This window comes from Mesorhizobium sp. M8A.F.Ca.ET.218.01.1.1 (assembly GCF_004791165.1).
In the GTDB taxonomy this organism is placed as follows: domain Bacteria; phylum Pseudomonadota; class Alphaproteobacteria; order Rhizobiales; family Rhizobiaceae; genus Mesorhizobium.
In genome coordinates this window covers 170323-400496 of sequence record NZ_SRUZ01000006.1, presented here as the reverse complement: position 1 = coordinate 400496, position 230174 = coordinate 170323, and the positions used below count along the sequence as shown (strand labels likewise).

The 230174-nt window shown below is 63.3% G+C and carries 210 protein-coding genes, 2 tRNA genes and 5 pseudogenes (2 of these 217 only partly in view); 92 read left to right on the top strand and 125 right to left on the bottom strand.

Annotation, left to right across the window (positions count from 1 at the left end):
• Both EN861_RS23215 and EN861_RS23210 read right to left on the bottom strand, forming a co-directional pair.
• On the bottom strand, positions 1-424 hold the beginning of the coding sequence (locus EN861_RS23215) for a fatty acid desaturase (RefSeq protein ID WP_127870004.1). The gene continues 599 nt to the left of window position 1, outside the view; 424 of the gene's 1023 nt are visible here — the first part of the coding sequence; it begins with the start codon at positions 422-424; the stop codon falls past the left edge of the window.
• Between the two features lie 91 nt (positions 425-515).
• On the bottom strand, positions 516-713 hold the full coding sequence (locus tag EN861_RS23210) for a hypothetical protein (RefSeq protein ID WP_127280461.1): 198 nt from the start codon (positions 711-713) through the stop codon (positions 516-518).
• 227 nt (positions 714-940) lie between these two features.
• Here EN861_RS23210 and grpE point away from each other — a divergent pair, with 227 nt between their 5' ends.
• Together grpE and EN861_RS23200 are read left to right on the top strand one after the other, a co-directional pair.
• Positions 941-1573 (top strand): nucleotide exchange factor GrpE, encoded by a 633-nt coding sequence (gene grpE, locus EN861_RS23205; protein ID WP_127280462.1) that lies wholly within the window; start codon positions 941-943, stop codon positions 1571-1573.
• Between the two features lie 121 nt (positions 1574-1694).
• The gene (locus EN861_RS23200) at positions 1695-2327 is read left to right on the top strand and encodes a trimeric intracellular cation channel family protein (protein WP_135865756.1); all 633 of its coding nucleotides are present in this window, start codon (positions 1695-1697) and stop codon (positions 2325-2327) included.
• A gap of 100 nt (positions 2328-2427) precedes the next feature.
• Here the strand turns inward: EN861_RS23200 and EN861_RS23195 are convergent, their stop codons facing one another.
• The 7 genes from EN861_RS23195 to EN861_RS23165 all read right to left on the bottom strand — a co-directional run bounded on the left by EN861_RS23195 (position 2428) and on the right by EN861_RS23165 (position 10057).
• Positions 2428-3303 (bottom strand): GNAT family N-acetyltransferase, encoded by an 876-nt coding sequence (locus EN861_RS23195; protein WP_245512092.1) that lies wholly within the window; start codon positions 3301-3303, stop codon positions 2428-2430.
• Between the two features lie 242 nt (positions 3304-3545).
• The gene (locus EN861_RS23190; RefSeq protein WP_135865752.1) at positions 3546-5837 is read right to left on the bottom strand and encodes a PAS domain-containing hybrid sensor histidine kinase/response regulator; all 2292 of its coding nucleotides are present in this window, start codon (positions 5835-5837) and stop codon (positions 3546-3548) included.
• Positions 5838-5977: 140 nt separating this feature from the next.
• Complete coding sequence (locus EN861_RS23185) at positions 5978-6967, bottom strand: MDR family oxidoreductase (RefSeq protein WP_135865750.1); 990 nt, start codon at positions 6965-6967, stop codon at positions 5978-5980.
• A 55-nt stretch (positions 6968-7022) separates the two neighbouring features.
• Positions 7023-7520 (bottom strand): signal peptidase II, encoded by a 498-nt coding sequence (gene lspA, locus EN861_RS23180; protein WP_135865748.1) that lies wholly within the window; start codon positions 7518-7520, stop codon positions 7023-7025.
• 13 nt (positions 7521-7533) lie between these two features.
• Positions 7534-8391, bottom strand: a complete 858-nt coding sequence (locus EN861_RS23175; protein ID WP_127869998.1) for an RNA methyltransferase — start codon at positions 8389-8391, stop codon at positions 7534-7536.
• Between the two features lies 1 nt (position 8392).
• Positions 8393-9484, bottom strand: a complete 1092-nt coding sequence (locus EN861_RS23170; protein ID WP_127869997.1) for a class I SAM-dependent rRNA methyltransferase — start codon at positions 9482-9484, stop codon at positions 8393-8395.
• A gap of 90 nt (positions 9485-9574) precedes the next feature.
• Entirely contained in the window at positions 9575-10057 is a 483-nt protein-coding gene (locus tag EN861_RS23165; protein WP_135865745.1) for a DUF1772 domain-containing protein, read from the bottom strand.
• A 91-nt stretch (positions 10058-10148) separates the two neighbouring features.
• Here EN861_RS23165 and EN861_RS23160 point away from each other — a divergent pair, with 91 nt between their 5' ends.
• From EN861_RS23160 to EN861_RS23150, 3 genes are all read left to right on the top strand, one after another.
• On the top strand, positions 10149-10838 hold the full coding sequence (locus EN861_RS23160) for a YafY family protein (RefSeq protein WP_127869995.1): 690 nt from the start codon (positions 10149-10151) through the stop codon (positions 10836-10838).
• Between the two features lie 74 nt (positions 10839-10912).
• The gene (locus EN861_RS23155) at positions 10913-11293 is read left to right on the top strand and encodes a VOC family protein (RefSeq protein WP_127869994.1); all 381 of its coding nucleotides are present in this window, start codon (positions 10913-10915) and stop codon (positions 11291-11293) included.
• Positions 11290-11727, top strand: coding sequence for an EVE domain-containing protein (locus EN861_RS23150; protein WP_135865743.1), 438 nt, complete (start codon positions 11290-11292; stop codon positions 11725-11727). Before EN861_RS23155 ends, EN861_RS23150 begins: the two co-directional genes overlap by 4 nt.
• On the opposite strand, the gene EN861_RS23145 is transcribed toward EN861_RS23150, so the two are convergent.
• The 4 genes from EN861_RS23145 to sppA all read right to left on the bottom strand — a co-directional run bounded on the left by EN861_RS23145 (position 11717) and on the right by sppA (position 14460).
• Positions 11717-12682 carry an ornithine cyclodeaminase family protein gene (locus EN861_RS23145; RefSeq protein ID WP_135865741.1) on the bottom strand — a complete coding sequence of 322 codons (966 nt, stop codon included), beginning with the start codon at positions 12680-12682 and terminating at the stop codon, positions 11717-11719. The genes EN861_RS23150 and EN861_RS23145 overlap by 11 nt on opposite strands.
• A 37-nt stretch (positions 12683-12719) precedes the next feature.
• Positions 12720-13100: a LapA family protein gene (locus EN861_RS23140; RefSeq protein WP_127279749.1), complete on the bottom strand. Its 381-nt coding sequence runs from the start codon at positions 13098-13100 to the stop codon at positions 12720-12722.
• Positions 13101-13139: 39 nt separating this feature from the next.
• Positions 13140-13424 (bottom strand): integration host factor subunit beta, encoded by a 285-nt coding sequence (locus EN861_RS23135; protein WP_006200394.1) that lies wholly within the window; start codon positions 13422-13424, stop codon positions 13140-13142.
• A gap of 79 nt (positions 13425-13503) precedes the next feature.
• On the bottom strand, positions 13504-14460 hold the full coding sequence (gene sppA / locus EN861_RS23130) for a signal peptide peptidase SppA (protein WP_135865738.1): 957 nt from the start codon (positions 14458-14460) through the stop codon (positions 13504-13506).
• 357 nt (positions 14461-14817) lie between these two features.
• On the opposite strand from sppA, the gene lptC reads away from it, so the two are divergent.
• The 6 genes from lptC (at position 14818) to ptsN (ending at position 20251) form a co-directional block, all read left to right on the top strand.
• Positions 14818-15531, top strand: coding sequence for an LPS export ABC transporter periplasmic protein LptC (gene lptC, locus EN861_RS23125; protein WP_127279797.1), 714 nt, complete (start codon positions 14818-14820; stop codon positions 15529-15531).
• Entirely contained in the window at positions 15518-16123 is a 606-nt protein-coding gene (locus tag EN861_RS23120) for an LptA/OstA family protein (RefSeq protein WP_127279798.1), read from the top strand. The genes lptC and EN861_RS23120 overlap by 14 nt, the downstream gene beginning before the upstream one ends.
• A complete protein-coding gene (gene lptB / locus EN861_RS23115; RefSeq protein ID WP_127279799.1) occupies positions 16123-16941 on the top strand; it encodes an LPS export ABC transporter ATP-binding protein in 819 nt (272 codons plus the stop codon). The genes EN861_RS23120 and lptB overlap by 1 nt, the downstream gene beginning before the upstream one ends.
• A 293-nt stretch (positions 16942-17234) precedes the next feature.
• The gene (gene rpoN / locus EN861_RS23110; RefSeq protein WP_135865736.1) at positions 17235-18761 is read left to right on the top strand and encodes an RNA polymerase factor sigma-54; all 1527 of its coding nucleotides are present in this window, start codon (positions 17235-17237) and stop codon (positions 18759-18761) included.
• 383 nt (positions 18762-19144) lie between these two features.
• Positions 19145-19729 carry a ribosome-associated translation inhibitor RaiA gene (gene raiA / locus EN861_RS23105; RefSeq protein ID WP_127279801.1) on the top strand — a complete coding sequence of 195 codons (585 nt, stop codon included), beginning with the start codon at positions 19145-19147 and terminating at the stop codon, positions 19727-19729.
• 57 nt (positions 19730-19786) lie between these two features.
• Positions 19787-20251, top strand: coding sequence for a PTS IIA-like nitrogen regulatory protein PtsN (ptsN, locus tag EN861_RS23100; protein ID WP_010911486.1), 465 nt, complete (start codon positions 19787-19789; stop codon positions 20249-20251).
• A 65-nt stretch (positions 20252-20316) separates the two neighbouring features.
• Here ptsN and EN861_RS23095 read toward each other — a convergent pair whose 3' ends face one another.
• Both EN861_RS23095 and EN861_RS23090 read right to left on the bottom strand, forming a co-directional pair.
• On the bottom strand, positions 20317-20574 hold the full coding sequence (locus EN861_RS23095; RefSeq protein ID WP_127869990.1) for a DUF1150 family protein: 258 nt from the start codon (positions 20572-20574) through the stop codon (positions 20317-20319).
• A 64-nt stretch (positions 20575-20638) separates the two neighbouring features.
• The gene (locus EN861_RS23090; RefSeq protein ID WP_013893014.1) at positions 20639-21064 is read right to left on the bottom strand and encodes an Hsp20 family protein; all 426 of its coding nucleotides are present in this window, start codon (positions 21062-21064) and stop codon (positions 20639-20641) included.
• A 302-nt stretch (positions 21065-21366) separates the two neighbouring features.
• Here EN861_RS23090 and EN861_RS23085 point away from each other — a divergent pair, with 302 nt between their 5' ends.
• The gene (locus EN861_RS23085) at positions 21367-22308 is read left to right on the top strand and encodes a nucleoside hydrolase (RefSeq protein WP_127280991.1); all 942 of its coding nucleotides are present in this window, start codon (positions 21367-21369) and stop codon (positions 22306-22308) included.
• A 72-nt stretch (positions 22309-22380) separates the two neighbouring features.
• Here EN861_RS23085 and EN861_RS23080 read toward each other — a convergent pair whose 3' ends face one another.
• The 9 genes from EN861_RS23080 to EN861_RS23040 form a co-directional block, all read right to left on the bottom strand.
• A complete protein-coding gene (locus tag EN861_RS23080) occupies positions 22381-22704 on the bottom strand; it encodes a hypothetical protein (protein ID WP_127869988.1) in 324 nt (107 codons plus the stop codon).
• 93 nt (positions 22705-22797) lie between these two features.
• Positions 22798-23412, bottom strand: coding sequence for a LysE family translocator (locus EN861_RS23075; RefSeq protein ID WP_127869987.1), 615 nt, complete (start codon positions 23410-23412; stop codon positions 22798-22800).
• Positions 23413-23506: 94 nt separating this feature from the next.
• Entirely contained in the window at positions 23507-24952 is a 1446-nt protein-coding gene (locus tag EN861_RS23070) for an amidase (RefSeq protein WP_135865734.1), read from the bottom strand.
• 1 nt (position 24953) lies between these two features.
• Entirely contained in the window at positions 24954-25859 is a 906-nt protein-coding gene (locus tag EN861_RS23065) for a ribokinase (protein ID WP_135865732.1), read from the bottom strand.
• An 89-nt stretch (positions 25860-25948) separates the two neighbouring features.
• Positions 25949-26431 carry a hypothetical protein gene (locus EN861_RS23060; RefSeq protein ID WP_127277096.1) on the bottom strand — a complete coding sequence of 161 codons (483 nt, stop codon included), beginning with the start codon at positions 26429-26431 and terminating at the stop codon, positions 25949-25951.
• Positions 26406-26930: a hypothetical protein gene (locus EN861_RS23055; RefSeq protein WP_127277098.1), complete on the bottom strand. Its 525-nt coding sequence runs from the start codon at positions 26928-26930 to the stop codon at positions 26406-26408. Before EN861_RS23055 ends, EN861_RS23060 begins: the two co-directional genes overlap by 26 nt.
• On the bottom strand, positions 26897-27289 hold the full coding sequence (locus tag EN861_RS23050; RefSeq protein ID WP_127277100.1) for a hypothetical protein: 393 nt from the start codon (positions 27287-27289) through the stop codon (positions 26897-26899). Before EN861_RS23050 ends, EN861_RS23055 begins: the two co-directional genes overlap by 34 nt.
• Before the next feature lie 21 nt (positions 27290-27310).
• The gene (locus EN861_RS23045) at positions 27311-27781 is read right to left on the bottom strand and encodes a hypothetical protein (RefSeq protein ID WP_127277102.1); all 471 of its coding nucleotides are present in this window, start codon (positions 27779-27781) and stop codon (positions 27311-27313) included.
• Positions 27782-28002: 221 nt separating this feature from the next.
• The gene (locus EN861_RS23040) at positions 28003-28881 is read right to left on the bottom strand and encodes a bifunctional helix-turn-helix domain-containing protein/methylated-DNA--[protein]-cysteine S-methyltransferase (protein ID WP_135865730.1); all 879 of its coding nucleotides are present in this window, start codon (positions 28879-28881) and stop codon (positions 28003-28005) included.
• Between the two features lie 115 nt (positions 28882-28996).
• On the opposite strand from EN861_RS23040, the pseudogene EN861_RS23035 reads away from it, so the two are divergent.
• A pseudogene (locus tag EN861_RS23035) lies at positions 28997-29811 on the top strand (class I SAM-dependent methyltransferase).
• Between the two features lie 59 nt (positions 29812-29870).
• Here the strand turns inward: EN861_RS23035 and EN861_RS23030 are convergent.
• Positions 29871-30365: a DUF2244 domain-containing protein gene (locus EN861_RS23030; protein ID WP_135865728.1), complete on the bottom strand. Its 495-nt coding sequence runs from the start codon at positions 30363-30365 to the stop codon at positions 29871-29873.
• 22 nt (positions 30366-30387) lie between these two features.
• Here EN861_RS23030 and nth point away from each other — a divergent pair, with 22 nt between their 5' ends.
• Complete coding sequence (nth, locus tag EN861_RS23025) at positions 30388-31194, top strand: endonuclease III (protein WP_135865725.1); 807 nt, start codon at positions 30388-30390, stop codon at positions 31192-31194.
• Here nth and EN861_RS23020 read toward each other — a convergent pair.
• A complete protein-coding gene (locus tag EN861_RS23020; RefSeq protein ID WP_135865723.1) occupies positions 31188-31643 on the bottom strand; it encodes a DUF2214 family protein in 456 nt (151 codons plus the stop codon). The genes nth and EN861_RS23020 overlap by 7 nt on opposite strands.
• Positions 31644-31870: 227 nt before the next feature.
• Between EN861_RS23020 and EN861_RS23015 the strand changes: the two genes are divergently transcribed.
• From EN861_RS23015 to EN861_RS36365, 3 genes are all read left to right on the top strand, one after another.
• Positions 31871-32410 (top strand): GNAT family N-acetyltransferase, encoded by a 540-nt coding sequence (locus EN861_RS23015; protein ID WP_135865721.1) that lies wholly within the window; start codon positions 31871-31873, stop codon positions 32408-32410.
• Between the two features lie 88 nt (positions 32411-32498).
• Positions 32499-33101 (top strand): DUF4892 domain-containing protein, encoded by a 603-nt coding sequence (locus EN861_RS36370; RefSeq protein ID WP_245512087.1) that lies wholly within the window; start codon positions 32499-32501, stop codon positions 33099-33101.
• Positions 33098-33574, top strand: coding sequence for an OmpA family protein (locus tag EN861_RS36365; protein ID WP_245512086.1), 477 nt, complete (start codon positions 33098-33100; stop codon positions 33572-33574). The genes EN861_RS36370 and EN861_RS36365 overlap by 4 nt, the downstream gene beginning before the upstream one ends.
• Positions 33575-33578: 4 nt before the next feature.
• Here the strand turns inward: EN861_RS36365 and EN861_RS23005 are convergent, their stop codons facing one another.
• On the bottom strand, positions 33579-36077 hold the full coding sequence (locus EN861_RS23005) for an EAL domain-containing protein (RefSeq protein WP_135865718.1): 2499 nt from the start codon (positions 36075-36077) through the stop codon (positions 33579-33581).
• Positions 36078-36320: 243 nt separating this feature from the next.
• Complete coding sequence (locus EN861_RS23000; RefSeq protein ID WP_135865716.1) at positions 36321-37091, bottom strand: IclR family transcriptional regulator; 771 nt, start codon at positions 37089-37091, stop codon at positions 36321-36323.
• Positions 37092-37274: 183 nt separating this feature from the next.
• On the opposite strand from EN861_RS23000, the gene EN861_RS22995 reads away from it, so the two are divergent.
• The 5 genes from EN861_RS22995 (at position 37275) to EN861_RS22975 (ending at position 42507) form a co-directional block, all read left to right on the top strand.
• Entirely contained in the window at positions 37275-38252 is a 978-nt protein-coding gene (locus tag EN861_RS22995) for a tripartite tricarboxylate transporter substrate-binding protein (RefSeq protein WP_127277127.1), read from the top strand.
• Between the two features lie 142 nt (positions 38253-38394).
• The gene (locus tag EN861_RS22990; protein ID WP_135865714.1) at positions 38395-38931 is read left to right on the top strand and encodes a tripartite tricarboxylate transporter TctB family protein; all 537 of its coding nucleotides are present in this window, start codon (positions 38395-38397) and stop codon (positions 38929-38931) included.
• A gap of 4 nt (positions 38932-38935) precedes the next feature.
• On the top strand, positions 38936-40459 hold the full coding sequence (locus EN861_RS22985) for a tripartite tricarboxylate transporter permease (protein ID WP_127277132.1): 1524 nt from the start codon (positions 38936-38938) through the stop codon (positions 40457-40459).
• Between the two features lie 15 nt (positions 40460-40474).
• The gene (locus EN861_RS22980) at positions 40475-41659 is read left to right on the top strand and encodes a CoA transferase (protein ID WP_135865712.1); all 1185 of its coding nucleotides are present in this window, start codon (positions 40475-40477) and stop codon (positions 41657-41659) included.
• Entirely contained in the window at positions 41656-42507 is an 852-nt protein-coding gene (locus tag EN861_RS22975) for a citryl-CoA lyase (protein ID WP_127281283.1), read from the top strand. Before EN861_RS22980 ends, EN861_RS22975 begins: the two co-directional genes overlap by 4 nt.
• 3 nt (positions 42508-42510) lie before the next feature.
• Here the strand turns inward: EN861_RS22975 and EN861_RS22970 are convergent, their stop codons facing one another.
• Both EN861_RS22970 and EN861_RS22965 read right to left on the bottom strand, forming a co-directional pair.
• Complete coding sequence (locus EN861_RS22970; RefSeq protein ID WP_127869974.1) at positions 42511-42987, bottom strand: NUDIX hydrolase; 477 nt, start codon at positions 42985-42987, stop codon at positions 42511-42513.
• 126 nt (positions 42988-43113) lie between these two features.
• The gene (locus EN861_RS22965; protein WP_127281103.1) at positions 43114-43422 is read right to left on the bottom strand and encodes a hypothetical protein; all 309 of its coding nucleotides are present in this window, start codon (positions 43420-43422) and stop codon (positions 43114-43116) included.
• Between the two features lie 549 nt (positions 43423-43971).
• Between EN861_RS22965 and EN861_RS36660 the strand changes: the two genes are divergently transcribed.
• On the top strand, positions 43972-52062 hold the full coding sequence (locus EN861_RS36660) for an autotransporter outer membrane beta-barrel domain-containing protein (protein WP_281041222.1): 8091 nt from the start codon (positions 43972-43974) through the stop codon (positions 52060-52062).
• Positions 52063-52098: 36 nt separating this feature from the next.
• Positions 52099-52680: an invasion associated locus B family protein gene (locus tag EN861_RS22950; RefSeq protein ID WP_127869972.1), complete on the top strand. Its 582-nt coding sequence runs from the start codon at positions 52099-52101 to the stop codon at positions 52678-52680.
• 61 nt (positions 52681-52741) lie between these two features.
• Here EN861_RS22950 and coaBC read toward each other — a convergent pair whose 3' ends face one another.
• From coaBC to ubiE, 3 genes are all read right to left on the bottom strand, one after another.
• Positions 52742-54208, bottom strand: coding sequence for a bifunctional phosphopantothenoylcysteine decarboxylase/phosphopantothenate--cysteine ligase CoaBC (gene coaBC / locus EN861_RS22945; protein WP_210235193.1), 1467 nt, complete (start codon positions 54206-54208; stop codon positions 52742-52744).
• An 83-nt stretch (positions 54209-54291) separates the two neighbouring features.
• Positions 54292-55866: a 2-polyprenylphenol 6-hydroxylase gene (ubiB, locus tag EN861_RS22940; protein ID WP_135865708.1), complete on the bottom strand. Its 1575-nt coding sequence runs from the start codon at positions 55864-55866 to the stop codon at positions 54292-54294.
• Between the two features lie 70 nt (positions 55867-55936).
• A complete protein-coding gene (gene ubiE / locus EN861_RS22935) occupies positions 55937-56713 on the bottom strand; it encodes a bifunctional demethylmenaquinone methyltransferase/2-methoxy-6-polyprenyl-1,4-benzoquinol methylase UbiE (protein WP_127280961.1) in 777 nt (258 codons plus the stop codon).
• 134 nt (positions 56714-56847) lie between these two features.
• On the opposite strand from ubiE, the gene EN861_RS22930 reads away from it, so the two are divergent.
• From EN861_RS22930 to EN861_RS22920, 3 genes are all read left to right on the top strand, one after another.
• Positions 56848-57822 carry an adenosine deaminase gene (locus EN861_RS22930; protein ID WP_135865706.1) on the top strand — a complete coding sequence of 325 codons (975 nt, stop codon included), beginning with the start codon at positions 56848-56850 and terminating at the stop codon, positions 57820-57822.
• Positions 57823-57971: 149 nt separating this feature from the next.
• Positions 57972-58601, top strand: a complete 630-nt coding sequence (upp, locus tag EN861_RS22925; RefSeq protein ID WP_095199484.1) for a uracil phosphoribosyltransferase — start codon at positions 57972-57974, stop codon at positions 58599-58601.
• A 225-nt stretch (positions 58602-58826) separates the two neighbouring features.
• Positions 58827-59390 (top strand): TIGR02281 family clan AA aspartic protease, encoded by a 564-nt coding sequence (locus tag EN861_RS22920; RefSeq protein WP_135865702.1) that lies wholly within the window; start codon positions 58827-58829, stop codon positions 59388-59390.
• Between the two features lie 7 nt (positions 59391-59397).
• Here the strand turns inward: EN861_RS22920 and deoA are convergent, their stop codons facing one another.
• From deoA to EN861_RS22890, 6 genes are read right to left on the bottom strand one after another with little or no spacing between them, the layout of a single operon-like run.
• Positions 59398-60717, bottom strand: a complete 1320-nt coding sequence (gene deoA / locus EN861_RS22915) for a thymidine phosphorylase (protein WP_127280031.1) — start codon at positions 60715-60717, stop codon at positions 59398-59400.
• The gene (locus tag EN861_RS22910) at positions 60717-61526 is read right to left on the bottom strand and encodes a purine-nucleoside phosphorylase (RefSeq protein ID WP_127869966.1); all 810 of its coding nucleotides are present in this window, start codon (positions 61524-61526) and stop codon (positions 60717-60719) included. The genes deoA and EN861_RS22910 overlap by 1 nt, the downstream gene beginning before the upstream one ends.
• Positions 61527-61573: 47 nt before the next feature.
• Positions 61574-61966, bottom strand: a complete 393-nt coding sequence (cdd, locus tag EN861_RS22905; protein ID WP_127280033.1) for a cytidine deaminase — start codon at positions 61964-61966, stop codon at positions 61574-61576.
• A gap of 53 nt (positions 61967-62019) precedes the next feature.
• Positions 62020-62991, bottom strand: a complete 972-nt coding sequence (locus tag EN861_RS22900; RefSeq protein ID WP_127280034.1) for an ABC transporter permease — start codon at positions 62989-62991, stop codon at positions 62020-62022.
• Position 62992: 1 nt separating this feature from the next.
• A complete protein-coding gene (locus EN861_RS22895; RefSeq protein WP_127280035.1) occupies positions 62993-64132 on the bottom strand; it encodes an ABC transporter permease in 1140 nt (379 codons plus the stop codon).
• Positions 64129-65661 (bottom strand): ABC transporter ATP-binding protein, encoded by a 1533-nt coding sequence (locus tag EN861_RS22890; protein ID WP_127869965.1) that lies wholly within the window; start codon positions 65659-65661, stop codon positions 64129-64131. Before EN861_RS22890 ends, EN861_RS22895 begins: the two co-directional genes overlap by 4 nt.
• A 216-nt stretch (positions 65662-65877) precedes the next feature.
• On the opposite strand from EN861_RS22890, the gene EN861_RS22885 reads away from it, so the two are divergent.
• Together EN861_RS22885 and EN861_RS22880 are read left to right on the top strand one after the other, a co-directional pair.
• Positions 65878-66084, top strand: coding sequence for a SlyX family protein (locus tag EN861_RS22885; protein WP_123151274.1), 207 nt, complete (start codon positions 65878-65880; stop codon positions 66082-66084).
• A gap of 22 nt (positions 66085-66106) precedes the next feature.
• Positions 66107-66505: a hypothetical protein gene (locus tag EN861_RS22880; RefSeq protein WP_135865700.1), complete on the top strand. Its 399-nt coding sequence runs from the start codon at positions 66107-66109 to the stop codon at positions 66503-66505.
• A gap of 62 nt (positions 66506-66567) precedes the next feature.
• Here the strand turns inward: EN861_RS22880 and EN861_RS22875 are convergent, their stop codons facing one another.
• The 3 genes from EN861_RS22875 to EN861_RS22865 form a co-directional block, all read right to left on the bottom strand.
• On the bottom strand, positions 66568-67557 hold the full coding sequence (locus EN861_RS22875; RefSeq protein WP_127280664.1) for a BMP family ABC transporter substrate-binding protein: 990 nt from the start codon (positions 67555-67557) through the stop codon (positions 66568-66570).
• Between the two features lie 251 nt (positions 67558-67808).
• Positions 67809-68132 (bottom strand): hypothetical protein, encoded by a 324-nt coding sequence (locus tag EN861_RS22870; RefSeq protein ID WP_135865698.1) that lies wholly within the window; start codon positions 68130-68132, stop codon positions 67809-67811.
• 130 nt (positions 68133-68262) lie between these two features.
• Entirely contained in the window at positions 68263-68982 is a 720-nt protein-coding gene (locus tag EN861_RS22865; RefSeq protein WP_245512085.1) for a DUF2569 domain-containing protein, read from the bottom strand.
• A 372-nt stretch (positions 68983-69354) separates the two neighbouring features.
• Here EN861_RS22865 and EN861_RS22860 point away from each other — a divergent pair.
• Positions 69355-69444, top strand: a tRNA-Ser gene (locus EN861_RS22860).
• Between the two features lie 159 nt (positions 69445-69603).
• On the opposite strand, the pseudogene EN861_RS22855 reads toward EN861_RS22860, so the two are convergent.
• The 6 genes and pseudogenes from EN861_RS22855 to EN861_RS22830 form a co-directional block, all read right to left on the bottom strand.
• A pseudogene (locus tag EN861_RS22855) lies at positions 69604-69727 on the bottom strand (IS3 family transposase); the annotation flags it as partial.
• A gap of 145 nt (positions 69728-69872) precedes the next feature.
• Positions 69873-70892, bottom strand: coding sequence for a DUF4105 domain-containing protein (locus EN861_RS22850; protein WP_135865694.1), 1020 nt, complete (start codon positions 70890-70892; stop codon positions 69873-69875).
• Between the two features lie 104 nt (positions 70893-70996).
• Positions 70997-72250 (bottom strand): alpha/beta hydrolase, encoded by a 1254-nt coding sequence (locus EN861_RS22845; protein ID WP_245512091.1) that lies wholly within the window; start codon positions 72248-72250, stop codon positions 70997-70999.
• Between the two features lie 297 nt (positions 72251-72547).
• A pseudogene (locus EN861_RS22840) lies at positions 72548-72935 on the bottom strand (leucine zipper domain-containing protein); the annotation flags it as partial.
• Positions 72936-73253: 318 nt separating this feature from the next.
• Positions 73254-74003, bottom strand: coding sequence for a hypothetical protein (locus EN861_RS22835; RefSeq protein ID WP_127278206.1), 750 nt, complete (start codon positions 74001-74003; stop codon positions 73254-73256).
• A gap of 289 nt (positions 74004-74292) precedes the next feature.
• Positions 74293-74908, bottom strand: a pseudogene (locus EN861_RS22830) (DUF3300 domain-containing protein); the annotation flags it as partial.
• Positions 74909-75354: 446 nt separating this feature from the next.
• Between EN861_RS22830 and EN861_RS22825 the strand changes: the two are divergent.
• Together EN861_RS22825 and EN861_RS22820 are read left to right on the top strand one after the other, a co-directional pair.
• Positions 75355-76797 (top strand): DUF1254 domain-containing protein, encoded by a 1443-nt coding sequence (locus EN861_RS22825; protein WP_135865690.1) that lies wholly within the window; start codon positions 75355-75357, stop codon positions 76795-76797.
• A 353-nt stretch (positions 76798-77150) separates the two neighbouring features.
• The gene (locus EN861_RS22820; protein ID WP_127870030.1) at positions 77151-77960 is read left to right on the top strand and encodes a transporter; all 810 of its coding nucleotides are present in this window, start codon (positions 77151-77153) and stop codon (positions 77958-77960) included.
• Positions 77961-78521: 561 nt separating this feature from the next.
• On the opposite strand, the gene EN861_RS22815 is transcribed toward EN861_RS22820, so the two are convergent.
• The 6 genes from EN861_RS22815 to EN861_RS22790 all read right to left on the bottom strand — a co-directional run bounded on the left by EN861_RS22815 (position 78522) and on the right by EN861_RS22790 (position 85646).
• Positions 78522-79517: a HupE/UreJ family protein gene (locus EN861_RS22815; RefSeq protein ID WP_135865685.1), complete on the bottom strand. Its 996-nt coding sequence runs from the start codon at positions 79515-79517 to the stop codon at positions 78522-78524.
• Complete coding sequence (locus EN861_RS22810) at positions 79514-80368, bottom strand: peptidylprolyl isomerase (RefSeq protein WP_245511687.1); 855 nt, start codon at positions 80366-80368, stop codon at positions 79514-79516. Before EN861_RS22810 ends, EN861_RS22815 begins: the two co-directional genes overlap by 4 nt.
• A gap of 88 nt (positions 80369-80456) precedes the next feature.
• A complete protein-coding gene (locus EN861_RS22805; RefSeq protein ID WP_135865683.1) occupies positions 80457-82391 on the bottom strand; it encodes a DUF3604 domain-containing protein in 1935 nt (644 codons plus the stop codon).
• Between the two features lie 271 nt (positions 82392-82662).
• Complete coding sequence (locus EN861_RS22800; RefSeq protein WP_127275477.1) at positions 82663-82869, bottom strand: hypothetical protein; 207 nt, start codon at positions 82867-82869, stop codon at positions 82663-82665.
• 2 nt (positions 82870-82871) lie between these two features.
• Positions 82872-83669, bottom strand: coding sequence for a DUF2092 domain-containing protein (locus EN861_RS22795; protein WP_127275476.1), 798 nt, complete (start codon positions 83667-83669; stop codon positions 82872-82874).
• A 144-nt stretch (positions 83670-83813) separates the two neighbouring features.
• Positions 83814-85646, bottom strand: coding sequence for an adenylate cyclase (locus tag EN861_RS22790; protein ID WP_127275475.1), 1833 nt, complete (start codon positions 85644-85646; stop codon positions 83814-83816).
• Between the two features lie 212 nt (positions 85647-85858).
• Between EN861_RS22790 and EN861_RS22785 the strand changes: the two genes are divergently transcribed.
• Entirely contained in the window at positions 85859-86152 is a 294-nt protein-coding gene (locus EN861_RS22785; protein WP_348630908.1) for a hypothetical protein, read from the top strand.
• An 814-nt stretch (positions 86153-86966) separates the two neighbouring features.
• Positions 86967-87494 (top strand): hypothetical protein, encoded by a 528-nt coding sequence (locus tag EN861_RS22780; RefSeq protein WP_127275473.1) that lies wholly within the window; start codon positions 86967-86969, stop codon positions 87492-87494.
• Positions 87495-88180: 686 nt separating this feature from the next.
• Here EN861_RS22780 and EN861_RS22770 read toward each other — a convergent pair.
• The 3 genes from EN861_RS22770 to EN861_RS22765 all read right to left on the bottom strand — a co-directional run bounded on the left by EN861_RS22770 (position 88181) and on the right by EN861_RS22765 (position 91924).
• The gene (locus EN861_RS22770) at positions 88181-90280 is read right to left on the bottom strand and encodes a mechanosensitive ion channel family protein (RefSeq protein WP_135865681.1); all 2100 of its coding nucleotides are present in this window, start codon (positions 90278-90280) and stop codon (positions 88181-88183) included.
• Positions 90281-90596: 316 nt separating this feature from the next.
• Positions 90597-90773, bottom strand: coding sequence for a hypothetical protein (locus tag EN861_RS35535; protein ID WP_167531294.1), 177 nt, complete (start codon positions 90771-90773; stop codon positions 90597-90599).
• Between the two features lie 119 nt (positions 90774-90892).
• Positions 90893-91924: an ABC transporter ATP-binding protein gene (locus tag EN861_RS22765; protein WP_167531295.1), complete on the bottom strand. Its 1032-nt coding sequence runs from the start codon at positions 91922-91924 to the stop codon at positions 90893-90895.
• 763 nt (positions 91925-92687) lie between these two features.
• On the opposite strand from EN861_RS22765, the gene kdpF reads away from it, so the two are divergent.
• Genes kdpF through EN861_RS22730 form a run of 7 tightly spaced genes read left to right on the top strand, consistent with a single transcriptional unit; the run spans position 92688 to position 100873 of the window.
• Positions 92688-92777 (top strand): K(+)-transporting ATPase subunit F, encoded by a 90-nt coding sequence (gene kdpF, locus EN861_RS22760; RefSeq protein ID WP_015315765.1) that lies wholly within the window; start codon positions 92688-92690, stop codon positions 92775-92777.
• A gap of 25 nt (positions 92778-92802) precedes the next feature.
• Positions 92803-94506: a potassium-transporting ATPase subunit KdpA gene (gene kdpA, locus EN861_RS22755; protein WP_135865678.1), complete on the top strand. Its 1704-nt coding sequence runs from the start codon at positions 92803-92805 to the stop codon at positions 94504-94506.
• Positions 94490-94729 (top strand): hypothetical protein, encoded by a 240-nt coding sequence (locus tag EN861_RS22750; RefSeq protein WP_245512084.1) that lies wholly within the window; start codon positions 94490-94492, stop codon positions 94727-94729. The genes kdpA and EN861_RS22750 overlap by 17 nt, the downstream gene beginning before the upstream one ends.
• Entirely contained in the window at positions 94726-96819 is a 2094-nt protein-coding gene (gene kdpB / locus EN861_RS22745) for a potassium-transporting ATPase subunit KdpB (RefSeq protein ID WP_135865677.1), read from the top strand. Before EN861_RS22750 ends, kdpB begins: the two co-directional genes overlap by 4 nt.
• An 11-nt stretch (positions 96820-96830) precedes the next feature.
• Positions 96831-97394: a potassium-transporting ATPase subunit KdpC gene (gene kdpC, locus EN861_RS22740; protein WP_127275467.1), complete on the top strand. Its 564-nt coding sequence runs from the start codon at positions 96831-96833 to the stop codon at positions 97392-97394.
• 57 nt (positions 97395-97451) lie between these two features.
• Positions 97452-100187: a sensor histidine kinase KdpD gene (locus EN861_RS22735; RefSeq protein WP_135865676.1), complete on the top strand. Its 2736-nt coding sequence runs from the start codon at positions 97452-97454 to the stop codon at positions 100185-100187.
• Positions 100184-100873 (top strand): response regulator transcription factor, encoded by a 690-nt coding sequence (locus EN861_RS22730; RefSeq protein WP_127869947.1) that lies wholly within the window; start codon positions 100184-100186, stop codon positions 100871-100873. Before EN861_RS22735 ends, EN861_RS22730 begins: the two co-directional genes overlap by 4 nt.
• A gap of 24 nt (positions 100874-100897) precedes the next feature.
• Here the strand turns inward: EN861_RS22730 and EN861_RS22725 are convergent, their stop codons facing one another.
• From EN861_RS22725 to EN861_RS22690, 8 genes are all read right to left on the bottom strand, one after another.
• Positions 100898-102334, bottom strand: coding sequence for an MFS transporter (locus tag EN861_RS22725; RefSeq protein WP_135865675.1), 1437 nt, complete (start codon positions 102332-102334; stop codon positions 100898-100900).
• 198 nt (positions 102335-102532) lie between these two features.
• On the bottom strand, positions 102533-103015 hold the full coding sequence (locus tag EN861_RS22720; protein ID WP_127275463.1) for a DUF992 domain-containing protein: 483 nt from the start codon (positions 103013-103015) through the stop codon (positions 102533-102535).
• Positions 103016-103103: 88 nt separating this feature from the next.
• A complete protein-coding gene (locus EN861_RS22715) occupies positions 103104-103580 on the bottom strand; it encodes a DUF992 domain-containing protein (protein WP_127275462.1) in 477 nt (158 codons plus the stop codon).
• A 210-nt stretch (positions 103581-103790) separates the two neighbouring features.
• Positions 103791-104633 carry a tetratricopeptide repeat protein gene (locus EN861_RS22710; protein WP_127275461.1) on the bottom strand — a complete coding sequence of 281 codons (843 nt, stop codon included), beginning with the start codon at positions 104631-104633 and terminating at the stop codon, positions 103791-103793.
• 140 nt (positions 104634-104773) lie between these two features.
• Positions 104774-105040 (bottom strand): 30S ribosomal protein S21, encoded by a 267-nt coding sequence (gene rpsU / locus EN861_RS22705; RefSeq protein WP_010911429.1) that lies wholly within the window; start codon positions 105038-105040, stop codon positions 104774-104776.
• Between the two features lie 175 nt (positions 105041-105215).
• A complete protein-coding gene (locus tag EN861_RS22700; protein ID WP_127275460.1) occupies positions 105216-105602 on the bottom strand; it encodes an SET domain-containing protein-lysine N-methyltransferase in 387 nt (128 codons plus the stop codon).
• 128 nt (positions 105603-105730) lie between these two features.
• Positions 105731-106489: an SDR family oxidoreductase gene (locus tag EN861_RS22695; protein WP_135865673.1), complete on the bottom strand. Its 759-nt coding sequence runs from the start codon at positions 106487-106489 to the stop codon at positions 105731-105733.
• 104 nt (positions 106490-106593) lie between these two features.
• Entirely contained in the window at positions 106594-106968 is a 375-nt protein-coding gene (locus EN861_RS22690) for a YrdB family protein (protein WP_245511690.1), read from the bottom strand.
• 198 nt (positions 106969-107166) lie between these two features.
• On the opposite strand from EN861_RS22690, the gene EN861_RS22685 reads away from it, so the two are divergent.
• The 8 genes from EN861_RS22685 to EN861_RS22650 all read left to right on the top strand — a co-directional run bounded on the left by EN861_RS22685 (position 107167) and on the right by EN861_RS22650 (position 114910).
• On the top strand, positions 107167-108420 hold the full coding sequence (locus tag EN861_RS22685) for a sarcosine oxidase subunit beta (RefSeq protein WP_127869944.1): 1254 nt from the start codon (positions 107167-107169) through the stop codon (positions 108418-108420).
• Positions 108420-108842 carry a hypothetical protein gene (locus EN861_RS22680; protein ID WP_127279075.1) on the top strand — a complete coding sequence of 141 codons (423 nt, stop codon included), beginning with the start codon at positions 108420-108422 and terminating at the stop codon, positions 108840-108842. The genes EN861_RS22685 and EN861_RS22680 overlap by 1 nt, the downstream gene beginning before the upstream one ends.
• An 11-nt stretch (positions 108843-108853) precedes the next feature.
• Complete coding sequence (locus EN861_RS22675) at positions 108854-109150, top strand: sarcosine oxidase subunit delta (RefSeq protein ID WP_015315781.1); 297 nt, start codon at positions 108854-108856, stop codon at positions 109148-109150.
• Complete coding sequence (locus EN861_RS22670; RefSeq protein ID WP_135865671.1) at positions 109147-112140, top strand: sarcosine oxidase subunit alpha; 2994 nt, start codon at positions 109147-109149, stop codon at positions 112138-112140. The genes EN861_RS22675 and EN861_RS22670 overlap by 4 nt, the downstream gene beginning before the upstream one ends.
• Complete coding sequence (locus EN861_RS22665; protein WP_127279072.1) at positions 112133-112714, top strand: sarcosine oxidase subunit gamma; 582 nt, start codon at positions 112133-112135, stop codon at positions 112712-112714. The genes EN861_RS22670 and EN861_RS22665 overlap by 8 nt, the downstream gene beginning before the upstream one ends.
• Before the next feature lie 59 nt (positions 112715-112773).
• Positions 112774-112998: a hypothetical protein gene (locus EN861_RS22660; protein WP_127279071.1), complete on the top strand. Its 225-nt coding sequence runs from the start codon at positions 112774-112776 to the stop codon at positions 112996-112998.
• Positions 112999-113075: 77 nt separating this feature from the next.
• On the top strand, positions 113076-113861 hold the full coding sequence (locus EN861_RS22655) for a ThuA domain-containing protein (protein WP_135865669.1): 786 nt from the start codon (positions 113076-113078) through the stop codon (positions 113859-113861).
• On the top strand, positions 113861-114910 hold the full coding sequence (locus EN861_RS22650; RefSeq protein WP_135865667.1) for a Gfo/Idh/MocA family oxidoreductase: 1050 nt from the start codon (positions 113861-113863) through the stop codon (positions 114908-114910). The genes EN861_RS22655 and EN861_RS22650 overlap by 1 nt, the downstream gene beginning before the upstream one ends.
• Positions 114911-114972: 62 nt before the next feature.
• Here EN861_RS22650 and EN861_RS22645 read toward each other — a convergent pair whose 3' ends face one another.
• The 5 genes from EN861_RS22645 to EN861_RS22625 form a co-directional block, all read right to left on the bottom strand.
• Positions 114973-115221, bottom strand: coding sequence for a DUF680 domain-containing protein (locus tag EN861_RS22645; protein ID WP_127869940.1), 249 nt, complete (start codon positions 115219-115221; stop codon positions 114973-114975).
• A gap of 189 nt (positions 115222-115410) precedes the next feature.
• Positions 115411-116055, bottom strand: coding sequence for a TetR/AcrR family transcriptional regulator (locus EN861_RS22640; RefSeq protein ID WP_127869939.1), 645 nt, complete (start codon positions 116053-116055; stop codon positions 115411-115413).
• Between the two features lie 178 nt (positions 116056-116233).
• The gene (locus tag EN861_RS22635; protein WP_135865664.1) at positions 116234-117268 is read right to left on the bottom strand and encodes a phosphotransferase; all 1035 of its coding nucleotides are present in this window, start codon (positions 117266-117268) and stop codon (positions 116234-116236) included.
• Positions 117265-117750, bottom strand: a complete 486-nt coding sequence (locus EN861_RS22630) for a MaoC family dehydratase (RefSeq protein ID WP_019861112.1) — start codon at positions 117748-117750, stop codon at positions 117265-117267. Before EN861_RS22630 ends, EN861_RS22635 begins: the two co-directional genes overlap by 4 nt.
• Positions 117751-117789: 39 nt before the next feature.
• Complete coding sequence (locus EN861_RS22625) at positions 117790-118605, bottom strand: SDR family oxidoreductase (RefSeq protein ID WP_135865662.1); 816 nt, start codon at positions 118603-118605, stop codon at positions 117790-117792.
• Positions 118606-118727: 122 nt separating this feature from the next.
• On the opposite strand from EN861_RS22625, the gene EN861_RS22620 reads away from it, so the two are divergent.
• The 6 genes from EN861_RS22620 to EN861_RS22595 all read left to right on the top strand — a co-directional run bounded on the left by EN861_RS22620 (position 118728) and on the right by EN861_RS22595 (position 124615).
• Positions 118728-119969, top strand: coding sequence for an acyl-CoA dehydrogenase family protein (locus EN861_RS22620; protein ID WP_135865659.1), 1242 nt, complete (start codon positions 118728-118730; stop codon positions 119967-119969).
• Between the two features lie 57 nt (positions 119970-120026).
• A complete protein-coding gene (locus tag EN861_RS22615) occupies positions 120027-121064 on the top strand; it encodes a zinc-binding dehydrogenase (protein ID WP_135865657.1) in 1038 nt (345 codons plus the stop codon).
• 186 nt (positions 121065-121250) lie between these two features.
• The gene (locus tag EN861_RS22610) at positions 121251-122417 is read left to right on the top strand and encodes a glycosyltransferase 87 family protein (RefSeq protein ID WP_127279543.1); all 1167 of its coding nucleotides are present in this window, start codon (positions 121251-121253) and stop codon (positions 122415-122417) included.
• Positions 122410-123393 carry a glycosyltransferase family 2 protein gene (locus EN861_RS22605; protein ID WP_135865655.1) on the top strand — a complete coding sequence of 328 codons (984 nt, stop codon included), beginning with the start codon at positions 122410-122412 and terminating at the stop codon, positions 123391-123393. Before EN861_RS22610 ends, EN861_RS22605 begins: the two co-directional genes overlap by 8 nt.
• Complete coding sequence (locus tag EN861_RS22600) at positions 123390-124208, top strand: ChbG/HpnK family deacetylase (protein WP_127869934.1); 819 nt, start codon at positions 123390-123392, stop codon at positions 124206-124208. Before EN861_RS22605 ends, EN861_RS22600 begins: the two co-directional genes overlap by 4 nt.
• On the top strand, positions 124205-124615 hold the full coding sequence (locus EN861_RS22595; RefSeq protein WP_127869933.1) for a GtrA family protein: 411 nt from the start codon (positions 124205-124207) through the stop codon (positions 124613-124615). The genes EN861_RS22600 and EN861_RS22595 overlap by 4 nt, the downstream gene beginning before the upstream one ends.
• Before the next feature lie 6 nt (positions 124616-124621).
• Here EN861_RS22595 and EN861_RS22590 read toward each other — a convergent pair whose 3' ends face one another.
• The 3 genes from EN861_RS22590 to EN861_RS22580 all read right to left on the bottom strand — a co-directional run bounded on the left by EN861_RS22590 (position 124622) and on the right by EN861_RS22580 (position 129936).
• On the bottom strand, positions 124622-127753 hold the full coding sequence (locus EN861_RS22590) for an efflux RND transporter permease subunit (protein WP_135865653.1): 3132 nt from the start codon (positions 127751-127753) through the stop codon (positions 124622-124624).
• Positions 127750-128910 carry an efflux RND transporter periplasmic adaptor subunit gene (locus EN861_RS22585; RefSeq protein ID WP_135865651.1) on the bottom strand — a complete coding sequence of 387 codons (1161 nt, stop codon included), beginning with the start codon at positions 128908-128910 and terminating at the stop codon, positions 127750-127752. Before EN861_RS22585 ends, EN861_RS22590 begins: the two co-directional genes overlap by 4 nt.
• Before the next feature lie 201 nt (positions 128911-129111).
• On the bottom strand, positions 129112-129936 hold the full coding sequence (locus EN861_RS22580) for a MurR/RpiR family transcriptional regulator (RefSeq protein WP_135865649.1): 825 nt from the start codon (positions 129934-129936) through the stop codon (positions 129112-129114).
• A 146-nt stretch (positions 129937-130082) separates the two neighbouring features.
• On the opposite strand from EN861_RS22580, the gene EN861_RS22575 reads away from it, so the two are divergent.
• The 12 genes and pseudogenes from EN861_RS22575 to EN861_RS22520 all read left to right on the top strand — a co-directional run bounded on the left by EN861_RS22575 (position 130083) and on the right by EN861_RS22520 (position 143114).
• Positions 130083-130901 carry an N-formylglutamate amidohydrolase gene (locus EN861_RS22575; protein ID WP_135865647.1) on the top strand — a complete coding sequence of 273 codons (819 nt, stop codon included), beginning with the start codon at positions 130083-130085 and terminating at the stop codon, positions 130899-130901.
• 22 nt (positions 130902-130923) lie between these two features.
• On the top strand, positions 130924-132465 hold the full coding sequence (locus EN861_RS22570; protein ID WP_127279066.1) for an amino acid permease: 1542 nt from the start codon (positions 130924-130926) through the stop codon (positions 132463-132465).
• A gap of 94 nt (positions 132466-132559) precedes the next feature.
• On the top strand, positions 132560-133930 hold the full coding sequence (locus EN861_RS22565) for a glutamine synthetase family protein (RefSeq protein ID WP_127869928.1): 1371 nt from the start codon (positions 132560-132562) through the stop codon (positions 133928-133930).
• Between the two features lie 192 nt (positions 133931-134122).
• Positions 134123-135511 (top strand): aldehyde dehydrogenase family protein, encoded by a 1389-nt coding sequence (locus EN861_RS22560; protein ID WP_135865645.1) that lies wholly within the window; start codon positions 134123-134125, stop codon positions 135509-135511.
• A 16-nt stretch (positions 135512-135527) separates the two neighbouring features.
• Complete coding sequence (locus EN861_RS22555; protein WP_127279063.1) at positions 135528-136700, top strand: iron-containing alcohol dehydrogenase; 1173 nt, start codon at positions 135528-135530, stop codon at positions 136698-136700.
• A gap of 242 nt (positions 136701-136942) precedes the next feature.
• Positions 136943-138049, top strand: a complete 1107-nt coding sequence (locus EN861_RS22550; protein ID WP_127869925.1) for an ABC transporter substrate-binding protein — start codon at positions 136943-136945, stop codon at positions 138047-138049.
• Positions 138050-138115: 66 nt separating this feature from the next.
• Positions 138116-139030, top strand: coding sequence for an ABC transporter permease subunit (locus EN861_RS22545; RefSeq protein ID WP_127869924.1), 915 nt, complete (start codon positions 138116-138118; stop codon positions 139028-139030).
• Complete coding sequence (locus EN861_RS22540) at positions 139027-139818, top strand: ABC transporter permease (protein ID WP_135865643.1); 792 nt, start codon at positions 139027-139029, stop codon at positions 139816-139818. Before EN861_RS22545 ends, EN861_RS22540 begins: the two co-directional genes overlap by 4 nt.
• A gap of 16 nt (positions 139819-139834) precedes the next feature.
• Entirely contained in the window at positions 139835-140899 is a 1065-nt protein-coding gene (locus tag EN861_RS22535) for an ABC transporter ATP-binding protein (protein ID WP_135865640.1), read from the top strand.
• A gap of 82 nt (positions 140900-140981) precedes the next feature.
• A pseudogene (locus EN861_RS22530) lies at positions 140982-141160 on the top strand (transposase); the annotation flags it as partial.
• Between the two features lie 272 nt (positions 141161-141432).
• Complete coding sequence (locus EN861_RS22525; RefSeq protein ID WP_135865638.1) at positions 141433-142266, top strand: SGNH/GDSL hydrolase family protein; 834 nt, start codon at positions 141433-141435, stop codon at positions 142264-142266.
• Entirely contained in the window at positions 142263-143114 is an 852-nt protein-coding gene (locus EN861_RS22520; RefSeq protein ID WP_135865635.1) for an SDR family oxidoreductase, read from the top strand. Before EN861_RS22525 ends, EN861_RS22520 begins: the two co-directional genes overlap by 4 nt.
• On the opposite strand, the gene EN861_RS22515 is transcribed toward EN861_RS22520, so the two are convergent.
• Positions 143108-143782, bottom strand: a complete 675-nt coding sequence (locus EN861_RS22515) for a TetR/AcrR family transcriptional regulator (protein WP_210235192.1) — start codon at positions 143780-143782, stop codon at positions 143108-143110. The two genes, EN861_RS22520 and EN861_RS22515, sit on opposite strands and share 7 nt — an antisense overlap.
• Positions 143783-144188: 406 nt before the next feature.
• Here EN861_RS22515 and EN861_RS22510 point away from each other — a divergent pair, with 406 nt between their 5' ends.
• The 3 genes from EN861_RS22510 (at position 144189) to EN861_RS22500 (ending at position 147617) form a co-directional block, all read left to right on the top strand.
• The gene (locus EN861_RS22510) at positions 144189-145742 is read left to right on the top strand and encodes a sodium:proton antiporter (RefSeq protein ID WP_127280171.1); all 1554 of its coding nucleotides are present in this window, start codon (positions 144189-144191) and stop codon (positions 145740-145742) included.
• Between the two features lie 113 nt (positions 145743-145855).
• On the top strand, positions 145856-146764 hold the full coding sequence (locus EN861_RS22505; protein WP_135865632.1) for an endonuclease/exonuclease/phosphatase family protein: 909 nt from the start codon (positions 145856-145858) through the stop codon (positions 146762-146764).
• A 7-nt stretch (positions 146765-146771) separates the two neighbouring features.
• Positions 146772-147617, top strand: a complete 846-nt coding sequence (locus EN861_RS22500; protein ID WP_127869919.1) for an EamA family transporter — start codon at positions 146772-146774, stop codon at positions 147615-147617.
• A gap of 6 nt (positions 147618-147623) precedes the next feature.
• On the opposite strand, the gene EN861_RS22495 is transcribed toward EN861_RS22500, so the two are convergent.
• The 14 genes from EN861_RS22495 to EN861_RS22425 form a co-directional block, all read right to left on the bottom strand.
• The gene (locus EN861_RS22495) at positions 147624-148841 is read right to left on the bottom strand and encodes an MFS transporter (protein WP_189343705.1); all 1218 of its coding nucleotides are present in this window, start codon (positions 148839-148841) and stop codon (positions 147624-147626) included.
• A 90-nt stretch (positions 148842-148931) separates the two neighbouring features.
• On the bottom strand, positions 148932-149249 hold the full coding sequence (locus EN861_RS22490) for a Dabb family protein (RefSeq protein ID WP_127281047.1): 318 nt from the start codon (positions 149247-149249) through the stop codon (positions 148932-148934).
• Positions 149250-149260: 11 nt separating this feature from the next.
• Positions 149261-150889 (bottom strand): GMC family oxidoreductase N-terminal domain-containing protein, encoded by a 1629-nt coding sequence (locus tag EN861_RS22485; protein ID WP_127869917.1) that lies wholly within the window; start codon positions 150887-150889, stop codon positions 149261-149263.
• A gap of 12 nt (positions 150890-150901) precedes the next feature.
• Positions 150902-151663 (bottom strand): 3-ketoacyl-ACP reductase, encoded by a 762-nt coding sequence (locus EN861_RS22480; RefSeq protein WP_127279214.1) that lies wholly within the window; start codon positions 151661-151663, stop codon positions 150902-150904.
• A gap of 211 nt (positions 151664-151874) precedes the next feature.
• A complete protein-coding gene (locus tag EN861_RS22470) occupies positions 151875-153389 on the bottom strand; it encodes a GMC family oxidoreductase (RefSeq protein ID WP_127279213.1) in 1515 nt (504 codons plus the stop codon).
• Between the two features lie 106 nt (positions 153390-153495).
• A complete protein-coding gene (locus tag EN861_RS22465; RefSeq protein ID WP_127279212.1) occupies positions 153496-154611 on the bottom strand; it encodes an ABC transporter ATP-binding protein in 1116 nt (371 codons plus the stop codon).
• Positions 154612-154615: 4 nt separating this feature from the next.
• The gene (locus EN861_RS22460; protein WP_127869915.1) at positions 154616-155560 is read right to left on the bottom strand and encodes a carbohydrate ABC transporter permease; all 945 of its coding nucleotides are present in this window, start codon (positions 155558-155560) and stop codon (positions 154616-154618) included.
• The gene (locus EN861_RS22455) at positions 155557-156513 is read right to left on the bottom strand and encodes a sugar ABC transporter permease (protein WP_127869914.1); all 957 of its coding nucleotides are present in this window, start codon (positions 156511-156513) and stop codon (positions 155557-155559) included. Before EN861_RS22455 ends, EN861_RS22460 begins: the two co-directional genes overlap by 4 nt.
• A 90-nt stretch (positions 156514-156603) precedes the next feature.
• Entirely contained in the window at positions 156604-157857 is a 1254-nt protein-coding gene (locus EN861_RS22450) for an ABC transporter substrate-binding protein (protein ID WP_127869913.1), read from the bottom strand.
• A 58-nt stretch (positions 157858-157915) separates the two neighbouring features.
• The gene (locus EN861_RS22445) at positions 157916-159427 is read right to left on the bottom strand and encodes an aldehyde dehydrogenase family protein (RefSeq protein ID WP_135865629.1); all 1512 of its coding nucleotides are present in this window, start codon (positions 159425-159427) and stop codon (positions 157916-157918) included.
• 17 nt (positions 159428-159444) lie between these two features.
• Positions 159445-160221: an enoyl-CoA hydratase/isomerase family protein gene (locus EN861_RS22440; protein WP_127279785.1), complete on the bottom strand. Its 777-nt coding sequence runs from the start codon at positions 160219-160221 to the stop codon at positions 159445-159447.
• Positions 160214-161815, bottom strand: a complete 1602-nt coding sequence (locus EN861_RS22435) for an acyl CoA:acetate/3-ketoacid CoA transferase (protein WP_135865626.1) — start codon at positions 161813-161815, stop codon at positions 160214-160216. The genes EN861_RS22440 and EN861_RS22435 overlap by 8 nt, the downstream gene beginning before the upstream one ends.
• Entirely contained in the window at positions 161812-162828 is a 1017-nt protein-coding gene (locus EN861_RS22430) for a Gfo/Idh/MocA family oxidoreductase (RefSeq protein ID WP_135865623.1), read from the bottom strand. The genes EN861_RS22435 and EN861_RS22430 overlap by 4 nt, the downstream gene beginning before the upstream one ends.
• A complete protein-coding gene (locus EN861_RS22425; protein ID WP_127869911.1) occupies positions 162825-163883 on the bottom strand; it encodes a LacI family DNA-binding transcriptional regulator in 1059 nt (352 codons plus the stop codon). Before EN861_RS22425 ends, EN861_RS22430 begins: the two co-directional genes overlap by 4 nt.
• 242 nt (positions 163884-164125) lie before the next feature.
• Here EN861_RS22425 and EN861_RS22420 point away from each other — a divergent pair, with 242 nt between their 5' ends.
• Positions 164126-165280 (top strand): dihydrodipicolinate synthase family protein, encoded by a 1155-nt coding sequence (locus tag EN861_RS22420; RefSeq protein ID WP_135865621.1) that lies wholly within the window; start codon positions 164126-164128, stop codon positions 165278-165280.
• A 199-nt stretch (positions 165281-165479) separates the two neighbouring features.
• Here the strand turns inward: EN861_RS22420 and EN861_RS22415 are convergent.
• Positions 165480-165554, bottom strand: a tRNA-Val gene (locus EN861_RS22415).
• A 115-nt stretch (positions 165555-165669) separates the two neighbouring features.
• Entirely contained in the window at positions 165670-166032 is a 363-nt protein-coding gene (locus EN861_RS22410; RefSeq protein ID WP_010911372.1) for a response regulator, read from the bottom strand.
• A gap of 161 nt (positions 166033-166193) precedes the next feature.
• Between EN861_RS22410 and EN861_RS22405 the strand changes: the two genes are divergently transcribed.
• Positions 166194-167135, top strand: coding sequence for an N-formylglutamate amidohydrolase (locus EN861_RS22405; RefSeq protein WP_127869910.1), 942 nt, complete (start codon positions 166194-166196; stop codon positions 167133-167135).
• Positions 167136-167507: 372 nt separating this feature from the next.
• The gene (gene hisN / locus EN861_RS22400; protein WP_127869909.1) at positions 167508-168281 is read left to right on the top strand and encodes a histidinol-phosphatase; all 774 of its coding nucleotides are present in this window, start codon (positions 167508-167510) and stop codon (positions 168279-168281) included.
• 12 nt (positions 168282-168293) lie between these two features.
• Here the strand turns inward: hisN and EN861_RS22395 are convergent, their stop codons facing one another.
• From EN861_RS22395 to EN861_RS22385, 4 genes are all read right to left on the bottom strand, one after another.
• Positions 168294-169124 (bottom strand): AraC family transcriptional regulator, encoded by an 831-nt coding sequence (locus EN861_RS22395; protein ID WP_135865619.1) that lies wholly within the window; start codon positions 169122-169124, stop codon positions 168294-168296.
• A gap of 103 nt (positions 169125-169227) precedes the next feature.
• A complete protein-coding gene (locus EN861_RS22390; protein ID WP_245512090.1) occupies positions 169228-169389 on the bottom strand; it encodes a DUF1127 domain-containing protein in 162 nt (53 codons plus the stop codon).
• Positions 169390-169461: 72 nt separating this feature from the next.
• Complete coding sequence (locus EN861_RS35530) at positions 169462-169617, bottom strand: hypothetical protein (protein WP_189343704.1); 156 nt, start codon at positions 169615-169617, stop codon at positions 169462-169464.
• A 167-nt stretch (positions 169618-169784) separates the two neighbouring features.
• A complete protein-coding gene (locus EN861_RS22385; protein ID WP_135865615.1) occupies positions 169785-170762 on the bottom strand; it encodes an alpha/beta hydrolase in 978 nt (325 codons plus the stop codon).
• A 476-nt stretch (positions 170763-171238) separates the two neighbouring features.
• Between EN861_RS22385 and EN861_RS22380 the strand changes: the two genes are divergently transcribed.
• Positions 171239-171706, top strand: a complete 468-nt coding sequence (locus EN861_RS22380) for an Hsp20 family protein (protein WP_027142918.1) — start codon at positions 171239-171241, stop codon at positions 171704-171706.
• A 71-nt stretch (positions 171707-171777) separates the two neighbouring features.
• Here the strand turns inward: EN861_RS22380 and EN861_RS22375 are convergent, their stop codons facing one another.
• A complete protein-coding gene (locus EN861_RS22375; protein WP_135865613.1) occupies positions 171778-172830 on the bottom strand; it encodes a low specificity L-threonine aldolase in 1053 nt (350 codons plus the stop codon).
• 486 nt (positions 172831-173316) lie between these two features.
• On the opposite strand from EN861_RS22375, the gene gltB reads away from it, so the two are divergent.
• Both gltB and EN861_RS22365 read left to right on the top strand, forming a co-directional pair.
• Positions 173317-178050 (top strand): glutamate synthase large subunit, encoded by a 4734-nt coding sequence (gltB, locus tag EN861_RS22370; RefSeq protein ID WP_135865611.1) that lies wholly within the window; start codon positions 173317-173319, stop codon positions 178048-178050.
• Positions 178051-178191: 141 nt separating this feature from the next.
• Positions 178192-179646, top strand: coding sequence for a glutamate synthase subunit beta (locus EN861_RS22365; protein WP_127869907.1), 1455 nt, complete (start codon positions 178192-178194; stop codon positions 179644-179646).
• Here EN861_RS22365 and EN861_RS22360 read toward each other — a convergent pair.
• Positions 179643-180875, bottom strand: a complete 1233-nt coding sequence (locus tag EN861_RS22360; protein ID WP_127869906.1) for a DUF459 domain-containing protein — start codon at positions 180873-180875, stop codon at positions 179643-179645. The genes EN861_RS22365 and EN861_RS22360 overlap by 4 nt on opposite strands.
• 31 nt (positions 180876-180906) lie before the next feature.
• Positions 180907-182130, bottom strand: coding sequence for a lytic murein transglycosylase (locus tag EN861_RS22355; protein ID WP_127869905.1), 1224 nt, complete (start codon positions 182128-182130; stop codon positions 180907-180909).
• 201 nt (positions 182131-182331) lie between these two features.
• Between EN861_RS22355 and galU the strand changes: the two genes are divergently transcribed.
• Entirely contained in the window at positions 182332-183246 is a 915-nt protein-coding gene (gene galU / locus EN861_RS22350; RefSeq protein WP_189343710.1) for a UTP--glucose-1-phosphate uridylyltransferase GalU, read from the top strand.
• A gap of 158 nt (positions 183247-183404) precedes the next feature.
• Here the strand turns inward: galU and EN861_RS22345 are convergent, their stop codons facing one another.
• Positions 183405-185189 (bottom strand): outer membrane beta-barrel protein, encoded by a 1785-nt coding sequence (locus EN861_RS22345; RefSeq protein WP_167531298.1) that lies wholly within the window; start codon positions 185187-185189, stop codon positions 183405-183407.
• Between the two features lie 248 nt (positions 185190-185437).
• Here EN861_RS22345 and EN861_RS22340 point away from each other — a divergent pair, with 248 nt between their 5' ends.
• Positions 185438-186439: a KpsF/GutQ family sugar-phosphate isomerase gene (locus EN861_RS22340; protein WP_127278885.1), complete on the top strand. Its 1002-nt coding sequence runs from the start codon at positions 185438-185440 to the stop codon at positions 186437-186439.
• Positions 186440-186642: 203 nt separating this feature from the next.
• On the opposite strand, the gene EN861_RS22335 is transcribed toward EN861_RS22340, so the two are convergent.
• The 12 genes from EN861_RS22335 to EN861_RS22280 all read right to left on the bottom strand — a co-directional run bounded on the left by EN861_RS22335 (position 186643) and on the right by EN861_RS22280 (position 200949).
• On the bottom strand, positions 186643-187107 hold the full coding sequence (locus tag EN861_RS22335) for an NfeD family protein (protein ID WP_127278884.1): 465 nt from the start codon (positions 187105-187107) through the stop codon (positions 186643-186645).
• 14 nt (positions 187108-187121) lie between these two features.
• Positions 187122-188072, bottom strand: coding sequence for an SPFH domain-containing protein (locus EN861_RS22330; protein WP_127278883.1), 951 nt, complete (start codon positions 188070-188072; stop codon positions 187122-187124).
• A 121-nt stretch (positions 188073-188193) separates the two neighbouring features.
• Positions 188194-189405, bottom strand: coding sequence for an FAD-dependent oxidoreductase (locus EN861_RS22325; protein WP_127278882.1), 1212 nt, complete (start codon positions 189403-189405; stop codon positions 188194-188196).
• A 53-nt stretch (positions 189406-189458) separates the two neighbouring features.
• Entirely contained in the window at positions 189459-190520 is a 1062-nt protein-coding gene (gene hemH / locus EN861_RS22320; protein WP_127278881.1) for a ferrochelatase, read from the bottom strand.
• Between the two features lie 147 nt (positions 190521-190667).
• Complete coding sequence (locus EN861_RS22315) at positions 190668-192758, bottom strand: bifunctional UDP-sugar hydrolase/5'-nucleotidase (RefSeq protein ID WP_135865609.1); 2091 nt, start codon at positions 192756-192758, stop codon at positions 190668-190670.
• A gap of 189 nt (positions 192759-192947) precedes the next feature.
• Positions 192948-193325 carry a hypothetical protein gene (locus EN861_RS22310; protein WP_127276968.1) on the bottom strand — a complete coding sequence of 126 codons (378 nt, stop codon included), beginning with the start codon at positions 193323-193325 and terminating at the stop codon, positions 192948-192950.
• A gap of 187 nt (positions 193326-193512) precedes the next feature.
• Positions 193513-194958, bottom strand: coding sequence for a homospermidine synthase (locus EN861_RS22305; protein ID WP_127276966.1), 1446 nt, complete (start codon positions 194956-194958; stop codon positions 193513-193515).
• Between the two features lie 151 nt (positions 194959-195109).
• On the bottom strand, positions 195110-196039 hold the full coding sequence (locus tag EN861_RS22300; RefSeq protein ID WP_127276964.1) for a DUF3445 domain-containing protein: 930 nt from the start codon (positions 196037-196039) through the stop codon (positions 195110-195112).
• Between the two features lie 3 nt (positions 196040-196042).
• Positions 196043-196705, bottom strand: a complete 663-nt coding sequence (locus EN861_RS22295) for an aminotransferase class IV family protein (RefSeq protein WP_127276962.1) — start codon at positions 196703-196705, stop codon at positions 196043-196045.
• Entirely contained in the window at positions 196654-197796 is a 1143-nt protein-coding gene (locus EN861_RS22290) for an aminodeoxychorismate synthase component I (RefSeq protein ID WP_127276960.1), read from the bottom strand. Before EN861_RS22290 ends, EN861_RS22295 begins: the two co-directional genes overlap by 52 nt.
• A 176-nt stretch (positions 197797-197972) precedes the next feature.
• Entirely contained in the window at positions 197973-198752 is a 780-nt protein-coding gene (locus EN861_RS22285) for a proton-conducting membrane transporter (RefSeq protein ID WP_127276958.1), read from the bottom strand.
• A gap of 358 nt (positions 198753-199110) precedes the next feature.
• Positions 199111-200949 (bottom strand): M3 family oligoendopeptidase, encoded by a 1839-nt coding sequence (locus tag EN861_RS22280; protein ID WP_189343703.1) that lies wholly within the window; start codon positions 200947-200949, stop codon positions 199111-199113.
• A gap of 226 nt (positions 200950-201175) precedes the next feature.
• Between EN861_RS22280 and EN861_RS22275 the strand changes: the two genes are divergently transcribed.
• The gene (locus tag EN861_RS22275; protein ID WP_135865607.1) at positions 201176-202711 is read left to right on the top strand and encodes a sigma-54 dependent transcriptional regulator; all 1536 of its coding nucleotides are present in this window, start codon (positions 201176-201178) and stop codon (positions 202709-202711) included.
• A 409-nt stretch (positions 202712-203120) separates the two neighbouring features.
• Positions 203121-204935, top strand: coding sequence for a DUF882 domain-containing protein (locus tag EN861_RS22270; protein ID WP_245464298.1), 1815 nt, complete (start codon positions 203121-203123; stop codon positions 204933-204935).
• Positions 204936-205491: 556 nt separating this feature from the next.
• Here the strand turns inward: EN861_RS22270 and EN861_RS22260 are convergent.
• Positions 205492-206130 (bottom strand): 2-dehydro-3-deoxy-phosphogluconate aldolase, encoded by a 639-nt coding sequence (locus EN861_RS22260; protein WP_135865605.1) that lies wholly within the window; start codon positions 206128-206130, stop codon positions 205492-205494.
• A 202-nt stretch (positions 206131-206332) separates the two neighbouring features.
• Here EN861_RS22260 and EN861_RS22255 point away from each other — a divergent pair, with 202 nt between their 5' ends.
• From EN861_RS22255 to EN861_RS22245, 3 genes are all read left to right on the top strand, one after another.
• Positions 206333-207265, top strand: coding sequence for a rhodanese-related sulfurtransferase (locus tag EN861_RS22255; RefSeq protein WP_135865603.1), 933 nt, complete (start codon positions 206333-206335; stop codon positions 207263-207265).
• A gap of 114 nt (positions 207266-207379) precedes the next feature.
• A complete protein-coding gene (locus tag EN861_RS22250; protein ID WP_135865601.1) occupies positions 207380-208120 on the top strand; it encodes a tellurite resistance TerB family protein in 741 nt (246 codons plus the stop codon).
• A gap of 303 nt (positions 208121-208423) precedes the next feature.
• Positions 208424-209179 (top strand): SDR family oxidoreductase, encoded by a 756-nt coding sequence (locus EN861_RS22245; RefSeq protein ID WP_127275848.1) that lies wholly within the window; start codon positions 208424-208426, stop codon positions 209177-209179.
• Between the two features lie 33 nt (positions 209180-209212).
• Here the strand turns inward: EN861_RS22245 and EN861_RS22240 are convergent, their stop codons facing one another.
• Both EN861_RS22240 and EN861_RS22235 read right to left on the bottom strand, forming a co-directional pair.
• Positions 209213-209587, bottom strand: a complete 375-nt coding sequence (locus EN861_RS22240; protein WP_135865599.1) for a YciI family protein — start codon at positions 209585-209587, stop codon at positions 209213-209215.
• Between the two features lie 151 nt (positions 209588-209738).
• Entirely contained in the window at positions 209739-210923 is a 1185-nt protein-coding gene (locus EN861_RS22235) for a pyridoxal phosphate-dependent aminotransferase (RefSeq protein ID WP_135865597.1), read from the bottom strand.
• Between the two features lie 82 nt (positions 210924-211005).
• Between EN861_RS22235 and EN861_RS22230 the strand changes: the two genes are divergently transcribed.
• The 4 genes from EN861_RS22230 to denD all read left to right on the top strand — a co-directional run bounded on the left by EN861_RS22230 (position 211006) and on the right by denD (position 213973).
• Positions 211006-211692, top strand: coding sequence for a GNAT family protein (locus tag EN861_RS22230; RefSeq protein WP_135865595.1), 687 nt, complete (start codon positions 211006-211008; stop codon positions 211690-211692).
• 14 nt (positions 211693-211706) lie between these two features.
• Complete coding sequence (locus EN861_RS22225; protein ID WP_127869898.1) at positions 211707-212681, top strand: cation diffusion facilitator family transporter; 975 nt, start codon at positions 211707-211709, stop codon at positions 212679-212681.
• 89 nt (positions 212682-212770) lie between these two features.
• Positions 212771-212983 carry a hypothetical protein gene (locus EN861_RS22220; RefSeq protein ID WP_127275866.1) on the top strand — a complete coding sequence of 71 codons (213 nt, stop codon included), beginning with the start codon at positions 212771-212773 and terminating at the stop codon, positions 212981-212983.
• Positions 212984-212995: 12 nt separating this feature from the next.
• The gene (denD, locus tag EN861_RS22215; RefSeq protein ID WP_135865593.1) at positions 212996-213973 is read left to right on the top strand and encodes a D-erythronate dehydrogenase; all 978 of its coding nucleotides are present in this window, start codon (positions 212996-212998) and stop codon (positions 213971-213973) included.
• A 35-nt stretch (positions 213974-214008) separates the two neighbouring features.
• Here denD and EN861_RS22210 read toward each other — a convergent pair whose 3' ends face one another.
• From EN861_RS22210 to EN861_RS22195, 4 genes are all read right to left on the bottom strand, one after another.
• Positions 214009-215190: a nickel/cobalt transporter gene (locus tag EN861_RS22210; protein WP_135865591.1), complete on the bottom strand. Its 1182-nt coding sequence runs from the start codon at positions 215188-215190 to the stop codon at positions 214009-214011.
• Positions 215187-215855 carry a DUF1007 family protein gene (locus tag EN861_RS22205; protein WP_127275855.1) on the bottom strand — a complete coding sequence of 223 codons (669 nt, stop codon included), beginning with the start codon at positions 215853-215855 and terminating at the stop codon, positions 215187-215189. Before EN861_RS22205 ends, EN861_RS22210 begins: the two co-directional genes overlap by 4 nt.
• A gap of 180 nt (positions 215856-216035) precedes the next feature.
• Positions 216036-216935, bottom strand: coding sequence for a LysR family transcriptional regulator (locus EN861_RS22200; RefSeq protein WP_127275856.1), 900 nt, complete (start codon positions 216933-216935; stop codon positions 216036-216038).
• A gap of 104 nt (positions 216936-217039) precedes the next feature.
• A complete protein-coding gene (locus tag EN861_RS22195) occupies positions 217040-218236 on the bottom strand; it encodes an amidase (protein ID WP_127275857.1) in 1197 nt (398 codons plus the stop codon).
• 542 nt (positions 218237-218778) lie between these two features.
• Between EN861_RS22195 and odc2 the strand changes: the two genes are divergently transcribed.
• Positions 218779-219912, top strand: a complete 1134-nt coding sequence (gene odc2, locus EN861_RS22190; RefSeq protein ID WP_127275858.1) for an ornithine/lysine decarboxylase — start codon at positions 218779-218781, stop codon at positions 219910-219912.
• Between the two features lie 98 nt (positions 219913-220010).
• Positions 220011-220586, top strand: a complete 576-nt coding sequence (locus EN861_RS22185; protein ID WP_127275859.1) for an N-acetyltransferase — start codon at positions 220011-220013, stop codon at positions 220584-220586.
• An 83-nt stretch (positions 220587-220669) separates the two neighbouring features.
• Here EN861_RS22185 and EN861_RS22180 read toward each other — a convergent pair whose 3' ends face one another.
• From EN861_RS22180 to EN861_RS22165, 4 genes are all read right to left on the bottom strand, one after another.
• Positions 220670-220954 carry an SCP2 sterol-binding domain-containing protein gene (locus tag EN861_RS22180; RefSeq protein ID WP_027144782.1) on the bottom strand — a complete coding sequence of 95 codons (285 nt, stop codon included), beginning with the start codon at positions 220952-220954 and terminating at the stop codon, positions 220670-220672.
• 191 nt (positions 220955-221145) lie between these two features.
• Positions 221146-221667 carry a hypothetical protein gene (locus tag EN861_RS22175; RefSeq protein WP_127275860.1) on the bottom strand — a complete coding sequence of 174 codons (522 nt, stop codon included), beginning with the start codon at positions 221665-221667 and terminating at the stop codon, positions 221146-221148.
• 29 nt (positions 221668-221696) lie between these two features.
• Complete coding sequence (locus EN861_RS22170) at positions 221697-222122, bottom strand: hypothetical protein (RefSeq protein ID WP_127275861.1); 426 nt, start codon at positions 222120-222122, stop codon at positions 221697-221699.
• A gap of 13 nt (positions 222123-222135) precedes the next feature.
• Positions 222136-222708: a rod-binding protein gene (locus EN861_RS22165; protein WP_189343702.1), complete on the bottom strand. Its 573-nt coding sequence runs from the start codon at positions 222706-222708 to the stop codon at positions 222136-222138.
• A 737-nt stretch (positions 222709-223445) separates the two neighbouring features.
• Between EN861_RS22165 and EN861_RS22160 the strand changes: the two genes are divergently transcribed.
• Together EN861_RS22160 and EN861_RS22155 are read left to right on the top strand one after the other, a co-directional pair.
• Entirely contained in the window at positions 223446-225035 is a 1590-nt protein-coding gene (locus EN861_RS22160; protein WP_127869891.1) for a hypothetical protein, read from the top strand.
• A 34-nt stretch (positions 225036-225069) separates the two neighbouring features.
• A complete protein-coding gene (locus EN861_RS22155) occupies positions 225070-226203 on the top strand; it encodes a PAN domain-containing protein (protein WP_210235191.1) in 1134 nt (377 codons plus the stop codon).
• A gap of 210 nt (positions 226204-226413) precedes the next feature.
• Here the strand turns inward: EN861_RS22155 and EN861_RS22150 are convergent, their stop codons facing one another.
• From EN861_RS22150 to flhA, 3 genes are read right to left on the bottom strand one after another with little or no spacing between them, the layout of a single operon-like run.
• The gene (locus EN861_RS22150; protein ID WP_127869890.1) at positions 226414-226797 is read right to left on the bottom strand and encodes a hypothetical protein; all 384 of its coding nucleotides are present in this window, start codon (positions 226795-226797) and stop codon (positions 226414-226416) included.
• A 1-nt stretch (position 226798) separates the two neighbouring features.
• Entirely contained in the window at positions 226799-227551 is a 753-nt protein-coding gene (gene fliR / locus EN861_RS22145) for a flagellar biosynthetic protein FliR (protein ID WP_127869889.1), read from the bottom strand.
• Positions 227548-229635 carry a flagellar biosynthesis protein FlhA gene (gene flhA, locus EN861_RS22140; protein ID WP_127869888.1) on the bottom strand — a complete coding sequence of 696 codons (2088 nt, stop codon included), beginning with the start codon at positions 229633-229635 and terminating at the stop codon, positions 227548-227550. The genes fliR and flhA overlap by 4 nt, the downstream gene beginning before the upstream one ends.
• A 116-nt stretch (positions 229636-229751) precedes the next feature.
• Here flhA and EN861_RS22135 point away from each other — a divergent pair, with 116 nt between their 5' ends.
• A complete protein-coding gene (locus EN861_RS22135) occupies positions 229752-230051 on the top strand; it encodes a putative quinol monooxygenase (RefSeq protein ID WP_135865583.1) in 300 nt (99 codons plus the stop codon).
• 34 nt (positions 230052-230085) lie between these two features.
• Here the strand turns inward: EN861_RS22135 and EN861_RS22130 are convergent, their stop codons facing one another.
• Positions 230086-230174: the end of a MarR family transcriptional regulator gene (locus EN861_RS22130; RefSeq protein ID WP_127281171.1), read on the bottom strand. The gene runs 391 nt beyond the window's last position; only the last 89 of its 480 coding nucleotides appear in the window; the start codon falls outside the window, past its right edge — the gene reads right to left on this strand; its stop codon occupies positions 230086-230088.

Sequence of the window (230174 nt, the reverse complement as noted above, 5' to 3'; positions counted from 1 at the left end):
GGTACTCGGCGACGGTCAACGTCCTGATGTCACCCATGCCGCGCTCATCGAGATTGCCGGCGCTGGCATGATGCACGGCGTGGGCACGCCGCCAGCAATCGTAGGGCGTCAGCGTCAGGACACCGAGCGCTCGGCCGATCCAGTCGTCGGCAATGCGATTGGCGAAGAACGAGCCATGGCCGCAATCGTGCTGGATCATGAAGATCCGCACCAGGAACCCGGCCGCGGGCAGGATGAGGATCAGCCCCCACCAATGGCCGTAGGCATAGGCGGCGGAAGACAGAGCCCACAGCGAGGCGAAAGGAATGAGGGTAATGGCGAGTTCGAGTGCGCTGCGCCGCCTGTCGGGCTTCTTGTAGCGTGCCAGAATCTTGAGCCAGGCGCGCTTGCTACTGGCCGCCATTTCGGGGGAAATCATGTTCATCAGGAAGCATAGGCAGGGTGCGCCGCCGCCGCAAGCCGGCCTTCACGTAAAGTTACTGTGCGTAATTGTCGCGTAAGGCCGGACGAGGCGCCTACTGCCGCCGCCAGGCGTCGCCATTCTCGACCCGGTCAAGGCGGTCGAGCAATTGCCTGAAACGATCGGGGATGTCGGTCTCCGTGTGGAAGGCTGGCAAGGTGCGCAGAAAGCGCGCCATCGTCTCGGCACCGAGCTGGCGCCGGACCTCCGCGGCGAGCCTCTCGCCCTTTTCAAGCTTTTTGCGGGTCATCATCTCAAAAATCCTGCGTCGGCTCCGAAACTCCTCCAGCAAGGGAATGGTTCCCCCATCACGCCCCTGAGGCAAGCAAAGCCGGCAAGTACGGTAAAATTTGAATTAAAATCGCAGCATCGTCCCGGCGTCTTCAAAGGGCCTTGCGGTTGCTTTCCCCTTGATTTTTGGCCTGCGAACCTCGATATCGGGCACAAAATCCACACCATTCAAGATGACGGGAAACGGCGATGAGCGACCAGGCAAAAGACGAACGCGCGCCCAGTGAAGCCGAGGCGGCCGAGGCCAATGCCGAGCGCACGGAAGGCAGCATCGATGGCGACTATGAAGCGCTTGTACGACTGCTGAAGGAAAACGAAGAACTGAAGGACCGCGCGCTGCGCGTCGCGGCCGAGATGGAGAACCTGCGCCGCCGCACCGCGCGCGACGTGCATGACGCGCGAACCTATGCGGTGGCGAATTTCGCCCGCGACATGCTGTCGGTGTCGGACAATCTGCGCCGCGCGCTGGATGCCATTCCCGCCGAGGCCAAGGCGTCGGGGGACGCCGGCTTCAAGGCACTGATCGAAGGCGTCGACCTGACCGAGCGCGCCATGCTGTCGGCGCTGGAACGGCACGGGGTCAAGAAACTCGCGCCGGAAGGCGAAAAGTTCGATCCCAATTTCCACCAGGCAATGTTCGAAGTGCCCAATCCCGATGTGCCGGCCAACACCGTGGTCCAGGTCGTGCAGCCGGGCTATTCGATCGGCGAGCGGGTGCTGCGCCCGGCCATGGTCGGCGTCGCCAAGGGCGGCCCGAAAATTGCCGCCGACGCGCCGGTCGAGCCAGGGCCGGTCAATGAGCAGGCCGAAAAGGATGCGTGATTAGGGAATAGGGGAGTAGGGCAGGAAAACAGGAAGCCGTATGAATCATGCGGCTTCGTGCTAAACATGCTCCCCTACTCCCCTACTCCCCTGCTCCCCTGCTCCCTTAACCGCATAATTCATGAACCCCATCGCCCTCCTCGACTATGCCGGCGTTGCCGTCTTCGCGGCGACGGGGGCGTTGGCGGCGTCGCGCAAGCAGCTCGACATTATCGGCTTTCTGTTCCTGGCCAGCGTCACCGGTATCGGCGGCGGCACGCTTCGCGACGTTATCCTCAATCTGCCGGTTTTCTGGGTCGCCAACTCCAGCTATGTGCTGATCTGCGCGGCGGTTGCGGTGCTGGTGTTCTTTGGTGCGCACCGTGTCGAATCCCGCTGGAAATGGCTGCTCTGGCTCGACGCCATCGGGTTGGCCGCTTTTTCGGTGATGGGGGCGGCCAAGGGGCTGGCCATTACCGGTTCGCCGGTCGTCTCCGTCATCACCGGCGTGCTCACCGCCACGTCAGGCGGCATCCTGCGTGATCTGCTGGCCGGCGAGCCCTCGGTGCTGCTGAGGCCGGAAATCTACGTTACGGCCGCTCTCGCAGGTGCTGCAATCTTCACGGCTGGCGACGTCACAGGATTGCCGCCGATCGTTTCAGAACTGGCCGGCTTCGCCGCGGCGTTCGCGGTGCGCGGCGGTGCGCTCCGTTTCGGCTGGACGTTTCAAGCCTACAAAAGCCGGCCCGGCCGGCGGCCTGAAGACATTCCCTGAAGAGAGGGAGTAGGGAGTAGGGAAATTGTCAGTAGTCGCCGAAGCGTGAATCGTGGCGTCTTCACCACTGCCTACTGCCTACTGCCTACTGCCTACTCGCTCACGCCGCGAAGCGCTGCGCTTCGCCGCCATAATAGTTGACGTAGCGGGCCCCGATCTCCTTGACCGGCATCACCACGAAAATGTCGACGGTCGAGAATTCGCGGTCGATGACGCAACCATCGCCGATGCGGGCGCCGACCCGCAGATAGCCCTTGACCAGTGGTGGCATCGCCGCGATCGCCGCCTTGGTGTTGACCGCCTCGATCGGCATCAGGTCCATGGAGCAATAGCGTCCGGACACAGCGCGCACGTCCCAGGCCGAGTTGGTGCGGCAGTGATGGGCGAGATAGGTGAGCGCCTCGGCGTGCGCGGCCGGCACGGTGCCGTGGAAGGAGGCACAGCCGGTCATCACGCCGATCTCGTAGTGATTGATGTAAGCCCAGATGCCTTGCCACAGCGCCTCGATGGTGCGCTTCGAACGGTATTCCGGCAACACACAGGAGCGGCCGAGTTCCAGGAAACGCTGGCCGGGATGACGGGCGATGAGCTTGGTCAGCTCGAATTCGCCTTCGGAATAGAAGCCTCCGGCGGTTGCCGCGATTTCTTGCCGCAGCAAGCGATAGGTGCCGACGATGCGGCGGTGCTCAGGGCCGGAAAGCGAGGTATCGAGGACGAGGAGATGGTCGCAGAGCGGGTCGAAGCGATCGGCGTCGCGGCGGTCCTGCGCCTGGAACAGATCCTTCCTGGCGCCAAGCTCGTCATAAAATACACGGTAGCGCACTTCCTGCGCGGCCGCGATCTCGGCCTCGTTGCGGGCGAGCCGCACTTCGAGATTGCCGATACGGCCGAGCGCTGCGCCTTTTATGATGGAATCGACATTACGTCCGGCGAGCAAGGCGCTGCTGGCGTTCGGCCGAGTGTCACATTCCGGCATAACTGTATGCACGAGTGATTCTCCTTCGAGCCATCCCTCTTGGCACGGGGATACGGTGTAGGTGCAACAGGATTGTGACAGTACCGTGATACAGCGTCGCGGGCAATACTTCGTCGGCTGGCGAAAACGGTCAACCGGCTATGTTGCGGCACAAGAGCCTACGCGCGTTGGCTTCGCGGGCGCCCGAAACCGGGCTGCTTTTTTTGGCGGGCTTCGTCTGCCATGCACCGTGAAAAGGCGGCTCAAGCGGCTACCTGGCCCTCGACGGCGCTGACCAGCGCGTCGGGGTCGAGCGGCTTGGTGACGAAGCCGCTGGCGCCGTGGGCGAGCACCGCATGGCGGGTCTTTTCCTGGCTGTCGGCCGACAGCACCATGATCGGCACCGGCGGTACGGAGGCTTCCTCCTCGTGGCGGCGGATCGCGGCAATGGCGTCCAATCCGTCCATGACCGGCATATGCAGATCCATCAGCACCACGTCGAAGCGGTGCTTGTGCCCGGCGCCGGTGACCGCCTCGACGGCAGCCTTGCCGTTGCCGACCACCTTGACGCGATGCCCGGCCTTCAACAGCGTTGCGCGGGCCAGCATGGCATTGATGTCGTTGTCCTCGGCGATCAGCACGGACAGGCCCTGTTGGCGTTCGCCTGAGGCACGAAGCGCCGGTGCGCGGCGATTTTCCGGCCGCGGCGGGGCGAGGACCGGCGTCTGGCTGCTCAAAAGGACACGCAAAAGTGTTCCTCCGCGCACCGGCCGGGCAAGGAATGTCGCGTAGCCGCTGGCACGAAACTCGCCAAGCATGCCGCGGTCGGTGGGTGCGATCAGCGTGACGGCTTCGCAATCGGTGAACCCATGCTGGCGAAGCCGCTTGAGCAGCTTCCCGTCACTCTCTTCCAGGGCCGCGTCGACCAGAAGCACGTCACAGCCGTCGGCAAAGGATGCGGCCTGGGCCACGGTGGTGGCGATGCCGGCCGCGCCGCCATTGGCGCGGATGGTGCGGGCGATGGCGTCGGCCTCGACGGTGTTCTTGGACAGGATCACGGCGCGTCGGCCGGCAAGCGCGTTCAGCCGGCCCTGCGGCGGCTCGGTAGCCGATATGGCCGGAATCTCGAAGACGAATTCCGATCCCTGGCCGAGCCGGCTGGATACCGAAATCGTGCCGCCCATGGCGGTGACCAGACGCTTGGAGATGGCAAGCCCCAGTCCGGCACCGCCATGCGTGCGCGTCGAGGTGCCGTCGGCCTGCTCGAATTCCTCGAAGATGCGCTCCATGTCCTCGTCGCGCAGGCCGGGGCCGGTATCGGCGATGGTGAAGCAGATGCGGTCGCTGGTCTCGGTGCGGGCGCGCGCGACGCTGACCAGCACGCCGCCGCTGTCGGTGAACTTGATGGCGTTGCCGATGAGGTTGAGCAGCACCTGCCTGACCCGGCCCGGATCGGCGGTGATCAATTGCGGCACATCCGGTTCGACATGGCAGCCGAGGCCGATATTCTTGGCGAAGGCGCGCGCGGCCATCAATTCGATGATGTTGTCGGCGATCTCGCGCACGGACATGGGCTGCGGTTCGGGATCGAAGCGTCCGGCCTCGATCTTGGAATAGTCGAGCAGATCCTCGATCAGGGCAAGCAAGGCGCTGGCCGAGGTCGAGATGGCGCCGACATAGGTCTGCTGTTCCGGCGACAGGCTGGTGTCGGCGAGCAGCTTGGCCATGCCCATGATGCCGTTCATCGGCGTGCGGATCTCATGGCTGACAGTGGCGAGGAAACGCGACTTGGCCTGGCTTGCGAACTCGGCCCGTTCGCGCGCCGTGATCATGGACGATTCGGCGCGCTTGCGTGCGGTGATGTCGCGGGCGATGGCGCGATGCGAGACGGCATCGCTGTCCTTGTCGCGCACGGACAGCTCGATCCAGGAGAACCAGCGCGGCCCGGTGGGCGTGCGGATGGCGACGTCGGTGGAACTCAGGCATTCATGGTCGGAGAAAGCGGCATCGGGAACGATGCCGACCTCGATGCCGAGTTCGGCCAGCGTCTTGCCGGCAAGGTCGCGCTGATCGGTTTCGACAAGGTCGGCGAACACCTTGTTGGCATAGACGATGTAACCGTCGCGGTCGCGATGGATGACGAGATCGCCGAGCGCGTCGATGAGACCGCGAAAGCGCTCCTCGCTTTCCTGCATCTCCCACATGCGGTCGGCCAGCGTCTCGATCTCGGCGCGGTTGCGGGCGGTGGTTTCGTCGAGCAGGACCGTACTGCGGCGTACGCTGCGCCTGGCGTGCAGGTGCATGGCCAGGCCGGCAAGGCCTGTTGCCAGCAACGCAAGGCTGATGAAGACCGGCGCTCCGGTCAGGTAGGAGAGGCCGGCCAGCACCATGACAACGAAGGTCAGGATCGGCAGGCCTTCGCGCTTGGCCGGTTGCTGATCGGGCACCAGCGGCGGCGCGGCGATAAACCGCCGCGCCATTGCCGGCGCTTGCGCCGGTGCCGCAACGATGTCGTCGCCAGGGTCGGCCCGTTGGCTGTCGGATTCCGCGATCATGCGAAATCCTTGCCAGACAGACATTATGGAAAATTGCGGGGGATCGTTCGAATTTTAGCGGATCGGGGTTTTTGCCCCGGCGAAGACCGATTTGCCGCCCGATGTGGCAATTCCGTCCGGCCTGCGATCCCTCAGTCCGGTCACATGTCGACGACGACGCGACCGCGGATCTTGCCATCGACGATGTCGTGTGCCGCACCGATGATGCCGTCGAAGCCGATGGTCGTGGACAGGCTGGCGAGCTTGTCCACATCGAGATCGGAGCCGATGCGCCGCCAGGCTTCGAGGCGCACGGCCTTCGGCGCCATCACTGAATCGATGCCGAGCAGGGAGACGCCGCGCAGGATGAAGGGCGCCACGCTCGATGGCAGATCCATGCCACCGGCGAGGCCGCAGGCCGCGACCGCCCCGCCATAGGAGGTCATCGACAGAACGTTGGCCAATATGTGGCTGCCGACCGAATCGATACCACCGGCCCAGCGCTCCTTGGCCAGCGGCTTGGCGGGCTGGTTGAGCTCGTCGCGCGATATCACTTCGGCGGCGCCAAGATTGATCAGATAAGGGCTTTCGGCATTGCGGCCTGTCGAGGCGACGACATGGTAGCCGAGGCTGGACAGGATGGAGACCGCGACCGAACCGACGCCGCCGGCAGCGCCCGTCACTACGACAGGGCCGCGATCAGGCAGGATGCCGTGCCGCTCCAATGCCATGACGCAGAGCATGGCCGTGTAGCCGGCGGTGCCGACAGCCATGGCATCATGCGCGCTCATGCTCTCCGGCAACGGCACCAGCCAGTCGCCCTTCACGCGGGCGCGCCCGGCATAGGCGCCGAAATGGGTTTCGCCAACGCCCCAGCCGTTCAGGATGACCTTGTCACCCTTGCGCCAGTCGGGATTGGAAGAGGAGATGACAGTGCCGGCAAGGTCGATGCCCGGCACCAGCGGCCATCGGCGGATCACCGGCGCCTTGCCCGATATGGCCAGTCCATCCTTGTAGTTCACCGTCGTCGCCTCGACCGCGATGGTGACGTCGCCCTCCATCAGATCGGCGTCGGTGAGATCAGTCACGGCGACCGACTGTTTTTTCTCGGCGTCGCGCGAAACGAGGATGGCTTTGAACGTTTCGGTCATCTTTCTCTCCGCGAACTTGCTTGGCGTCTGACTGTGCGGCGATGGCCGCGCGGGGTCAATCTTTGGAAGGCTTGGCGTTCGAAGGTTTGGGTTCACGCCGCCAGCCGATGAGTTCGTCGAACACGACCAGTGCCGCACCCACGGAAATGAAGGCGTCCGCAAGGTTGAAGACGGCGAAGGACCAGACCGGCGTGTGGAACAGGATGTAATCGATGACGTGGCCGTAGACGGCACGGTCGATCAGATTGCCCAGCGCGCCACCGATGATCAGGGCAAAGCCGGTACGGGCGATGACATGGCCCGATGGCGTGCGCGTGGCGAGGTAAAGCACGAAAGCGACGACCAGCACGGCGATGACCACGAGGCCGGTGTCGCCGAAGGAGGAGAACATCGAGAAGGCGATGCCGGTGTTGTAGGTGCGAAACAGCGCCAGGAAGGGCAGCAGGTCGAGCTTTTCCTGGAAGGGCAGGCCGGCCTCGACCAGTGTCTTTATCCATTGGTCGAGCGCGATGGCCACGATGACGAGCAGCGCGTAGGCAGACCATGATTTCACGATTGGACAACCTTCATTGCTGGTCCGGGATTGGTTCGAGTTTCAGCGCGCCGCGCCTGATCTCGAACAGCATGATGCCGGTGGCGACCGCGAGATTGAGCGAATCGGCACGGCCTGCCTGCGGAATCCTGAGCAGCCTGTCGCAGCTCGCCGCCAGGCTTTCGGGCAGGCCCTGCTGCTCGTTGCCCATCATCAGCAACACCGGCCCGCGGGAAAAATCGACCGAGCGGTAGTCGACCGCGCCTTTCAGATGGGTGCCCGCGACGAGACCTGAAAAGCCGCCGCGCCAGGCAAGGAACGCCTCGGTCGTTGCCTTCGCCACTGGCACGGCGAAAATGGAACCCATGGTGGCGCGCACCGTTTCCACCGAAAACGGATCGGTTGTGTCGCCGACCAGAATGACGCCCTTGGCGCCGACGGCATCGACGGTGCGGATGACGGTGCCGAGATTGCCGGGATCGCGCACCCGGTCGAGCGCGACCCAGACATCGCCATTGTCGGCACTGATGTCCTTCAGGGCCAGGAACTTCTGCGAGAAGACGCCGACCACCATTTGCGGATTGTCGCGGCGGGTGATGGCGACAAGCACTTTTTCCGATACTTCGAGCACGGTGCCGCCGGCGGCAACCGTGCGCGCCGCGACCTTTTCCACGGCCGCGTTGCCGCGTCCGGCCTTGGCGAAAACAAGCGTCCTGATCTGCCAGCCCAGATCGAGCGCATCGATGACCAGCTTCAGCCCTTCGGCCATGAAGGCGTTCTGCTGGTCGCGGAATTTCTTCAAGGCGAGTGCCTTGATGTCCTTGACCAGCGGATTGGCAAGACTGGTGACTTCCTTCACCTGGCCGGGTGCGCCGGCGTGCCGTTCGTTCATGTCAGGCCACCCAGCGCGAAAACAGTGAAGTCGAAAGCGCCCGGCCGGCGGACTTTTCACGGATGATCAACTCGCCCGATTCAACCTTGCCGCCCATGCCGGCGAAGGTGTCGCGCATCAGGGCGTGGATGGCGAAGAAGGAGGCACGGATCGAATAGGCGGTCAGCACCACGGCGAGCGGTTTTGGGGTCAGGATCGAGCGACAGAGGTCCGTCAAATCAGGCAGGTCCTCGAACAATTGCCAGACCTCGCCCTTGGGGCCGCGGCCATAGGCCGGCGGATCGAACAGGATGATGTCGTAGCGGCTGCCGCGACGCTCCTCGCGCTCGGCGAACTTCACCGCGTCATCGACGATCCAGCGTATCGGCTTGCCGCCAAGGCCGGCCATCTCCTGGTTTTCGCGCGCCCAGCCGATCGCCTTCTTCGAGGCGTCGACATGGGTGACCTCGGCGCCCGCGCGCGCCGCCACCAGCGAGGCAAGGCCGGTATAACCGAACAGGTTGAGCACCTTGACGGGGCGCCTGGCCGCCGCGATCAGCCCTGCCATATGATCCCAGTGCGAAGCCTGCTCGGGAAAGACGCCGACATGGCGAAACGAGGTGAAACGGCCGAGATAGTCAATGCCGTCATGCTTCATCGGCCAGGTTTCGCCGAGCGGCGTCTTGGGGAAGCGCCAGCGGCCGATGCCTTCCTCGTCGGTGTCGCCGGTGAAGATGGCGTCGGCGCGCTCCCAATCCCTTGCCGGGAGAGCCTTCTGCCAGATCGCCTGGCCCTCAGGCCGGACGATGCGGTAGGGACCGTATTGTTCGAGTTTTTGTCCCGCGCCGCTGTCGAGCAACGCATAATCGGCGTTGGGAGCGACTTCCAGGATTACCGGGAGTTGCTCGGCGGGCAGGGCGCCGTCGCGTCGAGCGATGATGCGCGCCGCTGGCTTCGGCTCGGTCCGATCCTCGGCCCTGGCGGCCTGCTGCTCACGCGGCCGGGAATCAGGCCGCACGGCCGCGCGGTTCTCTGGCGTGCGCGATTGCGCGGCCCCACCCTTCGCCGGCTGGTGCGAGCGATCGTCGCGGCGTTTGTCGCGGAAGGATTTCAAGAAGCATCGTCTCCGGCGGTCTGGCCCGCTTCTGCCACAGCTACGCCCATTGGCGCAACAAACGCGCGCGACATTGCCTTGCCGGAAAGCTCAGCGCCTGATCGTAAGCAGGGCCAGGACCAGTGAGACGAAGCCTGCGGCCTTGAACGCCGTGACAACCATATGGCCGGTCTCCCAACGCAGGCGGATGGCTTCGAAATCATCGGGAATCGGGCCTGGCACCCAGGTGGCAAGGACATCGTTGGCCGGCTTGACGAGTACGATCCAGAATATCAGCGACAGTGCATAGAGCAGGGCGGCGGAAAATGCGAACCAGAATGCCCGGCGATCCTCATGGATCAGCCATGCCAATAATGCCGGACAGGCGATCGCCGCGATATCCAGCGGTGCGCCGATGACGGCAAAGAGCAGGAACTGACCGTTGAAAACCGTCGTCTCGCGCCAGAGGACCGGCGGCCAATGCGAAAGCCGCGGCAGCGATTCCAGGACATGGGCGAAGGACGGTCCGAGGCTGAGCGCGCCGACCAGAGCGGTCAAGGCGGACCAGAACAGCAGGAAACCATATATCTGCATGGTGACTGAACGCTTCCGGGCCACGGCTGTTCCCCAGCTTGTGGTCGCCTGCGCTCCGGCCCTATCGTTGGCCCTTTCCGGATTGCCGCCAATGTCCCGTTCCGAACGCCTGCTTGACCTCATTCAGTCGCTGCGCCGGCACCGCCGGCCGGTGAGCGGGCAAGCATTGGCCGATGAACTAGGGATTTCGATCCGCACGCTCTACCGCGACATCGTAACGTTGCAGGGGCAAGGCGCACCGATCGAGGGCGAGGCGGGACTTGGCTATGTGCTCAAGCCCGGCTTCATGCTGCCGCCGCTGATGTTCAGCGACGAGGAGATCGAAGCCATTGTGCTTGGTTCGCGCTGGGTCGCCAAGCAGCCGGACCGGCGTCTTTCGGCTGCTGCCGCCAACGCGCTGGCCAAGATCGCGGCCGTGCTGCCCGACGATTTGCGTGAGGATCTCGATGCCTCGACGCTGCTGGTCGGGCCGCCGGCGGAAGTCATCGAGGGTATTGATCTCGGCCTGGTGCGGCAGGCCATCCGCAACGAACGCAAGCTCGCTTTCCACTACCGCGATGCTGGCGGCGCCGCCTCGCAACGTGTCGTCTGGCCGTTTGCGCTTGGCTTCTTCGACAAGGTGCGGGTCGTGGTGGCGTGGTGCGAGACGCGGCAGGATTTCCGGCATTTTCGCACGGACCGCATCGCGGAGCTGAAGCCAATCGACACACGCTATCCACGTCGGCGCCAGGCGATGCTCAAGGAATGGCGGGCAACGTTCGACAGGCCTCGCGGCTCCTAACGGATACTGCCAGAATCTGACAGTAGCCTGTTCTAAGGTCTCCAAATCGAAACACCGCCCCTTGGAGAACAGACATGACCACCCCGAACTTTGTCATCCTCTATGTCGATCAGCCGCTCGAGAGCGGCGCCTTCTACAGCGCGCTGCTGGGACGCGAGCCGGTCGAAAGCGCACCGACCTTCGTGCTGTTCGTGCTCGATGCGGGCTTCAAGCTCGGGCTGTGGTCGCGTCATACGGTCGAGCCGGCCGCGACTGCCGTGGGCGGCGGCGCCGAGATCGTCTTTGCCCTGGAGACACCCGACGCGGTCGACGCCACTCATGCCGACTGGGCCGGGCGCGGCCTGAAGATATTGCAGCCGCCGACGAACATGGATTTCGGCCGCACTTTCGTTGCGCTCGATCCCGACAATCACCGTTTGCGTGTTTACTGGCTGAACGCGGGAGGACAGGCATGAACGCCTGCTGGATCGCGGTGGCGTCGGCGCAGCATGTCCGGCGCGGCCGGCAGGGCGGCTTCATGCAGGTTAACCACGGCAAGGCTGCACCTCTGCGCCGCGTCAGGCCCGGCGACGGCATCGTCTATTACTCGCCAACCACCGTTTTGGGGGAGAAAGACGGTCTGCAGGCGTTCACGGCGATCGGCACGGTGCGGGAAGGAGAACCTTATCAAGGCGAGATGGGCGGCGGCTTCACGCCGTTCCGCCGTGATGTCGGCTGGGCGCAGGCCGGGGAAACGCCGATCAAGCCATTGCTTGAGAGGCTGGAATTCACCGCAGGCAAATCGAACTGGGGTTACCAGCTGCGCTTTGGCCTGTTTCCGATCAGCGCGGCCGATTTTGCCCTAATCGCAGGGGCGATGGGCGCCAAACTGGCTTCGACTAGCCCCTGAGTGCCTTGTAGACGGCAATGCCGGCGGCAAGATCCTCGAGTGCCGCGCCGACCGACTTGAACAGCGTAATCTCGTCGGGGCTGCCGCGGCCTTGCTTCTGGCCGCGCGCCAGTTCGTGCAGGTCGGCGACGATGGCTTCCGCCTTCAGGACGCCGGAGGCCAGTGGCTGGACGATGTCACCGGCCTCCTTGGTGGCGCCGGCGCGGGTGTCGACATAGACGCGGGCGCGCATGATCGCGTCGTCATCGCTTTCGCGCATCGTCGGGGTGAAGCCGCCAACCAGATCGACATGGGTTCCCGGCCGCAGCAGCGTACCCTTGACCAGCGGCTTGGTGGTGATTGTCGCCGAGGAGACGATGTCGGCCTGGCCAAGCTCGGCATCGAGATCGGTCGCGGCGCTGGCCGCGAAGCCCTCGGCGCACAGATCGGCCGCGACTTTCTCGGCGTTGGCCGGGGTACGGTTCCAGATGCGGATTGTCTTGATTGGCCGCACGGCGCTGTGCGCCTTGGCGAGGAAGGGTGAGAGCGCGCCGGCGCCGACCACCAGCAGCCGCGAGGCATCGCCGCGGGCAAGATAGGACGCCGCGAGCGCCGAGGCGCAGGCCGTTCGCCACTGCGTCAGCCGCTGGCCGTCGATCAGGGCTTCCGGTTCGCCGGTGCCGCCATCGAGCAGGAGATAGAGCCCCATCACGGCTGGCTTGCCGATGGCGTTGTTGTCGGGCGAGACGGTGACGATCTTGACGCCGATATGGCCGCCGGCCGAACCGCCGGCGGCGTGAAAATCGGTCCAGGCCGGCATCAGAAGCAGGGTCGACGCCGCGCCATCAGGCCTCTCGACCGCGTGATGATGCCTGACCGGCTGCACCGCGCCCTCGCGAAAAGCAGTGCGCAGCGTCTCGACCAGTCCAGGAAAGGTCAGCGCACGATCGACCTCCGCAGCCGAAATGGTCAGCATGAAAAGCTCCGTGAAAAGAAATGCGCCGGCCTGCGATTCAAGTGGTCGGCTTCGGCAATGCCGGTCCTTGGGCCGGTCCTTGGGCCGACCCTTGGACCGACCCTTGGACTGGCCCCTGGGGCACTGAGGGCGCGCGGCTGACCGCCTGGCGCAGGTTTTCCGCCTCGGCGCCGCGCTGGCGCGCCAGCTTGCGGTAGCGGCCTTGCTTTACCCAGGTCGCCAGGCTGCCGACGATCATGCCGATGGCGAGCGCCAGGAACAGGAAGATGAACAGCGGCAAGGTCAGCGTCAGCTTGGGATTGCCGGGATTGAATGGATCCAGCGTGAAGGCGACGAGTTCGCGGTTTGCAACGGCCAAGGCGATCAAGATGATCGCCAGGGGCACGAAGACCACGATGAGCATGAAGCGATTGAGCATGATGTTTTCCGTTGCAAGCGGCCGGACAAGGCAGTCCGGCTACTTGCCGCCGTTCAGCCTTTCACGCAGTTCCTTGCCGGTCTTGAAGAACGGCACCCATTTCTCCTCGACCTCGACGGACTCGCCGGTGCGCGGGTTGCGGCCGGTGCGGGCGGGTCGATTCTTCACCGAAAAAGCGCCGAAGCCGCGCAATTCGACCCGGTTGCCCTCGGCAAGCGCGTCGGTGATTTCATCGAAGATCGCGCCGACGATGTTTTCGACGTCGCGCAGGAAAAGATGCGGATTGCGCGTGGCAATAATCTGCACAAGCTCGGACTTGATCATCAGACGGGTCCCCGTGAAAGCAGTTCGGCCAAAATTATCAGGATGATTTTATTTGCTTTTTCAGCTGTCCCAACGCGTCTCAAGGGTGCCAGACGGAAACGAGACCGTCAAGAAACAAGCGGTTGGCGCCAAGTTCATGGATGACGTCGCCGCCGGAATCCGGCAAGCCGAGCGCGCCGGCGATCGTGCGTGCCATCGCCTTCGAGAACAGGAAGCCGCCGCGCCGTTCCGTGTCCTTCCATTCGACCACCTGGAGCTTGGCATCGACACCCTTGGTCGCCAGCCAGTCGATGGCCACGGACTCGCCGCCGACGGCGTCGATCAACCCGTTGGCAACACCTTGGCGGCCGGTGAAGATCGAACCGTCGGCGAGCGCCAGTGCTTGTTCGTGCGTCATCTTGCGGCGTTCCGCGACGATGCCGACGAACCAGTCGTAGCTGTCGAGGATGAGCTTGCGGACCATGGCGCGTTCGTCGTCATTGGTCGGCTTGAAGGGCGAGGGCGAGGCTTTCAGAGGCGAGGATTTCACCTCCTCCAGCTTGACGCCGAGCTTGTCCATCAGGCCGCTGACGTCAGGATACTGGATCAGCACGCCGATGGAGCCGACGATCGAGGTCTTGCGGGCGACAATATGGTCGGCGGCGCTTGCGATCATGTAGCCCGCCGACGCGGCGAGCGTGCCGACCTCGGCCACGACCGGCTTGTCGGCGGCGAGCTTGCGCACCTCCTCGTAGATCGATTCCCCGCCGACGGTGGTGCCGCCGGGAGAATCGATCACCAGGATCACGCCTTTTACTTTCGCCGACTGGCGGATGGTCTCCAGCCGCTTGATCAGTTCGTCGTCCTCGGTGATGGTGCCTTCGATCCTGACCTTGGCGATGTGGTCGACGGTGGAGCCGCCGAAATCGTCGCCATAGAACCAGGCCGACAGCGCAATCACCCCGAGCGCCACGATGCCAAAGGCCGCGACACGCCAGAAAGTCAGCTTGCGCCGCAAGCGGCGGCGGTCGATCAGGTCGTCGGCTCTCAATGCCATCGTCAGCCTCACAGTCAGCGGGAAGAGACGCTTTTAGACCATGATGTCTCCATCGGGAAGCAGTTCCATCCCGCACATGGCGCGGCAATCCGCGCGCGACGGTCCTTATGCTGTCTGTTTTGTGACTGGTCTGTGCGGGGGACGCAAGGTAAGTGGGAAGAACTTCGGTGATGAAAAAAGACGCAAGGGCGACTATTTCTGCTATGAAGCACTGGCTATTGCGCTGACCCGGGTTTCGTTTGTGCAATGGCAGCTGTCACATTTTTGCGGTTTTCGTCGGCTTGTGCTTGCGTGAGGACGCTGGCGTCCCACCTATAGGCGGTGCTCCCCGGGGGCGGGTTTTAGAAGAAAGCAGTCATGTTAGCGCGACCGAATGAACCGGCCAGCCCGGAGACGGAGTTGGCTCCCCCGGAGGATGGCTGGACGCGGGACGAGGCTTTCGACCGCGCTCAGCGTCACTCGCGCCGCGTGCGCGTGCTCAAATTCGCCGTGCCCTTGGCCGCGGCGCTGATCGCCGTCGCCTTCCCGATCTATTCGTATCTCGCCGCCCCCGTTTCCGTCGCGGTGCAGGCTGAAGGCACCGCCTTCTCCAACGGCAAGCTGGTGATGGCCAATCCCAAACTCAATGGCTTCACCAAGCAGAAGCAGCCCTACTCGATGACGGCGCTGCGGGCGATACAGGATGTGAGCACGCAAGGCATCATCGAGCTCGAGGGCATCGACGCCAAGGTGCCGATCGCTCCCGACAATGTCGCGGCGGTAAAAGCCTCGCGTGGCACCTATGATCGCGACGGCAATACGATGAAACTGGACAGCGACGTCACCATCACCACGACCGACGGCATGCAGGCCAAGTTCAAATCGGTCTTCCTCGACATGGGCAAAGGCACTATGAAGACGGATGATCCCGTCGATGTCAGCCGTGGCGGGTCGCAGATCACAGCGAATTCCCTGTCGGTCCAGGACAATGGCAAGATCCTGGTGTTCGAGAATAGGGTGCGCGTCAACATTGATGCCGCCAGTCTGAAGGCGGCTGAGGCAAAGGGCGAAGAAGCGAATGTGGCTCAATAGTTCGACACGGCTTGCGGCCGCAACTTCGGCGCTGCTCCTGCTCAGCCTGGCGCCGTCGCTGGCGCAGTCGTCTGCCGCCAGTCAGGTGTCAGGCCTCAAACTGGCCGGTGACAAGCCGATCCAGATCGAAAGCGACAAGCTGGAAGTGCGTCAAGCCGAGAATGTCGCCATCTTCACGGGCAATGTCACCGTCGTCCAGGGGCCGACGCTGATGAAGGCCGGCAAGATGATGGTCTATTACATCAAGGATGCCAATGCCGCGGCCAAGGGCACGGAAGCCGCGGGCGCTGCGATGACCGGCTCGGCCAATATCGACCATCTCGAAATCTCCGACAAGGTGTACATCAAGTCGGATCAGCAGGTCGCTACCGGCGATCAGGGCAGTTTCGACATGAAGAGCCAGGTGCTGGTGCTTTCGGGCAAAAAGGTCGTCCTGTCGCAAAACGACAATGTCCTGGTCGGCTGCAAGCTCACCGTGCAGATGAAAAGCGGACTGGCCCAGGTCGATCCATGCGCTGGGCAGCGCGTGCAGATGTCGATCACGCCGCCGCCGAAATCGGATGCGTCGAAATCGGGAGCGACGAACCCCTGATGGCCAGCCTGTCGTCGCTGACGGCGCGTCTTCCGGGACGGGCCGCAGGCAAGCTTTCGGCTCCGGCCACGGTCACCGCCGACAAGGCGAAGTTCAAGGGAACCTTGATCGCCAAGGGACTGACCAAGAGCTACAAGGGCCGCAAGGTCGTCAGCGGCGTCACGCTGGGCGTACGCGCCGGCGAGGCCGTCGGGCTGCTCGGCCCTAACGGCGCCGGCAAGACGACCTGCTTCTACATGGTTACCGGCCTGGTGCCGGTGGATGAAGGCACGATCGAGATCGACGGCTTCGACGTCACCTCGATGCCGATGTATCGCCGCGCGCGCCTCGGCATCGGCTATCTGCCCCAGGAGGCCTCGATCTTCCGCGGCCTCAATGTCGAACAGAACATCCGCGCCGTGCTCGAAGTGGTGGAAAAAGACCGCAAGGTCCGCGAGCGCAACCTCGACGAACTGCTCGAGGAATTCCACATCAGCCATCTGCGCAAGGCGCCGTCCATGTCGCTCTCGGGCGGCGAAAGGCGGCGCCTGGAAATCGCGCGCGCGCTGGCGACGCGTCCGGCCTACATGTTGCTCGACGAACCCTTCGCCGGCATCGATCCGATCGCGGTCGCCGACATCCAGCAATTGGTGCGTCACCTGACGGCGCGCGGCATCGGTGTCCTCATCACCGACCACAATGTGCGTGAGACGCTCGGCCTGATCGACCGTGCCTATATCATCCACGCCGGCCAGGTGCTGACCCATGGCCGCGCCGACGAAGTGGTGGCAAATCCCGACGTGCGGCGGCTTTATCTCGGCGAGGGTTTTACCCTCTGAGCAATTCCTTGTCCTACACGCCGCTTCGCTGCGTCTGTTTTTTGCGAAGTTCCGGCCAGGAAGCTGTTTTTTCCCCGGCTCTTGGAATTGCTCTGAGCGTGAAATTTGTTTCCTGACACGATTTTTCTGGCGGTGCGGCCTGTTTTTTCGCGGTTTTGCCGCGAGATAACGCTCCGGTAAGCGGGTTTTGCTAGGCTTTGCCTTGACAAGCAAAAGCCGGGCCAGTTTCTATGCCCGCCGTGAAATTCATTCCGGAAGTCCGGACGCGTTCAGGAGGCGTTTGAAACCGAGCCATGGCGTTGGCGGCGAAACTACAGCTCCGACAGTCGCAGTCGCTGGTGATGACGCCGCAGCTGATGCAGTCGATTCGGCTGCTGCAGTTCACCCATGCCGAGCTCGAGCATTTCATCGACGAGGAGATCGAGCGCAATCCGCTCCTGGAGCGCGCCGAGCCGCAGGACGATGCCGCGAGCGATCAGGCGCAGAAGCTCGAGGCTGAGCCGCAAGCCGCCCCCGACGGCGACTGGTTCGAGAACGAGACGGCATGGAGCGCCGAGGCGATCTCGGAAAAGCTCGATACGTCCCTGGAAAACCTGTTTCCCGATGATCCCGGCACCAGCGAACGGCTCGGGCCCGACCTGACGGCGCAATGGAAATCGGCTTCGGGCAGCGGCGGCGGCTCCTCGTCCGAGGGGCTCGATGCCGGCGACATGGCGGCGAGCGCGATCACGCTGCGCGACCATGTCGGCGAGCAGATCGCACTTGCCTTCACCGATCCCGTTGCGCGGCTGATCGCCGGAGAACTTTCCGATGGGCTCGACGAGACCGGCTATGTCAGGGCCGATCTGGCGGAGATCGCCGCGCGGCTCGGCATCGACAGCCTGGCGGTGGGCAAGGTGCTGGCCGTATGCCAGACCTTCGAGCCGGCCGGCCTGTTCGCCCGCGATCTCGCGGAATGCCTTTCCCTGCAGCTTGCCGTGCGTGACCGGCTCGATCCGGCGATGAAGGCCCTGGTCGCCAATCTCGAACTGCTGGCACGGCGCGATTTCCAGACGCTGAAGCGGCTCTGCGGCGTCGACGAGGAGGATTTGCTCGACATGCTGGCCGAAATCCGGGCGCTCGACCCGCGGCCCGGCATGGCTTTTTCGGGCGGCGCCAGCGACGCCATCGTCGCCGATGTCGAGGTGCGGGCGGCCAATGACGGGAGCTGGACCGTCGAACTCAATGCCGAAACGCTGCCGCGCGTGCTGGTCGACCATATTTATTTCGCCCAGGTGTCGCCGCACGCGAAGAACCAGGCGGAGAAGGACTTCCTGGCCGAGTGCCTGCAGAACGCCAATTGGCTGACGCGCAGCCTCGACCAGCGGGCAAAGACGATCCTCAAAGTGGCCTCGGAAATCGTGCGCCAGCAGGACGCCTTCCTCGTCCATGGCGTACGCCATCTGAAGCCGCTCAACCTGCGCACGGTGGCCGACGCCATCGGCATGCACGAATCGACGGTCAGCCGCGTCACAGCGAACAAATACATGCTAACCCCGCGCGGCGTGTTCGAGCTGCGCTATTTCTTCACCGCCTCGATCGCGGCATCGGGCGGTGGCGAAGCGCATTCCTCCGAAGCGGTGCGTGATCGCATCAAGCAAATGATCGACGAGGAGAAGCCCGTCGATGTGCTGTCGGACGATGCTATCGTCGACATGCTCAGGGAAAGCGGCGTCGATATCGCCCGGCGCACGGTCGCCAAATACCGGGAAGGCATGAATATTCCCTCGTCGGTGCAGCGCCGGCGCGAGAAACGGGCGCTCGCCAGCGCCGGCCGCTAGAGCAAGTCCAGGAAAATTGTAAAGCGGTTTCCCGGGAAAAGCGCATAGCGCTTCCCTTGGCAATTGCGCCAAGGCAAAGAGATGGAGCGGCGTTTCCGTGAAATGATGGACAGCTCCATGCGCTCACGATTTCCACAGTTTTCGAGTTTCATTGACAAGCCACGGTGAAGTGGCTAGAAGCCCGCCCGCATGAGACGGGCCTGATGCCCGCTAGCGGATGGTCCGTCACGACATGACCCCGGGACGGTCAAGAAGGCGGCTTGTGATCAACCGGAAAGTTCGGATTTAAATCGGCGCGAGTGACGCCGCAAAGCTTGTGCGCACGGATCACGAGTATAAACTCGGGCCAGTTTGAAGCCTGAGCAAGGAAGGTCAGTTTTCAGATGAATCTGCGCATATCGGGAAAGCACATGGATATCGGCGATGCGTTCCGCACACGCATCAACGATCGGGTCGGTGAAGCGATCGGCAAATATTTCGATCGCGGCTTCGCGGGACACGTCACCGTCATCAAATCGGGCTCGCGCTATTCGGCGGATTGCATGATCCGGCTGGATTCAGGCGCCTCGCTGCAAGCCACCGGCGATGCCCAGGATCCGACGCTGGCCTTCGAGGCCGCAGCCGATCGGCTGGAGACCCGGCTTCGGCGCTACAAGCGCCGTCTGAAATCGCACAATTCGGGCAATGGCAACGGCGAATTGACCGACATTGCCTATACCGTGATGGCACCGCTTGCCGATGACGATGAGGAAATCCCGGAGGATTTCGCACCGGCCATCGTCGCCGAATCAACCATGACGCTGAAGACCATGTCGGTGGCCTCGGCCGTCATCGAGCTCGATACCAAGGACAGTCCGGTGGTTGTTTTCCGCAATGCCGGAACCGACCATCTCAACATCGTCTATCGCCGGCCCGACGGAAACATCGGCTGGATCGATCCGTCCACGACCAAAGTCGCACAGGGATAAAAGCCAGCCGCACGAGGGGTGGGGACTGGCGCGGCAGGCGAACAAGGATTTTCAAGTATGGATCTGAGCGATCTTATCAGCGTTCCGGCGATTTTGCCGGCGTTGAAGGCGAACTCCAAGAAGCAGCTTCTGCAATTGCTGTCCGAGCGGGCGGCGGCGATTTCGGGCATTCCGGAACGGGAGGTGTTCGACACCATCCTGCAGCGTGAGCGCCTGGGTTCGACCGGCGTCGGCAACGGCATCGCCATCCCGCACGGCAAGCTTGCCGGCGTGAAGCGCATCGCCGGCGTTTTCGCCCGGCTGGAAACGCCAGTCGATTTCGAATCGCTGGATGACCAACCGGTCGATCTGGTGTTTCTGCTGCTGGCGCCTGAAGGGGCGGGTGCCGATCACCTCAAGGCGCTGTCGCGCATCGCGCGCGTGCTGCGCGATGCCGACACGGTGGCCAAGATCAGGGGAACGCGTGACGCCACGGCGATCCATGCGCTTTTGTCGGACACGCAGGCCTCGCACGCGGCCTGAAGTCATCTTCTTTAAGATATCACCCCAAGGGCCGCCGTGAGCGGCCCTTTCGTTTCCGTCCCGCCTTAATGAATGGCGACGGTGGTCAAATCGTTTTCCATGGCGCCGGCCAGAGCACGGTCACGCGCATCGGAAAGCAGGATCGGCTGGCCGTTGGCGCCAAACAGGGCCCACAGCTCCATGCCGGGCGCGATTTCACCGATGTTGGGGAAGCGGCCGAGCAGTTCGTCGCTCGAGACCTTGCGCAGATAGGCGACCGAGCCTTCGCCGAGATGGGCGAACTCGCCGCTGGTCATAGTGATGATTTCGTCAGTTCTGGTCATTTCAAGCCTCCTTGGCGCGAGGACGCCGCTCAAGGCCATCCCGCATGAGAGCCCTCAGTGAAGATCAGTCTTTCACCGATATATTTATTTTCCGTACCAGCCGTTCGGACTCCGGCCGATCGAGGTCGATCGACAAAAGGCCGTTCTTCAGTTCCGCCGCGATCACCCGCATGCCGTCGGCCAGCACGAAACAGCGCTGGAACTGGCGCGCGGCAATGCCGCGATGAAGGAATTCGCGCTCGGTGTCGTCGGTTTGACGGCCGCGCACGACCAGCTGGTTTTCCTCCGTTGTCACATCGAGATCGCTTTCGGCGAAACCGGCGACGGCGAGTGTAATGCGCAGCCTTTCGGCCTTGCCGTCGGCACCGCTGAGGCGCTCGATATTGTAGGGAGGGTAGCTGTCGCCGGACTTCGCCAGGCGCTCCAGCGTCTTTTCCATGGCGTCGAAACCCAGGAGAAGCGGGCTGGAGAAAGGCGTCATTCGGCTCATGTTACACTGTCCTCTCAAGAGCGACATAAACTGGAAAAACCCGGATGGCATTTTTCCCGATGGTCTTGATATGGTCCGCCCCGCGGCCAAGTTCAAGCCACCAAAAGACCCGCCCAAAAAGACCAGGTCGTGGACTCACAGGAATAATCGCCATGGCGCTTGAAACGACGCGCGGATGCAACGAGAAGCGCGCAGGCCGGGACCGTTCCCCGTCAAGCGGCTCGGCAGCTTGCAGCCGGTTGGCGTCTTTCGGGCGCACGATCGGCCCGGTGAGCTGATGGCCAGCTAAACAAGGAATTCAAATGCCCCAACCACGCAAGATCATCATCGACACCGATCCCGGCCAGGATGATGCCGTCGCCATTCTGCTGGCGCTCGGCAGTAGCGAACTGGACATCGTCGGTGTCACCGCCGTTGCCGGCAACGTCCCGCTGAAACTGACCGAAAAGAACGCCCGCAAGATCTGCGAACTGGCCGGTCGGCCGGACGTCAAGGTCTATGCCGGCGCCATCCGTCCGTTGGCGCGCGAACTGGTCACCGCCGAGGAAGTGCATGGCAAGACCGGCCTCAACGGGCCGCAGCTGCCCGAACCGACGATGCAGCTGCAGGCGCAGTATGCCGTCGATTTCATCGTCGAGACGCTGATGCGGGAAGAGAGCGGTACCATCACGCTCTGCCCGCTCGGGCCGCTCACCAACATAGCGCTGGCATTGATCCGCGAACCGCGCATCGCACCGCGCATCAAGGAAATCGTGCTGATGGGCGGCGGCTTCTTCGAGGGCGGCAACGTTACGCCCGCGGCCGAATTCAACATCTATGTCGATCCGCAGGCCGCCGACCTGGTGTTCAAGTCCGGCATCCCGATCGTGATGATGCCGCTCGACGTCACCCACAAGGCGCTGACCACCACCAAGCGCATACAGGCTTTTCGCGCACTGGGCACCAAGGTCGGCACCGCGACCGCCGAGATGCTGGAGTTCTTCGAACGCTACGACGAGGGCAAATACGGCACTGACGGCGGGCCGCTGCACGACCCCTGCGTCATCGCCTATCTCTTGAAGCCGGAGCTGTTCAAGGGCCGCCACTGCAACGTCAGCGTCGAGACCGCCTCAGAACTGACCATGGGTATGACCGTGGTCGACTGGTGGGGTGTCACCAAGCGGGAAAAGAACGCCATGGTCATGCGCGACATCGACCATGATGGGTTTTTCGCGCTGCTGGTGGAGAGGTTGGGGCGGCTTTAGGGCCCCATTTCTCGGCGATTGAGCAGTCTGACCTGATAGTTCATGGCGTGTCGGCACACGACGAACAGCCCCTCAATCGGCAAACCGGTAGAAGACGGAGCCATTGTCGCGGGTAACGCGCTCAATTTTGACACGGGAGCCAATCAGGCGGGGTCGATCGTCGTCAACGAAAACCAGAGCGTTGTTCTCCAGGAACAATCCATATTGAGACGTGCTGGTCCAGTGCCAGTAAACGCCTTCGATCGTCGCGTTGATCGGGTCGATTGATCGAATCGGCGTTGCGTCATTCTCCCACTTACTCTGGGCTAATATGAACATTATCGCAAAAAAACCGGAGAAGAAGACCACGCTGGGCGCGTTCCTCTTCAAACCCTCATAAGTCGACGGTGAAAACATGAATCCCTCAATGTCGATTCATGTGGTAGCTGGAAAGTAGACTTTCAATCAGCCGCCGACGCAGCTTTAACGCGGCGCCGGCCTCGGCTGCCGTTACTTCGACCTTGAAAACGCCAGCCACAGGCCGCCGCCGACCATGAAGCTGCCGCTGATCCTCGACAGGAGCTTGATGCGGCTGGCCGAGAGCATGCGCCCGGCGCGGCCGGCGGCCAGCGCATAGGTCGAATCCGACATGGCGGCGAAGATCATGGCGGTGAGGCCCATGATGACGATCTGCAGCGGGTAGTTGCCGGCGGGAGAGATGAACTGCGGAAAGAAGGCGCCGAAGAAGACCAGCGTCTTTGGATTGCTGAGCGCCACAGCCAAGCCCTGCAGGAAGAAGCCACCGCGGGGTTTCCGAGCGGTTCCGTCGGCGTTCAGCGTGCCCTTTGAGCGGAACATCTGCACGCCCATCCAGATCAGATAGGCCGCACCGATCAGCCTGACCCATTCGAACCAGTGGCCCATGCCCGCGATCAGCGTGTTGAGCCCAATGCCGACGATGGCGATCATGACGGCAAGGCCAGCCTGCGTGCCGGCGACGTTGGCGAGGCCGGCACGGGTTCCGTGGCGGATGCTGTTGGCGATGATCAAGGTGACCGTCGGACCGGGCACCAGAATGATGACGATGCAGGCAAGAACATAGGCGGCGTAGAGTTCCAGCGACATGATTTTTCCTCGCAATGCCGCTGTCGCGGCCTGTCAGGCGACAATCAATGCATGACGGCGAGGGCGAAGCAAGCCAGCGCGCGTCGTACGTGGCTCAGGCGCCGGCCGGCCAGGGCAGGGTCGTCTCATAGGCGACCGCGGCCTTCAGCACGGCGAGGTCGCCGCGTGGCCGACCGATCAGCTGCATGCCCATGGGCCGGCCCCTGTCGTCGAAGCCGACCGGGACATTGACCGCCGGGCAACCGCCCAAGGTGGCGAAGGCTGAAACCTGCATCCAGCGATGGTAGCTGTCCATTGCCCGCCCGGCGACCTCGCGCGGCCAATGGGTGCCGACATCGAAGGGAAAGACCTGCGCGGTCGGCAGCGCGATGAGGTCGAAGCGTTCGAAGATCGATAGTAGCATCCGGTGCCAGGACGTGCGCATGACCGAGGCCGCGCGAATCTGCGGCGCCGTCAGCCGCATGGCGTTTTCCACCTCCCAGACGGCTTCCGGCTTCAGCAGCCTGCGCCTGGCGGGATCGTCATAGTGCACTTTCAGCGCGCAGCCGCTGCTGGCCTGGCGCAGCGTCACGAAGGCCTGCCAGAGTGCCTCGAAATCGAAATCCGGACGCAAGGGCTCGGTCCGGAAGGATGCATCCGTGAACCGTGCCAGCGCTGCCTCGCACAGGTCGAGGATGCCGGGCTCGACCGGCAGATGGCCGCCGAGATCGCCGAGCCAGGCGACGCGGCCGCCGGTCGCCGGTGGCGCGAGCCCTTCGAGGAAGGATCCCGGCTTTTCATAGGAGAGAGGCGCTTGCGGATGGTAACCGGCCTGCACGTCGAGCAACAGCGCCATGTCGGCGACGTTGCGGCCCATCGGCCCCTCGACGCCCATCTGCGCGTGAAAAACCTCGAAGTCGGGACCGCCGGGCACGAGCCCCTGCGATGGCCGAAAGCCGTAGACATTGTTCCAGGCAGCCGGGTTGCGCAGCGAACCGCCGAAATCGCTGCCATCGGCGACCGGCACCATGTCCAGCGCCAGCGCCACCGCCGCGCCGCCGCTCGAGCCGCCGGCGGTCAGCGCCGGATCGAAGGCGTTCAGCGTTGGCCCGAAGACGTTGTTGTAGGTGTTGGAGCCGAGCCCGAATTCGGGAACATTGGTCTTGCCGATGATGATGGCGCCAGCGTCGCGGATGCGTTCGACGAAGAAATCGTCTTCTTGCGGCACGAAATCGGCGAAGATCGGCGAGCCGAACGAGGTTCTGAGGCCCGTTGTGGAGGCAAGGTCCTTGATGGCGATGGGAAGGCCAAAGAGCGCGCCGGTTCCATCCGTCCGCCTGATATCGGCGGCGTCGGCCTCGCGCAGGATATCGGCGCGGTCTCGCAGCGAGACGATGGCGTTGACCTGCGGGTTGACCGCATCGATGCGGTCCAGGAAAGCCGTCACCACCTCGCGCACGGAGAGTTTCTTTCGGCGGATCGCGTCGACGAGTTCGACAGCCGACAGGCGACAGATGTCGCTGGCCGCGGGTACGGCATGCTTCGTGCGGGGGCGCATCATCTCAACGGGCCTCTTGCAAGGCCTGCTCGACGTCTTTCGCCAGCGGGATCGCCGGCTGGGCGCCGGGCTTGAGGCAAGCGAGCGAGCCGGCAGCGCCGGCACGCGCAAGTGCCTGTTCGAGCGTGAGGCCCGACGACAGGCCGGCGGCGAAATAGCCGCAGAACGTGTCGCCGGCCCCAACCGTGTCGACCGGCGTGATCTTCAGCGCGGGAACAGTCAGGAAATCGCTCGGTGTCGCCGCCATCACGCCATCGCCGCCGAGGGTGACGACGATGGTGCGTCCGGTTTTCCCGGCAAAATCGCGCATGCGTGCAGCACGATCGCGACCCTTCAAGGCCAGCGCTTCACCATAGAGGTCGAACTCGGTCTCATTGGCGACCGCGTAGTCGGCCTTGCCGAGGAAGGCGGCTGCCTCGCCATGAAAAGGAGCGGTGTTGAGGACAGTGACCGCGCCGGCCGTCCTTGCCTGGTCGAGTGCCGCATCGATCGTCGCGAGCGGAATCTCATGCTGCAGCAGCACGACGTCGCCCTTCTTCAGAAAAGCCTTGGAGAGGTCGCCGGGCACCACGGAAGCATTGGCGCCGGGCACCACGGCGATGATGTTCTCGCCGTCGTCGCCGACCATGATCAGCGCCGTGCCGGTCGAGGCAAAGGTCTCTCCCACGCCAGACAGGTCGACCTTGGCCTCACGCAGCAACGCCAGTGCTTCGGGTGCGAAATTGTCCTTGCCAACGGCGCCGACCATGCGCACCTGAGCGCCGGCACGCGCGGCGGCCAATGCCTGGTTGGCCCCTTTGCCGCCAGGCGCCGTCGAGAAACTGGAACCGCTTACCGTCTCACCGGGGCTCGGCAAGCGGTCGACGTTGGCGATAAGGTCGAGGTTGATCGAGCCGACAACGACTATCAAGAAAGTGCCTCCTGCTGAACGCACGGGAAGCTACCCTGCCAGGCCGTTCGATGCCAGACCACGCGAATGGTCCAGCGCGATTTGCTGCCTCACTCGCATCGCACGGTGACGATGCCCTGATAGTTGCCGGCGGGGAAGATACCGCTCGATTTGGTGGCGGTGAGGTCGATCTGCATGGCGTGGGTGCCGTTGACGACCCTTTGCGGCACGCCCCCATTGTTGTCGACCCCCGAGCCATCGAGGCGGTAGACCGAGGCGAAGGTCACGTTGGTGCCGCCGCCGCTCGGCGCCGACGAGAACGCGGCAGGCGCGGGCGCTGAAACAGAATAACAGTCAAGCAGGTTAAGTATCGAGCACAGCAGGGAGCTAGCCACCACGGTGGCATTGGCGCTCGATCCGCCTGCCTGCTTGGAGCCCAGTATGCCGATGGCCGGATTTGCGGTCATCGTGCCCGATGCCCCGACCATGATGGTGCAGGTGCCGATGATCGCCGCCTGCGCCGGAAGGCAGAAACCGGCGAGTGCGGCCATCGCAAGCAGCGCCCGGTTATTTCTTCTTCTTTTTCTTGCCATCGCTGTTTCCGGTCCTGATGCTCCAGCCTTCGTTGGCCCATCCAGGTGATGCGGCAGCGGTGGCGGGAGCGCTTGCGGCCACGCTCGCGGTCGTGCCGCCGTCGACATTGACGCCCATCTTCAACAGCTTTAGCTCCATCTGAAGGCGCTGCACCTCGAGTTCATAGAGCCGGCTGCAGTCGAGACGCTTCGGCGTCCGGCCGATCGGGATCACCACCCGGCCATAGGTGGCGACGCCATTGTTCGTCTGGCTGTTGCCTCTGATAACGCCGAGATCGACATAGGCACCGGAACCGGAAACGGCGGAACGGCAAGTGGTGCCATCCGCGGCGTGAACCTCGTCCTGGCCCTGGGGCAGAGTGACACCGGGCAAGTTGAAGCCGTTCTCGTTCTGGTTGAGATTGTAAATCTGTTCCTGGGCCTGGGTTGGAGCGGTGCTGGTCACAGCAACCGCGAGCGCCAGCGTCAGGACTTGCGGTGCCCAAAAAACTTTCCGCATATCTGTGCCCTTATCTGCGTCTGTTGATTGGGAAAGGGGATGCTCTCGGTACAGATACGCACTTTACGCTCGGCAGCGCCGCCGAAGGGCACGACCACAAGGACAGGGCGGGAAGCCTGCGAGCCCAATTGGAAGACACTTGGAGAGATCTTGGCGTCCACCGGCTGAAAATCCTGATCGTAGACGTGGATTTCGACCTTGATCTTCCGGTCGTAGGGATTGGCGGGGAACACGCGGACCGCGAAGGCGTCGGTGAAACTGTTGACCTCACCCCGCATCGGCGACATCGACTGGGCGCCCGCGGCAATGGGCATCAATCCGGCGGCCAATGCCGCCGCCAGGTTCAGAGCATGTTTCAAGGATCCCTCCTTCGCGACGGCCTATTCGCAGCGCAGTGTTACGGTTGCCTGATAGTTGCCGTTCGCGAAGCGGTTGCTGCCACCCTTGGTGCCGGCGAGATGGACCGAGACAAGGTCGGCGCCGGGGGCGGTCAGGGCGGTGGAGGAACCCGTTTCCGCGATCGTGTGGGCGCCGCTGGACAAATAGGTCGGTGTCCAGGTGGTGGCCGTGCTGTCGGCGGCCGGCACGGTGGTGAGGGTCACCGGATCGACGCTCAGCGAAACACCTCCGGTGGTGGTGAGCGTGACTGTTCCAGCCGAACCGCCGCTGTTGTGCGAGCTCAGCGACTGGAGGTCGGGGCTCACCGTCATCGTGCCGTTGGAGCCGACAACGAGCGTGCAGGTCGCGGTTACCGTGCCGTTGAAAATGACATTCTGCGTTGTGGCCATCGCGGCGTGGTCCAGGCACGCGAAAAGCAAGGCTGCACCGACAGTGGTGCGAAACAACGTCATAGAGACCCTCCTATTAAGTCGGACCGCCCGAATTAATATGGGTCATCATCGCTTTAGCATGGTTAATTTAGCGTAAACTCAAATAAAGTGGCGAAACAACAGTCATGAAGAAACCGATGGTTGTCACCGGTTGTATCCAGCGATTCCGAAAAGATTCGCACTAATACTTTAAAATCCGAATATTCATATATTCCTTGGAACCGGAATTAAAAATCGACATTTCAGGACGAAATCTGCCCCGCCTCCCAGCCCAGGATGGCGCGCTTGCGGGTCAGGCCCCAGTGATAGCCGGTAAGATCGCCTGATTTGCCGATGGCGCGGTGGCAAGGCACCACGAAAGAGAGCGGGTTGGCGCCGTTGGCGGCGCCGACCGCGCGGCTGGCGCTCGGCGCGCCGATGCTGGCGGCGATCGAGGAATAGGTGCGGGCCTTGCCCATCGGGATCCGCAGCAAGGCTTCCCAGACGCGGACCTGGAAGTCGGTGCCGATCATGACGACGTGCAGCGGCTGGTCGGCGCGCCACAACGTCGGCTCGAAGATGCGCGCGGCATAAGGGCCTGTCGCTTCCCGGTCCTCGACATAGAGGGCGTTGGGCCAGCGCCCCGACATGTCGGCGAAGGCGGTGCGCTCCTCGCCGGCGTCGCAGAACGCGAGGCCGGCAAGCCCGCGGTCCGTGGCCATGATCAAGGCGGTGCCGAATGGGGAGGGGTGATAGCCGTAGCGGATGGTGAGGCCGGCGCCGCGCGTCTTGTAGTCGCCAGGCGACATCGCCTCATGGGTGACGAACAGGTCGTGCAGCCGGCCGGGACCGGACATGCCCAGTTCAAAAGAGGTTTCGAGCAGCGGCATGCCGGAATCGAGCAGCTTGCGCGCATGGTCCAGCGTCACCGCCTGCAGGAAGGCCTTGGGCGACAGACCGGCCCAGCGGGTGAAGAGTTTTTGCAAGCCGGTCGGCGTCTCGCCGACCTCTTCGGCCAGTTCTTCCAGCGATGGCTGGTCGCGATAGTCGAGGCTGATCTTCTCGATGGCGCGGCGCACGATTTCGTAGTCGCTGCCCTCGGGCGTGATGTCCCTCTTGAGGACTGCCGTGTGTGTGCTCATGGACCTGTCTCCTTGGGCGGGAATATCGCCCCTTGGGGCGCCGATCGCCACCCGAAACTTGCCTTCTTGCAGCACCTGCCCAGATAGACTGGGGATTCGAGCCCGGGAGCCGCTCATGGTTGGCGAAAAAGTACATTTGACGGGAGCAAAAGAGACCTTGCTCATGACCCTGTACGGCAAGGCGCTGGAGAGCAGGATGCCCCAGTCGCTGCTCGGGGACCATTTCGCCGACGCGGCGCTGCGCAAGATCGACTATGATTTCGCCAGGCTCAAGGTCGACGAGAATCTCGGCATCGGCCTGGCGATCCGAGCCAAGACATTGGACGTCCGCGTCGAGGATTTTCTGGCCAGAAATCCTGGCGCCATCGTGCTGCATCTGGGTTGCGGGCTTGATACCCGCATCTTCCGGGTCGATCCTCCACCGTGGGTGGACTGGTTCGATATCGACTATCCCGAAGTGATCGAACTCAGGCGCAAGCTCTACCCGTCCCGCGACCATTACCACCTCATCGCTTCGTCGGTGACCGAGCCCGGCTGGTTGGCCGACGTGCCTCGCAACCGCCTGGCCATCGTGGTGGCGGAGGGGTGACGCCCTATCTCCCCGCCGACGAAGGGCTGCGCCTGCTTTCACGGCTTGTCTCGCATCTTGCCGGCGGCGAACTGATCTTCGACGCCTACAGCCGTTTCGGCCTGACGCTGCTTCGCCTCAATCCGACGATCAAGGCGACGGGCGCCGAGGTCCACTGGGCGATCGACGACCCGCACGAGCTGGAACTAGCGGTTCCGAAGCTGCGGTTCATCGAGGATATTTCGGCCTACAAGCCCGAGCACGCTGCCCGCATGGGCTGGTCCGCCAAGCTGTTCGTCCGCCTTTGGAAACACATTCCGGCGCTGCGCAAGGTCGGCAGGCTGCTGCGGTATCGCTTCTGAAGCACATTGTTTGCCGCAATTGCGGACGGAAAACCGCTTCACACTTTTCTGGGAATTGCTTAGCGCGCCTTGGCGGTCGCCAGAGCGCGCGCGAAGGCGGTGGCGAAGCTCTCGCGGGAATCGGGATCGAGGAAGCCGCCGATCGGCACGTTCTGGCCCTGTGCTTCCACGGTCATTCTGGTGATGCCGATCTCGGCGTGCCGGGCGATCAAAAACCGAGCCCAAAACGGATTGAAGCGGTGCGCTTCCGACTTTCCCGAGGGGGCCGTCTTGCGGATATCGAGGCTGGTTCGCGAGACCGACACTTCCTCGCGGGCGCGGGCGGCCCGATAGTTGACGCGGAAGGCGATGTAAACGGCGATCACGTCGAGGCCGAAGAAGCCGAACACCGGCCAGGCGCCGCGGGACAGGAAGAACGCGCCCGTCACCAGCCAGCCGAACGTCAGGGCGCCCATCAGGATCAGGAAGCCCGTCCTGCCCAGCGACCGGTGTGGGGTCAGCAATGCATGAAAGAAGGGCTCATCAGCCTGAAACGAGGCGTTTGTGTCGCTCATGACAGACTATTATAGGAGGGAAATGGCGCGCCCCAAGTCCAAAGATTCGTCCCTGCCCAAAAGTGAACTGTTGCCCGGACGGCGCGACGGCGCGAACGCCAAACCGCGCCCCAGGCCCGCGCGGTCCAGATCGATTTATAGCCCGACGGAAGTGCGCGAGATATTCAGGCGCTTTTCAGTGCAGCGGCCTGAGCCCAAGGGCGAGCTCGAACATGTCAATGCCTTCACGCTGCTGGTGGCCGTGGTGCTTTCGGCGCAAGCGACCGATGCGGGCGTCAACAAGGCGACGCGTGCCTTGTTCAAGGTTGCCGATACGCCACAAAAGATGCTGGCGCTCGGTGAAGCCAGGGTCGGCGACTTTATCAGGACCATCGGTCTCTGGCGCAACAAGGCCAAGAACGTCATCGCCCTGTCGGAGGCGCTGATCCGCGACCATGGCGGCGAGGTGCCTGACGACCGCGATGAGCTGGTCAAGCTGCCCGGTGTCGGGCGCAAGACCGCCAATGTCGTGCTCAACATGGCCTTCGGCCAACATACGATGGCGGTCGACACGCACATCCTGCGCATCGGCAACCGGCTTGGCCTGGCGCCCGGCAAGACCCCAGAACAGGTCGAGCAGGGATTGTTGAGGATCATCCCGGACGAATATATGCGCCACGCCCATCACTGGCTGATCCTGCATGGCCGCTATGTCTGCAAGGCGCGCAAGCCGGATTGTCCGGCCTGCGTCATCGCCGATATCTGCAAGGCGGAGGTGAAGACGACCAGCATTCCGGCACCCCTGGTGCCGATCGCTCCACTTGAAACGGTTTCCGCCGACGATCAGTAGCCGTAGCCACGCGCCATCGCCGCCGCGAAGACCGGGATCAGCAGGAAGACGAACGCCTCGGCGCGGATATAGGTCTTCACCGAGGCCAGTTCGCCGACAGGCACGGCGAAGGAAGGATTGGTACTCGCCTGCCGGCTCCAGGAAATGAAACGCACCGTCGGGACGATCGACAGCAGGCCGACGATGCCGAACGCCGCCATCTTGGCCCAGAACACCAAATTGTGGACGTAGAACTCCCAGCCCTTGAGCCCCCAGACGACACGGCCGATGCCGACGATGATGATGAGCGCGGCGATGATGCCGTAGTGGCGGTCGATGCCGGCGAGCCGCTTGAGCGTCGCGGCGGGCAGGTCGCCACGGATCAGCACGAATTCGGCGCCGATGATCCCCGCCAGCGAGAACACCAGCAGATGGTGGATGATGGCGAGCACGAGGTCGGTGGTGTCCATGCTCGTTTCCCTCGGATCGGCGGCACTGGGCGCCTCAAAATTTGGGCTGCTGAATCAGCCCGCGTCGAAAATAACACCGCCGCGCAAAAATCCCAAAGCGCTGCCCGGATGTCGTGAAGGCAGCCGGACGTCGCGCTTTCGTCCTGGATGACGGTCCCTGGGTTCCCTGGCTCTTGCACGGCGCCGTCGATTTGCTAACCCGCAGGCCGTAACGCGAGGCAAATCCAATGAATCCGACGCAAGCGACTGTCGCCCCCGTCATCGAGACGCCACGAACCATCCTGCGGCCACACCAGCTCGGCGACTTCGATGCCTATGCCACGATGTGGGCCGATCCGGTCGTCACCCGTTTCATCGGCGGCAAGCCGCGTACGCGTGAGGAAAGCTGGATGCGCTTCCTGCGTCACGCCGGCCTGTGGTCGCTGTTGGGCTATGGGTTCTGGGCCATCGAGGAGAAAGCGACTGGCCGCTTCGTCGGGGAGGCCGGGTTCCACGATCTGAAGCGCGACATGGAGCCGTCGATCGAAGGCATCCCCGAGGCGGGGTGGGCGCTCGCTCCGGCCGCGCATGGCGCTGGCCTTGCCACGGAGATCGTCAGCCGTGTGCATGGCTGGGGCGACGAGACGTTCGGACGTGCCAGAACCGTCTGCATCATCGATCCCGAAAATACGGCCTCGTTGAACGTCGCCAGGAAGTGCGGCTATACCGAGCTGACGCAGACCCTCTATCACGATGCGCCGACCATCCTGCTGGAGCGGCTGCCCTGAGTGGCGTCATCGACTGGACATACCCGCTCTGCTAGCATCGATCATCAAGCGAGGGGATCGATCGATGCATGCATTAAAGTCGACAATCATGAGGTTTTTCTGGGCGGGGCTTGTTCTCGCGCTGACAGTGCGGCTCGCGGCAGCCGACGCGACGGTGCCGACCGCCGATATCGGGGGCGCCGCCGACAATCAACTGGCCAAGCGCTACGAAGGCTCTTTCATCGTGTCCTACGCAAAGCTTGCCTTTACCGACTTCAGCGTACCGCTGTCGCCCCTGAAGCCAAGCGCAGATCCGGACGCGCGCGACGCCATGAACAATCGCGTTTTCGCGCCGGACAAGAAGGCCGAGGTGGAGGGTGCCCTGACCCGTATCGCCTATGTGCTGCCGGCCGAGCGCTCGCCGCTCGAGGTGCTGCGCAATTATCAGGATGTGATCAAGGCAGCAGGCGGCGAAGTCCTGTTCGAATGCAAGAAGGAGGAATGTGGCGGCGCTGCCGACCGCTCGTCGAGCGGCGGCGGCGGCGACATGAGCCTGACGATGTATTCCTTCCACGAAAGCGATCTCAAGGACGCGGCATTCTCCAATGGCGCTTGCGCGTTGGCTTCCGGCATCAACGACCAGCGCTATTTCTCGGCCAAGGTGCCACAGGACGGCGGCGGGCCTATATCACGGTACAGACCTATTCGTTGACCGACGATCTCTACTGCAAGGAACTCAACGGCCGCACCGTTGCCGTTGTGCAGGTGCTGGAACCCAAGGCGCGCGACAAGAAAATGGTGGTCGTCGAGGCGGCCAAGATGGCGGATTCGATTTCCGCCACCGGCAGCATTTCCCTCTACGGCATCTTCTTCGACACCGGCAAGGCGGTCATCAAGCCGGAATCGGAACCAACGCTTAAGGAGATTTCAACGCTGCTGGCAAACGAACCCGATATGGCGGTCATCGTCGTCGGTCACACCGACAATCAGGGCGCCTTCGACTATAATATCGATCTGTCGTCGCGGCGTGCGCAAGCGGTCAAGAAGGTGCTGGTGTCGAAATATGGCATCGACGGCAAGCGGCTGACCGCCGCCGGCGCCGGCATGATGGCGCCCGTCGCCAGCAATGATGACGAGGCGGGCCGTGCCAAGAACCGCCGGGTGGTTCTGGTGAAACTGAACTGATCGTTTAGCCGGCCTTGCGACCCAGTTTCCGAGCAAGGTCGGCCCATGGATCGGCGCTCGGCGCGACCGGCGTGACGCTCCGGCCCAGCAGCACCGTCGAGGCATCGAACGGCGTCGGTCTGGCGATCCCGTAGCCCTGGGCATAGTCGACGCCGATGGTCTTCAGAGCGGCGGCGATGTCGTCGCTTTCGACGAATTCGGCGATGGTGTGCTTGCCCATGACCTTGCCGATATGGTGGATCATCTCGACCATGGCGCGGTCGATGCGGTCATCCAGCATGTCCTTGACGAAGCTGCCGTCGATCTTGAGGTAGTCGACCGGCAGGTGCTTCAGATAGGCGAAGGACGACATGCCGGAGCCGAAATCGTCGAGCGCGAAACGGCAGCCCAACCCGCGCAGGTCGGCCATGAAGCGCATGGCACTGGTAAGATTGGCGATGGCGCTGGTTTCGGTGATCTCCAGGCAGATCATGGCCGGCGAAATGCCATGGACGAGGAACTGCTCGCGCAGGAAGCCGAGAAACGTCTCGTCGCCGAACGTCGCTCCGGAAAGATTGATGGCGCATGTGGCAATCGGCGGCATGCGCTGATCGGCTTGCCGCGCCGCCAGGATGCGGAATGTATTGCGCACCACCCAACGGTCGATCGACGGCATCAGGCCGTAGCGCTCGGCGGCGGGAATGAAGCTCTGCGGGGTAACGAAGCCGCCGTCTTCATCGGTCAGCCGCAAGAGAATCTCGATATGCGCTCCAGCCTCGGCGACGTCGTCGTTGAGCGGCCAGATTTCCTGGGCATGAAGCCTGAAGCGATCTTCTTCGAGCGCGGCGTGCAGGCGCTGCACCCAGGCCATCTCGCCGAAGCGCTCGCGCAAGGCGACGTCGCCGTCGCTATGGATCTGGACGCGGTTGCGGCCTTTCTCCTTGGCCATGTAACAGGCGACGTCGGCGGCACGCAGTGCCTCCTCGATCGTCACATGCGTATTGGCGATCTGCACCATGCCGACACTGACGCTGGTGTTGAAAGGCCGGCCATCCCAGGCGAAATGCAGCTCCTGCACGGCGGCGCGCAGCCGTTCGGCGATGTCGGCCGCATTGTCCGCCTCGCAATCGATCAGCAGCACGCCGAATTCATCCCCGCCCAACCGGGCCAGCACGTCGCCCGGCCCCAGCTCGTTGATCAGCAGCGAGGAGATCTGGCGCAGCAACTGGTCGCCAGCGGCATGGCCGCACGTATCGTTGACCAGCTTGAACTGGTCGAGATCGAGATACATCAGCGCATGCTGGCGGGCCCCGTCCTGCAATTCGACGATCGTCCGTTCCAGCCGGCTTTCGAAATCACGCCGGTTGGCGAGCCCGGTCAGCGCGTCATGCGAAGCCTGCCAGGAAAGCCGCTCGATATAATCCTCTTCCCGGGTCATGTCGTGGAAGGCCAGCACGGCGCCGACGATCCCACCGGAAACGAGCAGCGGCGCGCCGGTCAGCGCGACCGGAACAACGGAGCCGTCCGGCCGCTGCAGCAATTGCGGACGGGCGCTGGAGCGGCGTGGCTCGCCGGCCAGCAGGCGTTCGATCAATTGAGGCTCTTCGACGCTGGTGTCCTTGTCCACCAGCCGAAACAGCGACGCCAACGGCTTGCCTCTGGCGGAGCCGAACGGGCATGCCAGCAATTTCTCGGCAACCGCGTTCATGTAGTCCAGCCGCCCATCGGGGCCGGTGCTGATGACGGCCTGGCCGATCGAAGCCAGCGTGACCTGGGCGCGCTCGCGCTCGGCGTTGAGCGCCAGCTGGAAGGCCTGGCGCTGCGCCAGAAGTTTGCGGGTGCGCCAGACGGCGAGCAGTATCAGCAAGGCGGCGGTGACGAGATTGGCAAAGGTGAGCAGCATCTTGATGAAGCGCGATCCTTCGCCGAGGCTGTCCGAGAAGGCCTTGGAGAGCGGGCTGATCTCTCGATCGAGTTGATGGATTTGCGTCTTCCAGGCGCTGATCTGGGCCAGGGATGCCGGGGCCTTGCTCAGTTTGTCGTGCATCTCGTCGCCGAGCTGCCGGATGGCGAGGATCATGACATCGGCCGCCGTCCAGTGCCGCACGGCGGCGTCGAGATAGCTGAAGCTACGGAAATTCTGGAACAGCCAGATCATCCCCGCAACGTCGTCCGGGTGGTTCCTGCCGTGCAGAAAGCCCGCGCGTGCAGCCTGGGTGTCGGGCTCGGACTGCTCGAGGGCCAGACGGGCCGAGCGATCGGCCAGTGGAACGGCGATCGCGGCACGATACTCGCTGAAGAATTCCTCATTGCCGGTATCGGCGTAGAGGCTGAGGAAATAGATGGCGTGCTTTTGCCCCTTGGACCACTGGCTTTCGCCGCCGACATAGGCGCGAACCGCCGAAAGCGTATAGAGGCTCAGGCTGGCGACCAGCGCCTGAATGAGAACGACGGCGACGAACGGCCACACAAGCCCGAGAAGGCGGGGGCTTGCGTCGATCGATGACAGCTTCATCGAATTCATGGACGTGCCATGATCCTGTCAGCGCGTCCGTCCGGCTGTTTCATCCGCCGGTTGAGACGATGTTGCTCCCTCATGTCGCTCAGATGGCGACACCAATCCGGGTATCATGAGGGGCTTAACAGCAAATAAATAGTTTCCGGCTGCCGGGAATGACCGAATATTACGCTGCGTCAAGTAACAGCTTCAAGTTGAATCAGTTTGTATTCGAAACCTGGCGGCCCTCTTCCGGCCGTAGCCGCGCGGCTACGGCAGAGCGTCCGCCGCTAGGCTCGCCTGCTCCAGCATGGAGGCATCCTCACCGAAGGCACGGGTGGCACGAGCCGCCGCCTCGAGCAGCGGACGTTTCATGCGCTGCAGGAAGGCTGCGTCGACGCGCGTGCTTGGACCAGCCAGCGTCAACGCGCCAAGCAGCACATGTCCCGGCCCGAAAACCGGCGCCGACACGCCAGCAGTCTCGGGGTCGCGATCGCCCACGGCGAGACAGTTGTAGGTTTTGCGGATGGTTTCGTAGGGTTCGCCCTGCTGGCCGGAAAACGCTGCCAGCACGCGGCCGCCGGAGCCGGCCAGCAGAGGCAATACGTCGCCTTCGCGTATCGTGTAGCGGATCGGATGCTTGGATTCGACCCGATAGAGACAGGTGCGCACGTCTCCCGAGCGGACGTAGAAGGCAACGCTCTCCCAGCTTCGTTCTGAGAGCTCGCGCATGATCGGCAACAGTATGTCGACCGCCACGACCGAGCGCTGGTAAAGCGCGCCCAGCCGAAAGGCGGCGGGCCCGACACGGTAGCGCCCATCGTCGAGGCGCTCGAGCAGGTGGCCGCGCAACAGCGAATTGGCGAGCCGCAGGATCGTGCTTTTGTAGAGGCCGGTGCGCCCCGCGATTTCAGCCAGGCTAAGCGAGCGGTCGACCGTGGTGAAAGCATCGAGGATGGCGATCGCCCGATCGAGTGCGGCAACACCGTCGGCGGACGCTCGGCGGATTTCCACATCGGCTGAGTTGGCTGGTAAGTCCATTGCGGTTCCAAATCGGAGAAGCCCGAGCGGAACCACTCTGTCGCGCCGCTGGAGCGTTCTGTCCAGCAGAATATCGTTCCTGTTGACGGAACGAGGTAAAATCTGCTTGAACTCGATCACGGGTCTGTGAACAGGCGCGTTTTGGCAGGCACCGGAGGAGGTGTCGTGATCTGGAGGAATCCCATGCTGAACAGACGCAGATTTTTGATGAGTACGGCGGCGGCAGGCGCGGCCGGGCTGGTGGCATCGCATTTCTCACCCGCCTTCGCAGAAGGTGCACCGCAAATCCAGGTCTTCGTGCCGGCGGCACCCGGCGGCGGCTGGGACCAGACGGCGCGCACGATGGACCAGGTGCTGCGCAGCGAGAAGCTCATCTCGGGCTCGCAGATCACCAATGTCGGGGGCGCCGGCGGCACGGTCGGGCTGCCGCAGTTCATCAATCAGTGGGGCGGCAAGGGCAATTCGCTGATGGTCGCGGGCATGGTCATGGTGGGTGCCATCATCGCCAACAAGGCAGCCAACAACCTGACCCAAGTTACCCCCATCGCCCGTCTCACCGGTGAGTTCGAGGCGCTGGTGGTGCCGGCGGACTCGCCGTTCAAGACGGCCGCCGATTTCGTCGCGGCTCTCAAGGCCGATCCGACGAAGGTTCCAGTCGCGGGCGGTTCCGCCGGAGGCTCAGACCACATCCTGTTCGGCCTGATCGCCAAGACGGTCGGCGTTCCGGCCCCCAGCCTTTCCTACGTGCCGTTCGCGGGCGGCGGCGAGGCCTTGTCGGCGTTGCTCGGTAACCAGGTCGCGGCCGGCATTTCCGGCTTCGGCGAGTTCTCCGAGCAGGTCAAGGCCGGCGCGCTCAGGCTGCTCGCCATTTCGGCCGACAAGCGCCAGGACGGCATCGACGCGCCGACGCTGAAGGAAGCCGGCATTGATGTGGAACTGTTCAACTGGCGCGGCGTCTTCGCGCCACCCGGCGTTTCCGATGCCGACAAGGCGGCGATGATCACGCTGGTCGAGACCATGGCCAAGAGCGATGCATGGGCGAGCGAATGCAAGAACCGCAACTGGACGTCCATCCTGCTCACCGGCGACGATTATGCGAAATTCGTCGCCGAGGATTCGGCTCGCATCGAGGCCATCCTCAAGGATCTCGGTCTCGCCTGATTTTTCCCCAAGGGGCGGCTCGCTCCGCCCCTCATTTTTCAATCGCAGCCGACCGTAGGGAGGCGATCGGTCTAAAGGTGAAGGTACGGTGCAGGCTGGCTGCGGGCTGCCGCCGGTCTCGGCCATAACGGGGAGGACGTTCATGAGCACCATCAACCAGCCGGCGGCGCCCCCACGCCTTGCCGTACCGGAATTGTCGATCGGCATCGGCCTTCTGGCCTGCGCCGGGGCTGTCGCCTGGCAGACGCTGGCGATCCCGGTGTCGCCGCTCTATTCCAAGGTCGGTCCGACTGTCTTTCCCTATCTCACCATGGTCGGCCTCGTGGTGCTCTCCCTGCTGCTCATCCTCGCCGCACTTCGCGGCGGCTGGCAGCCGGAGGAGGAAAAGGAAACTTCGACCGACTGGAAGGCGATGGGCTTCGTCGTCATCGGTCTTCTGGCCAATCTGGTGCTCATCCAGCCGCTTGGCTTCACCGCCGCATCGGTCATCATGTTCGTTCTGGTCTGTTACGGCTTCGGCAGCAGGCACACGCTGCGCGATGTACTTACCGGGCTGGTGCTGGCGCTGGCGGCTTATTTCGGCTTCGCCAAGGCGCTCGGCGTCAACATCGGCGCCGGCTTCATCGAGAACCAGTTGAATACGGTGATCGACGCCTTCACCAGCACGCTGGGAGGCTGAGACCGTGGAAACGCTCGGCCATCTCGCACACGGTTTTGCGGTCGCATTCTCGCCGACCAATCTTTTGTGGTGCCTGCTCGGCACCACGCTCGGCACGGCCATCGGCGTGTTGCCTGGCCTCGGGCCGGCACTGACCATCGCGCTCCTCTTGCCGATCACCTACCAGGTGGCGCCGGAGGCGTCCTTCATCCTGTTCGCCGGCATCTATTACGGCGCCATGTATGGCGGCTCGACGACGTCGATCCTGCTCAACACGCCAGGCGAGAGCGCAACCATCGTCACCGCGCTGGAAGGCAACAAGATGGCCCGCTCCGGCCGCGGGGGCGCCGCGCTCGCCACCTCGGCGATCGGCTCCTTCGTCGCCGGCACGCTCGGCACGCTGGGCGTCGCCTTCCTGGCGCCTGTCGTGGTCAAGTTCGCGCTGGCCTTCGGCCCGGCCGAATATTTCTCGCTGATGGTGCTGGCCTTCATCACCGTTTCGGCGGTGCTTGGTTCATCGTCGGTGCGGGGTTTGACCAGCCTGTTTGCCGGCTTCGTAATCGGCATGATCGGCGTCGATCTGCAGACGGGCCAGCCGCGCTTCACCTTCGGCATGACCGAACTGCTCGACGGCGTCGACGTCATCATCGCCGCCGTCGGCCTGTTCGCGGTTGGCGAGACACTTTACATGGCCTCGCGCCGCTATGCCGGCAAGGACGAGATCGTGCCGCTGAAAGGCTCGCTCTACATGACGGCGGCCGAATGGGGGCGTTCGTGGAAAGCCTGGCTGCGCGGCGCCGCGATCGGCTTTCCGATCGGCGCCATGCCGGCTGGCGGCGCAGAGATCCCGACCTTCCTGTCCTATGCGATCGAAAAGAAACTGTCGAAGCACAAGGAGGAATTCGGAACGGTCGGCGCCATCGAAGGCGTTGCCGGGCCCGAGGCCGCCAACAACGCGTCCGCGGCAGGCGTGCTGGTGCCGATGCTGACGCTCGGTCTGCCGACCTCGGCGACGGCGGCGATCATGCTGTCGGCCTTCCAGAGCTACGGCATCAATCCCGGGCCGTTGCTCCTGACGACACAGGCCGACCTTGTCTGGGGCCTGATCGCCAGCCTGTTCATCGCCAACGTCATCCTGGTCATCCTCAATTTGCCGCTGATCGGGCTGTGGGTGCGGCTGCTGAAAATCCCGGCACCGCAGCTTTATGCGGGGATTCTGGTGTTCGCCACTGTCGGCACCTATGGCATCTCGCAGTCGCCGATCGATCTCGTCATCCTCTATCTCCTGGGGGCCGCGGGCTTCCTGATGCGGCGCTTCGATTTCCCGACCGCGCCCGTCATCATCGGCATGATCCTGGGGCCGCTCGCCGAAACCCAGTTCCGCCGCGCGATGACCATATCGAACGGCGACTGGTCGGTGTTCTACAAGCATCCGCTGTCGCTGACCTTGCTGACGCTCGCCTTCATCGGCCTTGTCGGGCCGCATGTCTGGGCCTTCATCGAGCACCGGCGCCGGCGCGGGCCCGAACATGTGCCGGGCGATGCCTGAGCGATTTGAAAAGATATGACAGACCTGCTTTCCGGTATCCGCGTCCTCGACCTCACCAATGTGCTCGCCGGGCCTTACTGCGCCTATCAGCTGGCCTTGCTGGGAGCCGACGTGATCAAGGTCGAAGGGCCGCAAGGCGGCGACCTGGCGCGCCAGCTCGGCGGTTCGCCAAAGCTCAACGGCGCCGGCATGGGCGCGTCGTTCCTGGCGCAGAACGCCGGCAAACGGTCCGTCATGCTCGACCTCAAGCAAGAGGCGGATCGCGAGCGCTTCCTCGACCTGGTCGCCAGCGCCGACGCGCTGGTCGAGAATTTTCGCCCCGGCGTGATGAAGCGCCTCGGCCTCGGCTACGATGTGTTGAAGGCTGTGCGGCCCGGCCTCGTCTATTGCGCGATATCGGGTTTCGGACAGAGCGGGCCGATGCGCGACAACCCCGCCTATGACCAGATCGTCCAGGGCCTTTCCGGGATCATGAGCATAACCGGCACGCCGGAAACCGCGCCGCTGCGCGTCGGTTATCCCGTTGCCGACACGCTGGGAGGGTTGGTCGGGGCGTTCTCCATCGCCGCCGCACTGGTCCGGCAGAAGACATCGGGCGAGGGCGCGTTCCTCGACGTGTCGATGCTCGAATGTACGCTTTCGGCACTTGGCTGGCCTGTCTCCAACTATCTGACGGCAGGGGTCGATCCCAAGCCGATGGGCAATGAGAATATGACCGCGGCTCCCTCCGGCGCCTTCCGCACCGGCGACGGGCTCATCAACATCGCCGCCAACAAGCAGGAGCAGTTCGTGACGCTGTGCCGGCTGATCGGACGGCCGGAACTGGCATCGGACCCACGCTTTGCCGAGCGCGAGACGCGCAAGAAGAACCGCGCGGCGCTCAAGGTCGAGATCGAGGACGCTCTGGCAAGCGCTCCGGCGGCGGTTTGGGAAGAGGCGCTCAATCGAGCCGGCGTGCCGGCGGGCAGGGTCCTGACGATCCCGCAAGTGCTAACCGAACCACAAGTGCTCGAGCGCCAGGTGACGGCTCGTTTCGAGGATGTGGCCGGCATGGACGGGCCACTCACCGTCCTGCGCGGCGGGTTCATGGTCGACGGCACGGCACCGTTGCCGACACGGCCGCCGCCGGTGCTGGGCGAGCACATGGACGAGGTGTTCGCCGGCCTGCCACCGCGCGCCAAGGCAAAGGCCAGGGCATGAGCGGCGTGGAGAAGAAAACAGGCCGCGAGCGCGGCGAGGAATGGTGGCGGACCGGCATCATCGAGATGAGCCCCGGCATGATCCGGCTGCGCGGCTACGAGATCCAGGACCTGATCGGCCGTGTCAGCTTCCCCGCGATGATCTGGCTGATGCTGCGTGGCGAACTGCCCAGCGAGGACCAGGCGGCACTGCTCGGCATCGCTTTGGGGGCGGCCGTCGACCACGGGCCGCAGGCGCCGTCGATCGCCATCGCCCGCATGGCGGCAACCTGCGGCGTCGGCATCAACAGCGCCATGGCCTCTGCCATCAATGTGCTTGGCGACGTGCATGGCGGAGCCGGCGAGCAGGCGCTTTCCATCTATGGCGATATTGCCGTGGCGCTCGAGGGCGGCATTGCCCTCAACAAGGCGGTCTCGGCACGCCTCGACCGGTTCTTCGCGGAGGAAGAGGGCTACGTGCCGGGGCTTGGCCATCGCTTCCATCCTGTCGATCCACGCGCGCCGCGCCTGCTGGAACTGGTCAGAGATTTTGCCGCGCATGGCGTCGTCAATGGACGGTACGCCGACATCGCCGAGGCGGTCGAGGCCGATGTCGCGCGGCGCAAGGGCAAAAAAATCCCGCTCAACATCGATGGCGCCACCGCCGTCATCTACGGCGAACTCGGCTTTCCGCCGCCGCTGACGCGTGGCCTCTTCGTGCTGTCGCGGTCTGTCGGCATCCTGGCGCATGCCTGGGAGCAATCGCAGCAGGCCGAGCGGAACAAGGGGCCGCTGCCGCGCGAATGGCTGTGGGCCTATAGTGGCCCGCCGGCGCGGCCGGTTCCTGGGGACGAGGGCATCGAGAATTGAGGCTTATGGCCGCACGAGCGTCGTGGGCTCGGGCAGCGTCAAGGTGCTCACCAGCGTCGAGAGATCGGGCTCGTCGATGAGCATCGCGGCGTCGGCCGGCGCCAGCCATGCCCGCTGCCGCCGTTTGGCTTCCTGCCAGTCGGCGAGCTCTTCCGTCACTTCCAGCAGAAACACGATGACGTCGACGCGGACAAAGCGGTTGGCCAGGCGTTTCCAGTAGGAATAGGTGCCCGCCGGCCGCTTCAGCGTCTTGCCACGCACGCCGGCTTCCTCCAGCGCCTCGATAGTGGCTGCCTTGCGCCCGCTCTTGCCTTTCATCGGCCACCCCTTGGGCACGATGAAGCGTCTCGTCGTTCTCGACGTGACCAGCATCACCTCGATGTCTCCGCGCGCGTTCAGCCGAAAGGGAATCGCCGCCACTTGGCGGATCCTTTCGCCTTTCTTGGCCTGGCGTACGGCCTTTTTCTTGGTGGCTGCCATCTTAACAATCCAGTCGCTGCAATGCCCCTTAGCGTGATGCGATGCCTTTGCAAAATCCAAACGACCGCGGGGGCACCCAAAGTGCCCTATCATGTAAGTCGGCTAAATAAAAGAAGGTGCCGTCTGTCAGCGGCAGGTGCTGACGGCGGTGTTGCCGATTATCTGCGTCTGGCAGCTCGGCCTGACCTGCGGAACGACAGGCGGCGGCTGCTGGACGATGACGCGATCCTGGGCACGATACTGCTGTTGCTGCTGCTGAAATTGCTGCCGCTGAACTTGGTTCTGCAAGGCCTGCAGATCATTCTGCTGGATGATCACATTGTTTCTGGCCGCGGGATTGAGCACCTGTGCCGAAGCGGGCGATGCAAAGCCGGCCGGCCCCGCTCCGGCCAGCATCGCCAATGCGAGAATCATCGATGAACGACGCATGTGCATCCGGCAATTCCTACAAAAAATCTCATCACGCCGGATATATAGGGTGTTTGTCCGGCGATGCCATGGCGAGAATGGTGATCGCCCTCACACCAACCGCACCCGAGTACTGACTGCCACCTAGTCCCGGGACGCAGATTGCCGTCATATGACGACTATGAAAAGCAGATGGCTTTGGTCAGTGTCCCTTACGTAAGTTTTCGGTTCCTTCTGGCGCAAGTTTATGTATTCTAATTGAGCCAGTACTTCACAAGCGGGACTGCGGACTGCTGGCCTCAATGCATTGAACCTTATTGCAAAGTGCCGGCATTTTATTGCGTGGACTGACCGTGGCGGGGGCGCCTAACTCAAGGAGGGATTGGGAGCGCCTGCTCTAAGGGGGCTAAGTGCATGGCGTTGTTCTCAAGGCGCTCTTTTGAGTGCGCGGATTTTGAGTGCGCGGATTTTGACGGCGAAGCGGTCGGACGCCGCTCCTGTATGCCGCTCCTGGCGGGGAGCCGACTTCCCCGGGTTGCAGAATCTCCGGTGGCCGGAAACCCTCGTCTGGCAGTCATGGCAGCGCGGCTGACCCTGTTGCTTGGTGCCACGGCTCTGAGCGGTTTTGCCCTTCTGCACACAAGCCCAGTCCATGCGCAGGTCGTGATCAATCACGACGGTGCGCCCGGAGACAACGGCGCAAATGTGATCGGCGATGCCGATGCGGATGACGGCCATCCTCCCACCGGACCGGTCAACTACACAAATAATGATCCGCAATCGAGCGTCGGCAGCGCCTTTGTCGGCAGCGCCGTTGGCGGCAGAGGCGGCAATGGCGGCTCGACCGTCGAGCCAACCATTGTCCCTCCCTTCTTCGAGGTCGATGGCGGCAATGGCGGTAATGGGGCCAAGGGTGGCGTCGTCGATATCACGAATACGGCCCAGTTGCAGACCAGTGGCGCCTCCGCGAGCGGCATCAGTGCAAATGCAAGTGGCGGCGATGGCGGCGATGGTGGATTTGCCTTCCATCTGCTGCTGATCAACGGTGGTACCGGTGGCAGAGGCGGCGACGGCGGCACCGCGACCGTGACGACCACATCGACCAGCAACATCACAACGACAGCGGACCTGGCGAACGGTATCACCGTCAACGCCAGTGGCGGCAATGGCGGCAATGGCGGCACCGCCGTCGGCGGCATCGGATCCGGCAAAGGTGGTGATGGCGGTTCCGGCGGCAATGGTGGCTCGGCGTCGGCGGACAATGCAGGCGACATTCACACGCAAGGTACCTTTTCAAAGGGCATCCTGGTTCGCTCGGCCGGTGGCTCCGGCGGCGACGGAGCGCAGGGAACCGGAATTATCAACGGTGGCGGTGGCAATGGCGGCGTGCCGACCGTCGGCGGCTTGGCGGATGGCAAGAATTCCGGAAACATCACCACGATGGGCGACTTCGCCAGCGGTATGGTCATCCAGTCCGTCGGCGGCGGTGGCGGAGATGGCGGCGGAGCCTTCGGCTTCTTCGGCGGCGGCGGCTCGGGCCAAGACGGAAACAATGGCGGCACAGCGACCGGCACCAACACGGGTTCCATCACCACCAACGGCGTCGGCGCCATCGGCATGCTGGTTGAATCGGTCGGCGGTGGTGGCGGCGACGGCGGCGGCGCGATCGGATCGATCGCACTCGGCGGATCCGGCGGCGGCGGCGGCAAGGGCGGCAGTGTCTTCGGCAATCTCGGGGGCTCGATCAAGACCGGCGCCGATGGCAGCGGCGACGGCGCGATCGGCATCGTCATCCAGTCGATCGGCGGTGGTGGCGGCAATGGCGGTTTCGCCATCGCCGGCGGCCCCGTGGTCGCGGTCGGCGTCGGCGGTTCCGGCGGTGCGGCCAGCAATGGCGGCGACGTCAACGTCCAGCAGGCCGCCGGCGGTCCAACGGTCGAGACGAGCGGAATCTCTGCCATCGGCATACTGACGCAATCGGTGGGCGGCGGCGGCGGCAATGGCGGCGGCAGCTATACGGTCAGCGGAGCGGTTTCGGCCTCGATTGGCGGCAAGGGTGGCGCGGGCGGCGCCGGCGGTAACGTCATCTACAATGTCGGCACCTCGCATGTGACGACGCATGGCACCGACTCGACCGGCATCCTGACCCAGTCGGTGGGTGGCGGCGGCGGCAATGGCGGGTTTGCGTTGTCGATCTCCGCGCTTATCTCGGTCGGCGTCGGAGGCGAAGGCGGCCCGGGCGGCAAGGGCGGCACGGTCAACATGACGACCGGCGGCAGCGTCGAAACATTCCAGGATCGCTCCGCCGGCATCATCGCGCAGTCGATCGGCGGCGGTGGCGGCAATGGCGGCGGCAGCGTCGCAGGCAGCGCCGGCGTCAGTGTCGGCATCGGCAGGAAAGGCGCCGGCGGCGGCACCGGCGATGCGGTCACCTTCAACGGCACCCAGTCCGATGTGACGACGCATGGCGCGGATTCGGCCGGCATCATCGTGCAGTCGGTTGGCGGCGGCGGCGGCAATGGCGGCTTTTCGATCGCCGTCTCGGCCATCGTTTCCGTGGGCGTTGGCGGCAGTGGCGGCGCCGCCGGCGATGGCGGCGTTGTCGATGCGCGTTCCAATGGCAGCGTGACAACGTCCAACGATCGGTCGGCCGGCATCATCGTGCAGTCCATTGGCGGCGGCGGCGGCAATGCCGGCGCGGTGATCAGCGGCAGCCTGGGCGTGAATGTCGGCGTGGGCGGCAGCGGCGCGGGCGGCGGCAAAGGCATGGCCGCCAGCTTCTTTACGGACAATTCCGTCGTCAAAACCGCGGGTGCCGATTCGATCGGTATCCTTGTCCAGTCGATCGGCGGCGGTGGCGGCAATGGCAGCTTCGTCGGTGGCCTCGGCTTGGCCGCGTCTGTCGGCATCGGCGGCAGCGGCGGCGTTGCGGGCGACGCCAGTGCGGTCAAGATCACCGACAATGGCGGCTCCGTCACCACGACACGCGAGCGGTCTTCGGCCATGGTGGCACAGTCGATCGGTGGTGGCGGCGGCAATGGTGGCGGCGTCGTCGCGCTCGGTGCCGGCGTCAACATCGGCATCGGCGGAAAGGGCGCAGGCGGCGGCGTTTCCAGCACGGTCGACGTCATCAACGCGGCCGCGCTCAGCACCGGGGGCTACCAGTCGCACGGTATCCTGGCACAATCGATCGGCGGCGGTGGGGGGTCTGGCGGCTTCAGCGTCACCTTGGGCGGCCCGTCCTTCTCGCTGGGCGGTACCGGCGCCTCGGCGGGCACGAGCGAAAAGGTGTTTGTCAACAACTCCGGCAAGATCGATACGGGTGGCGACCTGTCCAACGGCATCTTCGCGCAGTCGGTCGGTGGGTCCGGCGGCGACGGCGGCTTTGCCGTGGCCGGCGGGCTTTTCGCCGCCGTCGGCATCGGCGGCGCGGGCGGCGGTGGCGGCGCGGGTGGCGTCGTCGAGGTTATCAACAACGCCAACATCACAACCAAGGGCGCGCTCTCGAATGGCATACTGGCGCAGTCGGTCGGCGGCGGCGGCGGCAATGGCGGCAGCACCGGGGCCGTTGCCGTTGGCGCGTTCGGCGCGGCCGGCGTGGCGCTTGGCGGCGGTGGCGGCGACGCGAATCTAAGCAAGGAGGTCACGGTCACCCACAAGGGCGACATTCACGTGGCGGGAGCCGGCTCCAAGGGCATTCTTGCTCAGTCAGTCGGCGGTAGCGGCGGCAATGGCGGCAATGCCTATTCCGGCGCCTTCAGCGGCGGTCTTTATTTCTCCGCCGCCGTGGGTGTGTCGATTGGCGGCACTGGCGGCGACGGCGGCCCTGGCGGCAAGGTTACGGTCAAGGCGGACGGCAACATCATTGCCGATACCGATGCGGTCGGGTCGGGCGGCATCGTCGCGCAGTCGATCGGCGGCGGCGGCGGCAATGGCGGGCGGGCGACCACAATCACCGGTGCTGTCAGCACCGACGCCAGTGTCAGCCTGGGTGTTACGGTTGGCGGCTGGGGCGGCGATGGCGGCAGAAGCGACCTGGTGACGGTCGACACTGGCCTGAACGGTGGCGGCAGCATCGTCACCAGTGGCTATCAGGCGGTCGGCATTCTTGCCCAATCGGTCGCCGGCAGTGGTGGCAATGGCGGCGATTCCTGGGGGGCGGCCGGCGGTTACGGCAACGATGTCGCCATCAATGCGACGGTCAGCATCGGCGGCGGTGGCGGCGACGGCAATGTCAGCGATGACGTGCTCGTCCACAACGCCTTGACGGTGCAAACCGCCGGCGACATGAGCGCGGCCATCATGGCTCAGTCGATCGGCGGCGGCGGCGGCAATGGCGGCTCGACCAATGGCGCGACCGCCGATCTCGGCGGCGGCGAGGGGGTCAACGTCGCGGTCAATGTCGGTGTCGGCGGCGGCGGGGGCACAGGCAATACTTCCGGCGCGGTCGACGTGATCAACAGCGGCAACCTGACGACCACGGGCGATTTCTCCTCGGGCATCGTCGCGGAGTCGCTGGGCGGCGGCGGCGGCATGGGCGGCGCGAGCAACGCCAAGGCATTCCATCTGGGCGGCACCAGCGAGACGAGCGTCACCGTCAATGTCGGCATCGGCGGCAAAGGCGGGTCCGGAAACGATGCGGCGATGTTCCGCCTTGATGGCGGCGGCAATGTCATCGGTGCCGGCGTGCATGTCGACAATTCCGGCGTGATCCGGACCCAGGGTTTCAATTCGATAGGCATACTAGCCATGTCGGTCGGCGGCGGCGGCGGCGGCGGCGGAGCGGCCTCGACCGACGAGGAGATCGTCGGTGGCGGCAGCGAGGGCGAGACATCCGTGGGCATCGGCGCGGCCATCGGCCTTGCCGCCGGCGGCGCCGGCAATGGCGGCACCGTGTCGGTCACCAACCGGAGCCTGATCGTCACAGACGGCGCCGATTCCTACGGCATCTCAGCCAACTCCATCGGCGGCGGTGGTGGCGTCGGCGGTTCGGCGACATCGGGCGTTCTCGGCAAATATGCCATCGGCGGCGCGCTCGGCGGGGCGGGCGGCGGCGGCGGCAGTGGCTTCGAGGTCGACGTTTTCAATCTTGGGACGGCCGAAATCTGGACCAAGCAGGAGCGCTCGATCGGCATCTTCGCGCAGTCCGTGGGTGGCGGCGGTGGCGCCGGCGGTGCCGGCGAGAGCACCGGAAAGACCGATGACTCGGAAGTCAGCGTCAACCTCTCGCTCGGCGGATCGGGCAAGGTCGGCGGCGACGGCGGCAAGATCGTCGTCGAAAACAGCGGCTACATCCACACCGAGGCGGCCTATTCGCACGGCATCATGGCGCAGTCGATCGGCGGCAGCGGCGGCGTCGGCGGCGCTTCCGGCACTTCGGCCAAGGACTCCAATGTGGCCATTACGCTCAGCCTCGGCGGAGCCGGTGGCGACGGCGGCAAGAGCGATTTCGTTCATGTCACGAACTTCGACACGGGCGAGATTCTGACCAAGGGCGACAATTCCTATGGCATCTTCGCGCAGTCGATTGGCGGCGGCGGCGGTGCCGCCGGTGCCGGTTCGACCGAGACGGGCAGCGCCGAGACGTCTGTGTCCCTGGCAATCGGCGGCCTGGGTGGAGTAGGCAGCCGCGGGGGTGACGTGACGGTCGACAACCACGGCAAGATCACCACCCTGGGCTACCTCTCGCACGGTATTTTTGCGCAGTCGGTCGGTGGTGGTGGCGGCGCATCGGGTGCCGCGGCCAACGCCTCGAAGGCCGACATGACGATCGGCGGCGCGGCCTCGTTGCCAAGCGGCGACGGCTCCAATGGCGGCCATGTCATCGTCAACAATGACGGCGCCATCGAGACCTGGAAGGATGGCGCGCTCGGCATCTTCGCCCAGTCCATCGGCGGCGGCGGCGGTTATGGCGGCGTGGTGTCAGCAGACACGGCAGGCGATGAATCGGTCGCCCTGCAGCTTGGCGGCTTCGGCGGCAATGGCGGTAATGGCGGGCAAGTGGATGTCACCGTTTCCGGCGCCATCATCACCCATGGCGAACGCGCGCATGGCGTGGTCGCGCAATCGGTCGGCGGCGGTGGCGGCTATGGCGGTGACGCCAAGGGCAAGAGTTCGAACGCGTTGGCCATTGGTGGTGTCGGCGGCAAAGGCGGCGATGGCGGCGACGTCACCGTCATCCGCACCGGCACGATCACCACCACCGGCAAGGATTCGATCGGCATCATCGCACAATCAGTGGGCGGCGGCGGCGGCATTGGCGGAGCGGGCTTCGGCCGCTTTGGCGCCGATGACGACGGCGGCGGGCCAAATGCCATCGGCTTCAACACGCCCGGCGGCACCAAGGGCACCGGCGGCAAGGTGACCATCATCCAGTCAGGCGCGATCGAGACCGATGGCGACCGTGGCCACGGCATCGTCGCCCAGGCGGTTGGTGGCGGCGGTGGCGCCGGCGGCACCGATTCGCTCGGCATGGGCCAGTCGGCCGCGGGCTCGCAAGGTGGTGTCGGCGACGCCGCGGCGGCATCCGCCAGCACCGACAGCCGGGTCTGGGTGAAGGGCGCGAGTGCCTATGCCATGTTCGGGCAGAGCGCGACAGGCAATGGCGACGCCCATGCGGTCGACCTGACGGCGGGTGACAGCCTGTTCGCACAAGGCGCGGATTCGGTGGCTGTCTATGGCGAGAGCACGGCCAAGGGCGCCAAGGGCAACATCACCATCAACCTCAATGGCCAATATACGATCGGTGGGGCCGGAACCGGTGTCGCGGCGATGCTCGTCGGCGGCGCCGACAACACGCTGACCAACCACAGCCTGCTCTACGCGATGGGGGCGACGCCGACTTTCGAGATCCAGGCAGCGCAGTTCCAGGCGTTTCAGGCTTTCCTGCTGGCGCCCGGCCCGGTGGTGCCGACAAACGCGATCCTGGAATCGCTGCTGGACGATTTCAGTCCGCTCGCCATCACCGGCACATCGGGCGATGACCATGTCAACAATTCCAAGGCGGCCGACACGTTGGGACGCGTCATCGGCAACATCGATCTCGGCGGCGGCAACAACAGCTTCCACAATTTCGCCGATTCCTCGATGGTCGGCCTCAAGACCATCGATCTCGGCGGCGGGCTGTTCACCAATGATGGGCTCTATACCAACCAGGGCATCGGCGTGGTTGCGAAAGTGGATGTCGGCGGCGGCTTCAAGCAGGTTCTCTCCGGCGACTTCGTCACCGACGTGGACCTCAACAACCAGATCACCGATGCGCTGGCGCTGACAGGCGCGGGCGACTTCAACGGCGAGGCTCCGTTGAACTTCCTCACGATCGACAAGCTGTTCACCGAATATGTGGTGGCCAAAGGCTCGGCGATGACCGATTCCGGCATCGACGCGAAAACCCTGCATCCGGCGGTGGGCTTCAACTTCCAGTTCAAGGTGGATAACGGCACCGATCTCGTTCTCTACGCCGACAATCCGACCTTCCTCGAACTGGCGCAGGATCCCGGTTCCGGAACCACCGATCCGGGCGTGTTCCAATTGGCGCAGTATCTCGACGACGTCGAAGCGGCCTCGACCCCGGACAACCCGATGGCCCGGTTGATCAACATGCTGCGCTTCCTGCCCAACGAGCAGGAACTGGGTGCCGCGCTGACGCGACTGACGCCGCACTATGCGGTGCATACGTTCGACATGATCAACCGCGAGGCCGATATCATGTTGGAAACGGCGCGCGAATGCACCGGCGTGCCGGCCTACAAGAACCCCGACGGCCGCTGCATCTGGGCGACGATCAGTCCGCAGGCCGAATACAGTCGCGACGCGGGTGCCGGGACCACCAGCCGCGACGACGTCCTGAAGACCATGTCGCTTGGCGGCATCGGCGAGGTCGGCCAGAACTGGTCGCTGGGCGCCACCATCGGCCGTACGGAATTCGACTCCAAGATCGACGCCAACGGCGAACCGCTGTCACAAACCACCGGTGAGGCCTGGCAGGCCTATGCGCTGGCGAAGTACGCCGACAAGAATTACTTCATCGACTTCGCGCTCGGCGGCGGCACCGGTTCCTTCAAGGGCGAGCGCGATACCCATATCGATCCGGCGTTCTTCATTCCCGGCGAAACGCTGATCGGCGATTATCTGGACGAGGAAATGCTGCCCGGGATCGGCAACAGCGTCACCTACACGCAGAAGACCGCTCAGTTCGGTGGCTCGGCACGGCTTGGCTTCACGCAACAGATGGGCGCGTTCTACCTGCAGCCGACCTTGCAGTTCGACGCGCGCTGGCTGCGTGTTTCGGGAAAGGAAGAGGGGTCGGCTGCCGGTTTCAACTTCGACGGATCGGCGGACACCTTCTATGCGGCGACGCCGGCGCTCGAAATTGGAACCGACATCGCACTCAGCGACATTGCCAGCCTTCGCCTCTATGGAAAGGCTGGGGTGGAGTTTTCAACCAAGGAGTGGGAGATCGAAGGACGCTTCGCGGCTGCGGAGAATCTGCCCGGCAACCCGGCATTGCACTTGACGGAGGCGATCGATTCGCCGCTCTATCGGGTCGGCGCCGGCCTCGAGTTGAATGGCGTCAATGGCGTCGGCATGTCCGTCAGGTATAGTGGCGCCTTCGGGGAAACGGTCAAACAGAATGCAGTCAGCGCGTCTCTCAAGGTCAGTTTCTAGACTGGCTCGAGGCGGAGCCCGGCGGGAGAGATCTTGATGAGGAAATACGCGTATTTCGCAGCCGTGCTGGGTGCTGCCTGTATCGCAGGCCTGCCGGCCATGGCGGCGCAAACCAAGAGCGACAAGGTGACGGCAACGCCGCCCGCCGCGGCTGACGCGCCGCAGCTGCCCGGCGGCGCTTCGGCCTTGTCCGAAACCCATGGCGACTGGACGGTCAATTGCCAGATATCGGGCACCAACAAGGTCTGTAGCCTGTCGCACCAGCAGTTCAACAAGCAAAGCAACCAGCGGCTGCTGGCGATCGAGCTGTCGAGCAAGACCGGCGAGGATGCGACCGGAACCCTTGCCCTGCCGTTCGGCCTGGCGCTTGCCAAGGGCGTCACGCTGACCATAGACGACCAGAAGCTCGACGGCAGCCTGCCGTTCAACACCTGCCAGGTGGTCGGCTGCCTCGTGCCGGTGGCGTTCGATGCCAATGTCACGCCGCTGCTCAAGAACGGCACCACGCTCAAGATCGATGCGTTCGCGGCGGATACGGGGCAAGTCGTAAGCTTTTCCATTCCGCTCAACGGCTTCGGTGGGGCGCTTGCCCGCACCGCGGAGCTTTTGGCCAACTGACGGCTTAGACCGTCACCGCAAGCGACAGGGTGTTGGCGGTAAATGCTTGCGCCGACACTTGTCAGACGATGATCGTTTTCAACCGCTCGGCGATGAGCGCGGCGAGCCGCGCCGCCACTTCGTCCTTGGTCATTTCAGGCCATTCCTCGACGCCGGCCTTCGACACGATCCGCACCCGGTTGCGATCGCCGCCCATCACACCTGAAGGACCGATACCGCTGGTATGCGACACATCGTTGGCGACGATGAGATCGGCCCCTTTCTTCCTGAGCTTGGCCTCGGCATTGCGCAAGAGATCCTGTGTCTCGGCCGCAAAGCCGACGACCAGGCCTGGTCGCTGCTTGTGGTGGCCGACGCCCGCCAGGATGTCGGGGTTCTCGACCATGCGCAGCATCGGCGGGCCTTCGCCCGCGGCCTTCTTGATCTTCTCGCCGGCCGAATTCTCGGTGCGCCAGTCGGCAACGGCGGCGACGAACACCGCGGCGTCGGCGGGCAGAAGCTGTTCCACCGCGTCGCGCATCTCCTGCGCCCGTTCGACATGGACGGTCTTCACCCCGGCCGGATCGGCAATGGCGACGGGGCCGGTGACGAGGCGCACGTCGGCGCCGAGCCTTGCCAATGCCGCGGCGATGGCGTGGCCCTGCTTGCCGGACGACCGGTTGGCGATATAGCGCACGGGATCGATCGGCTCGTGTGTCGGGCCTGACGTGACGATGATCTTGCGCCCCGCTAGCGGCTTGGGGCCGGCATCGAGCAGCGCCTCGACCGCTGCGACGATCTCCAGCGGTTCGGCCATGCGACCTTCGCCGGCCTCGTTGCTCTCGGCCATCTCACCCTTGGCGGGGCCGACGAAGGCGATGCCGTCCTTGCCCAATGTCGCGCGGTTGCGGCGGGTGGCAGGATGCGACCACATCTTCGGGTTCATCGCCGGGGCCATCAGCACCGGCTTGTCGGTGGCGATGAGCACGGTCGAGGCCAGATCGTTGGCGTGGCCATTGGCGAGCTTGGCCATCAGGTCGGCGGTGGCGGGCGCCACCACCAGGAGGTCCGCTTCGCGCGACAGCCTGATGTGGCCGACATCGTGTTCATCGTTGCGGTCGAACAGGTCGGTGAAGACATGGTCGGCGGAGAGCGCGCCGACCGACAGCGTCGTCACGAATTCCCGCGCCGCCGACGTCATGACCACCCGCACCGCCGCACCACGCTCGCGCAGCCTGCGGATCAGGTCGAGCGCCTTGTAGGCGGCGATGCCGCCGCCGATGATCAGCAGAATGCGTTTGTTGGAAAGCGTGCCTCGCGGCAAGCTCTTGCCTGCCAAGGCTGACGCCGGGGTGCCTTGCGAATTGGCCAGTTCGTGGAGGGCTTTCTCGATCTGGTCGAGACGGCCTACCGGGCCGATCTGGCCGTCGACAGCGGCCCGGATCATCACCCGCGCCTGTTCTTCCATGGAGCGATCGTTTTCCGCCGCCAGCCGGCGCAGCAGTTCCTTGACCTCATCGTCAAGGTTGCGGATGGTGATGCTGGCCATATGATTGCACTCTACTCATCTTGTCTGATAGCGATGATAGCAATGCAATCAAACTGCCGCAAGCCGCTGGCCCCCTCGGCGGCCTAAAGCAGCTTCCAGGCAATATAGACCAGCGTCAGCGCGATCACCCACAGCGCCACGCGCCCGGATCGGCTGTAGCGCGCCTCGGCCTTGCCGATGGCGCGGGCGGTGGTCTCGTCGAAGCGCAGCCCGTGCTCCGCCATCAGGTCGATTTCGCGTGACAGCCGGTCAGTGCGCGCCGCAAGCTCCGGTGCCTGGCGCACCAGCGCCAGCAGCGCCTTGGTTCCGTCGCGGGCATCCACCATAAGACCGCGCGGCCCGAGGTTACCGGCGATCCAGCCGCCGACAACCGGTTCGGCGGTCTTCCACATGTTGAAGGCCGGGTCGAGCGTGCGCGCCACGCCCTCGACCACCACCATGGTCTTCTGTAGCAGGATCAATTCAGGCCGCGTCGCCATGTCGAAGAGTTCGGTCACCTCGAACAGCAGCGTCAAAAGCTTGGCCATCGAAATCGTTTCGGCGGGCTGGCCGTGGATCGGCTCGCCGATCGCACGGATCGCCTGCGCGAAGGCAGAGACATTGTGCTGGCGCGGCACATAGCCGGCCTCGAAATGCACCTCGGCGACGCGCAGATAATCGCGTGTGATGAAGCCGTAGAGGATTTCGGCGAGGAAGCGGCGCTCCTTCTTCCCGAGGCGCCCGGCAATGCCGAGATCGACGGCGACGATGGTGCCGTTTGCCTCGACGAATAAGTTGCCCGGATGCATGTCGGCATGGAAGAAGCCGTCGCGCAGCGTATGGCGCAAGAAGGACTGGATGAGGTTGGCGGCGATCGCCTTCAGGTCATGGCCGGCGGCTTCGAGGCCGGCGATGTTGTTCATCTTGATGCCGTCGACCCATTCCATGGTCAGCACGTCGCGGCCGGTGCGCTCCCAGTCGACGGTTGGGACACGGAAGCCGGGGTCATCCCTGGTGTTCTCGCCGAGTTCGGAGAGTGCCGCCGCCTCGAGGCGCAGGTCCATCTCGATCCTGGTGGTCTGGGCCAGCGTCTCGGTCACTTCGACCGGCCGCAGCCGGCGCGAGGAAGGGATGTATTTTTCCTGCAGGCGAGCAGCGAGAAAATAGCTTTCGAGATCGTGGAAGAAGCGGCGGCGAACGCCCGGCCGGATCACCTTCACCGCCACCTGGGTGGCCACGCCGTCATGCATGGTGTCGGCGGTATGCACCTGGGCGATGGATGCGGCCGCAACGGGATCGCCGAACCGCGCATAGAGATCGCCCACCTTGCGCCCGAGCGAGGCCTCGATGGCCGCGATCGCTTCGGCCTTCGGGAAGGTGTGCATTTTATCCTGCAGCATGGCGAGATCGAGCGCCATGTCGTTGCCGACGACATCGGGCCGCGTCGCCAGGAACTGGCCAAGTTTGACGTAGGAAGGGCCGAGCCGGACCACCGCCTTCGCCAGCCGATCGCTGCGCTCATAGGCGAGCGCGCGGCGGCGGGTGAACAGCCGCGCCAGCCGCCAGCCGAATTTGGGCAGGCCGGACAGTTCCTCGCCGGGCAGAGCAGCGACGACGCCCTCGCGCACCAGCACCCAACCGGCCCGTATGAGCCGGAATCCCGCGCTGACGGTGCTCATGGCCGCGTCCGCCCCACCGGTTCATCGAACTGGAGCAAGGCGCGTCGCGTGCAGGAGATGGGCGACGGCTTCAAAGCTTCCAGCCCGAATGCAGGGCCGCTATGCCGCCGGAATAGTTGCGGAAGGAGACGCGCTCGAAGCCGGCGCGGGAAATCATCGCCGCGAAGTTTTGCTGATTGGGGAATTTCGCGATCGATTCGACCAGATAGGAATAGGGCTCGCCGTCGCCGGTGACCATCTTGCCGATCTTGGGAATGGCATTGAACGACCAGGCTTCGTAGACCTTGTCGAGCAGCGGCATCTCGACCTCGGAAAACTCCAGGCACAGGAGGCGGCCGCCGGGCTTCAGCACACGGAACGCCTCACCCAGGGCCACGTCGATATGCGGGACGTTGCGAATGCCGAACGCGATGGTGTAGGCGTCGAAACTGGCGTCAGGGAACGGCAGTTCCTCGGCGTTGGCCTCGACGAAGTCGGTGTTGCCGGACAATCTCTTCTTTTCAGCCCTGTCGCGGCCGACGGCGAGCATCGAGCCGTTGATGTCGAGCACGGTGGCATGCGCATGGCCATGGCTGGCATCGACGATGCGGAAGGCGATGTCTCCGGTGCCGCCGGCAACATCGAGCACGCGCCAGCCGGCGCGCTTGGGCGGATTGAGCCAGGCGACCATGGCGTCCTTCCACAGCCGGTGCAGGCCGCCTGACATCAGGTCGTTCATAAGGTCGTAGCGGTTGGCGACCTTGTGGAAAACATCGTTGACCAGGGACTGCTTCTCGCCTTCCCCTACACGCTTGAAACCATAGGAGGTTTCCATGCCGCCGGCGGCCGTGGTTCTCTCAACTGACATTTTTTTGATCCGTCATAAAACCGGCGGGACCATAGCCGATCGATGATGCGGGCGCTATTGTTTAAGGCGCGGTGTTCAGCCGCGCTTCCAGGTGGTGGGTTTTCAAGACCTGGACTGACCGACGGGATGTTTGAATGCCTTTGAAAGCGGAACTGCACTGCCACATTGAAGGGGCAGCGGCGCCCGAGCTCGTCATCCGGCAGGCGCAGAAATACGGCAAGGATACCTCGCCTTATATCCAGAACGGTTCCTTCGTCTGGCACGATTTCACCTCCTTTCTGGCGGCCTACGACTTTTCCGCCGACCTGTTCCGGACCGAGGAGGATTATGCGCGGCTGGCCGACCATTATCTGACCAGCCTGGCCCGCGACGGGGCAATCTACTCCGAGGTGTTCACCTCGCCGGACCACGCGACGAAAGCCGGGCTGTCACCCAAGGCCTACACCGACGCGCTCGGCGAAGGCATGCTGCGCGCCAAGGCCAAGACCGGCATAGAGGGCCGCATGATCGTCACCGGCGTGCGCCATGTCGGCGTTGAATCGATAGAGCGGGCGGCACGCTTCGCGGCGCGCTGCGGCCATCCGCTGGTCACCGGCTTCGGCGTCGCCGGCGACGAGCGCATGGGCGACATGGAAGACTATGTCAGGGCGTTCGAGATCGCCCGCGAGGCGGGGCTCGGCATCACCATCCATGCCGGCGAACTGACGGGCTGGGAGACCGTCCAGGCGGCACTCGACCATATCCGCCCATCGCGCGTCGGCCATGGCGTGCGCGCCATCGAAAACCCCGACCTTGTCCGGCGCATCGCCGACGAGGGCGTCGTGCTGGAGTGCTGCCCCGGTTCCAACATCGCGCTCAAGGTGTTCGACAGTTTCGCCGATCATCCGTTTCCGGCCCTGCAGGCGGCCGGCTGCAAGGTGACGCTCAACTCCGACGACCCGCCCTATTTCTGGACCTCGCTGAAGCGCGAATACGACATCGCCGCCGAGCATTTCGCGATGAATGAGAAAGCGCTCGCCGCGGTCACCAGGACGGCTATCGAGGCGGCTTTCGTCGACCGCAAGACCAAAGCAGCGCTTCTTGGCCGGCTGAACAGCGCCGCTCGCTGATTTCTTCCGACAAAGCTGTGGTCGATGCGGGCCAAGCGGTTCCTTGGCCGGTCCAATACCGCTAGGGTTCGCCCAAGCAGCTTGAAGCGCGACAGGTCCGAAAGGGTCCATGCGCGCGGTTTCGGGCGACACCGCATCAGGAGAACATCATGAAGGGCGTCACCGTCGTCGACCATCCGCTTGTCCAGCACAAGCTGACCATCATGCGCAAGAAGGAGACATCGACCGCCGGCTTCCGGCGATTGCTGCGCGAGATTTCGCTGCTGCTCGGCTATGAGGTGACCCGCAACCTCGAACTGACCACCACCACCATCGAGACCCCGATCGAGGAGATGGAAGCGCCGACGCTGGAAGGCAAGAAGCTGGTGTTCGCTTCCGTGCTGCGCGCCGGCAACGGCCTGCTCGAAGGTCTGCTCGATCTGGTGCCGGCGGCCCGCGTCGCCCATATCGGCCTCTACCGCGACCACGAAACGCTGGAGGCGGTGGAATATTTCTTCAAGGCGCCGAGCGATCTCGCCGACCGGCTGGTCATCGTCGTCGATCCGATGCTGGCGACCGCCAATTCGGCGATCGCGGCCATCGATAAGCTGAAGGGGCGCGGCGCCACCAACATCCGCTTCCTGTGCCTGCTGGCGGCGCCCGAAGGCATCGAGCGCTTTACCAAGGCACATCCGGATGTCCCGGTCTTCACCGCGTCCATCGATCGCCAGCTCAACGAGAAGGGCTACATCATGCCTGGTCTCGGCGACGCCGGCGATCGCATGTACGGGACGAAGTAATACCAAGCAAAGTGCTTGGTATGATTTACCAAATGTTTACGCAAAGACGCGGTTTCGGCACGCGTTAAAGCGGCAAACACCATCCAGCGCTAATGAATCGGCTCTCACTACAGCGCCGTGTCTCCATTCGGACGCACAAAAGGACGCTGTAGCACTTTGTTTTTTGCGCATGAGCCTTTCCGAAAATCGATCTCGATTTTCGGGGTCATGCGGCGAGGCCGATCCATGCTGCGCAAGCTTCTTATTCTCAGCGTCTTTGCCGGTGCGTCGGCATCGATCCCGGTTGTCTACCAGTCGAATCCGCGAATATTCGAAAACCTGCTGAAATCGGCTGTGACGGCCAAGCCCGGGGCGGAGACGCAACCCGAGGTCAGCCTGGCGTCCGTTCCCGACAAGCCGGTGGCGCCGCTGCCAACCGGCCGCAAGGTCGTGGTTGCGGCGGACGGGCGCGGACACTTTTCGTCCACCTTCAGGCTCAACGGCCGTCAGGTCGACGGCATGATCGACACCGGTGCGACGCTGGTGGCGGTCAATATGTCGACGGCACGCCGGATCGGGCTGTCGCTCAATCCCTCCGATTTCAGCCACGAGGTCAACACCGCCAACGGCACCATCAAGGCAGCCGTGGTGATGATCGACCGCCTGCAGATCGGCAGCATCAGCGTCGACGGAGTGCAGGCGATCGTGCTCGACGACAAGGCACTGGGCACCAACCTGATCGGTATGAGTTTTCTCAATCGGCTCGGCAAATACCAGGCCGAGAACGGCACGCTGCTGTTGGTTCAGTAGGGTGCAGTCAGCCGCGCGGCAGAATCCGCCGGATGACCGACTTGTCGGCGGACGGCTTCGAAGCACCGATCGCATAGGCTGAAAGCACCGCCGCGGCTGCCGCTTCGGCATCGGACGGTGAGCGGGCATGGATCAGCGCTAGCGCGTCTCCGGCTTTTACTTCCGCGCCTATGGGCAGCAGCCTGGTGATGCCGACGGCGGGATCTATCTTGTCGTCGGGCCGGGTGCGCCCGCCGCCCAGCCCGACCACGGCGAGGCCGATGTCGCGGGTGGCTATATTCGTGACGAAACCCTCTGTCGTCGCCTTGACGGCGAATTCCGTTGCCGCCTCGGGCAGGTATTTTTCCGGCTTCTCGATGAAATCGGCCGGACCGCCAAGCACGGTCACCATGCGCGCGAAGGTGGCGGCGGCACGGCCGCTGGCCAGCGTCTCGGTGGCGCGACGCATGCCGTCCTGGTTGGACGATACCAGCCCCGCCGACTGCAGCATTTCAGCGGCAAGCGCCAGCGTCACATCCTCCAGCCGCCGGTCACGCAAGCGGCCGGTCAGAAAATCGACGGCATTGCGCACCTCGACCGCATTGCCGGCGGCCGAGGCCAGCGGTTCGTTCATGCCGGTGATCAGCGCCGAGACCTTCAGCCCAGCGCCGCCGGCGACCTCGACCAGGCTGTTGGCGAGCGCGGTCGCATCACGGGATTTCTCCATGAAGGCGCCGTTGCCGACCTTGACGTCGAGCACCAGCGATTGCAGGCCCGCCGCGAGCTTCTTCGACAGGATCGATGCCGTGATCAGCGGCACCGACTCCACGGTTCCGGTCACGTCGCGGATGGCGTAGAGCCGGCGATCGGCGGGTGCCAGATCAGCGGTCTGGCCGATGATGGCGCAGCCCGTTTCCAGCACCGCCTTGCGGAACAGCGCGATGTCGGGCTGGCTGGTGTAGCCGGGAATGGCATCCATCTTGTCCAACGTGCCGCCGGTATGGCCGAGGCCTCGGCCCGAGATCATCGGCACATAGGCGCCGCAGGCGGCGACGATCGGCGCCAGCATCAGCGAGACATTGTCGCCGACGCCGCCCGTCGAATGCTTGTCGGTGACGGGGCCTGGCAAATCCGACCAGTCGAGCACGTCGCCGGAATCGCGCATGGCAAGCGTCATCGCCACGGCCTCGTCGCGGTTCATGCCGTTGAAGAACACCGCCATGGCGAAGGCCGCGACCTGGCCGTCGGTTACGGTGCCCGACGTCACGCCGTCGATGAAGGCGGCGATCTCGTGAGGCGCCAGCCTGTGGCCGTCGCGTTTGTGACGGATGATTTCCTGTGGAAGCATCAGCTCTCCAGCAGCCCGTCACGGAACACGCGCTGCAGCACCGTTGCCAGCCGCGATCCGCCAACCGGCGCCATGTCCTTGGTTTCCTGGTGCGAAAGCTCGGCTCCGGTCATGCCGGCGGCCAAATTGGTGATGACCGAGCAGGCGGCGACGCGCAGACCGAGGAACCGGGCGAGAATGACTTCCGGCACGGTCGACATGCCGACGGCGTTGGCGCCCATGATGCGCGCCATGCGGATTTCGGCCGGCGTCTCGAAGCAGGGGCCTGAGAACCACATATAGACGCCCTTGTGCAGCGCTGTGCCCGTCGCCTTGGCCGCGCGTTCGATCGCGTCACGGATGCCGGCATCGTAGGCTTCGGTCAGGCCGACGAAGCGGCGGTCGCTCGGCTCGCCGATCAGCGGATTGGTGCCGGAGAAGTTGATGTGATCGGTGAGCAGCATCACCGAGCCCGGCGGCATGTCCGGATCGACCGAGCCGGCTGCGTTGGTGAGGATCAGTTTTGTGATGCCGATGCCGGCAAGCACTTCCAGCACCGGACGCATCGCCGCGGCGTTGCCATGCTCATAGTAGTGGGCGCGGCCGGACAGCATCAGCACCGGAACGCCGGCAAACAGCCCGGCGACCACTTCGCCGGCATGGCCGCTGACACCGCTTCTGGGAAAGCCGGGCAGGGCGGCATAGGAGACGCGGATGGGATCCTCGATCCGGTCGACAAGGTCGCCCAGCCCCGAACCCAGCACCAGCGCGGTCGACGGCGCCAGGCCGTCCAGCCTTTCGATAAGATGGTCCAGCGCTTTTTCCGTCATCTCGGCCTACGCTTCATTTGAGCCAGCTTTGCATGTGAGCCAACGCGTCATTTGAGGATATCGCCGCGAAAGCCATAGGGCAGCATGTCGCCCATGGTCACGGTCTCGGCCACGCCGGTGTTGTCACAGAGGTAGAGTTTCGTTTCCGGGCGGCAGAATTCGGCCAGCCGCTGACGGCAGCCGCCACACGGCGAGCATTTGGCCATGCGTTCGGCAAGGACGGCGATTTCCACGATCTTGCCGCCGCCGCCCATGATGTAGTGGCCAAGCGCGGTGGTCTCGGCGCACCAGCCCTCGGGATAAGAGGCGACCTCGATGTTGGCGCCGGTGAAGACGCGCCCGTCCTCGGTGCGCAAGGCGGCACCCACCGGGAATTTCGAATAGGGCGCATAGGCCTTGGCCATGGCGGCCTTGGCCGCTTCGAACAGATCATGCGACATTCAGGTGTTCTCTCCGATGATCGTGTCCAAAACCCGGCGTGGGGAGTCTTGTCCTAGCGTTCCTTGACGTAAGGCACGCCGCCGGCGCGCGGCGGGATGGCCTTGCCGATGAAGCCGGCGAGCAAGATGACGGTCAGCACATAAGGCAGCGCCTGCATGAACTGCACCGACACCTTGCCGACAATGGGCAGCGGTGTCCCCTGCAGGCGGATCGACGCCGCATCGAGGAAGCCGAACAGCAGGCAGGCGAACATGGCGTTGACCGGCTTCCATTTGGCGAAGATCAGCGCGGCCAGCGCGATGTAGCCCTTGCCCGCCGTCATGTCCTTCACGAAGCCGCCATTCTGCACCATCGAAAGATAGGCGCCGGCGAACCCGGTCAGGATGCCGGTGCAGATCAGCGCCCGATAGCGCAGCCAGGCGACCGAGATGCCAGCCGTGTCGACCGCGGCCGGATTTTCGCCGACCGCGCGCAGCCTGAGGCCGAAGCGCGTGCGAAACAGCACCCACCAGGTGAACGGCACCATCGCAAAGGCGAAATAGACGAGGATCGAATGGCCGGAGATCAGTTCGGCATAGATCGGACCGATGATCGGCACGTCCCTGGCCGCGTCGGCGCCAGGCCAGATGATCGCCTCGAACCGCTCGCCGGGTTGCAGCGCCGGCGTGCGGCCACCCTGCTGGAACCAGGCCTGGCCGAGGATGATGGTCGATCCGGCGGCGACGAAGTTGATCGCCACGCCCGAAACGATCTGGTTGCCGCGATGGGTGATCGAGGCAAAGCCGTGCACCAGCGCGAAAGCGACAGAGATCAGGACCGCCATGCCGAGACCGATAAGCGCCGAGTGGAACACGGAAGCCGCGGCAGCCCCCGCGAAGGCGCCGACCAACATCTTGCCTTCGAGGCCGATGTCGAAAATGCCGGCCCGCTCCGAATAGAGGCCGGCGAGGCAGGCAAGCAGCAGCGGCACCGACAGGCGGATGGTCGAGTCCAGCACCTGGATGATTGCGTTGAAGATGTCCATCTCAGGCGCCCTTCCCGTTGACAGCCTGCATGCCCACCGATTTCGGGCTGAACGAGGCGAACAGAGCCTGGATATAGGGCCTGAACATGTGCTCCAGCGCGCCGGCGAAAAGGATGACCAGGCCTTGAATGATGACGATCATGTCGCGGCTGATCGCCGGCATCTCGAAGGCGAGTTCGGCGCCGCCCTGGTAGAGCATGCCGAACAGGATCGCCGCCAGCACGATGCCGACCGGATGCAGGCGGCCCATCAGCGCCACCGCGATGCCGACGAAGCCGGCGCCCGAGACGAAGTCGATCGCGACATTGTGCTGGTCGCCCATCACCGGGTTGAGCGCCATCATGCCGGCCAGCGCGCCGGAGATCATCATGGCGGTGATGATGATGCGCGTTTCCGAAATGCCGGCATAGCGGGCCGCCTTCGGGCTGTGGCCATAGGTGCGCATCTCGTAGCCGAGCCTCGTGCGCCAGATCAGCAGCCAGACCAGGAAGGCCATCGCCAGCGCCAGCAGGAAGCAGATGTTGAGCGGGGCCGAGCGGATCTTGGCGCCGAACAGTTCGATGATCCAGTTGAGCTTCGGCAGTTCGGCGCCGGCGAGGAAGTTGCGCGTCTGCGGCGCCTGCGACCCTGCCGGTTTCAGCGGACCGACCAGCAGGTAGACCATGATCGAGGCGGCGATGAAGTTGAACATGATCGTGGTGATGACGATGTGCGAGCCGCGCTTGGCCTGCAGGTAGGCGGGGATCAACGCCCACAACGCGCCCACGAGCGCCGAGGCCACGATGGCCAGCGGAAAAGTCAGCCACCAGGGCAGTGTACTGTCGAAGGAAAGACAGACGATGGCGATGCCGAGGCCGGCGATGTAGGCTTGGCCCTCGGTGCCGATGTTGAACAGGCCGCAATGTGCCGCCACCGCCACCGAAAGCCCGGTGAATATGAAGGTCGTGGCATAGAAGAGGGTGAAGGCGATGCCCGTTCCCTTGCCGAAGGCGCCTTCGACCAGGATGACGGCGGCGCGGAACGGGTTTTCGCCGACCAGCATGACGACGAAGCCGGCGACGATGAAGGCGACCGACAGGTTGATCAGCGGGATCAGCCCGTAGTCGGCCCAGGCCGGCAATTTGGCGTAAGGCGTGCTCATTGCGCGGCCTCCTGATGCTCGACACCGGCCATCAGCAGGCCAAGCTCGCCTTCGGTCGCCTCGGGGCCGCGCTCGCCGACGATGCGGCCGGCAAACATCACCAGGATGCGATCGGAGAGCGAACGGATCTCGTCGAGTTCGACCGAGACCACCAGCACCGCCTTGCCCTGGTCGCGCATGGCGATCAGGCGCTTGTGGATGAATTCGATGGCGCCGACATCGACGCCGCGCGTCGGCTGGCCGACGATCAGCACGCCGGGGTCCTGTTCGATTTCGCGCGCGAGCACGATCTTCTGCTGGTTGCCGCCGGAAAAATTGGCCGTCTTCAGGCGCGGATTGCCGGGACGAATGTCGTATTTCTCGATCTTGTCCTTGGCATCGGCCATGATGGCGTCGATGTTGAGGAACGGTCCCCTGAGGTAACGGGGATCGTCGTGGTAGCCGAGGATGGAATTCTCGTTTTCCTCGAAAGCCAGCACCAGCCCGACATGATGGCGGTCTTCCGGCACGTGGGCGAGGCCGCGGTCACGCAATTCGCCGGGATCGGCCTTGCCGGTGAGATCGATCGGCTTGCCCTCGAGCATCACGGAACCGGAAACGGCGTGCCTGATGCCGGAAATCGCCTCGAGCAATTCGGATTGGCCGTTGCCGGCGACGCCGGCGATGCCGACAATCTCGCCGGCGCGCAAGTCGAAGGAGACGTCGTCGACCATGGTGACGCCGCGGGAATCCCTGACCGTCAGGTTCTTGACCGCGAGCTTGACGGCACCGGCCTCGGCGTCGCCCTTTTCGACCCGGAGCAAGACGCGCCGCCCGACCATCAGCTCGGCCAGCTCCTCGACGGTGGTTTTCCTGGTCTCCCGGGTCGCCACCATCGTGCCCTGACGCATGACCGACACGGTGTCGGTGATGGCCATGATCTCGCGCAGCTTGTGGGTGATCAATACCACCGTCTTTCCCTGTTCCTTCAACTGTCTGAGGATGCGGAACAGGTGGTCGGCCTCGGCCGGGGTCAAGACGCCCGTCGGCTCGTCGAGGATCAGGATTTCGGCGCCGCGATAAAGCGCCTTCAGGATTTCGACGCGCTGCTGCAGGCCGACCGGCAGTTCCTCGATGATCGCATCGGGATCGACTTCCAGCCCGTATTCGCGTTCCAGCCGGTCAAGCTCGGAGCGCGCCTTGGCGATGCTGCTCTTCAGAAGCGCATCGGTTTCGGCGCCGAGGATGATGTTCTCCAGCACCGAGAAATTGTCGACCAGCATGAAATGCTGGTGCACCATGCCGATGCCGAGCGCGATCGCGTCGTTGGGGGTCTTGATCGACGCCGGCTTGCCGCCGACACGGATCTCGCCGCTGTCGGCCTGGTAGAAACCGTAGAGGATCGACATCAGCGTCGACTTGCCGGCGCCGTTCTCGCCGACGATGCCGTGAATAGTGCCGCGCGCGATCTCCAGATTGATGTCGCGGTTGGCGCGCACCGCGCCAAAACTCTTGTTTATGCCTGTCAGTTCGATTGCGGCTTGCGCCATGCAGCCTGTCCCACTCTTATTTTTTTATCGCTTGGTCAAAATGCCTAGCATGACGCTCCGCCCATGCCAATTGTCCGGAGCAGCGTCCACTCTCGACAAATCCGCGCGCGCTTGTCAATTTCGAACGTGGCCGAAGCTCTCGCATTCGCTAATATGGCGAGGTCGATTTGACGTTGCGGCGCAAGGTGTCGCGGTACGAACTGGGGACTTTGCATGATCATGCCCGCCGACCGGCTGACGACGCTGGAAATCCGCGCCGCCGAGCAGGAGAAGACCATCGAGGAACTGTCGGGCCAGATTGCCGAGCAGTGGAAGGTGATCGAACGCATGCAGCGCAAGCTCGATGCGTTGACCGACCGCTTCCTGGCCCTTGAAGAGCAGGCGGCACCGGATGTGCCGGTGACCAAACCGCCACACTGGTGAGGAGAAGGGGAGGGTCCTGGCCATGGCCGGTGAAAGCGACCGCATCGCAAGGGCCGGCGATTATGTGCTCGGCCTGATGAACGATGCCGAGCGCGAGCGGGCCGAGCGCGACCTCGAGATCGACCCTGCCTTCCGCGACGCGGTGGTGCAACTCGCCGAACGCATGCATGTTTTCGACCGTGCCGAAAAACCAGCCGGCGCCAATCATTGGGCGCTGGTCACGCAACGCCTCGCCGAATTGCCGCAAATGCGCAGCGTTGGCCTGGGCGGCAACGATGCCAAACCGCCGACAGTGATCCGAAGCCTGTCCCGACAGCCGTACGGCGTTGGCGTGCACGCGCTGGGCGGCCGGCGTGGGTACGTGGTCGCTATGGCACTGATCGCGGCCTTCGCGCTGGGTTATCTCGCCGGCAAGCTGTAGGCCGACACAAAACCGCCGGGCGTTGCCCGGCGGTTCCAGTCATTGCCGTATGGTGCCGCCGATCAATAGGGGCAGGCGTTGTCGGCTGTGTAGTCGTGCACCTGGATCTTGCCGGCGATGATGTCGGCCTTGGCCTTTTCGACCGCCGCCTTCATTTCGTCGGTCACCAGCGCCTTGTTGTTGTCGTCCATGGCGTAGTCGACGCCGCCTTCCTTGAGGCCGAGATTTTGCACGCCACCTTTGAAGGTGCCGTTCTTGCCGTCCATGAAGGCATTGTAGACGGCGACGTCCACACGCTTCATCATCGAGGTCAGCACCTTGCCGGGCTGCAGGCCGTTCTGGTTGGAATCGACGCCGATGCCGAGCTTGCCGGCATCAGCCGCCGCCTGCAGCACGCCGACGCCGGTGCCGCCGGCCGCGGCGTAGACCACGTCGGAGCCCTGGTCGATCTGCGTCTTGGCGATCTCGCCGCCCTTGGCCGGGTCGTTCCAGGCAGCCGGCGTGTCGCCGGTCATGTTCTGGATGACATCGGTCGCGCCTGCCGCCTTGGCGCCGCCGACATAGCCGCATTCGAATTTGCGGATCAGCGGGATGTCCATGCCGCCGATGAAGGAGACCTTCTTGGATTTCGAGGCCATCCCCGCCAGGATGCCGACGAGATAGGAGCCTTCATTCTCCTTGAACACCAGCGAACGGACGTTGGGCAGGTCGACGGCATCGTCGATGATGGCGAAGTTCAGGTCGGGATAATCTTTTGCGACCGCTTTGAGGGCGTCCTCCCAGGCAAAGCCGGCCATGACGATCGGGTTGCGGCCGTCCTCGGCGAAGCGGCGCAGCGCCTGCTCGCGCTGCGAGGCGTTCGACACTTCGAACTCCACATATGCAACGCCGGTCTCGGTCTTGAATTTCTCGGCGCCGTGGTAGGCCGCCTCGTTGAAGGATTTGTCGAACTTGCCGCCCAGATCATAGAGGATGGCCGGCTGGACATCCGCGGCGAAAGCCGGAAGAACCATTGCGGTTGCGGCCAGGAGGCCGAGAACGATACGTTTCATGTGATCCACACCCTGTCGGTTATTTTTTCCGTTGCGCACCGCCTGTCTGCCCGGTTCTCCGGCAGGCAAACGACGTTAGCCAGGAGTGTATTCCCCTCCCGCTCCCGGGCAATCTGGCACGGCCCGAAACAAAATTCACGCGGAATTTTGACCTTTTGGAAAAGCATGCCATGGGCACGCCGCGCCGCGATCCGATCCTTGCGCGCAAGCCGTCAGGAGGTGGCCGGAATGGCGCGGGCGATGCCGATGGGTCAGTTCGCGACGAACTGTCCCGTGCGCCGTTGCCGCCGGTAGCCGATGGCGTAAAGCAGGAAGGCCAGCACCGCGAAGACGGCAAAGCCCGGCTGGTTGAGCACCCAGGCGACGGCGCCATCCCACAGCAGCGGACTGGCCTTGGCGCGGACATAGGTTTCGAAGGCCGCCCGCGTGTCCGGCGAGACAGCCAGCCAGCTGGCGTTGAGCGGGGTCAGCACGAGGGCCGAAGCCGCCACCGTGCGCGTCGTGTCGAGCACCGCCATGATGACGGAAACCGACAGCGCGACCATGGCCGCAAGACGAAAGACGAAGCGAAACATCAAGGCTCTCCCCCGGTTCATCCTGGAGCTGACCAGGAGCCTCCGGCACATGTCCCGAACCAGAAATAGAATGCGTGCGGTTTGTCCGCAATCGCGATACGCGAATTTGAAGGTTCGCGCTTGCTGAACCCTATGCGACTGGCCTGCGCCCGCGGCGGTGAACGAGCCAGACGGCAAGGATGCCGCCGGCAATGGCGCCGACCACCAGCCCGGCCAAGCCGATGAAGGCGGCGAAGTAGCCGCAGCCGCCCTCGAAGCAACTGACCTCGGCGACATCGGCAATCACCGAGCCAGCCAGGAAGCCGCCAACCGCACCGATGACCGCGCCCAGGATGATGCCGAGCAAGGCAGCGACGATGGAAACGAAGACCGACGGCGCATCGGTCGGCGGCCTGGCATAGACGCCTTCGGCGCCGGAGCCGCGGCGCAGCAGATAGATGCAGAGCAGGCCGATGGCGATTTCGGCGCCGCCGATGAACTGGCTCCTGGCGGAGAAGACGAAATCGGGCACGGCAAGCACATAGGCCTGCCTCGCCAGCACCCAGACGATGGTTGCCACCTGCCAGATGATGAACTGACGCGGGAAGCGCGCCGAGCGGCCAAAGGCAAGGCCGAGCAGGTAAAGCCCCCACAGGATGGTGATGATGTCGACGGCAAGCCCGCCAAGGAGGAAATAGAAGATCCTGTCCGGCAGGCCGGAGTCGCCGGTCAGCCACCAGGCCGAGGCCAGGCCGTAGACCGACCACGCCATGACGAAGATGAGCCAACCCACCGGGACATAAGACAGGTCGTTGCCTGGCCGCCCGACTGGCGCCTGCCCGCTACCCGGTTGTTCACTGCTTGATGTCATGTCCGGACGATGCCCCCGCAAAGCCTCAGCGTCACTCGACAGGTGGCCGGCGGCGAAGTCAAGCGCGGCCGGTCTTGCGGCCTTGCCTGTGCACATCATTCGGGGCGTCGGCACCTCGAAACGGATGCCGCGGCGGCCTCGCGAAGCACTGTGTGGCCGGCAAAGCGAATAGACTGCCGTTATGGCTTGGCATTCGGCGCGGGATCGACTAGATGAGCCCCGCGCCTGTTGCTTTGACGGCTCAGGTGCGAGGGGAAGGTGCTTGCTGGTTGGCGGCACCCACGGCGCTGATATCGCGTACCGGCTCCCTGAAGGGACTGCATTGTCCCCAACCCGCGCGGCGAAACCGGCCGTCGCGAAAAATGCAAGGACGGAGAGGTGGCCGAGTGGTTGAAGGCGCACGCCTGGAAAGTGTGTTTACGGGAGACCGTAACGCGGGTTCGAATCCCGCTCTCTCCGCCATATCTTCAAAAAAATCAACAACTTATAGTGAATTTCAGAATTTACCCGCCAAAGAACCCATCATGCAGGATGCTATTGATTTAGGCAGCTGCGACGGCATGAGACATCCGGCCGGGGCGCCATTCCCATCATAAAACGATATCTTGGACTCATCGAGATCATGATGCGGAAGCGGCGCCCGTCGGTGGGCTGGTCCGATACGAAGTCAGCGCTCGTCGGCACTCAGCGGCACCAGCATCGGCGCTCTAGTCCCGATCGCCCGTTTGCGGCCGCCGCGGTGGCGCCTTGGGTAATGCGGGCACCTTCTTTCCGACACGAACTTTGTTCCAGTATCCTGCGGCGGGGACGCGATTCCGCATCGCTTCAGCAGCTTCTTTAGGCCGACATCTGGCCTACTGATTCAGTTTCGACAATCGAGATATAGCACTTCAAGGGGCGTACCCGCTTCGAGACGGAGACGGCACGCCAATACGGATTAGTCTTGAAAAGTCTGGCGAAAGGCCTGACTTCCGCGCGCGGTCGTCGATGTGGGCTAGTGCTCTCAAGTCTGACAATGGCATGCGGGTGTCGAGTGCACCCCGTGCATAGGCATAATCGGGCAGATAGCCGTTGACGATTAGGCGCCAGTCGAGAGGGACCACGTCACCGACCGCTCGCATCATCTTGACGATCGTCGTCGTACAGTTCGTCGTGATGGAATTGTAGAATTTTGGAGCCGCGGAAAGCGCATTTGCGTCAGAGAGATATTCCAGAAGGAGCGTCCGGGCTGCGTCAGGCGACGCCTTTAGTCGATAGATTTGGACGTCCTCTCCCCGTACATTCGACCTGACGCCGACCACGTCACGCTCGTCGGCCGCGATAATGACCAGGGGATTGCTCTTGAACAGGTCTGCTATGGGCGAAAACTCGCCACCGCGACGCCGCCGCACCTCGATGGACCAAGCAAGATAGTCACCTCCTGCAAAGCCGAAGCTCATGATGACATGAGCGATTTTGGTCCCAGACCAATAAGACATGAAGAGGTCGACGGTCTGGATGCTGGAGAGATCGTACGTCCGCGTTGTCCAGCGTTCGGTGAAATCGGTGTCGCTGCGCCATTCGAAGGCGCGCACGTCTTTTAACGTCAACCGATTTCCGTCGTAGGTGCCGGTTACCTGACGGGCGACATCGGGCGCCCAGGCGGCGTGGGCCAAAGGCTTGATGGTGCTCCACCAAACCAGAACCGCAGCAAACGCAGCCACAAACACTGCGAGCGCCCGGAAGCGGATCCGGCTGAAGAGCGCGATGATGATGGTGAAGCCGAACAAGATGAACAGGATGCAGGCCACTGCCCGTCCGGGCTCCGCGAAAGGCAGGCGGTACCACATGGCAAGGCCGGCCCAGGCGGTCAAGATTGTAACGACTAGTGAAAGGATGATCGCAATTGAGATTCGCGCGACGCCACGCATTCATTCCCCCCTTTTCAGCCGGACGGAACGCAGCGTCGTTCCTGCAGATGCGTATGGTCTGTCCTTCATCGGCTTCAGTACTGCCACTTGGCTTCGCCGAATGGCTATTTCCTGCAATCTTGGATAGTCGGAGAGGAGACAACGCAATTCTTGCCAGCCTTCGCTTTCTGGCTGTTCTGGGAACCTGCGAGAGCGTTGACCTGACGGCCGTAGTTCTCCCTGGTGTTCTGATCGATCACTGCCACGGGTGCCGCGATCACCAGCCCCGCCGCGCTGCCCGCCGCTGCTGCCGCCCCGGTCGTTGCCTGAATGATCGTGTCGCCCAGGCCAACTCTACTGTCGGTGAGATTCTGGCCGCCGGCAATTCGAGCCCCAATCAGTTGGACGGTCTGGGGTGACTCGGCGAACTTGCCATGGTTCAACTTGTCTCCGGATTTGACTTTGGTCAGGTCGATGACCACTACATTGTTTTTCGCGAATTCCTCTTTGTATGGGCTCTGCTCCGGGTTGATTGAACCGAGCCGCGGGATATCGCCCCAGACCCGTTTTGAAATCGCCAGCGCGCGGTCATCCTGCGAAACAAAAAGGGTGAACTGGGGGTGCTGTTTGCCCATGTCGGCAATTTGCGTGCGAAACACGTCGACATCGACGTCAGGGGCAGCCAGCATGACGTTCTTGAATTTCGCCGGCAGGCCGCCGTTGCGGATAGCCATCTGGCGCAAGGCTTCCAGCGCAAGCCAGTTACCCATTGAATGGGCGAGGATCGAGACTTCCTTTATGTCAGGATCGCGCGCGAGAAACTGGAACAACAGTTCGAGGCCATCACGGGTGTAGTTGGTGCTTTCGCGGTCATATCCATAGGCAAGTGCGCTCCCACGAGAGGGCCAGGTGACCAGGATCGGCACGCTGTCGGTGCCTGTATCGTGAGCGATCTGCGCAAAACGATAAACCGAATCTTCGAATCGGTTATTGAAACCATGGATAAAGACCAAAACACTATGGTCCCGGCTTTTCCTGACAGATGCGTGGAGCCATCCCTTCGCTGTCTGGACGGTCAAATCGTCGGTCTGAACGACCGCGAAATCGGTTGCCGGGTTTGATGGAAGTTTCTTGGGCCACGCGACCTCGCCGACCTTGCGAACCGATGCCGGAGGGATCGACACTGTAATTTCCGCGAACGAGGGGGCCAATCCGCGCTCGCCCGTAAACATCTCAGCCGGATTCGAGGAACGACTGCGGGTCGTCGCCACCAACATCTCCACCTTGCTCGCCGAAGGGGACGTTTCGGCCACTGGCAACAGCACATTCGTCGGACGGGACGCGCACCCCCACAACAGGGCAGCCAAAGCCGACGCCAACAAAACGCTGCTGACATGCCTGACTTTGGATAGGCTCACAAAACAATTTCCCAAACTCCCCTCCCGTTTCGAAGTTGTCCCCAAGCGAATGCACGGCTCGAAAGCAGCCCCGCTTTGATACTTGATGCAAATGCATGGCGCTCGTAGCATCTGGTATTCTCTGCTGGTTGGCTTCGGACTTATTTCTTTGCGAGTAGGAGTGTAACGACGGTGCGGAAACTGAATCTGTCAGGGCTCGCTCCCGAGCGCTCAGCCCAATAGAGCACCACTCCCGGGCACAGGCTGATTGGCTTGACGCTCGCGCTCATAGCGGCGCGCCGGCTCTGCCGGTACCAGGTCTTTCAGCCGTAACAGTCCGGCGTGTGCCAGCACTCGCCCCACCGTCGCTTCGGACACGCCGGTTTGCATAGCAATGTGCTTGCCGGTCAGGCGCTGCCCGCGCAGCGCACAATCGCATCTGCCACCGCGGCTACGGCTCGCCTCGGACTTGTCTTGGGCCGCGAGGAATGGTCGAGCATGCCGGCGCTTCCCCCGATCTGGAAGCGCTCCACCCAGTGCGCCACCACCTTCGCCGTCACCCCGTATGTCTGCGCCGCATCGGCTTTGGAAAGACGGCATTCAACAACGTCGCGGCCATCTCCTCTCGACGCAGCGGCGTCAGACGGGCATTCTTGTGGATGTTCATTCGTCCTTCGAGAATCACTGAAGCTTCGACAATCTCCGCTTTCTCGGTCGGGGCCGAATGAGCAACCTCCTGAAAGCTCACACCTAGCTAAAATGAAACTTCATCGCGAGGGAGTTTGTGGTGATCTTGTGCCCCGCATAGACGAGGAGCTTCCTTCCCACCGACCAGAACATTGCGTTCTCGGGTCGAGAAGGCCGCCCCTGCTACCGGGAGCGAAAACGATCAGCACGGAACCGCCATAGCGAACTTCGCGATGCTCTTGCTTCCTTAGCTCAAATACGCGATCGCGATCTATTTGACCTGCCATCACCGATCCGATCAGAACCGAAATTTGGCGCCGATGATTGGTCCCTGCATTGCCACGTCAAATACAAATCCGTCGTTGTCGTAGTCTACGGCAAGGTAGCGATAGCCCGCTTCCAGCGTGACCGAATCGCTATACCGGTATTGAAGCGTGCCCAGCACCTGCCAATCGATGTCGGCGCCGACACCGAAGCCACCGACATCCGCCTCGCCATGGAGGCCGAATCCGTTGCCGAGAGCAACATTGCCGGCCACACCAATCAGAGGGTCGACCCAAGTCTTGCTACCGCTGGCCTCCCTCGTGGCGAGAGGGCCGGTAACGGTCAAATCCGTATCCAGGTACCAGAGCCGTCCGCCGGCCAGAACGTCCAAGGTCGCGGTGCCATTGTCGACGACCCGATAGGAGCCGCCGAAGGTCCACAGCACCATGTTCATCTTCGCTTCGGCCGAAAGAGCAGCCAACGGGCCGGGCGATGTGCCATCGGCCTCGAGTCCCAGGTATATGAAGTCGGTGAATAGAGCGTAGCGGCCATTGCGCGCCTCACCGGCAAGCATGACCGGCGGGGGAGACCAATCGATGTGGTTGAAAATCTGGCTGAAATCGACATTGACATCCGCCGGCGACAGGCCCCTGACGCCGACCCTGCCGTTCATGCCTGCCATCCAGAAATAGGGCTCTGCCGTGAAGGTCCAGACCGGCGCGGGTGCAGGCGTGGGTTCGGGAGGTGCAAGGTCTGCCGCGATCGCCGGCGCCGCAACCAGCACTGCCGCTATCCCCGCCAAAGCCGGCACGAGAGCTCGGATGATTCCCATATCGAAGTCCCCTCTAAAATCCGTCTTTTACTTCTTGTCCGATGCGAACGTCTTGCGCCGCAGTGACAACATATACGTATTCGCGCGGCTCAGCTAATGGATATCGGCTTCCGGTCGTTCTTCATTCGTAGCGGTCCATTGCTCGTGGCTGTCACGGACAGTGTTGAGCCTACTTCGGGAACAGCAGGGTAATTCCCGTGCGGAAGCCGAAGCCGTCGGGTCCGCTGTCGGGACTTTTAGCCCAGTAGGCAATCGGCGCAAGGGGATAAGCGGTAGCGTACGGCATGGCCGGTTCATACCGCGGGATATAGATCGTGTCCGTACTCGCGGACCGGATAACGACATTGTTGTTCTCTTCGACAACCGTGACCTTGTCGTCGGCCCTTGGCCTCCGCCTTGTCGCGCAACTGCTGAATCGCGACCAGTACGTCTTTTTGCTGATACGTTAACGCGTCGCCAAACGTCTGGGTCCAATCCAGATCGTCACTCATCATTTTAATGATCTCGGGATAGTTGAGCAGCGAGATTACACTGCCGTCCCTGCTTTCTTTGGGTTTCAGGTCCGATTTCTTGGCCACCTGATCCAGGAACCGGCTCGCCTCTACAATCTGCAGCCTGTACAGCGACGCCTCACAAATAAGTGCGACAAGTTCATCGGGGTAGAGTGCGACGCGCGCTACCAGGATTTCAAGTTCATCCTCGTCAAGCGGTTCGGGAGATTGGGCGCCCGTGCCGCTATCCGCGGCGACTGTCTTATTCTGGGCGGCCGCGAAGGAGGCGGGACTGGAGCAGACGAGAAGCGCAATAGCGGCCACAATGCCGGCGCCGGCGCGCCAGCGCGGAAACTTGCGTTCCATTATCGTCCTCCAAGCGATTTCAGGGTGGCTGCCAGCGAGTCGTGCTGCCAGTCCCGGCAAATACCTTCTGCCTTGGCACGATGCTGGAGCATTCCCCTCTTATGGGGAAGGTAGTTAACTGTATGCTACGTGCAGACTGGGCAGCTCGTGCCAGTGGATCAGTCGACGTGAAGCCGGCTTTCCTCAGCAACCGCTTGGTACGCGAGGCGTAAGCTGCGCGACCCCAGCGGCATTCAACGGTCTTGTGCCAGCCTCATCAAGGAGCTTCGGCGCCAGGCGGGGAACTCTCCCTGCGCGGCTTTTGACACTTAACGTGCTGGTGCGCGACCTTGTTTGCTTTCACGACAATCGACGCCTGTATGATCCCGTAAGATACATGCAGTACCTAGTTTCTCGATGCATGGTGCCGTAGCGTCAAACACACGTCAAAACTCGGAGTGCCAGCTATGAACATATCGCGTCGCGCCGTCTCGCTTGGCGGCTTAGGTCTGCTTGCTGCAACTTCGCAGAGGCCCACGAGTGGCCACGCAGAGGGTCTGGTTGGAGATCTGATGGAAGGATCGGATGATTTCGGCCTCGCGGTCGAGGCTTACACTTACGGCTATCCGCTGGTCACGATGGAGATGACTCGCCGGGTTATAACAAATGTTGCCAAACCCAAGGGAACCAAGGCTCCGATGGGGAATCTTATCAAGGTGCGCGAATATCCTAATGCACAGTTCCGGGATGTGACAGCTCCCAACGCCGACACGCTGTACACCACGGCCTTCTTGGACGTCGGCAAGGAGCCTTGGGTCGTCAGCCTGCCGGACTTGCAGGACCGCTACGCCTTGTTCCCCATGCTCGACGGCTGGACGACGGTCTTCGACGTGCCGGGAAAGCGGACCACCGGAACAGGCGCGCAGACCTTTGCCGTTACCGGCCCTGGCTGGGAAGGCACGCTGCCGGACGGGGTCAAGCAGTACAAATCGCCGACCAGCATCGTCTGGCTGCTCGGCCGCATCTATTGCACAGGCACGCCCGAGGACTATGCGGCAGTTCACAAGGTGCAGGACGAGGTAAAGCTCTATCCGCTGAGCGCCCACGGCAAGGAATGGACGCCGCCTCCCGGCAAGGTCGACCAGTCGATCGACATGAAAACGGCGGTCCGCGATCAAGTCAACAAGATGGATGCGGTCGAGTATTTCACGCTGCTCGCCGAACTGATGAAGACCAATCCGCCGACGGAGGCTGACGCACCGATGGTGGAAAAAATGGCACAAATCGGCATCGTGCCGGGGCAGGATTTCGACAAGACGAAGTTCAATCCTGCCTTCGCCACGCGCGTCCCGCAGATCGCCTTCGACCGCATCATGCTGCACTTCAAGTTCAGTGACGGCGACGTGAAGCAAATCAATGGCTGGGGCTTCACAACCAAGACCGGCATCTACGGCACGAACTATATCCAGCGCGCGCTCGTGACCGCCATTGGCCTTGGCGCCAATCGTCCGCAGGACGCGATCTATCCGACCTCCATGACGTCGCATGGCGACTTGATCAACAGGGCCTATTCGGGTTCGGACAAATACGTCCTGACCTTCAAGAAGGGTCTAACCCCTCCGGTAACAGGCTTCTGGTCAGTGACTATGTACGACGCGGATTACTTCTTCGTCGACAACCCGCTCAACCGTTATTCTATCAGCGCCCGCCAGCCGCTGAAAGCCAATGACGATGGTTCCATTGACATCCTGATCCAGAACGAGAGCCCTGGAGCAGACAAGGAGGCCAACTGGCTGCCTGCGCCCAAGGGCAAGTTCGTCCTGATGATGCGGACCTACTGGCCAAACGAGAGCGACCCTTCGATCATTGACGGTTCGTGGACCATCCCGCCCGTCAAGAAGGTGAGCTGAGTGACGTGGCGAGGCTGAGGGGGTAGACTGTGCCCCCGAGGCCTCCTTAAACCGCTTGGCCGGCTTGACCGTGGCGCGGGAACACTCCATGTCCTCAACGATCTGGTTCCAACTTTGCCCAGCGCATAGCATGGTCATGATCGCCCTGTTCCGCTCTCATGACCGGCGCTTCAGTCGCAAGCTCCATGCCGCCTGCATCGACCTAAGACAAGCGATTGATTGCGGGGCGGCGTTCGAGGAACACACCCATCGACAAAAGTGTGGACCATACCCAGCATTGAGGGTGTTCTACTGTCTATCCGGGGTCGGTCCCCTTAGGCTGATCGGCATGCGAAGAGGGGTTGCCGATGTCAATGAAGTCCGAATGGGCCATTCGGCTGGCGGCTACGCTCGCCTCAGGCTTGCTCGTCTGCAGTGCCGCTTGGGCCGAGGATACCCAGGATCTCGCCAAGAAGCTGTCTAACCCGATCGCCTCGCTGATCAGCGTGCCGTTCCAATTCAATTGGGACCAGGGCTATGGTCCCAACGATGGCGACAAGGGCTATGTCAACATCCAGCCGGTCATTCCGTTCTCGCTCAACGACGATTGGAACGTCATCTCCCGCACCATCCTGCCCGTCGCCTACCAGCACGATATTGCCGGGCCTTCCGGCAATCAGTTCGGGCTCGGCGACATCAGCCAGAGCCTGTTCTTCTCGCCCAAGAAACCGACCGCAAATGGGATCATCTGGGGTGTCGGCCCGGTGTTCCTCTTTCCGACGGCGACCGACGAATTGCTTGGTGGAGAAAAATGGGGAGCTGGTCCGACAGCCGTCGTGTTGAAACAAAAGGACGGATGGACGGTGGGTATGTTGGCGAACCACATCTGGTCGTTTGCCGGCGACGGCGACCGCAGCGACATCAACGCCACCTACTTGCAGCCTTTCGTCTCCTACACGACGAAGGACGCTTGGACGTTCAGCTTGAACACCGAGAGCACCTACAATTGGGAGGCGCAGCAATGGTCGGTCCCGATCAACTTCCAAGTCTCGAAGCTGGTGGTGATGGACAAGCAGCCGATCAGCCTGTTCGCCGGTGTGCGCTACTGGGCGGAAAGCCCCGACAATGGGCCAGATGGTTTCGGCTTCCGCACGGGTATTACACTACTGTTTCCAAATAAATAGGCCGGGCAGTGCTTCGGCCGGGGCGCAGGCCGGTCCTGCGTCCGCTTGTCGTGTGAGGGTAGCAGCGATCTGGCTGAGGCTCTGCCCGGCTGCCTTCAGCGGATGGACTCTCGCTCCTGGCCGAGCGCGAACGAGCTTCCGTTTAGGGTCGAACTCGGTAGTCCAGGTGATTGGGTTTTGACCCCAAACGCCATCCGATTTGGTCGCCCGCAACGGTCCAGCGTTCGCCTGACCTGCATAGACGTCCATTTCCCACCTCGGGGCGGAGTCATCTGCGTTTGGGCAGCCACATAGAGCAACGTCCGCATGAAGCCCATTCAACTTGTTTCTGTTTCATTCTGTTCTCCAATTGCTGCGTTCCGTTTGGAATTCTCGACTGGGGTTCTCAGCGGTGCCGACATGGAGTGGCCGCCATCTCATTCTGGTCCGGGAAATCCGCAGGACGACCGAGACGCGACATCGCCATGACCAAGATCGCTCCGATCCTCGAGCGCTCGCGACGTTTCTCGCCAATCAACGCGACGCTTAACCCGAGTTCGGAACCAGTTCCAGTTATCCGATCTAGACCACAAAGCCGGCAAGTCGTGTGATGAGCCAGCCTGCAGCCATTGTGCCGATCAGATAGGCGGCAGTGCTCCGCGCAGCTACAATCGGAATGGTGATCAGGGTGGTAACAATTCTGAAGGCGATTAGTACCGCCGCTACAAAAAGCATTTGCCCTGCTTCGACGCCCAGATTGAAGGTGAGAAGAGCAAGCGGCACATCCACCTGTGGAAGTCCGATCTCCTTGAGCGCACCAGCAAAGCCAAAGCCATGAAGAAGACCGAAAGCGAAGGCCACCATCCAGGGATAGGTCTCGGACAGCCGCCTTTCTGCTGGCTTGATCTTGGTGAGTTCGCTGGCCACGAAGGCAATGCTAAGCGCAATGGTGGCTTCCACGGGTTTCTGCGGTAGGCTGAAGTAACCCAAAGCCGCCCCTGCAAGCGTGATACTGTGGGCAATCGTAAAGGCAGTAATTGTCTTCACGAGCGTCCATCGATTGTGGATCAGCAGCATGAGAGCCAGCACGAATAGAAGGTGGTCGATGCCGGACAGGATGTGATCAACACCCAACCGGAAATAGGTTTTCGCCACCTCAAAGCTGGCCTGAGCGCCCTTGATGACAGTGCTCGGCATATCTGGTTTGAGGCGGGCAATCTCCGTCGTCCCATCGCGGTAGGTAATATGGATCAGCGCGTCGGTCAGGGTTGAGCGCAAGCCGTCGATGGTGATCTCATGGCGCTTCAGACCGCCGTCGCATGCGGCGGTCCATCGCTCAATGTAGGCACCGCCATCGATGGATCTCGTCGGCTCGTTCTTCGCCCTGCATGTTTCCGGCAAACGCGCGTAGAGGCTGAGCCGCCTGTCGCCCAGGGCCGGCACTTTCCATACCGCCACAAATACATCGGGTTCCGTCTCCCGCATCTCGAGATAAGCGGGGCGCATCTCGTGTGCTGCTGCGGGTGCGGATTGGAACAGCTGCAGAAGAACCGTCAATAGCGCTGCGAAGCGAATCATCGGATGGCGCTCGTTTTTGCGGGGTACTCGATCACTACCGCATATCGCTTCAGCAATTCCTCAAGTCGGCGCTCTTCGAATTCCTTGCGCTTGTCATTCGCCCACTCGCGCACCACGTCATCGCGCACCTCGTTGAGCGCGGGCAAGCGGCCCGGTCTACGCTCTGACAGCTTGATCAAATGAAGTCCGAAACTTGATGTGACGGGACCCGTCCACTGGCCTAGCGTTGCCTTGTCGAGCGCTTCGGCGAAATCCGTCCCAAAAGTCTGGCCTATCGATGATTTGCCTGTCAGGGGCAGCTCCACGGGAAGCAACGACACGTCACCCAACATCGTCGGATCGGTCGCGGGATTTGTCGCCAATGTCTTCAATATGGAGGCCGCGTCCTGCCCGGTCTTGTCGCCGTGCTGGTCCGGGTTGAGGAAAACCTGTTGGAAGGCCAGCATCGGTTCGATCTCGAATACGGTGGGGTGAGCCTTCAGATAGGCATCAAGCTCACCACTAGTCGGCGTTTGTGCATCGACGATGGAGTCGTTCATAAACCCCATCTTCAGGCTTAGGCGGCGGCGAATGACAGCGTCATCCTTGTCGAGCCCCAAGGCTAATGCCTCGCGGACGTAGATCTCTTCCTTGACGTAGTCGTCGACCAGTCCCTTAAATTCCTCGGCCGTCGGAGGTCGCTGCCAGGTCTTGCCGAAGATTGCAGTCAGTTGTTCGATCTTGGGCGCCGTGACGATGATGCGATCCGGCGCTTGCGCTCCCCCGCGGTTGAGCAGGCCATACACCGAGAAGATGGCCAGAGCCAAAATGATGAAGTGCGCTAATGGCTCTCTCAGCAGACGTTTCAGCAAGATGATTGGCTCCGCTGGCAAAGGACAAGCAAGGTGGTGCGGTGGTAGGCGGCCGCACCGAACTTTCAGGTCAACTCCAGAGTGACATTCAAGGCGTGTACCAGATCGGCGACGTGTAGGCGCGCTCCGTCACAGTCATCTGTGTCCCCTCCAGTGGCTTCGTGCCAAAGCGCTTGGCGTCGTAGGCGGTCCAGCGCGGCGTCGGGATCTCGATGACTCGACCGTAGTAGAAAGCCTTCTGCTTTGGATCAAATGCTGGGTCCTTCCAGACCGCAATCAGTTCCGAGGCGCCTATGGTGTTCTTCCACGTAGCGTTTTCGACATCCACCGTGCTGCCAACCGACGGGAGCTTGCCATCTGCGCCTAACTTGCGGTCGCCACCCCAAGCTACGTCATAGACCTGCTCATGAGTTTGATCCTTGTCATCGAGCCATCCCTTGACGATCTGGTAACGATCGAGATTGGCGCCGATCGGATCCTTAAGTGCAGCGACGAGGAACGTCGGCACCTTGCCCTCTGGCGCTGCCGTCAAGTCGCCGCCCATGGGCACGCCTTTGGCATAGCCGATAGCGCCCGGATTGCGGGTCTCTGCATCTGCCTGCTCGAAGTCCCAGCCGCCGAAGAAGCGCACGACCACGCGCGGTCCCGTGGTGCCATAGGTTTCCTTGCGCTGCATGGCGTCCCAAAGAGCTTCACGGGTATTTTCCGTCGCCCACACCGCAGCATAGCCCGAGGCGCTGACCTGCCAGTCCATGACCTTTATCTTCGTTTTTGGATTAGTGAAGAATGTACTCAACATGCGCTCCGGGCTCGGCTCCTGTGGCGTGGTCTTGCCGAAGAAGTTTTCCTCTTCCAGTGCGGAGAGGCCGGTGTGAGCATCGGAACTGCCGACCATGCCGAACTTGTAGGGGTTGGTGCCAAGCTCGGCCTCGAGCTTTAGACCATTCCGCAGTGCCGAGCGCGCATATTCGAACTCCAGCATGTCAGGTGTCTTCGCCACGCTGCCATCAAGGTTGCCAAAGTCCCACCGTTCGAAATTGGCAAATTCGTCATTGGGGGAAAGCGTCGGGTGGGTTTCGCCGTCGCCCTTGGTCTGGGTTGCCTCATAGAGCCGCTCCCATTTGGCACGCTGCTCCACATACTCCTTGTCCACCGGCTTGTTGGTGAAGGACTCGATCAGCGGGAACATGCGGCCATTGGAAAGGTTGCCGTTGTGGGCGATGGCCAGCACGCTACCGCCCGTCTTGTCCTCATAGGCCTGCATCCATTTCCACAGATCGCGCGGATTATCGCTGCCGAGGGGCTTCAAAGTCGTGTAGGGCACGATCTGGTCGGCCTTGTCTCCGTTATCCCGGAAGATCACGTTGCGGTGCAGATTGTTGCCCGCCGTGTTGGACGTCCATTCATAGCCGATGACAGCAGTGAAACGGCCCGGATCGTTGTATTCCTCCGCCGCTTTTATCGTATCCTGCCACGCATTTTTGTAGGGGCGGGTTTCAGGTCCATACATCATGCTCTTCGGAATCGTTCCCGCGCTGAAGGCCTGGATGATCTGGATCGCAGCGTCGCCGCCTTGTCCTGACTTGATCATATCGTACCAGGTCTTGGCTTGCGGGTCGGCAATGACTTCCGGCTTGCCGGCAAACAGGTCCGGAAACATGCCCATGTTGTCTGAGTGGTCGGTAACGACCAGGAAGTCCAGCGGTCGCGACAGCTTGGCCGGCTGACCGCTCGACGCCGTAATTTCCTCGCCTCGCGCAAAGCGATAGGCATCACGCGGTGTCAGCCGCGCGCCGAACGCACCCGCATCGAAAGATGCTCCGGTGTGAAGGTGCGTGTCGCCGAAGAACGGCCGGGTAGGGAAATTTCGGCCAGCATAGGGCGAATAGATCGGCTTCGCGGCAAAGACCTTCGCTGCCTTCTCCGGTGATAGCGCACCAATGTCATCATCAGCAAATGCCGGTGCCGCCAGGCCGAGGATGGTCGCACTCAGAAGAATGGACCTGAAAGCAGAACTGCGCATATTGTGGTTCCTCCGGTTAAAGCTCGTCACCACATCGTAGTCTGTAAGTGGAAACACACCCGTAGCATCGGGTATGTTCTGTGAGGGAAGCATGCCCAAGCGACCTGCGGCACGCGAGGGTTGGTGCCTCGTCCTTCATCTCGAACTCTGATCGATGCAGGGTTGATCTGCCACCGGCGGACGTCATAAACCTGTTCCGCCCTTGTGCGCGGACTCGCCCTTATGAGACCAGCTTGGAAATCTGTGCCTCAGGTTGCGCAGCAGGCGCGACTTAACAGTAATACATACCAACCGCGCAGCGCCGCACCGTACGCCTCGCAACCCCGGCAACACTGACCGGCGTGAGCGGACGCCCGACGATGGCTTCGGCCGTCGACATAAGGGTGTGGGAACCGGTGACTGTCATCCGTTCCGAGGCTCCGAGCCCGATCAGCCCGAAGGTGGCGGCGAGCAGGATGTTTTTCAGTTTCGCTGTCATGATTATTTGGTCCCTTCTGGTGAAAACTGTGTGGGCAGTTCATCGGTGTCGGTCAGTTCCTTCGCATCGACCTTCTTGGCGTTGGTCCCGTTCTTGAAGCCGAAGTCATCGGCCGCGACATCGCTGCCGGTCTTCCAGTCTCTGATCTGAACACTGTATTGCGGCCCCTGATCGACTTTCTTGCTGGTAATGACATATCGGCAGGGATAGGGATGCTCGCCCTGGGCGATCCAGATCTGCCAGTCTACTTCCTTGGTCCGAAACGCCAGATGATCGCATTCGGTGCCGCCGATCACGCCGCTGCCGAGGTCCTTGACGTCGGTCACGTCGCGCATCAGCTCCTCGTAGACGTTCGACATAAGCAGGTCTGCGCCGGGAACAGGCCGGTGGAACTTGTCCCGCAACTCATCGACCAGATGATCCAGGGTGCCAGGCACCTCGGCCTGCGTGTAAAGGTTGGCGTTCTTGCCCAGCAGCGTCAGCGTCTTGCCGTCGAAGATCATCTCGACATTGGCGAAACCGCCACTGCGGGTGGCGCGGATCCTGTCGGGCCGGCTGAGGTCGACCATCCCCGAACTCGCGAACAGAAGCTTCTGGTGGTCCTTGGTGACGACCTCGAAGTTGGTGTCGTATCCAAAGGAAATGGAACTCACGCTCGCCATGTAATCGGACATCGCCTTGAGCAAGCTCTTGGCCTCTGCGTCGTCCGCTGTCGCGGGCGCTCCCCACCCAATCGCCAAGATCATCGCCGCTGTAGATGCGGCGGCGAGTCGCCTTGATTTTCGTGGTATTCTTTTCATGTGAGTGCCTCCTTCCAGGTGCCTCAGTATTAGTTGAGGAAGCGGAGGAGCACCCGTAACATCGGGTAGGTTCTGTTATGGTCGCTACTTTTGTGCCGCGGCGGCCTACCAGCGCGAGAACGCAGATCGACGCTCAGCCCGCACTTACTCGCTCGAGGGCATATCAGATGTTGTGGCAGGCACTGAGGAGCCTGACGGCGCGTCCGACGGCACGGGCAAGCCTGCCTTGCGAAGGCTCGCGATCATGCGCGCCCGATCCGCTGCCTGGATGTTGCGCTTCATGAGTTCGGCCTCGATGTTGGGGATGAACGCTGGGCTCATCTTCATAAATATTTCTCCCTCCCGGGTTGCTTCCGCCATCATCCCCGCCTGTGCATAGATGGCGGTCGCTACCACATGGAAGATTGGGAGTTTCTGGAGATCGGCCTGCCGGATCTCGGCCACGGCTTTTTGGTCGTCATGCTGCATATAGGCTGTGAGCGCGAGCACCGTGTGGTAGTACCCGCCGGCCCCCGGATTGCGGTCAAGAGCTAGCTGCACAAGCTCCGCCCCACGCTGCCATTGCCCTCCAAGTGCCAGTCGTGTGCCGAATTCGCCGAGGAACTCGGTATCGTTGGGATTGAGTGCCAGTGCCCGTTCCCCGATCTCCATCGACTCAGCCCATTGCTGATTGAAGAACAACGCCGTCATCAACGCCTGAAGTGCGCGCATATTGTCCGAGTTCAGCTCGACCGCCCGACGCGCTGCAGCGAGTGCACGTTCAGCCGATGTGGGCGCGCCCTTTCGTGCATTGAAGCCAAACCGGTCCTCGTCGACGTAAGCAATCGACAGCATCGCCCAGGCGGTAGCGTAGGATGGAAAGCGCGCGACGGCGCTCTCAAGGCAGTCGCGGACGGCCGCATGCCGTTCGACACTCAACTCGGTGCGATAGGCGTAAAATTGAAGCGTGCAACGGTAGGCATCGAGATCATCGGGCGGGCCGTTCGCGATGTCGGCCTGATAGATGACGCCGTAGGGCTGAGCTACTACTGTTGCAACCTGGGCGGCGACATCGGATTGAATGGCGAAGATATCGCGGGAACGAAAATCGTCGTCGTAGGTTTGAGACCACAGGATCGCGCCGTTTTCGGTTTCGATCAGACGGGCTGTGACGCGGATTCGCGCGCCGGAGATTTGCACCCCGCCGGTCAGAAGGTAACTGGCTCCGAGTTGCTGGATGTGCGAGGGGGCGACTTGCGGTGGCAAAGCCTCTGAGGTCTCGCGGCCATACACCGTCAGTTCTTTGAAGTGCGGCAGGATGCTCAGCAATTCCTCGGTAAGCCCCATCGCATATAGCTTGGCTTCCGGTCCTCCGCCGAGATCGGCGAATGGCGCGACCACCAGCGTTGGTCCCTCGGGATCGGCCGCCCGCGTCGAGGGCAGGGAGGTCTGCGACACCAGCGGGCTGGAGGCCCAATATGCAAAGGTGAGGCAGACGACGACTGCGAGCGTTGCCGTGGCGAGCCAATGCACGCGTTCCCATGAAAACGAAGCCGCTTTCGAAATCTCGGGAGCCGCTGCAGGCCCGACGGGCGTGAGTTCGACTGCGTTCGAGACGTTCCAGCTGAAAACGGGAACGTACCCGCCCTTGGGGATTTCGATGCGGATCGGATCGGTGCATCCGGACAGCAGGTAATACCGCTCAAGCGCGCGGCGCAACCGACCCGCCTCGATCCGCACCACCGGATCGTCCTGCGAGAAGTTTTCGTCCCGGTCGAAAACCTCGATGGCGATCGAATAACCTTTGAGCCGCGTAGCGCGCCCAGAGAGCGTTTCTTCCACGACGTAGCGTAGGAAAGCACAAGCGCGCGCCGGCACCGAAAACTCAGGACTTGAGAGAATGCGCTCAAGCTCGGCGCGGACCTCCTCCGGAGAGGGTGGCAGTCGGAGTGCCGAAGTCAGGGCTAGCGCTGCAACCCCAGGATTAAAGACGTTCATTCCAGAACCCCTCTTGCCCCACCTTGAGGGCCGTCCCGACCTGCCGTAGGGCATCGGCTTTGGAGGTAAATTAGAAACTGCTTAAGTAGAGTACTCCCCGCATTCCATTCCGTCCAAGACTATGTACGATTCCATATGGTCCGGCGTCGGCTACAGTAACCTACGCCCGCAACTGCTGCGGCACGCCTATACTCCATTGCACCGACGGCGGAATGGGCGTCATTGATATGGATCAAAAAATCGAGGCGGCCCAACGGCGCTTTCCCTTGCGAAAGCGCGCGATCGAGGACCTCGCCGTCCGCGATGAGGATTTCCGCTCGCTGTGTATCGATTTTGCTGACGCCGAAAGAGCGGCCCTGCATTGGGAGAATTCCGACACACCAAAGCGTGATGAGCGTCGCGCCGAATACCTAGCGCTGGTCAACGACCTGGCCAAGGAGATCGAAGCAATATTGGATACAGCCGCCAGTATCCCGCTCCCGGCCCAGCGGCCGAAAAGTCAGTAGTGAACGAAAGCTGCTGAATGGCTGGCTGGGGCCTCGCAAAGCGGAGCAGCCCTTGGCCGCACCGAATATACCAGATGCTACATCGCGCGGCGAGCCAAAGTATCACGCCGCCGCCTCCTTCCGTTGCGCGGTGACGGTCTGTTGCGTCGCAGCCGCACTGACCACTGCTTCCTGTTGCGGTCCGGCAGAGCTCTGAGCCAGTACGGATTTCGCGAGTTTGATACCGTTTTCATCAAACGCTGTCGTCGCCTGACGCCAGCACTCGCAAAGACTGTTATTCGGCAGACAAGTCTTGCAGTATGTCGATGGAACTCGTCTGATCACCGGCAAGTCTCAAGGCACCATGGTGCATGGTGTGGCTGTTCCGGGAGTAGGTTACCAGATGCTACGCGCGTGCACGCGCCACGTCCGCTAACCTTCGCGTCAATCAGTGCAGAGGAGCGACAAACAATGTGCCAACTCAGCGCGTCCCGCATGATCGATGACTAGGAGAAGGTCTACGCTTCGATAGTCGAGGACAGGCGATCATGCTCAACCGGGGTTGCTCAGCGCAGGACCAAAATGGACCACGATCTAAGCCAACGAGCTAACGGGCCTGTCCAACTAGTGGTCCGCTAATCTACATGCTTGCCCACGTAACTTACCGACTGCCTCTGGGCTCACGCGATATACAAGCCCTTTGAGACACCCGCCGAATTGCAGTCCGCGAGGGAAAAGCCCCATGCTGAGACGCCAGCGCGGACGTTCATGAGCAGAGAACGGCAGATAAAGGCAGATAAAGGCAGATAAAGGCAGATAAAGGAAAGGCACTTCCATGCGAAATTTAATGACACTTATCACGGCAACTTCAGTAGCACTTTTGTCTGCGATGGCAGCCTACGCACAAACACAAAATCCCCTTCCCAAGGCCAGCGATGTGCTTGTCCGATACGGGGACGACGTGGAGGGCTGGACGGTCTATGCAAATCAAACCCGCGGAGATTGCTTGATCGTGCGCCAGGATGGGCCAAGTTCGGTGCAAATGGGCGTTACCGCAAATCAGGAGGTCGGGTATCTCGGCGTGTTCACGAAGGCGGATATCGGCCTTCAGAACGGGGCCCAGTCGGAAATCTTCGTCTCCATCGCTGGCCATCTTTATAGTGGTGTGGCCATCACCACGAGCGGCGAACTCAAGGGCGGATATTCTGGTGGCTACATCTTGACAGACGACCCGAATTTCAAGCGCGACGTAGCGAAGCAATATGAAATGATCGTGTTTCCGGAAACCAAGGGGACCTTCGTTGTCGATCTGAAGGGGACTTACAAGGCAATGGCAATGGGCCGCAAATGCCTCGCGCAGTGATCGCCCGCTGGGCAATATTCCCCATCTCGGCCATTGGCTGCAGCCACAGAGTTTTAACGCAGGGCGCCAGCGTGTGAAATCGCCGCCGCCGGAGCGGCCAATGCCAGTCGGCGCCCACAAGCCAAGATCGTATCAGAAGTTGGGGCTTTTCAACGACCGCGGGGCTGATGACCAACAGCGAAGATACTAGAGCATTCCCAACAATGACGTAGAAAAAGAGACCTGACGTCTTTTCAGATAGCGCGACGCGTCCACCATTTTGACGCCGCCGGCGTGGGTAACGGCAATTGACGATGTTGTAATATATTGGCGAGATCAATGCGGCTTCCGGTATACTCACCTTGATTGCAAGCGTCATCTGGCACCGGATCAATCCTCGAACAACCGACTATCCACCGACGCAGCAACGCTGTCGGAAAATGAACTGCCCCTCTCACTGGACGAGCTGATTGCGGCGATCCGTCGTGATCTTGATGCGAAGAAGCCCAGGCAGGTTAAACAGGGACAAGGACGGCGTGCATCCGCTTGTGATTCCGTGTGAGAAGGGGTGGAGGAATGTGGTGACCGGAGCTCGCGTCGAGATTCGTCCTACTCACTGGCTTGCCTGGAGCCCGGGCAAAGATGAACCGGCCTCGTTTCGGGATCCGACTTAACCCTCAGGATCGACAGTCAATGCCGTGCATGGTCTAGGCCTGACAGGCCGCTGCTTCAGCCTGGCTCATTTTGGCGATCTGCTGCTGTGCGGCGGCAGCGGTGGCGGCATCGCCGCCCTCGACGTGCACCGTCGGGAACGCGATCTTGATGTTGTTGTCCTCGAAGGCCTTCTTAATCATCATGAAGGCCCGGCGCTTGATCGGGAACTGCGTTCCCGGTTTGGTCGTCATCTTCATACTGAGCTGGACGGCGAAATCGCCGAACGCGTCGATGCCCTGCATTTTCAGCGGCTCGATCGTGTCGGCCGCGAATTCGGGGTCCTGCGCCAGCTCTTGTCCGATCTTCTTAACCAGCTTGCGCGCGAGTTCGACGTCGGAATCGTAGGTCACGCCGATCGTTATCTTGTCGATCACCCAGTCGCGACTCATGTTCTGGATCGCGCCGAGCTGGCCGAACGGAACGGTATAGACGGGGCCGCGGTGGTGGCGCAGCCTGACCGAGCGCAGGCTGAAGGACTCGACCGTCCCCTTGTATGACCCGCTCTGGATGTACTCCCCCACCCGGAACGCATCGTCCATCAGGTAGAACACTCCGCTCAACATGTCCTTCACAAGCGTCTGCGAGCCGAAGCCGATGGCCACGCCGAACACACCTGCGCCAGCGATCAGAGGCATGATCTGCACGCCTAACCCGGCCAGGATGCTTAGTACTGCCACGACGCCGATGAGGACGGCGAGCGCGTTGCGAAAGATCGGCAAGAGAGTTCGCAGGCGGGCTGCACGTGCTGCATCGTGCGGATCCGCCTGGGGTGCCGCATGATGGGGATCCGTACTGGCCAGACTCGATGCCTCAATTCTATAGGCGATTAGGGCCTTGGCGAGCTGCCAGAACAGATCCGCGACCATCAATATGACAATGGCGTTAAGCGATCCGGATATGATGCGAGCGCCCATCTCGTCGTGAGCAAAGGCCGCTGCTCTAAGACGCCAGACGTAGGCGAGCCAAACGATCGCCGCTGCAATGACCCCCGCCCTAGCGCCTCTGACGATAAATACGTTGAGCGCCACGCCGACGGCGCCACTGCGCTTGGCGGTGCCGGCGACCGCTTGCGAGACATTACCGACGCCGCGCACCACGCTAGGCAGGAGCAGCGCGTACAAACCGATCCACAGCAATGCGAGCACCCCCGCGACCCAGACTAGCCAAAGTACAACCAGATAGAGCGTAAGCAGACAATTCTTGATCGGTGAGGCTGGCTTGCTAGGCCGCCGCCAAACGGTGTCGCAGCCGACGGCCAGCAGGCCAAGCCCGAACGAGAGCGCGACGAGCCGCAGCATGTCGGGCGAGAAGCCAAGGGCCGGCATGATGCTGACAATCGCCCAGCCGAAGAAAAAAAACCCCGCCACCGCGCTCACGCGTTGCTGCCAGAAGCGTTGACCCGCCTCGCGGCTGCCGCCCCGCTGATCGCTAGGGTCACTCTCAATGGGAGACCCCAACGCCAGCAGAGACTTGGTTATCGCGCGGATAGCGCGAAAGATGATGAAGGCGAGCAGCAGCGTCAGCACGATCTTGCGCAGAAGCGGCGGCCATTCGAACGCGAGGAACGAGCCGATGCTGGCTAGGGCAAATGTCAGCAAGGCAGCGACCTCGGACAGAACCGCCTTTCCGGGGTCAATCGTTGCCTCGGAAGTGCCCGACGCCAAAGCCCGGCGGACCAGCCACTCGGCGCCGAAGCCGACGACAATCAGAACTGCCAGGATCAGGACCACAAGGCCGGGCCTGCCTGAATTCACGTCGCGCGAGACGACGCCGGCGGCGTTGGCCAACTCCTGCGGGATGCGGGGAATGGCATCCGCGAGCGCGGCGAGACGTGTGCGAACGGCTCCCTCCCAACTCGCGATCGTGCCTTCTAGCGATGCGGCAGGCGGTTCCTCGGCGGCTGCCGGTATCTTTCCTTCGAGCCATTGCTTCACCTCAGGGTCGGACAGCAGGTTGAGGAACTGCCGTGCCTTTTCAGGCGGCAAGCCGGCCGGAGACTGCTGTGCCAAGGAGGTTCCAAGCAGTGCCCAAAAGAAAATCGCAATGCCGGCCGACAGCAGAATACAAATTCGAGTGCGCAGTGCTTTGCTCATCGGACGCTCCGGCTGCCCGTGGGAAGCCAGTCGGGAGCGAGCCTGTCCGGTTGCGCCGGCAGACGACAGGCGGCGCTGGGAAGGTCGTCAGGGCCAAGTTGCCCATTTCTGTACGAAGGCGATGAAGGCCTGGCGGTCAAAGATACGTCCTTTGCGCAAAGTCGATAGCAGGACGATTGTATTAGGTATGGCTTAAGCGCAAATTGCGCGAGATCAATCGGCGTTCGATCGCGTCGCCCTCGATGGGGCTTTCAAGGAACGCTTAGACCTTGCCGTCGATGCGACTTATCCGGTCGGCTGCACCGGCGGCTGTAGGTCAGTTGCGGGACAGGCCCTTGCGGCCCACAGCCATCGCCTTGAAGGTCCCTTCCAGGTCGACCACAAATTCCCCTTTGGTCTGTGGGAAAACCGTCGTGGTGTATTTCGCTTGAAATTTGGGTCGTCCGTCAAGATGTAGCCGCCCGGATGCGGAGGGCGGCTTCACCTGCGACATGCCGAATGGGCTCTCCTACACGGCGCGCTCAGACGTGCTTCATATGGTGCTTCGCCAATAAGTTCACTATGCGTTCGGCTTGTGCTGCGGAGCACCAGCCGCTGGCCAGGCTAACTAGATCATCGATTCAATTCCGGCTGTGCGCTGGAATGTCCGGTTTGCGAGGGATGATTGCCGTCGACCCACTGGACGATCATCCGGAATTGCACTTTCGCTTGCCAATACGCGCGATAGAAGTCGAGAAGTTCCCCCGTGGGTTCCGACAAGCGTTGGAAGCCCGAAATGAAGGCGACGACGGTGCCGATCGTCGTCTGCCCGCGGATGACAAGATAGCCGCCAACGATCAGGACCATCAGGGACCCAGCCGCGTTGGCTATGTTCAGCAACGTCTTCAGCCCGAATCTCAACAAATAGAATTCAAGGCGGTTGCTGAAGATGGTGCGTATGGTGCGAAAGGCTGCCCGGCGCTTCGTCGAGTGGCTGGCGAAGGAATTGACTGCCTGGTTGCCAAGCCTTCGGACCAGCACGACCTGCCGTTCCACGAGTGTGTTCAGGTCCTTCTGCATGTAAAGCGCAAGCAGGATCTGCGGCAGGAGTGATACGCCGCTGACCAGAGCAATCACCGGCTGCATGTAGATCATGTAAGATACGACGGAGATCATCATCGTGACGTTGACCACGCATTCAGAGATGCTGGTGCCGACAAATCCGCCAACATAGTCGATCTCGTTGCCGATGATGCTGGCGGTCTGACCGCTCCTTGCGTGCTCGCGCGCTGACCTTTGCGTGGCGACGAGAGCGAGTTGATCGCGCGCCGTCTTCACCACGCTCTCTCCGAGCCAGCCCTGATAGACGATCAGTGCGTATTTCAACCCCGCATGCAGGAGTATAGCCGCTAGATACAGGCCGCCGAGCATCAGCAGCGCCCGTACGTTCTTGTCGGCAATCGCCCCATCGACGACCCGTCTCTGCAGGTCGATGGGGATAAAGTTAGCCAAGGCAACCGAGATTGCGATCACGCTGACATAGACCTGATGCATGCCGCTGGCGCGCCGGACAAAATTGGGAAACTTCTCGCCAGCGCGTATCGCGTCGGCCATCGGCTTAAACGGGGTGAAGCGCCGCGCAATTGTCGTGAAAATGCCGCTCACCTTCGGTGCGCCTCCGTCGCCTCCATCTCCGGCCCAGCCGATAGGGCCGACGCACCCTGTCGGTGAGCAACCGAGCGGGCATCCTCGTTGCGCGGCTCGGTCGAAGTCAGCCCGGCAGGCCGAGAGCGGCATTCCTGCAGCGCCTCGATAGCCGGTCGCGACCAGTAGGGCTGGCCCCGGCCACGCCACGTTGGAGAGGTTGAGTTCTCGATCATCACGGTCTGATAGCGGAGAAGGCCGCGAGCCCCCTTGATCGGCATCAAGGCTGGGAGAATTTACGATCCGAGCTGAAACAGGAAGCCACGGTGTTGTTGGCAAAAGCACTGACCGGCGGCCATGACTGGTGGACCGGGAACCTGATGTGGGCCGGTCAGGAGTTCCAACAAGGGCAAGCTTTCCGGGCGCGCCGTGGTCGCGGGGCGCCTGCTCTCGCTGAGGCCGCCCACTGCCGACAGACCCCGGCCGGGCAATCGAGCCCGCGCGGGAAACCTTTATAAAATTCCTATTTCTTTGCGCCCCGCGCCGTCTCGAACCTTTATGGCGATCGGGTCCATATTCGCACGACCAAGATTTGGTGCCACGTCAATGAACATGCGGCGGGGGTTGTCATGGTATTGCGAGCCTTTCCAGGAAGGCACGCAGTACAAAGCACAAGGAACAGGCAAAATGGACATTATCATGCTCGGGATCGGAGTTTTGTTCTTCGCCGTGTCCCTCGCCTACGTCAGAGCCTGCGACAGAATTTAAGCGGAAGGATCGAACCATGCTTGTCGACTACATCCTCGGTGGCGGCGTCACCTTGTTCCTGCTCGCTTACCTGACCTACGCCCTCATTCGCCCAGAGCGTTTCTAGTCCACCGGTGCACGGAAGCTACATCATGACCATGAACGGATGGATACAGATCCTCATCTTCTGCGGGATCCTCGTTTTGCTGGTGAAGCCGCTCGGCGGCTACATGCACCGCGTCTTCAACGGCGATCGCACGCCGCTTTCGTCGGTCCTCGGCCCGCTCGAGCGCGGACTCTACCGCATTTGCGGAACCAGCGATCGTGAGGAACAGCACTGGACCACATATGCGGTGTCCCTGCTGCTGTTCAACCTGGCGGGCTTCCTGGTGCTCTACTTCCTGCAGCGCATGCAAGGCAGCCTGCCCTACAATCCGGCCGGCATGAGCGCGGTCGACCCGGCGCTCGCCTTCAACACCGCCGCCAGCTTCATGACCAACACCAACTGGCAGAACTACGGCGGCGAAAGCACGATGTCCTACCTCGTGCAGATGGCCGGCCTGACGGTCCAGAATTTCGTTTCGGCGGCCACCGGCATCGCCATCGCCATCGCGCTGATCCGTGGATTTGCCCGCGCTTCGGGAAAATCGATCGGCAATTTCTGGGTCGATATGACGCGCGCCACGCTCTACGTGCTTTTGCCGCTCTGCATCGTGCTCACCCTTGTCTATGTCTGGCTCGGCATGCCGCAGACGCTCGGGCCTTATGTCGATGCCACCACGCTCGAGGGCGCCAGGCAGACGATCGCGCTCGGCCCGGTCGCCTCGCAGGTCGCCATCAAGATGCTCGGCACCAATGGCGGCGGGTTCTTCAATGCCAATGCGGCACATCCCTTCGAGAACCCCGACGCCATCTCCAACCTGATCCAGATGCTGTCGATCTTCGTCGTCGGCGCTGCCTTGACCAACGTCTTCGGCCGCATGGTCGGCAACCAGCGCCAGGGCTGGGCGATCCTTGCCTCGATGGGCGTGCTGTTCATCGCCGGCGTCGCCGTCTGCTACTGGGCGGAAGCCGCGGGCAATCCGCTGGTGCATGCGCTCGGCATCGACGGCGGCAACATGGAAGGCAAGGAGACCCGTTTCGGCATCGCGCTGTCGGCTTTGTTCGCGGTCATCACCACGGCGGCTTCCTGCGGCGCGGTCAACGCCATGCATGACTCGTTCACCGCGCTCGGCGGCATGATCCCGCTCATCAACATGCAACTCGGCGAGGTCATCGTCGGCGGTGTCGGTGCCGGTTTCTACGGCATGCTGATGTTCATTCTGATCGCCGTCTTCGTCGCCGGCCTGATGGTCGGCCGCACGCCCGAATATCTCGGCAAGAAGATCGAGGCCAAGGAGGTCAAGATGGCGATGCTGGCCATCCTGTGCCTGCCGCTGGCGATGCTGGTCTTCACGGCCATCGCGGTGGTGCTGCCGAGCGCGGTCGCCTCGATCGCCAATGGCGGGCCGCACGGCTTCTCCGAAATCCTCTACGCCTACACCTCGGCGGCGGCGAACAACGGCTCGGCCTTCGGCGGCCTCACCGGCAACACGCCCTGGTACAACATCACCATCGGCATCGGCATGCTGATGGGCCGTTTCCTGGTCATCATCCCGGCGCTCGCCATCGCCGGCGCGTTGGCGGCGAAAAAGACCGTGCCCGCCTCGGCCGGCACTTTCCCGACCGACAGTCCGCTGTTCGTCGGGCTGCTGGTCGGCGTCATCGTCATCGTCGGCGGGCTGACTTTCTTCCCGGCGCTTGCCGTCGGACCTGTTGTCGAGCACCTGGCGATGATCCATGGACAGACATTCTGAGGTGGCCATGTCCTGGTTCAGCAACAAGCGCCGTCATGTCAGGCATCGGCCCGATCCGGGGAAGGAGGGGCTGCCGCCTCCTTTCCCGACCATGTCGACCTTTCTCGGACTTGCCGGCGCCATGATCGCGCTTTGGCTGCTGGCCTACGGGCTTCCCCATCTTTTTTCGGCATCCGACCAATCGGCGCCGCACACCAACACTGAAGCCGGAGCTTCAAAATGAGCCAGTCAAAATCGGCCAGCATCATGGATGCCGGCATCCTGTGGCCCGCCATCGGCGGCGCCTTCCGCAAACTCGATCCGCGCACGCTGGCCCGCAATCCGGTGATGTTCGTCGTCGCCGTGGTGTCGGCGCTGACATCGGTGCTGTTCGTCAAGGACCTCGTCACCGGCGGCGGCGATCTGCGCTTCACGCTACAGATCATCATCTGGCTGTGGTTCACGGTGCTGTTCGCCAATTTCGCCGAAGCCGTCGCCGAAGGGCGCGGCAAGGCGCAGGCGGATTCGCTGCGCAAGGCGCGCACGGAAACCCAGGCAAAGCTCCTGGCCGGCGAGGACCGGACAAAGTTCAAGCTGGTGCCCGGCACCAGCCTGAAGGTCGGCGACATCGTGCTGGTCGAGGCCGGCGACATCATCCCGTCCGACGGCGAGGTGGTGGAAGGCGTCGCGTCGGTCAACGAGGCGGCGATCACAGGCGAGTCCGCGCCGGTGATCCGCGAATCCGGCGGCGACCGCTCGGCGGTCACCGGCGGCACGCAGGTGCTGTCCGACTGGATCCGCGTGCGCATCACCGCCGCCGCCGGCCATACTTTCCTCGATCGCATGATCTCGCTGGTCGAAGGCGCCGAGCGCCAGAAGACGCCGAACGAGATCGCGCTCAACATCCTGCTCGTCGGTATGACGCTGATCTTCGTGCTGGCCACCGCGACGATCCCGAGCTTTGCCTCCTACTCGGGTGGCTACATTTCGGTGACCGTGCTCGTCGCCCTGTTCGTGACGCTGATCCCGACCACGATCGGCGCGCTGCTGTCGGCCATCGGCATTGCCGGCATGGACCGCCTGGTGCGCTTCAATGTGCTGGCCATGTCGGGCCGCGCCGTGGAAGCCGCCGGTGATGTCGATACGCTGCTGCTCGACAAGACCGGCACGATCACGCTCGGCAATCGCCAGGCGACGGAATTCCGCCCGGTCAAGGGCGTCAGCGAGCAGGAACTGGCCGACGCGGCACAGCTTGCCTCGCTCGCCGACGAGACGCCGGAAGGCCGCTCGATCGTGGTGCTGGCCAAGGAGAAATATGCCATCAGGGCCCGCGACATGGCGACGTTGCATGCCACGTTCGTGCCCTTCACGGCACAGACCCGCATGAGTGGCGTCGACATAGACGGCTCCTCGGTGCGCAAGGGCGCGGTCGATTCGATCCTGACCTATGTCAGCCAGCCGACATCGGCCACGCACGGCATACGGCCCGGAGGCGATACCGTGCGCAACCTGCAGGCGATCGCCGACGAGGTCGCCAAATCGGGCGGTACGCCGCTGGCGGTCGAGCGGGACGGGCGCCTGCTCGGCGTCGTCCACCTGAAGGATATCGTCAAGGGCGGTATCCGCGAGCGCTTCGCCGAACTGCGCAGCATGGGCATCCGCACGGTGATGATCACCGGCGACAATCCGATGACGGCGGCAGCCATCGCGGCGGAAGCCGGCGTCGACGACTTCCTCGCCCAGGCGACGCCCGAGGACAAGCTGAAGCTGATCCGTGACGAGCAGGCCAAGGGCAAGCTGGTCGCCATGTGCGGTGACGGCACCAACGACGCGCCAGCACTCGCGCAGGCCGATGTCGGCGTGGCCATGAACACCGGCACGGTCGCCGCCCGCGAGGCCGGCAACATGGTCGATCTGGACAGCGATCCGACCAAGCTGATCGAGATCGTCGAAATCGGCAAGGCGCTGTTGATGACGCGCGGTTCGCTGACGACCTTCTCCATCGCCAATGACGTCGCCAAGTACTTCGCCATCATTCCGGCCATGTTCGCCGTCTTCTACGTCGCGCCCGGCCAGACGACCGGCCCGCTGCAGGCGCTCAACATCATGCACCTGGCGACGCCGCAGAGCGCCATCCTGTCGGCCATCATCTTCAACGCGCTGATCATCATCGCGCTGATCCCGTTGTCGCTGCGCGGTGTGAAGTACCGGGCGATCGGCGCCGGTGCGCTGCTCAGCCGCAATCTTCTCGTCTACGGCCTCGGCGGCATCGTCGTGCCGTTCGCCGGCATCAAGATAATCGACATGGCGGTCACCGCCCTTGGCCTTGCATAAGGATCGTTCCGATGCTCAAGCAAATCAGACCCGCGATCATCATGATCGTTTTCTTCACCGTGCTGACCGGGCTCGTCTATCCCATCGGCATGACCGGTATCGCCCAGGCGCTGTTCCCGCGCCAGGCCAATGGCAGCCTGGTCGAGAAGGACGGCAAGGTAATCGGCTCCGACCTGATCGGCCAGGCCTTCGCCAGCGACAAATATTTCCACGGACGGCCTTCGGCCGCGGGCAATGGCTATGATGCCGGCGCCTCAGGCGGTTCCAATCTCGGCCCGACCAACCCGAAGCTCATCGAGCGCATCAAGGGCGAAGCCGAGAAGCTGAAGGCGGAAAATCCGAACGCGCCGGTGCCGATGGACCTGGTGACCGCATCCGGCAGCGGCCTTGATCCGCAGATCAGCCCGCAGGCCGCTTATTTCCAGGTTCCGCGCGTGGCTAAGGCCAGGGGCATCGACGAGGCCAAGGTCAAGGCGCTCGTCGACGGCCAGGTCGAGGACCGGGAATTGGGCGTGCTCGGCGAGCCGGCGGTCAATGTGCTGGCTCTCAACCTGGCGCTGGATGCAGCGAAATAGTTGATGGCAGGCGCCGGGGATCGACACGGTCCCCGGCGCCATTCATGATCGGACCCGATGCCGGACGACAGAAGCAACGTCGAAAACAGACCATCCCCCGACGCGCTGCTCGAGCATGCCGAGCGGGAAGGGCGCGGCCGTCTGCGCATATTCCTGGGCGCGGCACCGGGTGTCGGCAAGACTTACGAGATGCTGATGTCGGGCCGTGCCAGGCTGGCCGACGGCGTCGACGTGGTGATCGGCGTGGTCGAGACGCATGGCCGCAAGGAAACCCAGACCCTGGTCGAGGGATATGAAGTCATTGCCCGCCGCAAGGTCGACTACAAGGGGCGTGTCCTCGACGAGATGGACATCGACGCCATCCTTGCCCGGCGCCCGGCGCTGGTCCTGGTCGACGAACTCGCCCACACCAATGCGCCCGGCAGCCGCCACCCCAAGCGCTACCTCGACGTCCAGGAAATCCTGGCGCGGGGCATAGACGTCTATACGACGCTCAACATCCAGCATGTCGAAAGCCTGAACGACGTCGTCGCCCAGATCACCCGGGTCCGGGTGCGCGAGACCGTTCCCGATTCCATCATCGACCGGGCCGACGATGTCGAAATCATCGATCTGACGCCCGACGACCTGATCAAGCGGCTCGAGGAGGGGAAGGTTTATTTCCCCAACACGGCGCAGCGTGCCGTCGAGAACTATTTTTCGCCAGGCAATCTGACGGCGTTGCGGGAACTGGCGCTGCGCCGTACCGCCCAGCGCGTCGACGAACAGTTGCTCAACCACATGCAGTCCCACGCCATCCAGGGTCCGTGGGCGGCGGGCGAAAGGGTGCTCGTCTGCGTCGATGCGCGTCCAGGCGGGGCAGCCCGCATTCGCTATGCACGCAGGCTGGCCGACAGGCTTCGTGCGCCATGGACGGCGCTTCATGTCGATACGCCGCGCTCGGCCGGCATGTCCGAGGACGACAAGGACAGGCTCGCCACGCTCCTGCGCCTCGCCGAGCAGCTCGGCGCCGAGGTGACGACCATTCCGGGCCAGAGCGTCGCGCAGGACATCGTGCGCCATGCGACGGCGAACAATTTCACCCACATCGTGGTCGGCAGGCCGACCCGGTCGCGCTGGCGGGAACTTATCGAGGGGTCGCTCACCTATGATCTGATCCGCAACGCCGGCGACATCAGCGTCCATGTCATCTCGGGCACCGAGCGCGAAACCGAGGCGTCGGCAAGGCGGGTCAAGGCGGCGGCCGAGCAGAGGCAGTTCCAGGTCTGGCCCTATCTGCTCGCCACCGCCTATGTCGCCGGTTCATTGGCGGTCACCACGGCGCTCGACCAGTTTCTCGATGTCCGCAACCTGGCGATCGTCTTCCTGCTCGGAGTGCTGACGTCGGCGGTGGCGGGCGGCCTGTGGCCGGCGCTCTATGCCTGCTTCCTGAGCGCGCTGGCCTTCAACTATTTCTTCCTCGAGCCGCGCTACACGCTGACGATCCGGGATCCGGAGAGCATCGTCGCGCTCGCCGTCTTCCTTGCCGTCGCGGTGATCGCCAGCAATCTCACCGCGCGCGTGCAGCGTCAGGCCGCCGCCGCCCGCTCGCGAGCGCGGGCAACCGAGGACATCTATCTCTTCTCCAAGAAGCTCGCCGGCGCCGGCACGCTCGACGACGTGCTCTGGGCCACCGCCTTCCAGATCGCCTCGATGCTGAAGCTGCGCGTGGTGCTGCTGCTGCCGGAAGACGGCACGATCACGGTCAAGGCAGGCTATCCGCCCGACGACACGCTGGCCGAGGCCGACATCGCCGCCGCCCGCTGGGCCTGGGAGCACAACCGTGCCGCGGGACGCGGCGCCGACACGCTGCCCGGCGCCAAGCGCCTCTATCTCCCCTTGCGCACGGGGCGCACGGCAATCGGTGTCGTCGGCCTCGACAATGACAAGCAAGGTCCGCTTTTGACGCCCGAACAGCAGCGGCTGCTCGACGCGCTGGCCGATCAGGCGGCGGTGGCGATCGAACGTGTCCAGCTCGTCGCCGATGTCGACCGCGCCAAGCTCGCCGCCGAAGCCGACCGGTTGCGTTCGGCCCTGCTGACCTCGATTTCGCATGACCTGAAGACGCCGCTCGCGGCCATCATGGGAGCGGCCGGCACACTCAAGGAGTTCGCGCCTGATCTGCCCGAGCAGGACAGGGTGGAGCTTCTGTCGGCGGTGATCGACGAATCGGAACGGCTGAACCGCTTCATCGCCAACCTGCTCGACATGACCAAGATCGAGTCCGGTGCGATGGAGCCGAACTACGCCCTCCACTATCTCGGCGATATCGTCGGCACGGCGCTCGACCGCGCCCGCAAGATCACCAGCGAACACAAGATCGAGGTCGATATTCCGCCCGACTTGCCGATGGTTAGGCTTGATCCCGTGCTGTTCGAGCAGGTCCTGTTCAACCTTCTCGACAATGCCTCGAAATATTCGCCGCCCGGCTCGACGATCCGCGTCCAGGGATGGACCGACAATGGCTCCGTCGTCGTGCAGATCATGGATGAGGGGCCGGGCATTCCGGCGCAGGACCTGGAACGCGTGTTCGACACTTTCTACCGGGTGCGCAAGGGTGATCAGGTGCGCGCCGGCACCGGGCTCGGCCTGTCGATCTGCCGTGGCTTCGTCGAGGCGATGGGCGGCACGATCACGGCCGCCAACCGGACCGACCGCTCCGGTGGCGCCTTCACCATCCGGATGCCGGTGCCGGCGGAATTGCCCGATGTCGGCAATGGCGGCGACGAGCCCGGCGAGGATCAGCCTCGATGACCAATTCCAATGTCAGGATACTGGTTGTCGATGACGAGCCGCCGATCCGCAAGCTGCTGCGGGTCGGCCTCGCCAGCCAGGGTTACGCGGTCAGCGAGGCGCCGAACGCCAAGGTGGCGATCGAGCTGATCGAACAGGAAAAGCCCGACCTGGTGTTGCTCGATCTCGGCCTGCCCGGCATGGGGGGGCATGACCTCCTGCGCCAATGGCGTGACGGGGGCATCGACATTCCTGTCGTCATCCTCTCCAGCCGCACCGACGAGGCCGGCATCGTCAGCGCGCTCGAACTCGGCGCCGACGATTATGTCACCAAGCCGTTCGGCATGAACGAACTGGTGGCCCGCATCCGCGTGGCGTTGCGGCACAAGTTCCAGCAACAGGGCGAGAAGCCCGTTTTCCAGAGTGGAGACCTCAGCGTCGATCTGGTCAAGCGCATCGTCAGGGTCGAGGACCGGGAGGTGAAGCTCTCGCCGAAGGAGTACGACATACTGCGCATCCTGGTGCAGCACGCCGGCAAGGTGCTCACCCACCACTTCATCCTGAAGCAGATCTGGGACGATTCGACCGACGTGCAGTATCTCAGGGTCTATGTGCGCCAGCTCAGGCAGAAGATCGAAAAAACCCCCGACCAGCCGCGCTACATCACCACCGAAACCGGTGTCGGCTATCGGCTGCGCGTCGAGTGAACAACCCGTCCGCCGGAACCGGCGTCAGCCGATGACCGCGAGCGGCCGATTTGCCGCCGCTGATGTCCGCAAGGCGGCGAGACAGCCAAGAATGCCGAGCGGCACGAAGGCAAGGAACAGCCAGCTCGCGACATCAGCGGCCGCGTCATGGGTGAGGCCCTGCGAAAAACCGCTGGCATTGGCGACGGTGCCGGCAAGGGCGGCACCCACGGCATAGCCGATGCGCTGCATGGTTGGCACCGCGGCCGAGGCAATGGTCTGCTCGTCGTCCGGGGCGGAGGCGACGATGACGCGGGTCAGGAACGGCCAGGAAATGCCGAAGCCGCCGCCCTGCAACAGGGCGCAGACCAGGATCAGCGGGATCGAGCCCAGCGGTATCGTGTAGGCGAAGCCGGCGATGCCCGCCGCGATCATCAGTGCGCCGCAGACGATGATCAGCCTTTCGCGCCGCGGCGGCGCGTTGGCGACGAGGATCGACAGGATCGACCAGGCGATCGATTCGGCGGCGATGATGTAGCCGGTGGTCAGCAGCGGAATGTCGTGCAGGCTGGTCAGCAGCAGCGGTCCGTAGACGCCGAAGGAGCAGGTCGCGATGGAAAAGGCGGCGACCATGGTCATGCCGGCGCCCACTGGCGTGCGCCACGAGAACAGCCGCGCCGGGAAAAGCCGGGAGCGCGGCTTCAGCGCGTCGATGTAGAAGAACAACGCCAGCCCGGCGAGGCCCAGCACGATCAGCAGCGAGGAACGCAACAGGGCGATGTCGACGCCGGCCGAGGCAATCAGCACCACGGCGATGGCAAGGCAGCCAAGCGCCATGAACGGGAAGGGCGGCGCCTTGCCGGCTCCGGTGCTGGGCCTTGTCGCTTCCGGTGTGTCGAGCACGAGGAAGCTTGCCAGCGCCATGGCGGTGCCGCCGAGAGTGAAGACGCCGAAGGCCCAGCGCCACGACAGCAATTCGGTCATAACAGCGCCGAGCAGGGGACCGCTGAAGGCAGCGACGCCCCAGATCGCCGACATGATGCCGAAAAGCTGCGGCCAGATGGCACGCGAAAACAGCCGCTCGACCGAGACGAAGGCCAGCGACACCAGCGCGCCGCCGCCCAGCCCCTCGATCAGACGGCCGGCCAGGAACAATTGCATCGAAGGCGAGGCGGCGCAGATCAGCGCCCCGGCGGCGTAAAGTAGCGCAGCGACCACCATGTTGGTGCGCAGCGCCACATAGCTGACCAGCCGTCCGGCCGCGGCACCGGCGACGATGGCGCCAAGTTCGTAGATCGCCAGCGACCAGCCGACGAGTTGCACGCCGGCCAGTTCACCGACCATGGCCGGCATGACCGTCGCCACCATCGTCTCATTGGTGGCGTGCAGCAGGATGCCGAGGCTGATGAAGCAGAAGCGCGCGAGGTCTCCGCTCGCCCACAAGGCGCGCCAATCGACCTTCTTTGTGCTGATTTCAGTCATGTCCATCCCTGCTTTGCATATCTTGCTGCAGCCCCATGGTGCCAGAGGCCAGCGCGAGGCTTCCGGCAGGACCATGCGCGCCGCGTCGAGACGCGGCCTTGCTCGGGGCGGGTTTGTAGAACCTCAACCTCAGTTGAGCTCAAGCGATTTTTTCGAGACATGTTTGGGCCAGTGTCGTCCTGAACGGACCGCTGGCGATTAGTTCTCGGTGCTGCGCAACTGGAACTGGCTGACGCCGATGGCGAGATTGATGCCGGTCTGCGTCTGCAGGCTGAGCGGCTGCAGGGTGAAGGCCTGCGAGGAGCCGCCGACCAGCAAATTGGCGCCGGCGCCGACGGCGGCGGTCACTTCGGCGCTGGCGCCGACATAGTCACCCGCCAATGCGCCCGGCGCGTAGATGTTCTTCAGCGGCGTCAGCACCAGCCAGCGCATCACCGCCTGCTTGGTCGTGCCGATGTCGAGGCCATATTTGTTGACGGCGCCGAAATAGGCTTCCGGCGCGAAGCTCTTGTCGGCCGGGGTGAAGGTGCAGCTCAGATCCTTGCTCGAGCCGAAGATGAAGCCGGTGCCGCCTGATATGGCGCATTCAAGCGTGCCGAGCTCCACGCCCTGGTCTTGCGCCTGTGCCGTGCCGGCAAGCATGGTTGCGATCATGGCAGCGGCGATGGCTGTCCTCGGCATGGCGTCCCCCAAAATCAAACGGCGCGGAACCATCCTATCCGGTTCCGCGCCGTAGAGTGAAGGGTCTGGAGCCGAGGCTCCAAACCTCTTATTTGAGCGAGTGGATCAGTTCCAGCGAAGTCACCGCCACGGCGAGGTTGACGCCGGTCTGCGCCTGGACGCTGAGCGGCTCCAGCATGAAGGCGCTGTCGAAGCCGCCGACCAGAAGGTTGGCGCCGCCGCCGGTCACGACGCTCGCCTCGGCGTTGACGCCGTAGTAGCTACCGGCAAGGTCGCCCGCGTCACGGTCGCGCGTCGCGGCAAAAACCGCCCAGACGAGCTGGCCCTGGTGCGTCTTGCCGACATCGACACCGAGCTTCGAGATGACGCCGGTATAAATTTCCGACGGCCCGTGATGATGGGGCCGGAAGACGCAGGACACGCCCTTGTTGGACGCAACGATATAGCCGGTGCCGCCATCGATGGTGCAGTCGAGCGTGCCGAGTTGCAGCCTGCCGGCGCTGGCCGGGGCGGCGGCGAATACGGTCGTTGCAAGGGCGGCGGCGCAGACGAGTTTCTTGATCATGAGAGGGTCCTTTCGCAGTCAGTCTTCAATAACGTCTCGGGTCCCGCGACCGTTCCGCTGAAAACTTGGCGCGAACAAGGCAAGGGTTAACGGCTTGCCACCGCGGTTAACACAGGGTTGCCGGTTTGATGGCGATCCGACGCGCCGCGTGTCCTTTCGGACACGCACATGATGCAGTGGGGCGCTTGGCGCGGGCCTGCGGAGCCAGTGTCAGCTGACGCGGGCGAGGCCGTCCTTGGCCGGCTGGTAGCTGGGGTTGAGGCGCACGGCCTCGCGATAGGCCTTCGCCGCCTTGGCCTTGTCGCCGCGCCGTTCGTAGATCAGCGCCTGGTTGGCCCAGGCCTCGGCGTTCTGGCCATCGAGCTTGATGGCCATGTTGAAGTCGGAGAAGGCATTGTCCTCGTCGCCGGTCGCCAGATAGGAGAGGCCACGGCCGTTGTAGGGCTCGGCGGCATCCGGCGCCAGCGAGATGGCGGTCGAGAAATCCTCGATGGCGAATTTGTGCTGGCCCTGGCTCTGATAGATCAGGCCGCGATTGTGGTAGGCACGGGCGTCCGTCGTGTCGAGCTGGATCGCTTTCTGGAAGTCGTTGAAGGCATCCTGGGTGCGGCCCGCCTTGCGGTAGAGATTGCCGCGGCCGATATAGGCGGCGTCGTAATTGCCGTTGATCTGGATCGAGCGGTTGTAGTCGGCAAGGGCGGCTTCCTGGTTGCCGAGGAAGCGCTGGATGAGGGCTCGGTTCGAATAGGCCTGGTAGAAATTCGGATTGAGCTGGATGGCCTGGTTGAAGTCCTTGAGCGCAGCCTGGTACTGGCCGCCGCGACCATAGGCCGAACCGCGGACATTGTAGCCTTCGGGATCCTGGGGATTGCGCTGGATGACCGCCGACAGCGAGGAGATGTTCTCGCTCGACCCTTGCGCCTTGTCGATATTGTTGAATTCGCCGGCCGGGCCCGATGTCTGGCAGCCGGCAAGTACCAGTCCGGAAAGCAGGGCCGCTGTCAGGGCGAAACCACGCAATGCGGTTCCGCGCTCCACGCTTGTTGCGTTCATGTCTGCCCTGTCCTCACTTGCGCCGTCGTTCAGGTCCGGTTCCCCCTCCGGGCCGGGTCACAATCAAAATAAAAGGGTGGCGGCGATTCCGCATCGCGCCACCCTGGTATCCTTCGAAAAGGACGAAATATTGGCGATAATCAGCGCGGCGGACGCGCTGCGCCGGCGGCACCGCCAGCAGCAACCGGACGCGGGGTCATCGGCAGCAGGCCTTCGCGCTGTGCGCGCTTGCGGGCCAGCTTGCGGGCGCGGCGAACAGCTTCGGCCTTTTCACGGGCGCGCTTCTCGGAAGGCTTCTCGTAGTGGCCGCGCATCTTCATTTCGCGGAAAATGCCTTCGCGCTGCATCTTCTTCTTCAGCGCGCGAAGCGCCTGATCAACGTTATTGTCGCGGACGAGTACCTGCACGGGCAATCCTGTCTTTCGGGTTTGATATCAACAGGCAAGCAGCCATAGCCACAAGCCTCCGCGGCGCTCGACACCACGAATTGTGGCGGCTGATAGCAGAATCAAGCCTCGCTGTCCACAGTCGAAATGACGGACGGCAGCCAAATTGCCACGGTCGCCTGGAGATAGGGCGCCGTTACGCCGTGGCCAGGTGCAACCGCTCGAAATCCTCGAAGAACTCACCGTAATCACAGGTGATCTCCTCGCCGACGGCGATATCCCGAGTCGCGGTGGCGCCGCCATAGCGCGAAAAATCGGTGTTCGGGGTCGCCGAATGGTTCATGAAGCGGCCATTGTCGACCTCATAGACCATGAAGCCGGGCTTGTCCGGGCTCGGATAGGCGTAACGGTCGAGCAGTTCCTTCAGGGGCGGCGAGGCCGCCTCGTATTTTTCCATCGGGATCAGCCGATCGAAATCCGGATCGAGGCGCCAGATCGAGGCGCCCTTGCGGATCGGCTCGGCGGCGAACATGCCGACGCCTTCGATTGCGCTCTGCGCGACATAGGTTCGGATCAGCATCATGGTTCCAGGACCCGTCTTGGCAAGAAGACCCGTTTCGACAGGAAACGGAATCGCCAAATCGCGCCGAAAAAGCAAGACCGGCGGCCTGCGTCACAACGACGAACAGGCCTGTTCCCCGTAAAAATCCTTCACGTCCGGTTGATCGACACGCCGCCATCGGCAAAAAGCGCGGTTCCCGTGGTGAAACTCGAGGCGTCGGAGGCCAGGTAAAGCGCGGAGCGGGCGATCTCTTGCGGTTGCGCCATGCGCTTCAGGGCATGGAGGCCCTCGACGAAGGCGCGTGCCTCGGGCGTGGTCGTCGTCGCGCCTGGTGTGTCGGTGCCGCCCGGCAGCAGCGCGTTGACGCGCAGTCCTTGCGGTCCGTATTCGGCGGCCAACACCTGCGTCAATCCGATCAGGCCTGCCTTGGCGGCGGCGTAGGCGGCCATGCCCGGCATGCCGGCGGTGTAACCGACAAAGCTCGACGTGAAGATCAGTGAGCCGCCGCCGCGCTCCAGCATGGCCGGTATCTGATACTTCGCGCCGAGAAAGGCGCTGGTCAGATTGGTGTCCATCGTCCCGTGCCATGTCTGTGCCGACATGTCGGGGACTGGTCCCATCAGTCCGACAGAGCCGGCATTGTTCAACGCGATGTCGAGTCCGCCGAAGCTGCCGACCGCCAACTCGACGAGGGCTTTCGCGTAGGTCTCGTCCGTGACATCCCCGGCGAGAGCGACGGCCGTGCCGCCGGCGTCCTCGATTTCGGCGGCGATCACATCAAGCTCGGTTTGGCGGCGGGCGGAAATGACGAGCCTGGCGCCCTCCTCGGCGAACAGTTTGGCGGTGGCGCGGCCGATGCCGGAACTGGCACCGGTGACGATGGCGATCTTGTTTGAAAGTGCGAGCATGTCTGGGCATCCCTGTCCTTCGCGCCAGCCTTGCCGGCGATCGGATGCTTGATCGCAGGTTGGCGGTACAGCAGCCACCCGATACGTGCAGAGGTTCGCACCAACTATTGCCGAAGCAGCCATGCCAGACGGTCTAGCGAGAACGCGTAGCTGATGACGATCAGCACGGCCATGATGATGCCCGTGGCGGCATGGCCTGCCAGATGGAAACCCGCCGCGCCGCCGAACAGGACGACGAATTCCAGCGCCAGCCTGACAGCGCCCGGCACAGGCACCGGTGCCCGGCCTGAACGGCTCGGATCATTGAGGACCGCGAAGGTACCCCATGCCGCGGCTGCGGCGAGCGGCAAGGCAATGGGCAGGACCCAACGCCACGCTCCGTCCGAGAAATGCCAGCCCGCCATGCCAAGGCCGAGCAGGGCGGCCATCTCCAGCAGGAAACGCAATGTCAGATTCCACCAGGCGCTGCCCATCATCATTCTCCGAATCCCCGGCAGGGAGAAGTGTTACTGAAGGCAATCATCGGAGCCAGGCGGGATACCTCTTTTTCAGCGCGGCGCAAAACGGCAAGCGCCGTCGCAAACAGCGCAAGGATAGCAGCGCCGTTTCGCTAGTGATACACCTCGCGCGCCGGGGCTTGATGATGAACGCCCGGCTGCCATTTGCGAGGCTGGACCGTGAAGAAATACTCTGTATTCGCCATCGCCCGAGAGGCCATGCGCGGCCACAAGGGATGGGAGGAGCAATGGTCCTCGCCTGAGCCTAAAAAGGAATACGACGTCATCATCGTCGGCGCGGGCGGCCATGGCCTGGCCACCGCCTATTATCTCGCCACGGTGCATGGCATCACCAATGTCGCGGTGCTGGAAAAGGGTTGGCTGGGCGGCGGCAACACCGGGCGCAACACCACCATCATCCGTTCCAACTATCTCTATGACGAGAGCGCCGGCATTTACGACCATGCGCTGAAGCTGTGGGACGGGCTCTCCCAGGAGCTCAACTACAACGTCATGTATTCGGCGCGCGGCGTCATGATGCTGGCGCACAATGTGCACGACATTCAGGTGCTGAAGCGCCATGTCCACGCCAACCGGCTGAACGGCATCGACAATGAATGGCTGACGCCGGAGCAGGCCAAGGAATTCTGCCCGCCGCTCAACACCTCGAAGGACGCGCGCTATCCGGTCGTCGGGGCCGCCTTGCAGCGCCGCGGCGGCACGGCGCGCCACGACGCGGTCGCCTGGGGCTATGCGCGCGGCGCTTCGGCTCGCGGCGTCCATATCATCCAGAACTGCGAGGTCACCGGCGTCAAGCGGGCCGCCAATGGCGCGGTCATGGGCGTCGATACGACGCGCGGCTTCATCGGCGCCAAGAAAGTCGGCGTGGTCGCCGCCGGCCATTCCTCCGTCATCATGAACATGGCTGGCGTGCGCATGCCGCTGGAAAGCTATCCGCTGCAGGCGCTGGTATCGGAGCCGATCAAGCCGGTCGTGCCTTGCGTGGTGATGTCGAACACGGTGCACGCCTATATCTCGCAGTCCGACAAGGGCGAACTGGTGATCGGCGCCGGCACCGACCAGTATGTCTCCTATTCGCAGACCGGCGGGCTTCACATTCTCCAGCACACGCTCGACGCCATCTGCGAGATGTTCCCGATCTTCACGCGCATGAAGATGCTGCGCTCGTGGGGCGGCATCGTCGACGTCACGCCCGACCGCTCGCCGATCCTGGCCAAGACGCCGGTGCCGGGCCTCTATGTCAATTGCGGCTGGGGCACGGGCGGCTTCAAGGCGACGCCGGGCTCGGGCCATGTCTTTGCCCACACCATCGCCAAGGACGATCCGCATCCGATCAATGCGCCCTTCACCATCGAACGCTTCCGCACCGGCCGCCTCATCGACGAGGCGGCGGCGGCGGCGGTGGCGCACTGATGATGGCGCAGATGGCTGTCGCTATGCCGCTGATGCTGGCGGGGGAACAAGGCATGTTCCATTTTCCGACAGTGGCGGAGGTGCGGCTGCAGCCGATTGCGCGCGCCGGCAACGAAGCCGGATGGCCGTTTTCGGTCGATGAGGGGACGCTCACCTGCGTCTGGAGTGGCGGCCAGAAAGTGGTGATGTTCTTCGAAGGCCGGCCGCCCGAGCTGGATGAGGACGAGGACTTCACGCCGCGTGGCGTGATCGTCACCACCGACCCGCTGCAATTGACGCTCGGCAACATGGCCAACCGCGATCTGTTTCGTGCCGCGGCAAGCGTCGAGGAGCGGCTGCGGCTCGTCGCCCCGTTCATGGCCATGGGCCAAAAGCTTTGCGATCAACCCGCCGGCGCGCGCGTCGGCCACGGCGAATTGTAGGATCAAACACGATGCTTCTCATCCGCTGCCCCTATTGCGAGGAAGAGCGCCCGGAGCTCGAATTCCGCAACGCCGGCGAGGCGCATATAGCGCGCTCGGCCAACATATCAGGCGAGAGTGATGACGACTTCGAGAAGTTCTTCTTCATCCGGTCGAACCCAAAGGGCATCATCTATGAGCGCTGGCGGCACATGCACGGCTGCGCGCGCTTCTTCAACGCGGTGCGTGACACCGTCACCGACAAGTTCGTCATGACCTACAAGGCCGGCGAGCCCAAGCCTTCCAAGCTGCCGGGAGTTGCGAAATGAGCGGCGCGTTGCGCATTTCCGGCGCCGGGCGCCTCAGCCAGGCCAAGACCGCCCGCTTCAGCTTCGACGGCCAGTCCTACACCGGCATCGAGGGCGACACGCTGGCCTCGGCGTTGCTGGCCAACGGCGTGCATCTGGTCGGCCGTTCGTTCAAGTATCACCGCCCGCGCGGCATCCTGTCGGCCGGCGCGGAAGAGCCCAACGCGCTGGTGCAGATCGTGCGTGATGACGCGCGCAAGACGCCGAACGTGCGCGCCACGGTGCAGGAGCTCTATGACGGGCTCGCCGCCAATTCGCAAAACCGCTGGCCGTCGCTGTCCTTCGACGTCAGCGCCGTCAACGACCTGGCGTCGCCGCTGTTTTCGGCCGGCTTCTACTACAAGACCTTCATGTGGCCGAAGGCCGCCTGGAAGAGCCTTTACGAGCCGAAGATCCGCGAAGCCGCCGGCCTTGGCGTTTCGCCCGACAAGCCCGATCCCGACCATTATTCCTCGCGCTACGCGCATTGTGACGTGCTGGTGCTGGGCGGCGGTGCGGCCGGTATCGCGGCGGCACTTGCCGCGGCAGAGACCGGCGCGCGCGTCATCCTCGCCGACGAACAGGCCGAATTCGGCGGCAGCCTGCGCTTCGAGAGCGGCGCCAAGATCGACGGCCAGGACGGCTTTGCCTGGGCGCAAGCGGCGATCGCCAGGCTGAGGGCGATGGACAATGTCCGCGTGCTGCCGCGCACGACGGCGTTCGGCTATTACGCGCAGAATTTCGTCGGCCTGGTCGAGCGCGTCAGCGATCATTTGAAGGCCCCCGGCCACGACCTGCCGCGCGAGCGGCTCTGGCAGGTCCGCGCCAAGCGCGTGGTGCTGGCCTCCGGCGCCATCGAGCGCCACATGGTGTTTGCCAACAACGACCGGCCCGGCATCATGCTGGCGGGCGCGGCGCGCACCTTCCTAAACCACTACGGTGTCGCGGTAGGACGGAATGTCGGCGTCTACACCGCCAATGATTCGGCCTATGCGGCCGCGATCGACCTGAAGAAGGCCGGCGTCAACGTGGCGGCGATCGTCGATTTGCGCGACAACCCGACCGGCCCGGTGATCGACGAGGCGAGGGCGCTCGGCATCGAGATTAATTTCGGTCGCGCGGTGATCCGCGCCGGCGGCAAGTTGCGCGTGTCGTCGATGACGGTGCAGCCGAAGAATGGCGGCGGCGAACGCACTGTTCCCGTCGATGCGATCCTGATGTCGGCGGGCTGGACGCCGTCTGTGCATCTGTTCTCGCAGTCGCGCGGCAAGGTCGCCTTCAATGACGAGACCAAGCGCTTCGTGCCGGGCACTTACGCGCAGGACTGCATTTCGGTCGGCGCCTGCAACGGCACCGACGGGCTGTCGGCAACGGTCGACGAGGCCTATGCGGCTGGCGCCAAGGCGGCCAAGGATGCCGGCGCCAAGACAGCCAAGGGCACCAAGCCGAAGGTGGATGCCTCGGAGAGCTGGTCGCGCGGCATGCTGGGTGCGGCACCCGGCGCCGGGCCGGACACGACGGTCAAGGCCTTCGTCGATTTCCAGAACGACGTCACCGCCAAGGACATCCGCCAGGCGGTGCATGAGGGCATGCGCTCGATCGAGCACGTCAAGCGCTTCACCACCAACGGCATGGCGACCGACCAGGGCAAGACTTCCAACATGCACGGCCTGGCGATCGCCGCCGAGACGCTGGGCAAGCCAATCCCCGAGGTTGGGCTGACCACGTTCCGCGCGCCCTACACACCTGTCACCTTCGGCGCGATCGTCAGCCATGCGCGCGGCCCGCTGTTCGACCCGACCCGCAAGACCGCGATCCATCCCTGGGCCGAGGCGCAAGGCGCGGTGTTCGAGGATGTCGGCCAGTGGAAGCGCGCCTGGTACTTCCCGAAAGCCGGCGAGGACATGCATGCGGCGGTCGACCGCGAATGCGTCGCCGTCCGCAACCAGGCCGGGCTGTTCGATGCATCGACGCTCGGCAAGATCGAAGTGGTCGGCCCGGATGCGGCCAAGTTCATGGAACTGCTCTACACCAACCCGTGGGAGAAGCTGGAGCTAGGCCGCTGCCGCTATGGCATCATGCTGCGCGAGGACGGCTTCATCTATGATGACGGTGTCGTCGGCCGGCTGGCGCCGGACCGCTTCCATGTGACGACGACGACCGGCGGCGCGCCGCGTGTCATGAACCACATGGAAGATTACCTCCAGACCGAGTTCCCGCATCTCAATGTCTGGCTGACCTCGATCACCGAACAGTGGGCGGTGATTGCGGTGCAAGGGCCGAAGTCGCGCGACATCATCGCGCCTTTGGTCGAAGGCATCGACATGTCTGACGAGGCGCTGCCGCATATGTCGGTGCGCGAAGGCAAGATCTGCGGCGTGCCGACACGGCTGTTCCGCATGTCGTTCACCGGCGAGCGCGGTTTCGAGGTCAACGTGCCGGCCGACTATGGCCAGGCGGTCTGGGAAGCGTTGTGGGCCGAGGGCCAGAAGCATGACGCCACCGCTTACGGCACTGAGGCGATGCATGTGCTGCGCGCCGAGAAGGGCTACATCATCGTCGGCCAGGACACGGACGGCACGGTCACGCCAAACGATGCCGGTCTCGACTGGGCGGTCGGCAAGAAGAAGGTCGACTTCGTCGGCATCAGGGGCATGGCGCGGCCGGATCTGGTGGCCAAGGGCCGCAAGCAACTGGTCGGCCTCAAGACCAAGGACCCCAAGGTGGTGCTGGAAGAGGGTGCCCAGATCGTCGAGGACCCGAAGCAGGCGATTCCGATGAAGATGATCGGCCACGTCACCTCGAGCTATTGGTCGCAGAATTGCGGCCGTTCCATCGCACTGGCGCTGGTCGCCGGCGGACGTGACCGGATGGGCGATACGCTCTACGTGCCGATGCCGAACGGGGTGATCGAAGTGGAGGTTACCGGGATGGTGTTCTTTGACGAGACGGGAGGGCGCCTCAATGGCTAAGGCTGCTGCAAGGACGGCCGCGACGGCTTCGCCCTCGGCAGAGCGGCGTTCGGCATTGGCCGGGCGCACCGTCTCCGCAACAGGTGCCAAGGTCGAAGTGCTGCCACCGGCCGAGCGCATTTCGCTGCGTGCGCCGGAGGCTTCGGTCCCCGCCCTGTCGAAGGCGCTCGGCGTGACCTTGCCGAAGCAGCCGAAAACCTCGGCGTCGAAAGGCGGGCGTACGGCGCTGTGGCTTGGGCCGGACGAGTGGCTTGTCATCGACGAGGCCGGCAAGGACCCGCTCGCCGATTGCGCGGAGGTTTCCGCCTTGCACTCGTCTGTCGGTATCTCGCATCGCAACATCGCGATATCCGTCACCGGTCCGGCGGCGGAAGCCGCGATCAATTCGGGCTGCCCGCAGGATCTGTCGCTCGAGGCCTTCCCGGTGGGCGCCGCTTCGCGCACCATCCTGGGCAAGGCCGAGATCGTGCTGTTGCGCACGGCCGAGGACGCCTTCAGGGTCGAGTGCTGGCGTTCCTTCTCGGACTATGTCTTTACTTTCCTGTCCGAGGGAGCCCGCGACGCCGCCGGCTGACCTCGGAACGTTTGCCGCCCACGTCCGTTGTGCGGCGACAAGTCGAGGGAGAAATGCCGATGCCGTCGAAGTCCGCGCCGAAATCTCCGAAAACCGCGGCGGTCCGTTCGCTCGAACATGAGCGGCATCAAGAGGCCGACACCGAAGAGGAACTCGAGGAAGGCCTCGAGGATACGTTCCCTGCCAGCGATCCGGTGTCCATCACCAGTTCGGCGATCCCCGGTGCACCCGCCAAGCCCGGCAAGGCCAAGACGGTGGCCGGACGCAAAACCCGCAAGCCCTGATTTTAGCAGATTCCGGTTGAAGGCATCTTCCCAACACCTCCGAAGATGCGATATTCAAAGCGCTTTGGAGAGGAAAAATGCCGATAAAAGCTGTTGTCTGGGGCGAGAATGTCCATGAACAGACCAATGCCGCCGTGCGCGACCTCTATCCGCTGGGCATGCACGGCACGATCGCCGCGGCGCTGAACCAGGACAAGCGCATCGAGGCGACCACCGCCACCTTGCAGGAACCCGAACATGGCCTGAGCGAGCCGCGCCTGGCTGCCACCGACGTGCTGATATGGTGGGGCCATGCCGCCCATGGCGAGGTCAAGGACGAGATCGTCGAACGCGTGCAGAAGCGGGTCTGGGAAGGGATGGGGCTGATCGTGCTTCATTCCGGCCACTACTCGAAGATCTTCAAGCGGCTGATGGGCACGCCCTGTTCGCTGAAATGGCGAGAGGCGGGCGAGCGCGAGCGGGTCTGGGCGATCAATCGCGGCCATCCGATCGCGCAAGGCATCGGCGAGTGCCTGGAGATCGGCGAGACGGAAATGTATGGCGAGCCGTTCGCGGTGCCCGAGCCGCTGGAGACGGTGTTCATCTCCTGGTACGAGGGCGGCGAGGTGTTTCGCTCCGGCCTGACCTATCAGCGCGGCGCCGGAAAGATCTTCTACTTCTCGCCGGGCCACGAGACCTATCCGATCTATCACAATGAAGGCGTTCAGCAGGTGCTGCGCAACGCCGTGCATTGGGCACACAATTCGGCCCCGGCTTGGGCCGGCATCACCAACGCGCCGAATGTGCCGACGGACAAGGCCAAGGAGAAGATCGTCCAAAAAGGCCTGCGCCTGCATGCCGACGGTGACAAGGGGTTGAGCTGATGCACCGCCTGCTTTTGCTCGGCACCGGCTGGATCGCGGCACACCATATCGAGGAGTTCGGTCAGGTTCCTGGCTGCACCATCGTCGCTTGCGTCGATCGTCTGCCGGGCCGCGCTGCGGCGTTCGCCGCCGCCAACAAAATAGGCACCTTCTTCGAGAGCCTCGAAGCGGCGATCGCCTGGGGCGAGTTCGATGCCGCCATCAACGCGACGCCGGACCAGGTCCACAAGGCGACGACACTGGCCCTGCTGGCCGCCGGGAAACATGTCTTCTGCGAGAAGCCGCTGGCGCCGAACCATGCCGATGCGCTTGCGATGAGCGAAGCCGCCGAGGCGGCCGGGCTCGTCAACATGGTCAACCTGACCTATCGCAACACGCCGGTGATCCAGGAGGCGCGGCGCATGGTGCGGGCCGGTGAGATCGGCGAGCTGCGCCACGTCGAGGCCAGCTACAGGCAAAGCTGGCTGGTCAGCAAGTTCTGGGGCGACTGGCGGGTCGACGACAAATGGCTGTGGCGCCTGTCGAGCCGGCACGGTTCGACAGGCGTGCTGGGCGATGTCGGCATCCATATCCTCGACTTCGCGACCTATGGGGCGGCCGAGGATATCGTCTCCCTGCATGCCGATCTGGTGACGTTTCCGAAGGTCGAGGGCGACCGCGTCGGCGACTATGTGCTCGACGTCAATGACAGCTTGGCGATAACGGCGCGGCTCAGCTCAGGCGCGCTGGCCACGATCATGGCCAGCCGCTACACGACAGGCCATGGCAATGATTTGTCGCTGGCCCTGCACGGCACCAAGGGCGCGATCAAGGTCGAGACCGACGGCAAGGTTTCGCGGCTGTCCGCTTGCCTGGGTGATGACGTCGATCTGCACCGTTGGCGGACGTTGACGCCGCCTGACGTCAAGCACAATGCCCAGCGCTTCGCCGATGCGCTGGACACGGGACGGAACGGTGATCCGTCTTTCCGGCGCGCCGCCGAGATGCAGAAGCTGATCGATGCGGCCTTCGAAAGTTCAGCGACCAAGCTGCCGGTCTCGATCGCCTGAATCACCGTCTGGCCGGCTGAGCCGGCCAGAACCGACTTCCGAAATCTTGGTAGGCCGAAATCTCAGTAGGCGCTCGGCATGATCCACGGGTTCACCGTGATCCCGAGCCGCGGGCCCTTGCCGCTTGTCGTGGCTTCCGTGGAAGCTTTCTTGTCGACCGAACCGGTCGAAGCGCAATCGAGCTTCACATTGGTCTTGGTGTCGACGCAGGTCGCCGCAGTCGGGTGCTTGACCGGCTGGCTGGTGCCGGCGGCGAAAGCCGAACCCGAAAGTGCCAGCACGGCGGCGAGGGTGAGGAGTGTCTTTTTCATGGTCAGTCTCCGTGTTCGACGGGCGAATTTGTTCCGTACATGTACGTTACTTCGTACAAATACGTCCGTCGATCGCGAAGTTCAAGGGAGAATCGTACACGTACGGTAGTTTTTTGTTAACCAAGAAATTCGATCCCGATTTGGGTGCCAGGTCGGCGCGGAAATCTGCGAAACCGAAAGGGCGGGCGCTCAGCAGTTGACCGGTTTTTCGGTCAACGGCGGCACGTCTTGCGTGCTGAGCGTGGCAAGGGTGAAGTCGCACATCCGCTTCACGAAAGCCTGCGCGTCGCCGAAGGGATAGAAGGGGAAAGTGATCAACAGCGAGATCGTGCCATGGCCGACCGCCCACAGCATGGTGGCAATGGCGCGCGGATCGCCGTGCAATTTGCCGGCGGCGACACAGGCCTCGACCCTGCTGATCAGCACCTTCATCGCCGGATTGCCTTCCTCCATGTCCTCGTAGCTCCTGCCTTCCGGCAGCTTGGTCTTTTCGGTCATGAAGACGGTGCGGTACTCATTGGGATTGCCGAGCCCGAAGGCAGCGTATTCGGTCATCACCGCCTGCAAGGCCTCGATCGGATCGTCGGACGGGTGCTCCTCGATGCGCCGGGCGAGCGTTTCGAACGCGTCCTCGGCCAGCGCGAAGAGGATGTCCTGCTTGTCGGCGAAGTAGGAATAGACAGACATCGGCGCATAGCCGACCCGCTTGGCCAGCTTGCGGATGGTCAAGCCTTCATAGCCTTCTTCCTGGACGAGCTTGTGTGCCGCCTCGACAAGCTCCGAGCGCAGTTCGGCCTTTTGTTTCTCGCGGCGCTTCTGGACGCTCAGCGGCAAGTCTGTTGCCCTTGTCTGGTTGGTGCCTGGCTAAATTATATACGCTGTACGGAAACGAACAAGGGCGCCACGGGTTCCCAAGCGGCAGGCGTCATGCCGGTCATGAGGGAGTGGCCGGGTCGGCGGCACCCGTGATCAGCACCGTTCCTCCTTCGAAGCGGCCCATCCCGTCTCCCTCTTACGCCTGCTTGTGGATCAGTTTGGCGGCGAGATGCGAGAGCAATTTCACCGCCTCGCCGTAGGTTCTGGCCTTCTCCGGATTGGAAGCATTGCCGTCGAGCGCGCGCTTGTAGACACCCTGGCAGATTGCCGCCAGCCGGAAGAAAGAGAAGGCGAGGAAGAACGTCCAGTTGCCGATGCCGGTCAGCCCACGCCGCCGGCAATAGGCGGCGACATAGTCCTTCTCGGAGGGCAGGCCGAGTGCCGAGCGATCGATGCCGCCCAGGCCGCGAAAACCCGAGGCATGCGGCAGGCGCCATTGCATGCATTGATAGGCGATGTCGGCGAATGGGTGGCCTGACGTCGACAGTTCCCAGTCGAGCACCGCCAGCACCTTAGGCTGGTCCGGCGCGAAGATCAGATTGTCCAGCCGGTAATCGCCATGCACCAGCGCAGCCCTGGCATCATCGGCTGGCATATGGGTTTCCAGCCATTCGATCAGCCGGTCCATGTCGCCGATCGCGTTGGTTTCCGAGGCGCGGTACTGGCTGGTCCAGCGTGCCAGTTGGCGCTCGAAGTAATTGCCGGGACGGCCGAAATCGCCGAGGCCCACGGCCTCGGCGTTGACGTCGTGCAGGGCGGCAAGCGTGGCGTTCATGGCATCGTAGATCGCGGCGCGCTCATCGTTGCCGCGGGCCTCGGGCAGCGCCGGATCCCAGAAGATGCGGCCGTCGAGGAAATCCATGACGTAGAACATGCGGCCGATCGGCGAGTCCTCGGCCGACAGATGCAGCATTTCGGGCACCGGCACGGCGGTGTCCGAAAGCGCCTTCATCACCCGGAATTCGCGGTCGACCTGGTGCGCCGATTTCAAGAGTTGGCCTGGCGGCTTGGCGCGCAGCACGTAACGGCCGCTTTCAGCCGTCAGGAGATAGGTCGGGTTGGACTGGCCGGATTTGAATTTTTCGATTGCCGCGAGCCCGGAAAAGCCCGGGATGTGCGCCTCGAGGTAAGGCGCGAGGGCCGCCTGGTCGAGCGCGTTCGGTTCGTTCATGCCGTCTCGGGCTGGCGTTCAATCAAGGTCAGCGTCAGCCAGCGGGCGGTCAGCGCCGGTTTCTTCGAACCTTCGATCTCGATGGTCACGTCGTGCGCCGTCTGCACCCAGCCCGACGGCCTGACCTTGACGTCGGCCAGCACGAAACGGGTGCGGATGCGCGCGCCGGTCTTCACCGGCGCCAGGAAGCGTAGCGAATCGAAGCCATGGTTGACGCCCATCTTGCCGTTTTCCAGCGGCGGCATGGTCTCGAAGGTCATGGCCGACAGCAGCGACAGCGACAGGAAGCCATGCGCGATGGTGCCGCCGAACGGCGTTTCGCGCTTGGCCCGTTCCGGATCGCAGTGGATGAACTGATGGTCGTCGGTGGCGTCGGCGAACTGGTCGATCATGCGCTGCGTGACCACCCGCCAGGGCGAAACGCCGACCTCCTTGCCGACACTGGCCAGAAGCACATCGAGACTGATCGGTTCCACGCTCATGTCCTCCAGTTCACCTCCGGCTTCTGCGGCCGGAAAATGTCATTCCTTGAACAAGGTCAACCCATGCTGCACCGACTGCCCGCCGTCGATCGGCAGAATGGCGCCAGTGACATAGCTGCCTGCACGACTGCACAAATAGAGCGTTGCGCCGGCAATGTCATCCGGTGTGCCGATGCGGCCGATCGGGACATGGCTGCCGACATGCCTGGCCTGTTCGTCCGTGCCGGTGGCGAAGGCCGTCATGCGGCTCTGGAAGGGGCCTGGTGCGAAGGCGTTGACGGTGATGCGGCGGCCGGCGAATTCGAGCGCCAGCGTGCGCGTCAAATGGTGAACCGCGGCCTTGGAGGCGGTGTAGGAATAGGCGTCGTCGGCCAGCGGCTGCGTGCCCATCACCGAGCCCAGATTGATCACCCGGGCCGGATCGGCGTCGCTGGCAGCAGCATCGAGCAGCGGCAGCAATTCGCGGGTCAGATGGAAGACGGCGGTAACATTGACGCCAAACACCTTGGCCCATGCCGAATAAGGGAAGTTCTCCAGCGGCGCGCCCCAGGACACGCCGGCATTGTTGATCAGGATATGCAGTCTTTCGGCCCGCGCCTTGACCTCGCCGACCAGGGCGGCAATGCCAGCCTCGCTGGAAACGTCGCCGGCAAAGCCTTCCGCCCGGCCCGGGGCGCCAAGTCCGTTCAGTTCGCCGGCGACCTTGATGCAGTCCTCGCCCTTGCGCGAGGCGATCATCACGCTGGCGCCGGCCTTGACCAGCGCGGTTGCCGCCATGCGGCCGATGCCGGTCGCCGCTCCCGTTACCAGCGCGGTCTTGCCGGCAATCGAAAACAGCTCGTCCAGGTGGCTCATCCAAATTCTCCGCGCCGTTGCCCCGCCCGCGGGCAAAACAGTTCGCGTTGACAAGGCTATCCGAAGTACGGTCATCCTTGCCACGGATAAAATGCCTGGCGTGCATGAAGGGTTAGCGACCGATGACGCAGATGAATCTCGGCATGACCGAGCGGCTGAAGCCGATCCACGCACGCGTCGCGGCCATGGTTCGCGACGAGATCATGCCGCTTGACAAGGAATTCCTCGGCGAAGTCGGCAAGGCCGGCGACCGCTGGGTCTACAGCAAGCGCCAGAGCGAGATTCTCGAAGGGCTGAAGAAGACCGCGCGGGAACGCGGCCTGTGGAACTTCTGGCTGACCGGTTCGGAACGCGGCTACGGCCTGTCCACCGTCGAATACGCCTATCTGGCCGAGGAAATGGGCAAGGCACATCTCGGCGCCGAAACCTTCAACTGCTCCGCGCCCGACACCGGCAATATGGAGGTTCTGGAACGCTACGGCTCGGCCGAGCACAAGCTGGAATGGCTCGAGCCGCTGCTGGACGGAAAAATCCGCTCGGCCTATCTGATGACGGAGCCGGATGTCGCCTCCTCCGACGCCACCAACATTTCCATGCGCTGCGAGCGGCAGGGCGGTGACTATGTGCTCAACGGCGAGAAATGGTGGGCGTCGGGCGCCGGCGATCCGCGCTGCGCCATCTATATCGTCATGGTGCGGACCGGCGGCGATGAAGAGCCGCGGCATCGCCGCCATTCGATGATCCTGGTACCCTCGGCCACGAAAGGCGTGACCAAGGTCCGCGCCATGCAGGTCTATGGCGACGATGACGCGCCGCACGGCCACATGCATCTTCGCTTCGACAATGTGCGGATATCGGCGTCGAACCTGATCCTCGGGGAGGGCAGGGGTTTCGAGATCGCGCAAGGCCGGCTCGGGCCGGGCCGGATCCATCATTGCATGCGCGCCATCGGCCAGGCCGAGATGGCGCTGGAAATGCTGTGCCAGCGTTCCGTGCGCCGCGAGGCCTTCGGCCAGAAGCTGGCGAAACTCGGCGCCAATTTCGACATCATCGCCGAATGCCGGATGGAGATCGAAATGGCCCGGCTGCTCTGCCTCAAGGCGGCGTGGATGATCGACCAGGGCGACGCGCGGGCCGCGGCCCCCTGGATCAGCCAGATCAAGGTCATCGCGCCACGCGTGGCGCTCAAGGTCACCGACGAGGCGGTGCAGATGTTCGGCGCAAAAGGCATCAGCCAGGACACGCCGCTCGCGCGCTCGTGGACGCATCTGAGGACGCTGCGCCTCGCCGACGGGCCTGACGCAGTCCATCGACGCCAGGTGGCGCGGACGGAGCTGAAGAAATACACGCAGGAGAAGGTCTGAGCGGCAGTTAGGCTGGCCCCATACGGTTCTTCCCGCGGCAACCAAGGAGTGTCACTGATGACAATCCCCTCCGAAATGAAGGCGCTGCTCCTGGTCGGCGACGGTTATACCAGGACACCGAGCGGCAGTGCGCTCGAGGCGATGGAGCCGTATCTCGAGCCGGGAAGCATCGCCGTGCCGGCGCCCGGACCGAGCCAGGTGCTGATCAAGGTCAGTCTGGCTTCGATCAATCCATCGGATGTCGCCTTCATCAAGGGCCAGTACGGGCAGCCGCGCGCCAAGGGCCAGCCGGCGGGCTTCGAAGGTGTCGGCACAGTCGTCGCGGGCGGGGAGGAGCCCTATCCCGGGAGCCTCATCGGCAAGCGGGTCGCCTTCGCCACCGGTCTCAGCAATTGGGGCTCGTGGGCTGAATATGCGGTCGCCGAGGCGGCGGCCTGCATTCCGCTCCTCGATACGGTGCGCGACGAGGATGGCGCCGCGATGATCGTCAATCCGCTGACCGCGATCGCCATGTTCGACATCGTCAAACAGGAAGGCGAGAAGGCCTTCATCATGACCGCAGGCGCCAGCCAGCTCTGCAAGCTGATCATCGGCCTGGCCAGGGAGGAGGGGTTCCGGCCTGTTGTCACCGTGCGCCGCGACGAGCAGATCGCGCTGCTGAAAGAGCTTGGCGCGGCGCGTGTCCTCAACGAAAAGGCGCCGGATTTCGAGACCACCCTGCGCGAGGTGATGAAGGCCGAACAGCCGCGCATCTTCCTCGATGCGGTCACCGGGCCGCTGGCTTCGGCGATCTTCAATGCGATGCCTAAACGGGCGCGCTGGATCATCTACGGCCGGCTCGATCCCGAGGCCACGGTCATCCGCGAGCCCGGCCAGTTGATCTTCCAGCACAAGCACATCGAGGGCTTCTGGCTGAGCGAATGGATGCGTCAGTTCCGCGATCGCCGTGGTCCGGCGATTCTCGAGGCGCAGAAGCGGTTTTCCGATGGACGCTGGTCGACCGACGTGACGGCGGTCATTCCACTGGCCGAGACAATGGCGCGCTTGCCGGCGGAACTGGCCAAGCCCAACGGCAAGGTTTTCATCCGGCCTTGAAACGGTGACCTTGCTCTCGATGGTCGACACATTCACGTGTCCGGCTGCCATCGGACCGGCCGGATCGCCGCTTGCGCCATCGACCCCCCTATGCCGCGCCGCTTTGTCCGTGATATGCCGCCGCCATCGAATGCCGGGACGACGCCAGGCTAAGGCGTCTCCCCCAATGGCGTGCGGGGTGTATTGATGACGATTTCCAAGCCGGTTTTCGACCGTTTGGGGCTGAGCCTGTGGGTCGGGGCATTCCTGGTCGTCCTCGGGATGGTGCTATGGTCGCCCTACACGCGCACGGTGATGCAGGCCTACGGATTTGGCAGCGAGGCGTTCCTCAGCGGCCAGCCACTGTACAATCTCCAGTCCGAGATGGGCTATCTCTACGCGCCGGCCTTTGCCGCGCTCTATGTTCCGGTGCTGAAGCTCGGTCCGCATCTGGGCGGACTGGTGTGGCACGTGCTGGGGTTTGCGGTGCTCACCTTCGCCGCGATGCGCCAGGTGCGCAAGCTCGGTGGCGGGGAATTGACGTGGCTGCTTTCCTTCGGGCTCTTCCTTGCCTTGCCGATGGCGCTGGGTGCGATCCGCAACGGCCAGGCGACGATCCTCCTGACCGGCGCCTGCTGGCTCCTGACCCTGTCGGCGCTCGAAGGGCGGCGCGCCGAGACCTTCTTCTGGGCATCGGTCGCCATCATTGCCAAACCGACCGCGATCATCATGCTTTTGTTGGTGGGAGCCCTGCGCCTGCGGCTGATACCCGTGCTCGTGCTGGCGGTGCTGTTCGTGCTCGCCATTCCATATGCTTTCGCACCTGCCGGCTACCTCAACGAGCAGTACGGTGATTTCGCCAGCATGCTGACCTCCATGGCGGTCGACAAGTCCGGCCATTTTGTGCCCACCGACTTCACGGCGCCTTTCACGTCGGCAGGCCTACCCATGCCTGAATTCGCCGCCACGATCGTGCGTGTCGTCGTGGCATTGCTTACGCTATCGACCGTTCTCTGGTTCGACCGCAAGCTCCAGCCTGGAATGGCGGGACTGGCCATCTTCCTGACGGCCGCCTTCTACATGTGCGTCTTCAATCCGCGCGTCGAGCCAAATACCTACGCCATGATCGCGGTGCCTGCCGGCCTCGCTATCGCCACACTGTGGCGGGACGAGCGTGGCGGCGTCCTGGCTTCGGTGCTGTCGATGGTATTGTTCGTCACAGGTTTGACGGGCGTCGAGCGCCACATGCATGATTTCTTCTTCCCCTGGTTCCGGCCGCTCGCGGTCACCTTCATCGTCTGTCCGCTGATCTGGTGGTTCTGGGCCAAGGCGAGCGAAAAGATGGCGAATGTCGGACCCGTCGCACATGGCTGAGTTGCGTCAGAAACTCGATATCGTGGCGCCCTTCTTCAACGAGGCGCAATCGGCGTCGGCCTTTGCCGCGCTGCTCGACAGGCTCGAGGAAGCGGTATCAAGCCGTTTCGGCATGGCCGTCCACAAGATCCTGGTCGACGACGGCAGTCGCGACGATGGCGCCGAACGGTTTTCGCTGGCGCTGTCGGGCTCCTGGGAGATCGTTCGCCTCAGCCGCAATTTCGGCAAGGAGGTCGCGGTGCTCGCCGGCCTCGACCAGTCGCGCGGCGACATGGTGCTGATCATGGATTCGGACCTGCAGCATTCCATGGACATAAGCCTGCAGATGATTGCCGAGTTGGTGAAGCATCCCGATATCGACGTCGTCTACGCCCAGAACGACCGGCGCGAGGCCAGCTGGCGGCGCAGCCAGCTGGCGAAGCTGTTCTATAGCCTGATCAACAGCAGCCAGCGTTTCGATATCCCCGAGAACGCGGGAGATTTTCGCGTCATGCGCGGTACCGTCGCGCGCGCGCTGACCAGCCTGCGCGACAAGCGGCGCTTCAACAAGGGCCTGTTCGCCTGGGCAGGCTTCCGCCAGAAAGCCATACCCTATTCGCCGGAAAACCGGGCTGTCGGCACGTCGAAATGGAGCCGGCTCAACCTGATCGCCTTTTCGCTGGAAGGCTTTACGTCGTTTTCCGTCATCCCGCTGCGCATCATCAGCCTGAGCGGCATGCTGGCGGCGCTGGCGGGCATCGTTTACGGCGCCAAGGTGTTCTTCGAAGTGATGTTCTACGGCATCGCCGTGCCTGGCTATCCCAGCCTGATGGTCGCCGTCGTCCTGCTGGGTGGCCTCAACCTGACCTTGCTTGGTTTGATCGGCGAATATGTCTGGGTCACGCTGTCGGAGAGCAAGGACCGGCCGGTCTACATCGTGCGCGATGTCGTGCGCAGCGACGTCTCGGACAGGCCGCCAAGCGCGTCCGGCATATGACGCGGCGCATTCGCCTGATCGCCGACGACTACGGCCTGGCGCCAGGGGTTTGCGCCGGAATTCTAGACCTGCTCGACCGGCGACGGCTGACCGGCACCAGCTGCATGACCGGTTTTCCGGAATGGGCCGGGGCGGCGGCGCGTATCAGGCCGTTGTGCGGCCATGCGGCGATCGGGCTGCACCTGACACTTACGGATCAGCCGGCCGTCACAGGCAAGTCGAGCCTGGCGCCCGAGGGCCGGCTGCCGCCGCTTCGTTCGCTCGCCCTGCCGGTCCTGCGCGGCCGGATCGACAAGCGCGATGTCCATGCCGAACTCGACGCGCAGTACAGTCGGTTCGTCGAGGCGGTCGGCCGCAAGCCCGACTTCATCGATGGTCATCAGCACGTGCATTTCCTGCCCGTCGTGCGCGGATGGCTGCGGGCGTATTTTCCCGACGCCGCCGGCAGGCCGGTGCTGCGCGGCGCTCCGGCGCTTGGCGATGCCGCCGTCGCTTCGAAGATCGCGGCAATCGCTGCCGTGGCCGCCGGCTTCAATCAATCGATGCAGCGCGCCGGCTTTGCCGTTTGGAAGCCGCTCGCCGGCATCTACGACTGGCGGCAACCCGAAAAATTTGCGCCATTGCTGAAGGCCGCGGTCGAAGCGTTGCCGGACCATGGGCTGTTCATGTGCCACCCCGGCCATGTCGACGAAACACTGCGCGCGCGCGACCCGATGCAAGGCGTGCGCGAAGTGGAATTCGGGGTGCTGGCCTCGGATGCGTTCGGCGCGAGCCTGGCCCGCGCCGGTGTCGAGATCATGGACGGCAAGGGATGAGCGGAGCCGATCGACCCCAGCGTTCAACCGGCAGCAAGATCGCCCGTTTCGCGCTTGTCGGACTGGTGAACACGGCCATCGACCTTGCCGGCTTTTCCCTGCTGCTCAAGCTGCACGTCCCACCGCTTGCCGCCAACGTCCTCTCGTGGTCGATCGCCGTCATCTTCTCTTTCGTGGCCAATGGCTTCTGGTCGTTCGAGCGCAATCACGCCATCCGGCTGCATGACGCCTTCCTGCGGTTTGTCACGGCCGGGGCGCTGATTTCGCTCGGCGTCTCCAGCCTGTCGATCGCACTCTTCGCCGGCATCACCGGCGTGTGGCCGGCAAAGATCGGCGGGGTCATCGTGGCGGCTGTGCTGAACTTCCTTGCCGCGCGCTGGTCGATCGAAGGTCGGCTGCTGAAATAGCTATCTCTATTCCGCCGGTTCCACATTGGTGTAGGCGGCTTCCTCGAGTTCGCGCTTCAGCCGCGCTTCCTCATGGGTCTTCGGCGTGACGAAGCGGCCAAGCAGGAGATAGGCGACCGGTGTCAGGAACAGCGTCGAGACGGTGGCCAGGCCAAGCCCGCCGACGATCACCCAGCCGAGCGCCACGCGTGCCTCCGCGCCCGCGCCGGCGGCCAGCACAAGCGGCACACCGCCAAGTACGGTGCAGATCATCGTCATCATCACCGGCCGCAGGCGGATGGTGGAGGCCTGCTCGATCGCTTCGCGTACGCCCAGTCCCCGATCACGCAGTTGATTGGCGAATTCGACGATCAGGATGCCGTTCTTGGCCATGACGCCGACCAGAAGCACCAGGCCGATCTGGCTGTAGGCATTGAGGCTGGTGCCCGACAGCAGCAGCGCGAAAATGGCGCAGGCAAGGCCGAGCGGCACTGTCGCCATGATGATGACGGCACTGACGAAACTCTCGAACTGGGCGGCCAGCACCAAAAGGATGATGATCAGGGCGAAGCCGAAGATGGTGACCATGGCGCTGTTGGTTTCGCCCAATGTGGCGGCTTCGGCCAGCGGCAGGATGCGGCTGCCGGGCGGCAGGAGCGGCGTGGCGATCTCCTCGGCACGCGTCAGCGCATCGCCAAGCGCGAAATTGCCTGAGAGGTTGGAGGTGATTGCCACCGAAGGCTGCTGCTGTTCGCGCGACAGCGACGGCGGCACGGCGCGCTCGGTCAGCGTGGCGATGGTCGACATCGGCACGAAGCGGCCATCCGCCGTCTTGAGGAAGACATTTTCCAGATCGGTCGGGTCGTTGATCGGATTGGTGGTCGAGACCAGCTTCACGCCGTAGCTGCGGTCGGCGATGTAGACATCGACGACGTCGTTGCCGTCGAGCATGGCTTGCATGGTGTTGGCGAGCCCGGATATGTCGATGCCGAGGTCGGAAGCGCGCTCACGGTCGATGGCCACGGCCAGCTGCGGCTGCGTCGGGTCGATCGACAGGCGTGGCGTCTGGAAGCGCTGATCCTTCTGCATCTCGGCGATGATCTTGACCGCCGCATCGCCGAGCGCCTTGCGATCGTTGCCGACCAGAGCGAACTGCAGGCCGTTGCCGGCGCCGCGGATGCCGAGACTGTTGGGCTGGACCGGGAAGATGCGCACGCTGGGCACCTGTTTGGTCAGCTGGCTGATCTCGGCCATGATCTCCTGCTGGCTGCGGCTTCGCTCGTCCCACGGCGCCAGCGTCATCACCATGAAGCCCGAGTTGTAGGAACCGTTCTGGCCGGCGTTCTCGAAGGTCGAGCGAATCTCGCCGGAATCGCGCATCGGCTGGATCAGCCGCTCGATCTTCTGCATCTGCTGCGTGGTGTAGTCGAGGCTGACGCCTTGCGGGGCGTTGATGCGCAACAGCACGGCGGCGCGATCCTCGGTGGGCGTCAGTTCCTGGCGGATCGTGGCGAACAGCGTGAAGGCGATGCCGGCAAACAGCACCGCGACCAGAACCACGATCCACGGCGCGTCGAGACATGCATGGAGCGCACGCTTGTAGCCGGCATTGAGGACGCCGCCGATGCGCGCGCCGATGCCGTGGCCACCTTCGTGGTGAAGCGACGCGCTGGTCAGCATGCGCGAGGCAAGCATCGGGCAAAGCGTCAGCGCCACCACGCAGGACAGAAGCACCGACATCGCAAGCACGAAGCCGAATTCGCGGAACAGGCCGCCGGTCTGTCCCGGCAGGAACGAGATCGGTACGAAGACCGCGACCAGCGTCAGCGTGGTGGCAACGACGGCGAAGAACACTTCCTGTGCGCCGAGCACGGCGGCCGCGCGCGGCCCCATGCCCTCATTGCGCCGTCGCACGATGTTTTCCAGCACCACGATGGCGTCATCGACGACAAGGCCGGTGGCCAGCACCAAAGCGAGCAGCGTAAGGATGTTGATCGAGAAGCCGGCCAGATAGATGGCGGCTACGGTGCCGATCATGGCGACCGGCATCGACAGGCCCGGGATGAGCGTGGCGCGCCAGTCGAGCAGGAAGACGTAGATGACGATCAGCACCATGGTGACCGACAGGCCGAGCGCGATCTCGACCTCGTGCACGGCACCCTTGACGAAGACGGCGTCGTCGCTGGTGATCTTGATCGACATGCCGTTGGGCAGGTTCGCCTGCAGCTTGGCGACGGCGGCCTGGACGCCGGTCGAAATGTCCAGCGTGTTCGATTCCGCCTGCCGGATGATGCCGATGCCGATGCCGGTCTTGCCGTCCGAACGCAGCGTGGTCTGGCCGACATCGGGGCCGAGCGTGACGGTCGCGACATCGCGGATGCGCGTCGTGCCGCCGATGATGATGTTTTCGAATTCCGCAGGCGTCGTCACGTCGGCCGTGGTGCGGACGATCAGGTCCTGGTTGGTCGTGGTGATCGACCCCGCCGGGGAATCGAAGGCGACGGAGGCGAGCGCCGCCCTGAGGTCGGCGACCGTGAAGCCAAGGCTGGCGAGCTTGTTCTGGTCGACGTCGATGCGGAAGATCTTGTCGCGGTCGCCATAGACCTGGACGTCGGCGACGCCCGGGACGGCGGCCAATTCGTCCTCGATCTGGTCCTGTACCACCACCGTCATGTCCTGGATCGACAGGGTGTCCGAAGTCACCGCCAGCCGCATCACCGCGTCGGAATTGGCGTCGGCCTTGACGATGCGCGGTGGATCGGCCGTGTCCGGCATCTGGTTTGCAACGCGGCCGACGGCATCGCGCACATCCGAGGCTGCGACGTTGAGGTCGACACCGTCGTTGAACTCGATGGTGACGCGGCTCGATCCGAAGGAAGAGGAAGACGAGATCGACTTGACGCCGGAGACGCGTGCGACGGCGCCCTCGATCGTGTCGGTCAATTCGCGGTCGACGGTTTCGGCCGCCGCCCCCTCGAAGGTGGTGGAGACCGTGACCACGGCACGATCGACGTCGGGCAGTTCACGGATCTCGACGCCGTAGAAGGCCGCAAGGCCGGCAACCGCAATGAGGACGTTGAGCACGAAGGCCATGACCGGCCTGCGGATGAACAGGGCGGTGAAGCCGGTATCGCTGCCGGCGTTGACGGGTCCGGTCATGAGCCTTCCGCGGCGGTGGCGGCGCGCTGCTCCTGGCCGGCGATGCGAACCTCGCCGCCTTCGCTGACATTTTGGGTGCCCTCGGTGACAACCATGTCGCCGCGGCTGATCTCCGCGTCGATCAGCACGGTTTCGGTGTTGCGCTGGATGATGCGAACCGGCAACCGCCTGGCCTTGCCGTCCTCGACCTGCCAGACATAAGCACCGTCCGATCCCCACAGGATCGCAAGCGGGCTGACGGCGGGATAGGTCTCGCCGGGGAATTTCATGGTGATGGAGAACGACATGCCGGCGCGCAGCGAGTCGGCCGGGTTGGCGATCTTGGCCTTGACCAGGAGGGTGCGGCTCTTTTCGTCGATATGATTGTCGATCGCCGACACCGTGCCGGTATAGGCGTTGCTCTGATTGGCGATCGGCGTCGCCGTCAATTGCGCGCCGACCTTGACGGCGGCGGCGAAGCGTTCGGGCACCTGGAAATCGACCAGGATGGAGGACCGGTCGTCCAGCGTGGCGATCGCCGACTGGTTGGTCACGTAGTTGCCGGCCGAGATCGGCAGGATGCCGACGGTGCCCGATATCGGCGCCAGGATCGAGCGACGCTGCAGCGCAAGCTCGGCATCCTGAAGCGCCAGCTTGGCGCCGGCCAGCACCACTTCGGCATCGGCGACCGCGACCGGCGTGGCGGCGTTGGAGGCGCGCAGCGACTTGACGCGGTCGAGCTTGGCTTGCGCGTCCTGCAGGGCGAGCTTGGCCCGGTTCTGGGCAATGATCTCCGTCTCGGAATCGAGCGTGGCGATGATCTGCCCCTTGTCGACATGGCTGCCGGATTCGACCAGCAGTTCGGCAAGGCGGCCCGAACTATAGGGATTGACAGTCACCGAGGCGTTGGCGCGGCCGGTGCCGATCGCCTGCAGGCGGTCGTTGATGGTGGCCGTGCCGGCAGGCAAAGCGACGACGTCGACCTGCCGGGGGCCATTGCGATTGCCGGCCTGTCTCGCGTCGGCCGCACTGTTTCCGGCCGTAGGCGTCGCCGCATAGGCCCAGTCTATCCCCCAACGCGCCAGCACTTCGGGAGCTCCGGGATAGAAGCGCGCCCAGGCAGCCGCAGCGACGACCACGATCACAAGCGCAACGACAATTTGCTTTGAGGTGCGCATGACACTCCGGTTTCCAGGAATCGTCAGCCCCTTCCCGAAGGAGCGGCACAGCGACGGTACGGGCGGGCGGCGAAATCCGGCCACGCCGCACCTCGCATATCAGCGGTTTATGGCAATTATCACGCGATCGTGCACATTAAATCTCGGTAACGTGAAGTCGGGACACCCCGTCGGGACGGATGCAATTTGGCCGGGATCCGCCTAACGCAGGCCTTCCATCTCGCGGATGCGCCGGGCGCCGTCGGCCTCGAGTTGTCTTGTGACGGCGCCGATCAGCGTTTCGGCGACGACGAAAAGCGCCGCCGAAGAATCCCATGCGGAAGGCACGGCGGTTCGTCCGGCGATGACATGACGGGCAAAGCGGGCGATCGGCGACAGCCATTGATCGGTGAACAGTACGATCTGAACGCCGCGCTGGTGTGCCTTCTCGGCGAAGCGGACGAGGCTGTCCTGGTAGCGCCTGATGTCGAAGATCACCAGCACGTCGCGCTTGCCCATGTCGATCAACCTGTCGCGCCACATGCTCTCCTGTCCGGCGAGGTGAAAGACATCGGGCTGGATGACGGCGAGGTGGGCGGCCATGTAGCGCGCCAGGGGATCGGTGAAGCGGCCGCCGATCAGAAATGTCTTGCCGCGCCGCTCGGCAAGCCTGGTGGCAATGTCGGCAAGCTGCTTGTCGGACAGATGCCGGAAGGTCTCGCGCATGTTGTCGAGCGTCGCTTCCAGCATTGGCGATCCGGTGCCGCCGGGCGAGGGCGGATTGAGTGTGCGGGTTGCCGGCGACTGCAATTGCGCCGCCAGTTCATCCTGCAGGCTCGACTGGAATTCCGGATAATTCTGGAAGCCGAGCCGGGCGACGAAACGCAGGATCGTCGGCGAGGACACGCCGGCAGCCGCCGAGAACTCGGCGACCGTCTTCAGCCCGATCATCGGGTAGCTGGCGATCAGCGTCTGGGCCGCTCGTCGTTCGCCGGCGGGCATGGTGCCGATGCGGTCGGCGATCAATTCGGCAATGTTGGAAATCATGGTTTTCCCCACCCTTGGCCCGGCCGATGGTCTTTTCCCCAGATCGCATTTGACAAAGCCGGACAAACTGTATGAAATCATCCGTAGGGACGCAATGAGGCAAAATACGTAACATACGATACAGCGCTCCCTGGGGACGGCAGAGTATGGAGAAAGCACGGCCCGCCAGCCCTGCATCGTCTGATACCGTGGGGGTGACCAACCCCGGCGGATCGAGCCCCTTCGTACTGACCTGCGACCACGCTTCCAATTTCCTGCCCGCCGAATTCGGCACGCTCGGCCTCGCGGCCGAGGACCTGTCGCGCCACATCGCCTGGGATCCCGGCGCGCTGCCGGTTGCGCTGCGCATGGCGCAGGCGCTCGACGCGACGCTGGTCGAAACCCGCATTTCGCGGTTGATCATCGACTGCAACCGGCCGCTCGATGCGCCGGACCTGGTGCCGCCGGTCAGCGAAACCACAGCCATACCGGGGAATGCAGGCCTTTCGGACAAGCAGCGTGCGCAGCGCGTCGCCTTGTCTTGGCAGCCATTCCACGACACGATTGCGGGAATTATCGAAGACAGGCTGGCGCGCGGCCAGGAGACCCGGCTAGTCTCCGTGCATTCCTTCACGCCGGTTTACAAGGGCCGCAACCGGCCGTGGCATATCGGCATCATCCATGACGAGGATCGCCGGTTGGCGGCGCCGCTGATCGGCGCACTGCAGCGGCTTGCCGGCGTCACCGTCGGCGTCAACGAACCCTATTCGCCTGCCGACCGCGTCTATTTCACGCTCGAACGGCATGCGCGCTCGCGCGGGTTGTCCTGCGCGATGATCGAAATCCGCAACGATGAAATCTCCGGCGAAACCGGGCAGCGGAAATGGGCGGATCTGCTTGCGGGCATTTTTTTGAATCTGGAGCCAGAGGAGGCCAAGGGCTCTCGACGAAGCGCAGTCGGAAAGTCAGTTCAATCGGCCAGCTAAGAACCAAGAGGGGAATTCTGACATGACAACACCTGATCACTCCGACAAGTCGGAGGACACAAAAATCCTTCACAGTATGGGTTACGCCCAGGAATTGGCTCGCCGCATGAGCGGCTTCTCCAACTTCGCCATTTCCTTCTCGATTATCTGCATCCTGGCGGGCGGCATTACGTCTTTCCCGCTGGCGATGGCCACCGGCAGTGGTTTCGAGGCGACCATCGGCTGGCTCATCGGGGGCGTCTTCGCCCTTGTCGTCGCTGCTTCGCTGGGCCAGATCGGCTCGGCCTATCCTACCGCCGGCGGCCTCTATCACTGGTCGTCGATCCTGGGCGGTCGCGGCTGGGGCTGGGCTACGGCCTGGATCAACCTGCTCGGCCTGATCTTCGTGGTCGCCTCGGTGAATGTCGGCGTCTACCTGCTGTTTCAAGGGCTCGTCGCAGGTCCGATCTTCGGCTGGGACACATCGACCTGGGGCTTCTGGCAGCAGACGGTGGCTGTCGTGATCATTACCGTCACCCAAGGTCTGTTCAATCATCTCGGCATCAAGACGACAACGAGATTGACCGATTTTTCCGGCTACCTCATCCTCGTCGTTGCGGTCGTGCTGACGCTGACCTTCCTGATCTGGGGCGCGCATGGTTTCGACCTTTCGCGACTGACGACCTTCGTCAACACGACCGGCGATCTCGGGGGCGGCTATGTTCCGACGGCCCGCACGGCGCTGGTGGCCTTCCTGATCGGCCTTCTCTACCCGCTTTACACGATCACCGGCTTCGACGCCTCGGCGCACACTGCCGAGGAGACACACAATGCCCGCGTTGCGGTGCCCAGGGGCATGATCCACGCGGTCCTCTGGTCTCTCGTCTTCGGTTTCGTCATGGCGGTCTCCTTCGTCCTTGCGAGCCCCGATCTCGTGGCGACCGCCAAGGACGGCGGCAATGCCTGGTTCAACCTGTTCAACAATCTGCCGGCGCCAACCTGGCTCAAGGCTCTGCTCGGCATCGCCATCGTGCTGTCGAACTATCTGTGCGCGCTGGCCGGCCTCACTTCGACGTCGCGTATGATCTTCGCCTTTTCGCGTGACGGGGGTCTGCCGGGGTCGTCTTTGTGGAAGCAGGTTTCGCCGACCTGGCGCACGCCAGTTCCGGCTATCTGGCTCGGCGTCGTGCTGTCGATCGCCGCCACGCTCTATTCGCCGGCTTTCGCGGCGCTTGCAGCCGGCTGCGCTCTCTTCCTCTACGTCTCCTATGCCATGCCGATCGCAGCCGGACTTCTTGCGGAAGGAAAGAGCTGGACCGAATTCGGACCATTCCGGCTCGGCATCTGGTCAAAGCCGTTCGCCATCATCACCGTGCTTGGTGTCCTGGTGTTGATGTATGCCGGCATCCAGCCGCCCTTCGACATCCTGATCAATTATGCGATTGGGTTGATCATTCTGCTCGTCGTCTTGTGGTTCGCCGTTGAAAATCGCCGCTTCCAGGGGCCGCCCATTGGCGAGGCGGCACTCGCCAAGCGCAGGGCGACCATCGCAGCGGCCGAAAAGGCCGTCGGCGAATCCGCCTAAACAGCCAATCAAACCGTGGCGGGTTCGCTCGCCACGGTTTTTTCCCGTTCAATATGACAAGCCCGAAACGACCAAGCGCTGGAGTGCCAAAGGAATGGCCGGAAATTTCTCGTTCGATCAGTTGAAGAAAGCGGTCTCCAATGGCGAGATCGACACGGTGCTGGCATGCATCGTCGACATGCAGGGCCGACTGGCGGGAAAACGATTCCTGGCGCAGTACTTCGTCGATTCCGCACATGACGAAACGCATGGCTGCAACTATCTGCTGGCGGCCGATATCGATATGGAGCCGGTGCCGGGCTACAAGGCAGCAAGCTGGTCGAAGGGCTATGGCGATTTCGTCATGAAGCCGGACCTTGCGACGCTGCGGTGTATTCCCTGGTTGGAAAAGACGGCGCTGGTGATCTGCGACGTGCTCGACCACCATACCCATGACGACCTTCCGCACTCGCCGCGCGCCATATTGAAGAAGCAGGTGAAGCGGCTGACGGAGCGTGGCTATATCGGCTATTTCGCTTCCGAGCTCGAATTCTACCTGTTCAACGAGACCTACGATTCCGCCCGCAAGAAGCACTGGCAGGGTCTCGACACCGCGTCGCCCTATATCGGCGACTACCAGATCGGCATCACCACCAAGGAAGAAGGCGTCATGCGCCGGCTTCGCAACGAGATGGAAGCCGCCGGCATTCCGATCGAGAATTCCAAGGGCGAGTGGGGTCCGGGCCAGGAAGAGATCAACGTGCGTTATGCCGAAGCGCTCGACATGGCCGACCGCCACGTCATACTGAAGAACGGCGCCAAGGAGATCGCCGAGTCCGAAGGCAAGGCGATCTCCTTCATGTCGAAGTACAATTACGGCCTCGCCGGCAATTCCAGCCACATCCACAATTCGCTGTGGAGCGCCGACGGCAAGACGCCGCTGTTCTTCGACAGACAAGCCGACTGGACCTTGTCGACACTCGGCCAGCAATGGGCGGCCGGACAGTTGAAGTATGCGAAGGAATTCACCTGGTTCCTGGCGCCCTACATCAACTCCTACAAGCGCTTCCAGGCCGGCACCTTCGCACCGACCAAGATCATGTGGAGCGAGGACAATCGCACCGCCGGCTTCCGCCTATGCGGCGAGGGCACCAAGGGCATCCGCATGGAATGCCGCATCGGCGGCGCCGACCTCAATCCGTATCTTGCCTTTGCAGCCCTGATCGCGGCCGGGCTGGCCGGCATCGACGAGAAGCTTGAACTGCAAAAACCTTTCGTCGGCGATGCCTACCAGGCTTCGCGCCTGCCGGAGATCCCAAAGACGCTGCGCGATGCCACCGAGACGCTGGCCAAGTCGAAGATGCTGAAGCAGGCGCTCGGCGAGGATGTGCTCGAACACTATGTCCACACGGCAAAGTGGGAACAGTTCGAATACGACCGCCGTATCACGGATTGGGAACTGCACAGGGGGTTCGAGCGGTACTAGATTGCCACGACGTTAGCGCCGTCCCTCACCCTTACCCTCTCCCCGTGAAGAACGGTGAGAGAGGGATGCCAGCGCTGGAGCGTTTCCCTTCTCCCCGTCGCTACACGGGGAGAAGGGTGCCGGCAGGCGGATGAGGGGCAGCGCCAAGCCATGTGATTTTTCGATTGTTACAGAAGTGCGAGGACTTAAACGATGACCGAAACGGTCAAACTGAAATCTCCCATCGACGGCTCGATCTATGCCGAGCGTCCGGTCGCGACGGACCAGGCGATCAATGCCGCGGTCGAGCGTGCCAAGGCGGCGCAGGAGAAGTGGGCGCAGACGCCGATCGTCGAGCGCGGCAAGTACATGCTGGCGATGCTCGAAGCGCTGGTTGCGAAATCAGACGAGATCGTGCCGGAGATCGCCTGGCAGATGGGGCGTCCGGTTCGGTATGGCGGCGAGTTCGGCGGCGTCAAGGAGCGCACCACCTATATGGTCGAGATCGCCGAGGCGGCGCTGAAATCCGTGCCGGCTTCCAATCCCAAGGACGGCTTCCGCCGCTATGTGAAGAAGGATCCGCTCGGCGTGGTCATGGTGATCGCGCCATGGAACTATCCCTATCTCACAGCCGTCAACACCATCGTGCCGGCACTGATGGCCGGCAATGCCGTCATCCTGAAACATGCGGCGCAGACATTGCTGGTCGGCGAGCGCTTCCAACAGGCTTTCGACAAGGCCGGGCTGCCCAAGGGCGTGTTCCAGAACGTCGTTCTCAATCACGCCCAGACCGAAAAACTGCTGGGTTCGGGCAAGATCGACCATGTCAATTTCACCGGATCGGTCGCCGGCGGCCGCGCCATTGAAACGGCGGCGGCAGGCACCTTCATGACGCTTGGCCTCGAGCTCGGCGGCAAGGACCCGGCCTATGTGCTGGCCGATGCCAAGATGGACCACGCCGTGGCCAATCTGGTCGACGGCGCCTTCTACAACTCAGGCCAATGCTGCTGCGGCATCGAACGCGTATATGTGCACGAGAAGGTCTATGACGAATTCGTCGAAGGCTTTATCGCCGAGACGAAGAACTACGTCGTCGGCAATCCGCTCGACCAGACGACGACGATGGGGCCGATGGCGCAGGCGCGTTTTGCCGACCTGATCCGCGAGCAGAAGGCCGAGGCGCTGCGCAAGGGTGCGGTGGCGCACATCAACATGAAGGTGGCCAACGACCAGCCCGGCTCGCCCTATCTGGCGCCCGAGGTGCTGACCGGAGTCGACCACCAGATGAGCGTCATGCGCGAGGAAAGTTTTGGCCCGATCGTCGGCATCATGAAAGTGCGCAACGACGATGAGGCGATCGCGCTGATGAACGACAGCGCCTATGGGCTGACCGCCTCGATCTGGACACGCGACACCGAGCACGCGGTGGCGATCGGCGACCGGGTCGAGACCGGCACGGTGTTCATGAACCGCTGCGACTATCTCGATCCGGCGCTGGTCTGGACCGGCGTCAAGGACACCGGCAAGGGTGCCGGGCTGTCGGCCATCGGCTACGACAATCTGACGAGGCCGAAATCATTTCATCTGCGTGAAGCCATCTAATTTTCGAAAGACAAAAATGTCCAAGCTCATCTCCAAATGGAACTACCCCACCACAGTCCGCTTCGGCGCTGGCCGCATCAAGGAACTGCCGGAGGTGCTGGCGGCCACCGGCATCAAGCGGCCGCTCTTCGTCACCGATCCGGGGCTGGCCAAGCTGCCGGTCGTCGCCACGACGCTCAGGATTCTCGACGACGCCAAGGTGCCCTATGGCGTGTTCTCCGAGGTGAAGCCGAACCCGGTGGACTCCAACCTCACCGCCGGCATTGCGGTGTTCAAGAAGGGCAAGCATGACGGCGTCATCGCTTTCGGCGGCGGCTCGGCGCTCGACCTCGGCAAGCTGATCGCCTTTCAGGCCGGTCAAGTCAGGCCGGTTTGGGATTTCGAGGATGTCGGCGACTGGTGGACGCGCGCCAATTCCGACGCCATCGCTCCGATCATCGCGGTGCCGACCACAGCTGGCACCGGCTCGGAGGTCGGACGCGCTGGTGTCATCACCAACGAGGAGACGCATACCAAGAAGGTCATCTTCCATCCGAAGTTATTGCCGGCGATCGTGATCGCCGATCCGGAGCTGTCGGTCGGCATGCCTTCTTTCATCACCGCCGGCACCGGCATGGATGCACTCGCCCATTGCCTCGAGGCCTATTGCGCGCCGGGCTATCATCCAATGGCTGACGGCATCGCGGTCGAAGGTGTGCGCCTGGTCTTCGAAAACCTGCCGAAGGCCTATGCCAATGGCAAGGACCTTGTCGCCCGCGCCCATATGATGAGCGCGGCGGCCATGGGCGCCGCGGCCTTCCAGAAGGGGCTGGGCGCCATCCACTCACTGTCTCATCCGATCGGCGCGCTCTACGACACCCACCACGGCATGACCAACGCCGTGTTCATGCCCTATGTGCTGGCCTTCAACCGCGACTCCATCGAGGAGCGTATTGCCCGGCTCGCCGCCTATTGCGGCATCAAGGGCGGTTTCGACGGCTTCGCCAAGGCTGTCATCAAGCTGCGCAAGGAATTGAAGGTGCCGCACGCACTGCCGGGCCTGATCAAGGGGCTCGACATGGACAAGAAGCGCAAGGGACTGATCGCCGACATGGCGGTGGTCGATCCGACGGCCGGCGGCAACCCGGTCAAGCTGACCAAGAAGGCCGCGCTGACACTGCTCGAAAACGCCATCGCCGGGACGGTCTGAGGCCGGTTCCGGGGGGCGGAAGTTGATCGGGAAACGAGGGGAAAGGAAAGGGGAAGGGCGAAAGACGGGCGGATTAATGATTAGCCGGAAAATTAAGTGATGGCTAATTGCTACAGCCTGTTAAAAAGAGTTAACTTTTCGCGCTGCTGACGGCTGGTTTCACAAAGCTTTCATCTGGCTGTCACACGAAAACGATACCGCATCGCAGGCGTCCAACGGCGCCAGTTCAACGGAGAGAACACATGTTCAAATTCACGGGGAAGGTGCTTTCCCTTTCGGCCGCGACCCTGATGGTGTCGTCGGTGATTTCGTCCGCGGCTTCGCTGGACGATCTCGTCAAGGCCGCGAAGGCTGAAGGCCAGCTCACCACCATCGCTTTGCCGCATGACTGGTGTGGTTATGGCGACGTCATCGCCGGCTTCAAGGCGAAATATCCGGAAATCACCATCAACGAGCTCAACCCGGACGCCGGTTCCGGCGACGAAGTCGAGGCGATCAAGGCCAACAAGGACAACAAGGGCCCGCAGGCTCCCGACGTCATCGACGTCGGCCTCTCCTTCGGCCCGTCGGCCAAGAAGGATGGTCTGATCCAGGCTTACAAGGTGTCGACCTGGGACTCGATCCCCGACAGCGCCAAGGATGCGGAAGGGTTCTGGACCGGCGATTATTACGGCGTGCTGTCCTTCCAGGTGAACAAGGATCTGATCAAGGAATCGCCGAAGGACTGGGCCGACCTCCTGAAGCCGGAATTCGCCAACTCGGTAGCCCTTGCCGGTGACCCGCGCGCCTCGAACCAGGCCATCCAGGCGGTGTATGCCGCTGGTCTGTCGTCTGGTGCGGCCGCTGGTGAAGCTGCCGGGACCGCCGGCCTCGACTTCTTCAAGAAGCTTAACGCCGCCGGCAATTTCGTGCCGGTCATCGGCAAGGCCGCCACGCTCGCCCAGGGTCAGACCCCGATCCTGATCACCTGGGATTACAACGCGCTCGCCGGCCGTGACACACTGAAGGGCAACCCGCCCGTCGACGTCGTCGTGCCGAAGACCGGTGTGGTCGCCGGTGTCTACGTGCAGGCGATCAGCGCCTTCGCGCCGCATCCGAACGCGGCCAAGCTCTGGCTGGAATACCTTTATTCCGACGAAGGCCAGGTCGCCTGGCTGAAGGGCTATTGCCACCCGATCCGCTTCAACGATCTTGCCAAGAACGGCAAGATCCCGGCGGACGTGTTGGCCAAGTTGCCGCCGGCCGAGTCCTATGCGGCCGCGGTGTTCCCGACGCTCGACGAGCAGGGCAAGGCCAAGGAAGCCATCACCAAGAACTGGGACGCCGTTGTCGGCGCCAATGTAAAGTAAGACTTGAAATCCACCGGGCGGCTTCACGGCTGCCCGGTTTTTCCTCTTGAAGACGGTAGCCGGCGCATGACCGATCTCTCATTTTCCGATCACGCTGTTGCCGGAAAGACCGCGCCTCCCGCCGAGGCGCGTAGCCTCAAGCTGCCGACGCAATGGCTCGGCGTCGCGCCGTTCTTCATCTTCGCCATCATGTTCCTGATCCTGCCCACGCTCTACCTGATGCTGGGCGCGTTCCAGAACGATGCAGGTGAGTTCACCTTCGAGAATATTGCGGAACTGGCGCAGCCGTCGATCGTCGCCGCCTACTGGATTTCGATCAAGGTCAGCCTGGCCTCGTCGCTGATCGGCGCTTTTGCTGGGCTGGCGATTGCCATCGCCATCGTGCGCGGCGGCCTGCCAGACTGGATTCGCTCGGCGACACTCACGTTTTCCGGCGTCGCCTCGAATTTTGCCGGCGTGCCGCTGGCCTTCGCCTTCCTCGCCACGCTTGGCCGGCTCGGCCTTGCGACGGTGATCCTGAACACCCTGTTCGGCCTCAACATCTACGCACACGGCTTCAACATCCTGTCGTTCTGGGGCTTGACGTTGACCTATGTCTATTTCCAGATTCCGCTGATGGTGGTCATCATCGTGCCGGCCATAGATGGGTTGAAGAAGGAATGGGGCGAAGCCGCCGCAACGCTGGGCGCGACCATGTCGCAGTACTGGCGCATGGTGGTCATTCCGGTCATCTGGCCGAGTTTCCTCGGCACCGTGATCCTGTTGTTCGCCAACGCCTTCGGTGCCATAGCCACCGCCTATGCGCTGACCGGCTCGTCGCTCAACATCGTGCCGATCCTGCTCTATGCCCAGATCCGTGGCGACGTGCTGCACAATGCCCATCTCGGCTATGCCATAGCCTTCGGCATGATCCTGATTACCGGTCTTGCCAATGTCTTTTACATCTGGTTCCGCACCCGCTCCGAGAGGTGGCTCAAATGAAGGCTGGCAGGTTCTGGGCCTGGGTCGTCTTTGCGCTGGGCGCGGCCTATTTCTTCATTCCGCTGATCGCGACGGTGGAGTTCTCCATGCGCATGCGGCGCGGCGTTTATTCCTTTGACGCCTACAAGGTTGTACTGGGCGACGCACGCTTCCAGGCGACGTTCGGCTATTCGGTGCTTGCCGCCGTCTTCACCATCGTCCTCGGCGTGCTCATCGTGGTGCCGGCTGCCTACTGGATACGGCTTCGCCTGCCGCAGCTCCGGCCGATCGTCGAATTCATCACGCTGCTGCCGCTGGTGATCCCGGCCATCGTCATTGTCTTCGGCTATATCAGGATGTATGGCTCGAATTCACCGCTGCCGTTCCTGGCTACCGACACGGGCACCAATGCCTTGCTGGTCATCGGCTATGCGACGCTGGCGCTGCCCTATATGTATCGAGCTGTCGATACGGGCCTCCGGACCATCGATGTGCGCACACTAACGGAAGCGGCGCAGATCCTGGGCGCAGGTTGGGGTACGATCATAAGCCGCGTCATTCTGCCCAACGTGCTGATCGCCGTGTTGTCGGGCGCGTTCCTGACGTTCGCGATCGTCATCGGCGAATTCACCATGGCGAGCCTGCTCAACCGGCCGGCCTTCGGCCCGTATCTGCAGAACATCGGCGCCAACCGGGCCTATGAGCCGGCAGCCCTTGCCATCATTGCCTTCGCCATCACCTGGGGTTGCATGTCGCTGATCCAGATCCTGTCCCGCTTCGCGCCGAAATCGGCGAACCGCCCGAATTGACCTGAGAGAAAAAGCCATGGCCGACCCGTTCCTCTCCATCCAGCACGTTCGAAAATCCTTCGGTGCCACCACGGTCGTGGAGGATTTCAATCTCGATGTCGAGCGCGGCGAATTCGTCTCCTTCCTCGGGCCATCCGGCTGCGGCAAGACAACGGTGCTGCGCATGGTGGCCGGCTTCGAGGAGCCGAGCGCCGGCAAGATCGTCGTAGGCGGCAAGGACATCACAAGGCTGAAGCCCAACCAGCGCAATGTCGGCATGGTGTTCCAGGCCTATGCGCTGTTCCCGAACCTGACCGTGGCGCAGAACATCGGCTTCGGCCTGAAGGTCGCCGGCATGCCCCGGGCGGACATCGATGCCCGTGTCGCCGAAATGCTCGACATGATCAAGCTGCCGCAGATGGCCGACCGCTATCCCTACCAGCTCTCAGGCGGCCAGCAGCAGCGCATCGCGCTGGGGCGCGCGATCGCGCCGAAGCCGAAGCTGCTTTTGCTCGACGAGCCGCTGTCGGCGCTGGATGCCAAGGTGCGCGTATCGCTGCGCGAGGAAATACGCTCTATCCAGAAGAAGCTCGGCATCACCACTATCTTCGTCACCCATGACCAGGAAGAGGCTTTGTCGATCTCCGATCGCATCGCCGTCATGTATGGCGGCAAGGCCGAGCAGGTCGGCACGCCGTTCGAGATCTACAACCGGCCGGCGACCAAGTTCGTCGCCAATTTCGTCGGCACGCTCAACGTGCTCGAGGGCAAGGTCACCGACGCCGCGTCCGGCAAGGTGCAGGTCAACACCCAGGAAGTCGAACTGAAGGGCAAGCTCAACGGCTCGAAGTCCGGCGACATGCTGTCGCTGGCGCTGCGGCCCGAGGCAATTTCGCTCGGCCGCCAGCCTGGCCGCGACGCCAGCCTGACCGGGGAGATTTCCGAAGTGCATTTTCTCGGCTCGGTGATCCGGGTCCGCGTCGGCATCGGCGGCAACATAGTGTCGCTCGACACGTTCAACAACTCCGCCACCCCGCCGCCCGCAGTCGGGGAGAAGGCCGAGATTTCGTTCTCGTCGAGCGATATGCTGGTGCTGCATTAGGTCGGCGGATATTCAGGTGAGCCGGCCTGCAATTGCCGGCCTCCCGCTAGGAGCCCGCCAGCGAAACCAGCCCGGGATGAGCGTCGCCGACGGCTGTCTCGACATCGGTTCGAACACGGTGGATCGCGCCATTCGGCCCCACACAATCAAACGCAAGAATGCGGTCTTCGCCGGGTCTGATGGCGGTGGCAGACAGGGTCGACGATCGCCACGATCCTGCAGGCCGCCAAGATGAGCGGCGTCGATCCGTTCACCTGGCTCGCCAACACTTCCAGGTCTCTACTTCGCGGGCGCGAATGTCGTTTGTGAGTACGCGATGTCGTGCAACGGGTCGATGAAGTCCCCCTGGTTGTCGGCTGTCAGCGGTGAAAGCGAGCGGTGTCCGCAGGAGCTGGAACCTGATGAAGACTCCGGATGTTGCAAAATTTATCAGTATTTTCAAACCCTTATCGAGCCGATAACGCGAGTAGCGGCGTTCCTGGGACGCGGCTATCTATCACCTGCGCGGATGAATTCAGGTGCGAGGTGAATCGATGTCGAATGAACAGGTGAACTGGCTTTTGAAGGTCATCCAACCCGAGCGGAGTCTGGCCTCCCTCCCCGGAGGTGCGAATTTCGGCCAGGACGCTCATGCAGCGCTACTTGGCCTTCCGGTCGAGGTTTACGCGGCCGAACTTGGCCGCATGCAAAAGGAGGCCTCGGAAGCGGCTAGCGCCCTGCTTGCGGACCATGCCGTGGCATCGATGGTCGATCGCCTTCCGCTTCGCAGAGGGGCCAAAGTAGTGGTGTTCGGCGACAGCTTGACATCCGAGCCCCAGTCCTGGGCGGTGATCCTGAGGGAAATGCTGACGATGCGCCGAGGTGCCGAGGAGATTTCGCTGACCATCAGCGCGGTGGCGGGCGAGACGACCACGCACGGTCTTGTGCGTGTCAGAGAGATTACCGATGCCCGGCCCGACTGGATCCTCTTCCTGTTCGGTACCAATGATGCGCGCACGCAGGGCCCGCACCCCACCAAGACACTCGTCCATCACGAGGAGACCGCGCGCAACATCGCGGAGTTGCGCCAGCGCGTTTCCCGAGAGACCAAGGCGAGCTGCGTTTGGATCACCCCGCCAGCGGTCAACGAAGCGCAGGTCGCGACGCATCCGGGCCTTGCCAGGTTCGGGGTTCGGTTCCGCAACCAAGATCTTGAGCGAGTCGCCAAGATTATTCGCGACCGCGACGGGCCCGTCATCGACGCCTTCTCTATTTTGGGGAGCCCGCCTCCTTCGGACTTCCTCATAAGCGACGGTCTGCATTTCACCCTGGCTGGCCAGAAGCAAATGGCGTTCGAGGTGATCCGTGGCTGGAGCAAACTCAAGTGAAATACCTGGTCATCGGCGCTACGGGAAACATCGGCGCCCGGGTAGTTCAGCGCCTCATTAATGCGGGGGCACGCCCGTCCGTTTTTGTCCGCTCCACGAAGAGGGCCAAAGCCCTTTTCTGCGACCAGGTCGACATTCATGTCGGAGACCTCGAGAATCCAGGTCCCTCGTTGGGCAGGGCGCTGGTTGGAGTCGACGGGATATTCCTCGTCACGGATGGATTGGATCTCGAGAAGCGAGATCGCGCGGTCTCCTTCGCTGCCAACCGCGCAGGCGTCCGACATGTGGTCAAGCTCTCCACGCTAGACGTGCGAACCGGAATCGGCACCGGTCCGTGGCATGCACGGGGCGAGAATGCCGTTCGGGAGAGCGGGGTGGCGTTCACATTCATTCAAGCAGCCGGATTCATGTCCAACGCCTTCGGTTGGTCGGAGTCCATCCGCCGAGAGGGCGTGCTGCGCTCATCCACGGGTGGGGGCAAGATCGCATTCATCCATCCAGACGACATCGCTGCCGTCGCCACAGCCTCCCTGACCACACGCGACTACGACGGCCAGGCACTTGTGATCACCGGCCCTGAGGCGCTGTCGTATGGGGAGATGACGGATACGATCGGTAGAGCCATCGGCAAGCCCGTTCGCTTCGAGGAAATAACGGACGGTCAGGCATACGCACGCACGGTCGAATGGGCCGGGAAAGGCGCCTATGCGGATGCGCTCGTGGACATCTGGCGGGCGGTGCGCGAGGGCCGGCTTGATACAGTGACGGATGGCGTAAAGCAGATAACCGGACGGGAACCAATCCCGTTCGACCAGTGGGCCACCGAGAATACCGCGTCGTTTCAGTAGTCTTTCGGAGCGCTGCCCTGAAAGGAATTCACGTAGACCAGTACGGTGCGGATTGCCTCGCTCCTTGCACCATCGCGCGAGAGGGGCGCGTGCTGTCCTCCGTGCACGAGCGCTTCCACCATGCGAGGTAGGACAAAAAGCATCCGCTCCGTCTCGTCGAGGCTGTACCGCTCCGGGTCCTCGGCGCGTGACAGGACTTGTCCGAAGGTCTGATGCAGCGCATTCTTGAAGCCGAGAGCGCTGTGCGGAACAGCGGACGCGACAACGTCGTGCAGTTCGGCAGTTTCCGCGTGCGCGTTCACCAGGCCCAGGACGAGTTCGCGCGCGAATTCCTCCAGCGAAGCCGAGGCGCAGTCGGTCATCGTCTGCTTGATGACCCGCCGCACCTCATCGACGTGCCGGTCGTGAAGAGCTGTGAAGATCGCGCGTTTGTCGGGGAAGTACTGATACAGCGATCCGACACTGACGCCGGCGGCCTCGGCAATGCGATTGGTGGTAATCGCCAGTGTCCCGTGGCGCTTGGCTACAAGCTGTACCGCCTCTAGCACGACGTCGACGGTCTGCCGCGAGCGTTGCTGCTTCGGCGTGCGCCGCGTAAGGGTCCTTCCGGCGGTCTGCATGCTGCCTTGCTGTGTGTGGTCGCTGGGCCGAGCCTCGGTACGGTCCATAACAGTTCCAACCCCTCCAAACAACGTGCCAACGAGTGCGCTGCTCGTACCCAGATACAACATCAAGCGCGCCGCAAGGGGTCCCAACGCCTCTCTTAGGGCGTCATTTCGCCCCAGCGGAACCGATCCACATCAGGGTGCCACGGCTATCTGATGGGCGTGCGGCCTTTCATGAAGGCCCGTCACGCTCACAGACGGGCCACCGATTACATGCGTGTTACAGCCCGGCGATGTTTTTCGACGATGGCTTTCGCGGCGTCCATGATATCCCGAGCAGCCGACGAGGATCATGCGGGGCAGGAGGCGGTTTGAGACGTGCGGCCAGAGGGCTTGAGTTTGATGGCCAATCCACCGCATCTTGCGTGAATATCCGCGTCGGCAATCCGGTCCCCTGAAGTAACCGCCCATGGCTCTTTTTGAACTGACCCTCGTCCTGCTTTTGACCGCCGTCGCGCTCACGGCGTTGTCGCGACGGCTGGAGATTCCCTATCCGTCCCTGCTGGCCCTGGCCGGCGTCGCGATTGCCTTCGTGCCGGGCGCCCCAGTGATCGAGATCGATCCGGAACTGGCGCTTGCCCTGTTCATCGCGCCGGTGCTGCTCGATGCCGCCTTTGACACGTCGCTGCGCGACCTGAAGCGCTACCGGCTGTCGCTGGTGCTGCTGGCGCTCGGCGCTGTGGTCTTCACCACCGTCGTGGTTGCCTTCGTCGGCTGGAAGATGGCCGGACTGCCGATCGCGGCGGCGGTCGCGCTTGGCGCCATCGTCGCGCCGCCGGATGCGGTGGCGGCATCGGCGGTGCTCGGGCAGTTCAAGGTGCCGCACCGCATCACCGCCATACTGCAGGGCGAGAGCCTGCTCAACGATGCCACGGCGCTGCTGATCTATCGGCTGGCGGTTTCGGCAGCGCTGGGATCGATCATGCTGAGCAACGCCATTCCGGTGATCCTGCTGGCGACGATTGGCAGTCTTGTCGCGGGCTATCTGTTTGGCCGCGTGTCGCTGTTGGCGCTCACCCGCATCGAGGATGCGGCGAGCAGCACCGTGGTCCAGTTTGCCGGAACCTTTGCCGTCTGGATCATCGCCGACAAGCTCGGTCTTTCCGCCATCATCACCATTGTCGTCTATGCCATGACCATTGCACGCAGGGGACCGCGCCACTCGTCGGCGAGACGCCGCGTCAGCACCTATTCGGTCTGGGAGTCGGCGGTGTTCGTGCTCAATGTGCTGGCGTTCGTGCTGATGGGCCTGCAGGCACGCACGATCGTCGGCAGGCTGGCCGGAGACGGGCAAGGCGAAGCATTCCTTTTCGCCGCAACGGTGCTGGTCGTCGTTATCGTCGCACGTCTTGCCTGGGTGGCGAGTTACGTCGCGATCATCCGATGGATTGCCCGCTTCGGCGGCAAAGAGGCAAGGCGGGAGTTGCCGACTTTTGGAGGCGCCGTTCTCGTCGGCTGGTGCGGCATGCGCGGGCTGGTGACGCTGGTCGTGGCCATTGCGCTGCCGGCCAATTTTCCCGGCCGCGATCCGATCGTGCTCGCCGCCTTCGCGGTGGTTCTGGGCACGCTGGTGCTGCAGGGCATGACGCTAAAGCCGCTGCTGCGCTGGATCAACTTCGACAAGGACAGAACCGTCGACAATGAGGTGGCGAAGGCGCGCGTCGCCATCATGCAGGCAGCGCTGGACGTGCTGAACCGCAAGACCTCGGCGGCGGCCGCCGTCGTGCGCGAGCAGTATGAGGCTCAGCGTGTGATCGCTGAAAACCCCGACGACGCGCAGGCGGCGACCGAATACGACCGGCTGCGCCTCTACGCCATCAACCGCCAGCGCGACACGCTGGAGGAACTGCGCAGCAATGGCACGATCGGTGACGAGGCCTATCACCGGCTGGAGGAAGAGATCGACTGGGCGGAATTGGCGGCGTCGCCCGCCGGCCGCTTCCAGCCGCTGACCACCGACTAGCAGATACCGAGTCTCGACCGCCCTGCTGGCCCAAGCCCCGTCCGTTATCCTGCACATTGCAAGCAATCGACCGAACCGTTACTGCCAACGCCGAGAAGTGAGCCGGATAAGCAATGAAGCTGGTCAGCTACAACATCCAGTACGGGTTCGGCAGCGACACGCGCTACGATCTTTCGCGCGCGGCGCGCCTTGTCGCCGGCGCCGACATCATCGCCTTGCAGGAGGTCGAGCGGCACTGGCAGCGCAGCAATTTCGACGACCAGCCGGAAGTGCTTTCACGCCTCTTGCCCGGTTATCACTGGGTGTATGGCCCGGCCTTCGACATGGACGCCAGCGAATGGCGGGACGGCCATCTGGTCAACCGACGCCGGCAGTTCGGCACCATGGTGTTGTCGAGGCTGCCGATCGTCTGGTCGCGGTTGCACGCGCTGCCGATGCGCCGCACGTTGCGTCCGCTCAACACGCGCAATGCCGCGCTCGAATGCATGATCCGCACGCCGGCAGGGCCGGTCAGGGTGCTTTCGCTGCATCTCGCGCACATCGCGGCGGAAGAGCGGCTGGAGCAGATTGATTATCTCTTGGCCGAGCACCGCCGGGCGCCATCGGAAGGCGGTCCGTGGAGCGGCACCGATGACGAGCCTTCGCGCAACTGGACGCATGGAGAATCAGAGCCCGAAAATCCACCGGCGGCGATCTGGCTGGGCGATTTCAACATGGAGCCGGGCAGCGCCGAACACCGCCGCATCGTCGGCAGCACGCCCTACCATCAGGGTGCTGCCTATCTTGGCGGCTTCGTCGATGCCGCAGCCGTGGCGGTCGAACCGGCTGGTGATTTCCACACGCATGAGAAGATCATCGACGGCAGGCTGGCAAAGCGCCGGCTGGACCATTGCTTCGTCGGTGGTATGTTGGCCGGGCGGGTGAAATCGATCGGCGCCGATATCGGCGAGGTGGCGTCCGATCACTTCCCGGTCCGGGTCGACATCGATCTCGAAACGCCATTCGGCCCGGGAGGTCGATGAGCCCCATATGACGCTTTTCGTCTTCTTCGCGGTGCTTGCCGCCGCCGCCATGCATGCGATCTGGAACGCGCTGGTCAAGGTGCATCTCGATCGCTTCCTGTCGATCACGCTGATGACGCTCGGCATGGGGGTCGCGGGCCTCGTGGTGCTGCCTTTTGTCGAGGTGCCGAAGGCGGAAGTCTGGCCCTATATCATCGCCTCGGTGATCTTCCACATGGGCTACCGCACTTTCCTCATCGGTGCCTACCAGGCCGGCGATTTCGCCCAGACCTATCCGCTGGCGCGCGGCACGGCCCCTCTGCTGGCCGCGGTCGGCGGCATGTTCGTCGTCGCCGAGGTGCCGGCGCCGCTCGCCATTGTCGGCATCCTGCTGTTGTCGGCCGGCACGCTGGTGATGTCGTTTCGCGGCGGCGCGCATCTGGAGAAGCTGAACCTGCGGGCGGTCGGCTTCGCCTTCGGCACCTCGGTGTTCATTGCCAGCTACACCCTGTCCGACGGCAGCGGCGCGCGGCTGGCGGCAACCGCGCAAAGCTATGCCGCCTGGCTGTTCATCTGCGATGCGCTTGGGGCGCTGGTGCTGTGCCTCGTTTTCCGGGGGCCCAAGGCGTTGCCGGTGTTGGCGCGCGACTGGAAGACCGGGCTGTTCACCGGCGTGCTTTCCGGCGCGGCTTACTGGATCGTGATGTGGGCCATGACCAAGGCGCCGATCGCCTCGGTGGCGTCATTGCGCGAGACCTCGATCCTGTTCGCCATGATGATCTCGGTCTACGCGCTCGGCGAGAAGATGACGGGCTGGCGCGGTGCGGCCGCGCTCAGCATTGTCGCCGGAGTGATCGCGCTCCGGCTGGGGTGAGCGTCCTCAACCCAGCACGGTCATCACCTGGCCGCGCCGCTCCGGACTGAAGCGGATGACGACGATGATGCAGACGGCGACCACGCCGGCGAACAGCGCCAGCGCGTAGCCATAGCTGCCACCGGGCGCCTCGGCGATCCCCGCCTGATAGGGACCGCCATAAGAGGCGGCGAGATTGCCGGCCTGGTAGATGAAGCCGGGCAAGGTCGCGCGCACCGCGCCGGGCGAAAGCTCGTTGAGATGCACCGGGATGACGCCCCAGGCGCCCTGGACCGCGACCTGCATGATGAAGGCGCCGATGGCCAGCATGAAGGGCGTTGAGCTGTAGGCCCATAGCGGGATGGCCGGCAGGGCGATGATGCAGGCCAAAGTAATGGCATTGATGCGGCCGATCTTCTCCGACAGCGCGCCGAACGCCAGGCCGCCGACAATGGCGCCGATATTGGCGACGATGGTGATCCAACTCACCGTATGCGGATCAAAGCCATGCTGCTTCTTCAGGAAGGTCGGGTAGAGATCCTGCGTGCCATGGCTGAAGAAATTGAAGAACATCATCAGCACCACGGCATAGAGCGCGACGCCCCAGTGCTTCTGCAGCGTCTCCAGAAGCCCCGGCTTGACGGATTTCTGCGCCTCGACGAAGGCGGGTGATTCCGGGACGTGCGAGCGGATGAAGAGTACGATCAGCGCCGGGATGAAGGAGAGCAGGAACATGAAGCGCCAGCCGATCGTATAGCCACCGATCGTCTGCTGGTAGAGCAAGCCATAGACTACCGCCGCCAGCAGGTAGCCGGCGGGATAGCCGCATTGCAGGATACCCGAGACCATGCCGCGCGCGCTCGGCGGAATGGACTCCATGGCGAGCGAGGAGCCGAGCCCCCATTCGCCGCCCATGGCGATGCCGAACAGGGCACGCAACGCCAGGAAAATGCCGAGATTGGGAGAGAAGGCGGCCAGCGCCCCGATCACCGAGTAGCTGACGATGTTGAGCATCAGGATCGGCTTGCGACCGTATCTGTCCGCGAGCATGCCGAAGAAGAACGCGCCGATGAAGCGCGTCGCCAAGGTCAGGAACAGTGCCTTCGAGACTGCCGGGACATCGGTCTGGAATTCACTCGCAATATCGGTGAGCAGGAATGTCAGAAGGAAGAAATCAAAAGCGTCGAGCGTCCAGCCCAGGAACGAGGCCAGAACGGTTTTCTTCTGCTCGGCAGTGAGATTCAAGGCATCCTCCTTTGGTGCCCCCAAAGGAACGATATGTCGCCTTGTCGGCAAAAGAGAACAGCGATCAGCCGGCTTTCGAAAGGTCGGCGGTCACTTTTTCGTAAGGTCGAGATCGAAGACCATCAATCCGTCCGTGCCGCCTTCGAGGGCCGCGACCAGCCGGGCGCCGGCACGCTGATGAGCCTCATGCACCAGATAGGCGTCGCGCGCCGCGGCATCGCGGAAGTCGATGGTGAAGCCATGGGTGAAACCCCGTGCGAAAGGCTCCGGACTGGCATTGGCGCTGAAATGAACCGTCTCCATGCCTTCGATCACCTGTCGCAAGGCCTCGAGGTCGGCGTGGATGGCCGTGCGCTCGGTCGGGGACACATCGCTACGAAATCTGGCGAAAACACAGTGTCTGATCATTTTACCACTCCCTAAGCAGCGTGATTGCCGGAAAACACCGCCGGCGCCAGCGGCTCGCGGCCAAGGATCAGATCAGCACCCTTTTCGCCAACCATGATGGTCGGCGCATTGGTGTTGGAAGAAGGCACACGCGGCATCACCGATGCGTCGCAGACACGCAAGCCGTCGATGCCGCGCAGCCTGAGATCCGGCGTCACCACCGCCATCTCGTCATGGCCCATGCGGCAGGTGCCGACCGGATGGTGGTCGGTCTTGGACGTGCGGCAGGCATAGTCGATCAGTTCATCGTCGCCGGCGAGCGATGGGCCGGGCAGCACCTCGCGCAGCACGTATGGGGCCAGCGCCTCCTGCCGCATGATTTCGCGGGCCAGCCGCAGTCCCTTGAGCGACATGGCGCGGTCATAGGGATCGGACCAGTAGTTGGGGTCGATCAGCGGATGGTCGGCGGGGTTGGCGCTTTTCAGCCGCACCGTGCCGCGCGAGCGCGGGCGCAGGAAGGCCGAGTTCAAGGTGACGCCCGGGTTGTTCAATTTCTCGACGCCGGCCTCGATGCCGGATCCCAAACCCAGGTGGAACTGGATGTCGGGCGAGGCGGCGGTCGGGTCGGCGTACCAGAAGCCGCCGGTCTCGAACAGGCTGGAAGCCACCGGACCCTTCTTCAACAGCAGATATTGCAGGCCGGCCCAGGCCGTGCGGTGCAGCTTGGCGTAATTGTCATAGGTGTGATCGCCGGTGCATTCGGCGATGACGAACAGGTCGAGATGGTCCTGCATGTTGGAGCCGACGCCGGGCAGATCGTGCACCGGCGTCACGCCGACCGATTTCAGATGGTCGGCCGGGCCGATGCCCGACTGCATCAACAGCTTCGGCGAGCCGATGGCGCCGGACGAGACGATCACCTCGCGGTCGGCGCGCAGGATTTTTGTCTCACCCCCCGGCTTATCTACAACCTCGACGCCAACAGCGCGGGCTTTCTCGACGACGATGCGGGTGACCAACACGTCGGTCCTGACGGTGAGATTCTTGCGGGCGCGAATCGGCTTCAAGTAAGCGACCGAGGCGGAAGAGCGCCGGGCATCCTTCTGGGTCAGCTGGTAATAGCCGACGCCTGCTTGGGCAGCGCCGTTGAAATCCGGGTTGAAAGGGATACCCATCTCCTGGCCGGCGCGGAAATAGGCCTCGCAGATCGGCAGCGGCGAAATCGGGTTCGACACGCCGAGCGGGCCCTGGTCGCCGTGGAAATCGTTGGCGAAACGCTGGTTGTTCTCGGCGCGCTTGAAATAGGGCAGCACGTCGCGGTAGCCCCAGCCGGCCAGCCCTTCCTCCTTCTCCCAGGCGTCGTAATCGCGGGCATTGCCGCGCGTGTAGATCTGCGCATTGATGGAGGAGCCGCCGCCGACCACCTTGGCCTGCGTGTACCAGAAGACGCGATCCTTCATGTGCTTCTGCGGCACGGTCGACCAGCCCCAGGAGGCAATGCCCTTGGTCATCTTGGCGAAACCCGCCGGCATGTGGATATAGGGGTGCCAGTCCTTGCCGCCGGCTTCGAGCAGCAGCACGGAATTGGAGGGATCCTCGCTCAGCCGGTTGGCCAGAACGCAGCCGGCCGGACCGGCGCCCACGATGATATAGTCGGTCATTGTCTCATCCGTTCACAGCCGCGGCACCGAGAGCGCGCCGTCGACATTAATGATCGAGCCGGTCGAAAAGCCCAGTCTGCTGGCAGCGAGCGCCGCCACCATGGCGCCGATGTCGGAGGCTTCGCCCCAGCGTTTCGCCGGCACCAATCCACCTTCGATCAGCGCGTCATATTTGGCGGTCACGCCCGCCGTCATGTCGGTGCGGATGATGCCCGGCCGCAGCTCGAACACGCCGATGTTTTCCGAGGCGAGCCTGAGCGCGAGGTTCTTCACCCACATGGAAAGCCCTGCCTTCGACATGCAATATTCGGAGCGTTCTGGAGAGGCCATCTCGGCGCTGACCGATGTGATGGTGATGATCGATTTCGCATGATCGCCGGGCTGGCGGAGCATCGCCTTGGCGACGGCTTGGCTGAGGAAGACGGTGCCTCGCAGGTTGATGCCGAGCGCGCGGTCGAAATTGTCGGGTTTGAGATCCAGCAGGTCGCCACGCACGACGGCGCCGATGCCGGCATTGTTGACCAGGCAGTCGATGCGGCCGAAGGCACGCATGGCGATATCGACGAGGTCGGCGTGGCTTTCGAGATTGGCGATGTCGCATCTGATATAGGCGAATTTTGCAGCCCGCGCGGTGATATTGGCGGCGAGATTGGCCGGCGCTTGGTCGGCTAGGTCTGCGACAAGAATATCGAAGCCTGCGTCGGCGAGCGCCTCGGCACAGGCCAATCCAATGCCGCGTGCACCGCCGGTGACTATGGCGGCAGGGCGCGTCATGGGGCGCTAGCCTTGCGAATGCTAGCGCTGCCCCTCATCGCCCTGCCGGGCACTTCTCCCCGTATAGTGACGGGGAGAAGGACGCTGTCATCGCCGCTTTCGCCAATCGCCAGCGCTGCAAAAAGGTCGCCGGCGTTGCGGCCAGGTCCCTTCTCCCCGTCCTTCACGGGGAGAAGGTGCCGGCAGGCGGATGAGGGGCGGCGCAAACCGGTCATGCTAGTTCGCTCTTGCGGATATGGTCCGCCACCCGTAGCGCCTGGGCGGCGATCGACAGCGCCGGATTGACCGCCGCCGAGTTCGGCAGAAAACTGGCGTCGACGACGAACAGGTTCTGGTGATCGAAGGCGCGGCAAAAGGGGTCGAGCGGCGATGTCGCCGGGTCGTCGCCCATTTTCACCGTGCCGCACTGGTGCGAGGGCGTACGCTTGTCGAAAGGGCGCGACAGCACGATGGGATAACCGCAGGCGCGAAAATTCGCGCGCATCACCTTGGTCAGCCCATCGAGCGACTGCATGTTGGAGCGCCGCCACTGCATGACGATGTCCTTCCCGTCGACCATGATGCGGCTTTCGGGATCGGGCAGGTCCTCGCACATCAGGTACCAGTCGACGGCATGGCTGGCCATGTAATCGAGCGCGAATTTCGGCACCCGCTTCACATTGGCCCTTAGCATGTTGCCGTCGATCTTGCCGAGAAGCTGGACATTGCCGAGCGGTTTGCCGCCCTTGCCGTCGGACAAATAGTAGTCGTTCAGCATCAGCGTCTTCTGGTAGACGGCATCATTCCTGCGGCGCGGATCGATCGCCAGCATGGCGCTCGAATTGTGGTTCATGAAATTGCGCCCGACCTGGTCGGAGCGGTTGGCCAGGCCCTTGTCGCCCCCCTTGCCATTACCGGGTGAGGGCGAGCGTAGCAGGATGACCGCTGAATTGACCGCGCCGGCCGACAGGATGACCAGTTTCGGCGACAGCTTTTTCAGCTCGCCGTTCTGGCGATAATGTATGGCGGATATGGATTTGCCGTCCGGGGCAGTCTCGAGATATTCGACATAGGCGCCGGTCTCGAGCTTGATGTTCGGATCGGTCAATGCCGCTGCCAGCGGTGCGGTCTGCGCGTCCATCTTTCCCTGGCCCGTGTTTGGGAAGGCGTCCCAGCCGGTCCTGCCCTCCTTCAGCCATGTCTCTATGTCGACGCCGAGTGGCAGGGAGGCCGGATGCAGGCCCAGTCCCTTGAGCTCGGCGCGGGCACGCGCGATCGGCGCCTCGTCGGGCACCGGCTTGAAGGCATAGGGAACCGAATGAAATGGCTCGGTTGGATCCTCGCCCAGCGCGCCGCGCACGCGGAAAAGCTGCTCTGCTTTCGAATACCATGGCTCGAATTCGTCATAGGAAAACGGCCAGGCCGGCGACACGCCGCCAAAGTGCTCCATGTCGGAAAAGTCTTGCTTGCGATAGCGGATCAGCACCGCGCCGAAGAATTTCGAGTTGCCGCCGACATAGTAGTAATTGCCTGGGTTGAAGGCGCCGCCGCCGGCCTCGCGCCACATCTCCTTCGGCCGGTAGTGGCCGTCGACGAAGATCGAGCGCGTGTCGCGCGCATGCGGGGTCGCCGGCAAGGGTTCGCCGCGCTCCAGCATCAGGATGGAGGCGCCGCTGCCGGCCAGACCGGCAGCGATCGTGGCGCCGCCGATGCCGGAACCGATGATGACGATATCGGGGTTTGCCATCACCTAAAGCGCGCCGCGATTGAATTGACACATGCGACGCGCTTCAGGTCCTTTGTTTTGATGCATGTCGTTGCCCCAAAACCGGATCCACTTTTGGCGACACGCATCAGCGAATACGGTTCTCGGTCGCCGGATCGAAGAACACCGCCTTGGTCAGGTTGAAGGCCAGCGGCGTGCTGGTGCCCGGCTGGATGTTGGCATCGGCGCGCAGCCGTGCCACCACGCCCTTGCCGCCGAGATTGGTGACGGCGAAAGTGTCGGAACCGGCCGGTTCCACCACCTCGATATGGCAATCGGCGGTGGCGATTTGCGAGGCGTTGCGTTCCGCGCCTTCGGGATCGGTAAGCGCCTCCGGGCGGACGCCGAAGATGATCGGCTTGCCCTTGAATGCCGACAATCCGGCCGGCGCGTTGGCCATCGGCAAGGTGATCGGCTGGCGTGCCTCGCGATCGAGCACGACGGCCAGATCGCCGCCATTGCCGCCGATGGTGGCCGGGATCAGGTTCATTGCCGGTGACCCCATGAAGTCGGCGACGAAGACATTGCTGGGGTTGTTGTAGATTTCGGCCGGCGTGCCGAATTGCTGCACCTCGCCGTCACGCATGACGGCGATCTTGGTAGCCAGCGTCATCGCCTCGATCTGGTCGTGGGTGACATAGACGATCGTTGTACCCGTGGTGGCATGCAGGCGCTTGATCTCGATGCGCATGTCGACGCGCAGCTTGGCGTCGAGGTTGGACAGCGGCTCGTCGAACAGGAACAGCTTGGGGTCCCGCACCAGCGCCCGGCCCATGGCGACGCGCTGGCGCTGGCCGCCGGAGAGCTGGCTCGGCTTGCGCTGCAGCAGATGGCCGATCTGCAGGACCTTGGCCACCTTGTCGATCGCCTTCTGCCGTTCGTCGGCCGGCACGCCGCGCATTTCCATGCCGAAGGAGATGTTCCCGGCGACCGTCATGTTGGGGTAGAGCGCATAGCTCTGGAACACCATGGCGATATCGCGCTTGGACGGATGAAGATCGGTGATGGTGCGGCCGTCGACGCGGATATCGCCAGAGGTGATCGTCTCCAGTCCGGCAATGGTGTTGAGTAAGGTTGACTTGCCACAGCCGGAAGGACCGACCAGCACCAGGAAGCCGCCTTTTTCCAGCTCGAGGTTAATCCCTTTCAGGATCTCGACCTGGCCGAAACGCTTCCTCAGACCATCAATTTCCAGAAAAGCCATTGGGTTATCCTTTGACCGCGCCCGCCATCAGGCCACGCACGAAATAGCGGCCGGCGAGCACATAGACGAGAAGGGTGGGGAGTGCGGCGATCATCGCCGCCGCCATGTTGACGTTGTATTCGACGACGCCGGTCGAGGTGTTGACGACGTTGTTGAGCGCCACCGTCATCGGCATCGCATCGCCGGTGCCGGCATAGGCGGAGGCGAACAGGAAGTCGTTCCAGATGTTGGTGAATTGGTAGATGACGGTGACGACGAAGATCGGCATCGAGTTCGGCAGCATGATGCGCCGGAAGATCTGGAAGAACGAAGCGCCGTCGACCTGGGCGGCCTTGACCAGTTCGGTCGGGAACGCCTCGTAATAGTTGCGGAAGAACAGCGTGGTGAAGCCGATGCCGTAGACGACGTGGACGAAGACCAGATTGACCGTCGAATTGCCGAGGCCGAAGCTGGTGCCGATCGAGTTTTGCAGCGTCACGCCGAAGCGGCCGACGCTGCCCAGGATCGTCGCCATCGGCAACAGAACGGACTGGAACGGAATGAAGCAGGCAAACAGCATCAGCCCGAACACCAGCGTCGCCCCGCGAAAACGCCATTTGGTCAGCACGTAGCCATTGAGCGCACCGAGCATGGTCGAGATCAGCACGGCGGGAACCACCATCTTGATGGAGTTCCAGAAATAGCCCTTGATGCCGGCGCAGGTGAGGCCGACGCAGGTCTCGCCCCAGGCCTTCAGCCAGGGATCGAAGGTCGGCGCCTTGGGCAGCGAAAGCATGTTGCCGTTCTGGATCTCGTCCATGGTCTTGAACGAGGTCACCAGCATGACGAACAGCGGCATCAGATAGAACAGGGCGAACAGCGCCAGAAGTCCGTAGATGACGATGCGGTTGACGAGTTTGACGTTCATGCCGCCGCTGGCCTGGCGGGCGGGAGTGGTCACGGCGCTCATCGCGGCTTCTCCCTCAATTCCGAATAGAGATAGGGCACGATGATGGCGACGATGGTCATCAGCATGATCACGGCGCTTGCCGAACCGACGGCCATTTCGTTGCGCTTGAAGGTGTACTCATACATGAAGTTCGAAGGCAGCCATGCCGAGCCACCGGGGCCACCGCTGGTCAGCGCGACGACCAAGTCATAGGATTTGATGGCAAGGTGCGCGAGCACGATGAAGGCCGACAGGAAGATCGGCCGCAGCAGCGGAATGACGATGCGGCGATAGAGCTGGAAGGTGGTGGCGCCGTCGATCTGCGCCGCCTTCATGATCTCGCCGTCAATGCCGCGCAGGCCGGCCAGGAACATCGCCATGATGAAGCCGGAGGCCTGCCAGACGCCGGCGATGACCACGGTGTAGATGACGAAATCCTTGTTCTTGATCCAGTCGAAATGGAAGCTCGTCCAGCCCCATTGGTGCAGCGTCTGCTCGAGGCCGAGGCCAGGGTCGAGGAACCATTTCCAGGCGACGCCGGTGACGATGAAGGAGAGCGCCATCGGGTAGAGGTAGATGGGACGCAAGACGCCTTCGCCGCGGATCTTCTGGTCGAGCAGGATGGCCAGGAACAGGCCGAGCGCCAGACAGATCAAGATGTAGAGAAAGCCGAAAATGCCCATATTGGTGATCGATGTGTACCAGCTCGACGGCGGATCGGTGTCGAAGGTCCAGTTCCACAGCCGCTGGTAGGCGCGCGCGCCGGTTATGGCGTAGGACGGAAAGGTCTTGGAGTTGGTGAAGGACAGGTAGATCGTCCACAGGATGAAGCCGTAGACGAAGACGACGGTGATGGCGAAGCTCGGCGCCAGCACGATCTTGGGCAAGGCGTCCTGCAGGCGCCCGCGCACCGAGGTGCGCGGGCGGGCATGCTCCGGCGTCAGCTTGATCTGGGTTGTCGCAACTGTGCTCATGGGGTTCCTCCCGTCGGCGTCCGGCCGACCGGCCTCACGGACCGGAAGCCTTCCCCGCCGGAGCGGGGAAGGTGTTTTTGTGCGTAATGCTTACTTGGCGTCGTCGATTGCCTTGACCAGTTCGGTCACGGCCTCGTCCGAGGTCTTGATCTGACCGTGGACGAATTTGGAGACGACGTCCTTGTAGGCATTGGCGACAGCCGGAGGCGCGCCATAACCCTGGGCTAGCGAGCCGAACAGCGTGCCACCTTCATTGGCCTTCTTCAGATCGGCGATACCCTTCTTGCCGCAAGCGTCGAAGTCGGTGTCAGGCACGTCGGTGCGGGCCGGAACCGAACCCTTGACGACGTTGAAGGCCGACTGGAAGCTCTTCGACAACGTGGCTGTGGCCAGAGCGACCTGGGCCGCCTTGCGGTCGTCGGGGACGTTGAACATGCCGAACATGTCGGAGTTGTAGATCACCGAGCCGTCTGTGCCCGGGAAGCGGTAGCAGAGGAAGTCGGTGCCCGGGGTCTTGTTGGCGGCGTGGAACTCGCCCTTGGCCCAGTCGCCCATGACCTGCACCAGCGCATCGCCCTTGATGACCATGGCGGTGGCGAGGTTCCAGTCGCGGCCCGAGAAGTTCGGGTCGACATAGGTGACGAGCTTGGCGAGGTTGTCGAACGACTTCTTCATCGTGTCGGACTTGAGCGAGGCGTCGTCGAGGTCGTTCATCGCCTTCTTGTAGAACTCCGGCCCGCCGGTCGACAGCACGACGGAATCGAACATGGTGGCTTCCTGCCAGTTCTGGCCGCCAAGCGCGAGCGGCGTGACGCCGGCCGCCTTGGCCTTGTCGAGCAGGGCGATGAAATCATCGAAGGTCTTCGGCTCGGCGCCGCCGATCTTGTCCATCACCGCCTTGTTGATCCACAGCCAGTTGACCGAGTGGACGTTGACCGGAGCGGCAACCCACTTGCCGTCATAGACGGAGAATTTCTGCAGGGCGGCCGGAACCGATTTGTCCCAGCCTTCCTTCTTCGCCGTCTCGGTGAGGTCGCCCATCACGCCGGCCGCGGCATAGTCGAGCACGGTATAGCCGAGCATCTGCGAGGCGGTCGGATAGTTGCCGGCCGCGACCATCGCCTTCAGCGCGGTCATGGCGGCATCGCCGCCGCCGCCGGCCACCGGCACGTCCTTCCAGGCATAGCCTTCCTTGGCCAGATCCTGCTTGAGCACGTTGAGGGCAGCCGCTTCGCCGCCCGACGTCCACCAATGCAGCATCTGCACTTCCTTGACGTCCTCGGCATGGGCCGCGAAAGCCAGGCCCGAAGCGAGAGCCGTTCCGATAAGCAGTTTGCGCAACATGTACTTCCTCCCTTGTTGCAACTCACGTGACCGGCGGATGCCGCCGGGGTCTCCCAACTCAGCCGACCCACCAACCGGTGCGCTGGCCGCGATGAAACTGGATTGTCTTTTCCTCTGTATAGTCCTCGACGGCGCGCTTGCCGAGTTCGCGGCCCAGGCCCGACTGCTTGTAGCCGCCGAACGGCAGTTCTGGATAACCTTCCATGAACGTGTTCACCCAGACCGTCCCCGAACGCACGCCCCGCGCCACCGACATGCAGGTGTCGATGCTGGCGCTCCACACACCCGCCGATAGACCATAGGGCGTGTTGTTGGCGATGTGCAACGCCTTTTCAATCGTTTCAAAAGTCAGCACCGAGAGCACCGGCCCGAACACTTCCTCGCGGGCGACGGCCATGTTTTCGGTGACGTTGCGTAAGATCGTCGGATCGAGATATTGGCCGGCATTGGAAGGGAGTTGCCCGCCGCCGCTGTAGATGCGGACCCCGTCACTCGCGGCGGCCGCGATGTAATCGGTCACCTTGGCCAGATGGTCGGAGGAAATCATCGCGCCGACCTTGGTCCTGATATCGAGCGGATCGCCAACGGTTACCTTGGCGGTCACCGTCTTCACGGCGGCCAGGAAATCGTCGGCGATCGCCTCGTGCACGATCAACCGGCTGCCGGCGTTGCAGCATTCGCCGGCATTGAAGAAGCCGCCGAACACCGCTGCATCGGCGGCCGCCTCGAGATCGGCATCGGGGAAGACGATCTGGCCGTTCTTGCCGCCGAGTTCCATCGAAACCTTCTTCAGGGAATTCGCGGCCGCCGCCATGGTCATCTTGCCGACGCGGGTGGAACCGGTGAACGACACCATCTCGACCAGGGGATGGCTGACCATCGGCGCGCCGACATCGGCGCCAAGACCGGCGAGGATGTTGACGACGCCGGCGGGAACGCCGGCTTCGTGAAGGATGTCGCCGAGCACGAAGGTCGAGGCCGACGTCATCTCGCTCGGCTTGACCACGGCCGTACAGCCGGCGGCCAGCGCGAAAGGCAGTTTCTGGCTGACGATGAGGAACGGGAAATTCCACGGCGTGATGATCGAGACGACACCGATCGGCTCGCGCAGCACGACGCCCAGCATGGCGTCGCCGAGATTGGCGTAGCTCTCGCCATGCAGCGTGCGGGCAAGCGAGGCGGCATAGCGCCAGATGTCGACGGCGCCGCCGATCTCGCCGCGCGCCTGGGTAATCGGCTTGCCGGATTCCAGCGCATCGAGGCGGGCGATGTCTTCCAGCCGGGCCTCGATCAGGTCGGCCGCCTTGAGCAGGATCGCGGCGCGCTCGGCCGCCTTCATGCGCGGCCAAGGACCGGTCTCGAACGCCCTGTGCGCGGCCTGCATCGCGGCTTCCACTTCGGCAGCCCCTGCCTGAGCATAGTGTGAAACGGTGAAGCCGTGGCCGGGGCTCTTGCGTTCCAGCATACGGCCGTCGCGGGCATCGACATGCTTGCCGTCGATCAGCAGCTTGTACGCCTTGGGCGCGGCGGAAGCCTCGGCGGGCATGGAAATCTTCAGAGGTGCATTCATGTGATTTCCACTCTGTCCTAGGAACGCGAAAACACGGGCTTCTGCTTGGTCTTGAAGGAGCCGACGCCGGCCTTGAGATCGCCGGTGAGCGCTATGAAACCGCTGGCCAGGGCTTCGGTCGCGGCAGCGCTTTCCTCGCCTTCGGCAACGGCGATCATCAGCTTGGCGGCTTCGGTCGCCAGCGGCCCGCGTTCGGCGATTTTTCCAGCCCAGGCCTTGGCTTCGTCTAACGCCTTGCCGGTTTCGACGACGCGGTCGACGATGGCAAGCACGAGCGCTTCAGCCGCCAGAAAAATCTCGCCACCGACAGCCATGCGACGCACCGTCTGGGCGCCGAAGCGGCGCACCGCGCGTTGCGTGCCGGACCAGCCGGGGACGACACCGATCGAGGTCTCGGGGAAGCCGAGCTTCACCTGGGTTTCGGCGACGCGAAAATCGCAAGCGACAGCCAGTTCCAGCCCGCCGCCGAGAGCATGGCCGGACAGAACGGCGATGGTCGGCTGCCGCAGCCGTGCCAGCCGGTCGAAGACACGGTGGCCGTAGCGCACCCATTGCACCTGGAAATCTGCGGCACTCATGCCGCCCCAGGCCTCGACATCGCCGCCGGCGCAAAATCCCTTGCCTTCGCCGCATATGAGGACGGCGCGGACATCTTCGGCGCTTTCCGCCTCATCGAGCGCCGCCTCCAGCGCGCGCAGCATCGGGATGTCGAGCGCGTTGAATTTTTCGGGCCGGCGCAAGGTGACGATGCCGATCGCGCCATCCCGCTCGAAGGTGACGAGGCGCTCAGCCATGCGCGCCTCCAAGCGAGGCGCCGCCATTGAGTGACAGGCCGATCGGCCGATCCTGGTAGAGCGCGGCCGGCGTCACCTTGAGGTCATTGGCCACGTTGAGCGGGATCTCGGCCTGTGCCAGCACATCGCGCTCGAGGTCGATACCGGGCGCCAGTTCCGTCACCATCAGCCCATCGGGCGTCAGCTTCATCACGCAGCGCTCGGTGACATAGGTGATGTCCTGTCCTTGAGCGACGGCGCGCTTGCCGGAGAAGGAGATGTGCTCGACCGCCTCGACGATCTTCTTGACCTTGCCTTCCGCATCGATGCGGATGCCGCCATTGGCCAGCGAGAGCTTTGCCCCGGCGTTGAAGAAGCCAGAGAAAACAATCTTCTTCGCCCGTGACGTGATGTCGACGAAGCCGCCGGCGCCGGCGGTGACATGCGGCCGCGCCGAAAGTTTCGAGACATTGACCGAGCCGTGGCGGTCGATCTGCAGGAAGGAGAGCAGCGAGGCGTCGAAGCCGCCGGCCTGGAAATAGATGAACTGGTGCGGCGAGGGCATGATCGCCTCGGCATTGGAGGCGCAACCGAACTTGAAGTCGAGCAGCGGCACGCCACCGACGGCACCCTGTTCGATCACCCAGGTGACCTTGCCGTGCTGGCCTTCTTCCAGAAGGATGCGCGGCACGTTGGCCGAGATGCCGAAGCCTATGTTGACGGCCATGCCGTCGCGCAGCTCCATGGCGACGCGGCGCGCGATCACCTTCTGGACGTTCATCTCCGCGTTGCGGAAGGTCGACAGCGGCCGGAAGATCTCACCCGAAATCGCCGGATCGTAAGGCGTCAGCGTCGTCTGTAACTGGTCGGGCGCCACGACGATATGGTCGACCAGCACGCCCGGCACGCGCACATCATGCGGCTTCAGCGTGCCGTTCTCGACGACGCGCTTGACCTGCGCGATGACGATGCCGCCATTGTTGCGGGCGGCGAGCGCCTGTTCCAGCCCACCGAGATAGGCGCCCTCATGCTCGTAGGTCAGGTTGCCGCGCTCGTCCGCCGTGGTGGCGCGGATGATCGAGACTTGCGGCACGATGGCGCGGAAATAGAGCCATTCCTCGCCGTCGAATTGCTGCACCGAGACGATCGGTTCGCCGGCGGCGGCGTTCATGGCGCAGCCCTGGTGGCGCGGGTCGGCGAAAGTGTCGAGGCCGACCTTGGTCAGCACGCCCGGCCGCTTGGCGGCGGCCTCGCGGTGCATGTCGAACAGGATGCCGGACGGCACGTTATAGGCGGCGACGGAATTGTCGCCGATCATCTTCCAGATCTGCGGCGGTTCGGCCGAGGAGGGCCCCGACGGATAGGAGCCGCACAGCGTGCGCTTCAACAGGCCGGGCTTGGCCAGATGATCGATGCCCTTGATGCCATACATGTCGCCGGCGGCGATGGGATGCAGGGTGGTGATGTCCTTCGGATGGCCTTCGCTGTCGAAGCGTTCGCCGATGGCGGCGAGCACGGCGTCCGGACAGCCAAGACCGCTCGACGAGGACACCGAGACGACCATGCCGTCCTTGATCAGGCTGGCTGCCTGCGCCGATGAAACGACCTTGCTCAATTCATGCTCCCGAGTTTCGGGTCGATCCTGACGGCTCTGCCGGAATTGGCCGATTGCAATGCGGCCTCGGCCGCTGTGAGCGACCAGATGCCGTCCTCGCCGGTGGCGGAGGGCTGGTCCTCGCCATGGATCGCGGCATGGAACCGGCCCACCGACCTGACGTAGAGGTTGTCGCGGTCGAAGCTCAATTCTTCCTCGCCACCCGCGGTGCGCAGCGTCACCGTGCCGACCGGCTTTTGCGTCATGACATTGCGGGCGATCAGCGAACCCTGCGAGCCGTGCACCTCGAAACCGGTATCGGCAAATCTGGTGGTGAAGCCTTCATGCGATTGCGCGATGAGGCCCGACTTGAAGCGCCAGATGCACATGGCGCCGTCTTCCAGCCCGCTGCCGGCCATGCCGGCCGATTGCGTGAAAGCGGAAACCTCGACCGGATCGTCGCCGAGCACGAAGCGCAGCGTGTCGGCATCGTGCACGGTGATGTCGAGCACCGCGCCGCCGCCGGCCTCGGGCCTGGCGATGCGCCAACCTTGCAGGTTCTCCGGCAGGTAGACGGAATGAAAGACCCGCGCGGCAATGGGCTGGCCGATGCGGCCGGCGGCAATCGCCTCGCGCATGACGCGGTGCGCGCCGGCATTGCGCAGATGGTGATTGGTGCCGAGCACGATGCCCGCGGCCTTGGCCGCGGCGACCATTCTACGCGCGTCGGCGCTGGTCAGCGCCAGCGGCTTCTCGCACAGCACATGCTTTCCTGCCTCGATCGCAGCGAGTGCCTGTTCGAGGTGCAGTTCGTTGGTGGTCGAGATGTAGACGGCGTCGATGTCGGATCCGAGCAAGGCATCGAGGTTTGATACGGCGGCCGGAATGCCATTTTCCCTTGCATAGGCCGCGGCGCGTTCCGCGCTGGAACTCATCACAGCCGCGATCTCGCCATCGGCTTGCGCGCGAATGGCGTCGATCATGAATTGCCGGGCGATCGTGCTGGCGCCGATCAGCCCCCATTTGACGCTCATCTCGCGGCTCCCGTTGCCGCGGGCCTGTTTCGCGTGCGGCGATCTGGGCCGCAGCTTTCCCTGACCACGAGATTGACGGCGCCGATATGGTCCTCGGCGCGCGTGGTGCGCGACTGGATCATCTTGATCATGACGTGGGCCGCGCGTTCGCCGAGACCGGCGGAGTCCACCGCGACGCTGGTTAGCGCCGGCATGTAATGTTCGGCCTCGACCACATCGTCGAAGCCGACGACGGCGAAATCCGCGCCCGGCTCAAGTCCGCGCTTGCGCAGCGCCAGCATGACGCCAAAGGCGACGGCATCGTTGAAGCAGAGCGCCGCGGTTGGTGGCTCGGCCATTGCGAGCGACGTCTCCAGGCAGGCCATGCCGCCCTTGCGGTTGGTCTCGCCTTCGATGATGAGCGCGTCGCGGGGGTCGATGCCAAGCGTTTCGCAGGCTTCGCGAAAGCCGCCCAAGCGCTCATGATAGACGATGAGGTCGGACGAGCCGCCGAAGAAGGCCAGGCGGCGATGCCCCTTGCCGACGAGATGAGCGGTGGCGAGATAGGCGCCACGATGATTGTCGGGGGTGATCACCGGGATACGGCTTTCCGGCAAGCGGCGCATGGCGAAGACGACCGGCACGCCCGCCATCTCAAGCCGCCGGAAGGCACCCGGCGTGGTGCCGCGCGCCGGCGAGACGATGAGGCCGGCGACGCCTTGCTCCATCAGCGATTTCAACACTTCTTCCTGGCGCACCGGGTTCTCCGCCGTGTTGGCGATGAACGGCACGATGCCGGCCGACTGGAAGACGCGCTCCATGCCCACTGCCAGTTCAGCGAAGAACGGATTGGTGAGATCGTTGATGACCATGCCGATGACGTTGGAATGGGCCTTGCGCAGATTGGCGGCGCCGCGATTGTAGACATAGCCGACATCCTCGATCGCCTTGCGAACCTTGACCGCGGTCTCGGGGCGGATCAGCCCGCTGCCCTGGAGCACGAGCGACACCGTCGATTTGGACACGCCTGCCTCGCGGGCGATGTCGAAGATCGTCGCCTTGGCGCGGCTGGCCATCCAGATAACTCCTCCCGGTTTTCCTAATCGAATTTATTGGAACGTTCTAATCTCTGCTCCATGGGTGAGTCAATCGGGATTTTTTCTCAATCAAACCAGGCCGATCGTACGTGGTCCAACGATATGCCGGGCAAGGCTTCCTGTGTTGCAACGCAGCATTGGTCGTGAGCCACTTTCGAATCTTAAAGGTTCTTGATTTATTGGAACGTTCCATTTAATAAACGCCGAAAACGGAGAGATCGATGGACATTGCCTTGCCCGGCGCGGGTGGCCGCAGCACCGGTTACGCGCTTGTCGGACAGCCGGTCCAGCCAGTGATCGGCGCGCGGTTCCCGCGCATCGCCTATGCCGCCGCGCATGTCGTCGCCGATCCCCTGGAAATGACCGATCCATGGTCGCGGCCGGTTGTCGACTGGGACAGGACGATGGCGTTTCGCCATCATCTTTGGCGGCTCGGCTTCCGCATCGCCGAGGCGATGGACACGTCGCAGCGCGGCATGGGTTTCGATTGGCGGAGCGCGAGGGAATTGATCCGCCGATCAATCGCGGAGGCGAGGACCGTCGCTGACGCCGACCTCGCCTCGGGCGCCGGAACCGACCATCTGGCGCCGGCGTCGGCCAGGACACTGGATGATGTGATCGCCGCCTATGAGGAACAGTTCGCGTTCATCGAAGGGCAAGGCGGCAAGGCGATCATGATGGCCAGCCGCGCGCTGGCCGCCGTCGCCAAGGGCCCGGACGACTATGCCTTGGTTTACGACCGCATACTGGGCCAGGCCTCCGGCAAAGTGATCCTGCACTGGCTGGGCGACATGTTCGACCCGGCCCTGAAAGGCTATTGGGGCAGCGATGATTTCGAGACCGCACTCGATACGGTGGTCGCCATCATCGAGCGCCATGCCGGCAAGGTCGAGGGCATCAAGATATCGCTGCTCGACGCCGGCAAGGAGGTGGCGCTCAGGAACCGGCTGCCGGACGGCGTGGTGATGTTCACCGGCGACGACTTCAACTATCCCGAACTGATCGCCGGAGACGGCAAGCGCCACTCGCACGCGCTGCTCGGCATTTTCGACGCGATCGCGCCGGTTGCCAATGCGGCGCTGGCGAAGCTGGCCGCCGGCGACCGTACAGGCTACGACGCGCTGATGGCGCCGACCGTGCCGTTGTCGCGAAAAATCTTCGAGACGCCGACCGAATATTACAAGGCCGGCATTGTCTTCATGGCTTGGCTGAACGGCCACCAGGACCATTTCGCGATGGTCGGTGGCATGCAGTCGGCGCGCGGCATCCGCCATTATGCCGAAGTCTTCCGCCTTGCCGATCAGGCTGGATTGCTGGCCGACCCGGAGATGGCGGTTGCCAGGATGAAGAGCCTCTGCGCCGTCGCGGGCGTCTGAGTGGCACACAGGTTGGCCGCGGCCGCCAACTCGAGTGTTGTGGCTTGCCCCTTCGCAAAACTCGCTGACAGGCCTGGGAATAGCCTGACCCGACACCGCAATGATTCGATGAGGGAATAGGGCAGTGGGGGAATCAGGGCACGCAGCGGCGGCCAGGCCTTACGCCCTATCTCTTCGACTCAGCTGGTTTGGATCTGGATGGTGGGCGTGACAGGGATTGAACCTGTGACCCCTGCAATGTCAATGCAGTGCTCTCCCGCTGAGCTACACGCCCATCCGAAGCCGCGCATACACCATTTTTGGTCCGGCGCGTCAATAGCAGGAAAAGAGGAAAAACACGTCGTCTCGCCGCGGCTGTGGACTGACCCCGGCGGCTTGCGGAAGGCGGCTCAGGCCGCGTGCAGCATCTTCTCGACCTCGTTGACGAGGTCGCGCAGGTGGAAGGGCTTGGACAGCACCTTGGCGTCTTTCGGCGCCTTGGAATCCGGGTTCAGCGCGACGGCGGCGAAACCGGTGATGAACATGACCTTGAGGTCGGGGTCGATCTCGGTGGCGCGGCGCGCCAATTCGATGCCGTCCATCTCCGGCATGACGATGTCGGTCAGAAGCAGCGAGAATGGTTCTTCGCGCAGCCGCTCATAGGCGCTGGCGCCGTTGTCGAAATCGCTGACCTGATAACCGGCGCGCTCCAGCGCCTTGACGAGGAACCGACGCATATCGTCGTCGTCTTCCGCCAGAAGAATGCGTGCCATGTTGTCCCGTCCGAATCACCCGCCGAGACTGCCGAGGGGCAGGCCCGTTAACCATCCTGTATATGAGGAGGTGAGAGTAAACATCAAGTGAACACCGACGCGCTTGCCCCACATTTGCCAAGCGGCACGACGGCTGAAATGCTGGACATGCGGCCAGCAAGGTGGCAGTTTCATGCCATGATGCACTGGTGTTTTCGGGTTCGTTCAAATTGAAGACGGCAGCCGAGGATTTTTCGGTCTTTCCACCCTTCGAAATCCGGTCGGGCGCCGAGCAGCGCGTCCCCTTCCTCTTCAATTCACCGCATAGCGGCCGCTACTATCCTGAACGCTTCCTTGCCATGGCAAGGCTCGATCGCAACGCCATCCGCCGCTCGGAGGATTGCTATGTCGACGAGCTGTTCGGCGGCGCCGTGGCGCTGGGTGCGCCGATGCTGGCGGCAAATTTTCCGCGTGCCTATCTCGATGTCAACCGCGAGCCATGGGAACTCGACCCGCGCATGTTCGCCGAGCCGGTGCCGTCCTTCTGCAACATCCGCTCCGCGCGCGTGGCCGGCGGGCTCGGCACCGTGCCGAAGCTGGTGGGCGAGGGGCTCGACATCTATGCGGGCCGCTTGCCGCTCGCCGAGGCGGTTGCCCGCATCGAAGCCGTCTACAAGCCTTATCACGAAACGCTGAAGCGGCTTTTGACCCGGACCCACGCCCGTTTCGGCTTTGCCGTGCTGATCGACTGCCATTCGATGCCGGCGAGCATCCGTGTCGGCGACAACGGGCTGCGGCCGGATTTCATCATCGGCGACCGTTTCGGCATCTCGGCCACCGCGGCCCTGACCGAAACCGCGATCGGCCTATTGACCGCGATGGGCTATACCGTTGCTCACAACAAGCCTTATGCCGGCGGTTTCATCACGGAACATTACGGCCGCCCGGCGCGTCATCTGCATGCGCTGCAGATCGAGGTCAATCGCGGGCTCTACATGAATGAGCGGACATTCGAGAAAGCCGCCGGCTTCGACGCGCTGGCCGACGATCTGACGCGATTTTCAGCCGACCTGATGGCGATGCCGGATCACCATTTCATCGACCTGCCTCTGGCCGCGGAGTGAAGATCACGCCTTGTTCCATGCGTGCGACTGCCCGAAGACCCCTCGTGTGGTTTTGGGCGGTACGCTTCGGGAGCGGCGGCTGAAAAAAAGACCGCATCGTTTGCACGATACGGTCGAAGTCTAGGGAGGAAACGCCCAAGGAGGGCATGGACAGGAAACCCTATCCGAGAATGAGGGTATTGTGCAGCGCACAAATGTCAAGCGACGTTCAGGCTTTTTTAATTCAGAGTGATGTGGAAATTGCGTTTCGTTGACAGAAACGTGACATTTCAGCAACAGGTGTCGCTGCCGGAAAATTCTCGAACACCCTTGTTTTGGCACGAAAGTGACGGCAAACGACTGTCTGGGCATGCTGCAACGCGGGAGAATCAGTTGGACATCAGCGTCGATTTCATGCGCCGTATCGCGCAAGCGGCAGCGGCTGAGACCTTGCCGCGCTTTCGCGCCCAAGGCGCGGTCGCCAACAAGGAAAAGGGCAGTTTCGATCCGGTCACCGAGGCCGACCGCGAGGCCGAGCGCGCCATCCGGGCGCTGATATCGGCCGAGTACCCCGACCACGGTATCCTGGGCGAAGAGCACGGCAGCGAGAACATCTCCAGCCGGCATGTCTGGGTTATCGATCCGATCGACGGCACGCGCGCCTTCATCTCCGGCCTGCCGGTGTGGGGGACGCTGGTCGGGTTGACGGTCGACGGCGATGCGGTTGCCGGCATGATGGCGCAACCCTTCACCGGCGAACTGTTCTACGCCAATGGATCCGGCTCGCATTACGAGGGACCGGGCGGTCCGCGAAAACTGTCGACCCGCAAGACGACAAAACTCGATGAGGCGACGCTGTTCACCACCACGCCGGCATTGTTCAAGGGCGAAGCGCGCACGCGCTATGACGCGTTCGAGAAACAAGTCCAACTCGCCCGCTACGGCGCCGACTGCTATGCCTTCGCCATGATCGCCTCGGGCAGCGTCGACATCGTCACGGATCCCGGCCTGAAGCCTTACGACATCGTCGCGCTCATCCCGATCATCGAGAAGGCCGGCGGTGTCGTCACCACCTTCGACGGCGGGCCGGCGGAGAATGGCGGCGATGTGCTGGCGGCGGCGACACCGGAGCTTCATGCCGCCGCCATGGCTGCCCTGCGCGGCTGACATCGCCTGCGGTCAGCGCGACCGTATCGAACGCTGGAATTCCGCCGGCGTACGCCCGTAGACCTGCTTGAACGCGGCACTGAAATGGCTGTGGCTGGAGAAGCCGAGATCCATGCCCAGCGTGGTCAGATTGTCGTAACGGCCAAGCAGGTCAAGCGCACGCGCCAGCCGCAGGCGCAGATGATAGCGGTAGAGCGGCATGGCTTCGACCTGCTGGAACACCTGCGTCAGGTAGACCGGCGAAACGCCGACCTCGACGGCAATCCCGGCCAGCGTCCAGCGCCGTGACAGGTCCGACGACAGCACGAGCTTGGCGCGGTCGACCAGTTTCTGCCGGCCAGGGCTGGCGCCCGCGACATGCGAGGTGCGCTCGCCAAGCGAGCGCCGCACCAGTGTCAGGGCGAGCGTCTCGGCCTCCAGCGTTTCAGCGACATTGCGGCTCAGGCTGTGGCGCAGCAGCGCCACCAGCGCCTGCGCGCGCGGGTCGATGCGCCGGCGCTGACGACGAAACGCCAGCGTGCGGCCGGAGCGAAGCTGATCCTTCGGCGCCAGCTCCCGCAATTGACCGTCCTCGATGACGAGGTCGAGGCAAGCGTCGCCGCCCTCGATGGGATGGCTGACCTGATAAGGCTCGGCTTCATTGAAGAACAGCAGTTGATTGGCTTCAGCTACCGCGTCATTGCGGCCGACATGGCGCACGAAGACACCGCGATAGGGAAACACCAGATGCGTGGCCGCGGTGCATTCCTCATCGCTCCTGTGCCGGCATGTGCCACTGCAGACGACGTCCCTCACCCTGACGGTGCCGGTGTCGAGAAGCGGCTGTACCGTGAATTGCGACATGGCCGTTGCGCTCTTTCCTCGCGCCGGAAACGAGTCCGGAATTGCGGAGAGCACTTTACGCAGGCGGACTGCCCAGGCCTGTCAGGAGACTTTCGACAGGCGCTTAGCGGCGCCTGAATTCCGCATAGGCCTGGCCACGCGAAAGACCGATGTCCTTGAGCTGTTCGTCGCTCATTTCGAGCAAGGCATGGCGGCTCCTTCGTTTCTCCATCTGGCGGCCGAACCATCTTGCCGCCGCAATGCAGTGGGCACGCAAAGACTGCATGGTGGTCGCGGCGCGGACTGCCGGCGCCCGGCCGGCAAGGCGGTGCACGATTGTGTGATCGGGGCGCATCGCTCAGTCCTCGTCCGTGCCGGCCGCCGAGGCGCCGGCTTCGTTCAGCGCCTGCGCGCATTCCTCGCAGCAGACCTCGACGGTATTGCCGCCGACCTTCACGCGGATCGGGTTGGCGTCCAGTTGGCAATCGCAGGCGGCGCAGGTTTTCTCGGTCATGATCTCATTTCCATGGCGTTCAATTCGACGCATGCAGATGAGCATTCCGGAGCAGCCGCGGCCTGTCAGAATCTTTAGCAGTTGGCCTACTGGGGACCTGGTCTGTGCGCTCTTCCTGACAACGGGGTGTCAGCTATGCCGGCCTGTGGGAGGCACCGCGGGGCCCGTCAGGCCGTCGGGTCGTCCGAGCCGGGGACGAAGGCGTCGAAGGCGGCGAGGAATTGCTCGCGGTAGAGGTCGACTTCCTGCAGGATTTCGTGCTTGGCGCCGTCGATCATCAGCAGGGAGCCGAGCCGCAGACTTCTGGCATAGGCTTCCACGGCCTTGGTCGAGACAACCTGGTCGGCACCGGCGGCGATGATCAGCAGAGGCACCTGAATGCGGGCCATGAAGTCGGGGTCGCTGATGGCTTCCGACGCCTTCGCCGCCGCCTGCAGCCAGCGGATCGTCGGCCCGCCAAGCGCCAGTTGCGGATATTCTTCATAGATGCGCGTATTGCGGCGATAGCGCTGTGGATCCGACGTCACCTTGTTGACTTCGAAGGGTAGGGTGTGTCTCGGCCGTGGACCCCACGCGGCATAGAGTCTGCCGAGCCCCAGGGCGCAGAAAAGCGAACAGACCCGGCGCACCGTCCGTATCGAGACCGGCAGGTCGGGCAATGTCAGGAATGGCGCGATCAGCACCATGCGCCGCACGCGGTTGACCATCGACGGCGCGGCAAGCAGCGTGATCACAGCGCCGGCGGAATGGGCAAGGATGTAGTAGGGTCCGCGGCAGTCCGGCAGCACGATCTCCTCGAAGAACTGCTCCAGGTCGGCCGTATAGTCGCGGAACGACCTGACATAGCCGCGCTGACGATCGCGGATCAACCGGTCGGAATCGCCCTGGCCGCGCCAGTCGAGGGTGGCGACACCGAAGCCGCGCGCGGCAAGGTCGCGGATGGTCTCGAAATATTTCTCGATGCACTCGTTGCGGCCGCCAAGCAGCACAACGGTGCCGCGCATTGGACGCGCCACCGCTGCGAACAGGCCGTAACGTATCTTCTTGCCGTCGCGCGTGGTGAAAAAGCCGCCGGTGGCGTTTTCCGGTCGCGGATTGCCTTCAACTTCGTGAAAAAGCGGGGTGTCGTGGAAAAGATCCGTCATTCGGCGCTTTGTGCTCGGCGTCTTTGCGCGCCAGCCTGTCGCGGCTGGCCTCAAGGTGATAGACGCCAATACATCAAAAGCAAAGCAAATCCGGCTTGTGGAGGACCGCAACGGGGAAGGCCGGAAGCGGCTTTGAGCGCGCTTCCGGCCCCTGTCGATCCGGGAGGAAGGGACGTTAACACCCGGTTCGGCCTCGTTGCGGCGCCTCTGGAAAACCGGCGCCGCCAATCCTTGATCTTGAGAGCCACTTTAGCGGCGGCTGTCTGAACGGGCGCCGAAGCGCCGGTTCATCTGCCGTTCATCAAAGGCTGGCCGCCTCATTCTTTTCCGGTCAAACGAAACTTGAAATGCTTTCAAGCGCTCCCCAGATGTGGATTGCGGCCGCCAATGTCGGGGCCGCTGGTCCTCCCGAAACGCCGCTCACGGGTTTCGCACCGGCCATACGCAAACCATGTTGCTCAACAGGAGAACACCTCATGCGTCACGTTGATTTTTCCCCGCTTTATCGTTCGACCGTCGGCTTCGACCGTCTCTTCACGATGCTTGATTCTCTCGCCCAGCCCGATGGCGCGCAGACCTATCCGCCCTACAACATCGAGCGCACTGGTGAGGATTCCTACCGCATCTCGATGGCGGTTGCCGGCTTCTCGGATGACGAGATCTCGATCGAAGCCCACCGCAACGTGCTGACCGTAAAGGGTGAGCGCAAGGACGAGGGCACCGGCGAAGGCTCCGAGCTGCTCTATCGCGGCATTGCCTCCAGGGCCTTCGAGCGCCGCTTCCAGCTTGCCGATCACGTTGAAGTCGTCGGCGCCGCGCTGAAGAACGGCCTGCTCTTCGTCGACCTCAAGCGCAACATTCCCGAAGAGCTGAAGCCGCGCAAGATCGCGATCACCTCGGCTCCGGCCAAGGCCAAGCAGATCGAGGCCAAGACCGCTGCCTAAAGTCTAAAGTCTCCTCCCGAGACGGAAAGCGGCGCCGAAAGGCGCCGCTTTTTTGTTGCCCGGGACACCGGTTAGCCGGCGATCAACTGGCCGAAGCGGTCGACTTCCTCCGAGGTCGTCGCAAAACTGGTGACGAAGCGATAGAGCAGCTCGTCCTCGCCGATATGACCGTCGAAGCCGTGCGGCCTGTGCCAGTCGTAGAAGGCCGCGCCGGCCGCTTGCAGTTTCTCGGCTTGCGTTTTCTTGATCACACCGAAGACTTCGTTGGCCTGCGGCAGCCACGCCAGCTTGGCCGAGGCCGAATCCTCGATCGCCGCCGCGAGGCGCGCTGCCATGGCGTTGGCATGCCTTGCGGTGTCGAGCCACAGCCCGTCTTTGAAATAGGCTTCGAACTGCGCCGCGACGAAACGCGACTTCGAAAACAGCTGTGCCGCTCGCTTGCGCAGAAAGGCCAGTTCCTTGGCGCGGTCGAGATCGAACAGCACGATCGCCTCGGCGCACCAGCAGCCGTTCTTGGTGCCGCCGAAGGACAGGATGTCGACGCCGCGTTTCCACGTCATTTCGGCTGGCGTGGTGTCGAGCGCGGCCAGCGCATTGGCAAAGCGGGCGCCGTCCATGTGCAGCGGCACAGAATGGCGCTTGGCGATCGCCGAGATCGCTTCGATCTCGGCCAGGCCATAGATTGTGCCGACCTCGGTCGACTGGGTGATCGAAACGGCCATCGGCCGGCCCCAATGGACCACCTCGCCGGCGAAACGGCCGATAGCCCTGTCCAGATTGTGTGGTTCGATCTTGCCCAGGGCGCCGTCGACCGCGTGTAGCCGCGCACCGCCGGAAAAATATTCCGGCGCGCCGCACTCGTCCTCGATGACATGCGATTCGCGGTGCGCGAAGGAAATGCCGCCTGGCTTGTTATAGGTCGTCAGCGACAGTGAATTGGCGGCGGTGCCGGTCGCCACGAAGAACACGGCCACCTCGCGTTCGAAAATCTCGCTGAAGCGCCGGTAGACGGCCTGGTCGAGCGCACCGTCGCCATAGGCGGTCGAAAAGCCGGCGGTATGGGCCGAGAGGCCGGCTGCAATGCTTGGGTGGGCGCCTGCCCAATTGTCGGAAGCGAAGAACATGCGTCTGCCTGTGTTGGGAAAATCGCCGGGACCTTGACCGGTTTCATGGTCCGCCCGCAAGAGCCAGCCACCAGAAAACGGGTAAAGCCAGGGTCGGGCCGGCGGCGCCCTCACAGACCGAAGCTTACGTTTTGCAGCCGCCTCACGAAATTTTGTGTCGCGACGCGGCCAAGTTTTTTGTGAATCGGTCTTGTGTGGGTTCTGGATTTCTGTCATAAAAATTTAGGACAGTAGTGCTGTCTTATTTTGTCGCACAAAACTGGCTGGATTGGCGTATCGTTTAGGCCACTCCGGCTTTTGCCGCGAGCGACAGGTGGACGGACCAGCTCTGGCCTGTACGATACCGGATATGAACCAGCGGCGCGCCGCCTGGTTCGGCGATTTCGCAAGACGTGCCGCAAGAATGAAGGGCGAGCCCAAGTGCTCGCCAAGGCAAACCAGCGCCCGCAGGCCAATGCCACGTGGCGCGGAACGGAGGATAGAACGATGACGGAATTGACGCTCTCTGCGACGAACGGCCAGGCCGCGCAGACGAAAGCGGCCGCCGTCAAAAATACCTCCATCAAAAATCGCGCGACTACCGGCGGCCTCACCGCCCAGGGTCTCTACGATCCGCGCAACGAGCATGACGCCTGCGGCGTCGGCTTCATTGTCAACATGAAGGGCGTGAAGTCGCATCAGATCGTCAAGGACGGGCTTGCCGTGCTCGAGAACCTGACGCATCGCGGCGCCGTCGGCGCCGATCCGCTGGTCGGCGATGGCGCCGGCGTGCTGGCGCAGCTTCCGGATCTTTTTTTCCGTGAGGAGATGGCGGCCCAAGGCATCGAACTGCCACCGGTCGGCCAGTATGGCGTCGGACACTGGTTCATGCCGCAGGATGCCATCCTTCGTGCCCATATCGAAGAGATCATCGCCGAATCGGCGCAGTCCGAGGGGCTGCCGCTGCTCGGATTCCGTGACGTGCCGGTCGACAATTCGTCGCTGTCGAAGGCGCCTGACATCGTCGCGTCCGAGCCGTTCCACCGCCAGGTCTTCATCGGCCGCACGGCCGATATCATCGATGACGAGGAATACGAGGCCAGGCTCTATCTGCTACGCAAGGTCATCTCGGGCCGCATCTACGCCGAGAACGACAACAAGGACATCGGCGCCTATTGCGTGTCGCTGTCGGCGCGCACCATCGTCTACAAGGGCATGTTCCTGGCCTATCAGGTCGGCGCCTACTACAAGGACCTCAAGGACCCGCGTTTCGAGACCGCGCTGATCCTCGTCCACCAGCGCTTCTCGACCAACACCTTCCCGTCGTGGAAGCTGGCGCATCCCTATCGCATGGTCGCCCACAATGGCGAGATCAACACGGTGCGCGGCAACAACAACTGGATGGCGGCGCGCCAGGCGTCGGTCGATTCCGAACTGTTCGGCAACAACATCTCGAAGCTTTGGCCGATCTCCTACGATGGCCAGTCGGATACGGCGTGCTTCGACAATGCGCTCGAGTTCCTGTTCCAGGGCGGCTACAGCCTCAGCCACGCCATGATGATGCTGATCCCGGAAGCCTGGGCCGGCAACAAGCTCATGGATGCCGACCGCAAAGCTTTCTACGAGTATCATGCGGCGTTGATGGAGCCGTGGGATGGGCCAGCGGCGGTCGCCTTCACCGATGGCCGCCAGATTGGCGCTACACTCGACCGCAACGGATTGCGTCCAGCACGCTACATCGTCACCGATGACGACCGCGTCATCATGGCTTCGGAAGCCGGCGTGCTGCCGGTGCCGGAGGAGAAGATCGTGCAGAAGTGGCGGCTGCAGCCCGGCCGCATGCTTCTGATCGACCTGGCCAAGGGCCGCATCGTCCCCGACGAGGAGATCAAGTCGGAGATCGCGACCAGGCACCCCTACAAGACCTGGCTCTCCAACACGCAGCTCATCCTGGAAGATTTGAAGCCGGTGGAGCCGCGCGCGCTGCGCAAGGACGTCAGCCTGCTCGATCGCCAGCAGGCATTCGGCTACACCCAGGAAGACACCAAGCTGTTGATGTCGCCGATGGCGACCACGGGCCAGGAAGCAGTGGGCTCGATGGGCACCGACACGCCGATCTCGGCGATGTCGGACAAGTCGAAGCTGCTCTACACCTATTTCAAGCAGAATTTCGCCCAGGTCACCAACCCGCCGATCGACCCGATCCGCGAGGAGCTGGTGATGAGCCTGGTGTCCTTCATCGGACCGCGGCCGAACATCTTCGACCTGGTCGGCAATTCGCGCCGCAAGCGGCTCGAGGTGCGCCAGCCGATCCTGACCAATGGCGATCTCGAAAAGATCCGCTCCATCGGCCATACCGAGGACCGTTTCGACACCAAGACGATCGACATCACCTATGGGTCGAGCGAGGGTGCTGCCGGCATGCAGGGCGCCGTCGAACGTCTGTGCGAGCGGGCCGAAGCAGCGGTCGCCGGCGGCTACAACATCATCATCCTGTCCGACCGCCAGCTTGGGCCGGACCGCATCGCCATTCCGGCACTGCTGGCGACGGCCGCCGTGCACCACCATCTGATCCGCAAGGGCCTGCGCACCGCGGTCGGCCTGGTCGTGGAATCCGGCGAGCCGCGCGAGGTGCATCATTTCTGCTGCCTTGCCGGCTATGGCGCGGAAGCGATTAATCCCTATCTGGCCTTCGACACGCTGCTCGACATGCACAAGCGCGGCGAGCTGCCGGAAGAGGTCGACGCCTATGAAGTGGTGTCGCGCTACATCAAGTCGATCGGCAAGGGCATCCTCAAGGTGATGTCCAAGATGGGCATCTCGACCTATCAGTCCTATTGCGGCGCGCAGATCTTCGATGCCATCGGGCTGAAGACCGATTTCGTGCAGCAGTACTTCACCGGCACCGCGACGCTGATCGAAGGCGTCGGACTTGATGAGGTCGCAGGCGAAACCGTCAGCCGCCACACGGACGGTTTCGGCAGCGATCCGGTGCTGCGCAACAGCCTGGAGGTCGGCGGCGAGTATCTGTTCCGCATGCGCGGCGAGGCGCATATGTGGTCGCCCGACGCGGTCGCCACCTTGCAGCACGCCGTGCGCCAGGGTTCGTGGGACACGTTCAAGGAGTATTCGACGCAGATCGACAGCCAGACGGCCCGCGCCCAGACCATCCGCGGCCTGTTCAAGATCAAGCTGGCGGATGAGAGCGGGCGCAAGAAGGTCGCGCTCGACGACGTCATGCCGGCAGCCGAGATCGTCAAGCGCTTCTCGACCGGGGCGATGTCGTTCGGTTCGATCTCCAGGGAAGCGCACACCACGCTGGCGCGCGCCATGAACCAGATCGGCGGCAAGTCGAACACCGGCGAGGGCGGCGAAGAGGCCGACCGCTATCTGCCGCTGCCTGGCGGCGGCAAGAACCCGGAACGCTCGGCGATCAAGCAGGTCGCCTCGGGACGGTTCGGCGTGACGGCCGAGTATCTCGTCAATTCCGATGTCATGCAGATCAAGGTGGCGCAGGGCGCCAAGCCCGGCGAGGGCGGCCAATTGCCCGGCCACAAGGTCGACGCGACCATTGCCAAGGTGAGGCACTCGACGCCGGGCGTCGGCCTGATCTCGCCGCCGCCGCATCACGACATCTATTCGATCGAGGATTTGGCGCAGCTGATCTACGATCTGAAGAACGTCAATCCGGCGGCCGACGTGTCGGTCAAGCTGGTGTCGGAAGTCGGTGTCGGCACGGTTGCCGCCGGCGTCGCCAAGGCGCGCGCCGACCACATCACCATCTCGGGTTATGATGGCGGCACCGGCGCCTCGCCGCTGACCTCGCTCAAGCATGCCGGCAGCCCGTGGGAGATGGGTCTTGCCGAGACGCATCAGACGCTGGTGTTGAACGGCCTGCGTTCACGCGTGGCGCTGCAGGTCGACGGCGGCCTGCGCACCGGGCGCGACGTCATCATCGGCGCGCTGCTCGGCGCCGACGAGTTCGGCTTCTCGACCGCGCCGCTGATCGCGGCCGGCTGCATCATGATGCGCAAGTGCCATCTCAACACCTGTCCGGTCGGTGTGGCGACGCAGGACCCGGTGCTGCGCAAGCGCTTCAAGGGCACGCCCGAGCACGTCATCAACTTCTTCTTCTACGTGGCGGAAGAGGTGCGGGCGCTGCTCGCCGAAATGGGCTTTACCCATATCGACCAGATCATCGGCGACGCCGACCTTCTGGAAAAGCGCGACGTGATCCAGCACTGGAAGGCGCGCGGGCTCGACTTCTCGAAGATGTTCTACAAGCCGGATGCGCCGCATGAAGCAGTGCATTGGACGGAACGGCAGAAGCACCCGATCGACGATGTGCTCGACCGCAAGCTGATCGAACTGGCCAAGCCCGCATTGGAGGCCAAGCAACCGGTCAAGATCGAGGTGGACATCCGCAATGTCGACCGTTCCACGGGCGCCATGCTGTCGGGTGAGGTGGCCAAGCGCTTCAAGCACAAGGGGCTGCGCGAGGACACGATCCAGGTCAAGCTCACCGGAACCGCCGGCCAGTCCTTCGGCGCCTTCCTGGCACGCGGCGTTTCCTTCGAGTTGGTCGGTGCCGGCAACGACTATGTCGGCAAGGGCCTGTCGGGCGGCCGCATCGTCATCCGGCCGCCGCAAGAAGCCAGGATCGTCGCGGCCGACTCCATCATCGTCGGCAATACGGTGCTCTATGGCGCGACCGAGGGCGAGGCCTATTTCGCCGGGGTCGCCGGCGAGCGCTTCGCGGTGCGCAATTCGGGCGTGGCGGCCGTCGTCGAAGGCGTCGGCGATCATGGCTGCGAATACATGACGGGCGGCGTCGTCGTCGTCATCGGCAAGACCGGCCGCAACTTCGCCGCCGGCATGTCGGGCGGCGTCGCCTACGTGCTGGACGAGGCGGGCGATTTCGCCGAGCGCTGCAACATGGCCATGGTCGAGCTGGAGCCGGTTCCGGAAGAAGACGACCTGATGGAAAAGCTGCTGCACCATGGCGGCGACCTCGACCACAAGGGCCGCGTCGACGTCTCCGGCGACATGACCAGCCATGACGAGGAACGGCTCTACCAGCTGATCTCGAACCACGTGCACTATACGGGTTCGGTGCGCGGCCGCGAGATCCTCGACGACTGGGCGACGTTCCGGCCGAAATTCCGCAAGATCATGCCGGTCGAATACCGCCGCGCGCTGATCGAGATGGAACGCATGCGCATGGGCGTCGCGGCCGAATAGATTATTGAGAATTGCCGGGGAGCCCAGGCTTCCCGGCCCCTTCATCGACAGTTTGACCTCGGGCTCAAGGTTGCCATGGCTGCCTCAAGAGGTTAACGGGTGCGGCGAAAACCGCACCATCTGGACAGCAGGAACTGGACTATGGGCAAGGTAACAGGCTTTCTCGAAATCGACCGGCAGGTGCACAAGTACCAGCCGGCCTCCGACCGCATCCGGCATTTCCGCGAATTCACGCTGCCGATGTCGGACAAGGAGGTCGAGAAACAGGCCGCGCGCTGCATGGATTGCGGCATTCCGTTCTGCCACGGGCCGACCGGCTGCCCGATCCACAACCAGATCCCCGACTGGAACGACCTCGTCTACAACAGGGACTGGGACAACGCGATCCGCAACCTGCACTCGACCAACAACTTCCCGGAGTTCACCGGCCGCATCTGTCCGGCACCTTGCGAGGAAGCCTGCACGCTGAACCTCGAGGACATTCCTGTCGCCATCAAGACGGTGGAGCAGGCGATCGCGGACAAGGCTTATGAGACCGGCCACATCAGGCCCTATCCGCCGGAAAGGAAGACCGGCAAGCGGGTCGCCATCATCGGGTCCGGCCCGGCCGGCATGGCGGCCGCCCAGCAACTCGGCCGCGCCGGCCACGACGTGCATGTCTATGAGCGAGAGAGCCGGCCAGGCGGGCTGATGCGTTACGGCATTCCCGACTTCAAGATCGAGAAGCACTATATCGACCGGCGCATCGAACAGATGCAGGGCGAGGGGGTGACCTTCCACTGTGGCGTCAATGTCGGCGTCGACAAGCCCGTGGCTGAACTCCTCGCAGAACATGATGCCGTGCTCTATTGCGGCGGTTCGGAAACGCCGCGCGCCGCCGGGATACCCGGCGATGATCTCGGCGGTGTGCATGACGCGATGCCCTATCTGGTGCAGCAGAACCGCCGCGTCGGCGGTGAGCCGATCCAGTCCGTGGCATGGCCGTCGCATCCGATCATCGCCGGTGGCCAGCATGTCGTTGTCGTCGGTGGTGGCGATACCGCCTCCGACTGCGTCGGCACCGCCTTCCGCCAGGGCGCCGTGCGCGTCACCCAGCTCGACATCCGCCCGCAGCCGCCCGAGAAGGAAGACAAGCTCGCCGTCTGGCCCTACTGGGCAACCAAGATGCGCACCTCGTCCTCGCAGGCCGAGGGCGCGGAGCGCGAATTCCAGGTGGCGACGCTCGAATTCATCGGCGAGGAAGGCCAGCTTACGGGCGTCAAATGCTGCGAGGTCGACGAGAAGCGCAAGCCGATCGCCGGCACCGAATTCGTCATCCGCGCCGATCTCGCCTTCATCGCCATCGGCTTTGCCGGACCGGCGACGGCAGGCGTTGCGGCGGAACTGGAGGGTGAGATGAAGATCACCACCGACAGCCGCCGTTCCAGGAATGTCGAGGCCAATGACCGCGACTACAGGACCAGCGTCGACCGGCTCTACGCGGCGGGCGACGTGCGCCGTGGCCAGTCGCTGGTCGTCTGGGCGATCCGCGAAGGCCGCCAGGCGGCACGCTCGATCGACGAGGCGCTGATGGGGACGACCGTCCTGCCGCGTTAAGGGGTAATCGCCGTCGTGGTATCGGCGGCCGCGGCCGCGGCTGCCGGACTTGCCTTCGGCGGCCAGGAAAAGTCGTCGGCGCGTCCGGGCGAAGCTTCCGGCGCCTTGCCCTCGATCACCAACCTTTCCCCGGGAAGAGCTGGATCGGCCTTCGGCAGTGGGGCGGCGCCGAGCAATTCGGTGCCGCCGTCGAGCGCGGGATCGCTGAGCAGCATGGGTTGGGTGCGATCGATGACGATGGGGGCGGCGGCCGAACCGGGCGCCTCGACCGGTGCGCCCGCCGGCGCCGCCGTCGGTGCCACGCTTCCCGGCGCGGCCAGTCCAAGGATCTTCACCAGCGACTTTTCGGTGTAGAAGGCGAGTTTGCGCTTGCCTGCCTTGGACACGTTGATGCCGTCATCGGCGCGCAGCCGCACGGGCTGGCCATTCATGTCGGGGCCGCTGGTAATGAAGGCCCCGTTCTCGTCGACGAAACCGTCCCAGACATCGACGAATTCGCCGCCGTGGCTTTCGGCCGCCTTGTGGTAGATGTCGTTGAAGGCCAGCATGTCCGAGGTCATCTTCGGCACCCGGAAGGCCGGCATGCCCACCCATAGGAAAGGCACCTTGGCGGTGGCGATTGCCTTGCCGAACTCATCGGTACGGTGTTCGTACTCCTTGGTCCAGTTTTCGGAACGAGGCTGCTCGCGTACGTCCCCGACCTTCATCTGCTGGCGGTCGTTAGACCCTAGCATGACGACCACCGCGGCGGGCTTTTCGGTTTCGATCAGCGATTTGATCTGTTCGGGCCAGTTGTAGAAATCATCGCGCACGAAGCCTGACGAGCCATTGCTGCGGTCAACGATCCTGACGCCGGTATTCTCGGCGAAGGCTTCGTCCAGACCCTCGGCCAGACCCGCCGCCATGAAGTCGCCGACCACAAGGACGGTGCGGGCGTCCGGCGCTTTTTCGGCCACGGGCGTTGCAGGCTCCTCGGGTGGGCGAGGCGCACGAGGTTTCTTCTTCGGCTTGGGTATCGCCTTCTGGATGTCCAGTGGCGGCTCTACCCGCTCGCTGCGGCGCGGAAACAGAAGGTCGCGCAACGACCAGCCGCGGCTCTGCTGCGGCTGCTCCTGCGCCATGGCTGGGGCGTGGACGGCGCCGGCCACAGCGATGGCGAGCACGGCGAAGGCCAGAATCAGCACCGGCGTGCGACGAACGACCGTCCCGATGCGCGCAGGCCAAACCAATCGCCCCCTCCCTACTCAACTACGCCAGGTTTTATTTTTGCCTGAGCCATTTCAGCACTTCCAAGCTCGGATAGCCATCCTGGGCCAAGCCAACCTTCGCCTGATAAGCCATGATGGCCGTCTTCGAGCCGTCACCGATCTTGCCGTCGAATTTGCCATCATAAAGGCCATGCTGGGAAAGTCGCTTCTGCAACTCCTGCCTTTCCTCGAAGCTGAGCTTGGTGAAAGGTCGCTGCCAGTCCTGCACCAGGCCGTTGCCGCCAGCGATCTCATCGGCAAGCAGACCGACAGCGAGCGCGTATTTGTCGGCATTGTTGTAGGCCTTGATGACCGAGAAATTCCTGATCATCAGGAAGGCCGGTCCGCCGCGGCCGTCCGGCACTTTCAGCGTCGCCTTGTCGGTAAGGGTCTTGAACGGTTTGCCGCTGGCCCTGGCGACGCCGAGCGCCTGCCATTGCGCCAGCGTCTTCGATCCGCCCGGCAATTTGCCTGCCGGCAAGGTGACTTCGTAGCCCCAGGTCTTGCCAGCCTGCCAGCCATTCTTCTTGAGCAGGTTAGCCGATGTCGCCAACGCATCGGGAATGGAATTCCAGATGTCGCGCTTGCCGTTACCGTCCATGTCGACGGCATAATGCTGGTAGCTGGTCGGGATGAACTGGGTCTGGCCCATGGCACCCGCCCAGGAGCCCATCAGGTGGCTTTCGTCGATGTCGCCGCTCTGCAGGATCTTCAGCGCCGCGACCAACTGGGTGCGGGCGTATTTCGAACGTTTCGGGTCGCCATATCCCAAAGTCGCCAGCGAACGGACGACATTGCGCATGATGTCGTCGCGCTTGAGGATCTCGCCATAGTTCGATTCCATCGACCAGATGGCCAACAGCACGTAGCGGTCGACACCGAACCTCGCCTCGATCCTGTCCAGCCAAGGTTTCCACTTTTTCGCCATCTGCTGCCCGACGGCGACGGACTGGTCATGGACGCGGTTGTCGAAATAATCCCAGGCGGGTGCGGTGAATTCGGGCTGGGTGCGGGCCTTTTCCAGCACCACCGGATCGGGCTCGTTGATCCCCCGGAAGGCCTGGTCGTAGACGGCGGCGGAAACGCCGCCGGCCACGGCGGTGGCGCGGAAGCCGGCGACCCATTGCCGGAACCCGGCGTCGGCGAAGGCCGGCCCGGTGGGAATGAGCAAAGCGAGCGAGAGGCTTGCGGCCGTCATGACGCTGCTGAAACGTTTTGCGGCATTGCGAACGGACATCTTTTCCTCCTTCTTTGTCTCAGGAAAGACCATTCATCGCCGAACCGGGTTAGGAATTAGTTTACCATAGGCGTCGCCTGGAACGAAAAGACACCTCGATGCTTTAACCGGTGGAAGTTTCCCTCAGCCGCTCCAGTAATCTTCAATTCCGGCGTGAAAATGTCGCGAGACGGGATTGCGGAGCCGGCCAGCAAACGGATAATTGGAAGCATGAAGAGAGTTCGCAAGGCAGTTTTCCCGGTCGCCGGCCTCGGCACCCGGTTTCTCCCGGCCACCAAGGCCGTTCCCAAGGAAATGCTGACCGTCGTCGACAGGCCGGTCATCCAGTATGTCGTCGATGAGGCGCGCGAGGCGGGCATCGAGCATTTCATCTTCGTCACCGGCCGCAACAAGGCGGTCATCGAGGACCATTTCGATATCCAGTTCGAGCTCTATGACACGCTGGCACAGCGCGGCAAGGACGAGCAGCTTGCCCGCCTGCAGCGGCTGCAGCCGGCGCCGGGCCAGACCAGCTTCACCCGCCAGCAGGTGCCGATGGGTCTCGGCCATGCTGTCTGGTGCGCGCGCGAACTGGTCGGCGACGAGCCGTTCGCGCTGTTGTTGCCCGACATGATCATGCAGTCGGAGAAGAGCTGCACGAAGGCGATGGTCGAACTCTACGAGGAAACCGGCAACAACATCATCGCCGTGCAGGAATGCGACCCGGCGGAGGCTCACAAATACGGCATTGTCGGCCGCGGCGAAGACACCCATCACGGCTTCCGCATCACCGAGATGGTGGAAAAGCCGAAGACCGGCACAGCGCCCTCCAACCTCTACATCAACGGCCGCTACATCCTGCAGCCGGAGATCTTCAAAATTCTCGAAGGCCAGGAGAAGGGCGCCGGCAACGAAATCCAGCTCACCGACGCGATGCTGAAGCTGGAAAAGCAGCAAGCCTTCTACGGCTATCATTATCAGGGCCGCACCTTCGATTGCGGCTCGCCGGAAGGTTTTGTCGAGGCCAATGTCGCCTTCGCGCTGTGGCGCAACGACATGAACCAGAGCATGGCCGGCGTGATCCGCACGCTTCTCGACGAGATGAAGCCATCAGAACGGCGCGGAGCAGCGTTTTAAGCCCCATACTTTCGTCATCCTCGGCGAAGCAGGAGCCAGAGAGATGCTCCAGGCCTATCACCGCAGAGGCGACCCATAAGTCGCTGCATGGATCCTGGGGTCTGCGCCGGGTCGCTTCGCTCCTTGCTACGCCCCAGGATGACGAAGTGCATACGCGTTCAGCGCTGCACTTTCATGCCGAGGTAGATGCTGTTGGCGGTGTAGTCGCGGCCGGGCAGGTTGCTGGTCAGCTTTTCGGTTCTTACGCGGGTGGTGAGGCCGGCATAGCGGTTCAGCCACCAGGTCAGGCCGGCCTCGGCGCTCAAGATCCTGTCATGGCCGTCGATGCCGACATAGTCGCGCCAGTCCAGGCCCAGTGCCGCATTCGCGGTGAGATTGGATCGGATCACGCGTTCGCCCGTCAGGCGTCCGGAGTAGAGGATATCGCCGCTTTCGCCTGATGTGGTCGTGGTCTCGACAGTGGTCTTGCCAGTCAGGCCGATCGTGCTGCCGCGTTCGGGCGACCATTTTAGATCGGCATCGACGGTGGCACCCGAAATCGCTTCAAGGCTTTTGTCGTCGATCGCTTCCCTGAGCCAGCCGGCCGAGAATTCACCCGACAGCTTCTCGCCCATGTCGACTTGCAGGCCCGCGCGGGCGCCGAGGCGCGTCGAGGAGCGCTCGAAGCCTTCATCGTCGATGCGCTGGTCATAGGCCCGGCGGCCGACCTCGATTTCGGTGAAGGGCGTGAGCGCCGGGGAAATCTCGTAGCCGGTGCGCAAGGTTGCCGTGTAGAGCGTGTTGTCTTGATCCTTCTGCGACAGCGAGGTGCCGTCGGCGAGCTTGGCGTCACCGTAGAAGTCGTGTGAGACCGCCCCGGTCAACGTGTACTGCATCTTGCCGACGGCCTTCTCGACGCCGATGCTGCCATCGATCGTCTGCCGCAGCGGCTGGGTGCTGACGCCGGCAATGGCATCGGGCGAAGACGCCGATTCCGGCACGGCTTCGTAGCCGAGCTTGGCGATGGCGCGCAATTCCTTGTCGAGGTCGACATTGAGTTGGCCTTCGATGCGGCCCTGCGCATCGTGAACCGGGTAGCCCGACACGGTTTCGCGGAAATTGCCATAGCCGTCGATGGTCGCGGAGTTTTCGCGCCAGTCGGAAGCGGCGGTAAAGCGCAGCGCCGTCTCGGACAGCAGCGCCGACGTGCCGGCACTGCTCGAATCGCCGTTCGTCGTCGCCGTCAGCCCCTGTTCGATGGTCGGCCGGATGACGAAGGAGCCCCATTTGACACCGGTGGCGGCGAACGGATCGTCCTCGGGCTTCTTGTTCTGGCCTTCGATCGCAGCGGTGCGCTCGGCGCCGGCGTCGAGTTTCTGCCTGTCCACACTGTCGATGGTGAGTGCACGGCGGTTGGCCGCTTCCTGGTCCGCCGCGGTGTTGTCGGTATCGTCGGTCCTCGCCGTGGTGGTCGCCGTGGCGGTGGTGGTTGGATCCGTAGCCGCCGTGGTGCCCTTTTTCTTCTTGGACTTGTCGGCAGCCTTGTCCTTTGCCTTGTCGGCCGCGTTCTGCCTGGCGGCCGAAGTGCGGCGCGGCTTGGGCGGCGTCGGTGCGTCGGCGGAGATATCGTCACTGGCCTGGGGCGGGTCGAAGACGCTGGTGGTCGAGTTCGCGGCGTCGGTATCGTCAGGCACGGCACCGGCGCTGGCCGGCAGATAGGTGCGCGCCGACGCATCGTCCTGCGCGGCAGCATTGGCCGCCGCTTGCTGGGCAAGAACAAGGTTTCTTGCCTTGCGCTGCTGGTCGGACAGGATCGCCGATTCCGACACTTCTCCACGCAGTTCCGTTTCCTGGGCCTGGAGTGGCGCAGGACGCAGCAAGGCAAGGACGCTGGTCGCAAGCAGCAAGGCGCAGACCGCGTTGCCCCGTCGTCCTCTCGATTTTTCTGGCTGGACCCCGGACATCGCCACCACTGCTCGCGCGGCGCATGCGCGCCATACTTACCGAACCGTAAATGGGGATGGTTAACGGAGGGTTGAGGCCGCGCGCGTCCCCGGTTCAAACGCGATTTCCGCGGGCGACAATGCGGGTCCGCGTCGTGCCTTCCGTTTTGATCCTTGTCGTTGTCCCAAATTGCCGCACACATTCAGCCGTCATGCGGAAGGCCATTTCTGTTGGACAGGCGGGCGGCAAAGCGCTAAGCGCATCAGCCATGCATGCGAGACCTCTCGATAAGAAGCCCCTGGACAGGCAAGCGTCGATCGAATCGGCGCTGAGAACGGTGGCAACCGAGCAGGCCGGGATCGCGGCCCTTGCCGAGGCGCTCGAGAACGGACTGGCGGCACCCTTTGCCCATGCCGTCGACATGATCTCGAAGATCGAGGGCCGGCTCATCGTCACCGGTGTCGGCAAAAGCGGCCATATCGGTTCGAAGATCGCGGCGACGCTGGCCTCCACCGGCACGCCTGCCTTCTTCGTCCATCCCGCCGAGGCCAATCATGGTGATCTCGGCATGATCGCCAAGGACGATGCCATCATCGCGATCTCGTGGTCGGGCGAGAGCAAGGAGATGATGGGTATCGTCGCCTATTCCCGGCGGTTTTCCATTCCGCTCATCGCCGTCACCTCTGGAGAGACGTCGGCGCTGGCGCGCGCGGCCGACGTCGTGCTTTTGTTGCCACGCACCCCCGAGGCCTGCCCGCATGGCCTGGCGCCGACAACATCGACGCTGCTGCAGCTGGTCGTCGGCGACGCGCTGGCGATCGCGCTGCTCGAGGCGCGCGGCTTCACGCCGGACCATTTTCGCACCTTCCATCCCGGCGGCCAGCTTGGCGCCAACCTGACCATGGTCTCCGAGATCATGCGGGTCGGCGACCAGATGCCGCTGGCCGTCGTCGGCACCAAGATGCCGGAAGCGGTGATGACGTTGTCGCAGAAGAAGGTCGGCTGCGTCCTGATCGTCGACGCGAATGGCGAATTGGCCGGGATCATCACCGACGGCGATGTGGCGCGCAACCTGCACCGTAACCTGGCCGATGTCATCGTCGACGAGGTGATGACCCGCACACCCAAGACGGTCGACCCGCAGACGCTAGCAGGTACGGCCATCGCGCTGCTCAACGAGCACAATATCGGCGCACTGGTGGTGACCAGGAACAACATGCCGCTGGGCGTGGTGCATTTTCACGACCTGCTGCGCATCGGCGCAGCCTGAGGTGCGCTGATATTCAGGTGAGGTCGGCCTGCAAATGGCTGATCCCTGGGCTTCCCCGTTCTACTGCGTCGCAGTAGAACTGAGCTCGCGTACGAAAAGTACGCTCCGCTCCGGTTCTCGGCATCAGCCATTTTCGACTCGCCCTGACCTGAATCTCAGCACACCTGCGCGTCGGCGGCATTCAGGTAATGGCGAGCTGAAATTCAGACCTGCTCCACCGTCAATTCCAGATCGGTGTCGGCGGCGGCGGTGACGCGGACTTGGGTGCCGGCGGGCAGGTCCGGGCCGGAAACGCGCCACAGCGTGTCGCCGAGCTTGATGCGGCCACGGCCGTCGCGGATCGGTTCGGCAAGTGTCGCCATCCTGCCGATCATCTGCGCACCACGGCGGTTGAGTAGGGGCTGGTCGGTCGGCTGGTCGCGTCCGCCCATGAGTTTCTTGCCGACAAAGGCTGAAACCAGCGACAGCACGAGGAACAGCAGCACCTGGACCTGCCATGTCCAGATGGCGGCATCCCAGATCAGCAGCGACACCGCGCCGACGATCAGGGCGGCGATGCCGATCCAAAGCATGAAGAAACCCGGCGCGATGACCTCTACAACCAGCAGCACGAAGCCCAGAACCATCCAGTTCCACGGGCCGAGTTCAGAAACGATGCGGTCGATCATGAGCGTGGCCTATCTCAGTTTTCGGAGGGCCTGACGACAGGCGGACGCGCTGCCTGCCTTTGCGCACCGGTCGTGCCTTCGCTGCGGAAGACTTCCTTGGCGATCTCGCCGATACCGCCGAGCGTGCCGATCAGCGAGGAGGCTTCCAGGGGCATCAGCACGACCTTGCTGTTGGTGGCCGAACCGATCCTGGTCAAGGCCTCGGTGTATTTCTGGGCGACGAAGTAGTTCAGCGCTTGCACGTCGCCCTTGGAAATCGCTTCCGACACCACCTGGGTGGCGCGGGCTTCGGCTTCGGCGGAGCGTTCGCGCGCCTCGGCGTCGCGGAAGGCGGCTTCCTTGCGGCCTTCGGCTTCGAGGATCTGCGACTGTTTGAGGCCTTCGGCGGCCAGGATTTGCGCGCGCTTGTTGCGCTCGGCGGTCATCTGGCGGCCCATCGATTCGATCAGGTTCGCCGGCGGGTTGATGTCCTTGATCTCGACGCGGGTGATCTTGATGCCCCACGGATGCGCCGCTTCGTCGACGACGCGCAGCAGGCGCTCGTTGATGGCGTCGCGGTTGGACAACAGCTCATCGAGGTCCATCGAGCCCATTACAGTACGGATGTTGGTCATCGTCAGGTTGAGGATGGCGTTCTGCAGGCCGGCAACCTGATAGGCGGCCTGTGCCGCGTTGAGGATCTGGTAGAAAGCGATGCCGTCAACGCCGACGATGGCGTTGTCGCGGGTGATGATCTCCTGGCTCGGAACGTCGAGCACCTGTTCCATCATGTTCATCTTGGCGCCGATGCGGTCAACGAATGGTGTGATGAGGTTGAGGCCGGGGCTCAGTGTCTTGGTGTAACGACCAAAGCGTTCGACGGTATAGTTGTATCCCTGCGGAATTGTTTTGATGCCCTTGAACAGCACCAGCACGACAAGCGCGACCAGAACAACGACCGCAATATCGAAACCACTGAAATCCATTTGGTTCTCCCTCAGAGGCAGGCCGCGCGAGCCATTCCCACGCAGCCGACTTCACCAAAGACTTAAGTGTGTTTCAGCAACGTTACAATTAGGTGATGAGGGATTGTTTGCGAGTATGCACTCAGTGGTTGAAGGCAAACAGGCTTGCATCCGTGTCTTCAAGCCCGCGGATCGAGGCCGGAACGATCTCGGCAGCGATGCGCGAGAAGGTGATGCCGTTGCCGCCATAACCCATCACGGCATGGATGCGCGGATGCCTGGGAATGGCGCCGATGCAAGGGAGGCCAGTGGTCGTCGTGCCGAAGGAGCCGGTCCAGGCAAATTCGGGCCTGGTGTCGAGATGCGGCAACAGCCTGCCAAGCTTTTCGGCAATCCGTTCGCTCTTGTCGGGGATGAGTTCGTCTCGCTGTGTCTCGTCGACGAAATCCTCGTCCTCACCGCCGCATACGACCCGGCCGTCGGTGGTCGCCCTGACATAGAGGTAGGGATCCGACGCCTCCCAGATGAACGTCGCACACGGCCAGAGCTTTCGTGGCTGTGGGCGCGTCGCGATCGCCCAGGTCGAGATGATCTGGTGGGCCGCCGCCGGCACGATGTCGACCAGTTCGTAACCGGTGGCCAGGACGACATGCCGCGCCGTAATGGTGGGGCCGTCCCTGGTTGCCACGACCACCTCGTCGGCACTGTCCTTGATCGCCGTCGCTTCGACGGGCGTGTAGAGACGAGCCTTGCGCCCGAGCGCCTTGAGCAGCAGTCCTGCCGTCAACTTGCGCGGGTCGAGCGCGATGTTGCCATGGCTGAGAATGGCGCCATCGCGGTCGATGCCGAACGCCTCGGCGAGCGGCCGAGGGGTCAGATAGGTCGCGGCGATGCCAGCTTGCCGGCGCGCTTCGGCTTCCTCACGCAATTCCGGGGGGCCGAGCACAGTGCCGGCCAGATAGAGCGATTGGGTTCGGCTCAGGCCGCAGGTGATGCCGAGTTCGGTGACGCGGGCGGCGAGATTGGAAACGGCCAGCCGCGAGCGTCGCCAGGCCTGCCGTGCCTCGGCCTTGCCAATCATTCTCGACAGAATTGAAAGCGGCTGGTCGATTTCGAACTGCACCAGCGCCGTGGTTGCCGCCGTCGAGCCTTTCAGCGGTCCGCGGCGGTCGATGCACGCCACGGAGTGACCGTCCGCTGTCAGCGCCTCGGCCATCATGGCGCCGCTGATCCCCATGCCGATGATCAGCACATCGGTCTTGACGTCCCGGGTCAGACTGTCGGTCGGCACCGCGGGCGCGCGATAGGCCGACCAGACAGGCCGGCCGGTTCTGAGGTCGAGTTTGCGCGGCATCCACGTCTCCGGAAGGTGCGCGTCAACGCCCCGGAGTGGCGGTGGTTCCGGCGTCAGACCCAGCCAGACAGCTCGCGCCGTACCATCGCTTCGATCACCGCCATGCCTTCCGGACTGTCGTTGAGGCAAGGAATATGGGCGAATTTTTCGCCACCGGCATGATGGAAGGTCTCGGCAGCTTCGCGGCCGATCTCGTCCAGCGTCTCGATGCAATCGACGGAAAAGCCGGGATTGACGATGGCGATCGACTTGACGCCGTCCTTGGCGAGTTTCTCCACCGTCTTGTCGGTATAGGGCTGCAGCCATTCCTGCGCGCCAAAACGCGACTGGAAGGTGGTGATCAGCTTGTTCTCGTCCCAGCCGAGCTTTTCGCGCAGCAGCCGCGTCGTTTCCAGGCAATGCGCCTGGTAGGGATCGCCCTTGTCGGAATAGGGTTTCGGGATGCCGTGATAGGAGGTGATGACCACCTCCGGCTCGAGATCGAGGCTCGCCAGGTGTCGTTCGATCGAACTGGCCAGCGCCTCGATATAGACGGGCTCATCATAATAGGGCGGCACACTGCGGACGGCAGGTGCCGCGCGCATCTTCATCAGCGCCCGGAACAACTGGTCATTGGCGGTGGCCGTCGTCGTCGCCGAATATTGCGGATAGAGCGGGAATGAAAGGATGCGGTCGCAGCCTTGCGCGACCAGCCTTTCGACGACGCTTGATGTGGAAGGGTTGCCGTAGCGCATGGCCCAGTCGACGACCACGCCTGGCAGGCCGCGCAATGCCTCGGTCAACTTTTCGGATTGCGCGCGCGTGTAGGTGCGCAGCGGCGACTCGTTCCTCTCCCGGTTCCAGATCCTGGCGTAGTTGGCGCCCGACTTCTTCGGTCGCGTGGTCAGCACCAACCCGTAGAGGATCGGATACCAGATCGCTCTGTTGAGCTCGATGACACGCGGGTCGGACAGGAATTCCCGCAGATAGCGCCACATCGGCTTGAATTCTGTGCCGTCGGGCGTGCCGAGATTGACCAGCATGACGCCGACCTTGCCGGCCTTGGCCGGCGCGTGCCCCGTCGTCAGGCCGACCGGCTTGACCGTCTTGGGGTCGACAATATTGGTAGGCGTCATAAGGGTTCTCCGGACACGGCGTGAAACTAGCGATGGCGCGCTGGTTTTCAATGCTGCGTCTGGCCGCACCATACCGCCTTTACGGCCCGAAACGCGAACACCCACCAGGTTTCCCCGGCGGGTGTCCGCGCCGAAAGCGAAATGACCTTACTTCGCCGGGATGGTCAGGGTTGCGCCCGGCACAAGCCGATGCGGCCTTTGATCCTTGTTCGCCTCATAGATGAGTTTCCACTTGGTCGCGTCGCCATAGGCCTTCTTCGCCAGATCCCAGTAGGTGTCGCCGGTCACGATGACATGGCTGCCAGTGGCCGGTGCGGCTTCGGCGGGCTTTGCCGGCTCGACGGGCGCGGATGCCGCCGGGACGGGAGCGGCTGGGGCAGTCTCGGCAGGCTTTGCCGGTTCGGCAGGTGCCGGCGGGGCCGGTGGGGGAGGCGCGTTTTCCGTCGATATGGCTGGCGGCGTGTTGGCGATATCGCCTGAGTTGGCAGGCAGTTCAGGCATCGCCGGTGCGGCATCGGCGGGCTTTGCCGGTTCAGCCGGTTTGGCGGCCTCGGCCGGTGCCGGCGCCGCGGGCTTTGCTGGTTCGGCAGGCTTTGCCGGCTCGGCGGCAGGCGCCGCCGCGACCGTCGCCGCGATCTCGGTGATGCGGCCGTCGAGCTTCGGCGTATAGGGCTGGTGGGCGCCTAGATAGTCGGCAACCACCTGTTCGAGACCGGGGCCGTAATCATAGGCATTCTTGGCCTTTTCGGCGAACACCTTGTAGCCGTCGCCGCCCTGGCGGACATAGTTGTTGGTGGCAACCAGATAGTCCTTGTCGGGATTGATCGGCGTCCAGGCGCCGTTTTCCATCACCTCCACCGACTTGACGCGGCCGGCATTGGGCGCGACCGACCTGTCGAAGGAATATTTGAGGCCCGCCACCTGCGGGAAGCGGCCGGCGCCGTCCTCGATCTGGCTGAGCCCGCCTTCGAGCCCGGCGACCAGGTCCTTGCCGGAAATCTGGAAGGTCGCCAGCGTGTTCTGGAACGGCAGCACGGTCAGCACCTCACCCATGGTGACGGTGCCCTTGTCGATCGAGGCGCGCAGGCCGCCACCGTTGGAGATGACGATCTCGACGCCCTGTCCCTTGACGCGGTCGAGGATGGCGTCGGAGACGAGGTTGCCCATCGCGCATTCCTTGGCGCGGCAGTTCTCACGGCTGCCGTCGATCACGTCGGTGGTCTCGGCCACTTCCTTGTTCTTCAAGGCCTCGATCGGCGCGCCCAGCTCCTTGATGCGGGCGAGCACCGCGGGATCGGGCGTGATCGACTTGTCGAGATGGATCGGGTCGCCGCTCGCCGATTTGACGACGCCATTGTCGTCAAACACGACCTTGAACTCGCCGAGATATTTCGAATAGGACGCCGCCTGCACCACAGGCACCTTGTAGCCGCCGGGGTTGTCGACCATCGTCGGGTAGGGTCCAGCCGCCTTCGGGTCGCTGTTGGACAGAAGCGTGTGGCTGTGGCCGCCGACGACGACATCGATGCCGGGAATCTTGGCAATGACGTCGCGCTCCCTGTTATAGCCGATATGGGTCACGGCGATGATCTTGTTGACGCCTTCGCCCTTGAGCTTGTCGACCTCCGCCGTGATCGACTTCACGTCGTCCTCGATGGTGATGTTGGGGCCGGGGGAGGCGAGTTCGGGCGTGTCGTTGGTGACGGCGCCGATGATGCCGATCTTCTGGCCGCCGACCTCGACGACGATCGACGGCTTGACGCGGTCGCCGAGCTTGGACTGGGCGTTGGCCTTGACGTTGGCGCCGAGCACGGGGAACTTGATCATGTCGAGGAACGGCGCCAACGCCGTTTCGCCATCGTCGAATTCATGGTTGCCGAGCGCCATGGCGTCGAACTTCATGTCGTTGAGGAACTCGCCTTCGACCTTGCCCTTGTAGGTGGTGTAGAACAGCGAACCCTGGAAATTGTCGCCGGCGCTGAGCAACAGCACGTTCTGGCCTTCCAGCTTCTGGCGTTCCTGGGCGATCGCGGTGATCAGCCGACCGGCGCCGCCGATGCACTCACCCTTGGTCTCCTCCTCGGCCGAGCAGGTCGACTCATATTTGTTGTTGCCTTCGATGCGGCTGTGCCAGTCATTGATGTGCAGGATGTTCAGTGTGTAGTCGGCAAAGGATACGCCGGCCGACAGGCCAAGCGTCGACGCGGAAAGGGCGGCAATGGCGACAAGCTTCTTCATCTTCGTCTCCCGGCAGGCTGATCCGAGGCGTCTAACGCCCCTACTTGACTGGGATATAACAGCCAGCGTTTCGATCATGTTCCCATCGCGTTCCGGCCGACGCAAGCAGAAATCCAGGTGAGCTTTGCCGGCATAAAAAGAACGGCGGCCAATGGCCGCCGTCCTTGAGCAAGCGGATGTTCGCGGGGTTCAGGTGCGTCGCGTCAGCACGAAATTCTGGCCGCCCGAACTGGTGCAGTTGAGCTGGCTGGTCGACACCAGCAGGCAGTTGAAGCTGACGCCGGTCTGGCGGATCAGCGAGGTGCCGTTGATCTGCACCGAAGTGGCGCCGGTCATCGTGTAGCTGCCATCGGCCAGCTTCTGGCCGGTGTCGGTAGCGACGGTCGTGAACTTGCCGCCGTTGAAGGTCGACAGGCCGGTGCCCTTGGCATCGATCCAGGACCCCTCGACGCCTTTCGGCGTGGTTGCCATCGGCGGCTCGCCGGGGCCGCTGGTGGTACAGGCAGCGAGCATCGAGACAACGGCGCCCGCCACGCCCATAGAAAGAACTTTGCGCGCAATAGTCATATAAAATCCTCTCCAAACGCGTCGGGTCCAAAAATCGGGCCGATTTCTGGAAAGCGCGACGCGAACGTCCAAAGTGCTGGGGTGTGCTTATGCGTCCAACGGGACGCACTCGCCACTCCAGGCCGCATCCCTTCAATCGCCCGATTTCCGGGCGATTGCAAGGCAATGGCATAGGGTCCGCGCGATGCTATCGGACGAGGATGTTGCGGAATTGCCACGGGTCGCTGCGGTCGAGGTCCTCCGGGAAGAGGCCCGGGCGCCTGTCGAGCGGCGTCCAGTCGGTATAATAGCCCTTGACCGGTCCGAGATAGGGCGACTGCACGTCGAGGCAGCGCTTGTAGTCCATCTCGTCGGCCTCGACGATGCCGGCGGCCGGATTTTCCAGCGCCCAGACCATCCCGGCCAGAACCGCCGAGGTGACCTGCATGCCGGTGGCGTTCTGATAGGGGGCCAGCTTGCGCGCCTCGGCGAGCGACAGCTGCGAACCGTACCAGTAGGCATTCTTGTCGTGGCCGTAGAGCAGGACGCCGAGCTCGTCGACACCGTCGACCAGTTCGTTCTCGTCCAGCACATGGTGCACCGGCTGCGGCTTGCCGGCGGCACCGAACATCTCGTCCAGCGACAGCATCGCATCGTTGCAGGGATGGTAGGCGTAGTGGCACGTCGGGCGGTATTGAACCTTGCCCTTCTTGGAGCGCACGGTGAAGAAATCGGCGATCGAGATCGCCTCATTGTGCGTCACCAGCAGGCCATACTGCGGGCCCGGCGTCGGGCACCAGGAGCGCACGCGGGTGTTGGCGCCCGGTTGCTCCAGATAGATCGCGGCCTTGGAACCGTGCTTGTGCTTCTTGCCGTTCTTCGGCATCCAGGTCTCGTGCGTGCCCCAGCCGAGCTCGGCCGGCTGCAATCCTTCGGAGATGAAGCCCTCGACAGACCAGGTGTTCCAGAACACATCCATCGGCTTGGGCTTCTTGGTGCGCTGGGTGTCGCGCTCGGCGATGTGGATGCCCTTGACGCCGGCCTTCTTCATGAGTTTCGCCCAGCCCTCCCGGTCGTCCTGCGCGGGCTCGGAGAATTCCATGCCGAGATCGGTGGCCAAATTGACCAGCGCCTGCTTGACGAACCAGGACACCATGCCGGGGTTGGCGCCGCAGGTGGAGATTGCCGTCGCGCCGCCGGGCTTGTCGTGCTTTTCCTTGATCAGCGCTTCGCGCAGCGCATAGTTGGTGCGGCTGGCATTGTCGGCCTTGGCGTCGAAATAGAAGCCAAGCCAGGGCTCGACGACGGTGTCGATGTAAAGCACGCCGAGCTTGCGGCAGAGCCGCATCAGGTCCACCGAGCCGGTGTCGACCGACAGGTTGACGCAAAAGCCTTGGCCTGCGCCATTCGTCAGAAGCGGCGTCAAAAGCTTCCTGTAGTTCTTCTCGGTTACCGCTTCCTGGACGAAGGCGATGCCGCGCTCGTCGAGCAGCTTGCGATCGGTATCGCGCGGGTCGAGGACCGTCATGCGCGACTTGTCGAACTTGAAATGGCGTTCGATGAGCGGCAACGTTCCGCGTCCGATCGAGCCAAAGCCGATCATCACCACGGGGCCGGTGATCTCACCGTAAACGGGCCAGTTTTCATTCGCCATTTTATCGAGCACTCCTTCAACTGCGTGCAAAGCCGGGCAACTCCGTGCAAAAGCCGAGCAACCCCGTGCAAAAGCCGGGCATTTTCGCCCAACGGCCATGCGCTACATCACAGATCATTGTCATAAACCAGCGAAAAGCGCCAACCCGCGACTACGCGTCCTTGGCCATGTGGTTAAGGACAGCGATCAGCCGATCGCGATCCGATGTCAGGCCCTTGTAGTCGAGCTGGGCGATATCGAGCGCTTCGAGTTGGGCGGCGAAGGACGCCGCCAGCGTCGCCCGGTCCGGGTGCCGCGCCAGCACGGCGAGCGGGTCGAGATGGATGCGGATGGTGAACAGGATATCGCGCGAGGCGGGCAGTTTGCGCAGCGTCTGGCGCTCCACCCGAATGAAGGCGTGCGCCTTGACGTCACCGTCGGGGAAACGTGTCGGCCGGCTGGTGGCGCGGTCGATGCGCTCGACATTGGACAGCGGATGGTAGAGCGCGTCCCCTGACTGGATCGACCAATTGTAACGCTCGACCGCCTGGCCCTGCAGGCCATCGAACATCCGGTTGATGAGGTCGGCCGGCCTTGTGCCCGGGCCGAAGCCCGGCACCGGCTCGTGGATCTGCTGCAGCGGCTTACCGAATTTTTCGGTGAGCGCCCAGGACGAGGGGAAGCACAGCGAACCCGCGGCCAGACGCCAGCCGCTGTCGTCGCGGCGCATGAGGATGAGGTCTTCCTGGACGAGCAGCGAGGCCGCGACCAAGGGCGCGCCGGCGAGGCTGGAAGAGATGGCGGGATGGCTCGTCACGCCCACGACCGCAACGCCCGCGTCGCCGCGCTGGTGGATGTCGGGGAATCTTTCCGGCAGGTAGGCGCCGAGCAATTCGAGCACCTCCTGCTGGGCGGCGCGCGTGCCGCCCTCCTCGACGAAAACCCGCTCGGGGATCTCGGCATAGAGCCGGCGCTTCTCGGCGAGATAGGGTAGCAGGTGACCGTCGACCTCGATCCAGTTCGCGGGGTCGAGCGGCTTCAGCCCGATGGTGAAGAGTTTCGACGAGCCATCATAGGGCGTGTGGGCGGGTAGGGACGTCATGCCTCAGATCAGTCTTGCCGGGATCAGTCCGCGCAGCGAATTGCCGACGAACAGCGCCTTGGCGGATTTCAGGTCATCCAAGCTGTAGATCGCTTCACTGGCGCGGCCTTCATCCAGAAGCACGGCTCGCAATACGCCAGGCAGCAGGCCGCAATCGAGTCGGGGCGTCGCCAGGATGCCGTTGCCGAAATCGGCGAAGACATTGGTGATCGTGCCTTCGCAGATCTCGCCGCGCTCATTGGCGAGCAGCACCTCATCGGCCTGGGTGATGAGATATTCGGAGCGGGCATTGGTGTAGAGCTGCCGCCGGCTGGTTTTGTGGCGCAGCAGCATGTTGCTCGAATCGAGCCTCGTCCGTGCCAGCCGCAGCGTCCACACCTTGTCGGCGGCAAGGGGTTCATACGGTTGCGCAGAGGCGTTGGTCTCGCCATTGCGCGACAGAGCGAGCCGCGTGCGCATGGCGATGGGCGATCGGTTGACCGCGCCGCTCAGGGCCTCGCCGACCTTTTGCGGATCATAGCTGAAGCCCAGCTCCACCGCCGAGCCATAAAGGCGCGCAAGATGGCGATCGAGGCGCAGGAAACCCGAGGCGGGTTCCCAGCGCATGGTCTCGATCAGCTCGAAACCGGCGGTGTCCCCGTCGCGAAGCGGGCTTTGAGCAGACACTCCTGGTACTCCTCTTCCGCGACCGAATCGAAGACGATGCCGCCGCCGACATTGTAGATGGCCTCGCCGCTGGCAAAGAGCGAGATGGTACGGATCGCCACGGAAAAGCGCATCGTGCCGCCGGGTGCGATCCAGCCGATGGCGCCGCAATAGACGTCGCGTGGCGTGCCCTCCAGATCGTGCAGGATCTCCATGGCGCGGATCTTCGGTGCGCCGGTGATCGAGCCGCAGGGAAACAGCGCCGCGAAGATCTGGCGTATGCCGAGGCCGGGCAGCAGCTTGGCCCTGACGTCGCTCACCATCTGGTGGACGGTCGGGTAGGTCTCGATGCGGAACAATTCCGGCACCTCCAGCGTGCCGACCTCGCTGATCAGCGATATGTCGTTGCGCAGCAGGTCGACGATCATCCGGTTTTCGGCCTGGTTCTTCTCGTCGTTACGCAGGAAATTCTTCTGCCGCTCGTCCTCGTCCCTGGTTGCGCCGCGCGGTGCGGTACCTTTCATCGGATGCGTCTCGATCCTCCCCGCCGCATCGATCTCGAAGAACAGTTCGGGCGAGCGCGACAGAACGATGGGATCGCCGAGCGCGACCAGCGCGCCATATTTCACAGGCTGGCGTTCGGTCAGCGCGTCGAAGGCGGCGAGCGGGTCGCCCGACCATTGCGCGTGCACCGGAAAGGTGAGGTTGCCCTGGTAACAATCGCCTTGCCTGATGTGCTGGTGCAGACGCGAGAACCGCTTCTCGTAATCCTCGAACGACCACATCGCCCTTGCATCGAAGATCGGGCCATTGGTGGGCGGGCTTGGCGGCGGCACGGCTTCTTCATCAGGAGCATCGAAGACCCCGAGGCAGACCAGCGGGGCTCGGCGCCGGCCGGGCAGCAGGGGAACGAGTTTCGGCTCGAGCAGGTAACCGGCCTCATAGGAGAAATAGCCGGCCAGCCATTTGCCGGCGTCGTGCGCGGCCTGCGCCGCTTGCAACGCCGCCGGAAAGTCCTTGGCCTGATGCGCGACGATGATATCGGCCGGCCGCTCGAAAACGAGCTGGCGCGCGCTTTCGTCGTTGCGGAAAATTGCGGCGGGCAGGGACATGGGAACCGGGATCGATGTAGCCGACGATCGCTCTATATGGGGGGGCGTGCGCGCGCAATCGAGGGAACGGCACCCTGTCCCTCAAAGCCGACCTTTGCCGGATCGAACCTTGCCGGCAAAAAAGAAAGCGGCGGCGCCCTTGGCGCCGCCGCTCACATGATCCCTGGATCCACCGCTCAGGTGTTGCTGGCGGTTCCGGCTGTCGGAAACTGCTTGGCGAATTCGGCCTCGTTGCCGGCGGCAAGCAGCTTGGCCTGCTCGATCCAGCGTTCGCGCGCGATGCGGCCGTCGAAGTTCATCACGTCCTCGATCCGCTTGATGTCGGCGGATGTCCAGGCGGCGATCTGGGCGAAGGTGGTGACGCCCTGCGCCTTGAGCAGCTTTTCGTTGACCGGGCCAATGCCGATCAGCCGGCGCAGATTGTCGGGCTTGCCCGACGCCGGCTTGGCAGCTGCCGGTGCCGTTTTTTTGGCGGCGGGCGCTGCCTTGGGCGCGGCCGAGGTCTTCGCCGGAGCCTTGGCCGCCGGAGCTTTGGCCGCCGGTGCCTTGGCCGCCGGTGCCGAAGCGGTTGCGGATTTGGCCGCCACGGGCTTCGGCGCCGCTTTTGCCGGCGCGGCCTTCGCCGCGGCTGGCTTGGCTGTCGCCGGAGCGGATTTACCAACGGCAGGCGTCGACATCAGGGCTGCCGGTGGCTGACTTGACGCCTTTGCTCCGCCGGCGCCCGACGAGGCCTGTGCTTCGCGCAGCTGGCGCTCGAGGTCGGAGCGGGTCTTGCCGCATGCATTGAGTTCGCCGGTCAGGCGGTCGCTGTCGGCGCGCAGCTTGTCGCGCTCGCTGCGGGTGCGATCGAGGTCGCCGCGCAGGCTGTCGAGTTCTCCGCGCAGACGCCCCCAGATGAACCAGCCGACCAACACGCCTACCAGGAACGCCAGGACCACGTAGAAAAAAGTGCCCATTGTCTCTCTCCAGTCAGATCCGTCTGCCGCGGGGTCATGACCTTCGGCGAGGGACTACTCGATGATGGTTCCGCTGATACACGGAACAGCCGGCTTCGGTTCGAGCTGTCGGCGATCGGCTTTGCTTGCCCATGGCCAACGGCCTTGTCGCGTTCGCCTGAGCGCACGGCTGGCGGAGACTTTCCCTCGCCGATCCGCATGCGCTCCGGCTGAGCTTAAAGGAAAGCTACCATAGAGCTTGCGGAAAGCTATGGGAAAACGTCCGTGGAGAGTTCTTCAAGAACAAATATTTAAGGCAAGAATAGCGAGGCCCAAACATGCATTCCGGCTAAACTGTTCTTGGCCGGCCAGAGGCGTCTCAATCGTCCAGCGTTTCCAGTTCGTCGATCAGGCCGCTGATCACGCCGAGCCCGATCTGCCAGAAGGCGGGGTCGGTTGCGTCGAGGCCGAATGGCGCCAGAAGCTGCGAATGATGCTTGGTGCCGCCGGCACGCAGCATCTCGAAATACTTGTCCTGAAAGCCGCGCTCGGCATTCTGGTAGACCGCATAGAGCGAGTTCACCAGGCAGTCGCCGAACGCATAGGCATAGACGTAGAAGGGCGAGTGGATGAAATGAGGGATGTAGGTCCAGAATACCTCGTAGCCCTCGCGCAATTTGATCGCCGGTCCCAGGCTTTCGGCCTGAACCTCCAGCCAGAACTGCCCGAGCCTGTCGGATGTCAGTTCGCCGTTGCGGCGCTCGGCATGCACCTTGCGCTCGAATTCATAGAAGGCGATCTGGCGCACCACCGTGTTGATCATGTCCTCGACCTTCTGGGCGAGCATGGCCTTGCGCTCGCGCCGGTCGGTGGTCCGCTCGAGCAGCGAACGGAAGGTCAGCATCTCGCCGAAGACAGATGCCGTCTCCGCCAGCGTCAGCGGCGTCGAGGCCATCAGCGCGCCTTGGCCGGCGGCCAGCACCTGATGCACGCCGTGCCCGAGTTCATGCGCCAGCGTCATCACGTCGCGCGGCTTGCCCATGTAGTTGAGCAGCACATAGGGGTGAGCCGATGGCACGGTCGGGTGGGCAAAGGCGCCGGGTGACTTGCCCGGGCGCACCGGCGCGTCGATCCAGTTGCGGTCGAAAAAGGTGCGCGCGATCTCGGCCATCTCGGGCGAGAAGCGGTGATAGGCCGACAGCACCGTGTTCCTGGCCTCGTCCCAGCCGATCACCGCCTGCGGCGTCTCCGGCAGCGGCGCGTTGCGGTCCCAGTGGCTCATCACCTCCATGCCGAGCCAGCGCGCCTTCATGGCGTAGTAGCGGTGCGACAGGCGCGGATAGGCCTCGCGCACGGCGGTGGCCAGCGCATCGACCACGCCGCGTTCGACGCGATTGGCGAGGTGGCGTGAATCGGCGATGTCCTCGAAGCCCCGCCAGCGATCGGAAATTTCCTTGTCCTTGGCAAGCGTGTTGGTGATCAGCGTGAAGGTGCGCAAGTTCTTGCGGAAGGTGGTGGCTAGCGCCTCCGAGGCGCGCCGGCGGACCTCGCCGTCGGCATCCTGCAGGCGGTTGAGGGCCGGCTCCAGCGTCAGTTCCTCGCCGTCGATATCGAAGCGAAGATCGGTCATCGTCTCGTCGAACAGGCGATTCCAGGCGCCGCGTCCGGTGATCGATTTTTCGTGGAAAAGCTGCTCGACGCGGTCCTCGAGCTGATAGGGCTTGTCCATGCGCAGATCGAGCACCCACGGGCGGTAATGCGCAAAGGCGGGGTCGCTGGCCAGCGCGCCTTCGATCGCCGCATCGTCGATCAGGTTCAGCTCGAGCGCGAAGAACAGCAGATGCGCGCTGGCGTCGGTCATCTTCTCCTGGATGTCGCCATAGAGCTTGGCGCGCTGCGGATCGGCGGTGTTGCCGGCATAGACGAGGCCGGCATAGGAGACGATGCGGCCGATCAGTTCCTCGAGCGTCTCGTAGGCGACCAGCGCCTCGCCCAGTCGGCCGGCACTGCCGCGCCCGGCCTCGGCGGCGAGCGTGCCTTTCCAGCGGGCCTCGAATGCGATGGCGTCGGCGGCCGCTTCGGCAATGTCGCGCTTCAGTTCCGGCGCCTCCATGCCGGCATAAAGGTCGGCGAGATTCCATTCCGGCAGATCGCCAAGCCCGGCCGCGCCCTGACCGGACGCTGGCGCCGCAATCCGCCGATCAAACATCATGCGCATCGACATACCTTCTTTGAATCAACTGGCCTTTTGAATCAACCGGCCTTGTTTGAATCGACTGGCCGCTTTGAATCAAGTGGCCGGAATTAGGGAGCCAGACTCAACGGGAATGGAGAAGCCGGTCAAATCCTAAGGAATTCGTTCACCGGGTTTTTTGAAACCTTATTTAGAACCCTGTGCCAAGATGATCCATGGGGAATTCGGGCGCGGGCAGACCAAGACAGTCATGACAGGTTCCATACTCATAGTCGATGACGATCCCGTGCAGCGCCGGCTGCTCGAGGCGGCGGTGACGCGGTTCGGCCATACCGCGATCGTCGCCGATGGCGGTGCCGCCGGCCTCGAAGTTCTCGACGGGCCTGGCGCCCGCGATGTCTCGGTTGTGATCCTCGACCTTGTCATGCCCGGTCTCGACGGCATCGGCGTGCTGAAGGCGATGCGCGAGCGCGACATCAGCGTGCCGGTCATCGTGCAGACAGCGCAGGGCGGCATCGAAACCGTGGTTTCGGCGATGCGCCACGGCGCTTTCGATTTCGTCGTCAAGCCGGCTTCGCCCGACAGGCTGCAGGCCTCGATCTCCAATGCGCTCAAGGTCGAAGCGATCGAGGGCGAGGTCAAGCGCACGTCGCGCAAACGCGGCGGGCTGCTGACCTTCAGGGACATGATCACCCATAGTCCGGCCATGGACAGGGTGATACGCCTTGGCCAGAAAGCGGCGGCTTCCCACATTCCGATCCTGATCGAGGGCGAATCCGGCGTCGGCAAGGAGCTGGTGGCGCGTGCGATCCAGGGCAGCGGCGACCGCCGCTCGAAACCCTTCGTTACGGTCAATTGCGGCGCCATTCCCGACAATCTGGTGGAATCCATCCTGTTCGGACACGAGAAAGGCTCGTTCACCGGCGCCACCGACAAGCACACCGGCAAATTCGTCGAGGCGCATACGGGCACGCTGTTCCTCGACGAGATCGGCGACCTGCCGCTCGACGTGCAGGTCAAGCTGCTGCGCGCCGTCCAGGAGGGCGAGGTCGATCCGGTCGGCGGCCGCTCGACCGTCAAGGTCGACATCCGGCTGATTTCGGCGACGCACCGCAACCTCCTGCAGCAGGTCAAGGACGGCAAGTTCCGCGAGGACCTGTTCTACCGGCTGAACGTCTACCCGATTTTCGTGCCGCCGTTGCGCGACCGCCGCGACGACATTCCCCATCTGGTCACGCATTTCATGGAAAAGGTGGCGCCGGCCGACCCGCGCCATCGGCTGAAGGGCATTTCGGCGGCGGCGCTTGGCGTGCTGCAAGCCTATGACTGGCCCGGCAACATCCGGCAGCTCGAAAACGCCGTCTTCCGCGCCTCGGTGCTGTGCGAAGGCGATGTGTTGAGCGCGGATGACTTTCCGCAGATCCGGGCGCAGGTGGAAGGCACCGTCAAACTCGAAGCGGACGACACGTTAGAAGCAAGCGGGGCTGCCCCCGCGCTGGCGCCGCGCGATGAAGACGTTGTCCCCGACGAGGCCGCTCCGGCACCTGTGCATCCGGCCGGGGCGCAGCCCCGCTTCGGCACGCTGTGGGCGCTCGACGAGCGCGGCAATGTGCGTGCGCTGGCCGATGTCGAACTCGAAATGATCAAGCTCGCCATCGATCACTACAACGGCCAGATGAGCGAGGTCGCCCGCCGGCTCGGCATCGGCCGCTCGACGCTTTACCGCAAGCTCAAGGAATACGGCATCGACCCGGAAACCGGCCGCGTCGACAGGCTTGCTTCCTGAACCGCAAGGCCGGGACCAGTTTCCCTCGTCATTATAGGGGCTGACAGAGTGCCTTCCCCGGACTATGGCGAGTCGGAGGCGGCACTCGATGGGGTGTTGTTCACGCATTGAGGCCAATGGTAACAGATCGTGTTCGGCCAAAGCCGGAATCCTGATCTAAACCAGCGGTTTACCAAGAAACCGTGCGGACAATTTTTGACGGGATATCGCCACGGTGTTACCGCATTTTGGCTTCAATAAGCGATGATTAACCATTAGGATCGATATTCGGATGTGAAAACGACACGTCCGTTTGGGCAAATCCGGGGACAAACGGCAGCCTGCAAGGCCTTTTGATTTGAACAGAATCGAACGACTCACAAACGGGCGGCACTATCATTTGAGCGTCTGGCCGAGATGGTTGGCGGCGGTGATTGTCGCATTTGGTTTTGTTGCCGCGGCCGCCACGGGCGCCCAGGCCGAAGTTCGTTCGCTGAAGCTCTACCACCTCCACACGCACGAGAAGGCCGAGATCGTCTACAAGCGCAATGGCCGCTACGTTCCCGAGGGCCTGAGGAAGATCAACATCATCCTGCGCGATTGGCGCCGCAACGAGCCGACCAAGATGGACCCGCGTCTGCTGGATCTGGTCTGGGAGGCGTATCGCGAAAGCGGCGCCACCGACTATATCCAGGTCGTCTGCGGCTACCGTTCGCCGTCGACCAATTCGATGCTGCGCAGCCGCAGCCGTGGTGTCGCCGAGAAGAGCCAGCATATGCTCGGCAAGGCGATGGATTTCTATATTCCCGGCGTGCCGCTGAAGAAGCTGCGCAACATCGGTCTCAAGATGCAGGGCGGCGGCGTCGGCTATTACCCGACCTCCGGGTCGCCATTCGTCCACATGGATGTCGGCAATGTGCGCCACTGGCCCGGCATCAGCCGCCAGGAACTGGTCAGCCTGTTCCCCAATGGCAAGACGCTGCATGTGCCGAGCGACGGCCGGCCGCTGCCCGGCTATGAACAGGCGCTCGCCTCCTACAAGTCGCGCAAGGGTTCCGGCACACCGAATATCGAAATGGCCAGCGCTGGCGGCAGCGGCAAGAAATCCGGCGGATTCCTCGCGGCCTTCTTCGGCGGCGGTGGCGCCGACGAGGCCGACGACAGTGCCGACGTGGAGACCGCCTCGGCCGCGCCTGCGCCCAAGGCTGGAAATCTGAAGCCGGCCGCGACCGCCAAGAGCAGCGACCTGCCCGGTATCGCCATCGTCGCCCCCGAGAATGCCCAGCGCGCCGAGATTCCGCAGGTTGCCGACGAGCAGGCTCCGGAGCCGGAGAAGAACACGCCGGAGACGATTATCGCGGCGCTGCCGGCCAAGGAAATCCCGCTGCCCGATTTCGCGCCGCGGCCGAAGGCCGATGTGGGCGCACAGCCACCTGAGAATGTTCCCTTCGCCATGGCGGACGCCACGGCCACCACCGAACAGGCAGTGGCGACCGCGCAGGCACCGGCGAACATGCCTTTCGGCAAGTCCGATCCGGCAGCGATCGCGGAAGCCGCGGCTGCCGATCCAGCGCAGGTTGCCCTCAACAACATCCCACTGCCGACATGGCGCCCCGAGCGCTCGCTGCCGGCCGATCTCGCACCGCCGCCCAGCAAGGATGTGCTGATGGCGCTGGCCGAAACGGCTGACCAGGGCAAGACCGCGACGGACGCCTTCTCCGTGGTGCCGACAGCGCGTCCCGAGCCGACCAAGCCGGATGCCGTCAAGGCCGTGCTCGACGAGGCCAACGCCCAGGTCGGCACCGCCGACGAATATCAGGTGGCCTCGTTGTCCGAAGAACCGCGTTCGGCGTTCAACGATCCGTCTGGTGTCGATGCGGCGTCGCCGCGCCAGGCTGTTGCCGCCCGTCCTGCCGGTTCCGATCCGGCCGCCGCGATCGGCGCCGGCGTGAAGACGACCCGCAAGGAAGCCAGGGCCACCGCCCGCGATCAGAAGCCTGGCCCCAGGGCCGTGGTTGTGGCCGCGGCGCCGCAGGCCGCCCGCTGGGCGCTGACCAGCGGCGAGAACGTCGCCACCGTTTCGAGCGCGACGACCGCGCCGGGCTACGCCTACAGCATCGTGCATACGCCGCCGAGCGAGGTCTATACGGCCGGCTTCCAGCCGAGCAACCAGATGGCCGACGCCAGCCGCTTTACCGGCAATGCCGTCAAGTTCATGTCGGTCGCGCGCTTCCAGACGAAGTAGCGAACAGGCCACAATATTGCCGAAGCCGCGCCGGGCGACCCGCGCGGCTTTTTGCTAGGCACGACACGCGCGGCGCCTTGATCCTGCAGGATCGGCTGAACTTCTCGTGAAGCCGGAACAGCCCAGCCGTTTTCGGGTTGAGGTGGGTCCGTTCCAACCTGGGGATCTTCATGAAAAAAATTCTACTGGCGTCAGGTCTGGCACTGGCGGCGGCATTGGCCGCGCTCGCTCCGTCACAGGCGGAGACAGTTGTCGTCAGACCGACAATCATATGCACATGAAGAAGCACTGCCGGACCAGGATGGTGATGCACTGGCGGCATCATCGCAAGGTGACCGAGACGGTCAAGGTCTGCAACTAACCGCGTCTAGAGCGGCCCTGAGTTTGATAGAATCTCTGACCCGCTCTAACTTTTTGTTTTTACGCAATTCCCAAGGGGAAGCGCTACGCGCTTCTCCCGGGAAAACCGCTACGCACTTTTCCTGGAATTGCTCCAGCCAGTCAAAGAGCCCGGTCGACGCGAGTCGTCCGGGTTTTTTCGTGCCGTCCGGAAAGGCTATTTCGCGAGTTTGCTGGCAGCGCGTGCGAGAGCTTCGATCTCGTCCCACTTGCCGGCCTTGACCATGTCGTCGGGCGCCACCCACGAACCGCCGACGCAGATGACATTGGACAGGCTGAGATAGTCGGCCGCGTTCTTGCCGGTGATGCCGCCGGTCGGGCAGAATCTGACGTCGGCCAGCGGCGAGGCAAAAGCCTTGAGCGAAGCGATGCCGCCGGACTGTTCGGCCGGGAAGAATTTCAGGAAGCGCAGGCCAGCTTCGCGCGCCGCCATGATCTCGCCCGGCGTGATGGCGCCGGGCAGCAACGGAACCTGGCTGTCGGCGGCGGCCGCCAGAAGCTCGCGGGTGATGCCTGGGCTGACGATGAAGCGCGAACCGGCACCGGCCGCCTCGTCGAACTGCTTGCTGTCCAGAATGGTGCCGGCGCCGACTATGGCTTCCTCGACCTCGCCCGCCACGCGACGGATCGCTTCGAGCGCATCCGCGGTCCTGAGCGTGATCTCGATCGCCGGCAAGCCGCCACGCGCCAGAGCACGGGCCAGCGGCACCGCATCCGCCACATTGGCGATCTTCAACACCGGAATGACCGGCTGGCCATTGAGGAGCGACAGGAGTTTCTCGGTCTTGCTGGGCATCTGTCTTTCCTTGTCGAGGGCCGCATCGAGGCGAATTTCAACCGATTAGCAGACGGGTATTGCCCTGTCCACGGAACCGGTCGCGGCGCGATGTCACGCGTTGCCGCCGAGCTTAAAGGTTCTTTCCCGACAAGGCCATGACAGGCGGCCCGAATCCGTTTCACCTTGAATCGGCTTCCGCGAGCGTCTAGTTGCTCTGGCAATGACAACACTGCCCGCGCCATCCCAGCCAGTCCGCGTCGCCGCGCTCTACCGCTTTGCCCGGCTCGACGCTTTCGAGGCGTTGCGCGCGCCGCTTGCGGCCTTCTGCTGCGGACGCGGTATCAAGGGTACGCTGCTCCTGGCGCATGAGGGTATCAACGGCACCGTCGCCGGCAGCGATGAAGCGATCGCCGCGCTGATCGAGCACATCGAAATGATCGACGGCCTGTCGGGCCTCGAGGTCAAGTACAGCAGCGCCGCGGCCATGCCGTTCCACCGCATGAAGGTGCGGCTGAAGCGCGAGATCGTCACCATGGGTGTCGAGACCATCGACCCGGCGACAAGCGCGGGCACCTATGTGGAGCCAGGCGACTGGAATGCGCTGATCTCGCAGCCCGACACGATCGTCATCGATACGCGCAACGCCTATGAAGTCTCGATCGGCACCTTCAAGGGCGCCGTCGATCCGGCGACGGCGAGCTTCCGCGAATTTCCGGCTTGGGTGGAAGCGCACCGGGCGGATCTCGAAGGCCGCAAGGTGGCGATGTTTTGCACCGGCGGCATACGCTGCGAAAAGGCGACCGCCTATGTGAAGTCGTTCGGCTTCGAGGATGTGTTCCATCTCAAGGGCGGCATCCTCAAATATCTCGAGCAGGTGCCGGCGGAACAGAGCCTGTGGCAGGGCGAATGCTTCGTCTTCGACGAGCGGGTTTCGGTGTCGCACGGCCTCGCGGAGGGCGGTGCTGAATTGTGCCGCGCTTGCTGCCATCCGCTGACGGAGAGCGACCTGATGTCGCCGAAACATGCCGCCGGGGTTTCGTGCCCGCACTGCTTCGATGCCCGCTCGGATGAAGACCGCAAGCGTTACGCGGAGCGCCAGCGGCAGGTCGAGCTCGCGCAAGCCCGGGGCAGGGGACCGCACATCGGATCCTGATGAGGGGCCGGGCCGGGCAAAGCGGCCACCTGTCATTGCAATGTCAAGCTTCGGGACCTACGTCTTCGGCGTTCGAAACCCGCCCGTTCGGCCGGGGAAATCCTGGAGGCATTGATGTTCGATCCCAAGAAGCTTCTCGACGATCTGCTCGGCTCGCAGGTTCCCGGCACCAGCGGCACCGTCCGCGACAAGGCCGGGCAAGCCGTGCAGATGGCCAAGGACAATCCGCTGGCCGCCGGTGCGCTGGCCGCCGTGCTGCTTGGAACGGGTGCCGGCCGGCAGGTGACGGGTGCCGCGGTGAAGCTCGGCGGCCTGGCCGCCATCGGTGGCCTCGCCTACAAGGCCTATCAGAACTACAAGGCCGGCAACGCACCGGAGCAGGCGCCCGCCGCCGGCGAGCCGGAATTGCTGCCGCCACCCAAGGATACCGCCTTCCACCCGTCGCAGGCGCCGCAAGGCGAGGATGAGTTCACGCTGACCCTGGTGCGGGCGATGATCTCGGCGGCCAAGGCCGACGGCCATGTCGACGACGAGGAGCGCCAGAAGATCGCCGGCAAGCTCAGCCTCGCCGGCATCGGCACCGATGCGGGAAAATTCCTGATGGCGGAGCTGGAGCGCCCGCTCGACCTCGACGCGCTGGTGGCGGGCGCCCACACCGACGCGCAGAAGCTCGAGCTCTATACCGCGTCGCGCCTCACCATCGATCCCGACACGCGCGCCGAGCGCGGTTATCTCGACCTGCTCGCCGGCCGGCTTGGCCTGCCGGACGCGCTGGTCGACCATGTCGAGGTGACGGTTTCGGCGGCCAAGGTGCCGGCGGCAAAGGCTGGGACCTCGCCCAACCCGCGCTGGTAGGCCAAAACGGCCAGGCGGGGCCTTTCCGGCGTTAACTTTTCGTTAACTCAGGAAGCGCATGATTTTACACAGTCGGATCGGCTTTCCTCCTCCCAAGCCCGGTTCAGATCAGGGCGGTCGCCAATGACCGCCCTTTTTGTCGGCCCTTGCCGGGATTTCTCCGAAAAACAGGTCGTACCTTTCGAGCGCGTCGCCCGGTGGCCGCGCTTGCCATCGCCGCCCTCATTTGCGATGCCTTCCTGTCTTGAGCCAAAACACTGACAATCAGACAGGCACGCGCGGCGCTGCCGGAGGACATCTGCCATGACCGAGCAAAAAACCGCCATCGTCACCGGCGCTGGCACCGGGATCGGCAAGAGCGTCGCCACGGCATTGCTCAAGGCTGGCTGGAACACGGTGTTCTGCGGGCGCCGCAAGCCGGTGCTGGATGCCGCGATCGCCGAGATCGGCCCGACCGAGGCCAAGGCATTGGCGGTTGCCTGCGACATCAGCAAGGCCGGTGAGGTCGACGATCTGTTCGAGACGGTGGTGGAAGCTTTCGGCCGTGTCGACCTGCTCTTCAACAATGCCGGCATGGGATACAAGTCGACACCGATCGACGAGATCCCGGTCGAGGTGTGGAACGATATTGTCGGCGTCAATCTCACCGGTTCGTTCCTGTGCGCGCGCGCCGCCTTCGGCGCCATGCGCAAGCAGAAGCCGATGGGCGGCCGCATCATCAACAACGGCTCGGTATCGGCCTATGCGCCCCGTCCGGGCTCCGTGCCCTATACGGCGACCAAGCATGCGATTACGGGGTTGACCAAGACGCTGGCGTTGGATGGCCGCCCCTATGACATCGCCTGCGGCCAGATCGACATCGGCAATGCGCTGACCGACATGGCACAGCCGATGACCGTCGGCGTGCCGCAGGCCAATGGCTCGATATCAGCCGAAGCGGTGATGGATGTCCAGCGCGTCGCCGATGCGGTGGTGCACATGGCCAGCCTGCCGCTCGACGCCAACGTGCTGTTCATGACCGTCATGGCGACCAAGATGCCATTCGTTGGGCGTGGGTGAACGACGGGCACCGGCATGGCTTTCGCCGCCGGCTCATTTGCCCGCCAACGGCACGCCGGGCTTGAAGAGTAGAATCGGCCTGATCTCGTAGACGGCGGTGGGATTGACACTGCGAAGGTCACGGGCGATCGCGATGGCCGCGTCCCTCGTGGCGCAGTCGACGACATAGAGGCCGAGCAACTGTTCCTTGGTCTCGGCGAAAGGGCCGTCGATGATCACGCCGTCGCCCGGGCCGCGCAAGGTGCAGGCATCCCGTGTCGCCCCCAAACGCGCGGACGGTCCAAGGATGCCCTCGTCACGAAGCCGGGTGTTGATCTTCAGCAACTCAGCCATCAGTGCCGCATCCTCTTGCGGCGTCAGCGCCTTGATCGCATCTTCCACGTGATAGGCAAGGATTGCATAGAACATTGAGGGGCACCTCGGTTGGATCTTGATCCCAAAACCGTAGCTGTTCTCGGCATTTGCGCCCAGCCTTGACCACGCGTCTCCCGACGGCTCATGACACCGCCATGGCGGCCAGCCGCAAATAATCCGGAAGGGCAGCGGGCCGCTTTGAAGCTCACTTGGCGAGGAACGCCCCGATCCGCTCCAGCGCGCGCAGGATGTTCTCCTCGGAGTTGGCGTAGGACAGCCTGATATAGCCTTCGCCCAGAATGCCGAAATCGGGGCCGCCGATCAGCGCCACACCGGCCTCGTCGAGCAGGGCCGAGGCGAGCTTCTTGGCCTTCCAGCCGGTCTTCGAGACGTTGGGGAAGGCATAGAAGGCGCCCTTGGGCGTGATGCAGGAGATGTTTGGCAAGGCATTCAGGCCTTCGACCACGATCTTCCGGCGGTTGTCGAAGGCGCGAATCATCTTGTCGACATCGTCCTGCGGACCGTCAATGGCCGCGATGCCGGCGAACTGGCTCGGCGCGTTGACGCAGGACCAGCAGTTGACCGCCAGCTTGCGCACCTTGTCGTAGAGATGGGCGCCCTTGTCGCCGTTCGGCCAGATCGACCAGCCCATGCGCCAGCCGGTCATCGCCCAGGTCTTCGACCAGCCGTTGAGCACGATCAGCCTGTCGCGGATCTCGGGAAAGCCGAGCAACGAACAATGCGTCTCGCCGTCATAGGTCATGACGTCGTAGATCTCGTCGGAGAGGATCGCGACACCGGGGTGCTTCTCCAGCCCCTTTACCAGTTTTTCGATCTCGGCCCGGGGCGTGACGCCACCGGTCGGATTGGCCGGCGAGTTGAGGATCAACAGCCTGGTCTTCGAGGTGATCAGCGCCAGCGTCTCTTGCGCCGAGAAGGCGAAGCCGTTCTCCTCGCGCATCGGCACGGGAATGGGGGTCGCACCGGTGAATTCGATCATCGAGCGGTAGATGGGAAAGCCGGGGTCGGGATAGAGGATCTCGGCGCCCGGTTCGCCAAACATCAGGATGGCGGCGAACATGGTCGGCTTGCCGCCGGGCATGATCATCACCGCCTCGGGCGAGACCTCGACGCCGGTGGTGGTCAGCGTGCGGCGCACCACCGCCTCGCGCGTTGCCAAGAGGCCGTTGGCCGGCGTGTAGCCATGGTGACCGTCACGCAGTGCCTTGATCGCCGCCTCGACGATGTGCTGCGGCGTCTTGAAATCTGGCTGGCCGATGCCGAGGTTGACGATGTCGCGGCCCTGTTGGGCAAGTGCCGTTGCTCGCGCCAGCACCGCGAATGCATTTTCCTCGCCGAGACGGTCGAAGGCCGAAATCGTGTGGAGCATTTTTCCCGTCCCTGTGGTTCTTACACTGCGGCAGCGTTTTTGTGAGCGTCCGCTCGCAAAAGTCAACGGATTGGAGATTCTGGTGACGGAAAATCTTGAAAACTGGCAGCCACGTCTTCGGCCCGAGCGCAAGGTGCTGGAGGGACGGACCGTCAGGCTCGAGCCGCTGAACGCCGCGAAGCACGGCGACGGTCTCTACGAAGCCTCGTCCGTATCCGACGTCGGTGGCCGCTTTGCCTGGTTGCCCGACTATCCGCCGGAAACCCGCGCTGCCTTCCAGCCATGGCTGGATAAGGTGGAGGCGAGCGAGGATCCGCTGTTCTTCGCCGTCATCGACAAGGCCAGCGGCAAGATCGCGGGACGCCAGACGCTGATGCGCATCGATCCGACCTATGGCGTCATCGAGATCGGCAATATCTATTGGGGACCGCTCATCTCGCGCAAGCCGGCGGCGACGGAAGCCCAGTTCCTGTTCATGAAATACATCTTCGACGAACTCGGCTATCGCCGTTACGAATGGAAGTGCAACAACCGCAACGAGCCGTCGAAGCGCGCGGCGGAACGGTTCGGCTTCAAGTTCGAGGGCATTTTCCGCCAGCATCTCATCGTCAAGGGTGAAAACCGCGACACCGCGTGGTATTCGGTCATCGACAAGGAATGGCCGGCTCTGCGCAAGGCTTATGAAGCTTGGCTCGATCCGGCCAATTTCGATGGCGACGGCCAGCAGAAGAGGCGGCTCGAGGATTTTCGCGCGGAATTCGGCGCCTAACGGGAGTTTGCCATTTGTCGCATACCCACGATCACGGCGGGCAGGATCACGGCGCCGGCCATGTGCATGGCTCGACCGACAAGAAGCGCGTCCTGATCGCGGCCTGCCTTACCGCCGGCTTCATGGTCGCCGAGGCGCTCGGCGGTCTGTTTACGGGGTCACTGGCGCTGCTGGCCGATGCCGGCCACATGCTCGCCGACGCCATCGCGCTCGGCCTGGCCTGGTATGCCTTTCATCTGGCAAGCCGCCCGGCGACCGGCCAGCTCACCTACGGTTTCGGCCGGGTCAAGACGCTGGTGGCCTACACCAACGGCATCGCCATCTTCGTCATCGCGCTGTGGATCGTCTACGAGGCTTGGGATCGCCTGCAGACACCGGCGCCGGTGCTGGGTGGACCGATGCTGGTGGTGGCGATCCTTGGCCTGTTGGTCAACATAGGCTCCTTCCTGGTGCTGCATGGCGGCGATCGAGACAACCTCAACATGCGCGGCGCCATCCTGCATGTGCTTGGCGATCTGCTCGGCTCGGCAGCCGCGATCGTGGCGGCACTGGTCATCCTGGCGACCGGCTGGACGCCGATCGACCCGATCTTGTCCGTGCTGGTCTCGTTGCTGATCCTGTCCACCGCCTGGTCGCTGATGCGTGCCGCCGCCCACGTCCTGCTCGAAGGCGTACCGCCGCGCCTCGACCGCGACCTGATCGCCGGGGACATCCAGGCAACGGTCCAGGGTGTGCGCGAAGTGCACCATATGCATATCTGGTCGATCGACGGGACAAGCAGCATGGCGACGCTGCATGCGTGCCTCAACGAGGGCGTCGATGCGCATCAGGCCGTCAGCGCCATCAAGAAGCGGCTTGCCAGCGAACACGGCATCAGCCATGCCACCGTGGAACCGGAATTCGGCCAGTGCGCCGACGATGGTGACGACCACGATCATGAGCATCAGCATGGGCACGATGCGGCTGCGCATCACGGTCACTATCACTAGGTCCGATCGATGACCTTCGATCGGACCTGCCTCAGGAGTTCTCCAGCTTTGAAACTCAGCCCGATCAACGCCCCCCGCTCCGGTGCGGCATGATGGACCGTGACACGCGCAATGCGGCCATCGCGGCGGTCTGGATCATGCTTGTGTTCGGCATTGCCGCCTTCTACCTGCCGACCATGATGTTGGCACTCGGCAGTTTTTCGACCGTGCTGGCGGGTATCTTCGGCACCGTCTTCGTGCTGGCGTTTTTCTTGGTGTTCTGGCTGCGCGCGCGCACCCAGCGCAAAAATCGGGACAAGTAAGGGATATCGGACATGCGCATTCTGATCACTGGCGCCGCGGGCATGGTCGGCCGCAAGCTCATCGCCCGGCTGGCCAAGGACGGCACGCTGCGGGGCAAGAAGATCACCGCGCTCGATCTGCACGACATCGTGCCACCGCAGGCGCCGGCCATGGACGGCGTCAGCGTGGCACTGCACACGGGTGACCTTGCCGAAGCAGGCGCCGCCGAGAGCCTGGTCGCATCACGTCCCGATGTCGTCTTTCATCTCGCCGGCGTCGTGTCGGGTGAGGCGGAAGCGAATTTCGACCTCGGCTACCGCGTCAACCTCGACGGCACGCGCGCGCTGTTCGACGCCATCCGCCTGGGCGGATTCGCGCCGCGCGTCGTCTTCACCTCGTCGATCGCGGTGTTCGGCGCGCCGTTCCCGGATGTCATACCCGATGAATTCCATCCGACGCCGCTGACCTCCTACGGCACTCAGAAGCAGATGAGCGAGGCACTGCTGGCCGACTATTCCAGGCGCGGCTTCTTCGACGGCATCGGCATCCGGCTGCCGACGATCTGCGTGCGGCCCGGCAAGCCCAACAAGGCGGCCTCCGGCTTCTTCTCCGGCATCATCCGCGAACCGCTGAGCGGCCATGAGGCGATCCTGCCGGTGCCGCGCTCGGTCGTGCACACCCATGCCAGCCCGCGCTCGGCGGTGAATTTCCTGATCCACGCGGCCGAGATCGACGGCAGCGCCGTCGGGCCGCGCCGCAATCTGACGATGCCGGGCGTCGTCGTCACTGTCGGCGAGCAGATCGAGGCGCTGCAGCGCGTTGCCGGCGCCAAGGCGGTGAGCCTGATCCGCGAGGTGCCAGACGAGACGATCTGGGCGATCGTCAAGGGCTGGCCGACCCGCTTCGAGGCGCGACGCTCTCGGGAGCTCGGCTTTGCCGCTGAAACCAGCTTTGACGAGATCATCCGCGCCCATATCGAGGATGAGCTGGGCGGCAAGGTACCTGGTTAGAGGTCCGCAGCCACCCGTTCGATCGTGGTGGAGGCCTAGACGCCGCCTGTCAGGCTCGCCGACAGCAGCAGCAGTCCAAACAGGAACACGAAGGCCGCGCCGCCGATCTCGACGATCGAGTGGATGCGGTTGCCCATGCGGCCGTCGCCGGCGAAATAGACCGCCCAGTTCTTGGCGGTCACGGCCATCGTCGCCAGCGCCGAGACGGTGATGGCGGTTCCAATCGACATCGCCAGCACCGACAGCAGGCCGCCGAGCCAGAGCCCGTTCAGCAGCGCGAAGCTGAGTACGATCAACGCACCGGAGCAGGGGCGGATGCCGACCGCCGCTACCGCCGACCAGGCGGTGCGCCAGTCGAAGCGGTCACCGGACAGCATTGCCGGATCGGGCGCGTGCGAATGGCCGCAAGTTTCGCAGACCTCGCCGATCGCATGGTCATGATGCGCGTGATCGTGCGCGCCATGGTCGTGATGATCGTGTGAATGGTCATGCACATGGTCGTGATCGTCATACGCGTGCAGCGCGTGCGAATGAGCGGCATGCGAATGGCCGGCGGCCTGCGAATGGCCTGCATGCGAGTGGCCATGGGAATGAGCCCCATGCGAATGGCCGGCATGGGCCGCCGACAGGCTGTAGGCCGGCCCCTTGCCAAACAGGTGCAGGACGGCGGGGCCGAGCTTGCGCCACAGAAGCCAGGCGCCGAAGAGGGTGACTAGGGCAAAGCTCATGATCTCCATGAACCAGGCCGCATCGGTCATCGAGATCGTGGTGCCGCGCAGGACGAAATAGGCAAGCAGCATCACCAGGATCGCCGTCAGGCCCTGCAGCAGCGCCGAGACGAAGGACAACAGGATGCCGCGCTTCAGCGCCACTTCGTTGGCCACCATGTAGGAGGAGATCACCGCCTTGCCGTGACCGGGGCCGGCGGCGTGGAAAATGCCATAGGCGAAGGACAGGCCGATGAGCACCCAGAGCTTGCTATTGTCCTGGCGCATCGCCTTCATGGCCGTCGCCAGCGCGCGATAGAATTCCTGCTGCCTGAGGTTGATCCACATCAGGATGTGGGCGAACGGACCGGTGCTGGGCGCCATGCCATCATTGACGCCGATGCCGAGCGAACTCTGGGCGTGCGCGGCATTGGCGAAATGCATCGTGGCAAAAGCGATGGCCAACAGGCCGAATGCCAAACGCAGGGACGGTTTCGTCACCGGGTTCATCCTTCTGGCTGACAGGTCAGTTCGAGCTTGGTGGCGAAGATCTTGCTCATGTCGGTGCCTGTCGGATCGTTGAAGAAGGCATCCGTCAGGGTCTTCTGGTTTTCCTTGATCGCTTCGTCCGGATCAGGACGGACCACCTTGCTGGCACAGTTCGAGGGCAGGCCCTCGACCGTGATGTTGGAATCCTCGGTGAAGTCGATCGCGGTGTAGAACGTCGGATCATAGACGCCGATGTCGATCTTGCCGGTCAGCTTGATCGGCGCCTTCGGCTCGGACTCGAACAGGATGATCAACTGGTCGTTGTCGAAATTGGCCATCAGGTGGGGCGGCGGCGTCATCGCCACGTCCTTGCCGTCCTGCGTGACGAGCTGGAAGTAATTGAACTCGGCCAGCGAGGCGTGGACCGTGTCGGCGACCTCCTTCAGCTCCTTGTCGTCAAGCTTCAGGTCGGAGTTCTTGTCGAACTCCATCATCACCGTACTCGAAAACAGATCGTCGAAGCGCCAGAGATGGCGCAGCGCTTTCACACTTTGGTGATCCGGGGCCAGGATCACGTCGAGGCGTGCCTCGGCGAAGACGTGCGGATGCACCTCGGCCGGTCCCGTCGCGGCGAAAGTCGCCGCCAAGGCCGAAGCCAGCGTGATTGCGTGCCGTTTCAAATACATTCGCGGTCGCGATTCCCTTGGCTTTCGGAAAGAGTTGCCGAAGGTTACCAGAAAGGGGGCGAAATTGGGACTGTCGGCGCATGTCACCCAAAAGTGCGCGGCGGTTCAGGGACAACGGCACGCACGCAACGAGAACTCAAAGCGCTTCGCGGCGCGACGCGCCTCGAGGCCTGAGGCAGGTCAGGCGCTCTCACGCGTCCTGAACCACTGCACCAGGAAGTCGACGAAAACGCGCACCTTCGCCGGCAGATAGCGGCGATGCGGGTAGACGGCGAAGATGCCGCCGCCCGATAGGATGCGGTCGTCGAGCACCGCCACCAATTGGCCGCTCTTGAGGTCAGGCGCGGCGATGAAATCCGGCAGGATGCAAAATCCAAGACCCGACAGGGCCGCGGCGCGCGCCGCCATCGGGCTGTTGACCTCGATCGGGCCCGACACGGCAATGCTCACCGGGTCGCCATTGTCGCCCTTGAACGGCCAGTTGTTCAGTCCGCGGCCATTGGTGTCGACGATGCAGGGCATGTGGCTGAGATCCTGCGGCCGTGTCGGCATGCCATGCTTGGCGATCAGTTCGGGAGAACCGCAGAGCTTGATCGAGAACGGCGCCAGGCGCCTTGCGATCAGCGACGAATTCTCCAGCCGCGAGATGCGCACCGCGAGGTCGAAGCCTTCCTCGACGAGATCGACGAAGCGGTCGTCGAGCTGGATGTCGAGCACGATGTCGGGATACTGCTTGGCAAAGTCGATCAGCGACTGGCCGATCGGCGCGTCGGCGAAGGTGCGTGGCGCCGACAGCTTGATGCGGCCGCGCACATCGCCGGAGGACTCGCGCACGGCGTCGGCCAGGCTGTCGACTTCGCGCACGATCTCGGAGGCGCGACGGTAGTAGGTGTGGCCGGCCTCCGTCATCGAGAACTGGCGCGTCGTGCGGTTCAAGAGCAGCGCGCCGAGTTCGTCCTCCAGCTCGCGCACATATTTCGACAGCAGCGCCTTGGAGCGGCCGATCTTGCGCGCCGCCGCCGAAAAGCCCTCGGCCTCGACGACGTCGATGAAGGCGCGCATGCGGGTCAGTGTGTCCATTATTCAGGCCCTTTGTGCTGCGTCCAAAGCGCGTCGCGTCGAAACGAATTCACGCGACGCGCTTTGAGTGTTGTTTGATGCATGTCGTCGTCGCAAAACCGAGGTCACTTTTGCGCGACATGCATTAGAAGTTTTCGGCCGAGCCGTATCAGGGCAATGTCGCTGCCGGAAGGGCCAAGCAGCGAAAGTCCAAACGGTGCGCCGGCAACCGAGCCGATCGGCAAGGTGATTTGGGGAAAGCCGGAGAGCCCGGCCAGGCACAGAAGGTGCAAGGCGCGCTCGCGATAGGCCTGGAACTGCTCGGGTGTGCTGTCGACATAAGGCGCCGGACCCGGCACCGTCGGCAGAATAAGAAAACCGTCCTTGCCGAGCAGGGCGCTCAATTCACCGCGAAAGGTCAGCCGGCGCACTTTTTCGGCCTGTGCCGTCCGGTCGTCCACGGCACGGCCGAAGCCGAACCGCTCCTCGACCCCAGGCCCAAGGTCGCGCTCGCCGCTGGTGATCCATTCGCCATGCACCGTCCAGGCCTCCCTGGCCTGCAGCCGGCGAAAGCACCAGTAGAGTTCATCCGGAGAAGAGCTGAAGCGCGACATCGGCGTCGCCGGCGTACCGAACACCGCGCTCGCCAGCGCCTTCATTCCTGCAAATTCGGCGAGCGCCGGCCGGGCGATCATTTCGTCCAGCCAGCCGAGCGTCAGCGGCCGATCCAGGGAATGTTGATGCGGATCGCGGCCAAGCAGCAGCTTGCCGACGGTCTCGTAGGTTTCGATGTCGTCGGCGAACCAGCCGAACGTGTCGAAACTCGGCGCCAACTGCATGGTGCCGTCGAGGGAAATGCGGCCATGCGTGGTGCGGAGGCCAATCAGCCCGCAGAAACTCGCCGGCGCGCGGATCGAACCACCTGTGTCGGACCCCGTTGCGATGTCGGCCAGCCTGCCCGCCACCGCCGCGGCCGACCCCGAAGACGAACCGCCGGTGACGCGGTCGAGAGCCGCCGGGTTCACCGGAAACGGAAAATGCGCGTTCTGGCCGAACAGAGCGAAGGCGAGTTCGTCGGTCTGGGTCTTGCCGACGAAACGCGCGCCCGCGTCGAGAATCATCTGCACGGCGCCTGCCGTGCGCGAAGCGGCGTGGCCTCCGGCGAATTTCTGCAAATTGCCGCAACCGGTGCGGTAGCCGGCGACGTCGTAAATGTCCTTGACCGCCAGCCGCAGCCCGGCCAGCGGCCCAAGCTCGGCATGCGCCACCGGCATCTGGCGGAGATCGAGAAAGGCGTTGAAGGGGCCGTGTGTGCCTGTCATCGTTCGATATCCGGATACGGTTGCGCCAACATTGTTCGATGCCAGAAATTTTACAACCTGGGATACGATTTTTATTGATTGTGAAATACTTCGCTCTTATATCGCGCTTGCCCAAAGTCGCACGTGCCTGTGGGTGTCCGCCGATCCTCGAATGGTGAGGGAAATCGGTAAGGTAACTGGAGCCAACCCCTCCAGTCGGTTTAGCGGCCAACCGCCAGACCGAGGACACCTTGAAGCAACGACGGTGCGGGCCTTTCTGGTTCTCTGCCGGTTGTCCAAAGACCGGGGTTACTGAAGAGGCACACCTTCATTGCCGGCAGTGCGGAACGGGGTTCTCCCAATCCAAGCCAAGGCAGACAAAGCGAACCGAAGCCGGGCAAGGCCAAGGTTCATCGCCGCGAGACGGCGTTTCATGGTTCCGGGGTCTCCACCGGCTGGTTCCATGGATTTTCCGTCCCGCCTTTGTTTGACCGCGTGTTCGCGAGGCCGACAGCCCGCGCCCGCACCCTTGTGCGCGCCGAAAGGCGCGATGGAGAAACCCGATGGCCACCCAGCGCATTCTCGACTTCCTCGCCACCCGACGTCCGTCCGGCCCCTGCCTCGTCGTCGACCTCGATGTCGTGCGCGACAATTTCCGCGCCTTCGAGAAGGCGCTGCCCGATTCCAAGATCTACTATGCGGTGAAAGCAAACCCGGCGCCGGAAATCCTGCGCCTGCTTGCTGCGATGGGCTCGTCCTTCGACACCGCTTCCGTTGCCGAAGTCGAGATGGCGATGGACGCCGGTGCGCCGGCGGACCGCATCTCCTTCGGCAACACCATCAAGAAGGAGCGTGACATCGCACGCGCCTACCAGCTCGGCATCAAGCTGTTCGCGGTCGATTGCGTCGAGGAGGTCGAGAAGATCGCCCGCGTCGCTCCCGGCGCACGCGTCTTCTGCCGCGTTTTGACCGATGGCGAAGGCGCCGAATGGCCGCTGTCGCGCAAGTTCGGCTGCGTGCCGGCCATGGCCGTCGATGTGCTGCGCCATGCCAAGGGCCTCGGCCTCGACGCCTATGGCGTGTCGTTCCATGTCGGCTCGCAGCAGACCGACCTGACCGCATGGGACCGTGCGCTGGCCGACGCCAAGAAGGTGTTCGCGACGCTCGCCGAGGAAGGCATCGTGCTCAAGATGGTCAATATGGGCGGCGGCTTCCCGACCCGCTATTTGCGTGACGTGCCGGCGGCGCAGGCCTATGGCCAGGCGATCTTCTCGGCGCTGCGCAAGCATTTCGGCAACGCCATTCCCGAGACGATCATCGAGCCGGGCCGCGGCATGGTCGGCAATGCCGGCGTCATCAAGTCGGAAGTCGTGCTGATCTCGAAGAAGGCCGACAACGACAATGTACGCTGGGTGTTCCTCGACATTGGCAAGTTCGGCGGCCTAGCCGAGACGATGGACGAGGCGATCCGCTACCCGATCGTCACCGCGCATGACGGCACCGAGACCGCGCCTTGCGTGCTCGCCGGCCCGACCTGCGATTCGGCCGACGTGATGTACGAGAAGACGCCGTATCCGCTGCCTTTGTCGCTGACCATCGGCGACGAGGTGCTGATCGAAGGCACCGGCGCCTACACGACCACCTATTCGGCGGTCGCCTTCAACGGCTTCGAGCCTCTCCGATCCTACGTGATCTGACGGTTCGAAAGAACCGATCAGATCATCCCAGGTGGGCGCCCGTCGCCCGCTTGGGCTCGCCTGTGGAACAGATCTCCGCTCGTGAAGGGATCGCGGAAATGGAAATGTCAGTTGAAATCGTAGCTCATGCGCCGGCCTTCGCCGTGGTCGCCGAAACCGTTGCCGACGTGGCGGCGCGCGAAGCCTTGCTCGATCGCGCCATGGGGCCGAAGCGCAAGACCAAATCGTCGGAAAAGCTGCGGCGTGGCCGTCGGCCCTCGGAGGGTCTTGCCTTCGTCGCGCGCGATGCCTCGGGCGGCGTGGCCGGCACGGTGCGGCTATGGGATGTCACCTTGGGCGAGGGCGGTTCGTCGGCGCTGCTGCTTGGCCCGCTCGCCGTCGACCCCTCGCTCAAGAGTGCCGGCATCGGTTCGGCGCTGATGCGGCATGCCATCGCGGAAGCCGCGCGCCTCGGCCATGCGGCGATCCTGCTGGTCGGCGACGAGCCCTACTATGGCCGCTTCGGCTTTTCGGCCGCCAGGACGGGCGCGCTCGCCATGCCGGGACCTTACGAGCGGCACCGCCTGCTGGCGCTGGAACTGGTGGAGGGCGGGCTTGATGGCGCCGAGGGCACGCTGAAGGCGTCCGGCCGCAAGCTTAAGGCACAGGCGCCGATCCTGGCGCGCGAGGCTTAAGCGCGACTGCCCTTCAAAACAAAACGCCGCCTGAAAAGGCGGCGTTTTGTCATCTCAAAGCCGCCTCTGGCGGCTACGTCCGTTCAGCCGATCAACTGGCTCAGCGCCATGGCGACGGTCATGTCGCCTTCGACCTTTATCTTGCCGGTCATGAAGGCCATGGTCGGATTCAGGTCTCCCGCGATCAGCGAATCCAGATCGTCGAGCGAGAGCTTGATGGTGCAGTCGGCAGGGGCGTCCGTGGTCGAGACGGTTGCGCCGTCGATGACGATGACGCCGTCGCTGCCGGTGTCGAATTTCACGGAACGATCGAACCCGCTGCTGGCCACGCGCGACTTGATCTTCTCGGCAATCTCCTGAACGCTCACGCTGTTCTCCTGTCTGGTTGCATTCTGTCGCGCAGGGCATTTCGGTCCGGCCGAAGCCCATGCCTCTGAGGCGATTACAATCGCTGCCGCATATAGCTTTGGATTGACGTTTACGTCAACGCAAATTGCGGGCATCGGCCCCGGCGCCGACTGCTATCGGGACCGCTGGCGCCGGCCCGACGGCCGATGGCTCAATGCGCGCTGACCGGCTTAGGCGTCTCGGTCGCGGGGGTGCTGGCATCCTGCCGCCGGCGCAGCCAGTTGTCGCGGATCTCATCCTTGCTCAGGAAATTGACCTGATCGATCAGGACCTCATGCACCAGGGTTGCGCCGACACGTGTGTTGATCGTGTCGCGGATGGCGGCGCGAAAGGCATCGAGGTCGACCGTCGCCTTCTTGGTGAAGTCGATCTGGGGATGGGCGTAGAGATAGCTGTAGACCTCGTCTGTAATCAGCGCCTCGGCCGGGATCGACAGCTTCTTTATCTGCTCCGGCTCGACGGTATAGACGAGCTTGGCCAGGAAGTAGCCGTCGATCTTTGAATTGTGGATCAGCGGCACCGAAATGACGTCGGTCTTGACGTAGTCCAGCCCACCCAGCATCGGCTTGGGTTTCTCGCCGACGCCGCGTTCGCCGGCGGCCTGGAACGAATAGAACACCGCGCCGAGCGTGGCGGCGCAGATCCAGACCGCTATGGCGATGACCTTGATCATTTTGAACCCGGGCCCGGCATCGCCGCGCTCTACCCTTTCGGCCTGCCGAATTCGCCGGCGGAGTAGGTGCCGTCGGTCTCGGCGCGCTGGATGGCGCTGCGCAGCAGGCCGGCGACCTCGTTGACGGCGCTCAGATGGGCCAGGATGGCGGCCTCGTTCTTCGCCAGCTTCTGGCGCAGCCGGGTCAGGCCCTCGCGATGCTGCTCGAGGAATTCGGCCTCGCTACCGCCCTTCATGGCGCGGGTGAGCTCGTAGAGATAACGGCTCTTGCGGGCGTTCGACGCCTTGAGGTCATAGCTTGTATCGCTGCGGATGCCGGCGGTCTCTTCCTCGACCACCTCCTCGATGCGGCCGATGATGGCGGCAAGGTTTCCAGGCCGAGCGAACGGGGCCGGTGTGTCCGGCGCGGTCGCTCGTGCTGGCAGGTTGGCGGTGAATTCGGAAGAGTCGGCCATGGTGTTTCCCAGTCTAGATCTTGATGTCTGTTTTTATGGTTGTCTCGTCGCCGGTCATCGACCTGGCGGCCTTGCGCTGCAATTCCTGGACGAGCGAGGTGGACAGACGGGTTTGCGTGTCGATTTCGGTCTTTTCCGGTCCATTCGAGACCGGGCCGATCGGCACCTTGCGCTTGCCGTCCATGTAGTGGTCGGCGAGCAGCGACTTGGCGATGCCGATGCCGCCGCGATCGGCCATGACGTCGGCGACGCGCTCGGCGAGCTGCGATTTCCACATGTCGCCGGCGAGACCCGTGCCGTAGACGCCCTCGGTGTCCTTGGGCAGCATGTTCTGGATGAAGGTCTGCAAGACCATCGCCTCGAACTTCTTGAACTTCTTGGCAGGATCGGCCGTGGCGGCGGCCTTGTCGGCCGTCGCGCGTGACAGGATCGAGCCGGCATCGACAGAAGCCGCGGTGTCGACCGAAAACGTGCCGGCGACGCCGCCGGCGCGCTTGGTCAGCGCGGCGCGGGCAGCCTCGATATCCATCGGATCGGCAGCTCGGGCGACATCCATCACGATGTCGCTGGGTGGAGAAATCGCCAAGAAAGTCCGCCTTTTGCCGGGTTTCCTTAGCCAGGACCATGCCTCAACAAGCTTGTGGCAGGCTTGCGGAGGGTGAGGAGATGCTGGAGTGTGGTTCGGTTGTTTGCTTCGCGCTACGAGTGGCGCTTCCCGAGCAGACGTTCTGGTGTCGCCTTTAGGCTGAAAGCACGCGGTCCAGTTTCTAGAACGATCTGTCCAGAAGGTGCCATTGCGGTGTCCGCTAGGCCGCGTTCGGAACATCGGTAAGCTTGGCCGCCAGAAGTGCGCTTTGTTTATGGCCATCTTTCGCGCATCAGTTTAGCACGCCGAGCACGCGGAGGGTACTCAGCCTACCACCAACCAGGCCATCGGCATCATTGGCCATCAAGTTCAGTCACAAGGCTATTCTGTGAGCCTCGGCGCAAATGCTCCTGCGACGAGGCCCAATGGTCTCGGCGACTGCTGATGAAACGGCAGGTTGGATCAGGATGGCGGCCGAGTTGCAAGCGAAACGCTTTGCTAAACGATTGCATGTCAAACCGAATTTTCACGGGACGGGTATACTCGATTGTCTTTGGCAGATCCCGTGGCATGTACTTGCACCTGCGGCTGTCGGGTTGCACATCCGATAGCTATCTCGGAAAGTAACGGTGTTTCTCGATTTCACGGATATTAGCCGCGTCGACGGTGTTTTTTGATGCAATTGCTCATTCAAGATGACAATATGGCTTGGGGATATTGGGGAGACGGGGCGCCTGATGCACGCAAGTATGAGCCAAAAGCTGGCCAGCTATGGCCAGTGGACATATCGTGGCGCATGGGCATTAGAGATCATAGCGTCGATTATTGGATTAGCCACAGGCCTTGTTTTGGGCTTTCAAGCTTTCGAAGCAAGTCAATCTGCCACGGCGATGGACCTTATTCTCGCCAGTGCCCCGTTTTTTATCGTTTCCATCGCTGAGCTAACGAAGATTCCAATCGCCACACTTTTATATAGCGTGTCCTGGCTGTGGAAGCCTGTGATCTTGGTGTTTCTCCTACTTCTAGCAGGCATCACTTTTGAGACAGTTTTGTTGGGGCTGGAGCGCGCTGGCACGCTCCGCGAATTGCAATATGAAGAACTCGCCGACGGCATCGATTCGCTCACCAGAGAGAATGCGAAGCTTGACGCTGCAGACGAGTTCGCAAAGCAAGCAGATCAGGCCGCCAAAGCCAGAGCGGATCTGGAAGAGATCAGCGCGCTTGCCGATAAGGCTCGGAAGGAAATTCAAAGCCGTATCGCAGACGTCGACACCGAACTTCTAGCGACGACTGCTCTAACGCCAGAAGCGTCCAGAGCACGAGAACAGGTCCGGGAGAAAGAGCAAAGACGAGTGGACCTAGTTGCCGAGCGAGATGGTCGAGTTCAGCAAGCAGTAGAGGAGTTTGAAAGGCAACGAGACAGTTACGTGGAGCGGATTAGAGACGCCCGAGAAACTGGCGACACAGCTTCGGCAAAGCGCTGGGAGGACGAGATTGGGAAACTTGCCAATCCTCGCGCTAAGATCGAGGCAAAGTATGAATCGCAAATCGCGGCTGTCGATCAAGAGATCGCGGGTACTCGAAGCGATTTCGACCGTTTGAGGCTTGAAAGCCCAAAGATGACGGCAGACCAGAGACAGGTGCTCCAGAGCCGACGAAGCGACCTTGAGAAGACGCTTGATGCAATAACTGCAGATTGGGAGCGCCGGCTCGATCAGGCGAGGGAGACACTGTCAGCGGCACAGACGGCGGAAGCTTCGAAAGCTAGTACCCTAGCTGCCAATCAAGCGCGGCGAGACGAGATAGCAAAGCAGTTGAGCGAACTTGAGAAGAAGCGCATCCCGCTCGCCAGGACAGACCAGATTCGACGAATCGCAGCCCGCTGGTACGGCGAAAAGCCGGAAGAAGTGAGTGAGCCTCAAGCGGGGAGAGTCTCTGCAATCTGGTTCGGCTCCCTCGCCGTGATTGCAGGATTGGCCGGCCCAATCACTGCCATGGTGGCTCTTGGTTTGCAGCGTATCGCTGCACAAGCCGAAAGTCGTACTGAGAGCCCGCTGTCGCGTCTGGTTCGACGATTGCTCTTACGGTGGCGATGGCGCCGGGTTCGTACGATCAAAGTGCCCTTTGAAGTTTCTGTCGACAGGGAGGTCGAGAAACGCGTTGAGGTTCCTGTTGAAAAGGTGGTGAAGGAAATTCTCTATGTACCCATCCTCACCGACGATCCGGATGCCCTGCGAAAGGCGCTAAACGAGGATTTGCCACCAGAGGTCGTCGATCTCGTCAAAGTGGCCGCTAAAGGTGGTCGCAACAGTGCTGGTCAGGCATAATACGGAGCTTCTCGAGCGAGCCGTTGACTTAGTCGTGAAGCAGGCGGCTATCCCGACTCTGCAGGCTGAGGCAGCTGCCTATGACAAGATAGCACGGGCAAATGCCTTCCGCAGGATGATGACGGGGGCTGCAGTAGCGGTCGCCGCCGTCGGCATCGGCTATGGAGCGGCGTTATTTTTCGGGCGTGAGTTCAGACTTTCACCAACCGTAGATACCATTCAGAATCATAAGGGAACCGATAACATTGCGCCCAAAGAGACAGTCTCGGAGGGCAAGACGGAACGGACAACGATTCCCATCCCTGAACCAGCCCCTAGGTCGGAGGTTGCCTCGCCCCCGCCGGCTCCTAAACCTGACATCGTGACTGAAGACTTCAACAAGTTCCTCACGCGGGAAATAGACTGGGGAGGTTCGCACTGGTCATTGGTTTCTGGCCACCATTTTAGCGACGAGAACGACCCGACATGGGATCGTGCATGGTGCTACACACGTCGCATAGTAAATGGCGTCGATGTAAACGTAGACTTAGCAAACCGACCCTCCCCTACTGATCGCCCCCAAGCGCCCGCGGCGCCCTTGGCTACACTTGCATCCATCGGCCTGAATGATGCATCGGCTCTGGAACTCGCATCGAAATGTGCGTGGCTCGACAACAGGACGTTCAGCGGCAATGACTATGATATGCCCCCTGGCCGTGCCGAGGAAGCCCAGAAGCTCGTTGTTCAGGATGGCTGGGATGCAATGGGCTTCGACCTCCCGAGCATGCCTGTTTGGAATGTCTCATTCGAGCAATGCCAAATCCAATGCGAGGGCGACAACCGGTGTCAGGCAATCACCTATGACAAGAAACATTCCGCATGTTTCATGAAAGGAGACGCATCGGTCTTAGTGAGAGCTCCCGATGCTGCTGTGGCCGTCAAGCAGGCCGTGGCGAACAAAGTTCAATACTCTAGTCTCGTTTTCTACAAAAACACTGTCGTAGTAGGCAATTCATACTCGAACATCACCAGCACATATGCTGACTGCGTATTGGCATGTGCTGCTGATGTGAAGTGTATGGGCTTTGATTTCGATTCTCCTAACAAGATGTGCTCAATGCTTGATCAAGTAGATTCGTTGTCCGTGTTCAAAGGGGTGGCCTCGGGAAGTAAAGCAGCTGCAAATTGAGAGTCTTTTGGCTACCAGCCAGTTCCCTCCTGGTTCCGGTAGCATTAGGGTTCCCAGCAGCCGTTTCTGTGCAACTTATGCGTCCGGACGCCGTAGGTCTGTTTATGGTCGATCGCGGAGTCGCCCTCTGCTACTGACATCGGCGCAAACGGTCATTCACGTCGTGCCATCAATCAGTCAACTTGGAGTAGGCCAGCATGATGTTCGACGCTACTCCTCGCCACGCTTCTGCGCGATCAAATCGAGCCGCTCGCGGTCTGATCTCTCGCGCTCGTCGCGGTTGCGTACGTCCTTGTAGGCGCGCTCGACCATGTTGGTGCGGGCGCTTGCCGCGGCGATGAGGCCGGCTTCCTGTCTGGCGCTTTCCAGGCTCTCCTCCTGGCGCACGACAGCCTGGGCGATGCGGCGATGATAGAGATCGGGGAACAGGCCGGAGAGGGAATTGTCCTGGTCGAAATGGCCGATCAATTCACGGGCCTCGGTCTCGGCGGCGTTTGCCGCGGCGACGAAGGTGGCGTGGCGGGTCTCGTGCAGGGCCTTCAGCTGCGCCTGCACCTTGACCAGTTTCTTCAAGCGATCCTTGCGCGTGCTCATGTCACCTCGCCAGTGTGAGGTCGACGAAGCCGTCGACGAACAGCGACAGCATGGTGCCGACGGCGAAATAGAAGATCAGCATGCCGCCGGCGATGACGAAGGGCTGGGAAATGAAATAGATCGGGATCTGCGGCGTCAGCTTGTTGACGAAGCCGATCGTCAGGTTGACGAGAATGGCATAGGCGACGAAGGGGCTGCCGAGGCGGATGACCAGGAAGAACGTGTCCGACACGGTGTCGGTGATGTCGACCAGCGCTGCCTGCGGGTTGAAGAAGACGTTGACCGGCGCGACCGTGTAGGACGTCACCAGGGCACGGACGATCTCGTGATCGAAGTCGAAGACGAACAGCATCAGCAGCGCCGAGAACGAAATGATGGCGGCGAGCGCCGCCTGCGGCTCCGGCTCCTCGATCGCCGGTCCGCCGGAGCCGCCATAGCCGATCAGCATGGCGATAGCCGAGCCCATGAAGCGCAGCGCTTCCATGTAGAGCCTGGTCATGGCGCCGATCAGCCCGCCGACCAGCAGTTCCGAAATGATCATCGGCACCAGGACCTGCGGACGCGGATCGACGAAGGGAAAGATCTTGTCCCACAGGAAGGCGAGCAGGCCGCCGGTGGCGGCGACCGCCACGAACAGCCTGACCTGGACGGGCACGCGGGCGCTGGACAGGCCCGGCATCAGCATGAAGCAGGCGCCGATGCGGCAGAAGGCGAGGAACGCCGCGATGACGACGGCCTGCGAGAGAACGCTCACGATATGGTCCCGAGCACCCTGATCTCGACGCCCTTGGCGATTTCGACGTGGGAGAGCACCGGCAGCGTGGTGAACAGGCGCTCGATGATCATGCGTACATAGGGGCGCGCGTCGGGCGCGGTGACCAGCACGAAGCGCTCGCCGGCTTCCAGGTGTTTCTTGATCGCCTTGGTGGCGTCCTGGCCGAACTCCTCCAACTGGCGCGGATCGATGTCGAACTCGCGCACCTCGCCCTTGGCGTCGCGCTTGAGGCTCTGGTGGAAGGCAAGATCCCAGCGGTTGCCGAGGCGCAGCACCTTGAGCACGCCGCCTTCCGACAGGTCGCCGCAGATCTGCTGGGCCATCCGGATGCGCACATGTTCGACGATCTGCTCGGTGCGGCGCACATGCGGCGCGATCTCGGCGATGGCCTCGATGATCAAATGCAGATTGCGGATCGAGACGCGTTCGGCAAGCAAAAGCTTCAGCACCGCCTGCAGGCCGGGATAGGAGATGTGGGTGGTGCAGATCTCGTCGGCGAGCTTGCGGTATTCCTGGTCCTGGCGTTCGAGCAACGCCTTCATGTCCTTGTAGGAGAGCAGCTGCGGCAGGTTGTTGCGGATGACTTCCGAGAGATGGGTGAGCAGCACCGACATGTTGTCGGCGAAGGTGAAGTTCTCGCGCTTCAGGTCCTCGGCGAAGGTTTCCATGACGGAATAGGCGCGCATGCCGAAGGCTGGCTCGCGAATTTCCTCGCCGGGGATTTCGGGTATGTCGCGGTTGCCGAGCAGCACCATGATCTCGCCGACGCGCATCGAATATTCGGCAACCACGGTGCCGTGCACCTTGATCTGGTAACTTTTCGGCGGGATTGCGAAGTCGTCGGCGACACGGACTTCCGGAACGACGAAGCCGTATTGCTGCGCGAATTTCTTGCGCATCTTGGACATGCGGAAGACCAGTTCCTGATGCGAAACCAGGAGCCGGGTCGAAAGCTGCTTGCCGATCAGGAGTTCGATCTCGGCGGTGGCGAGCGAGGCCTTGACCGAGTTCTTTTCTTCCTCGGCCTTGGTCGCCTTCTCCTGGCTCTTCAATGCCTCGGCCTCGGCGACCGCGCGGTTGTGGCGCATCGGAATGACATAGCCGAGGCCAGCCATGCCGGCGGCCAGCGCGAAGAACGGGAACAGTGGCAGGCCGGGCATCAGGCCGAGCAGAACCAGCAGCGCCGCCGCCACATAGAGCGCGCGCGGATGGGCACCGAGTTGGCCGAACACGGCCTGGTTTGTGGAGCCGCGCGTGCCGCCCTTGGAAACCAAGAGGCCGGCGGCGAGCGAGACGATCAGCGCCGGGATCTGGGTGACGAGACCATCGCCAACCGACAGCTTGATGAACACGTCGGCGGCCTCGCCCATGCCCATGCCGTGCCTGATGTAGCCGATGGCGATGCCGCCGACGATGTTGATGGCGGTGATGATGAGGCCGGCAATGGCGTCGCCGCGCACGAATTTCGAGGCACCGTCCATCGAGCCGAAGAAGGAGGATTCCTCTTCCAGTTCGCGGCGGCGCAGCTGCGCGGTCTTGTCGTCGATCATGCCGGCGGAGAGATCGGCGTCGATCGACATCTGCTTGCCGGGGATGGCGTCGAGGGTGAAGCGGGCGCCCACCTCGGCAATACGGGTGGCACCCTTGGTGATGACGATGAAGTTCACCACGATCAGGATCATGAAGACGATGAGGCCGATGACGAAGTCGCTGGCCATGACCAGCTTGGAGAAGCCGGCGATGACATAGCCGGCGGCGTGCGTGCCCTCATTGCCATGCGACAGGATCATGCGCGTGGTGGCGATGTTGAGCGACAGGCGCAGCATGGTGGCGATGAGCAGCACGGTCGGGAACGAGGAGAAATCGAGCGGCCGCTGGATCCACAGCGCCACCATCAGGATCAGCACCGAAAGCGCGATCGAGAAGGCCAGCCCGATGTCGATGAGAAAGGCCGGGATCGGCAGGAACAGCACGGCCAGGATGATGACGATGCCGAGCGCGAAGAAGATGTCGCGGCCGTTCTTGGCCACCGCGCCGGGCTGGATGCTTTCGCTGATCGCCATTCTCGTCCTCGAACCCATAGCGCTGCCGAGCATGCGACAGCCCGGCGAGGGTAGCTGGCCAAGCTTGCGCGAGGGTGGGAGAGTGGCCGGATCGACTCTCTCGCGAAGGACTATCCATGCTGCTGATCATCGGTACGATCCGCCTGCCGCCCGGCAGGCTCGACGAGGCAAGGCCGGTGATGGAGCGCATGGTTCGCGCCAGCCGCGCCGAGGACGGATGCCTTGAATATTCCTACGCGCAGGATGTGCTTGATCCCGGCTTGATCCGGGTCACCGAGGTATGGCGCGACCGGCCGGTACTCGATGCGCATTTCCGCTCGCCGCACATCGCCGACTGGCGCGCGAGCTGGCCGGGGCTCGGCATCGGCGAGCGCAATCTGGTGCTCTACGAGGCCGGCGAACCCATGCCGACCTGAACGGTCCGGCGCCTCGCCAGCCGCCAGCAAGCAATCAGGTTTCGGCGGTATCGGCGGTGGCAACGCCGACCAGCCACCGCCTGACGGCTCGTTCCTCCGACGCCGACAGACCGGTGGCCAGTT

Coding starts and splice junctions, on each gene's coding strand:
- EN861_RS23210 (WP_127280461.1), bottom strand. CDS start 713: ATGATGACCCGCAAAAAGCTTGAAAAGGGCGAGAGGCTCGCCGCGGAG.
- grpE (WP_127280462.1), top strand. CDS start 941: ATGAGCGACCAGGCAAAAGACGAACGCGCGCCCAGTGAAGCCGAGGCG.
- EN861_RS23200 (WP_135865756.1), top strand. CDS start 1,695: ATGAACCCCATCGCCCTCCTCGACTATGCCGGCGTTGCCGTCTTCGCG.
- EN861_RS23195 (WP_245512092.1), bottom strand. CDS start 3,303: ATGCCGGAATGTGACACTCGGCCGAACGCCAGCAGCGCCTTGCTCGCC.
- EN861_RS23190 (WP_135865752.1), bottom strand. CDS start 5,837: ATGATCGCGGAATCCGACAGCCAACGGGCCGACCCTGGCGACGACATC.
- EN861_RS23185 (WP_135865750.1), bottom strand. CDS start 6,967: ATGACCGAAACGTTCAAAGCCATCCTCGTTTCGCGCGACGCCGAGAAA.
- EN861_RS23175 (WP_127869998.1), bottom strand. CDS start 8,391: ATGAACGAACGGCACGCCGGCGCACCCGGCCAGGTGAAGGAAGTCACC.
- EN861_RS23165 (WP_135865745.1), bottom strand. CDS start 10,057: ATGCAGATATATGGTTTCCTGCTGTTCTGGTCCGCCTTGACCGCTCTG.
- EN861_RS23160 (WP_127869995.1), top strand. CDS start 10,149: ATGTCCCGTTCCGAACGCCTGCTTGACCTCATTCAGTCGCTGCGCCGG.
- EN861_RS23155 (WP_127869994.1), top strand. CDS start 10,913: ATGACCACCCCGAACTTTGTCATCCTCTATGTCGATCAGCCGCTCGAG.
- EN861_RS23150 (WP_135865743.1), top strand. CDS start 11,290: ATGAACGCCTGCTGGATCGCGGTGGCGTCGGCGCAGCATGTCCGGCGC.
- EN861_RS23145 (WP_135865741.1), bottom strand. CDS start 12,682: ATGCTGACCATTTCGGCTGCGGAGGTCGATCGTGCGCTGACCTTTCCT.
- EN861_RS23140 (WP_127279749.1), bottom strand. CDS start 13,100: ATGCTCAATCGCTTCATGCTCATCGTGGTCTTCGTGCCCCTGGCGATC.
- EN861_RS23135 (WP_006200394.1), bottom strand. CDS start 13,424: ATGATCAAGTCCGAGCTTGTGCAGATTATTGCCACGCGCAATCCGCAT.
- sppA (WP_135865738.1), bottom strand. CDS start 14,460: ATGGCATTGAGAGCCGACGACCTGATCGACCGCCGCCGCTTGCGGCGC.
- lptC (WP_127279797.1), top strand. CDS start 14,818: ATGTTAGCGCGACCGAATGAACCGGCCAGCCCGGAGACGGAGTTGGCT.
- EN861_RS23120 (WP_127279798.1), top strand. CDS start 15,518: ATGTGGCTCAATAGTTCGACACGGCTTGCGGCCGCAACTTCGGCGCTG.
- lptB (WP_127279799.1), top strand. CDS start 16,123: ATGGCCAGCCTGTCGTCGCTGACGGCGCGTCTTCCGGGACGGGCCGCA.
- rpoN (WP_135865736.1), top strand. CDS start 17,235: ATGGCGTTGGCGGCGAAACTACAGCTCCGACAGTCGCAGTCGCTGGTG.
- raiA (WP_127279801.1), top strand. CDS start 19,145: ATGAATCTGCGCATATCGGGAAAGCACATGGATATCGGCGATGCGTTC.
- ptsN (WP_010911486.1), top strand. CDS start 19,787: ATGGATCTGAGCGATCTTATCAGCGTTCCGGCGATTTTGCCGGCGTTG.
- EN861_RS23095 (WP_127869990.1), bottom strand. CDS start 20,574: ATGACCAGAACTGACGAAATCATCACTATGACCAGCGGCGAGTTCGCC.
- EN861_RS23090 (WP_013893014.1), bottom strand. CDS start 21,064: ATGAGCCGAATGACGCCTTTCTCCAGCCCGCTTCTCCTGGGTTTCGAC.
- EN861_RS23085 (WP_127280991.1), top strand. CDS start 21,367: ATGCCCCAACCACGCAAGATCATCATCGACACCGATCCCGGCCAGGAT.
- EN861_RS23080 (WP_127869988.1), bottom strand. CDS start 22,704: ATGTTTTCACCGTCGACTTATGAGGGTTTGAAGAGGAACGCGCCCAGC.
- EN861_RS23075 (WP_127869987.1), bottom strand. CDS start 23,412: ATGTCGCTGGAACTCTACGCCGCCTATGTTCTTGCCTGCATCGTCATC.
- EN861_RS23070 (WP_135865734.1), bottom strand. CDS start 24,952: ATGATGCGCCCCCGCACGAAGCATGCCGTACCCGCGGCCAGCGACATC.
- EN861_RS23060 (WP_127277096.1), bottom strand. CDS start 26,431: ATGGCAAGAAAAAGAAGAAGAAATAACCGGGCGCTGCTTGCGATGGCC.
- EN861_RS23055 (WP_127277098.1), bottom strand. CDS start 26,930: ATGCGGAAAGTTTTTTGGGCACCGCAAGTCCTGACGCTGGCGCTCGCG.
- EN861_RS23045 (WP_127277102.1), bottom strand. CDS start 27,781: ATGACGTTGTTTCGCACCACTGTCGGTGCAGCCTTGCTTTTCGCGTGC.
- EN861_RS23040 (WP_135865730.1), bottom strand. CDS start 28,881: ATGAGCACACACACGGCAGTCCTCAAGAGGGACATCACGCCCGAGGGC.
- EN861_RS23030 (WP_135865728.1), bottom strand. CDS start 30,365: ATGAGCGACACAAACGCCTCGTTTCAGGCTGATGAGCCCTTCTTTCAT.
- nth (WP_135865725.1), top strand. CDS start 30,388: ATGGCGCGCCCCAAGTCCAAAGATTCGTCCCTGCCCAAAAGTGAACTG.
- EN861_RS23020 (WP_135865723.1), bottom strand. CDS start 31,643: ATGGACACCACCGACCTCGTGCTCGCCATCATCCACCATCTGCTGGTG.
- EN861_RS23015 (WP_135865721.1), top strand. CDS start 31,871: ATGAATCCGACGCAAGCGACTGTCGCCCCCGTCATCGAGACGCCACGA.
- EN861_RS36370 (WP_245512087.1), top strand. CDS start 32,499: ATGAGGTTTTTCTGGGCGGGGCTTGTTCTCGCGCTGACAGTGCGGCTC.
- EN861_RS23005 (WP_135865718.1), bottom strand. CDS start 36,077: ATGAATTCGATGAAGCTGTCATCGATCGACGCAAGCCCCCGCCTTCTC.
- EN861_RS23000 (WP_135865716.1), bottom strand. CDS start 37,091: ATGGACTTACCAGCCAACTCAGCCGATGTGGAAATCCGCCGAGCGTCC.
- EN861_RS22995 (WP_127277127.1), top strand. CDS start 37,275: ATGCTGAACAGACGCAGATTTTTGATGAGTACGGCGGCGGCAGGCGCG.
- EN861_RS22990 (WP_135865714.1), top strand. CDS start 38,395: ATGAGCACCATCAACCAGCCGGCGGCGCCCCCACGCCTTGCCGTACCG.
- EN861_RS22980 (WP_135865712.1), top strand. CDS start 40,475: ATGACAGACCTGCTTTCCGGTATCCGCGTCCTCGACCTCACCAATGTG.
- EN861_RS22975 (WP_127281283.1), top strand. CDS start 41,656: ATGAGCGGCGTGGAGAAGAAAACAGGCCGCGAGCGCGGCGAGGAATGG.
- EN861_RS22970 (WP_127869974.1), bottom strand. CDS start 42,987: ATGGCAGCCACCAAGAAAAAGGCCGTACGCCAGGCCAAGAAAGGCGAA.
- EN861_RS22965 (WP_127281103.1), bottom strand. CDS start 43,422: ATGCACATGCGTCGTTCATCGATGATTCTCGCATTGGCGATGCTGGCC.
- EN861_RS36660 (WP_281041222.1), top strand. CDS start 43,972: ATGGCAGCGCGGCTGACCCTGTTGCTTGGTGCCACGGCTCTGAGCGGT.
- EN861_RS22950 (WP_127869972.1), top strand. CDS start 52,099: ATGAGGAAATACGCGTATTTCGCAGCCGTGCTGGGTGCTGCCTGTATC.
- coaBC (WP_210235193.1), bottom strand. CDS start 54,208: ATGGCCAGCATCACCATCCGCAACCTTGACGATGAGGTCAAGGAACTG.
- ubiB (WP_135865708.1), bottom strand. CDS start 55,866: ATGAGCACCGTCAGCGCGGGATTCCGGCTCATACGGGCCGGTTGGGTG.
- ubiE (WP_127280961.1), bottom strand. CDS start 56,713: ATGTCAGTTGAGAGAACCACGGCCGCCGGCGGCATGGAAACCTCCTAT.
- EN861_RS22930 (WP_135865706.1), top strand. CDS start 56,848: ATGCCTTTGAAAGCGGAACTGCACTGCCACATTGAAGGGGCAGCGGCG.
- upp (WP_095199484.1), top strand. CDS start 57,972: ATGAAGGGCGTCACCGTCGTCGACCATCCGCTTGTCCAGCACAAGCTG.
- EN861_RS22920 (WP_135865702.1), top strand. CDS start 58,827: ATGCTGCGCAAGCTTCTTATTCTCAGCGTCTTTGCCGGTGCGTCGGCA.
- deoA (WP_127280031.1), bottom strand. CDS start 60,717: ATGCTTCCACAGGAAATCATCCGTCACAAACGCGACGGCCACAGGCTG.
- EN861_RS22910 (WP_127869966.1), bottom strand. CDS start 61,526: ATGACGGAAAAAGCGCTGGACCATCTTATCGAAAGGCTGGACGGCCTG.
- cdd (WP_127280033.1), bottom strand. CDS start 61,966: ATGTCGCATGATCTGTTCGAAGCGGCCAAGGCCGCCATGGCCAAGGCC.
- EN861_RS22900 (WP_127280034.1), bottom strand. CDS start 62,991: ATGGACATCTTCAACGCAATCATCCAGGTGCTGGACTCGACCATCCGC.
- EN861_RS22895 (WP_127280035.1), bottom strand. CDS start 64,132: ATGAGCACGCCTTACGCCAAATTGCCGGCCTGGGCCGACTACGGGCTG.
- EN861_RS22890 (WP_127869965.1), bottom strand. CDS start 65,661: ATGGCGCAAGCCGCAATCGAACTGACAGGCATAAACAAGAGTTTTGGC.
- EN861_RS22880 (WP_135865700.1), top strand. CDS start 66,107: ATGGCCGGTGAAAGCGACCGCATCGCAAGGGCCGGCGATTATGTGCTC.
- EN861_RS22875 (WP_127280664.1), bottom strand. CDS start 67,557: ATGAAACGTATCGTTCTCGGCCTCCTGGCCGCAACCGCAATGGTTCTT.
- EN861_RS22870 (WP_135865698.1), bottom strand. CDS start 68,132: ATGTTTCGCTTCGTCTTTCGTCTTGCGGCCATGGTCGCGCTGTCGGTT.
- EN861_RS22865 (WP_245512085.1), bottom strand. CDS start 68,982: ATGACATCAAGCAGTGAACAACCGGGTAGCGGGCAGGCGCCAGTCGGG.
- EN861_RS22850 (WP_135865694.1), bottom strand. CDS start 70,892: ATGCGTGGCGTCGCGCGAATCTCAATTGCGATCATCCTTTCACTAGTC.
- EN861_RS22825 (WP_135865690.1), top strand. CDS start 75,355: ATGAACATATCGCGTCGCGCCGTCTCGCTTGGCGGCTTAGGTCTGCTT.
- EN861_RS22820 (WP_127870030.1), top strand. CDS start 77,151: ATGAAGTCCGAATGGGCCATTCGGCTGGCGGCTACGCTCGCCTCAGGC.
- EN861_RS22815 (WP_135865685.1), bottom strand. CDS start 79,517: ATGATTCGCTTCGCAGCGCTATTGACGGTTCTTCTGCAGCTGTTCCAA.
- EN861_RS22805 (WP_135865683.1), bottom strand. CDS start 82,391: ATGCGCAGTTCTGCTTTCAGGTCCATTCTTCTGAGTGCGACCATCCTC.
- EN861_RS22800 (WP_127275477.1), bottom strand. CDS start 82,869: ATGACAGCGAAACTGAAAAACATCCTGCTCGCCGCCACCTTCGGGCTG.
- EN861_RS22795 (WP_127275476.1), bottom strand. CDS start 83,669: ATGAAAAGAATACCACGAAAATCAAGGCGACTCGCCGCCGCATCTACA.
- EN861_RS22790 (WP_127275475.1), bottom strand. CDS start 85,646: ATGAACGTCTTTAATCCTGGGGTTGCAGCGCTAGCCCTGACTTCGGCA.
- EN861_RS22785 (WP_348630908.1), top strand. CDS start 85,859: ATGGGCGTCATTGATATGGATCAAAAAATCGAGGCGGCCCAACGGCGC.
- EN861_RS22780 (WP_127275473.1), top strand. CDS start 86,967: ATGCGAAATTTAATGACACTTATCACGGCAACTTCAGTAGCACTTTTG.
- EN861_RS22770 (WP_135865681.1), bottom strand. CDS start 90,280: ATGAGCAAAGCACTGCGCACTCGAATTTGTATTCTGCTGTCGGCCGGC.
- EN861_RS35535 (WP_167531294.1), bottom strand. CDS start 90,773: ATGTCGCAGGTGAAGCCGCCCTCCGCATCCGGGCGGCTACATCTTGAC.
- kdpF (WP_015315765.1), top strand. CDS start 92,688: ATGCTTGTCGACTACATCCTCGGTGGCGGCGTCACCTTGTTCCTGCTC.
- kdpA (WP_135865678.1), top strand. CDS start 92,803: ATGACCATGAACGGATGGATACAGATCCTCATCTTCTGCGGGATCCTC.
- EN861_RS22750 (WP_245512084.1), top strand. CDS start 94,490: ATGGACAGACATTCTGAGGTGGCCATGTCCTGGTTCAGCAACAAGCGC.
- kdpB (WP_135865677.1), top strand. CDS start 94,726: ATGAGCCAGTCAAAATCGGCCAGCATCATGGATGCCGGCATCCTGTGG.
- kdpC (WP_127275467.1), top strand. CDS start 96,831: ATGCTCAAGCAAATCAGACCCGCGATCATCATGATCGTTTTCTTCACC.
- EN861_RS22735 (WP_135865676.1), top strand. CDS start 97,452: ATGCCGGACGACAGAAGCAACGTCGAAAACAGACCATCCCCCGACGCG.
- EN861_RS22730 (WP_127869947.1), top strand. CDS start 100,184: ATGACCAATTCCAATGTCAGGATACTGGTTGTCGATGACGAGCCGCCG.
- EN861_RS22725 (WP_135865675.1), bottom strand. CDS start 102,334: ATGACTGAAATCAGCACAAAGAAGGTCGATTGGCGCGCCTTGTGGGCG.
- EN861_RS22720 (WP_127275463.1), bottom strand. CDS start 103,015: ATGCCGAGGACAGCCATCGCCGCTGCCATGATCGCAACCATGCTTGCC.
- EN861_RS22715 (WP_127275462.1), bottom strand. CDS start 103,580: ATGATCAAGAAACTCGTCTGCGCCGCCGCCCTTGCAACGACCGTATTC.
- EN861_RS22710 (WP_127275461.1), bottom strand. CDS start 104,633: ATGAACGCAACAAGCGTGGAGCGCGGAACCGCATTGCGTGGTTTCGCC.
- EN861_RS22700 (WP_127275460.1), bottom strand. CDS start 105,602: ATGATGCTGATCCGAACCTATGTCGCGCAGAGCGCAATCGAAGGCGTC.
- EN861_RS22695 (WP_135865673.1), bottom strand. CDS start 106,489: ATGCTCGCACTTTCAAACAAGATCGCCATCGTCACCGGTGCCAGTTCC.
- EN861_RS22690 (WP_245511690.1), bottom strand. CDS start 106,968: ATGATGATGGGCAGCGCCTGGTGGAATCTGACATTGCGTTTCCTGCTG.
- EN861_RS22680 (WP_127279075.1), top strand. CDS start 108,420: ATGATGGCGCAGATGGCTGTCGCTATGCCGCTGATGCTGGCGGGGGAA.
- EN861_RS22675 (WP_015315781.1), top strand. CDS start 108,854: ATGCTTCTCATCCGCTGCCCCTATTGCGAGGAAGAGCGCCCGGAGCTC.
- EN861_RS22670 (WP_135865671.1), top strand. CDS start 109,147: ATGAGCGGCGCGTTGCGCATTTCCGGCGCCGGGCGCCTCAGCCAGGCC.
- EN861_RS22665 (WP_127279072.1), top strand. CDS start 112,133: ATGGCTAAGGCTGCTGCAAGGACGGCCGCGACGGCTTCGCCCTCGGCA.
- EN861_RS22660 (WP_127279071.1), top strand. CDS start 112,774: ATGCCGTCGAAGTCCGCGCCGAAATCTCCGAAAACCGCGGCGGTCCGT.
- EN861_RS22655 (WP_135865669.1), top strand. CDS start 113,076: ATGCCGATAAAAGCTGTTGTCTGGGGCGAGAATGTCCATGAACAGACC.
- EN861_RS22650 (WP_135865667.1), top strand. CDS start 113,861: ATGCACCGCCTGCTTTTGCTCGGCACCGGCTGGATCGCGGCACACCAT.
- EN861_RS22645 (WP_127869940.1), bottom strand. CDS start 115,221: ATGAAAAAGACACTCCTCACCCTCGCCGCCGTGCTGGCACTTTCGGGT.
- EN861_RS22635 (WP_135865664.1), bottom strand. CDS start 117,268: ATGAACGAACCGAACGCGCTCGACCAGGCGGCCCTCGCGCCTTACCTC.
- EN861_RS22630 (WP_019861112.1), bottom strand. CDS start 117,750: ATGAGCGTGGAACCGATCAGTCTCGATGTGCTTCTGGCCAGTGTCGGC.
- EN861_RS22625 (WP_135865662.1), bottom strand. CDS start 118,605: ATGAGCCACCTGGACGAGCTGTTTTCGATTGCCGGCAAGACCGCGCTG.
- EN861_RS22620 (WP_135865659.1), top strand. CDS start 118,728: ATGACGCAGATGAATCTCGGCATGACCGAGCGGCTGAAGCCGATCCAC.
- EN861_RS22615 (WP_135865657.1), top strand. CDS start 120,027: ATGACAATCCCCTCCGAAATGAAGGCGCTGCTCCTGGTCGGCGACGGT.
- EN861_RS22610 (WP_127279543.1), top strand. CDS start 121,251: ATGACGATTTCCAAGCCGGTTTTCGACCGTTTGGGGCTGAGCCTGTGG.
- EN861_RS22605 (WP_135865655.1), top strand. CDS start 122,410: ATGGCTGAGTTGCGTCAGAAACTCGATATCGTGGCGCCCTTCTTCAAC.
- EN861_RS22600 (WP_127869934.1), top strand. CDS start 123,390: ATGACGCGGCGCATTCGCCTGATCGCCGACGACTACGGCCTGGCGCCA.
- EN861_RS22595 (WP_127869933.1), top strand. CDS start 124,205: ATGAGCGGAGCCGATCGACCCCAGCGTTCAACCGGCAGCAAGATCGCC.
- EN861_RS22590 (WP_135865653.1), bottom strand. CDS start 127,753: ATGACCGGACCCGTCAACGCCGGCAGCGATACCGGCTTCACCGCCCTG.
- EN861_RS22585 (WP_135865651.1), bottom strand. CDS start 128,910: ATGCGCACCTCAAAGCAAATTGTCGTTGCGCTTGTGATCGTGGTCGTC.
- EN861_RS22580 (WP_135865649.1), bottom strand. CDS start 129,936: ATGATTTCCAACATTGCCGAATTGATCGCCGACCGCATCGGCACCATG.
- EN861_RS22575 (WP_135865647.1), top strand. CDS start 130,083: ATGGAGAAAGCACGGCCCGCCAGCCCTGCATCGTCTGATACCGTGGGG.
- EN861_RS22570 (WP_127279066.1), top strand. CDS start 130,924: ATGACAACACCTGATCACTCCGACAAGTCGGAGGACACAAAAATCCTT.
- EN861_RS22565 (WP_127869928.1), top strand. CDS start 132,560: ATGGCCGGAAATTTCTCGTTCGATCAGTTGAAGAAAGCGGTCTCCAAT.
- EN861_RS22560 (WP_135865645.1), top strand. CDS start 134,123: ATGACCGAAACGGTCAAACTGAAATCTCCCATCGACGGCTCGATCTAT.
- EN861_RS22555 (WP_127279063.1), top strand. CDS start 135,528: ATGTCCAAGCTCATCTCCAAATGGAACTACCCCACCACAGTCCGCTTC.
- EN861_RS22550 (WP_127869925.1), top strand. CDS start 136,943: ATGTTCAAATTCACGGGGAAGGTGCTTTCCCTTTCGGCCGCGACCCTG.
- EN861_RS22545 (WP_127869924.1), top strand. CDS start 138,116: ATGACCGATCTCTCATTTTCCGATCACGCTGTTGCCGGAAAGACCGCG.
- EN861_RS22540 (WP_135865643.1), top strand. CDS start 139,027: ATGAAGGCTGGCAGGTTCTGGGCCTGGGTCGTCTTTGCGCTGGGCGCG.
- EN861_RS22535 (WP_135865640.1), top strand. CDS start 139,835: ATGGCCGACCCGTTCCTCTCCATCCAGCACGTTCGAAAATCCTTCGGT.
- EN861_RS22525 (WP_135865638.1), top strand. CDS start 141,433: ATGTCGAATGAACAGGTGAACTGGCTTTTGAAGGTCATCCAACCCGAG.
- EN861_RS22515 (WP_210235192.1), bottom strand. CDS start 143,782: ATGGACCGTACCGAGGCTCGGCCCAGCGACCACACACAGCAAGGCAGC.
- EN861_RS22510 (WP_127280171.1), top strand. CDS start 144,189: ATGGCTCTTTTTGAACTGACCCTCGTCCTGCTTTTGACCGCCGTCGCG.
- EN861_RS22505 (WP_135865632.1), top strand. CDS start 145,856: ATGAAGCTGGTCAGCTACAACATCCAGTACGGGTTCGGCAGCGACACG.
- EN861_RS22500 (WP_127869919.1), top strand. CDS start 146,772: ATGACGCTTTTCGTCTTCTTCGCGGTGCTTGCCGCCGCCGCCATGCAT.
- EN861_RS22490 (WP_127281047.1), bottom strand. CDS start 149,249: ATGATCAGACACTGTGTTTTCGCCAGATTTCGTAGCGATGTGTCCCCG.
- EN861_RS22485 (WP_127869917.1), bottom strand. CDS start 150,889: ATGACCGACTATATCATCGTGGGCGCCGGTCCGGCCGGCTGCGTTCTG.
- EN861_RS22480 (WP_127279214.1), bottom strand. CDS start 151,663: ATGACGCGCCCTGCCGCCATAGTCACCGGCGGTGCACGCGGCATTGGA.
- EN861_RS22470 (WP_127279213.1), bottom strand. CDS start 153,389: ATGGCAAACCCCGATATCGTCATCATCGGTTCCGGCATCGGCGGCGCC.
- EN861_RS22465 (WP_127279212.1), bottom strand. CDS start 154,611: ATGGCTTTTCTGGAAATTGATGGTCTGAGGAAGCGTTTCGGCCAGGTC.
- EN861_RS22460 (WP_127869915.1), bottom strand. CDS start 155,560: ATGAGCGCCGTGACCACTCCCGCCCGCCAGGCCAGCGGCGGCATGAAC.
- EN861_RS22455 (WP_127869914.1), bottom strand. CDS start 156,513: ATGAGCACAGTTGCGACAACCCAGATCAAGCTGACGCCGGAGCATGCC.
- EN861_RS22450 (WP_127869913.1), bottom strand. CDS start 157,857: ATGTTGCGCAAACTGCTTATCGGAACGGCTCTCGCTTCGGGCCTGGCT.
- EN861_RS22445 (WP_135865629.1), bottom strand. CDS start 159,427: ATGAATGCACCTCTGAAGATTTCCATGCCCGCCGAGGCTTCCGCCGCG.
- EN861_RS22440 (WP_127279785.1), bottom strand. CDS start 160,221: ATGGCTGAGCGCCTCGTCACCTTCGAGCGGGATGGCGCGATCGGCATC.
- EN861_RS22430 (WP_135865623.1), bottom strand. CDS start 162,828: ATGAGCGTCAAATGGGGGCTGATCGGCGCCAGCACGATCGCCCGGCAA.
- EN861_RS22425 (WP_127869911.1), bottom strand. CDS start 163,883: ATGGCCAGCCGCGCCAAGGCGACGATCTTCGACATCGCCCGCGAGGCA.
- EN861_RS22420 (WP_135865621.1), top strand. CDS start 164,126: ATGGACATTGCCTTGCCCGGCGCGGGTGGCCGCAGCACCGGTTACGCG.
- EN861_RS22410 (WP_010911372.1), bottom strand. CDS start 166,032: ATGGCACGCATTCTTCTGGCGGAAGACGACGACGATATGCGTCGGTTC.
- EN861_RS22395 (WP_135865619.1), bottom strand. CDS start 169,124: ATGTCGCAATTCACGGTACAGCCGCTTCTCGACACCGGCACCGTCAGG.
- EN861_RS22390 (WP_245512090.1), bottom strand. CDS start 169,389: ATGCAGTCTTTGCGTGCCCACTGCATTGCGGCGGCAAGATGGTTCGGC.
- EN861_RS35530 (WP_189343704.1), bottom strand. CDS start 169,617: ATGACCGAGAAAACCTGCGCCGCCTGCGATTGCCAACTGGACGCCAAC.
- EN861_RS22385 (WP_135865615.1), bottom strand. CDS start 170,762: ATGACGGATCTTTTCCACGACACCCCGCTTTTTCACGAAGTTGAAGGC.
- EN861_RS22380 (WP_027142918.1), top strand. CDS start 171,239: ATGCGTCACGTTGATTTTTCCCCGCTTTATCGTTCGACCGTCGGCTTC.
- EN861_RS22375 (WP_135865613.1), bottom strand. CDS start 172,830: ATGTTCTTCGCTTCCGACAATTGGGCAGGCGCCCACCCAAGCATTGCA.
- gltB (WP_135865611.1), top strand. CDS start 173,317: ATGACGGAATTGACGCTCTCTGCGACGAACGGCCAGGCCGCGCAGACG.
- EN861_RS22365 (WP_127869907.1), top strand. CDS start 178,192: ATGGGCAAGGTAACAGGCTTTCTCGAAATCGACCGGCAGGTGCACAAG.
- EN861_RS22355 (WP_127869905.1), bottom strand. CDS start 182,130: ATGTCCGTTCGCAATGCCGCAAAACGTTTCAGCAGCGTCATGACGGCC.
- EN861_RS22345 (WP_167531298.1), bottom strand. CDS start 185,189: ATGTCCGGGGTCCAGCCAGAAAAATCGAGAGGACGACGGGGCAACGCG.
- EN861_RS22340 (WP_127278885.1), top strand. CDS start 185,438: ATGCATGCGAGACCTCTCGATAAGAAGCCCCTGGACAGGCAAGCGTCG.
- EN861_RS22335 (WP_127278884.1), bottom strand. CDS start 187,107: ATGATCGACCGCATCGTTTCTGAACTCGGCCCGTGGAACTGGATGGTT.
- EN861_RS22330 (WP_127278883.1), bottom strand. CDS start 188,072: ATGGATTTCAGTGGTTTCGATATTGCGGTCGTTGTTCTGGTCGCGCTT.
- EN861_RS22325 (WP_127278882.1), bottom strand. CDS start 189,405: ATGCCGCGCAAACTCGACCTCAGAACCGGCCGGCCTGTCTGGTCGGCC.
- hemH (WP_127278881.1), bottom strand. CDS start 190,520: ATGACGCCTACCAATATTGTCGACCCCAAGACGGTCAAGCCGGTCGGC.
- EN861_RS22315 (WP_135865609.1), bottom strand. CDS start 192,758: ATGAAGAAGCTTGTCGCCATTGCCGCCCTTTCCGCGTCGACGCTTGGC.
- EN861_RS22310 (WP_127276968.1), bottom strand. CDS start 193,325: ATGACTATTGCGCGCAAAGTTCTTTCTATGGGCGTGGCGGGCGCCGTT.
- EN861_RS22305 (WP_127276966.1), bottom strand. CDS start 194,958: ATGGCGAATGAAAACTGGCCCGTTTACGGTGAGATCACCGGCCCCGTG.
- EN861_RS22300 (WP_127276964.1), bottom strand. CDS start 196,039: ATGACGTCCCTACCCGCCCACACGCCCTATGATGGCTCGTCGAAACTC.
- EN861_RS22290 (WP_127276960.1), bottom strand. CDS start 197,796: ATGTCCCTGCCCGCCGCAATTTTCCGCAACGACGAAAGCGCGCGCCAG.
- EN861_RS22285 (WP_127276958.1), bottom strand. CDS start 198,752: ATGGGCACTTTTTTCTACGTGGTCCTGGCGTTCCTGGTAGGCGTGTTG.
- EN861_RS22280 (WP_189343703.1), bottom strand. CDS start 200,949: ATGCGCATGATGTTTGATCGGCGGATTGCGGCGCCAGCGTCCGGTCAG.
- EN861_RS22275 (WP_135865607.1), top strand. CDS start 201,176: ATGACAGGTTCCATACTCATAGTCGATGACGATCCCGTGCAGCGCCGG.
- EN861_RS22260 (WP_135865605.1), bottom strand. CDS start 206,130: ATGCCCAGCAAGACCGAGAAACTCCTGTCGCTCCTCAATGGCCAGCCG.
- EN861_RS22255 (WP_135865603.1), top strand. CDS start 206,333: ATGACAACACTGCCCGCGCCATCCCAGCCAGTCCGCGTCGCCGCGCTC.
- EN861_RS22250 (WP_135865601.1), top strand. CDS start 207,380: ATGTTCGATCCCAAGAAGCTTCTCGACGATCTGCTCGGCTCGCAGGTT.
- EN861_RS22245 (WP_127275848.1), top strand. CDS start 208,424: ATGACCGAGCAAAAAACCGCCATCGTCACCGGCGCTGGCACCGGGATC.
- EN861_RS22240 (WP_135865599.1), bottom strand. CDS start 209,587: ATGTTCTATGCAATCCTTGCCTATCACGTGGAAGATGCGATCAAGGCG.
- EN861_RS22235 (WP_135865597.1), bottom strand. CDS start 210,923: ATGCTCCACACGATTTCGGCCTTCGACCGTCTCGGCGAGGAAAATGCA.
- EN861_RS22220 (WP_127275866.1), top strand. CDS start 212,771: ATGATGGACCGTGACACGCGCAATGCGGCCATCGCGGCGGTCTGGATC.
- denD (WP_135865593.1), top strand. CDS start 212,996: ATGCGCATTCTGATCACTGGCGCCGCGGGCATGGTCGGCCGCAAGCTC.
- EN861_RS22210 (WP_135865591.1), bottom strand. CDS start 215,190: ATGAACCCGGTGACGAAACCGTCCCTGCGTTTGGCATTCGGCCTGTTG.
- EN861_RS22205 (WP_127275855.1), bottom strand. CDS start 215,855: ATGTATTTGAAACGGCACGCAATCACGCTGGCTTCGGCCTTGGCGGCG.
- EN861_RS22200 (WP_127275856.1), bottom strand. CDS start 216,935: ATGGACACACTGACCCGCATGCGCGCCTTCATCGACGTCGTCGAGGCC.
- EN861_RS22195 (WP_127275857.1), bottom strand. CDS start 218,236: ATGACAGGCACACACGGCCCCTTCAACGCCTTTCTCGATCTCCGCCAG.
- odc2 (WP_127275858.1), top strand. CDS start 218,779: ATGGCCACCCAGCGCATTCTCGACTTCCTCGCCACCCGACGTCCGTCC.
- EN861_RS22185 (WP_127275859.1), top strand. CDS start 220,011: ATGGAAATGTCAGTTGAAATCGTAGCTCATGCGCCGGCCTTCGCCGTG.
- EN861_RS22175 (WP_127275860.1), bottom strand. CDS start 221,667: ATGATCAAGGTCATCGCCATAGCGGTCTGGATCTGCGCCGCCACGCTC.
- EN861_RS22170 (WP_127275861.1), bottom strand. CDS start 222,122: ATGGCCGACTCTTCCGAATTCACCGCCAACCTGCCAGCACGAGCGACC.
- EN861_RS22160 (WP_127869891.1), top strand. CDS start 223,446: ATGCACGCAAGTATGAGCCAAAAGCTGGCCAGCTATGGCCAGTGGACA.
- EN861_RS22150 (WP_127869890.1), bottom strand. CDS start 226,797: ATGAGCACGCGCAAGGATCGCTTGAAGAAACTGGTCAAGGTGCAGGCG.
- flhA (WP_127869888.1), bottom strand. CDS start 229,635: ATGGCGATCAGCGAAAGCATCCAGCCCGGCGCGGTGGCCAAGAACGGC.
- EN861_RS22135 (WP_135865583.1), top strand. CDS start 229,752: ATGCTGCTGATCATCGGTACGATCCGCCTGCCGCCCGGCAGGCTCGAC.